The organism is Paenibacillus sp. CB74 (assembly GCF_055687625.1).
Map to the genome: position 1 here is coordinate 4,958,486 of NZ_CM146009.1, position 230,686 is coordinate 5,189,171.

Here is a 230,686-nt window from a genome sequence, read left to right on the forward strand (position 1 = left end):
ATGGTCGATCTGAATCCTTCGAACGAAAAGCTTGTCCATCGGGCCAAACGCATGATCCATCTGGCAACCGGAGCGAATGAGGCAGATATTGAACAGGCCTTTGCCGGTGCAGACGGTCATGTAAAAACGGCAATCGTCATGCTGATGGCTGGTGTGGACGCCGTGGAAGCACAGCGAAGACTGGATCTGGCTGACGGATTTGTCCGCAGCGCCATTGTCGGTCCTTCCTGAACCAAGCAGGGCGCATCGTCCTTGAAGTTGAAAGAGCCTGACATCAGTCTGGGCTCTTTTTGGGCTTTTTTTATACGAAAAGCAATATCATTCGCGTCAAAAAATCCCCTCCTGTATGATAAACAGAAAGGGGATTCATGTGATTCTACTTCATTTATGCTCCAGAATAGCCTGCCGGCTCTTCTCCAAATATTCCACCGACTGGTTGTAGTCGCGACTGGCAATCGCCAGATACAAAATGTCGATCACGTTCAACTGGGCAATCCGTGACGATGTTGCTCCACTCCGAATATCACTTTCGGTGGACGTAATCATCAGAGGCACATCCGCCATACTGCTGAGTGTATTGCTGCCCCACTTGGTAATGCTGATTGTCGCTGCACCGCCTTCGTGAGCATGCTTCAGACAAGAGATTACATTCGATGTCTCTCCTGAATACGAGATACATACCACCGCGTCATCTTCGCGGAGCGTCGTTGCGGACGAAATCTGCATATGTGGATCGGCAAACGAAAAGCTTGTGCGATTGATTCGCATGAACTTGTAATGTGCATCCAGCGCAATCAGGTTCGAGGCCCCTACCCCATAGAAAAAAATCCGGTTTGCCCGATGAAGCACGTCCACAGCCTTTTCCACCAGACGTGGGTCCAGAATATGAACCGTATCCTTCACTGACTGAATATTATTTCCGGACACATGCTGAATAATGCTCTCCATGGAGTCCTGGGGACGAATCTCCGTATAATTATATTGCTCATCCGTCTGTAAATCTCCAGCAATCTTAAGCTTCAGTTCCTGGAAACCCGCTACCCCGAGCGATTTGCAGAGACGAATAATAGCTGCCGGGCTGCCCCCGCTACGTTCGGATAACTGTGCCACCGAGGACTGGACGGTTTCTTGTGGGTGATCGAGAATATAAGCTCCGATCTTCCGCTCCGATGGGGTCAGGTCATCCATTAATGCGCGTAAACGTACAAGTCCACCTTTCATGCTCTCCATTCGCTCCTCCTTTCCATACTGCATTCATGTACAAGCATTTTATCTTATAATTTCACTCGCGTCTAATTGAATTCCTTGTCCTTCCATAACTGAACTCCATTCGAAGGTCAGGTCTTACTAAAGTGTCAGGTTGCCTGAGATTACGGCATGTCTCGCGCCGGTTACTGCCGGGAGTGTATTGGTTCTGCCCATAAGTGCCTCATGGCCAAGTAAAGCAAATCCAATGGCTTCCCGAGCATCATCCGGTATGCCGTAATCTGCTGTTCGTTCCAAACGGATCTCCTTTGGAAGTCTATGACGGATCATCTCCATTAAGGTGGCATTTGAAGTGCCACCACCGCAGGCGAGCATGGCCGATATGTGCACTTTGGGCAGGATAAAATCTTTCACTGCACGTACGATAGTCTCTGCGGTCAGACAGGTGGCAGTAGCCAGCGTATCTTCCAGCGTTAAGGAACGTGCTGCGGCCATCTCCATCAGTCTCACTGCATACGCGGCGCCATATACTTCCCGCCCGGTACTTTTCGGCGGGAGTCGTTTGAAATACTCATCCTCCAAACACAGGTCTACCAGACCCTGATCGACCTTCCCCTGTGCGGCAATGCTTCCACTCGGATCATAATGCTGCCGCCCGTCCGTTGCCTGCCGCACAATGGCATCTATCACCATATTGCCCGGTCCCGTATCAAAAGCCGAAATACCTTCGGTAGATGACTCGCATGGAAGCACCGTTACATTTCCAATGCCGCCGATATTCTGCACTAGCCGCCCTTCCGTCGGACTGCGGAACATCAGAGCATCCGCATAAGGCGTAAGCGGAGCACCCTCCCCACCAGCCGCCATATCCCTTGCTCGCAGGTTGCCAATCACTGGCAGTCCTGTCCGTTCTCGAACGACAGCACATTCACCGATCTGCAATGTCGATACCACTTCAATACTTGCTCCCGATGGACCTGGAAACGCAGATGCTACAGGAGCATGCCATACCGTCTGTCCATGCATGCTAATCACATCCACCTGCTGCGTTGAGATACCGGCAGACTGCATCAATTCCGTAACACTATGCGCATACCACTCCGATACACCAAAATGCGCGGCTGTCAGCTCGTCGACACGAGCAGTCCCCGGTGAACATAACCGGATCAGTACGTCTCTTAATTCATTCGAATACGGCACACAGACGAAATCAACCAGCTCGATCTCCTGTAATGCACCGCTCATATCGGTTTGAATACGCACCAGCGCTGCATCCGTTCCGTCCAGAGATGTCCCTGACATTAGTCCGATGACCAGATGCTCCTGCTTCAAACGATACTTCTCCCACATCGGATAGCTGCCTGTATCCATCCATTTCCAACCTCCTGCAAGACCCGATGATCACGTCATCTGCCAACATTTTACCCAGTATATGATATAAAATTTCACAAGTCAAACTATATGTGAAATTAAATTACATACGATAAAGGTTAACCACTCTCTATGTATCTTTTCCTACGTTTTCCGATTTGTAGACAGATCGGCACGCCAAAACAGGCTCTCGCCCTCAGCGAAAACCTGTTCATTCGTCAGTAGACACTATATATAATCGAGCACACTAAAGATCAGAACCAGCCCTGCAATGCACATCATCCAGGAGAGAACTGACCCGGACTGTTCCTCCAGTTTTCTTTGCAGCTTTTCCACGATCCCCTGTATCCTGGAACCCAGCCATGTATGCAACACATAGATCACAAGGGGTGGCGTGATCATGATTAGATTATATCCAATAAGAATGAGTATCCATCCCGTTATTGGAAGTCCCTCCGTGATCATCAGACTTACCGCAGTATAATAGGGAAGAGCGGTTCCTGCTTCCAACAAAAATGTAGAGATGCCCATGACAAGTAATCCCTTGAACCCCGTGGAACGGGGAACTTGATATTTCTTTCTTCCACCTGCCTTCGGTTTGACCCAGAAACTCCCTGTAAAGAGTATTCCTCCTACGATCAAAAGGGCCCAGCTCACAACTTTATGTTGAAAAAATGACGTGAAGATTGCTTGTAACAGCTCCAATCCTACCATCAGTAAACCGCCCAGAACCAAGTATAAAAACATGACGGTCACTACGTAGATCATGAGCCGTGAGCCAAAACGCCGGTTCTCTTGAATCATTAAATATAACGTTACACCGATCAGCGCAGGACTTAATGTATCCAGTAGTGCAAGTCCCCCAATATAAAACAGTAATTCAGCCTTCATGAGTAGGTCCACTCTTGTCCATAAAAATATCATAAGCCGCTTCCATATAATTGAGCAGTTCTGGCTCCAACGGATAAAATCCAAGCTCATTGGATGCTTGAGTAGATTTTCTGGCATCCCACAGTTTATCCAAAAAAGCGTCTTCTCCCCCAAATTGTTCCTGCTGCTTCTCCAGCATACGACGAATTACATTCTGGACTTTATCGTCATTAGGGGCATTATTCATCTGACTTTTCAACTGGCCAATCAGTGCAATCCATTCCAGAGAATCGGGATCATTACCTTGCATGCGGGGCAGTTTCTCCCATAATTCCAGCTCATCATGGCTAAAGCTGTTTTCTTTATATGATCGTAGCCTGTCCATATTTGGCTTGGAGAGCTGAATCAGCTTCTCAAGCGTATCTTGCTTATTACCTTGCTCCATTATAAGGCTGTTTAACATTTCTCTCAGAGATGAGGCCATAGAATTCAACCGCTGTTGTTCTTCTATAATATAGGAAAGTTGATTCCTTAGAGACTGTTCCCAATTCCATGACTCATCGGTGAGCATCTCCCGAATTTCTTTTAGCGAGTAGCCCATATTTTTGAAAAATTGAATCTGCTGTAGCTTCTTTAAATCGTCTTCTACATATAATCTGTGCCCCCCTTCCGTTTTGGAGGAAGGACTTAAGAGGTCGATCGAGTCGTAATATCGTAATGTTCTCACTGTCATTCCCGTTCTGTGCGCGAGTTCATGAATATGAATATACAATGCGTTATACACCTCCTACAGCTCATATATCATTTTTCTTTTTCCCGTCTATCATCGTATATTTCAACAGATAGCCTACCCCCAGCCCAATTAACACACCTGGAAATACATGATTCATGATTAGTCCTATACCTGCCCCGATAATAACGCAACTATATATGAGAATATCTTCCGTTTTCATGATTATTACCCTCCTTTGCCCTATATAACTGAATTCGTGACCATTATACATAATGACGTTACGTCAACTTCAACCCCTATTTTTTCGGAAAACACCTTGATCCTGACGTTACGTCATCATATAACATGAAGTCATACAAAATTCAAATTCATACCGGAGGTGATCTGATGACAAAAGTTATTTCCTTATGCTTCTGTCTGCTCTTTGTTTTAACATCCTGTAGCTTATCCAGTAGCGCCATTACCGACACACAAAAGGCATCCCTGAATTCCATTGACCTCATCTCAATAGATAATGGGAGTACTCCAATAACCGTGGAGACTGTACCCGATATTACCTCTCTGGAAGTATCAAGTAACGCATATGATCATAAACCCGTTTTTAATATGGTCCGCGGACACAGAGACGTAAGGATCTCTGCAAGTAAACATATGGTTCGGATCTTTAATCTGGCGAACACACCTGTAATCACGGTTAGAGTCCCACTTCATTATGAAGGTGATCTGCGTATTAACAGTTCATCCGGAAAAGTCCAGATCAACCATATCCAATCCAACTTGTGGGTTGACGGGACTAGTGGCTCGATTGACATAAATGCGGACCGTATTCTCTCCAACATTCACCTTGTTTCAACGAGCGGTAATATAACACTGAACGTAATGGAAGAAAATCCGAATGTGAACTGGACCATGGAATCTCGAAGTGGAAGACGTTCTCACTCCCTCGACTTGCAGCAGATTAGTGATAACAAACACACCTCCAAAGGCACTACAGGGCAAGGGAAATATCAAGTCCATATCCGCACCAAATCAGGTAATATATCGATTCAATAAGACATGTCTATCTTGCAATACATTTCAATTGAAAAGACAAAAAGAGGCGCACAAAGGCGCCTCGGATGTACTAAAATCAGATGTGCAACTATTAAAAGAATAACTCATCTCCCGGAGACAACGCATGGATATCAGCTTCCGCAGATGAACCTTCAACAAGCAAACCTTGTCTCAACCGTTCCGTCTCCGCAAGGTCAGTATGCACAAGCACGGTATGCCGTGCCGATATCCGGCCCAACATCTGCTCCACATCCCTCCAACCCTGATGAACTTTGTAACGCAATTTCCTAACTTCACATTTGCCATACTCTTCTGGATTTCTCAATAACTCATCGGCAAAAGTTCCGGCGGCAACATGCCCGGTGAGCAGAATCAGATTTTTCTCATCCGATGCCCATTTCTCATAGTACCAACGTGCAAGCGAGGACTGCATCATGCCGTCCGGCACAAACCATAGGGAAGCATGATGTTGTTCCAGCAACTGCAGACGCTCTTCTTCGGTAGATGTCTTTGCCCAACCTTCTCCGCTCAGAAAATGATCGATGCTGTCCGCAGGCGAAACTTCCCCAATCCGCTCTTCCGTCCTGAGCCAATAGGGAACACGATGTAACTGTGTCATCCCATCCACCAGTTTCTGTTCCACTATCATGGGGATGTCCTGAAAACATTGCTGCGCCCACAGAATAATCTCCTGGCCGCGGCCCACCGCAGGCATAGGCAATAAAACCTTGCCACCCCGAGCAAGCGTACTGCTGATCGCGCTCTCCAGTTGTTGCAGTTTATCGACCTGCGTATCCTGGTCTGTACCATAGGCAGCATCCACGATCGCCAGATCAAGCTTAACCTGGGATGAGTCAGGCATGGATACCATGGCTTCTATACTTTCTCTCCTGTGCATTTGTTCGGTAAGGATGTTGCTGTGTAACAATGCAGATGAGCCTAGTGCTGTCTCTGATCCGGTAGATCCTGTAGCAGCAAGGGTCTGAGCATATGCTGATTGATCAACCAGTATCTTTCCCATAGCTTGACCAAGTACCATTTCGCTGACCTGTTCGCTGTTCGCATCCGTTTTTACATTGGGCGCGTTGAAGTTGGACATATCCTGAAGGCTTTGAACCGGAGCAGGGACAACCCCTACGCGGCTATCGCGATTCAGGTCTGCCCACCGGAATCCGTCAGCCACATCATCATCCTGTAGAAGCATGGACTCCGACGTATAATCACCGGAGTACAGAATCCGCTTGCCCTCCATCTCCAGACCGAACCAGACCGAACCCGCCAGATGCCCGCTACGCCCCCAGACTGCCGCCACCCCAGGTATGATTTCAAACCAATGGCCCCGGTCTGCTTCGTTTTCCAGAAACCTGTATCGAATACGCTGCTCATCAGCTTTATCATATGGTATTACATGTCCTGCACGTTCCATGCTGCTGCGCCATGCCCGAAAATACGTACCCAACTGCTCCTTCGTCTCCCTTGTCGTCCACACTTCACCCTGGTAGCCCATCTTATACAGCAGTGGGATGGCGACGGAATGATCTTCATGGGCGTGAGACAAGAGGACCGCGTCCAGTTGTGGTACAATCTCCGGATCAATCAGCGGATACTGGCCCGTGCCTTCTTTTTTGACACCACAATCCAGCAAAAGGTGGAACCGGCTCCCGTTCAGGAGATAGGCGGAACGTCCATGTTCCCCTGCACCGCCCCATACGTTCAGTTTGATCATGATGCATTCCACTTTCTCTTTGAATTCAGCAGTTCAATTCCAAGCAGCATCAGCACCGTCATGCCTACAGTCACAACGGCCATCGCCATTCCGAGCGACACTTGACCTTGTTCAAACTGGGCAAAAATATACGTCGCCGACGTCTGCATGGACGGCGGGAGAATCAACAACGAACCTACCAGCTCTCGGGTAGCAATCGTAAAGGTCATCATCCAGCCCGCCAGCATGCCGGGCAGAATCAATGGGATCAGGATTCGCCGCAGAATATACAGCGGCTTCCCGCCAAACACTTGCCCAGCCTGGAACAATGTTCCGTCAATCTGGGTAAAGCTCGATTTTACATACTGCACGGTGTAAGGCAAGAAGAGAACGACGTACGTGAGAACAACCATGCCATAGGTGTTATACAACGTGACTGGCATCCAGGGTGAGTTCCAGAAGAGAATCAGACCCACTACCATCACGATACCCGGCACCGTATTAGGCAACAGACTGAACAAGTCAATCACACGCTGCATGAATGAAGATGATCTGCCGATCGCGAGCGCAAAACCCGTACCAATAACAACAGCAACGGTTGAAGCCGCGAGGGATAGACCGAGACTGTTCCCGATGGCCTTCATACTCACTGATCCCCAAGATAAGAGCTCTTTGTAATGATCCAAGGTGAGATTATCAAAAGCAATTCCCGATCCCCGCAGCTTCATGGTCGAAGCGGCAATGATGGAGAAATACGGAATACCTACCGACAGGATCAACAGGATCGCAAGATACACCCCGCACAACCATCCGGCTCCGCCGCGTAGAGAATATCGCTTCGAACGTTGCCCTTTGCCACCAACCAGACGATACGTGAACTTCCGACTCATGGCAGACTGCATATACCACATCACCAGACAGACGGACAGCAGCACCGATGCGAGTGAAGTCGCCTTGCCGAAATCAATCGGCCAACTGGAGATGTACTTATGAATTTCGGAGGTCATGACATAATAGCCAATCTTGCGCCCGAAGGTTGCCGGTGTACCGAATTCCGCAATCGTTTTGACAAAGACCAGCATGATCCCCATGCCGTAGGACGACAACAACAAGGGTAAAATAATGCGTCTGAAACGGTACCCTGCACGTGCACCGTGCACGGCTCCCGCTTCTTCCAGATTGCCGCCGATGCGAATCAATGCATCCCGAAGCAGCAAGTACAGGAAGGGGAACAGGTGCAAGCTCATGATGAGCACCATACCCCAGAAGCTGAAGAACATTTCACTCCAATTTGCAGAAGAGGGTATCCACTGCTGGAGGTATCCCCCTTTTTGCATAAACAGAATCCATCCCATGGAGCCGATATACGGCGGAGTCATGAATGGAATCATCAGGATGACATCGACCCAGCGATGCTCGCCCATCCGGGTCTTTGCCATCATCCAGGCCAGCGGCAGCGCTAGCAGCGTGGTTACCGCCACAACGCAGATGCCAAGCCAGACGGAATTCAGCAGTACACCCGACAGATGATGTCCTGTAATCGTGCGAATCGGGGCCATCCAGTCCCATTGTCCGTCCACATACACACTTTGCCAGAAGATCAGCAAGAGCGGGACGCCAATACTTATGGTCAGCAGAAAGAGGGCCAGAATCACGCCCACTCTCCGAAAAATACGGTTGTTGTCCATTCCAACAAGTTTCACTATGTTCACCTCACATGACTTTCCACAGACAGCAGGTATGATTTAGACGAATAGAATGAAGTATTTCGATCTATACCTTGCTTATTGAAAGACGTTCTTTGGATTTATGCAAAAGTACTCTTATTTAAACGTCTCGGAAAAACGCGCTGCTGTCTCTTCGCCATGTTCGCTCATCCAGTTCCAATCCACTTTAAGTTGTGGGATATCCTTCACATTGGCACGGTTAGTCGCTTCAATATCTTCGCGGCCCGGGATTAGATAAGCATCTGTAACAAGCTTCTGTGCTTCGTCAGACAACAAGTAGTCGATGAACGCTTTGGCATTCTCTACATTCGGACTGGATTTTAGAATTGCTGCCGGTCTTGGGCTGATTACCGTGCCTTCTTCCGGATATACGATATCCAGTGGTTCACCTTTTGCCTTGGAGGAATACGCCATGTAGTCCACACCTGCGGCTACGATGCTTTTGGCACCTGTAATAACGGGATCAAGTGCCTCCTGATTGGCTCCCGCCATCGCTACACCATTGGCTTTATAGGCACTGAGCAGGTCCCATCCTTTTTCACCATTCGCACTCAGGTATCCTGTGATGAAGTCGAGTGCTGAGCCTGATAATGTAGGGTCGGGAATGTTCACGGCATCTTTCCACGCAGGCGTAGCAAGATCTGCCCAACTTGTTGGCGGGGTAGATACCAGTTTGGTGTTATACACAATACCCAGTGCGGAAGCACTGCTGCTAAAATAGTTGCCTTCTGCATCCGACCAGTCCTTGTTCAGCTTGTCCGCATTGGCTGCTTCGGGGTAAGGCATCGTCAAACCATCGGCTTTCAAAGCCTGTGCTGAAGGCAAGGAGGCCAGGATTACAACGTCTGCTACCGGATTGGATTTCTCAGCTTCCATACGAGCCAGGATTTTGCCTGTTGTTCCCTGGAACATTTCAACTTCGATCCCTGTTTTGTCTGTAAATCCACTCACGATGTTATCGGCCAGTTTCTGTGGGCCAGCACTATACAATACCAACTTGCCACCAGCCGTTTTCGTTGTTTCCGCCGCCGCTGCTGTGTTTCCTTCACCCGCGGGTTGTGCCGCATTGCCTGTGGTTGTGTTACCCGTACTACATCCGAACAAACTGATACTCATTACCGCAGTTAATAACAGCATTGCACTCTTTTTCCGTGTTTTCATCCCCAACATATTCATCCATCTCCCCTGGTTTCCGATTAAGTTGTTCAATCTGTAGTGCTTTTGATTGCATTCACACATCAATTCATCCCTAATTAGCTGCTGCAATCACTTCACGGTGATTCACTGTTTCGACATCCTGTCCATCCATGCGGCATATCCGCTCGGGAGCAACATAGAGCTGAGCCTTCTCGCCTACGCGTACTCTCTGGTTCATATAGGCTGTCCATACGCCGAGCCCTTCCATCTGCACCCGCACTTCATAGCGTTCACCTACATAGCTGACGCTGAGTACAGTTCCCGGATAACACAGATCATCATGACCTGTTTTGTTCCAGGTGACATGCTCTGGACGCACCATCGATTGATTAGGCGTGAGCCAGTTGGACTTTCCGATAAACGAAGCGACATACGGATCACTTGGCGCCGAGTAGATCGTTTCCGGGCTTCCTTTTTGCAATATCCGCCCCTTCTGCATCACCACAATCTCATCCGACATCGACATTGCTTCAATCTGATCATGTGTGACGTACAGCGTAGTCAGTCCCATATCCCGTACTAAGGACATCATCTCAATCCGCATCTCTTCCCGAAGTACAGCATCCAGTGCACTTAGTGGCTCATCGAACAGGATCACACCAGGTCGGACGGCTACGGCTCTGGCAAAAGCAACCCGTTGCTGCTGTCCACCAGACAGCTGATGAGGATATCGATCTTCCATGCCTTGCAGGCGAACCATACCAAGGGCTTCGTTCACCTTTTGCCGCAGATCGGATTTCTGTTTTCCGGCCTTTAGGCCAAACGCTACGTTTTCATAGACGGTCATATGTGGCCATAATGCAAAATCCTGAAACACCATGCCCAGATTACGCTTGTGTGTTGGTATATCAATCCGCTTCGCCGCAGAGTAGATATACTCACCATCTGCACGTATCTCCCCCGCATCCGGCTGTTCCAGCCCGGCCAACATGCGGAGTAGTGTTGTTTTGCCACAGCCTGATGGGCCAAGCAGTGTCGTGAAATTGCCATGTTCAAGCGTTAGATCTGTCGGCAACAGTGCGGGTGTTTGATTGAATGATTTTTGAATTCCCGTTATCTCTAATTTCATAAGCATCCCTGCCTGTCTTCTGTTACTTGATCTCTTTTGTTACTTCATCTCTTGCACTGTTCTCAGTCTAACGTCCGCTTTCGCGAGTTGTATGTCTTGTATGTAAAATTGGAATTAACTTTTTAGATGAATTCTGTTGATGTTCATAGATTAAATCTATAGTAGGTGAACTAAATTAATTTTCATGTTTTCGCTTCGATTACAGCACCATCTTCCGATCGCTGTTATCCCCAGATTTCTTATACTCCCTTTTTAAAGGGAGAAATCCGGGGATAAAGGCGAAGCATATGCTTCCGAAGTAGCTTTCTTCCAGAAAGCTTTTGGCTTCGCTTCTTCAGATTGGTTCTGTACTCTCCGTCTTTATGAAAAACATTAGATCATCTTATATATTGGGGTTAGTAGAAGTGAGAGGAGTGTTGGGACATTGAATCTGATCAAACTGCAAATTGTTGAGCTGATCGATAAGCATCATCACATGACAAGCGTGGCAGAGTTACTGGGGATCAAACAACCAACCGTTACATTTCATATGAAGTCATTGGAGGAAGAGATGGGCGTGCGATTATTCGAATCGCGCAGTGGGAAGACCTTTCTAACCGAGGCCGGACAAGCCCTGCTCCACTATTCCGTCAAAATCAATGCCCTGACCCAAGAGGCAAGGCGGGTAGTAAAAGAATATGACAGTCTATATCGGGGCACTCTGCACATTGGGGCAAGCTATGTACCAGCTACATATCTGCTGCCCGCTATACTCAATACCTTTTCTCAAGAATTCCCTGGCATTCGTATCGTCTTATCCGTCAAACCATCACCCGTTATTCGCGAGATGTTAATTCGGCATCAGATTGATCTGGGGGTGATCTCTTCTGAGCCGTTTGTCGGACCCGCGCTGCAAGCTGAGACGTTATGTGAGGATGACTTGGTATTAATCTGCTCTCCACAGCATGGGTTGGCCCAGAAGGAACCATTGACGCCTGAGCATATTGCTCAGATCCCATTTGCCCTACATGGCAACGAATCCAGTACTCGGCGACTAACCAACCAATGGCTCGCGCAACATGACATTCGTTTGAGGAGTACGGTGGAGATGGATTCCCTGGAAGCCATCAAACAGCTTGTGTTAATTGGGGGGCATGTCTCGTTCATGTCACGAATGGCAGTACAGTGGGAGGAGCAGCACGGGCTCATTCAGGTTCTTCCCATTCCGGGAGAGCAGGCACCGCGCCATATATATACCGTACATAACAAGGACCGCCATCCTTCAGTTCAAGTAAATCGCTTCAAAGAAGTGCTGCGAGAGGTGAGCTACGGCTTCCCTGTTTCCATAGCGAATTCCCCTGATCCTCTATAAACTATCGTTTGCCATTCATCAAATCTATGCAGGCTTAACGCAATGTGCGCTCCCCGTTAATCGCGTTCAGATACTCGGACGATAAAGTGGGAGCTGTACGTTAATCCAGATTAGGAGAGTGATTGGTTTTGAAAAAGTGGAAAAAGGTATCTGCCTCATTCATGCTGAGCATCGTAACATTGGGAAGTGGATTGACGTTTCTGGGAGCCCCCCAGGCTTCAGCTGCTGCCAATGCTGTTCCTGCTTATGAAGTAAAGTTTCTAGCCAAGCCGGAACTCGTATTGAATACAGATGGGACACCACGCAGTGAAGTCATTCAGACCCTCGGCCTGAGTTCCACGCCAAGAAACATTAACGTAGAGTACTTTGACACCAATGCGCTCGGACTGGATGAGCAAGGATGGAATGTTCGTTTTCGCAAGAAGGATGATAAAAACAACTACGAACTGACCTACAAAAAACGATACCCTGTCATCAATGGTGATATCAACGCAGCGCTGACATTGGCTAACCAAGAAGGATTCGATAAATCGGATGATAATTACGAGGCTGAGATCGATTGGGGATATGGCAAACAAACACTAAGCTTCTCCAACACGAAAAAGGTCGATACCAATGCAACAGGTGTTCATCTTCCTACAGAGCAAGAAGCCTTGAACATGTTACTGGACAAGCTCCCTGGCAAATTGAAAAACTGGTCTGCCTCCAACTGGGGCAAGCAGCAGCTGACGCAATCCCGTGCATATGGCCCGATCACATTCCAACGTTATGAAGGTACATGGAATGGTCAAGAACTTACACTCGAAGTATGGCCGATCCGTAATGCAGCAGGTACAGGTACTGAAAATATCGTAGAGGTCTCTTTCAAAACCGATGATGCTGTAGCCGTATCGGGCCTGCGTACCCAACTGCTGCAATTGCTGGAGAACAACAACTGGCTAATTCCTGCCGATGGCTTGAAGACACAGACGATTCTTGAAAGATACTAATTATTCGTCATCGTACTAATGAAACATCGCAAGCTCCTCTTCCTGCGTTCATCGTAGAAAGCGGAGCTTTTGTCGTTCCTTGAATTAAGTGAATTAAGATACTTATACAGTAAGCTAATTTAGAGTTCACTAATTAAGAGTTTAAATGACTAATACAAAAAGAGCCCCTGCAATAAGCAAGAGCTCTTTCAATATATCTAGGAAGCGGGTGATGGGAATCGAACCCACGCTATTAGCTTGGAAGGCTAAAGTTCTACCATTGAACTACACCCGCATAATAAAAAAAATCGGGATGACACGATTTGAACATGCGACCCCCTGGTCCCAAACCAGGTGCTCTACCAAGCTGAGCTACATCCCGATACTTATGAAAATAATGGCGCGCCCTGAGAGATTCGAACTCCCGGCCTTTTGATTCGTAGTCAAACGCTCTATCCAGCTGAGCTAAGGGCGCAAATATGGAGCGGAAGACGGGAATCGAACCCGCGACCCTCGCCTTGGCAAGGCGATGCTCTACCGCTGAGCCACTTCCGCAAAACATATGGTGCGGTCGAGAGGACTCGAACCTCCACGGGGGGTTAGCCCACACGGACCTGAACCGTGCGCGTCTGCCAATTCCGCCACGACCGCAAAATATAATGGTGAGTCATGAAGGGCTCGAACCTTCGACACCCTGATTAAAAGTCAGGTGCTCTACCAACTGAGCTAATGACTCAAAATAATGAAATGGCTGGGGATATAGGATTTGAACCTATGCATGACGGAGTCAAAGTCCGTTGCCTTACCGCTTGGCTAATCCCCATTAAAAAAATCATGGGGCGATCGAGGGGAATTGAACCCCCGAATGCCGGATCCACAAACCGGTGCGTTAACCACTTCGCCACGATCGCCATAGAGTAAGCCATTCATCCACTAAGAGTATCTTAGTATTAACAACTGCATCTATAATATACATTCAATTACAAATTCAGATGTAAGTACTAAAAATGGTGCCGGCGAGAGGACTTGAACCCCCAACCTACTGATTACAAGTCAGTTGCTCTACCAGTTGAGCTACACCGGCATGGTGTATATTAAATTAAAAATGGCGGAACCGACGGGATTCGAACCCGCGATCTCCTGCGTGACAGGCAGGCATGTTAGGCCAACTACACCACGGTTCCATAATACTTTCTCAAGGAAAGTGAATTGCGGGGGCAGGATTTGAACCTGCGGCCTTCGGGTTATGAGCCCGACGAGCTACCGGGCTGCTCCACCCCGCGTCGTTAAAAAGATAATATGGTGGAGGCTGAGGGGATCGAACCCCCGACCCTCTGCTTGTAAGGCAGATGCTCTCCCAGCTGAGCTAAGCCTCCATCTATATGACCCGTAGGGGATTCGAACCCCTGTTACCTCCGTGAAAGGGAGGTGTCTTAACCCCTTGACCAACGGGCCTTGCTAAAAAAATTATCTGGCGGAGAGAGAGGGATTCGAACCCTCGAGACGCTTGTGACGCCTACACGATTTCCAATCGTGCTCCTTCGGCCAGCTCGGACACCTCTCCATATGGCTCCCCGAACAGGGCTCGAACCTGTGACAACTCGATTAACAGTCGAGTGCTCTACCAACTGAGCTATCAGGGAATGGTGGAGCCAAGCGGGATCGAACCGCTGACCTCCTGCTTGCAAGGCAGGCGCTCTCCCAGCTGAGCTATGGCCCCATACTCTGGTTTTTTTTGTTGTGGTCTTGCTATGGGCCCTGGTGGACTCGAACCACCGGCCTCACCCTTATCAGAGGTGCGCTCTAACCAACTGAGCTAAGGGCCCTAATATATATCCCTTATTCCTTGACAAGGGGGGCAAAAAAAATACCCCAAAGGGAAATCGCTTGGCGGCGTCCTACTCTCCCAGGACCCTGCGGTCCAAGTACCATCGGCGCTAGAGGGCTTAACGGTCGTGTTCGGGATGGGTACGTGTGGAACCCCTCCGCCATCGCCACCAAACGCGGTGCTTACATTTCAGAGTTCGTTCTCTGAAAACTAGATTCGAAACGAAACATGCGAACTATCACTTGCATATTTGGATAAGCCCTCGACCGATTAGTACTGGTCAGCTCCATGCATTGCTGCACTTCCACCCCCAGCCTATCTACCTCGTCGTCTTCAAGGGGTCTTACATACTGGGAAATCTCATCTTGAGGGGGGCTTCACGCTTAGATGCTTTCAGCGTTTATCCCGTCCGTACATAGCTACCCAGCGGTGCTCCTGGCGGAACAACTGGTACACCAGCGGTACGTCCATCCCGGTCCTCTCGTACTAAGGACAGCTCCTCTCAAATTTCCTACGCCCACGACAGATAGGGACCGAACTGTCTCACGACGTTCTGAACCCAGCTCGCGTACCGCTTTAATGGGCGAACAGCCCAACCCTTGGGACCTACTTCAGCCCCAGGATGCGATGAGCCGACATCGAGGTGCCAAACCTCCCCGTCGATGTGGACTCTTGGGGGAGATAAGCCTGTTATCCCCAGGGTAGCTTTTATCCGTTGAGCGATGGCCCTTCCATGCGGTACCACCGGATCACTAAGCCCGACTTTCGTCCCTGCTCGACTTGTAGGTCTCGCAGTCAAGCTCCCTTATGCCTTTGCACTCTTCGAATGATTTCCAACCATTCTGAGGGAACCTTTGGGCGCCTCCGTTACTCTTTAGGAGGCGACCGCCCCAGTCAAACTGCCCACCTGACACTGTCCCCGCACCGGATTACGGTACCAGGTTAGAACCTAGATACGATCAGGGTGGTATCCCAACGTTGCCTCCACACAAGCTGGCGCTCATGTCTCTCAGGCTCCCACCTATCCTGTACAGATCGTACCCAAATTCAATATCAAGCTGCAGTAAAGCTCCATGGGGTCTTTCCGTCTTGTCGCGGGTAACCTGCATCTTCACAGGTATTAAAATTTCACCGGATCTCTCGTTGAGACAGCGCCCAAGTCGTTACGCCATTCGTGCGGGTCAGAATTTACCTGACAAGGAATTTCGCTACCTTAGGACCGTTATAGTTACGGCCGCCGTTTACTGGGGCTTCGGTTCACAGCTTCGGATTGCTCCTAACCACTCCCCTTAACCTTCCAGCACCGGGCAGGCGTCAGCCCGTATACTTCGCCTTACGGCTTCGCACAGACCTGTGTTTTTGCTAAACAGTCGCTTGGGCCTTTTCACTGCGGCCCCCTCGTGCTATTCACACTACCGGGGCACCCCTTCTCCCGAAGTTACGGGGTCATTTTGCCGAGTTCCTTAACGAGAGTTCTTCCGCGCGCCTTAGAATACTCTTCTCGCCTACCTGTGTCGGTTTGCGGTACGGGCACCTTCACCTGGCTAGAGGCTTTTCTTGGCAGTGTGAGATCATGACCTTCGCTACTATAATTTTCGCTCCCCATCACAGCTCAGCCTTAATGATGTGCGGATTTGCCTACACATCAGCCTCACTGCTTAGACGGACATCCATCAGTCCGCGTCACTACCCTACTGCGTCCCCCCATTGCTCATAACGGCTTACGGTGGTACAGGAATTTCGACCTGTTGTCCTTCGACTACGCCTTTCGGCCTCGCCTTAGGTCCCGACTTACCCTGAGCGGACGAGCCTTCCTCAGGAACCCTTAGGCTTTCGGCGGATCAGATTCTCACTGATCTTTTCGTTACTCATACCGGCATTCTCACTTGTATAATGTCCAGCGCTCCTTACGGTACACCTTCAACCCTTATACAACGCTCCCCTACCCCTGATGCAAGCATCAAGCCATAGCTTCGGTGGTGTGTTTAGCCCCGTTACATTTTCGGCGCAGAGTCACTCGACCAGTGAGCTATTACGCACTCTTTCAATGGTGGCTGCTTCTAAGCCAACATCCTGGTTGTCTGTGCAACTCCACATCCTTTCCCACTTAACACACACTTGGGGACCTTAGCTGATGGTCTGGGCTGTTTCCCTTTTGACAATGGATCTTAGCACTCACTGTCTGACTCCCGGAACTAAGTCTATGGCATTCGGAGTTTGACTGAGCTTGGTAACCCTTGCGGGCCCCGCACCCAATCAGTGCTCTACCTCCACGACTCTGTTTTCCGAGGCTAGCCCTAAAGCTATTTCGGGGAGAACCAGCTATCTCCGAGTTCGATTGGAATTTCTCCGCTACCCCCACCTCATCCCCGCACTTTTCAACGTGCGTGGGTTCGGGCCTCCAGTGCGTGTTACCGCACCTTCACCCTGGACAGGGGTAGATCACCCGGTTTCGGGTCTACGTCCACGTACTATGTCGCCCTATTCAGACTCGCTTTCGCTGCGGCTCCGGCTCTTCACCTTAACCTTGCACGGGAACGTAACTCGCCGGTTCATTCTACAAAAGGCACGCCATCACCCCTAAAACGGGCTCTGACTTTTTGTAAGCACACGGTTTCAGGTTCTATTTCACTCCCCTTCCGGGGTGCTTTTCACCTTTCCCTCACGGTACTGCTTCACTATCGGTCGCTAGGAAGTATTTAGCCTTGGCAGATGGTCCTGCCGGATTCATACGGGGTTTCACGTGCCCCGCACTACTCGGGATCCGTCTCGGAGGGAACAGACTTTCAATTACAGGGCTTTTACCTTCTTTGGCGGGCCTTTCCAGACCTCTTCGCTTAACCGGTTCCTTTGTAACTCCATGTGAGACGTCCCACAACCCCAAAGAGCAAGCTCTCTGGTTTGGGCTTCTCCGCGTTCGCTCGCCGCTACTGACGGAATCACTATTGTTTTCTCTTCCTCAGGGTACTTAGATGTTTCAGTTCCCCTGGTATGCCTCACACTAACCTATGTATTCAGTTAGGTGTAACTGGAAATTACCCCAGCTTGGGTTTCCCCATTCGGACACCCCCGGATCAAAGCTTGCTTACAGCTCCCCGAGGCAGTTTCGTTGTTCGCCACGTCCTTCATCGGCTCCTAGCGCCTAGGCATCCTCCGTGTGCTCTTAGTAGCTTAACCATATCGTTTGTGTTCGAGCTGTCACTCCGCTTGTTTTGGACTGCGTCCAAAGCCAAAAGTCGTTCCATTTCGATCACTCGCTCATGCAATCTACCGTTTTTATTGAAACTTGTTATACACAAGTTCAGCTAAAAAGGAATGTTCTAATTCGCATTTACTTTCGTTTCGATATCTAGTTTTCAAAGAACAAGCTCCATGCAAAAGCAAGCTGTTTGAGAGTTTGAGCTCTCAAAACTGAGCAACGAGTGAGTTAAAAGCTTTACGAAGTAAAGCTCGCTTCGGAAGCATGCTTCCTGAAGACTTGTATTTGAATGTTTCCACGCAGGAAACGATTCTCCATAGAAAGGAGGTGATCCAGCCGCACCTTCCGATACGGCTACCTTGTTACGACTTCACCCCAATCATCTATCCCACCTTCGGCGGCTGGCTCCTTGCGGTTACCCCACCGACTTCGGGTGTTATAAACTCTCGTGGTGTGACGGGCGGTGTGTACAAGACCCGGGAACGTATTCACCGCGGCATGCTGATCCGCGATTACTAGCAATTCCGACTTCATGCAGGCGAGTTGCAGCCTGCAATCCGAACTGAGACCGGCTTTTTAGGATTCGTTCCACCTCGCGGCTTCACAGCCCGTTGTACCGGCCATTGTAGTACGTGTGTAGCCCAGGTCATAAGGGGCATGATGATTTGACGTCATCCCCACCTTCCTCCGGTTTGTCACCGGCAGTCACCTTAGAGTGCCCATCCGAAATGCTGGCAACTAAGATCAAGGGTTGCGCTCGTTGCGGGACTTAACCCAACATCTCACGACACGAGCTGACGACAACCATGCACCACCTGTCTCCTCTGTCCCGAAGGAAAGATACATCTCTGCATCGATCAGAGGGATGTCAAGACCTGGTAAGGTTCTTCGCGTTGCTTCGAATTAAACCACATACTCCACTGCTTGTGCGGGTCCCCGTCAATTCCTTTGAGTTTCAGTCTTGCGACCGTACTCCCCAGGCGGAGTGCTTAATGTGTTAACTTCGGCACCAAGGGTATCGAAACCCCTAACACCTAGCACTCATCGTTTACGGCGTGGACTACCAGGGTATCTAATCCTGTTTGCTCCCCACGCTTTCGCGCCTCAGCGTCAGTTACAGCCCAGAGAGTCGCCTTCGCCACTGGTGTTCCTCCACATATCTACGCATTTCACCGCTACACGTGGAATTCCACTCTCCTCTTCTGCACTCAAGTCACCCAGTTTCCAGTGCGATCCGGGGTTGAGCCCCGGGATTAAACACCAGACTTAAATGACCGCCTGCGCGCGCTTTACGCCCAATAATTCCGGACAACGCTTGCCCCCTACGTATTACCGCGGCTGCTGGCACGTAGTTAGCCGGGGCTTTCTTCTCAGGTACCGTCACCTTGAGAGCAGTTACTCTCCCAAGCGTTCTTCCCTGGCAACAGAGCTTTACGATCCGAAAACCTTCATCACTCACGCGGCATTGCTCCGTCAGGCTTTCGCCCATTGCGGAAGATTCCCTACTGCTGCCTCCCGTAGGAGTCTGGGCCGTGTCTCAGTCCCAGTGTGGCCGATCACCCTCTCAGGTCGGCTACGCATCGTCGCCTTGGTGAGCCGTTACCCCACCAACTAGCTAATGCGCCGCAGGCCCATCCCCAAGTGACAGATTGCTCCGTCTTTCCAGTTTCCTTCAGGCGAAGGAAACAACTATTCGGTATTAGCTACCGTTTCCGGTAGTTGTCCCAAACTTGAGGGCAGGTTGCCTACGTGTTACTCACCCGTCCGCCGCTAAGTCTCAAAGAAGCAAGCTTCTTATCAACTCCGCTCGACTTGCATGTATTAGGCATGCCGCCAGCGTTCGTCCTGAGCCAGGATCAAACTCTCCAATAAAGTATTGAAAAGAGCGATAAGCTCATTTTGAATCTGACGAGATTAAACATCTCATTTGTGCTCCAGTCGATCCAAGCCAAGGCTTGTCTCAAACTTTCGCGTTCATTCTGCAAGCAGAATGTTTACTCACTCGTTGTTCAGTTTTCAAAGATCAAACTTGTTTTGTTACCAATTATCTTTCTCTTCAGCAACTCTTATATAATATCATGTCCGAACCAACTTTGCAAGCTCTTTTTTTAAGTTTCTTTCGAAGCTCATTTCATTCGCTTGCCGCACCGTGTATCTCGTGTTTTCTTGGCCGGAATTAGAATATATCATGTACAGTTTTACATTGCAAGCTTTTTTTGAAAATTGATAATCACCTACCCCATCGACACAATGTGTAATCTGAAGTGCTCCCGAACTATAGAAATGATTCTAAGCATCCTCATTAGGCAGCTTCTTATATAATTACCCACTCAACGTAACCAGGGAAGCCACTTCCACTGCGATGCAGTGAACAATTGATTGTGGATAGCCCTGGTTTTCGGAGATCCCAGCTTTCTTTTCCTTCTATATAAATAAGAAACTCATTTCTTAGGCACTGCTTACACACTCCGCTTCGCTTCTTAGTACCTATAATATGCGCTTACCCAGCAGAGAAGCGATTAGTTCCACACCAAGTCTTGCCGTATGTCTATTGTGGTCAAACAACGGATTCACCTCAACCAGCTCCATCGACGTAACTTGATTGGTGGAAGCAAGTATCTCCAATGCGTAATGTGTCTCTCGGTAATTCAAGCCACCCGGTACTGGGGTGCCTACACCCGGAGCTTCCCGCGGGTCCAGACAATCCATGTCAAAGCTGACATGAATACCATCTGTCTCTTTCCCCACTGTAGCTATCGCTTGTTCAATAACCTGTTGTATTCCCATACGGTCAATATCATGCATCGTAAATGCTTGGATTCCCAATCCTTTAATCTGCTCTTTCTCATACTCATCCAGATCACGTAGACCAATATAGACCAATTTGGACGGATCAATAAACGCGCCTGCTCCAACAATGTGCGACAGATTGTATGCAGTATGCCCTAAGGAAGCAGCCACACTCATCCCATGCATATTACCGGACAAGCTGCGTTCTTCCGTATTCAAGTCTGCATGTGCATCAAACCAGATCACACCCAAATTGGAATAGTGGGCTGTTAATCCGGCCAAAGTGCCAATCGCCACACTATGATCTCCTCCAAGTATAAGGGGAAAGACCCCCTCTTCTACCGCAGTCGATACTTCATGACACACCTTCTCACTAACCTGACGTACCTCATTCAAGTGTTTTACACGATTCCGCTCAGTAGGGGCAGCCGGTTCGGAAGGACAATCTACTCGTACTTCTTTGGAAAGAACTAGCCCAAGACTCGTGATCTCCCTCTTCAGTCCAGCTGTAATCAACTCATCCGGCCCCAACTCCGCGCCGCCTCTTGCTCCCCCGAGTCCAAAAGGAACCTTAATGATGGTTACATTACGCCGCGCAGTTTTCTGATCCGTATTATCCGCAACAATAGAGGTATCTTTTATCCCACCATAGACATCATCATCATTTTTCATGTAGGTCAGCTCCTTCATTATCGATCAGAACCTGCTCAATTCTCTCCAGCGCCCAATTAATCTCGGACTCTTCAATTGTCAGCGGTGGAGCAAAACGAATGGTTGTTTCATGGGTTTCTTTACACAGTAGACCCGCAGACATCAATCGCTCACAATAAGGTCGTGCTGATTCATACAGTTCAACACCAATAAATAAACCCTTACCCCGGATGTCCCGGATGGCCGAACTGCGAATATCACGAAGCTTTTTCATAAAATAGTTCCCCAGACGCTCCGATCGCTCCGCAAGCTTCTCACCTTCAAGAACATTCAGAGCCGCAATAGCCACGGCGCAGGCGAGTGGGTTCCCTCCAAACGTAGAGCCATGAGAGCCCGGCTCAAACAAATCCAGTATCTTCGCATCAGCAGCGATAGCCGAGATTGGCATGACCCCTCCCCCCAGCGCTTTGCCCATAATCCAGATGTCCGGCTCAACCCCTTCCCAGTCGGAGGCAAAACGGCGACCCGTTCTTCCAAATCCGGTCTGGATCTCATCAGCCACAGTCAACACCTTCTGGTTCTTACACAGAGCAAAGGCTTCAGCCAAATATCCATCAGGCGGGATAACGATTCCAGCTTCGCCCTGAATAGGCTCTACAAGAAAACCAGCCGTATTGGGCGTAATGGCCTTTTTCAGCGCCTCAATATCTCCATAGGGAATAATCCGGAATCCAGGTGTGAACGGTCCAAAATCTTTTTTATACTCCACTGAAGAAGAAAATGACGTAACCGTCAGAGTTCTTCCATGAAAGTTACCAGAGCATACGATAATTTCGGCTTGATTCTCCGGTACACCTTTGCAACGATAAGCCCATCTACGTACCGCCTTTACCGCAGTCTCCACCGCTTCCGCTCCTGTATTCATGGCGAGAATCTTGGATTTCCCCGTGAATTGTGAGAGTTTCTGATAAAATAGAGAAGCTGAGCTGCTGTGGAATGCCCGTGATGTCAGCGTAACCCGATCCGCCTGATCCTTGAGCGCCTGTATGATTACAGGGTGTCTGTGACCATGATTTAATGCAGAGTATGCACTTAACATATCCATATAACGGCGGCCTTCTGGGTCTTCCACCCATACCCCTTCCGCCTGTTCAATCACAATAGGGAGTGGATAATAATTAGGTGCAGCATAACGCTCCGACCAATCTATTAACATTTTGGAATCTGACATACATACCCAACACCTTTCCAAAATATTGTATACAAAATACAATATCAATGTATGCGATACCACCACCATTTACGACTATATCCCACTATTTCCACAGTAGCCTACTCCCAGCCTTTCTTCGAACCGAATCCTCCATCAATAGTTATCGGGAAGCAGACAGTCTACGTTCCAACCAAGAGAGCAAGTTGGCCAGTGTAAATGTGATTATAAAGTAGAGGCCAGCGGCAACAAGCAGCGGAGCAAGCGGCTGGAACGTAACACCCTGAATCGTTCTGGCTGTGTATATAATTTCAGCTATGCCGATCATGGAGACAAGCGAAGAATCTTTAATGATAATAATGAATTCATTACCGATAGCTGGAAGCATGTTACGAAAGGCCTGTGGAAGTATAATATAGCGAAGTGTCATACCATGAGTCATGCCAAGGGAGCGCGAAGCCTCTGTCTGCCCTTTATCAATCGCTTGAATCCCGGCCCTGAATACCTCCGCCATATAAGCCGAACTATTCATCGTCAGAGCTACCACCCCCGACATAAATGCCGGCAGGTTCACACCTACAACTGTCAGACCATAATGGATAATAAGAATCTGTACCAGCATCGGCGTGCCTCGAATGAGTTCAATATACGCCGAAGCCACCAATTTAATTGGCCATATTCGGGATAATCGCATTAAAGCCATGATCACACCAAGCAACGTCCCAAACAGAACACCGAAAAAGGAAAGCTCAAGCGTAACCCACGCGCTTCGTGCATAATCCTGCCAATGATCTAATAGAAATGAAAAATCTAAATTCACGGCATATCCCTCACTCGTCCGGTTTATTCACCCAGCATCTCATTAGCTTCGATGACGAAACGTTCAATATCTCCATTCGTTTTGAGCTTTTCCAATGTAGTGTTGATCTGATTCAGCAGCTTCTGATTACCCTTCTTCACCGCGATGGCCGAACCACCCTCATCTTCTGCCTGTTCAATCTCCACACCCGCAACAATAAGCCCCTCCTGGTTCTTCACATACTGTTCAGCTACCGGTTTCTCCAAAATGAGCGCATCTACCCGCCCCGTCTGCAGCTCCAAGATCAGTTCAGGTATTTTGGCCAGAGATGTTAGCTTTGCTCCTTCTATTTCCTGAGCAATCCCTTCCTGAATGGAACTCTTCTGTACACCAACCTGCTTACCCGATAGATCATCCACTGACTTTAATGCCGCATCGTCTCCTTCTCTAACAAGTACAGCCTGCTCTGCGTAATAGTAGATATCCGTAAAATCAACATTTTTCTTTCGTTCTTCGGTAGGGGTCAAACCCGATATTACAAAATCAACCTTATCTGTACCCAGGGCCATAAGAAGGCCATCAAAGTCCATATCCTCAATCTTCAACTCAGCCCCGAGATCAGCCGCAATTGCCTTGGCAATCTCGATGTCAAAACCTACGATAGTATCTTTACCATCAATGTTCTTATGAAACTCATAGGGTGCATAGTCCGCACTGGTCCCAAGTACAATTACTTTTTTTTCCGCAGAACTACTTCCAGAAGACGATGTAGCATCTGATCCGTTCCCTGTCGTTTTTTCCTGACCACATGCGGACATGATTACAACCAGTAACAGCAGCATCAATGGCAATAGTACTTTTTTCACAAGTCATACCCCTATTCATTTTTGGAATTAGTAGCATAAAGATCAATTTGTATACAATATACATAAGACAATATATGGACTTATATGTAAGTAATACTAACAAACATTCTAAGTTATCACAATCATTATTTAAACATTTATACGCTCTAATTCCATAAAATGCGCTATATATAACACGGCACTTACATCCTCTGAAATATGAAGTTTGCTTGCCCAACTTCCCCCTCGGTGTTAAGATGATTAAAACTTGAAACTCCTGAACGGCGCACCCAGCACGGCCTCACACCCATCTAATTATTAACTTTACATAGAAAGGAGGATTCGGTATGGAGGTACCCAAATACCGGTCCTTGAAAGATCACGTATACGATTACATTGCCCAGAAGATTCAGGACGGAACACTGCTTCCCAACCAGAAGATCAACGAGGCTGAAATATGCAAAAAGCTGGACATCAGTCGGACACCTACTCGGGAGGCCCTCTTCCAGCTGGCTTCAGACAATCTGCTGCAATACATCCCACGCAGGGGATTTATTGTCACTCCTTTTGATGCAGGCAAAAAACTGGAGTTTTCCCAAGCGATTGGTGTGCTGGAGGCACTTGCTGCCACACTTGCAGCAGACCATCTCAGACCCTCTGAACTTTTGGAAATGGAAACTCTCGTTGTCCGAATGGATGAAGATATCAGCCAGCTCGATCTTGCTGCCTACAACAAGAACCAATATCAGTTTCATAACCTGTACATTCAGCGATGTGGTAACGCCACGGTCATCGAGATGTTAAACACATTGAAGAACAGCTTCATCCGGCAGTCGTATGTTAGTGATAATAAACCAAAGCTATCTGAGGTACTGCTCGAAGTTAATGAAGAGCACCGACAAATTTTAAGTGCTTTTCGAGCCAAAGATAAGAACCAACTGGAAGCCCTGCTCAAACACCACTGGCGCATTATCGATAATGATATGCTGTAGTACGTTCTGTCTGTAACAAACCAAAGGCAACCCACAACTAATGTGGAGTTGCCTTTTTCCTATTTTTCCTTTTCGATCTCCAACGGTGCTCTGGCCTGAAAAACGGCATACCCCAACTTTTTGCCGTATTTCGCGAGCAACCGATCATTGGTCTGGCTCATTCGCTGCATTTGTTCATCCTCGAACCAATTCATATCGATCTCACGATGTGGATCATGATCTACGCCCCATTTTCCCATAGAACGTGAATGTTCTTTGACCTCTACCTTAGTGAAGCCACACTGTTTTAGGCGTTTTCTCCATGTTGTCGCCGTTACCAAGGTTCGTATACCGTAAAATTGCTTTAGTCTGCGAAACATCAATTCGGTCTTCTGGCCAGATAGAACCATCTCCCGATCTACCAAAAGTCCAACGGGCTTCAACACTCTTCTATACTCATTAAGTGCACTCCGCCATGGGGTAAAGATCGTAACCGACTCCACAAATACCATATCAAAATGGTTTTCCGGGAAAGGCAACGATGTTACATCAGCCTGAATAAATCGAACATCCACTCGCTCTCGTCTTGCTCGCCGAACTGCCTTATCCAACATATTGCGATGAAGATCAATGGCTGTTACTTGATATCCACTTTTAGCCAGGTAACACGCAGTCCTCCCAGTGCCACATCCTATCTCAAGAATATGACTACCCAATGGCAGAGATAAGCTATCAAGCAACTTCAGTGTTGCCAAAAATCCTCCAGGATGGGCACTCCCTTCCCCTAAACGAGCCAGCATGTCATGATAATCCACGCAACATCCCCTCCTCACTTCTCCCAGTGTATGGAACAGACTTAAAAACGGCTCCTCCCTATTCGATTTTCCGGGTACTCGTCCATACCAATTCCTCTTCGCTCTACTATGATATACAAACCGTTGAATTCAAGCGGCAACCGCATCTAATGAGGAGGATTTGCATGTACAGAATTAATCGGGTATGTGAAGAAACGGTTTCTCCGCACGTTGGACGTTCCGTTTGTCTTGTTATGAAAGACGGTAAGCATATGTATGGTACACTCAGCCAATGTCGTGATGGCAAAGTTTATTTGAACGGATGTTTCGAGGGACCACGGCTATGTTCAGTCAAGTCCAAACAGCAGTTGGTAAAAGGCAGCAAGAAAAACGCTGTTGCATCAAAGAAAGTTAAATCCTCGGCATACGGTCCATATGGATACGGTCGGGGTTATGGCTATGGAGCAGGGATCGAACTGGCTCTGGTAGCAACACTTTTCCTGCTGCCATTCCTGTTCATCTAAACTCAAATCTGATCATGGTAAATTTGTAGCATAACAAAGACCCTTTTTGCTTATAGCAAAAAGGGTCTTTATCTTTTTCATACGATACACGTCAATTACAGTATACTTTCTGTAAATGAAGAGACAAAAAAAGGCATTCGCTAAAACGAATGCCGGGAACTTCATATTTAATACCCTTACCTTCGCAGAGGGTGTCTGTTTGATCTTAAAAAAAAACACCTCGTTAGAGGCGGGTAAGCTATGTTAAATCCGATTTCCTTTAGGCATCGTTTTTAGATTACTATTCGAATTCTCAAGCAATGGTAGCATCCTAGTCGTGCTGACCATCTCAGAAGCACATATCGGACAAGTAGGTACGTTATCAAACGCAAAATTGTCCCGCATCCATCCTTTGCACGTATCACTCGTACATTCCCAGATTGCCGCATCAGCTTGTGGAATCTCTTCCAACGGTTTTTTGCGATTATACATGACTTCTACCCCCTTTGTTATGGAAAAACATCTAACCGACGTTATTTCACAGAAGCCTACACTTAGCGGAAGTTTTACGTACCACCGAACTTCTGCCTCGACAACTATTGGGTCGACTTTTATATAACTAATCAAAAAAAAGAAGCTGCCTTTACCATTATAACATGTTAAAGGCAGCTATGCTTTAATTACAGTTTTACAACTTCTTCTGCTTGAGGACCACGGTTTCCTTGTACAATTTTAAATTGCACGCGTTGACCTTCGTCCAGCGTTTTGAAGCCTTCGCCTGTAATAGCGCTGAAGTGTACGAATACATCTTCTCCGCCTTCAACTTCGATGAAACCGAAGCCTTTATCAGCGTTGAACCATTTTACTGTTCCGTTTTGCATGTGAATTACACCTCCAAATAAAGATTAACATGTTCCTTTGTTCTTTGCAGCAAGCAAATAAAAATTCACACATTGAAAAAGGTACCAGTCATAAACCTATAAGTGATCGCCCTTTACAATATATGAATTAGGTTTTCCACTCTCTACAACTTGTTTTTATTATAACTCCATTTCAGCCAAAAAGCAAATCTTTGTATTTTCTTTTCAAACAGCTTTGGAAATACATGTTATTAACTCGCGTGGCAACAGGGTTTATCACGCTTATGTGACTGGTCACTTGTGTACGGTCTTATGAAAGGATATGCAGATCTAATCCATCTTATACATTTTTTATATAATATTCTGACATGCATATCCAACACATTCAATGAATCATATCATTACAGTTTAACACATTAGGTCCATGCCCACATAAATGCATCCCGATCCCAGGCGATCTGCCCACGATGAAGCTTACGGAAGACCTTCTTCACTTCCTTGGACAAGGATGCATTGCCGTTCTCGTTCACAAAAACAAACTCTTCGCCAAAATGGGTCTTCACATATTCTATGGCAGCTTCCTGATGAAGTGTTCCTGTGAATTTAATCTCCTGTACCATCCATTCTGCTACGCCTTGTGCTGTCTTCTCCACTATATCACCTACTGTTTGAATCTAATGTACGGATAGGCAGACCTCGTATCACGAACATAACTGTCTTCCCGCCAGACTGAAGTATACCATGATCTCACTGCTGACGGGAAACGTTAGGATACTACTTCCAAGCAATACCTTTAGTGAACAACCGTATTGTCCTGCTCACTTGTATTGGAAGGAATCGTCGAATGGGTTCGATTGCTCCATACTAACCAGGCACAATATGCAATCAGTACTGCAAGTATAAACAGATCATAGGGAAGTGTTCCTGTGTCCTCCAGGTCATTCCCGAGGAATTGAATCAGATTATGTATGAAATGAAACAAAATAAGCGGTACGATATTTCCGTTCTTCAGCATTAATAATGCCAGTGCAGCTCCCAGAAGCAGCGCATAGACCAATTGCATGATCGTATCCGTCATATTTTGACCAGACAATGCATTCAGCAAATGTGTAATTGAAAACAAGATGCTGGAGGTGACGACTGCGGCCACTGCACTTTTTCGAAGCAATGTTTTGAAAATAAGCCCCCGATAGATCGTTTCTTCAACAAAGGCCACGAGCAAGGTAAAATAGATAAAAAAGACCACCCGTGACAAGCTAAGCTCTCCAAATCCTTTCAGAGAAATTGTACCCAGTACAAGGAGTAGTGGAATATAATACTTTGCGTGCCCAGCTGGGATACTTCTCAAAGATCGAAATCCGGTCTCTCCCCACTTGCGTCTTAACGTCAGATAGATGATCAGCACAATTGCGATAGGTGTAAAGGAAATCAGCACGGGAGAAGTGTAGTCGAGTTGTTTTATCGTGGCAATGGCCCCTGCAGCAAATACGGCTAACAGGAGAAGTAGCTCAATAATCACGACGGTGAGCACAGGTTTTCGCTCAGAAAAGGAATGTTTTGGCTCGGATTGCGGGTTAACCATACATTTGCCTACCTCATTTCATTTGCTTTTTTTCGTCTTTATATGAACATATATGCCAATGTAGTTGTAACATATCACGAGCACAATGAATATTCCTATCATGGATAAAAATATAAAAGTAACAAAAAAGAGACTTATCCTGACTGCATTTCCCCTAAAATCAGGTATGGCTTATACCTTCATCTGTCCATTATAGTATTACAAGAGTTTAAAGCTGCAGGGGTGCGGCGACTCTTCAACGTCATATATCTATGAAGCATCCATTAACCGATAGTTTCACAATGCATAATGAAATCAGGGGGATACTATGAGAGCATTCTTTCAGCGCTGGGGGCATTTACTGGCTATTCTGTGCATACCGCTCCAAGGCTCAATTTACGTTTTTTTAGGTAGCAACACGGGTAGTGATGTATTCTACAATTATGCTTGGATTGACACACAGATTCCTTTTATCAAAGAATTTATTTATCCATACATTAGTTGGATGCCCATTCTGTATCTCGGATTTCTCTATCTGGGTCTGACAAACAAGTCGCTATTCTGGCGCACGTTAATTACCTATAATATTGGGGTGATGGCTGCCAATGTCTGTTTTGCGGTGTTCCCCACTCATGTCCCACGCCCGGTGATCGGCGGAACCGATCTAAGCAGCGTGTTAGTACAGTTTATCTATACCAACGATGCACCTTTCAATTGTTTCCCAAGTGTTCACGTTCTGACCAGCTACTTGCTGTTTATTATGATTAACAGACACTTGAACTTCAAACCTTTGGCACGCATCTCTTGGTCAGTGTGGCTGTGGTTGATTATTGCTTCAACGGTGTTTGTAAAGCAGCATTCCTTGCTGGACATCGCCGGAGGCATTTTGTTTGCGGAGGCCGCGTATTGGACTGTACATGTCTTTGCTCTTCGTCTTGTGCAGGCACGAAAAAAGGGCAAGCAATCACTCACAGCATCTAATTCAAGCAGTCATGTTTAACAGCTTCTATATATGTAGCAGGTGGGATGATAATCCTGTTATACAGCAAAAGAGGGCCTGAGCCCTCTTTTTTTTGTACTCATTTAATTAAACCTAATTATATAGAAGAACTTATTAGGGTTGTGCTACGCGTTTCATACTATAGGTGGCCGTTCATGGAGCAGATCGGATGGTGGACTTCCCGTTATACGCTTAAATATGCGGTAAAAATAAGACAGGTCCCGGTAGCCGAGAAATTCAGCAATTTCCTGAATGGAGAGTTGTGACTCCGTGAGCAGATATATGGCTCGTTTCATCCGTTGATCATGGACATACTGACTGATGGTCTGATTCGTCATGCTTTTGAATAATGCAGCAGCATAATTGGGAGTCTTGTTGATCTCGTCCCCGAGTTCTTCCTTTGTCACTTTCTCCCGATAATGCCGCTCAATGTACCGCTTCATCCGTTCAACATGATTATGCCTCTCCGGGGGAATAACTCCCCGATCTAACTCCCTGTTTATATAAATCAACACTTCCATCAATAAGGCTTGACTCATCATGACATAATAAGACGGACGTTCCTGCCATTGTTGATAAATTGCGCTCATGCGTTGATGGATCAGTTCGTAACATCCAGGTTTATGGCGCAAAGCCTCATACCGTTCGAGCGCAGGCAATGTTTCTGTATGATTTCGTTGCAATTGAATTACAATCTGTGTGTGCGTTACTGTTGGAATACTCTTGCCGTAATATGGGACACCACCTGGAATGAGGAGCAATTCCCCCTTTTCCATAATCTGTTTATCACCGTTCACCCAATATACACATTTTCCATAAGTAACCAAGCTAAGTCGCCAGGTTTGTTGAGATTGCACAGCTTCTTCGTACCAACCAACACCGTTAATATGTCGTACTTCAAGTGGAGTGAACATAACACACCTCATTATCGGACTATACTCTAATCATTGTACTATAGTTCATACCCTGATTCGACAGAAAACGCTACAATACACATATAAGCTTAAATATGAGGAGGAAATTAGCATGTTAAAAACAAAAATTATTTGTACCATGGGACCTGCTTGTGACTCAATCGAATTGCTGAAAGTAATGATTCAGGAAGGTATGACTGTTGCTCGTCTGAACATGGCTCATGGCGAACTGGAAGATCACGTTACACGGATTAACAATATCCGCAAAGCAGCTTCCGAACTGAACACCTATGTACCGATCATGATGGACATCAAAGGGCCTGAAGTTCGTATTGGCAAACTGAAAGAAGCATCTTGCCATCTGCAAGCAGGTAAAGAGCTGATCCTGACTACCGAAGAAATTCTCGGTGACGCTGAGCGTATCTCGGTAAACTATCCAGAACTGAACCTCGTTGTGAAACCTGGCGATCGTATCCTCATCGATGATGGTCTCGTAGATCTTACTGTACTGTCTGTGGAAGGATCCGATATCCATTGTAAAATCATCAGTGGCGGCATTCTCAAACCACGCAAAGGAGTTAACTTGCCAGGAATCAAAACGACATTGCCAGGTGTAACCGAGCGTGACGTTATGCACATCGGATTTGGGATTGAAAACGATATTGAAATTATCGCAGCATCCTTTGTTCGTAAAGGCGACGACATCCGTGAAATCCGCAGCATTTTGAAAGAACGCGGTGTAGAGCACGTACAGATCATCTCCAAAATCGAAAACCAGGAAGGTATGACGAACCTGGACGATATTATTGAAGCATCTGACGGTATCATGGTTGCTCGTGGAGACCTCGGGGTTGAAGTACCGATCGAAGATGTGCCAATGATGCAAAAAGAAATGATCGACAAATGTAACCGTGCGGGTAAACCAGTTATCGTAGCTACTCACATGCTGGAGTCCATGCAAGTGAACCCACGCCCTACTCGTTCCGAGGTAAGTGACGTAGCTAACGCTGTACTTCAAGGTGCTGACGTTGTGATGTTGTCCGGTGAATCGGCTGCTGGTAAATATCCGGTACAATCCGTGCGCACGATGGCTGCAGTTGCACGCCGTGCTGAAACAATGATCGATTACAAAGAGCAATTCGCACAAAAATCGGCTCAACAGATCGCTGATATTACTGAAGTTATCAGTCAGGGCGCAGTAAGTTCTTCCCTCGTACTGAATGCAAAAGCAATCATCACTTCGACTGAGAGTGGATTCACAGCACGTATGATCTCCAAATATCGTCCAAAGGCGCCAATCATCGCAGTTACACAACATGAAGAAGTACTGGCGAAAATCTGTCTGCTCTCCGGTGTCATTCCGGTTATGGGCGACAAAGTAACCACTACGGATGAAATGTTCGAGTCCGCTACACGTAACGCAATCAAAACAGGTTACATCGAAAAAGGCGACATCATTGTATTGTCCGCTGGTGTTCCAATCGGTCAATCCGGTAATACAAACCTGATCAAAGTTCAACAAGTCTAATTCACTAACTGAAACTGAAGCTATACATCTTAGCTATATAAAGATATGCAAAAAATCCACCAGGGCAGAAATGCATCCCGGTGGATTTTTTGTTAGATGATGTGTGTGCAATGATCGTGAAGTGGCAACAACTGACCTCGAAATTATAGATTCCGCGAGTAATCAACCAGATCCTGTGACATGGTGTTGATCTCATCCATCGAAGCATTCACCTGCTGTGTCAGGGCAGCCTGATTTTGCGTTAACGTAGACATATTACCGATATGCTCAAGAATCTGATCAATCAGTGTTTTCATCTTCTGCATGCTGTCTTCGATATTGACTGTGGCCTCAGAACTGTGATCAGCCAGTTTCCGGACTTCCCCCGCAACGACGCCAAATCCCAGTCCCAGCTCTCCCGCACGTGCAGCTTCAATCGCTGCATTCAATCCCAAGAGATTGGTCTGACTGGCAATCTCTCGTATAAACACCGTGATATTCTTCGTATCATCTGCACTGCTTTTCACTTGAATGGCTGCATCGGCAGATAACTCCTGTGCAGTAACCAGATCCTGTGCCTGATCGGTGATTGAGTTGATTCCACGTACCATCTCGCCAATGGATTCGGATAATTGTTTAGTTTTCAGATTCATGGCTTCCACGATCTGTTCCTTATTCTTCTCATGGGTTACATCTCGAATGGTTCCGGCTACACGGAGCGGTACTCCATCCTGATCCCTAATGGTCTCCCCACCTGCGTGATACCATCGGTACTCCCCGTCCTTGCGCTGCAAACGATAATCCAGATCGTACGGTGTACGACCACTGTAATCGTTCATATGTCTGGCGAATTCGTTGATCGTCCGATCATGGTCTTCCGGATGAAGTCTGCTGCTCCAGCTGCTGAACACATTCGGGAAATCCTGCTCGTCTTTAAATCCTAATTCTCTACGGAACTGGGGTGACCACCAAAATTCATTATTCGGATTCACCACATCTCCAGCCACAACGGTCATATCCCACGGTGCCTCCACCAAGGCGCGGTTAACAAGATCATATCGGGTGACGAGTGCTTCCAGCTCATCAGACTTGCTCTTCTCCTCATGAATGTCAAACATAATGCCCAGAAGTTTGACTGGAACCCCAGCCTGATTTCGGATGACTTGTCCAAGGCACCGGAACCAGCGAACTTCTCCACTTTTTGTAATCATACGGCTGATGACATTATAGGCAGTTGTTGCTCTTGTGTCATTTACATGCTCCATAATCTCCTGCACCAGTTGGGTTCTGTCATCCGGATATATCGATTTGGCCCAGCTTGCAAATGCATCAGGGAAATCCTTGGAATTATTGAATCCTAACATTTGGCGGAATTCATTCGAAAATGCCACGACATTATTGTTATCCAGCGGATCACCTGCAACAATGTCAGATTCCCATAATCCTACATTCATTGCCTGATTCAGCATTCTAAGACGCATTTCCACGGCTTCGTTTTGTGCTTTCATCATATGTACTGCTTTTTTGATGTTACTAGCTATTTCATCATTTTCCGGAAATTCAATGCCATCTTCAATCCATGCGTTATAATCGCCCTTTTCTGCATTTGCTACGAGTTTACGACTATACTCCAGTAACTTTTGATGTGCATCTATACGAATTGGTTTGGTAGATTCAGTACGTTTACGAAACATGTTCATTTCTCCTCTTAGGTCATATGATATATATTTCGACATTATCAGACATTAAATGTAGAGCAATAGTCTTAAATTTGTATAAAAAAACAAGAACCAATGCTGAATCAGCACCGGTTCTTATATTAGATTGCTTTTATTTTTTTATGATAATTAATCTCACATGATGTCTCATACCAGCTACCAGCCAAAATTCAATGTTTTCCCCGTTTCCACCCATGTTTTGATGCTGCTTAGAATCATCCACCAGCTGCTCTGTGCATTCGCAAAGGAAGGATGGTTATCTGTAAATTGATCATTAATCAGTGTCAGCTTCGTACACTCCCCCACAGTCTCCAACTGGAAGACCACCCTGGATTGAAGCTCGGCATGATTGGCATGGTACGACGGTCCAGGATGCTCTTGATAACTAAGTCTGGACAGTGGTTCAAATTCCAAGATATCTCCGTACACATGTACAGTCTCCGCACCATCATTACCCGGCCCTACATAAGCAAATGGCTGACCTGGTTGGAAATTAGTGCGAAGTTCACTACCGAAAAAGCTGTTCCGTGTGCCGTCTGGTGATATTAGAGCATTCCACACATCTTCAAGTCCTGCATTGATATAGAATTCATATTTCAGTTCCATGGACTCACTCCCTTTAAGTATTGGACACGCGATCTACCCACCTCGCACTCCTATCCTACCGTTATACCCCAAAGGCCGTATTGTAAAAACGCGACAACAGGTCATATCGATAAAGATATTTATCACTCATGGAATTTTTATATCATTACTAAAACGGGTTTCGTCCATATATAGTCCTTTTCCAGAAGATCAGATATACTAAACTGGAATGAAATAACAGGCAATCCCGAGATTGTGATGTCCTGTCAGAAAAATGCCTATCTTCGCCAAGTCGTCGATCAAGCCGGGTTGGTTACAGCTGACGGTGCTGGCATTGTGATGGTATCCCGTTTGCGGGGCGGACAATTGACTGAACGGGTAACCGGTTGTGATCTGCTGTTTCGTTTATTGGAGGAAGGCGATCAAAAACGCTGGTCATTCTATATGCTAGGAGCAGAGGAAAGCGTAAGTGAACAGGCCGTGAAAGTCATTGCTCAGCGTTATCCGGGAGTTGTCGTAAAAGGCAGACACCATGGTTTTTTCCAGGCAGATGAGGAACAACAGATTGTGGAAGAGATTCGTACTGCTCAACCAGACTTTCTTATCGTTGCTCTTGGCGCCCCCCATGCAGAACACTGGATTAACAAGTATCGCCATCAATTGAAAGCTCGTGTAGCCATAGGTGTTGGAGGCAGTCTCGATATCCTCGCTGGCAAAACCAAACGTGCCCCTACGATATGGCAGAAGCTTAACCTGGAATGGCTCTATCGCCTTCTCAGTCAACCTTCAAGATGGCGCAGGCAACTCATTTTACCCCGTTTTGCTGTACGGGCATTATTGTTCAAAGAACCTAGATAATATGAGATGAGTAGAAGGGATGACTCAAATGAAAGAGGTAGAGCAAGGAGACAGACCAAGTATGGGCCTGCTTAACCTGAATGAAGGTGACCATAAATATCAACTGACACGCCATGCTCCTTCCGAAGCACTTCGCCCTTTTGTTAAACATTACTGGATCGTATCGTGGGATCTGACGGGACTTGAACCATATCCCCAACATGTCGTGCCTAACCCCTGTGTCAATCTGGTTGTGGAACGGAACCATACGTTTTTCTTCGGTCCATCGGGACGTAAATTCTCCTATCTTGTGAGTGGGAAAGGTCGTGTATTTGGCGTGAAATTCAAGCCAGGAGGCTTTTATCCCTTCCTCCGGGTTCCTGTCTCATCCTTGTACGGACAGCCGATGAATGTATCCAATATTCTTGACGTCACAGCGGAATCCTTGGAAGACCGGCTTCTTGGGGCGGGGGATGATGCGGATAAAACCAGTTACATTGACCAGCTATTATGTACACACCTTCCTGCTGAAGATGCTCAAGCAAGAATGGTTAACGATATTGTGCAACAGATTGAACAGAACCGGGAGATGCTGAGAGTAAATGATCTCTCTTCCTATTGGAATATGCATACCCGAAAGCTTCAACGCCTGTTCAATCAGTATGTGGGCATCGGACCCAAAACCGTAATTAAGTTGTATCGTCTGCAAAATGCTGCGGAATTGATGGACCGCGGTCTTCACTGTGACCTGATTAAGCTATCCCAGGACCTTGGCTATCATGACCAATCCCATTTTATCCGAGATTTCAAATCTATTATTGGCAGTACACCAGAGGAGTACTACCACTCTAGACATCCGAATGGTGAGCGCCGGGGCCTGATCAAATAGAACCTGTCCTGAACATCAGGACAGGCGAATGACCTCTATGGTGTCCCCCGTATGGATTACACCTTCCCGCTCAACCGAGCACACAATCCCACGTTTTTTGCGAGCCGCAGGCACGAATTTTTTACGCAAACCGTCCTGTTTGTAGAATTGTTCAATCATTTTCCCCGGATGTACACAGGGGAGGTTCTCCCCTTCACATATTAATCCTGTCCCGTTCGGAAATAAAAGCCGCGTTCCAGCAGGCAGTTCCGTCAATCGATCAATGCCACGGACCAGTATGTTGGCACCCAGCCACTCTGGACGCACTTCAGGAATGTTCATTTTCTCTGCAATAAGAGCACATTCTTCTTCGGACACAATACTGATCTGGCGGCGATTCGCAATGGGTGTACCGCGCTTGTAGATTTTCTGACGTGAGTCCGCTGGACGAAGCAGACCATAATGACGGTCACCCGGAATTCCCGCAAGCTCAATATCGATAAAGGGGACAACTCGGGTCAAAAATGTGGATGGATCATCAGCCAGCAAGACAAATTGAACCGTTCCCATAGTAATCTCCTCCCTTTCCTCAGCAATATCACTTTCTTTATTCTTCATTATTACCCAGTGAATGGATTGCCGACAATCGGCGTATGCTTACCTTTGTACAAATCTTTATTTTTAACATTATAACTCAATTGGAAAATGATACGCATTTTAAATAATACACAATTAAATTGTTATAAATTAATTTACTCTTTCCGTTCTCGTTGCAAACATTTATACTAGGATGGACAAGTAAATAAATTACATATAGAAAGCAAGGTGTTTCCATTGATTAGCATCATTTTTGTAGCTCTTGTAGCTGTCGAACACTTCTATATCATGGTGATGGAGATGTTCATGTGGACTCGTCCACGCACAATGAAAACCTTCAATCTCACGCCGGAATTCGCCAAATCTACCAAATCGCTCGCGGCTAATCAAGGCCTTTACAATGGATTTCTTGCGGCAGGTCTGATCTGGGGACTCGTATATCCGGATGCTGCCGTTGGACAGCATATTCAGGTTTTCTTCCTGGCGTGTGTGATTATCGCGGCTCTGTATGGAGGAGCAACTTCCTCACGGTCAATCATCATCAAACAAGGATTGCCTGCGATCATTGCATTGTTGCTGGTCCTGTTCCTGTAATTTCCTGTCGATAGGTGCATTGCTGCGATTCATCTTAACTCCGTTATGGTAAGGTAGTGAATAGATAGCAGTGTACAATGACCAGAATCAATCTGGGATCGGAAGGAGAACATGTCATGGGATTGTTTGATAAGCTTCGGCGACGCAAAAAGGAAAAGGTGCCTGCAAGTGGTGCTGTCGAATCCACGAATTACAGTGAGACCATCGTGGGTTTTGTCCTGCTGGAGCGTGACGATTGTGATTTTGACCTCTTCATCAGAAATATGAAGAACGAATGGAATATTGAGATTGAGGAACGACCGGAGGAGGGCAATCTTTTTTTCGAAGTGAATGGAATGCAGGTGGTATGCGCTCATATTGCCGCGCCTGTACCAGATCGTGAAGTTGAGGAGAATGCCAGGCTAAACATCCTTTGGCGAGAAGCGGAGCAAGTTACCTCACGGCACCAGTCTCAGATTATTGTATCGGTCCTGAATGCAACCAATGCAATTGAAGGACATGTTCTGTTCACTCAAACAGCGAGTGCCTTGTTACAGTTGGATCACGCGCTGGCAATATACATGGCCCCCCTTGTCGTGGAAGCCAGTCAGTATGTCGAAACCAGCCGTGGGATCAAACATGATGAGTTGCCCGTCTCGCTCTGGATTTTCATCGGATTATTTCAAAATGCCGAAGGCGCTTCAGCTTATACTTACGGACTACGTAACTTTGGAAAAGAAGAGATGGAGATTATACAATCGTCTGAAGCCTTAAGCGATGTATTTGAGATGATGTTCATGACCACAACGTATGTGGTTGAAAACGACGTCACACTGCATGATGGGGAGACACTCGGTTTCTCGGCAGAACAAAAGCTAAGCATTTCCCTATCCAAAGGTGTAGCAACGGAAGGTAACAGTTTGAAAATTGGCTTCTAACTGACGCAGGATTTTCACTTTATCATGTTACAATTATTGAAGCCATCCGGAGTTCATCCTCTGGATGGCTTTTAGCTATTCAATCTCCTGCCAATGACGATATGAGAACAATCCCTGAATTTAACTTCGCTAGGAAAAAGTAGTCCATAAGAACCACTATATTATGATTTCAGTTTTCATTCTCGTTATAAAAGGGTATAATTAATAGGCTTATAGTCTCATATATTACATATTATTTTATAATCGAGGAGTTGCCTACATGTCTGTTAGACGTTTGGATTCAACTAAACCTATTATTGAAATTATCTGGGAAGGTATTGTTACTCCTGAACATGTCGAACAAGCGAATAAAGAAATTCAGAGAATAGCGGCGCAATTGGGAAATTCGTTTGATGTGCTCGTGGACATGAGAACGATGAAGGCATTTCCTCAGGATACCAAAGAAAAAATTGTGGAGCATCAGAAATTACTGCTAGATTGGGGTATGAAGCGGGCTAGTGTAGCTGTAGGCGGTGCGATCGCCAAAATGCAATTGAATCGAATTTCCAAGGAATCAGCGCATCAGACGGAATTCCAATGGGAAACGTATGACGAGGCTTTGGCATTTTTGTTGAAATAAATTGAGGTATTACAACGTGAGTTCAAAGAAATATGTAATATGTATGTGCTTCACGTAAAAAAAGGGCGTTTCCCATGAGGAAGCGCCTTTATTATGCAGGAATACTTTGCTTACCCTTGTTTTCTTACTTTATAGAACGATCGCTTATCCTTTAAGATTTCGAAGTACTCACTCGTACCATCGTTACCGATGTACCACAGAGGCCTTTCTCCACAAACCCTGACCGCCTATACAAGCGAATCGCTTGGTTATCGGGATCAACACTGAGGGAGATTGCTTCAATTCCCCTCCGTTCCACCTCATCTAATGCGCTCTGAAGCAGTAAGGTACCTACTCCTTTTCCACGTGCATCTTGTGTTACAGCCATCCCCATCTCTGGCGTAGCTGCATTCACATAACCGTATCCCGCATTCTGATCCGTATAGAATCGTAATGTTATTGAACCTAATCTTCGGTTATGTTGGTCAACTGCAATATATCCGAAGTCTCCTTCCCTTCCCCATTCTTCAACGTATTTGGACAGTTCAGGTGTATGAACACTTTCGATTGGGAGAGGTTCATCATTTTCTCGTGTATGCAGGGATGCGTATAACATCTCCCACAGAAAAGGGATATCTTCTTCCTCAATCGGACGGACATGATAGTTGGTCACGGTCTTGTTTGCTCCTCCTTCAGTTTTTCAAATAGGCGTTCCATCTCATTCAGGCTAAACTCATTAGTAATCTCGTATTCTTCCAGATTATCTCTTGTTTTCGCCTCGCTGTAGATTGAGAGGGAATGTTCATTATAGAAGGTCAGTCCGAATCGATCGGTAAAGCGACCTTCTTTGTTAATGGTAACTCGCCACTCGTAGTAATGCGGATTCCTTTCGGAAACGTGCAATTCCCGAACCTTTTTAAGTTCAACATCCTTTAACAACTTCAGCATATCCCTAATCTCGTTGGGATCTGTGATCGTCACTTCATCCTCATCATTATTCGGATCTGCACTTGAAACTTTTCTAATGGTCAGTCGATCCAAGCGATCCAGCATGCTCATATGATCTGTCACCTCAGCTCGAAACGTCGTATGTTTACTGGGGATGTACATCGCATATTGACCAGAGGTATACATACGCGCCGCAATAGCTGCAACAACAATAATTGCAGCGACACCCATAATTATCTTAATTCTTTTAATCATAACTCTCCCTCCACACACCACAAAACATATATAAAATGGTAATTAATGATACTTTCCAGTATATCATCATACTTCTTCTCTTCCATAGTTATTCTTATTTACTGCTGCTATGCAATCGATAATGTTTTGTTATACTATGTTATTCTCTCAATACCACTAGTAGCTAAAATAATAATTTAAAATGTACGTCAATAAGCCGCGTTCACCCATAGGGCGAGCGCGGCTTATCTGTTATTTTGTTACCGTACATGTTCAGAATGTGAGGTCAAACGATACCCGTATCTCCACACAGGGATATACGCATATCAACTTGGACTGACACCTTGTTAGGTTACATCGAAACAACCTAATTTTATCAGCGCAATACGCGGCCTGCCGAGTCTCTGATAACCAGCTCAGGCTTCAGCACAATCTTCTGCGGTTCTTTACGCTCATCCTTTAACTCTTCTATCAACAGGTCTACAGCGCGATGCCCCAGTTCTTCAATTGGCTGGGCTACAGTCGTAAGCGGTGGACTGGTTACCGAGGCTAGAATGGTGTTATCAAACCCGATAATCGACACATCCTCTGGCACACGTAGCCCCAGCTCTTTGGCTGCCTGAAGAGCACCGATGGCCTGAATGTCATTACAACAGAACAAACCTGTTGGGTGATCGTCCTCACGGAGCAGCAGTAGCGCCTCTTTTTTGGCCGAACTCAGGGTAGCTGCGGATTCTCGGATCTGAGTCGGTTCCAACGTATAACCTGCCTTAATCAATGCTTCACGGAATCCGCGTACACGTTCCTGACTGCTGCTGACTTTGGACGGTTCCGACAATACCGCTACACGGGTGTGCCCAAGTTCAAGCAGATGCTCCGCTGCGAGTGCCCCGCCGAGTATGTCGTCAATGGTGACCGTATGTACGGACAGGGATGGCATATGACGGGCAATCAGAGCAACAGGTATCGATTGTTGCAGGAGGGGAGATAAAATTTCGGCATTATCGATCCCGGTTCCGATCATCATGCCATCGACCCTTTTTTGCTGGAGCAGGTTCAGGTAACGCTCTACCCGCTCGTCCTTATTATCCGTACTGCAGATGACCACGCTGTAGCCCAATTGACGGCTACGATCCTCCACCGCTCTGGCGAGTTCTGCAAAATACGGATTTGAGATGTCCGGTACGAGCAGCCCCAATGTATACGTCTGCTTGCCCGTAAGTGCAGCTGCGATTGCGCTGGGTTGATAGTGAAGGCGTTCCATGATCTCCATAATCTCCGCGCGCCGTTTCTCGCTGATCTTGCCTTTGCCATTAATGACCTGCGAGACGGTTGCAATGGATACCCCCGCCTCGCGTGCTATATCGTATATGGTTGCTTTCATTGTTTTTTCCCCATTTGTGCTATATATAAATTGCGTTATACATGAGTCAATTTCATGATACCTTTAGCTGCTTCAATCAGGGCTAAGTTACAGAAATCCATTTTTAGTGAGTTATGAAATTGATTCGCATACATCATTGTTCTCTTCTCATTATGCAGGGGGAAGTCTGCATAAGCAACCTGAAGTGAGCACAATCTGCGTAGCATGAACTGTTTTACTTTTTCATCAACCACTCATGGTCAGGGTCGTTATGGAATTTCCAAGTTCGAGTTGGGCCAGCCATGACGTTCAGATAGTAGACCTCATACCCCGGAGGGGCACCTACCGGATGATATCCGTCTGGAACAAGCACCACTTCGCCATTCTTCACTGCCAACGTCTCATCTACAGAGCGATCATCCGTGTATATGCGCTGAATGGCAAACCCCTGCTCAGGCTGTACACGGAAATAATACGTCTCTTCCAGCAAAGATTCATCCGGGAGTGCGTCCCGATCATGCTTATGTGGCGGATAACTAGACCAATGCCCATCTGGTGTGAACACCTCAACAACGAGCAAACTGTCCGCTTCCTTTTGTTCCGGCAAAATGTTGTGAATCTGGCGCTCCAGATTGCCATACCCTCGTGCCTCTACCCCTACATCTTCGGGTGCAATAAGACGAGCCGGGTACGTGCCTTTACCGGGTGCAACACATATAGCGATTTCCAGTTCGGTACGTGCTGTGATCTGCACTTGATCGGAAGTTGAGACGTAGACTGAATACGGCGGAATTTTCTCGAAAACACTCATTCTTTTTCCGATATTATCCCATGTATGCTCTCGGGTACTTACATTGGCGAAACCACTGAGAAGCACCACACAGAGTTCCTGATCACCGCTCTCACGGGTTAGCGTCTCCCCTTCTGCCAACTTCGCTACCTGAAATCCAACATATTCCCACCCGGCCGACTCCGGTGTTACGTTGATAAGTGTACCGTCTCCCTCCGGGTTGACCACGGGTTTCACAATACGTTCTGACATCTTGCTATCCGCTCCTTTCTGTAGTCGTCCACAACAATCTGAACCTTATAAAAAAACAAAACTTGGACTTATTCATGCGCTCTATCCAGAAAAAGTGACTTTAATCATCCACTTATGGCGTTGCCGTTTGCGATTCCAGGGACAACCCAGGGACTTCACTCAGCTTCACAGGTCTTCCCCGCTCCATGGACATTTTTGCTGCCAGCGCAATTCGCTCTGCCTGTACTGCATCGTGGCCATCTACGATAACGGGTGTATCGTGGATGATCGCATCGATAAAGAGAGCTGTCTCCTGCACATACGCTTCATTGTAACGTTCCAGGAAAAAGTGTAACGGTTTGTCGCGCATTAGCCCGGCCGCTGTACTGATCTCAGCCGTATTCGGATGGTCATTCGCCGCTGCGGCGCTGCCCATTGAACCAAATACTTCTACACGCTGGTCATACCCGTATACAGCCTGACGGCTGTTATCAATAACACCAATCGCCCCGTTGGCAAACGTCATCGTTACAATTGCCGTATCCACATCGCCATGTTCTGCAAAGACCGGATTGATCAACACATTGCCCTGAGCGTAGACTTCTTCCACTTCACTTCCTGACAGATAACGGGCCATATCAAAATCGTGGATCATCATGTCCATGAAGATCCCGCCAGACACCCGGATATACTCCGCAGGTGGTGGAGACGGGTCGCGAGACGTAATTTTGATAATATGCGGATCACCAATCGTACCATCCTGCACATGAGCACGTATCCGTCTGAAGTTGTGATCGAAACGGCGGTTAAACCCGATTTGCAGCTTCACGCCCGCCTTCTGAACCGCTGCTACAGCCGCTTGGGTCTGTGCCAGATTCATACTGACTGGCTTCTCGCAAAAGATATGTTTGCCTGCCTTGGCGGCCTGTTCGATCAGCGGCACATGTGTATCTGTTGAAGAACAGATCAGCACCGCGTCTACATTAGGCATCGAGATCAACTGACTGCTATCCGTTGTTACAACAGGGATGCCACGTGTGGAGGCCCATGCCTCCAATTCAGGACCTGCAAACAAGTCACTGATTCCCACAATCTCGGCATGCGGGTTACGCAGGAGATTGTCTGCATGAATTTTGCCGATCCGTCCAGCACCGATGATGCCAATTCTCACTTTGTCCTTGCCCATTCCGTTATCCTCCCTATGTGCGTCCATATGGGCTGAGCGTTCCCCTTAGCCCGAGTTATGCTCTGGTTGTTACCAGCGCGCCGTTACCATCTTCTTGCGAGTGTAGAATTCAACACCATCCGTACCATTGGCATGCAGATCACCATAGAAGGACTTTTTCCAACCGGAAAACGGGAAAAATGCCATTGGTGCAGGTACGCCTAGGTTAATACCCAACATGCCCGCATCAATTGTCTCACGGAATTGACGCATACTTGCCCCGCTGCGGGTGAACAGACACGCACCATTAGCAAAATCGGAACGGTTTGCCAGCTCAACGGCTTCCTCCAGGGTAGATACTCTTGCCACCGAAAGCACTGGAGCAAAGATCTCATCCTGCCAGATTTTCATATTACTCTCCACTTGGTCGAATACCGTTGGCCCTACAAAATAACCCGAACCATCTGTCGCCTGATCCTTACGTCCATCCCGAATTAATGCCGCACCTTCCTGCTCTCCGGACTCAATGTAACCGAGTGTACGCTCTTTATGTGGTCCACGGATAACAGGACCGAGGAACACGCCCTCATCCATACCATTACCGATGGTAATACGATCTGCTGCTTCCACCAGTTTTTGTACCAGTTCATCAGCCACATCACCCACAGCCACAACAACTGAACATGCCATACAGCGTTCCCCTGCTGAGCCAAAGGCTGCACTCGTAATTTCTTTTACCGTTAGATCCAGATCGGCGTCCGGCATAACGATGGAGTGGTTTTTGGCACCCGCGAGTGCCTGTACCCGTTTGCCATGCTTGGATGCAGTGGTATAGACGTATTCAGCTACAGGTTGTGATCCGACAAAGGAGATCGCTTGAACATCCTTATGTTCCAGCAGACCGTTCACGACATCATGTGCACCGTGTACAATGTTGAGCACGCCATCCGGAAGCCCTGCTTCCTTGAACAGCTCTGCCAGGCGGCCTGCAAGGAGCGGTGTACGCTCGGACGGTTTCAGGACAAAGGTGTTACCGCATGCAATAGCCAGCGGGAACATCCAGCACGGCACCATCATCGGGAAGTTGAACGGAGTAATTCCCCCAATAACTCCGATTGGGTAACGATACATGCCTGACTCCAGTCCTGTCGCGATATCAGGCAGTTGTTTACCCATCATCAGATTCGGGGCACCTGCCGCGAACTCGACACACTCAATGCCACGCAGTACCTCACCATACGCTTCGGCGTAGCTTTTGCCGTTCTCTAGCGTTACCAGGCGGGCGAGCTCTTCCCAGTGTTCGACCAGCAACTGCTGGTAGCGGAACAGAATACGTGCACGGCGTGGAACCGGTGTGCCGCTCCAGGACTTGAACGCTTCCCGTGCCGTCTGTACAGCCAGATCTACGTCCGCTTGTTCAGACAGTGGCACATGTGCAATGACCTCTTCTGTAGCCGGATTTACAACCGGCTCAGTACGAGTTGCCACTGGGGTCACCCAGGCACCTCCGATCCAGTTTTGTACCATTGTCGCTGTTGTAGACGCTTCAGAAATCCCTTTTCCCATAGCCCTGTCTCCCTTCGCTTATGTGTGATCCCTTATGTTCAACTGATATTAGTGATGTTGATCTGTATGAGCGTGTTATTCAAAGTATTGCAATCTGCTTCAGAGCGCGGTAATCTCGCCCCGATTGCAACGTTCGATGTAATCATTCACCTGTTCTACCGTTGGCATCGCATCCGAACAGCTATGGCTCGAAATAACGATACTTGCTGCGCCGCTGCCGTACGCCATACTGCGCTCAATCGTCCAGCCCTGCATCAACCCATACAGGAACCCGGCTGCGTAGGAGTCGCCTGCCCCGAACGTTTTGACTACTTTTGCCGGATAGCTGTCCGCACGGTGGGAAAGCCCTTCACGCGTATAAGCAATGGACCCCTCCTTACCGTGTTTAATGACAACGATCTTCGCTGAGAAATCAAACCATTTCTGTGCAGTCACCTGATCACTATGATCCGGATTATGGTCAAATGTCTCCATCATGTCGAACTCTTCGCGTGTGCCCAGGATGATATTGCATTTCTCGGCTGCAAGGTTATAATAGACCGCTGTCTCTTCGTCCGATGTCCAGGTGTATGGGCGATAGTCCAGATCAAACACAATAACGGTTCCATGTTTTTTCGCATACGTTAGTGCCTGTAATACGGCTTCACGGGATGGGCTCTGCGCGAGGGCCGTGCCTGAGATTAGCAGCACTTTGGAGTCAGCAATTAACTGTTCCTGCACCTCTTGTGCCCGTAATAACAGATCCGCTACATTGTCCCGGTACATTAAAATACTGCAATCGGTTGGGCTCTTGATTTCGGTAAAAGCAAGCCCTGTCACCGCTCCGGTATCATCCGTGACCACGTTTGATGTGTCGATGCCGTTCTTCTCCAGATAGCTATGGATGAATCGACCCATCTGGTCATTCGCGATCTTACCGATAAAAGCTGTCTCCATACCCAGTCTAGACATGCCTATCGTAATATTGGCCGGCGATCCGCCAACATACTTCGTGAACGTCATCGTCTCTTCCATCGGGCGATTGATCTCATTGGCGTTCAAGTCGATGCACAAGCGACCAATCGCGGTGAAATCCTTCTTCCTGGATACCGGAAAGGATACGTAAGTCATTGCATGTGAGCCCCTTTCTGTGGTGGGATATTACTTGTTGCATATGGATATCTAGACTCGTTACTCATTCCATTGGTGAGGACTCGTAAACGTCTAGAATAGGTCAGGTTTATTTTCCAATTGTAACGTTATACTCTTGCTGCCTTCTTCCTTTTCACTTCATGGGTAGGGTCCTCTCCCCATCGCTACTTCTGTATTAGCTGTGTTGGTATAAGGACTCCATATAGCTCAAGGATCGCTTGGCATACTCATACGGGTTATGAATCGCAGGGTCCTGCTCTCCTTCAAGCATCGCCCAACCATCGTACCCTCGTGTGATCAGTTCTTGCAGAATTGGCTCAAAATCAATGCATCCATCCCCTGGTACGGTGAACACGCCTCTGCGAATACAACCGACAAAGTCAGACTGCTCCGCGCGTGCTTCATCCAGCACATGAGGGCGGATATCTTTCAGATGGATATAGGCAATCCGATCATAATGTTTGCGCAGCAGTTCCAGCGGATTGGCTCCGCCATAGTAGGCATGACCTGTATCATAGAGCAGATATACGAGAGACGGGTCCGTCAACTCCATCAGTCGATCAATCTCATCCGGTTGCTCGACCACTGTGCCTCCATGATGATGGTACGTAAGCTTCAACCCGTATTCATGGGCGATAGCTCCTGCCTCGTTCAACCCTTCAGCAAGGATATGCCATTCCGATTCGCTGAGTCTAAGCACTTCTTTTTCATGCGGAGTTCGTCTTGGATCAAAATGAAGTGACCCACCTACCTCTGCCGTACTGATCACCTTACTGCCCATAGATTGAAGAAATTCCGCATGTCTGCGATAACTGTCCAGCTCCGACTGACGATATGCCGGGTCGGAGAACAGTACGGATTTCCACTGAGAGACCAGCTTGATATTCCTTTTGCTCAATTCCTCACGCAGTATAGCGGGATCAGTTGGATATTTACGTCCCATCTCTGTACCTGTCAGCCCAAGGCGCTGAATGTCATCCAGAATCTGCGCACACGTTGTCGTATCACCATGCTCTTTCACATCTTCACCGACCCAATTGATCGGATGTATCCCAAGCTGGAATGGCAGCTTGCTCATTGCTCCACGTCTCCTTTGTCGTTCAGCATGTATGGTTCACTTGGAATGCAGTGCTCTTAGTTTCAATATATAGATAAATACGTCCACCGATTTATACCGTGAGGAGTACAAATAATGCTTTATTTTAGAAAAATGCTCTGAAAAAATGCTCTATTAAATCAGATTAAATAAGTCTTGCTTTGGCTCGGTTGGCTTGCATGGTGTGATGAGCATGAACTACCTTTTCTTCGGCAGATACTTCTGGCACTCCTACATTCCACCAAGACTCGTATCCACTTGCGTTGGTTCCAGGCACGACCGGAATCTCAATCAACGTACTCACCGTTTCGTTCTTCGCATCTCGAAGTGCCTGTTCCAGCTGTTCTGCTGTCTCCGCTCTATAGGATTTGGCTCCCATGCTTCGGGCATGTGCAGCAAAGTCTATTGGCATGTAATCCCCGGTTAGTCGTCCACTCTCGGATTCCCGATAACGGAACTCATTGCCGAAACCGTCACTACCATGTTCTCGCTGCAAATTATGAATACACTGGAATCCATTGTTGTTGAATAATAGAACGGTCATCTTCTTCTGTTCCTGCAAGCTGGTCACAAACTCTGAATGCAACATCAGATAACTGCCATCACCGACCATGGCGTATACTTCACGATCTGGCTCGGCAAGTGCTGCTCCGAACGCTCCACTCACCTCGTACCCCATGCAGGAGAATCCATACTCCATGTGATACGTCTTTGGTTCAGCCGCACGCCACAGACGATGCAGGTCTCCTGGCAGACTGCCTGCCGCACACACAATAACGGAAGATGGATCAATGGTCCGATTAACTATGCCAACTGCCGTGGTCTGTGCCAGCCCTGCTTCATGCTGTGCTCCATACAGCCGATCTACTTCTGCATTCCACTCAGTACGGAGATCAGCGATTTCGGATGCGCCATATGCACTACGGTATTGTCTTTCCTGCAATTCCTTCTGCAAAGCATGCAATCCTTCGCGTGCATCTGCCAGAATGGCTTCTCCGCCTAACTTGGCGGCGTCCATACCGTTCAGGTTGATGTTGATGAATGAAGCTTCCGGATGCTGAAAAGCAGAGCGGGACGCCGTCGTAAAATCGGAGAAACGAGTACCGACGCCGATCACCACATCCGCTTCTCTCGCCAGCCTGTTAGCTGCCAGAGAGCCGGTAACCCCGATGGCCCCCACATTCAGTGGGTGGTCCCAAGAGACTGCGCTCTTGCCCGCCTGCGTCTCGGCGATCGGAATGCCAAATGCCTCGGCGAACTCCACGAGTTGAACGGACGCCTCAGAGTACAACACACCGCCGCCTGCAACGAGAAGCGGCTTTCTGCCACGGGCAATCTGCTCCGTTGCCCGTTCAATCGCTGCTTGTACGGGGGGGCGACGGTCCAGATAATGCACTTTGCGTGCAAAGAATGATTCCGGGTAATCGTACGCTTCTGCCTGTACGTCCTGCGGCAGTGCGAGTGTTACCGCTCCTGTCTCTGCTGGATCAGTTAGTACACGCATGGCCTGTGTAGCAGCAATCATCAACTGTTCGGGACGAACAATACGATCCCAGTACTTGCTGACGGCTTTGAATGGATCAGTGGCTGAGATCGTGTAATCACTGCTCACTTCCAACTGCTGAAGTACCGGGTCCGGTTCCCGCGTAGCAAAGTTATCTCCAGGCAGCAATAAAACCGGAATCCGGTTCACCGTTGCGGTAGCTGCCGCTGTAATCATATTTAAAGCACCAGGTCCAATGGATGTTGTACATGCATAGATCTGTCTACGGTTCTTCTGCTTGGCATAGGCTGCTGCCGTATGCACCATACCTTGTTCGTTCTTGCCTTGCATATACCTCAGGCTTCCCGGACTGCGCTCCAGCGCTTCTCCAATGCCTGTTACGTTGCCATGTCCAAAAATACCGATGATTCCCTTCACAAACTTGGTTTCCACCCCGTCAACCGAGATATATTGCTGATCCAGATATCGAAGCAGTGCCTGAGCCATCGTTAATCTAATTGTATTCATGAATTCATCGCCTTCCTTTCCTTTACGGGTTAAGCGCTTAATCTACGTTAAGTTTAAGCGCCTTACCCCTAAAGGTTAAGCGCTTAATTGATATGGTATTACAGGTTAATGATTTACGCAAGCTATTTTTGTAAGCGTTTTTATAAATGTGATGCAGAAAAAATATTCAAGTGTTCGAAAATGCACTAAACCTTCTTCATTGGAACACCTCAAGAATTACTAAGAACAGGTCTAAAAATGTGGGGAATGTATCAAAAGGTTGGGATACATACTCATATCATCTGAAATCTCTGTATATATTCATGATCCATATGCCTATAAATGCAAAAAAAGAAAGAGATGGTGAATACCATCTCTTTCTTTTCAATATGTAAGCGGGTGATGGGAATCGAACCCACGCTATTAGCTTGGAAGGCTAAAGTTCTACCATTGAACTACACCCGCAAATAAAAAAATCGGGATGACACGATTTGAACATGCGACCCCCTGGTCCCAAACCAGGTGCTCTACCAAGCTGAGCTACATCCCGTTATCTATACCGGCGAGAGGACTCGAACCTCCACGGTTTCCCACTCGATTTTGAGTCGAGCGCGTCTGCCATTCCGCCACGCCGGCAAAATATGAAGTTATAATGGCGCGCCCTGAGAGATTCGAACTCCCGGCCTTTTGATTCGTAGTCAAACGCTCTATCCAGCTGAGCTAAGGGCGCAAATATTGGAGCGGAAGACGGGAATCGAACCCGCGACCCTCGCCTTGGCAAGGCGATGCTCTACCGCTGAGCCACTTCCGCAAATAAAGAATGCGCGTGGAGGGACTTGAACCCCCACGTCAAAGACGCTAGATCCTAAGTCTAGTGCGTCTGCCAATTCCGCCACACGCGCATATAATGGTGAGTCATGAAGGGCTCGAACCTTCGACACCCTGATTAAAAGTCAGGTGCTCTACCAACTGAGCTAATGACTCATAGAAAAACTGGTGGAGGATGATGGATTCGAACCACCGAACCCGTACGGGAGCAGATTTACAGTCTGATGCGTTTGGCCACTTCGCTAATCCTCCAGGATTACATGGTGCCGGCGAGAGGACTTGAACCCCCAACCTACTGATTACAAGTCAGTTGCTCTACCAGTTGAGCTACACCGGCGTATTACATGGTGTGAAAAATGGTGGCTCGGGACGGAATCGAACCGCCGACACGAGGATTTTCAGTCCTCTGCTCTACCGACTGAGCTACCGAGCCTTATAAAATTAAAATGGCGGAACCGACGGGATTCGAACCCGCGATCTCCTGCGTGACAGGCAGGCATGTTAGGCCAACTACACCACGGTTCCATAATACTTTCTCGAGGAAAGTTAATTGCGGGGGCAGGATTTGAACCTGCGGCCTTCGGGTTATGAGCCCGACGAGCTACCGGGCTGCTCCACCCCGCGTCGTTATAAGATAATATGGTGGAGGCTGAGGGGATCGAACCCCCGACCCTCTGCTTGTAAGGCAGATGCTCTCCCAGCTGAGCTAAGCCTCCATAATATGACCCGTAGGGGATACTCTCACTTCGTTCGAGACTGCGAAGCAGTTGCTCACGAGGTATATCCTCCGACGAACCTTTGGGATTCTCATCCCTTGTTAAAGCAATAGGTATTGCTATGACCCGTAGGGGATTCGAACCCCTGTTACCTCCGTGAAAGGGAGGTGTCTTAACCCCTTGACCAACGGGCCTTAATGGCTCCCCGAACAGGACTCGAACCTGTGACAACTCGATTAACAGTCGAGTGCTCTACCAACTGAGCTATCAGGGAATGGTGGAGCCAAGCGGGATCGAACCGCTGACCTCCTGCTTGCAAGGCAGGCGCTCTCCCAGCTGAGCTATGGCCCCATACTCTGGTTTGTTTCTTGTAGTGGTCTTGCTATGGGCCCTGGTGGACTCGAACCACCGGCCTCACCCTTATCAGAGGTGCGCTCTAACCAACTGAGCTAAGGGCCCTTATCAATTTTCGAAAAAAAATACCCCAGTGGGGTTTCGCTTGGCGGCGTCCTACTCTCCCAGGACCCTGCGGTCCAAGTACCATCGGCGCTAGAGGGCTTAACGGTCGTGTTCGGGATGGGTACGTGTGGAACCCCTCCGCCATCGCCACCAAACGCGTAGCTTACATTTCAGAGTTCGTTCTCTGAAAACTAGATTCGAAACGAAACATGCGAATGATCACTTGCATATTTGGATAAGCCCTCGACCGATTAGTACTGGTCAGCTCCATGCATTGCTGCACTTCCACCCCCAGCCTATCTACCTCGTCGTCTTCAAGGGGTCTTACATACTGGGAAATCTCATCTTGAGGGGGGCTTCACGCTTAGATGCTTTCAGCGTTTATCCCGTCCGTACATAGCTACCCAGCGGTGCTCCTGGCGGAACAACTGGTACACCAGCGGTACGTCCATCCCGGTCCTCTCGTACTAAGGACAGCTCCTCTCAAATTTCCTACGCCCACGACAGATAGGGACCGAACTGTCTCACGACGTTCTGAACCCAGCTCGCGTACCGCTTTAATGGGCGAACAGCCCAACCCTTGGGACCTACTTCAGCCCCAGGATGCGATGAGCCGACATCGAGGTGCCAAACCTCCCCGTCGATGTGGACTCTTGGGGGAGATAAGCCTGTTATCCCCAGGGTAGCTTTTATCCGTTGAGCGATGGCCCTTCCATGCGGTACCACCGGATCACTAAGCCCGACTTTCGTCCCTGCTCGACTTGTAGGTCTCGCAGTCAAGCTCCCTTATGCCTTTGCACTCTTCGAATGATTTCCAACCATTCTGAGGGAACCTTTGGGCGCCTCCGTTACTCTTTAGGAGGCGACCGCCCCAGTCAAACTGCCCACCTGACACTGTCCCCGCACCGGATTACGGTACCAGGTTAGAACCTAGATACGATCAGGGTGGTATCCCAACGTTGCCTCCACGCAAGCTGGCGCTCACGTTTCAAAGGCTCCCACCTATCCTGTACAGATCGTACCCAAATTCAATATCAAGCTGCAGTAAAGCTCCATGGGGTCTTTCCGTCTTGTCGCGGGTAACCTGCATCTTCACAGGTATTAAAATTTCACCGGATCTCTCGTTGAGACAGCGCCCAAGTCGTTACGCCATTCGTGCGGGTCAGAATTTACCTGACAAGGAATTTCGCTACCTTAGGACCGTTATAGTTACGGCCGCCGTTTACTGGGGCTTCGGTTCACAGCTTCGGATTGCTCCTAACCACTCCCCTTAACCTTCCAGCACCGGGCAGGCGTCAGCCCGTATACTTCGCCTTACGGCTTCGCACAGACCTGTGTTTTTGCTAAACAGTCGCTTGGGCCTTTTCACTGCGGCCCCCTCGTGCTATTCACACTACCGGGGCACCCCTTCTCCCGAAGTTACGGGGTCATTTTGCCGAGTTCCTTAACGAGAGTTCTTCCGCGCGCCTTAGAATACTCTTCTCGCCTACCTGTGTCGGTTTGCGGTACGGGCACCTTCACCTGGCTAGAGGCTTTTCTTGGCAGTGTGAGATCATGACCTTCGCTACTACAATTTTCGCTCCCCATCACAGCTCAGCCTTACGATGTGCGGATTTGCCTACACATCAGCCTTACTGCTTAGACGGACATCCATCAGTCCGCGTCACTACCCTACTGCGTCCCCCCATTGCTCATAACGGCTTACGGTGGTACAGGAATTTCGACCTGTTGTCCTTCGACTACGCCTTTCGGCCTCGCCTTAGGTCCCGACTTACCCTGAGCGGACGAGCCTTCCTCAGGAACCCTTAGGCTTTCGGCGGATCAGATTCTCACTGATCTTTTCGTTACTCATACCGGCATTCTCACTTGTATAATGTCCAGCGCTCCTTACGGTACACCTTCAACCCTTATACAACGCTCCCCTACCCCTGATGCAAGCATCAAGCCATAGCTTCGGTGGTGTGTTTAGCCCCGTTACATTTTCGGCGCAGAGTCACTCGACCAGTGAGCTATTACGCACTCTTTCAATGGTGGCTGCTTCTAAGCCAACATCCTGGTTGTCTGTGCAACTCCACATCCTTTCCCACTTAACACACACTTGGGGACCTTAGCTGATGGTCTGGGCTGTTTCCCTTTTGACAATGGATCTTAGCACTCACTGTCTGACTCCCGGAAGTAAGTCTATGGCATTCGGAGTTTGACTGAGCTTGGTAACCCTTGCGGGCCCCGCACCCAATCAGTGCTCTACCTCCACGACTCTGTTTTCCGAGGCTAGCCCTAAAGCTATTTCGGGGAGAACCAGCTATCTCCGAGTTCGATTGGAATTTCTCCGCTACCCCCACCTCATCCCCGCACTTTTCAACGTGCGTGGGTTCGGGCCTCCAGTGCGTGTTACCGCACCTTCACCCTGGACAGGGGTAGATCACCCGGTTTCGGGTCTACGTCCACGTACTATGTCGCCCTATTCAGACTCGCTTTCGCTGCGGCTCCGGCTCTTCACCTTAACCTTGCACGGGAACGTAACTCGCCGGTTCATTCTACAAAAGGCACGCCATCACCCCTAAAACGGGCTCTGACTTTTTGTAAGCACACGGTTTCAGGTTCTATTTCACTCCCCTTCCGGGGTGCTTTTCACCTTTCCCTCACGGTACTGCTTCACTATCGGTCGCTAGGAAGTATTTAGCCTTGGCAGATGGTCCTGCCGGATTCATACGGGGTTTCACGTGCCCCGCACTACTCGGGATCCGTCTCGGAGGGAACAGACTTTCAATTACAGGGCTTTTACCTTCTTTGGCGGGCCTTTCCAGACCTCTTCGCTTAACCGGTTCCTTTGTAACTCCATGTGAGACGTCCCACAACCCCAAAGAGCAAGCTCTCTGGTTTGGGCTTCTCCGCGTTCGCTCGCCGCTACTGACGGAATCACTATTGTTTTCTCTTCCTCAGGGTACTTAGATGTTTCAGTTCCCCTGGTATGCCTCTACATAACCTATGTATTCAGTTATGAGTAACTGGAAATTACCCCAGCTGGGTTTCCCCATTCGGACACCCCCGGATCAAAGCTTGCTTACAGCTCCCCGAGGCAGTTTCGTTGTTCGCCACGTCCTTCATCGGCTCCTAGCGCCTAGGCATCCTCCGTGTGCTCTTAGTAGCTTAACCATTGCGCTCGTGTTCGAGCTGTCGCTCCGCTTGGTTTGCTTGCGCAAATCCAAAAGTCGCTCCATTTCGATCACTCGCTCCAGCAATCTACCGTTTTTATTGAAACTTGTTTACACAAGTTCAGCTAAAAAGGAATGTTCTAATTCGCATTTACTTTCGTTTCGATATCTAGTTTTCAAAGAACAAGCTCCATGCAAAAGCAAGCTGTTTGAGAGTTTGAGCTCTCAAAACTGAGCAACGAGTGAGTAGTTTGCAGCTAAGCTGCGTATTTGAATGTTTCCACTCGGGAAACGATTCTCCATAGAAAGGAGGTGATCCAGCCGCACCTTCCGATACGGCTACCTTGTTACGACTTCACCCCAATCATCTATCCCACCTTCGGCGGCTGGCTCCTTGCGGTTACCCCACCGACTTCGGGTGTTATAAACTCTCGTGGTGTGACGGGCGGTGTGTACAAGACCCGGGAACGTATTCACCGCGGCATGCTGATCCGCGATTACTAGCAATTCCGACTTCATGCAGGCGAGTTGCAGCCTGCAATCCGAACTGAGACCGGCTTTTTAGGATTCGTTCCACCTCGCGGCTTCACAGCCCGTTGTACCGGCCATTGTAGTACGTGTGTAGCCCAGGTCATAAGGGGCATGATGATTTGACGTCATCCCCACCTTCCTCCGGTTTGTCACCGGCAGTCACCTTAGAGTGCCCATCCGAAATGCTGGCAACTAAGATCAAGGGTTGCGCTCGTTGCGGGACTTAACCCAACATCTCACGACACGAGCTGACGACAACCATGCACCACCTGTCTCCTCTGTCCCGAAGGAAAGATACATCTCTGCATCGATCAGAGGGATGTCAAGACCTGGTAAGGTTCTTCGCGTTGCTTCGAATTAAACCACATACTCCACTGCTTGTGCGGGTCCCCGTCAATTCCTTTGAGTTTCAGTCTTGCGACCGTACTCCCCAGGCGGAGTGCTTAATGTGTTAACTTCGGCACCAAGGGTATCGAAACCCCTAACACCTAGCACTCATCGTTTACGGCGTGGACTACCAGGGTATCTAATCCTGTTTGCTCCCCACGCTTTCGCGCCTCAGCGTCAGTTACAGCCCAGAGAGTCGCCTTCGCCACTGGTGTTCCTCCACATATCTACGCATTTCACCGCTACACGTGGAATTCCACTCTCCTCTTCTGCACTCAAGTCACCCAGTTTCCAGTGCGATCCGGGGTTGAGCCCCGGGATTAAACACCAGACTTAAATGACCGCCTGCGCGCGCTTTACGCCCAATAATTCCGGACAACGCTTGCCCCCTACGTATTACCGCGGCTGCTGGCACGTAGTTAGCCGGGGCTTTCTTCTCAGGTACCGTCACCTTGAGAGCAGTTACTCTCCCAAGCGTTCTTCCCTGGCAACAGAGCTTTACGATCCGAAAACCTTCATCACTCACGCGGCATTGCTCCGTCAGGCTTTCGCCCATTGCGGAAGATTCCCTACTGCTGCCTCCCGTAGGAGTCTGGGCCGTGTCTCAGTCCCAGTGTGGCCGATCACCCTCTCAGGTCGGCTACGCATCGTCGCCTTGGTGAGCCGTTACCCCACCAACTAGCTAATGCGCCGCAGGCCCATCCCCAAGTGACAGATTGCTCCGTCTTTCCAGTTTCCTTCATGCGAAGAAAACAATTATTCGGTATTAGCTACCGTTTCCGGTAGTTGTCCCAAACTTGAGGGCAGGTTGCCTACGTGTTACTCACCCGTCCGCCGCTAAGCATCAAAGAAGCAAGCTTCTTATCAACTCCGCTCGACTTGCATGTATTAGGCATGCCGCCAGCGTTCGTCCTGAGCCAGGATCAAACTCTCCAATAAAGTATTGAAAAGAGCGATAAGCTCATTTTGAATCTGACGAGATTAAAAAAATCTCAATTGTGCTCCAGTCGATCCAAGCCAAGGCTTGTCTCAAACTTTCGCGTTCATTCTGCAAGCAGAATGTTTACTCACTCGTTGTTCAGTTTTCAAAGATCAAACTTGTTTCGTTACCGAGCGTTGTTCTCCTCAGCAACTTTTATATCATAACACTTCCGAACCAACTTAGCAAGCCTTTTTTTCAAGTTTCTTTCGAAGCTTATTTGATTTGCCTGCGACACTTTGTTTCTCGTTTTTTTTTGGCCAGAAATAGAATATATCATATACACAACACAATTACTACTTGTAAAATATCCCATCAGCAAACGAATGGTTTAACTTAATTCAATCTTTTATTAATCTCTTTTTCCTATGGCAATATCCTCTTACTATATCCTATATACGCTCACCGGTCGAATCTCTCTCAATATAGGTTATGATCTAATCAACCAGCATCATTACATTCGTTATATAAAATACGAAACACAATATCTCTATTCTATAACACTGCTATCTATTATGTGGATACCGAATCTAATAATTGAACTCCATGGGTTGTATATAAGATAGAATTGTGATCTTCACTTTTTTACTATTAGTCTTTGAACCTGCCCATCACTATCGTGTCGTGATACTTTCCATTAACGTGTCGCCGATCCTTTTTCAAAATACCTTCGATCTCGAAGCCACTCTTTTGGTATAACTCAATTGCCTTTTCGTTGGATGCCACTACGTTTAACGTCATCTTCTCTACCCCTGTCTGGTCTGCCCATTCAATCGACTGCGCTAACAAGTTCTTGCCAATCCCATGTCCCCAGTACGCTCTGGCTACACACACGCCGAACTCAACCTTATGCCAAAAGCGCTTCAACTCCCTGCCTTCACATCGGGAATACCCCACAATTTCGCCCGCAACTACAGCAACAAGGAACAGATTCCGTGACTTATCAGTATCCAAATGGATGATCCGCCTAAACCCGGCTGCGTCGATATACGCTTCGCCCTCTTCCCGATCCATGTTCTCGGTTTCCCCGTCCATTTGTACACGAAGTGAAGACAAGGCCTCAGCATCTGTTTCCTCTGCGGATCGAATTGAGTAAGATAAGCCTTTAATGTAATATTCCTGTTGATCGATAATCATAAGAACCATTCCGCCTCTTCACTTTGTTAAAATACTTTACCCTTATTGCTTACCCCACCTCAGACGGACTCTTGCCCGTAAGCATTTTGAATACCTGGCTGAAATACGTCGCATTACGGAACCCCGTCATCTCGCTCACCTCATATACCATGTAATGTCCCGACTGCAACAGTTCCAGCGCTCTCTGAATTCGGTACCCGTTCAAATAACTCACGAAATTCTCACCTGTCACCCTTTTGAACAGTTGACTCAGATACTTCGGGTGTACGAATAGTCCCTTGGCTATCGCTTCAAAACTAATCTCTTCAGCGTAATGAAGCTCCACATACTGTTTCACCTGCTCGATGAGTTTATTGCTTTTTTTCTCGCCCATCTCCTTGCGTATCTGTTCAAGCCAGTTGCAGATAATACGGTCCATCCAGCTTACCAGATCATGCAACGCATACTTCGATTGAATTTCACGCAAAAAATCACTCATCGCCAGCGGTGGCGTTAACATGGGATGAAGTCGGTTCCAGCTATGAATCAACGTGTCAAACAGACTGACGGCCACCACCTGTACATCCTGTATCCCAACACAGTTACCCTCTTTCAGCAAAAGGTGAATGTCCTGCCATAGCTCTTCCGCCAGATCAGGTCGAATATCCGCCCAAGCCTCATTCCATTGACGAAGCAATAATGAATAATCAGTCACTCTTGCTTCTGTATCCTCAGATGCCTCGTAGTGGTAGATACGACTTCCACCTTGAAATTCTGCTGTTTCCACTGCCTCTCTGCTCTCGAGATAAGAATCTATTGCCTCACATGGGTGACTTTTGGATCTTCCGATTCCAGCACTCACTTCAATTTTCAGATACGTAAAGATCTGATCAATCATCCGCTCTATGAGTGGCAGGCATTCCTCCAATATATCTTTATCACCTAATAGAAGTAACACAAATACCTGATCCGAATAATCAACAATCTCTACCTGACCATTCATGCGCGCTGCCTGATCCTTCACCGTCTCCTGAATAATATCAGCCGCCCCATAGCGGAGAAGCTGCCAATCTCGTTCTTTCATCCGTGTCAAAAATACGGGGCGATTCAGCTGCAGACTAATCGCGCGTGTCTGTGAGGACATATGAATGCCTATATAGTCCATGCGTTCTTTAGGCAGTTCGTCTGCCCGATATCGCGTAGTCAGCAGTTCGTGAAGAAACTGTTTGCGCAAATACGGAAGTACCCGTCCAACCTCCTGCTTATACGTCCGCTCCAGCCGCTCATGCCGCTCTCGCACATCTTGTTCCAGTAGTACCTCTCGCAGCACAGACTCAATCTCCTCAACCTCAGCCGGCTTCAGCAAAAAGTGATTCACCCCCCAGCGCATGGCTGCCCTGGCGTTCTCGAATTCGTCATATCCACTAAGAATGATAATCGGCAGGTAGGGATGATCACGTCGCAACGTCTGGGTGATCTCAAGCCCCGTCATCCCCGGTAGATAGACGTCAGTCATAACGACATCGGGATTCATACGGTGGAACAGTTCCAGCGCATCCAAGCCATTGGAAGCCGTACCTGCAATGCTGAGGCCCAGTGAAGACCAATCGATATGATCAGTTAATGCCTTTACAATATGAGGATCGTCATCAACAAGCATAATGGTCTTCATCATTTTTCACCGTCCAGCCATAGATTTAATTGCTCGTCGGTCTCAATACGCGGCAGCGTAATGGTCACTTCCACGCCACCTGAATCTCTATTGCTCAGTTGAACGCCATACCTCTTTCCACAATACAACTGAATCCGTTGATGCACATTCCGTACACCGATGCCACATGTCTCTTCGAGTTCCCATCCCTCCGGCAAACCTTGTCCATTATCCGTAATACGAATGACGATATCCTCATGCGGGCCAACCTCTTCGTGCATATACACTTGAATTCGAAGTGTACCCTCTTCAGGGTGCCCGTGCATAACAGCGTTTTCGATAAAGGGCTGCAAAATGATCTTCGGAATGTAACAACCGCGAATACGTGGATCGATCTGCTCCTGATAATGAATGGAGAACGGTAACCGCTCTGACTGTATATTAACGTAGCAACGGGCATGCTCCAACTCATCTCGAACCCGAATAAACAATCTCCCTCCACTCAGTCCAATCCGTAACAGCTTGCTAAGCTGCACAATCATGCGGCTGATATCCTTGGCTTCATAATCGAGTGCGCGCCAGTGGATCATGTCGAGGGTGTTGTATAAAAAATGGGGTTTGATCTGGGCCTCAAGCAAGCCCGTTTGGGCTTCACGCTTGGCCCGGCTCTCCTCCTTCACCTGTTCCATCAGCGTTGTGAGTTGTGAAGCCATATGATTAAAACCATAAGCCAAGTGGGCGTATTCCTCCGTAAACGAAAGGTGCACCCGGGTATCGAAGTCCCCTTTCTCCAGTTGTCTCATTCGCTTGATCAATTGTCGCAGAGGCCGGATGATCTGCCTCACGAACAGGTACGCAAGCACAGCGGAACATAACAGTCCCAGTATGGCGATACCGAGAATCTGCCAGCCCGCATGTCTGACCGGAGATAGCAGTGTGTACACCGGAATAGTCTGTACGAGGCGCCACTGGAGCATGGCTGGTCTGGAGTAGAGCACCAATTGCGCACCTCCGGATTGGCCGGAAACGACTTCATATCCGTCTGCGCCAGGCCGGACATGCTCCTGAATCCATGCACTATCTATAATAGAAGAAGATGCGTTTACGGCATCATCCATTTCTGGAGCTGTACTCACTTCATTACTCCTATTCGATCGTTCCTGTTCGTCCAATGCATCACCTTCAGCATGATCGGATTGTACATTCTCCCCTGCTGGATCAGCTTTCCCCATCTCCATTACGACATTACCCGCCGTATCTACCAACAAGACTTTTCCATCAAGCACCATGGGTACATCAGCGAACCTGCGTACGATGTCCGCTCTACTCAGTCGAATGAGCACATAGGCAACCGTTCCGCCATGACTGTCGAAAATCCGCTGGGCGTATCCGACCAGAGATTGGCCCGATTCGTTCTCACGCAGCGGTACCCAAGCCGCATCAGCCTTTTCCAGCGTAGCAAACCAAGAGTCATGTGCGATGGTGTCCACCGGAAATATGCGATCAGCCATAGTCACTGTCACTTCATTAAAGACATCCGTATACAGTTCAATGGAAGTAATGCCGTCACTCACGACCATGGTATGATCCAGGATTCGAGAGACCTCTCTCCGTTGGTGAATCTGTGCAAGCCTGCCCGTATCGGCCGTTTCAAGCAGATGGGACAGTTCCCGATTGCTTGCCAAACCATAGGCGGTTCCTGTTACCCCTGTAATGAAATCAAATCCCCGACGTGTGCTCTCGTTCAGAAGAGCCAGACGTGCTTTGCTAATCTCGGCAAATGTGACCGCGGAGAAAGACTGATATGCCAACCAGACAACAACCGAGACGAGCAACAGGTTAAACGCAATAAAGCAAGTCACCATCAACGTGGAGAGCTTGCTTTGTTGCAAATTTTGATTAATGAATGAAGACCATCTGCCTTTACCCATGGAAAAATCAACTCGTTTCGTCTTGGAATTACCCTTTGAGCCCAGAGGTCGCGATTCCTTCCACGAAGTACTTTTGACACACGATAAATACAATGAAACATGGCACCAACGACAACACCGACATGGCAAACATCGGACCCCAATCGGATTGAGAACTCGAATCAAGGAACAGACGCAGACCTAGCGGCACGGTGTATTTGCTAACGTCACTCAAGTAGATCAACTGACTGAAGAAATCGTCCCATGTCCACAAGAACGTAAAGATCATCGTGGTAACCAGTGCTGGAAACGCAAGTGGAATGATGATTTTGGTGTAAATTTTCACAGGACCGCAACCATCAATGGTAGCCGCCTCATCCAACTCTTTGGGCAATCCCCGGAAGAACTGTACCATGAGAAAAATGAAAAAGGCGTCGGTCGCGAGCCATTTTGGCACCACAAGCGGCAAATACGTATTCACCCACTCCAGGTGGTTGAAGAGAATATACTGCGGGATCAGCGTTACATGATGGGGCAGCATAATCGTCATGAGCATCAGGCCGAAACAGATGGCTTTGAAGCGAAAATTCAGTCGGGCGAAGGCATATGCCGCCATAGAGCAGGAGATGACATTGCCCAGCACGGCACCAAGCGACAGGATGACAGAGTTGGTCAGGAACCGGGAGAACGGGTTGCCCTGAATTCCAGACCAGCCATTCATGTAATTTTGCCAATTCCACTCCTGTGGCCAGAACCAGGTCTCTGTAAAGATCATATGTCCCGGTTTGAATGAACTGCCCAGCATCCAGAGGATCGGGTAGAGCATGACAAAGGCGATGCCTGAGATCAACACATGTTTGCTGACGACCCATGTTTTAGAGTTTCGTTGTCCAATCATGATTTCCCACCATCCTCATAGTGCACCCACAGCTTGCTGCTGCGGAATACGAGCAATGTAAATACGCCAATCAGGATGACCAGCACCCAGGCCATCGCGGAAGCATAGCCCATCTGAAAGAAAGAGAATCCTTTTTTGTACAGATACAGAGAGTACATTAAGGTTGAATTCACTGGTCCTCCGCTACCATTACTGATAACAAAAGCCTGTGTGAACGATTGAAAGGACGTAATCAGTTGCATCACGAGATTGAAAAAAATGACGGGTGACAGAATCGGCAACGTGATATAGAAGAATCTCCGCAGAGGACCTGCTCCATCTACCGCTGAGGCTTCATCATATTCAGGTGGAATCTGCTTCAAGCCTGCCAGGAAAATAATCATGGATGATCCAAACTGCCATACCGATAAAAGCACGATGGAGTACAGGGCATACTTCGGATTAGCAACCCAATCGGGCGCCTTAATGCCCACCATGGCAAGCACACTATTGAGCAGCCCGTCACCGCCCAGCATTTTACGCCACAGCATTGCAATCGCAACGCTGCCTCCAAGCAATGTCGGAATGTAATACACGGTCCGGTAAATACCTAGCCCTCGAATCCCTTTATTGAGCAGCATGGCTACCAGCAGGGCAAAGATCAACTTGACCGGTACCGATACAGCGACATACGTGAAGGTGACTTTGAGCGACTGGGTAAACAGTTTATCCGATGTAAACATCGTGGTGTAGTTATCCAGACCGACCCAAGAAGGGGCGGCCAGGATACTGTAATCGGTGAATGAGATGTATAACGATACCAACATTGGACCCAAGGTGAGAAATAACAATCCCACAAGCCATGGGGCGAGGAACAGAAGCGCGGCTCCATTATGCGCATATCTCCGTTTGACCCGCCGGGCAGCTACACGCTCGATTCGGGCTTGACTGACCTGTGATGTGTTCATCTTCGCAACCTCCCCGCAGTATTAGAAGTCTGAGACAGTTCCAATCGTTATTGACTTGATCCAAGTGTAGCCTTGGCTCCTTCAATAAACTGGGCAATGACATCTGGAGTATCGCCTTGACCGAAGGCAATCTGCTCGCTTGCGCTCTTGAAACTTGTGTCCACTTCAGCAAATCCTTGCGGGTATGGTGGATCGATCTCACTGGAATGCTTCGATACGGTATCGATAAATTGGAAAATGACTTGCTCCGCTTCCGGCAGCGTTGGCTGCATCTGCTCACGAATGCTAGAGTTAACCGGCACACCACGTTCAGAACCAAGAATAGCGGTTGCTTCTGGATCATTGACCATGAAATCAATGAACATGGCAACTTCCTTCGGATGTTTGGTTTTGCCATAACCAGAGAGGAACTGGCCTGGTTTCAGGTATTCGCCAATTTGCTGCTCGTTGACACCATGCGGGAGTACTTGTATCCCAAGCTTATGATCCTGGTTTTTGTTCACCTGCTGGAATGTCAGCAATTGATTGGACCATGCAAAATCCATGGCAGCTGTACCCAGTGAGATCGGGCGGGTCTCCAGTGCATTGGTTGTGGATGCCGTGATCTCCGCTGTGGTCACTCCACCATTCTCGCGCAGTGCGCCCCACATATCGAACCACTGCTGGAGCTCCTCGCTGGTAGCGGTCATTGTGCCACCGTCGAACAAACCTTTTCCGGATTGTCGGATAAATACTTCAAACATGTTGGTTGTACCGGAAATGTCTGCAGATCCATAGAACCCATCACCTTTGGCTGCGGCAATCTTGGTCGCAATATCCCCAAAATCCTTCCATGTCCAGCTCTCTTGCGGTTCTTCAATCCCTAATTCCTGAAATACGGTGGCGTCATAGATGACACCTGGTGCGTTTACTCCGAGGGTAATTGCATATAATTTATCGTCAATGGATCCGGCTGTAATCATGCTCTGATCATGATCCTCTGTTCGCAGCTCTTTGCTCTCTGCAAATGGGGTCAGATCAAGCAAGGCACCACGCCGGGCAAAGTCAGTCAAGAATGCGTAATCCATCTGGATGATATCCGGTGCATTTGAGCCGGCTACCTGTGTTGTTAATTTGTCAAAATAACCATCCCAACCGGAGTATTCAGGTTTAATGGTGATTCCCGGATGTTTCTCTTCAAATAGTTGAATGACTTTGGTCGTCAGATCATGTCTGGTCTGTGATCCCCACCAGGTCATGCGCAGTTCAATCTTGCCTGAAGAGTCTCCTTCACTTTCACTTGCTTCGCCAGAAGAAGCTGGCTTATCCGTGGCTCCTCCCGAACAGGCTGTAGCGAACAATAACAGGGACAGGCAGAACAGGGTTACCCACTTTTTCGTGATCATCATGAATGAATTTCCTCCCCTTTTCATTTCTGTGGAATCGCTTACAAAACCTATTGTATCGGTCCATTGCTGGACATGACATAAACAAAAGTAAGCTTTCCTGTCAAAAAAGTAAGGAGTTGAAAGAATCACAAACCACCGGGAATAACATTCCCGGCGGTCGTGTTCCCGTCTCAGATATGGTGTGTCAGGAATGTGAGACTGCAGGTGAAGACATCATGTGTTCGGCCAGATGTTTCTTCATTTTGGCCACCTCGGTTCCTGCCAGCATCATAATGCCTATTCCGTGATTGTCATTGGTGACGGTACGCAAGTCCTGATCGTAATACTCTGCCGTAAATGCATATCGTGATCCACTGCACACGCCATGGACATTACCTTGACGATCAATCGCTTTGCAGATGAGTCCCTTCCAGGCCCGTTCGGCGGCTGTGACGTAAACTTCAGGGTCTTTGAACCAGCCAAAGCGCACACCTCTCGCAAAACCATAGGCAAACATCGCCGTACAGGAGGCTTCTTCATACGTCTGCGGATCATTCAATACCTGATGCCACAACCCACTTTCCCCTTGAAGCGCCGCATACCCTTCACACAGATCGTTGAAAAAATTAATCAAAGCCGGGCGTTCGGGATGCTCTGTTGGCAAAGCCTCCAGTACTTCCGTCAAGGAAAACAGTGTCCAGCCATTTCCCCGTCCCCATGGAATCTGCGTGGCCTGTCCGTATTTGAAATCATACACATGGGACATGATCTTGAACTCAGGCATGAACAGATACTTCCGATACAGTGAAAATTGTCTGGCAGCTTCATCCAATGCGGCGGAGTTGCCTGTCACCCGTGCATAACGAACGAGAAACGGCGTGCTCATATATAGGTCATCTGCCCACATGGTATTCTCGGCATACTCCCCTACACAAGTGCGATAAAATGCCCCATCTTCCTGCCGTTCCAGGCGGGAGAGCATGAAATCTGCAATCCGTTCAGCAATCGGAAGAAACGTTGGTTCATGACACTCTGAATACGCTTCCAGCATGGCCGAACCAAAAGAACCGCAGTTATCCAACATTTTCAGCATGACCAATTGTTGATTGACAGCCGGGAAACCATACTGCTCCCGATCCCATAATGAGTACTCATACATCTGAGTACATGCCTGCACATGCTCAGCCGCATAACGTGTAATGTCCGGTCTCTGCAAATAACGCCCAGTCCGTAATAGACCATATACAGTGACACCCAATGGATAATCCCATCGACCATAATTGGTCACACTACCCACAGTCCATTTGTTGCTTAACATGGCGTTTTCATAATAGGGTCTGATCCAAGCATCCGGTCGATCCAAACGCCAATACGTCTGTTCTCCCCCTGTTTGGTACACTCGGTCTGTTCGGGTAAGATTCTGCACATCCGGTTCAACCTTCGACTCAAAGGGACCGACATATAACCATGACTCTCCGGAAGCACCGTGGACACGCTGTGGAAGTTCAAGTAGAAGTGGCTTACCCGAAACGGTTGCGTTCAAATTAAAATGCCACGGTCCTGCCCCATCATTGCATTCACTTCGGACAAGCAGGTCACTCCGCCCAAAAGAGGCTGCTACATCCACCTCAAACGGACCTGCTTCCTTCACTTGCGCCACAGGTTTGCCGCTAACCCATATGCTTAAAGAACCGGACGATTGACCTGACAATCGTACCTGACTCCCGGTTGAATCGGTATTGTTCAGATGCGTCCAAGCATACACATGCCGTCCAGGGAGATGCCCGTATATTCGTTCGAGAGCCGGCTTGGTTATCTCTTCATTAGACCAGCCTGTCTCAGGCAGCCACTTCAAACTGTAATCTGCTTCTTTTCCAAGCAGGTCTGGTTGCTTACTCGCAGCAAGGTTTGGTTGGGAGAACACCCAACCCGCTTGTCCCTGTCTCTCCTGAAACGGCGCAAATACGTTCAGAATACGCACTTTACCTTCATCTGAGCCAAACTGGCAACCGAAGCCAGCAGGGGTGTTTTTCATTTCCAGCCAAACGGTGTTCCAACCGGGCTTGATATCGATGCTGAGCTTCACCGTTGCATCAGGACTGATCTCATCCATTACGGTAGAGCGATAAACCAACTGCTCATTAAAATAAAAGCGAACAGGTCCATAACAGCGAACCAACACATCCAGATTCCGATCCTCATCCCCCCAGACCAGCGCAGCTGCGTAAGATATATGATCTTTGGGAGCGTCAGGAAAGCGTTTACCTAAATTCAGATCATAAAGCCCTTTCTCATTTTGCAAAATACCAGACTTCTGGAATACCCGATATACAAAATCAGCCTGCGCATTGGCCCCAATATACCTCTCGGCCAGCACTTTCAACACCTGATCCTGATCTTCTCCAAATCGGTAATACATGCTCTGCGGTTCGCTGAAATAGGTTGTCATTGATCGCACACATCCCTCTCACATTGAAATAAAATCTTATCCGAAATAAAACGTCCAACCGGGCAGCTCAGACCCATATTCTGCTGTGGCAGGATCTAGAGATATAGCGCTTAACCTTCGTAAGGAACGCCCTTGCCCTGAACGTTAATATATTCTATTTTACTCAGGCACCAATTAATAATCCCAGTATAACTGACATGTTCTATGGTGGCTACAGATTTTTGTTTACGCTTACAAATAAATTCGAAGCGCTACTTTATGTCTCGTCCGTTGAACTTATATTTGAACATTCGTTTAAAAAAACAGAAACCGTTACCGATATAGATAGTAGGTCGAAAAATTCCACTTTTTGTATCGGGAAGGAAAGATGCACATTGAATACTCTTGAATCTCTGGTAAATGCTATGCCTTTTGTTAGCCAAATGTTCCGTGACGACATATCCATATCCATTAATGATCATGAGAAAGTTTTGTATTTTTCCGAAGCAAAAAGTCTGGAGATTGGCGTGAAGGTCGGAGATGAGCTGCATGACGATTACAAAGATTTCAAAATGCTCACCAACAAGGATACGCGTACCGTGGCACGTATGCCTGGTGATCTTCAGGGCAGACCTTTTGACGCCATCCTAATTCCCATCAAGGAAAACGATCAGGTCGTGGGCATATTGGGTGTGAACTACGCACTGGATAGCCACATGACACTGGAGACGCTGATCCGTGAAAATGAAACAACCATTCATGCGCTTGTCGGTGGCATTCAGCAGATTGCGGCACATTCGGAAGAACTCTCTGCAACCTCAGAGGAGATTCTGCGCAACTCCAAAAAAGCTTCAGAGAACTCGGTTAGTGTGTCTAAAGTAACAAACGTCATTCGTGAAGTATCGGAACAAACCAATCTGCTTGGACTGAACGCCATGATCGAGGCAGCTCGTGTGGGCGATCAGGGAGCCGGATTCGGTGTGGTTGCCAGTGAAGTACGCAAACTGTCCGATCATACGAAACAAGCAGCGGCTGATATCGAAACCTCTCTCGGTAGTGTACAGGATTCCATGAAACATATGGAGCAGGAGATCGGTCAAATTACAACCGCAACAGTAGATCAAGCCAAGCTCGTTAGCGAGTTTATGGAAAGCATTGAACAGCTTAGCGAGACAAGTGAGAATCTGAAAAAGTTCGTACATCAGATGCTGGCGTTAGAATAGTAGGCCAGTTCCGCAACAAAATGAAGAACAACCATACTACATGTACATAGGAAATGCTGTTTGAATGCAACAAAGCCTCCGGCTACACTTCCCTTAACAGGAAGTCAGCGGAGGCTTTGTTTCTTTAATTGAGAGGATATCCCATTTATAGCCACATGGCTGTTAGATCTCTACAGCAACACCAAAATGGTCGGACACGACCGGCCCGTTTTTACCGTTCAAAACCACAGTGGAAGACTTGGCCTGAATGGGACGATTGGAGAAAATATAGTCGATCCGAAGATCGCGTTTGTTATCTGCCCAGCCGGCAATGGCCTTCACCACGGTTGCTCCTTCATCCTTTTGCAATGCTGTGGTGTACAGGTCGTTCCAGCCTTTGCTCATCATATAGTCATAGCCTTCTCCACGCACTTCCGCGACATTGTTGAAATCACCCATAATATATAACGGCTGATCCATGTAGGGGGCAAGCTTGCTCTCTGTCAACTCCCACTGTCCCTTGAACGGTTCCTGCGCATCATCCCACCAGTTGTAGTGTCCGTTCACAAACCAGGTTGCTTCACCTTGGACGACCGTCTGGATTCCCACAATCTTGCGAGTCCGGTAATTGTTATAATCCCGCATGTGGGACACGTATTCTCCAAAAGCCTGCGTGATCGGCGTCCGGCTAAGGATCGCCAGTCCTTCATCGTATTTTTGGAACCCGACATGTGCGGGAATCCATGTCCAGTAATATTGCTCTGTCAGCTGCTGAAGCAGGACGTAGGCGTAGTTGTCTTTTTTAATCACAGCATCCGATTCAGTCGCATAATACCTCTTCAGTTCTTCTTCAGAAAGCGCCGCTTCCTGCATGGACTGGTTAACCTCCTGCATGGAGATTACATCAAATTGATGTGTATTTATAAAATCAGCCAGCTGACTGATCTTGTTCAGTTGATCCTCTTCCGCCCAAGCGTGTGTGTTTAACGTCAGTATTTTCATATGCTCTCTCCTGTTGTTTGTAATATGACCGTTTCCCCGGCCTGCATCGTTCCTGAAAGGAATACATACGATAAGCATACACAATATGAGGCAATCATGCATGCCACTCGCTCACGGCACCTGCGTATTCATCCAAATTCATGTTTGTCCAAAAAGAACTTCATATTCTTATAACCCATGCACGGATTGGCTCATAACTGATATGATGGATACAACGATTTTACAACATCACGTCATCGACGTGGTGATTACTGAACCTATGTTTACCCCAGGAGATGGAATGATGAACATACCGAATAACATGAGGATGGATGATGCGCAGTGGCAACAGTTGATCAGGCAGGTTGCAGAGCATTTTAATAACCTGACGATCATGCGCGGATTCCAATATTATAAACAGAAACGTGTCGGACCATTAACCTATTCCGAACAACAAGGGATCTCGGCCGTTGTACAAGGATCGGAAGAATATGAGGTCACCCTGAGCATGCAATCCCTGTCTACCAGTCATTGTACCTGCCCGGTGAGTTCCGTATGCAAACATATGACGGCAGTCTTGATGAGTTATGCCGAGCAACTGGAGCGACCTGTACATGCGATTGTGAATGCACACTCCAGTACTGCGCTTAAACAAACGACCAAACCCGTCGGGGCCATGTCCGCAGGACGATCCAGCTACGCCGAAGCTGATGAACAACAGGATATGGACATTCAGGACAACCAATACAGTCAGATCAAGGAGCGTGCAACAGAGCTTGCCGATCTCGAAATCTCGGAATGGCATGAGCTATTCCACTCCTGTCTGAGACGGCTGGGTACCGGCACAGCAAGCACATCCTACGTGCAGGAAGCAACGGACGAGTTATATGCCATTAAGCCAAGGCTGACCGCTGCGATGGACCAACTTTTTGAACTACATGTGCAGCTGCACCTCATACGATTCTGCGTACCGCCGGCTCGTAACTCAATTACGCATACCCCCGTGTACATGAGCTACCCTGCCCAGCTCGCGGTTGATGCACTTTTGAAAGACATTGAACGGATCTTTAGCCATCCGCTAGACTTGTCCGGTCTAAAGGGAAACAAGCTTGAGCAACTTTGGAACAGATTGTCTGAAACCTCAGCTTATTTACGTAAACAGATGATGCCTGAGACAGCCAGCATGATGTTCTTCACTCCGATCTATCGACAACTGTGGTTGAACTGGATCGTACCTGAGCTTCAAGGGTCGCGGGACATGTTAGTGTCGGAACAGACCATCTTAAATGATATAGAGCGCAATCTAACAGCGACTTCAGCACCTTCCCAGTCAGGTGGGAGTGTCTTGGGCAGCGCTCAGAGTAATGGAAGTAGTGGTGATAGACCAAGCAAAGCCGTATCCCTGCCTTTACCACTCGTACTCGCGCAGAGCTGGATGTATTTCCATGTAGGGCAAGACGATCAGGCATGGCAGCGACTCATCCATGGAAGCTCGGCCTATGGTATCCCGCCAGAACATCTGTTGCATTTTCTCCACGTGCTCACAGATGCAGCTGAATGGAAGCGGCTCGGAGATTGGTTGGTACAACTTGGTCCCCTGCTGGCGAATCGGCGTAACACGCCTTTGAATGATTACATGCATCTGTGGGACACGGCCATTCAACATCTGCCGGATACAGAGAACCGCATGTGGGACACACTTGTCAGCATGCTCCCCCACTCTCGCCCAGCCTATGAGGATGCCATGCATTCTCGTGGTCAGTGGCGCAGGTGGATTGATTTTCAGCTAAGTACAGGGACGGAGCCTCTCGAATTCCGCGTAGCGGTGCTGCAACCGATTGAAAAAGATGCACCTGAACTGCTGCTCCCCTTCTATCATCAGGCGGTGGAGCGTTATATCGGACATAAGAACAGGGACGGATACAAGGCCGCGGTGAAGCTGCTGAAACGCCTGTCCAAAATCTATAAAAAGTTGAAGCAAGAAGCGCACTGGGAGCAGTTCATCACCACACTCGCCGTTCGTAACAGTCGGCTGCGTGCCCTGCAGGAAGAGCTTCGGAAAGGTAAACTGATCTCATGAGCTTAATTCATCCATACACTGAAACGATTGAGGTTCACGTCGCTTTAACCGGATATGGCGATGCTTTGTTTTACGGAGCACTCAACACACACCACTTTGTATCGGGACAGTCGCTTAAGCAGCGATTGTTCGCTTGGCATGCGCCTTCCTTCTACGGCACCGAACTGGAAGTTCGGCAGATCGAGGAAATTGAGCTGGTTGTTCTGCCTGCAGAAGAAGTCATTCCCTTCTTTGCCGAGATGCACACGCTGCTTCATATTGAATGGAAGTGGGATGAGCAAGCGGAACATCTGATTCGACTGGCTCCGGCATTCGCAGCATCTGTCGAGAAACGCAAATACGTACCCAGCTTTGAAGCCTATCGCGCAGGACAACTTCAGTGGACCTGGGACCCGGACAGCTTGAAAAAGCAGGAGCGGGCATCGCTTACCAAAGCGATTCAACAGACGGACGAGAGCTACGCGGAAGGGCTCGGGGCGGCTTACTCTGCCTTCGTATTCCAACGCTGGTACAGTTCCGAGGAAGCTGCGACCGATCTGCGGAGTGAATTCCCGCAGTTGTTCCCAGAGCGCGGTACTCTACCCAAGACTGCCGGAATGGACGCTCAGTCCTGGCTTGTATCCATTGGCTGGAAAGCGGATGCCGCACCATTCAGACCTATGCTGCAATTGCAGGAGCCGGACGAGGATGAGCCAGCTTGGCGGCTGCGACTGGTGTTGCAGAACAAGCTGGATGCCGCCATCTTGGTGCCCGTCATGCTGGATTCACGCGGCAGACTTGAAGGTGAATGGCCAGAGGTATGGACACCGTTCATTCTGGATCGCTCCGCCGGATGGCTGGATCAGCTTCGCGCACATCTGCCGCGTCTTGCAAGCTCTATTAGCGGCAGACGGGATGTGCTGAGTGATCCTTTGGAAGATCAGGAAGCCTGGCAGTTCCTTACACAGGATAGCGGCAGGTTGCTGGCAGCAGGCTGGCAAGTCTTGCTCCCGGGTTGGTGGGAAGCAGCCCGGAAGAAGAAGCCTAAGCTGCGCGCCAAGGTGAAGCCAGAGGAAGGCAGTGAGCGGGGACAGTCCTTCTTCGGACTGGACTCAATTATTCATTTTGACTGGCGCATTGCGATTGGTGATACGGATCTCAGCGAAGATGAGTTCGCCGATCTTGTGGCCCGTAATGAACGATTGGTTCGCTTCCGTGGAGAATGGGTTCCTCTCGACCCCGACCTGCTGGAACAGATACGTCGTGCCATGGGCGGTGTAGATCGGGAACAAGGACTCTCATTTCAGGATATTCTGCACCTGCATCTGCTGCACAATGAACAGCGGGAATATCGCAACCAGAAATGGAAGGAAGGACAACAAGCCGAGGAAGAGCAGCAACCACAGGATGATCAGAACATTCGGCTGGAAGTAGAACTGAATGAGCACCTGAATCGGGTCATTGCACAACTGGGAGGCGGACAAGGCGGTGCGCCTTCCCTGCCCATTCCTACAGGGCTTCATGCCGAGCTGCGATCGTATCAGAAGGAAGGTTTTGCATGGCTTGGTTTCCTGCGCAGATTCGGCCTTGGGGCATGTCTTGCCGATGATATGGGTCTCGGGAAAACAATACAGTTCATTACGTATCTATTACACATCAAAGAACATGAACCACGTAAGCCGGGACAGGCTCCGGCACTTCTGATCTGTCCAACTTCTGTATTGGGCAACTGGCAAAAGGAGATTAGCCGCTTCGCACCCTCCATTCATGTCAGCCTGCATTACGGAGCACGCCGATTAAGCGGGGAAGAATTCCGGGAGCAAACGGAACAAGTGGACATTATCATCACGTCCTTTGCTACGGCTACACTCGATCAGGAAATGTTGCAGACATATACGTGGTCATGCATCTGCCTCGATGAAGCGCAGAATATCAAAAACGCCCAGACCAAACAGTCCCTGGCCGTCCGCAGCTTCCCGGCAAAACACCGCATTGCCATGACAGGCACACCAATCGAGAATCGGTTGTCCGAGCTGTGGTCAATCTATGATTTTACGAATCCAGGATATCTGGGCAGTGCCCGAGCATTCCAGACTCGCTTTATCAGTGCCATCGAGAAAGACAAGGATGAGCAGCGGATGCAAGATCTTCAACAGCTCGTGAAACCGTTCATGCTGCGCCGCAAGAAAAAAGATCCGAATATCCAGCTTGATCTGCCAGACAAAAACGAGATGAAGACATACATTCACCTTACGGGTGAGCAGAGTGCATTATATGACCAGTCCGTGCAAGCCCTGATGGATAAAATGAAAGAGCTGGAAGGTATCAAACGCAAAGGTGCGATTCTGTCGGCACTAACTCAGCTTAAACAATTGTGTGACCACCCTCTGCTGCTGACAAAAGAAGCTTTGCCGGAGGAACTGCCCGAGGACGGCACATTAACATCTTCTTATGATGTGTACAGCCCGCAGGATATGGCGATGCTGATCAGCCGTTCCGCGAAGCTGGAACGACTGATGGAGCTTGTCCGTGAATTGCGGGATGAGGGCGAGCGATGCCTGATCTTCACCCAATACATCGGTATGGGACAGATGCTGCAACAGGTACTGCGTCAGGAGTTGCAGGAACCTGTGCTGTATCTGCACGGGGGCACCTCTAAGACGGCAAGGGACCGCATGATTGAGGAATTCCAATCCCGAACACTGCCTGAGGACAAGCAGCCGTCCGTCTTCATTCTGTCCATCAAGGCAGGCGGCGTGGGATTGAATCTGACCGCAGCCAATCATGTCTTCCACTTTGACCGCTGGTGGAACCCTGCTGTGGAGAATCAAGCCACCGACCGGGCTTATCGGATGGGTCAGACCAAAGATGTACAGGTGCATAAGTTCATCTCTCTCGGTACATTGGAGGAGCGGATCGACGAGATGTTGGAGAGCAAACAACAACTTAGCGATAACATCATCACAAGCTCCGAGAACTGGATTACGGAACTGTCGACGGACGAGCTGAAGGATCTGTTCACTCGGCGTCGTGACTGGTCGGGGTAACCTGGCAGAAGATTTATAGTACAGGCCAAACCCGGATTTCAGAGAGATAAAACAAATAAAAAACACAAAAAGAGCGAAGTTTCGGAATTAAAATTCCGGCTCCGCTCTTTTTGTATTGTTGCAGTTAATCATCCGTTCTTAACGCATGTTACCGATGATGGATGATCTTGAATCCTGCATTTTTTTGATAAAGTTTGTCATTACGTCAAATGCTTCATTACGCTTGTTGGACAGGGACTGCAGACGAAGCATGTCCATCTGTTGGGAATTGCTTGCAGCATCAATTTGGCCCTTCAGCTTCTGAATAGCTGCTTCATCCCCGTTTTGTTGAGCTATCGACAATTGTGCATTCAAATCTGCAATATAATTGTTACGGTTCTGTACTTCCTGAATTTGTGTCTGCAATTGGGCATCCAATAATTTGGTGCGTTCTTGTTGAACCAACATCAAAGCAGTTTCGATATCCATACTTTGAATATTAGCCATAGAAATACTAGAGATATTCGAATTAGAGATTGTGCTTGCCGAGGCTGAAGACACGATTGACACAGCTGCAATAGCAGCAACCATCGTTGAAGTGACGAATTTTCCTGTACGTTTCATTGTTCAATTTCCCCCGATTAGATATGTAATATGTACCATTATAATGTAGTTTCTTTCGACATCTTATATCAAAAGACCTAGATGTACAATCAAATTAACATCAAATTTGAATTAATTTTGATAACCCTTACACATGCCTACCTCCGCTTACAAATTGAGTAAATTAAAAAGAACATTATAAGTAAACGTGCATTCTTGAGAGCATATTAACTACGACTAGATTGTTCTTTACGCCTACGCTTGAAAGTAACAATGGAGATCGAAGATACGTCCATGATTTTACTTTAGAACATGGTTATGTTATGTTTAATAATATATTTTACACAATTTAATTTTGTGATATTTAATATAAATGATGTTATACACTTTACGGGAGGTTTTTATATGAAAAAGATACTGGTTGTACTAACAAACGTAGATAAATACGCAACGAAGGACGAACCTACCGGCTTGTGGCTGAGCGAAGCAACTCACTTTATTGAAGAGTTTGACCATAATGACAATGTTCAGATCGATCTGGTTAGCCCTAAAGGGGGTAACGTACCTCTTGATCCGAAAAGTCTCGGTGACTCCCTGGATGAGAGCACCAAAGCCTATTTCGAGAACGAAACATTCATGAACCAATTGAAGAACACGTTGAAACCTGGCGAAGTGAATGCAAGTGATTATGATGCGATCTACTTCACAGGGGGTCACGGTACAATGTGGGATTTCCCGGACAATGCGGAACTTCAAGAGCTTTCTCGTGAAATCTATGAAAAAGGTGGCGTTGTATCCGGTGTGTGCCACGGGGTTACAGCCCTGCTGAACGTGAAGTTGTCCAACGGCCTACTCTTGATCAAAGACAAAACCGTCTCCGGCTTCACGAATGAAGAGGAAGCATTGGCACAACAAACCGAATATGTTCCTTTCCTGCTGGAAGATGCTTTGAGAGAACGTGCCGCACAGTACGATAAAGCTGCTGCCTTCAGCTCTTATGTCACAACAGATGGCCGCGTGGTCACAGGACAGAATCCGCAATCCAGCAAAGCGGTAGCTGAAAGTGTTAAACAACTGCTGGGTCTGTAAAATATAGATGCCAAAGCAAAAACAGCATGTGATCCGTCATGACCTGACAGAACACATGCTGTTTTTTAATGATTTGCTTTTGTCGAAGCTTCCGTCGCTGTTCCTCTAGCCAGTCGCTTCACGATATAAGGTACGGTCACCGATGTCAGGATCACGGCAAACGCAATCTGAGCGATGGCTGTGTCCACATAAGGCGCATACGCCGGATTGAATTCTGCCGCCATCGATGGCACGACCATGGACAACCCAGCAACCGAACATGTCGCAGCCGCTGCGTAACCTGGCCGTCTTAATAACGCACGATCGATTCCAATGAGCGGCAGCATGCAGATCAGCAAAAATAACACCGTGACCAGCAAACCGGATAGACTGGATTGAAATGCAATGCGCAGATCAATATTGGACCCAAAGCTTGTGCCCAGGAAAGGCAGCAGAATCAGTGTTCCCGGAGCGAACATCTTCTGTATATTACTGTCCAGATTGCCAAGCAATATGCCGATGAAGAAAGGCACCAGGGTAGCAAGGACACTGAGGTAATCGATACCGACACCGCTTGCCGAATTCAATATCATGACCGGAATAACCGGAACGGCAATCAGGTTCAGAATACCAAACGCAGCACGATCCACATCATCCCCGTACGTATTCATCAAGGCCAGATATAATCCCGGATTACAACTGGTCAGAACAGCAATGAAAGCTACCGCAGACACGCCTCCAACCCCACTAATGCCAAAAAAGTGTACAAACGCCCAGCCGAACAGACAGCTGATAAGAATACGTGAAATACAAAGTACCCCTGCTCTTTTCAAGGTCACCAGAAGCTGTGACAGATTGAGCTGTGTTCCGGACACGAGCAAAATCATGCCAATCAGCACCATGGTACCTTTCGATGTGAATAGTGCTGTCGTTGGATCTCCGATCTGAAACAACGATGGAAACACCGTGTTGACGACCGCGGCGGCAAGCATGGGAACAATCAGCAAGCCGCCGGGAATTTTTTTGATTCGGCCCAGAATATTCATGACCTGTTACAGTTCTGCTCCGTTGGTACGGATCACATTCTGATACCAGAAGAACGAATCTTTCCGATATCTTTGCAGCGTACCATTGCCATAGTCATCCTGATCCACGTAGATAAATCCGTACCGTTTGCTCATCTCGGAAGTCCCTGAACTGATCATGTCGATCGGCCCCCACATGGTGTAACCCAACACTTCGACCCCATCCGCAATGGCGAGTCCCATCTGTTCAATATGTTTGCTCAGGAAATCAATCCGATAGGGATCGTTGATCGTTCCGTCCTCATTCAGCTTGTCGTAGAAGCCTGAACTGTTCTCCAGAATGAAGACCGGTTTTTGATACCGATCATAGACGAGATTCAGCGTATACCGCAGGCCAATGGGATCAATCTGCCAACCCCACTCGTTTGCAGGCAAATGCGGGTTTTTGTAGACACTGTGTACGTTCCCGGCTGTTAATTCAAGTTGTTCGGTATCACTACTGGATATCATGGAGTTGTAATACGACATCCCCACGAAGTCAGCTGTATGTGCGCGAATATTATCCAGATCACCGTCCTCGATGTTCAACTGGATCTGCTTATTTTTGAAATACGTTTTACTATAATAAGGATACTCGCCTTTATTGAGCACATCCAGATAGAATTGATTTTTCATCTGATCATCCTGCTGCATCTGAAGTGCATCCTCCGGCTTGCATGTGTACGGATACGTTGTAAAATAAGCCACCATACTTCCGATCTGGTTATTCGGATCAATCTCATGAGCCATCTTGGTTGCTCTGGACGCTGCTACAAATTGATGGTGCAGCCCTTGGAACAGCATTTCCTCATAATTCGGCGCATCATAATCAATGATTCCCAGCGTCTTGGCCGATGCCTTCACGCTCATGTTGATCTCGTTGAACGTCACCCAATATTTCACTTTGCCCTTGTAGCGCTTGAACAGCACATCACAATAGTTTACATACAGATCAATCAACTTGCGGTTGTACCATCCTCCGAACTTGTCCATCAGTACAATCGGTGTATCAAAGTGGCTGATGGTAATCAGGGGCTCCATGCCCTGTTTTAGACATTCATCAATAACCTGATCATAGAACTCCAGTGCCTTTTCATTCGGAGCAGCATCGTCGCCACCTGGAAATACTCTGGCCCATGAAATGGAATAACGGAATACTTTGAAGCCCATCTCGGCGAATAATGCGATATCCTCACGAAAGTTATGATAAAAATCGATCCCCCGACGCTTTGGATATTTAACCGTATCCGGGTCGTTCCGGGCCTCTTCAATCATCTCCCAATTCACCCTGATCTGCTTGGTCACCTTGCGGTCGTTCTTCTCATTAAACTTCATCACTTCTGGAATGGTTAGGCTCTTGCCATCAACATTATAAGCACCTTCAGCCTGACAGGCAGAAAGCGCTCCGCCCCACAAAAAATCTTTTGGAAAATTAGAATGAGTCATTTTAGTTTCCTCCTGTTATTACGTGTTGTTTAAATGGTTTATTTAACGTTCTAGGGGATTAGCTTGATCAGCGCCTCACTCTCCCGGATCGGGCCGCTGGTCGCTGTAGTCAGCACGTCCCCATACTGTTGCATGTTGGTCACCACAATGGATGTAATGGTGTTATAACCTGCTGTCGTAATGCCCTCTGGATCAAACTCCACCAATAAATCGCCAGCCTTGATGGTCTGTCCCTGTTCGATATGGGCGGTAAAATATTTGCCTTTGAGGCTGACGGTGTCTACCCCGATATGAATGAGGATCTCGACACCATTCGCCGCCTTCAATCCGATGGCATGTTTGGTACGATAAAGGGCCTCGACTACTCCGTCAAATGGAGCATATACCTTGCCATCTGTCGGAACAATCGCAATACCTTTACCCATTAACTCTTGGGCAAATGCCTGATCTTCCACTTCAGAGATCGGTTTGATCTCCCCTGTCATCGGACTAACGATAAGCATGTCAGCAGATGTGGATGTCTGTGTTGATGCGGATGCTGGATTTACCTCTGTGGCAATGACTGCTTGATTGCTATTCAACTTATCCGTAGCTTGTTGCTTCGATTTACCCCCATCTGTATCTTCCTTGATGCCTGCCATCAGCGTGAAGACAAAACCGAGTACAACGGCGGCAATACAACCAATAACAACATACATGTAACGATCAGATGAATACGTACCAATTGCCAATAAACCTGGAAGTGAAATAGCATTCGCTGTGGTATGCACCAAGCTGTAGAATCCACCGACTAATCCACCTGCAAGACAACCTGCGAAAAAAGGACGTTTATATTTGAGTGTTACTCCATAGATCGCCGGCTCGGTGATTCCGAACAACGCGGTGAATCCACTCGAAGCAGCCGCTGATTTCATCGTTTTACTCTTCGTCAGTACAAACACACCGAAGGCTGCTCCAGCCTGAGCCAAATTCGCTGCCAGTGCCGTTGGTAACAGCACGGTTGCACCCAGTGTAGCCACTTGTTGAACCTGAATAGGCATGATGGCATAGTGCATACCGAACATGACCATAATCGGTTTGAAAAATCCAAGAATCGCACCAGCAAGGACACCTGCGGTTGAGAACAATGAATTAATGCCATTGGTCAACCAGTCACCGATATATGAACCTACTGGACCAAGCACGATTAGTTCCACTGGAATCATAATGAACAAAACAATCATTGGGGTAAGCAGGACCTGTAGAAACTTGGGAATCACTCGATTGACGATTGGATACACATAACTCATAATCCATACCGCCAAAATGATTGGAATGACGGAAGAGGAATATTTCATCAACAGAATCGGCAAGCCGAGAAAATCAATACGGTTTACACCCGTCTCAGCAATCTGAGCCGCAGCGTTCAAAATGGTTGGATGCATGAGTCCCGCAGCGAGAGCTACCGCCAAATAGGGATTCGTTTTGAAACGGTTTGCTGCACTAACTGCCAGGAAGAATGGCATGAAGTAGAAAATACAGTCCCCGATCATGTTAATGATCGTTAGGAATCCAGAGCCTTCCAAGTAACCCATGGCAGTTATAACGGTGGCTAAACATTTGATCATCCCGCAACCAACGAGTGCTGGCAGAACAGGCGTGAAGATACCTGCAATGGTTTCAAGCACGACATTGACGGGGTTACGTCTCTTTTTCGGTCCACTATCTGCAGACTCCATAAGTTCGCCAATATGGTCAGAGGTAAGATTTTTCATTTCACTGTAGACTGCATCTACCCTGGCACCGATGACAACCTGAATCTGCCCCCCGGAATTCTGTGCCTTAAGCACGCCTTCGAGCTGATCCAGCGCCTTGAGGTCTGCTTTGTGATCATCCTTCAGTACAAATCTCAAACGGGTTGCACAGTGTGTCAGACCCGATATATTTTGCTCGCCGCCAACGAGATCAAGTACGTTTTTAGCCAATTCTTTGTTGTTCATGACTCTTCTCCTCTACATCAATAAATTGGATATATAAAAAATGACCAAGCCGGGGAATCGTCATTCCCTACGCTTGGTCATGCCTGATCGAATCAGTAACAGTCCAATATGGATTATTCGGTTAGTTCCTTCACTAGTTCATTCCGTTGGTTCATTTGAGATCAATCGTTGAATATGCAAGATCAAATATAATTTTTCATCATCCGAACAGGTCCAGCCATAATTATTTTTCAGGAAATCCGCAATCTTCTCCACACAAGCGAGTTCTTTCGGAAACTTCTCCTTCACCATCAGGAAAAGCGATTCATTCTCGTCTTTGAGCGATTTACCGCTCATCTGCCTCAGAATGAAATACCGAATATGTGTGGCAAAGCGCATGAAATGGATGGAATCCTCTTGAAAGTCAATTTTGAGCGCATACTTGATCACGGACAGGATCTCGCCCGTAACTGTGGTTACCTTGGTGGTATCACTCATCTCTCCAGAGCCCACCTGTGCATTGACAAAGTGCAGAGCAATCAGTGTTGTTTCGGCTGTCGGCAGAGCGATATCCGTTTTTTCCTGAATCAGCTTCAGCGCAGCCTCTCCCACCCGGGTCTCGTCCGGATAGAGTGTCCGCACTTCCCATTCCAGTGGGTTTTTGATACGTATGCCTTCTTTGGTTCGGGTTAATGCAAAACTGATATGGTCAGACAGGGTGAGAAGCAGATTCGGGTTAAATGTTTTATTCAGGATCTGACTGCCCAGCTTGATGACTTCCTCCGCGAGATAAATATCCTCAATTGGAATACTGTTCAGCAGATCATACATCCGAATGTTCTTCGGAGCTACGAATATTTTTTCCACCAAGTCCGTCTCCGTCAGCTCATAAGGCGTTTTCAGAAATCCTACACCCTTACCTACAACAAATACCTCTTCGTTATGTTCATTAATAGCAATGGCCACGTTATTGTTTACTTTCTTGATAACCTTCAATGTTCTCACCCCCCAACAAAAATAAAAAAAGACCGAAAGCGATTACAGTTAAGCAATCGAATTCGGTCATGCCTGGTTTCCCCAGTAACAGTCCGTGTTATGAATATAAGTTTATTATAGTGCTGTTTTTGAAAAAGTCAATCATGCAATCTTAGGGAAAAATCAACCTTTCTTAGCATTGAAGGGATCGTAGAGAACCGATACGTCATATATAACAACGCTCTTTTTTAAAAATTATAAAAAGAAAATGTGACCATATGCCCCGCCCGCCAGTCTAATTCATATCAAAACCAGCCAAGTGCTTACTTCATTCCTCCAATACGAAAGGAGCTGTTACCATGGATTCAACCGATCTCGTTAACCAAGCCATCCAAGGAGATCGTGAAGCCTTTATCCGGCTTATTCGAGACATTGAGAACGCTTTGTACAATACAGCAAAATCCATGCTGCGAAAAGAGGAGGACGTGGCCGATGCCATTCAGGAGACCATTCTGAACGCATATAAATCGGTGCCCACGCTCCGGGAACCCCGGTATTTCAAAACCTGGCTGTTTCGGATCCTCATCAATGAATGCAACACGATCCTGTCCCGCCGCTCTCTATCCACCGCTTATGCGGAGGTACCTTCAGAAAAGCGGGAGCATTCTAGTCCCTACGATGAGGTCGATATGCGAGAAGCAGTAGACCGACTGGAGGAATCGAAACGAATTGTAGTCGTTTTGCATTATTTTGAGGACCTATCCCTGCGTCAAGTCGCCGATGCGCTGAATATTTCCGAAAGTGCAGTGAAAATGAGACTTACTCGGGCAAGGCAGGAGTTATATCAGAAATTCAAAAATTTTCGGGAGGTAAACTTACATGTCAAACCCGTTTAATATCGATCAGGAATTAAAGAACCACGCGAAGGAGCGTCCTCTGATGTCTGAACTTGTGCGTAACCGGATTGATGCCACACTGGACTCTCTGCCGGCTTCCCCAAACACATTAAAAACCGAACAAAATTTGCGCTCCAGTCGCCGGAACAAGCGATGGAACAAGGCGGCAGCTGCGACGATCGCAGCCGGAGTATTGGGCGTGACCGTATTTGCATCCGGCTTTGTGTCACCGGCCATGGCCGCCTCCTTGCGTAACATCCCACTTGTAGGAAGCCTCTTCAGCTCAATCGAAGCCGATATGGGTCTAAGAACAGCGGGCAACGACGGCTTGACTACCCCTGTTAATAGCAAGGTCGCTTACCAGGATGTGAAGCTGGAAGTCCTTGAAACAGTTTATGATGGTACCCGTGCTGCATTCCTGGTTCATTTCACTGCACCGAATCTGAATCAGGGTGAATATGACAATGGCAAGGACATTGTGAAACTGAGCAGTGGTATTGAGAATGTCTTTTTCAAAGTCGACGGGTCCCTCTCGGATAGCGGTATGTTCTATAGTTCGGTAGGAGAAACGCAGCCGAATACACTGCTCTTTGAGCAGGTCATTTCCTCCGATCAGGGAACGGCACAATTGCCGGATCAGTTCGAGGCGAAGGTTCAATTGACGTTGCAAGGCATCGATCATGAGTTCGAGTTGACGGTTCCTTTTGCCAAATCAACAGAAAACGTTCATCAGGTTCTGCCTAACACAGCCATGACCAACGATGTGTATACAGCCGCTGTTACGGAAGCGGAGGTTACCCCTGTCACCACCCGCTTAACTACCGTGATTGGGTTGAACGATAAGAGTACACTTACGGCAAAAGAGGAAGAACAGCTGCGTCACATCGGATTCGCCGTCTATGATGATCAGGGGCGGCAGCTAACCGCTCTCAGCGGCGAAGGTCTATACGAGGGGAACCAACTGAAATCGGAACGCATATATGCCACAACTGCCAAGGATGTAAAATATCTGATAGTGAAACCTTTCAAGATCAAGGATGATTTTACGGAAGAGGTTAAAGACACTCAATTCATCAAGGGAATGGAAATGAAGATTCAGCTTCAATAGCCTGATCTCATTTCCTGGTGAAGGAGCCATCGCATGTCCATCCAATATTCAATCTCATCTCCCATCGTACTTGGTCCATTATTCGTTCTGGTCCTGCTCGCCCTGATGCTCCATGCCAGGGTGAGCAAAACCAGATATACGGTCAGACAATATGTGTCGATGCTCACATTTGCCATATATATGTTGAGCGTTATGTACTTTGTATTTTTCCCTATCGACGTGAACATCGGAATCTATGCCAATCAGACCCCATGGTATCAAAGCATTCAATGGATTCCGCTTCTGACCGCGGATGCACCAAGCTTTCTCCTAAACATTGTGCTGTTTATGCCACTGGGAATCATGCTTCCTTTCATCAAGCCTTGGATTCATTCGTTGCAAACAGCAGCATTAGCGGGATTGGCTTTAAGTATCCTTATTGAAATAACACAGTTGCTGCTCCGAGTAACCTTGGGCAACGGTCGCAGTACCGATCTGAACGATATAATAGCCAATACAACGGGAAGTGTACTTGGTTTTGTCATCCTGAATCTGTTCACAAAAAGTTCCATCGGACAGCGCCTGCTGGCCCTATGGGAGACACCACGGGGAGCATCATCCAAAGATATGCAGTAAAATGAATATGAACAAGCATAAAACCCCTGAAGGCAAAACATGGTCCATACACCAAGATGAAAAAAGCCGTCTGCTATGGTACAATGAAGGAATTGTGTATTCAGAGACAGACATGTGGATAAAGGCCATGAACGAAGGATTTCTGATGCGCTTTTATCCATTCATCATGCTGCCATTTTAGGGAGGCTTATGGAACAACCATGCTCATTATTGGTATCGCCGGAGGAACCGGCTCCGGTAAAACGACGGTAGCTCGCTCCGTCATCGACCGTCTGGGATCAGGTAAAGTCACGTTTATATCCCAAGACAATTATTACAAAGACCAGTCGCAGCTCACACCTGAGCAACGCCGACTCACCAATTACGATCACCCATTTGCATTCGATAATGATCTGTTGATTGAGCATCTCACTTTGTTGAAAAAAGGCCAAGCGGCGTATGCTCCCGTATATGACTTCACCATAGATAATCGTGCTGCCAATGAGACGGTTGAACTGGCACCGAACCATATTGTCATTGTAGAAGGATTGCATGTGCTGATTGACGAACATCTTCGCAGTCTGATGGACATCAAAGTATTTGTTGATACCGACTCCGATGTGCGCATTCTGCGCAGAGTACTGCGGGACATTGAAGAGCGCGGACGCACGATCCAATCCGTGTACAAACAATATCTCGAAACGGTAAAACCGATGCACGATGCTTTTATCGAGCCATCCAAAAAGTATGCCGATATCATTATTCCAGAAGGCGGACATAATGAAGTAGGTATTCAGATGTTATCCATCCTCACCGAGAAATATCTCACCGGGGAAAATTGGAACGGCGCTTAATTTGCTGCAAAACAGCACAACAAAAATCCAGGTTACGATACCGCGTAATCTGGATTTTTTGTTAATTATTCATTTATAATAATCCCATAATTGAAAGGAGATCTCTCCCTATGGCTACTTTTGAAGAGTTTATGCAGCATGACATCCGGGTTGGTACAGTGGTGGAAGCCGAACCCTTCCCCAAGGCTCGCATACCCGCTATTAAAATGACAATTGACTTCGGACCACTTGGTCTTAAACGCTCCAGTGCTCAGATTACCCAACGATATACGCCTGACATGATTATCGGCAAACAGGTTGTTGCTGTAGTTAATTTCCCACCTCGCCGGATTGCCGGTTTTGTCTCTGAAGTACTTGTGCTGGGCGGCGTGCCTGGTGAAGGCGATGTAGTCTTGCTCACACCAGATAGCACATTGCCTAATGGAACACCGATAGCCTGACTTTATATTGAATAAGAAGAATATGGGCTTTTCAAATGTTTGGAAATCGAGTATTCTTGATGTATTGATGATTGATGAAGGAACTACATATGTTAGAGACCTTAAAGCATAAGGCTATGAATCTGCGGATTCGTGGCCTTTTTTTGTGTTTTTTTGAGGGAATATAGGTCTGGAGAATTAGTAAGAGTGGTGTGGAGAGGAGAAAACATATTGATAAATCATACCAACAGCCTAGTATTACATGGTAGAATATTCATTAATATTACAAATTTAGTATCTAGTAACCTAAACCGTACATACCAAAGACAACAAACGACAATGGAGAGGAGTAAGATTCATGAAAAAAATGATGATTTCCGGCGTAACGGCATTGGGTATATTAACAGGGGGGATCGTAGGTTTTGGAGCCATTGGCAATCCTGTAGAAGCTGCACAAGCTACAACTAAATTCAAAGACGTTCCGGCTACACACTGGGCATCGTCAGCGATTAATTCGGCCGTGGAACAAGGTTATTTCAAGGGGTATGCTGACGGGACATTTAAACCAAGTTCACCGGTCACCAAAGCTGAAATGGCAAGTATCCTGGGCCGTTTATCCGACCAGCCCAATGCATCGACTCAGGAACAAAATAATTTCACAGACATACCCGAGTGGGCAAAAAGTGGTGTCTCTACGGCTATCGCGAAAGGCTTTATCAACCCTTCCAGTTACAAGGGAAAACTGGATGCACAGGGCGCTCTTCAACGAGGCGAGATGGCAACTTGGCTGACACAAGGGCTAACGGTGGTTGATCCCGAGTACGAGCAAGCACTCTCTGATGTGACCAACACCGTTGTGCCTGCAAAGGAATATTTCACAGGCAAACTCGCAAGCGCTCAAAAAAATGCAGTTGCCGTTGCTCTGGGAACAGGACTGATGAGTGTAGCCAACGATAAAACATTTGGCGTCGATCGTACGACAACACGAGCTGAAGTAGCTGTATTGATCGCACGTTATGCAGCAGTTGCGAAGACAAAACCTGCTGATTTTCAGGGGCTGAATGAGCTGCGAGCAGTGGGTTTGACGGGGACGAATTTGAGTATTATTGCGCCATCTTACAAAAAAACGCCTGAGAAAAAGGTTAATCCTAACATTGACTATAACTCTGTAACAGAGGACTTTTCAAAAATAAGAAATGAAAACCTTGTTACTCTAACAAATTATTCTGATCTCAAAATCCACAATTGGATTGTTGTTAGTCCTTATGCAGTTGGAGCAAAACGTAGCATTTATTATCCCGTATTTGTTGATGAAGGAGTAATTACAACTTTACGAGGGGCCTATCACTCATATGTCGAATTTGAATTAAATATTAAAAGTTCATCTATGAATCAGTTACAAGCTGGAAGTCTATTAAACTCAAGTGCTATTGACCCTCTTCTTTCCCCAAAAACTAAAGCCAGTGTTTCATTTGGAATACCGACAAATATTGAATTTCTCAAAAGCAAAGGAGTTTTCACTGTCAAAGATCCTGTATTCTGGGGCGACGGACTACTACATTTTGATAAATCTCTGATTTCTGCAATTACACTTACAACTAAAGAGGGAGTTACATTCAGTGTGATCGATAATAAATAAGGATGGGATAATTTTGGCATTAAAAAGCAATATAAGTCGATTTCTTATCGTAGCCTTTACAATAAGTGCATTGTTAGCCCCCTTCTCCACCATTGAAGCTGGCGGGGGGCCAGGCACTAAAGAAGAAGTTAAACCATTTCACATGGAACCCACAGGACCAGCTAAGTCACAGAAGAAAGTTATTCCTCTTGAAGGAGAAGCAAAAACAAATCTTGGTATCTATATCTTTCAACTCGATAATTTAGATTGGAGGGTAGAAGGTCAATGTAACGACATTAACCTACTTAATGATTCTTCAACTAACCTCCCTAAATCATCCAGAGTATGTGTACGATTAGATCTCGATAAAGATGTATACAAACCAACGGAGTACAAGGATAAGAATAATGAGCAGCTCCCTTCATCTACAATAACTGAAAGATCAAAGAAACCGCACTATATGGACAACACTAGCTATTACAGAATTGGAGATCCAATTTTGATTTCTGTAGATAAATTTGATGGCTTGAGCACCGAATTCCAAATGCAAATTGGGGGTGCTATTGCCCCTACTGCATCTAGAAAGTATAACCCTCCGAAATGGTCAGCGGACTACATTTTCAGAACTGATTTATATTGGAAGGCCGTTGCTGAAATAACCAAAGAGATCAACCTCTCCGCTGGAGGTCAACTTAGCTTGAACCAGTCCAAACAATTGAATGCAACCGTCAAAACCAAAAATGGAGATGGAAACTTTGGAGCAGAGACCAATGTGAATACCGGCAGCGGTGGTACAACGACTTGGGAATCTTCCAATCCTGGTGTCGCTACGGTTAGTAACTCTGGATTAGTTCAAGCCGTCAGCAGAGGAACAACAACTATCACCGTATTGTGGAAGAAGGATGATTTTGAGCTAACGACCACAACCAACATTGGCGTTGAAGAAGATCCGGGCTCTGGAGGTGATGGTGACGGTAACGGGGGCGGTGGTGGAGGTTGCACACCAACGATTGGACCACCTTCAGCTGGAACCATCATGAGCATGAATGATCTCGATCCAAATGCCAACGGAGTTATTAAGTCAGATAACAGAGATAATGAGACATTCAATGTATTAAAAGGAATACCTACTTCCGAGTCACTCTACACAAATGCCTTTGCTGACAATTATCTATTTAAACAAGCCTGGGCGAAAATGAGCGGTAAAGTTACATACAACTGTAATGTCACCATCTCGTACGACAGAGAGTGGACAGTACCTGGACCAGAGGAATGTGATGATGATGGTTGTAGACCAGGGACACCTGTACCTGCGAACGACACGGTACCCAAGCCGTACAACTTCCAAATCACAAGAGACTACTCCTACTGGAAAATTAATAACTTGGAAGTATACAAGATCGCTAAAGCAACCATGAACAATTACGCTTTGCCCGGTGAGACCGTTACGATGAATCCATCAGGTTACACACCACCAACACTGGAGTCTAAAAATGATGAATCCGTAGAAAGCCATGTACGACCAGGGCAAACCACTTCTATCTCATATACTCCACCCAAATTAACAGGTGGTTTGAACCAACCTCCCAGTGTGCCTGATGATACATCACGGTTAAAAGGGATGGCTGAATCCAACACACCTCAAAGTAAAGTGAATAATGATTTAGTGAAATTCAATAGTACAACCATTATGAATGATGTAGAAGCAACCAAGGATGGCCCAACACCATCCAACATCCCTAATCCAACAACGATCGGTCGCGATGTGCTGTACAAATCGGGTAATATGATCAGCAATTCCCTGCTGAATAAAGCTAATACTACAAGCTCTGGTGAGATCTATTATGATCTGCTACCAGGTAACGTGAACGGAGGTGCCAATAAAATATTACCGATTAACGGCATCAACAGCGTCACCGTACATACCCCTGTCATTAACTACGCCTGGGTATCGGATGATCAGCCGCATAATCAGAAAACCGTACCGGACCCAACCAGCGCTGCACTCATTCTGGAACGTCCGTTCATTGTGCGAATTCCCACATCTGGGCAGCACTTGGACGCAGCAAGTTATCCTGGATATGGGAATCGGGACTATGCCAAATATTTTCGAATCAAACAGGTACAATTCCCGTTTGATGTCTACAACGCAGACCGGAGTCAGTTTATTCCCGCCAAGACATGGGTCGATATTCCGGTCAATCAACTGAATACCACATTCTATCTCCCTGTGTGGGTAGACGAAGGAAAATATCATATTACATTCCGCAATATTGCAGAGAATGCACCTGCAAACTTTACCGAGCAACAGGATGCCAATACCAATCTGGAGCATCATGTTGCATCAGACACCGTACCGGTAGATGTCATCGGAAGGTTATATGATTTTCACGTCACGGATATCTCTGATTACAACTGGGAAAATGTATTTCGCAAGCGACTGGGCAGTCCCGAATCAACGGGCCTTAGCTACTGGGCTGGAATGAATAGCATCGATGGTGATCCGCGGGGTAACCTGGCTCCATTTGTATTACCCATTCGACCAGGAAGCCATCCAGTGCAGGGATTCGCTAACGCAACTGTGAAGACAGGGTACCATTTCAAGTTCGATCTGAAGACCAAGGGCAATATGTTTGGCAAACAGGATGGTATTCGAATTACACCCACTTTTGCTTTTGTGAGTAAAGACGATTCTTCCCGGCAAGAAGTAGATCTGTACTATCATCGAGGCCAGGAACGCCTGATTCGCATTGGATCGGCACAGGATCTGGAGAAACGATTTGTTGTCCTGAACTCACGTCTTCGGAATGTTCCCGGCACAGAGTTAGGCGATACCGCACGTTATCAGTATACTTATGAACTGTCAGCGGAAAAACGCAACCAGCGTACGTTGGCGGAACATATGGTTCAACTGGTCGATCAGACTTCCCATCAAAAAACATGGGTGGGTCGTTATGACTGGATGATCCTGTCTGCTCCAATTCGGACACTCATTGGACCCAAAACGGACATTCCTTCCGGGGTCAATGTAGACCGGGCTAATGCAGCAATCCAGCGCTGGTACGGGGAGTACAGCTTGCCTGCGGATGTATATGCCGTACCAAAAGGTATTGATCTGGAGCCCCTCGCCCGACAGAATCAGCTGGATGAGAAATCGAATATTTTTCTGAAGAATGGTTATATCGTGGTGAACTTCAATATGGAGAGCTTGCGGAATGGAACTACAGAGACACCCCATCTGCAATACATTCATGCACCATTGATGAATCAGTGGCAGATGGAAGGTTTCAACAAAACGCCATCAGACGTCCAAGGCAGAACCTGGCCTCTGAAGGATGGTGATATTGTCTTTTACCATGCTGATCAGTCCAGCCGGAATGATTTCCAATCCCAGGTACCACACTAGTTCGGGATCACCCAATAAAAAACAATCACGTCCCAACTACACACAACGTTCCTGTTATACCACAAAAGGGTTACCCTAAAAGTCATCTGTGGACTTCTGGGGTAACCCTTTTCGCATCATTCTATTGATATAATCTAATCAGACCATGACGAAAAGCCGCCATTGGTATTATCCTGAAAGAACCTTCTGAAAAACCTTCTCCTTCTCCTGCTCTTGTTCTTGCTCCCGTTCCTCGTCCCGCTCCTGCATCTTATACTTCATTTCTCTCACGGACAACACCGAGGCCATCAGGCTCTGGGTATAGGGATGATTCGTTGAACTAGCCAGCTGTGAACTCTCTACAACTTCGACCACCTCACCCTGGTACATGACGGCAATTCGGTCGCTCACTTGCTGGACCACTGCAAGATCATGCGATATGAAAATAGATGAGATTCCTGTTTCCTTTCTCAACTCCACCAACAAATCCAGGATCTGCTGCTGAATGGAAACATCCAGTGCCGAGGTGGCTTCATCGAACAGGATGATGTCCGGCTCTACTCCAATCGCACGAGCAATGACTGCTCTTTGCTGCTCTCCCCCGCTCAGTTCATGCGGATATTTATCCGCCGTAGCGGCAGATAATCCTACCCGTTCCAACAGCCTGAACACTTCCCGATCCGCTTGTTGGCCCTTCATTACTTTATAATTAATGAGTGGCTCCCGAATAAAAGCTCCAATCTTCATTCGCGGATTAAAGATAGCCGAAGGCTCCTGAAAGACCATCTGAATCTGCTTTCGTTGCTGGCGTAACACATTCCCATTCAATCGAGTAATATCCTGTTGACGATATTGAATCTGCCCTGAAGTCACTCGCTCCAAATGGGTTACACATCTCGCCAGTGTGCTCTTCCCGCTACCACTCTCCCCGACAATCCCCAGACATTCCCCGGGATACAGCTGCAAATGAACAGATTTCAGTGCATCCACTGCCCTGTGTCCCTTTAACTCATAGGTTTTGCACAGATTTCTCAGTTCCAGAATCGGTAACCCCTTATGAGCCATGAACATTTCCCTCCAATTCAGGTACAGCACTCAGCAGCTTGCGAGTGTATTCATGCTGAGGATCGGATATGACGCGGAAAGTATCTCCCATCTCAACCAATATACCGTCCTGCATCACACCAATTCGGTCTGCCATATGCGCTGCAACGGCAATGTTATGTGTTACGATAATCATGCCTGTCCCTTGACGGGAACGAAGTTCGCTCAATCGGTTCATCACTTCATTCTGTGTCGTCACATCCAGCGAACTCGTCGGCTCGTCCGCAAGCAGAAGCTCTGGTTCCATCGTAACCGCCATGGCAATCGCTGTGCGCTGTTTCATGCCTCCACTAAGCTGCGAAGGGTAGGAACGCATAATCCGTTCGGGATCATCCAGTCCCATGTCCGCGAGCATACTCTCAGCCAGAGTATAAGCTGCTTTTTTGGACAAGGTAAAATGAGTTCGAATCGCTTCAATATACTGACTGCCGATGCTGCGAATGGGATTAAGATAGGAACCACTGTCCTGAAACACCATAGCAATCCGCTTTCCGTGTACTCCGCCCCAATCAGACTGTGAATCACGCAATAGCACTTTTTCCTGAAAAGAGATCACTCCCCCGGTGTATTGACCACCTTCAGGTAACAAGCCAAGCAAAGCCCGAATAAGGGTCGACTTTCCGCTACCACTTTCACCTACAATCCCTATAATCTCTCCCTTATTCATGGAGAAGGACAGGTCCCGTAGAGCCAGAGAATCCCCCTTGTAGGTTACGGACAGATGATTGACACTAAGCAAGGGCTCCATTACTGCCCAACCTTAATATTACGATCCAGCAGGTAGAAGTCGATGGGATACATCGTCGCGCCTTGCACGTTACTTTTACTTACAATATTAATTGGGGTATAGGTCAAAAACATATAGGCTGCATCATCCAGAATCATCTGCTGGGCCTCTGCTGCAAGGGCATACCTTTTCTCCACGTCAAACTCGGAATGAAGGCGAGTAATTACCTCATCTAGCTTCGGATTGCTATATCCGCCCACATTCCATTCCGCACCCGTCATGAAGTAGAAATCCAGAATATACTGCGGGTCACCCGTGATGCCTGTATTGATACTTGTTAAAGCGAGGTCGTAATTTCCGCTCTTCTGATGATCGGTTAGGTCCTCATAGGAGGTCATCTCCACTTGAACGCCAATCTCTTTAAGCTGGGACTGCATTGCAGCAGCCACAATCGAATCAGACTCGTAAGCGGAGTTCAGAATCAGCTGTAGCGACAGCTTCTTGCCATCTTTTTCACGAATGCCATCGCCATCTGCATCCCTGTAGCCAGCCCCATCCAGCAACTGTTTGGCTTTCTCCGGTTCGTAACCATATCCTTTGATCTTGTCATATCCAAAAGGCAGCGCCGAGGTAAATGGACCTTTGGCCGCCTGACCTCCCACCAGCGTATTGGCATACATCTCCCGGTCTACACCATAAGAAATCGCTCGGCGAACCTCCGGATCACTCAGTAGCGGTTTGGTTGTGTTAAACCATACAAACTGGGTACGCAGGCTAGGAATTTCATCAATGGTGTATTGACTCTTGTCCTGGAATAACGTCAAATTGCTACGTCCCACGTTACTGGCTACATCAATCTCTCCAGACTGCAGGGCAAGGGCACGTGTGCTATCATCCTTAATATATTTCAACGTCAATGTGTCTACATCTGCCGCACCGCCCCAGTACCCGTCATACTTTTTCACCTGGATCTCCTGATCCGGCGTATAACCTGTCACCATAAATGGCCCCGTGGCGATAGGCTCGCTCTTGAATTTGGATGTATCTGCACTCGTATCCACAATGACAAACAGTGGCTCGGCAATATTACCAAGCAGGGACGCATAAGGCTCTTTCGTTTTAATCGTCAGATCTTGTCCTTCAGCAGTCATCGAGGCTACGGGTACAGTCGCTTGTCCTCTCTCGTTTAACTCAATGGAGCGTTCAATCGATGTTTTCACTGCGTCGGCAGTTACCTTATTTCCGTTATGAAAAGTTACACCTTCCCGAATATGAAAGTGCCAAGTCGTGTCATCCACTCGTTCCCAAGTATCTGCAATTTTAGGGACCAGCTTCATATTCTCGTCAAACTGGATCAGTGTCTCCCCAATCGCTGCACGCGTCAGCGTCCAGCCATTCCATTCTTCTGCCGGGTCCAGACTGCTACCAAGCCAGAACAGAGCCACATTCAGGTGAGTTGGTGTACTTGTCGTACCCTTGTCCGTACCCGCCGACTTCTCCGTTGCACCAGACGAGGTCGATGGATTATTGTTGGTGCCACAAGCTGCAAGCAAGAACACAACCAACATGGATATGAGGGTGAGCAATATTGATTTTTGAAAATTCCTCTTCATTCTGGTTCCTCCAGTTAAGCAGTATTTTTCTTGGGATCAAGCACATCTCGCAGGCTGTCTCCCAGTAAATTAAAAATAATGACGGTGCTAAATATCGCCAAGCCCGGATATATCAACAGCCCTGGTGCAGTCTGCAGATATCTTCTGCCTTCATTTAACATGGCCCCCCACTCGGGGTTCGGTGGCTGCGCGCCAAGCCCAAGAAAGGACAACCCCGAGATGGACAGCATCATGCCTCCCACATCCATCATCGCCATGACGATGAGCGGAGACATAATGTTGGGCAGGATCGTCCTGACAATGATCTGTATCTTACGTGCTCCGCTGAAAGCAGCGGCAGCGACATATTCCTTTTGCTGAAGGGAAATCACCAGGCTTCTGGCCATCCTTGCATACTTCGCCCACCAGACTACCGACAGTGCCAGTACCGTATTGAATAATCCCGGCCCAAGCATCCCCACCACAGCAATCGCAAAAATCAGGCCCGGAAATGCCATTAAGGTATCAGACAGGCGCATGAGCACCATATCCGTTACCCCCCGAGCGAAACCGGCGATGACTCCAATCGCTACACCTAGCACAAACACGATGCCAATCATCATAAAGGTGAGCAGCAGCGAGGTACGTGCACCGTACAGAAGACGAGATAATACACATCGACCCAGCTGATCGGTTCCAAGGGGATATTCAATGCTGGATGGCTGCAATACTTTGGCAAAGTTCGTGGCAAGTGGGTCGTGTGGTGCAAGCAGCGGTGCAACCATGGCAAGAATAATCCAGAAGGCGGTCAGAGACAGCAGGAAGGTGAACCAACGATTCTGCAGTAATACCAGTCTGAAGGCTCTCATCTATATATCCACTTCCAGTCGGATTCGGGGATCACGAAGATGAGTCCATACATCAACCAGCAGATTCAGGGTGACATATATGATTGCCATCCAGATGACATACCCCTGAATCAGCGGATAATCCCTTGTGAAAATTGCATCTACAGCCATCTGTCCAACGCCCGGCCACACAAATAAACTTTCCACAATCGCTGCACCACCTAACAAAGCACCTGTCGTCATACCCATAAGGGTAACGATCGGCAACAGGGCATTGGGGAGAATATGACGCAAAATAATGATCGACCCCTTCACACCTCTGGATCTTGCACCGATCACATAGTTCTGGCTTGTCTCCTCAAGCAGGACCGCACGAATCTGTCTGCTGTACTGGGCAACAAGTGGAATCGCGAGAGTACATGCAGGCAGAATCAGGCTGTACCATCCGGAATTGCCCATTACCGGCAGCAGTTTCAGCTGTACACCGAAGACCAACATGAGCAGCATCCCCAACCAGAAGCTGGGCATCGATAATCCGGCAAAAGAGAACAGACGAATGACGTGATCAAGCCATTGGTTACGATAGACAGCCGACAGCATCCCCAGTGGAAAGGAAACCAGAATAACCAGAAGCATAGCGCTTCCTGTTAGCCAAAGCGTTGCCGGGAGCCGTGCCATCAGCACGTCCAGTACTGGACGATTGTATTTATATGATGTACCGAAGTCTCCAGTTACCACCTGTCCCAACCATGTCCCGTATCGGTAGAAAAAAGGCTCATTCAATCCAAGCTCAGACCTCACCTGCCTGACCAGCTCATCGGATGGCGTTACCCCTGTAGACATAAGCATAAGTCTGGCTGGATCTCCAGGAGACAGGTAGGTTAGCAGGAACGTCAGGAACGTGATGCCGAACAACACAACTACCAGTTGTAATAATCGTTTAACGATATATCTGCTCAATTGCTCTAACGTCCTTCCCCAAAACTTTATGTATATGCCATGATGTTCTCCGTCCATAGCAAAAAAGGCGTCCCTCTCCGTGTTACTGGATGAGGACGCCTTAAATAAACAGATTTTCAGAAAAAATCATGCTCTCTAAACACCTTCCTATCTCCCGTAGGGTACTACTGTGTTTGTTAAACCTGGCAGGTCTCCTGGCTCCAGAATCATCGTCACTTGCAGCTCCTTCCCGGTCTAAACCAGTGGATTATCGCTACCTAACTCCTCTGTTACAGTGGCGGGACCGCGCCGGTATTACACCGGACTTCCCTATTAAGCTTTCACCCTGACGGGCAAAGCACCAAGTTCCACATATTCAATTACACTTCTGTATCAGTATAGCGGGACAACGTTTAATGATCAAAACTTTTCTTTCAAATTTGAAACACTAGGTGCGTCTAATCGCGAATTCTCGACCCCTTCGGAGATACGCCCGTCACACGCTTAAACATCTTGGAAAACAATAATGGGTCCGTATAACCGACAGAATGGGCCACTTCACTGACCGACAGCCCTGGATTCTGAAGAAGTTCGGCAGCACGATTCATACGGTACTCCAGAAAAAATGACTGTAGCGACATGCCATATCGCTCTTTGAATAATCCCGATAGATATGTGCGATCCAGCCCCACGGCTTGGGCAATATCCAGTATGGAGGTTCGCTGACTGTACCTGTTCTCCATAAATTGCACCGCCTGCCGGATGTATGTTTCTTTGTTTGAAAGGAGCTGCCCGACCTCTTCCTTCACAGGTGAAGAAGAGATTAATTCTGCCATCAAGCGGTACAAGAGACTCTGGTTCAACACATCACCTTCCGGTCGCGTGGAAGCTTGGACCATCTCCGTATACAACTGTTCCATCGTAATCGTATCATGGACATCATATATCGGGCGCTCCGGGCTCAGTTGGGCACGTTGCATGAATGCTTTGGCTTGTACACCTTTGAAACCGAACCACGAATACGTCCAGGGCTCCTTGGGATCTGCCTCATAATGAATAAGCGTATCCGGGAAAATGATAAAACCCTGTCCCTCGCTAAGCTTGTATTCCTGGTCCCCCATGTACACGATGCCCCGTCCTTCATGGATGTAATGCACAATATAGGAATCACGTACACCCGGTCCCCAATAATGGGCGGGTTCACACGCCTCCCACCCGAAGAACAACAAGACAAGTTCCATCTGTGTCCAGTCCGTGGCTACCACATTCATCTCTATTTTTCTCATTTTATGCCCTCCCTCCTTGTTTCCTTCCGAGGCTCACCATCTGTATGTCTAATTAAATTATAACAGCTAAAGGACATACATATTAGTTGAAAACGGAAACAAAAATGGGATTATGCCATGTTTGAGAGGGGTTGAGCCATAGTTATATGTGCCGAATCGGCCTATAGTTGGGGTACAACATTTTTCAGGGAGGCTGAATTTAAGATGAACAAAATTACGTTTCTCGGTGCGGGAAGCACCGTCTTTGTCAAAAATGTATTGGGTGATGTCATGATGACCGAAGCACTTCAGGATTTTGAGCTGGCATTGTTCGATATCGATGCTGAACGTCTGAGCGATTCAGAGCGTTTGCTGACCAGTCTGGCCCGTTCACTCGGAAGTCGTTGCGTCGTGAACGTATATCAGGACCGCAAAGAAGCGCTGCGCGGGGCCAAATATGTCATCAACGCCATCCAGGTCGGTGGATATGATCCATGTACCATTACGGACTTTGAGATTCCGAAAAAATACGGACTACGTCAAACGATTGCAGATACCCTAGGTATCGGTGGAATTTTCCGTAATTTGCGGACGATTCCGGTCATGCTGGATTTTGCCCGGGATATGCAGGAAGTGTGTCCGGATGCATGGTTCCTGAACTATACCAACCCGATGGCCGTGCTTACCAATGTCATGAATGTGCATGGTGGGATCAAAACCGTAGGTTTGTGTCATAGTGTGCAGGTATGTGTACCACATCTGTTTGATGCACTGGGGATTGATCAGACAGGTGTTGTGGCTAAAATTGCAGGGATCAACCACATGGCGTGGTTGCTCGAAGTTACAAAAGACGGGCAGGACCTGTACCCTGAGATTAAACGACTGGCGAAGGAAAAACAGCAAGAACAGCATGATGACATGGTTCGTTATGAACTGATGCAGCGTTTTGGCTATTATGTAACGGAATCCTCCGAACACAATGCCGAATACCACCCTTATTTCATCAAGCGGAATTACCCGGAGCTGATTGAACGCTTCAACATTCCACTGGATGAGTATCCACGCCGCTGTGTGAACCAGATTGAAGGCTGGAAAGAAATGCGTACCAAGCTGTTTGCCAGCGAAAATATTGAACATACCCGCAGCCGTGAATACGCATCGCATATTATTGAAGCCATGGAGACGAATAACCCGTACAAGATTGGCGGCAACGTCATGAACAACGGACTGATTACGAACCTGCCGCGTGAGGCATGTGTCGAAGTACCTTGTCTGGTCGATGGATCAGGAATCAGTCCTACCTACATTGGGGATCTGCCTCCACAACTCGCGGCATTGAACCGGACAAACATCAACACGCAACTGCTGACCATTGAAGCGGCAATCACCGGCAAAAAGGAACATATCTATCATGCGGCCATGCTTGATCCACACACGGCTGCTGAGCTGTCTATCGATGACATCGTAGCGATGTGTGATGAGCTGATTGAAGCTCACGGCGATTGGTTGCCAAAATACACGTCATAATATAAAAGCACCGTTCCTTTGCAGCCAAAGGGGACGGTGTTTTGCTCTTCAATAACGCTCATTCGCTGAGGCGTGCATCACATCACTATTATGAAATGTCTCGCTCCCTTAAACCTTATTCGGCAGGAAGCAAAAAGCGATAACCAATGCCAGGCTCCGTCTGAATAAATCGGGGCTTGGTTGGATCTTCATTTAATTTCTTGCGCAGATGCCCCACATATACCCGAAGATAATGGCTGTCGGACTCATGATGATGCCCTCCCCATACTTGCTGCAAAAGCTGACGCTGGGTGATGATCTTCCCCGCATTCGAGGCGAGCACCTTCAGCATCTCATATTCCGTTGGTGTTAATTTGACCAAAGTCCCCTCCAGTTCGACTTGCCTTTGGGCCAGATCAATTGTGAGTGATCCGAAGCGCAGTATCGGCTCATCCGTCGTTTTGGCTACATGACGCAGCGCCACCCGAATACGGGCGACCAACTCACCCATCCCGAATGGTTTGGTCACATAATCATCTGCACCACCATCCAACGCGGCAATTTTGTCTCCCTCCTGATCCTTCGCTGTCAGCACGATAATGGGCACTTGTGACCATTCGCGAATGCGGCGAAGTACCTCCATACCAGACATGCCTGGCAAACCCAGATCAAGGATGATCAGATCCGGATGTACAATACTCGCCTGAATAACACCCTCTGCGCCCTCCCCACACTCGTGGAGTTCGAATTGATGTGCCTGAAGAGTGACCTTGAGCAATTTGCGAATCTGCGGCTCATCATCGATCACCAGTATGCGAGCCCCTAGTGGTGCATTCATCTTATTCTTCAACCTCTCCTTGTTCTGAATAGGGAAACCGCGATCCGTGGGCCTCCATGGGGAGTTCTATGCGCATTCTCGTTCCCCCGCCCGGATTCGGCTCTGCCACAATGGTACCTCCGTGGACTTCCACAATGCCTTTGCAGATCGCCAGACCAAGCCCTGTTCCTGTCACATGCCGAGTAGACTCTGAGCGATAGAACTTATCAAATATACGTATTCTTTCCGCTTCCGGTATACCGACACCTTGATCATCTACCTGGATCGTCAATTGACTTGGACTCTTATTACTCGTCACAGTGATGATAATCTGGCTCTCATCAGGCGAATATTTGATGGCGTTGCTGACGATATTGACCAGCACCTGCTCCAGCAAGACTTCATCTCCGTAGATGAAGGCCGGATCATCAGGCAGTTCAACTTGAATGTTGCGATGTGGACTGAATTCCCGAACTTGTGTCAGTACAACGCTAATTATGTCTCCCACGTCACACCATTTCCGGTTCAGTTGCAACATGCCGCTCTCCAGCCGAACCATACCCAGCAAATTCGTGACAAGACGATTCATGCGCAAGGCCCCATCCCGAATGTTGCCTGTTAATTCTCTCCGATCCTCGGGTGTAAATAGAGTATCATTCTCCAACAATCCCGTAGCCGAACCGATAATGGCAGTTAGGGGCGTACGCAATTCATGAGAGACAGAGTCCAGCAGCGCTGTGCGTATACGCTCTGATTCAGCAGTGATCTGCGCCAATCGGGCCTCTTCCGCCAGCTTCACTCGGGCAATGGCACTTGCCGCCAGTCCACCGCATGCCTCCAACAGACGAAGCTGTTCTTGCTGCTCATGAGACTCGCCAGCGTCCATGCTCACGGCGAGCGCGCCATGTATCTGCTCCTCTGTACGCAGCGGCACATATAGTCCGGGAGATTCCCGTAAAGCGGATGATCCCTTACCTGCGATCTGTCCGTGATGATACACCCATTTGGCAATGGCAATCTCCGACTCTCCACCCCCCCAGCTATCCATTTCCCCTTCTAATGCGGGTGAAGAAGAGCTTGTAACCAGTAGGTCCCCCTGACCATCGGGAAGATACACCGCTGCTGGTTTGCCCAAGGTGAGCGAAACCTGGGTTGCTATATTCACCTGTAGCGTATTCAGATCGGTAATGGCTGTCATCTGACGACTCAATGCGTACAGGGAGTTAGTTGTGGCTTCACGTGCTTTTACCATCTCCAGTTGTTGTCGCAACCGACCTGCAAGACTTGCTGTCAGGATCGCCACCGCAAGATACACGACAAAAGAGATGAGATATCTCAAATCCTCGACCGTAAAGCTCAGATATGGCGGTACAAAAAAGAAGTCAAACATAATGACACTAAAACTCGCGGCATATACAGCAGGACCCATTCCCCAATACACAGCACTCACCAGAACGGGAAACAGGTATACAAGCGCTACGTTAACCAGATCACCACTCATGCCAATGGCATGAAGCAGCAAAGTTAGCAGCGTCACCCCAAGGGTCACCCATACATATGCCGGAACCCGTTTTCCATGGGATGCCTGCATTTCTTTTTTTATTCGTTCAGACAACATCTATTCACATCCCGTTCCGTTCATAATCGTAATCTGCAACGATTAATACATCCAGATGCCGCGACAACCGTACAAGTCGGCTGACCACCGAACCTGAGCCGCGGTAGCCATTCAGCCACCACACCCGTCTTGCCTGCCCGACCACCAACTGGGTTGCTCTCGCCTCCGATGCCTTTCTTGCCAGAATTTCAGGTACATTCCGCAGCCTCGGACTATGATGAATATGAAATTGACCACCAAGCCGAATCGTCAGCTGTTCCAATACTTCCAGATGGCACTTCACTTCGTCACTCATGGACTCACCGATGTGGATATGATGTACATGCCAGATGGCTTTTAGACGGAAAGCCATGCGGAATCCGCGCCGGATCAGCCGCTCGGCATGATGATCACTGCTTACACATACAAAGACCGCTTCCTGTCTGCGCCAAGGTCCTCGAAGTGCAATTTTAGCTTGCTGTGTTTCAAGCCGTTCATCGACATCGTCCGCGAGTTCCCGCAGGGCAAGTTCCCGCAAGGCAATCAAATTACCGATTTTGAAGAAATTCACAAGGGCTTGCTCGACCTTGGCAGTTGCATAGATTTTACCCTCCCTCATGCGCTGCCGCAAGGCCTGGGGCGCCACATCAATCAGCTGCACCTCATCCGCCATCTGAATGATCCGATCGGGTACGGTCTCGCGGACACGAACACCTGTAATATGTTCAACGGCATCATTTAGACTTTCGAGATGCTGTACGTTCATTGTGGTAATCACCGAGATGCCTGCATTCAGCAGGAGCAGGACATCTTCATAACGCTTTTGCCGGACACTCCCGGGTATATTCGTATGTGCCAGTTCATCCACAAGCACCACTTCTGGGCAAAGATGCAGAATGGCCTCTGTGTCCATCTCTTCCAGACGAGTTTCCTGATAAACGCGCTTCGTGCGAGGGATCACAGACAGGTTGCCCATCTGCTCCACGGTTTCTGCCCGTCCATGTGTCTCCAGCAAGCCGATCTGCACATCGATGCCCTTTCGGAGCAAATCATTGCCTTCCCGCAGCATCATGTAGGTTTTGCCTACACCTGGTGCGGCTCCAATATATATTTTGAATGTGCCGCGCTGAATCTGGCCAATCTGTTCCTTCATTTCCTGCTCACTTAGTCTGCGATATGTCAGTGACTCCACTTCGTTTACTTTGGCCGGGACCACACGTTCACCCTCCCGGGCCGCTCGATCAGCAACCAGAAACAGATCCACACCACGTAATCTGCGTAGCAGTGAGTTAACAACGGACCCTTGCCACAATTCCTGCCAGCGCGTATGCCGGGAATGTCCCATCACAATCCGGGTAATCTGGTGCTCCATTGCGTAACGCGCCAGCGTAGATGGGATGTTGCGACGGTGTAATATAGACAACTCCTCCATATGGCCGCCAAACTTCTCCACCAGCTTGATCATATTGCGCCGAAATACGATTGCCTCCTTGGTTAATGGCTGCTTCATATTCCGAAAAACCACCGCGGACAGATCACCATTCAGCCGTTTGGCAATCTGTTGCCCACGCCGGATATAGATGGAGCCGTTCCAATGATATTGCGTGGACACCAGAATACGTTCCAGAATGCCTGTTGTGACGGTAATTCCCATCTCCTCCCGATGCTCACGCAGGGATTCATTCACCCCTTCTGCAACCAGTCTCAGGGCCAGTTCGCGCAGAATACCCAGATTGCCTTGGCGAAATACAGCTTCTCCCTCATGCCCCTTCAAATGACCTTCTGCCAAACGGCTCAGTATGGTTTCCGGCGTGACGTCAATCAGCTTGACCTCATCCGCAAGTTCCAGTGTATCCGCGGGTACGGTATGTTCTGCTGCGATACCTGTGAGCTGCCGTGCCAGCTCGGTATACCCTTCCAGCTCATACACATTCACCGTTGTCATGACACTGATATTGTGTCGGAGCAAAAACTGAATGTCCTCCAGCCGGGTAGCATGCCGGGCGCCTTCCCGGTTGTGATGTGCCAAACCATCTACCAGCACAACCTCAGGATTACGCACCAACAGTGCATCCAGGTTCAGATCCTTCATCTCTGCATCATCACTCTGGCGCAACCAGTGAATGCTTGGAATTCGTTCGAGTGCGCCAAGCTGCTCTACCGTTTCCGGTCTGCGCATCGTTGATACGGCACAGATGACCACATCAATGCCCTGCTCGCGCAACGCATTTCCTTCACGTAACATGTGATACGTTTTGCCCGATCCACTGACGGGTCCGATGTAGATTTTGAGCGTACCCTGCTGCAGCTTCTTAATCATCTTCAGCATCTCTTCCGGTGACTTGCGCTTGAAGCTGTCTTCCATCCGTCTCTCTTCCCCTTCCCTTTATAATAGGATTAAAAAAAAACGGAGAAAGCCCCTCACGATATGTCGTGAGCAGGCTAATATGTTAACTCGTTAGTTCAGTTCGGCTGTCAGCGCCAGATTCAGAGCCGTTACATTCACACGAGGTTCCCCAAATATACCCATCTGACGGCCTTCCGTATACTCATGTACAAGTTGTACAAGCTGCTGTTCACTAAGCCCAGTAGCTTCGCTAATACGCGGGATCTGTGCCTCAGCGGCTTCGGGAGAGAGATCCGGATCAAGTCCAGAGCCTGAACCCGTCACGAGGTCAGCAGGAATTTGCTTTAATCCGGGGTTTTCCTGCTGAAGCTTAGCCATCTTTTCCTTCATCTCGCTAATATACTCCTCTGAAGCTACAGCGCGATTCGAACCGGCTGAAGCCGTTGGGTCATAACCGGCACTTGATGCCCGGGGCTGGAACAGCCCCGGTGATTGAATTTCCTGCGCCAGCAGTGACGAGCCAATAATTTTCTCATTTTGCGTAATCAGACTGCCATTCGCCTGCGCAGGGAAGAGAAGTTGGGCTACGCCAGTGGTTACAAGCGGGTAGATTAGACCGCAGATCAGCATCAGCACGACGGATAGCCGTACGGCGGGTAAGAACATGTTCATACAGATCACTTCCTGAATTCATTAGGATAAAAGAATAATGTTGATAAGCGTTGCGGTGTATCACTCTTTAGTTCAGGGTTTCAAGATCACATCGTCTGCTCAAAGAATCCCCGAAAGAACCATATCAATCAGCTTAATGCCGATAAAAGGGACAATTACACCACCTACACCATAGATGAACACATTGCGCCCAAGCAGTCTCTCGGCTGACATCGCCCGATACTTGACCCCTTTCATTGCGATAGGAATGAGTAGCGGAATGATAATGGCGTTGAAGATGAGCGCCGACAGGATTGCGGACTGCGGTGAAGCCAGATTCATAATATTTAACGCCTGAAGCTGCGGCATGGCGAGAATAAACATGGCTGGGATGATGGCAAAATATTTCGCGATATCATTGGATATCGAAAAGGTTGTAAGTGCACCGCGTGTAATCAGCAGCTGCTTGCCAATGGAGACGACCGACAATAGCTTGGTCGGGTCGGAATCCAGGTCAATCATGTTAGCCGCTTCCTTGGCCGCCATGGTGCCCGAATTCATCGCCAGGCCCACATCGGCCTGCGCCAGAGCAGGAGCATCGTTCGTACCGTCGCCGGTCATGGCGACGAGTTTGCCTTCCTGCTGCTCTTTTTTGATCGCCGTAATCTTATCCTCGGGCTTTGCTTCGGCAATAAAATCATCCACACCCGCTTCCAGGGCGATGGTCGCTGCGGTTAACGGATTGTCGCCTGTACACATAATGGTCTTGATGCCCATGGCGCGCATCTCAGCGAACTTCTCTTTCAGCCCTGGCTTCACAGTGTCTTTCAGATAGATCACACCATAGATGCGATCATCGATGGCTACAGCAAGCGGCGTACCTCCGGCCTTTGCAATTCGATTTGCGATCTCATCCAGATCCCCCGGTATACGGCCTCCTTCGGAAGCGATATATCTTTTGATCGCATCTACCGCGCCTTTGCGTATCTTCATTCCGCTACTCAGATTAAGACCGGACATCCGGGTCTCTGCCGTAAATTCCACATTTTCCGCGTGTGCATACTCCGTCTCCGGCCAGCTCTGGCCTTGTCTGCCTGCCAGTTCTACAACAGAACGCCCTTCCGGGGTCTCATCTCGCACAGAGGCCTGTAAAGCAGCTTGCGTCATCTCTGACGAAGTAATGCCCTGAACGGGAATAAACTCAGATGCCATGCGGTTGCCGTAGGTGATCGTTCCTGTTTTGTCCAGAATCAACGTGTCGATATCCCCTGCCGCTTCCACCGCTTTACCCGACATGGCGAGCACATTGAACTGCGTCACACGGTCCATCCCGGCAATACCAATGGCAGACAGTAACCCACCAATGGTGGTTGGGATCAGGCAGACGAGCAGTGCGATCAGGGTCGCCATATCCAGTCGAATACCCAAGTAATTCGCCATCGGAACCATTGTCAGAATAACGATCAGAAAGATCAGGGTTAATACGGCGAGCAGGGTTGTCAGCGCGATTTCATTAGGTGTTTTCTGGCGCTGTGCACCCTCAACCAGAGAGATCATCCGGTCAAGGAATGACTCCCCCGGATCGGTCTGAACACGCATGACGATGTAATCCGATACGACACGTGTACCTCCGGTAACCGATGAAAAATCGCCTCCCGCTTCCTTGATGACCGGGGCAGATTCTCCCGTAATAGCCGATTCATCAATGGAGGCCAAGCCCTCTATAATCTCACCGTCCGTCGGGATTAGTTCACCAGATTCCACACGTACCATATCGCCTTTTTTCAATTGGGTCGAAGACACGTGTCGGATGGTTCCATCCTTCTGTACCAGATTGGCCATGGTGTCCGACTTCGTCTTGCGTAACGTATCCGCCTGGGCTTTACCTCTACCTTCAGCTAGTGCCTCCGCGAAGTTGGCAAACAGCAGCGTGAACAGCAAAATGAAAAACACGGCGATGTTGTACCCGCGCCCCGCCTCGGATGCGGTGAAGAGATCCGGATTGATACACAATAAGAGCGTGATGAACGTGCCAACCTCCACAATGAACATGACCGGATTTTTGATCATGACCACTGGATTAAGCTTCTTGAACGCATCCCGTGAAGCCTGAAGTATCATATCCTTGCTTAGCGACCGTTTCGATCCGGGATCACGTTGAATATGACCGCGATTGTTATCCGGCTCATTGCCCTTCGATCTAAGCATTTCTGTATCCATGTGTTGCATCTTCTGCTCCTTCTTTCGTTCGACTGCATTCATCGTGCATTGCCACCTCCATACGTTACGTCCTTACACCAATTCCGCTGTAATCCCTCTGTCATATCCCTCATTGAATCATCGCCAGATGCTCTGCAATCGGTCCAAGGGCAAGCGACGGAAAGAACGTGAGTGCGCCGACAACAACAATCATCATGACCAGAATGCCCGCAAAGAGAGGTGTGTGTGTCCGCAATGTACCTGTGGTTACCGGTACAACTCGTTTGGTGGCAAGCGAACCGGCAATAGCGAGCATGGCGATCATGGAAACGTACCTTCCCAGCAGCATAACGATACCAATCGCGATGTTGTAAAAGTCTGTATTGGCATTCAGTCCGGCAAAGGTCGATCCATTATTGGCTGCACCCGAGGCAAAAGCATAGAGAACTTCGGTCAGGCCATGCATGCCCCCGTTCGAGATGGACACAATGGCTTCAGGCCGCATAAGCGCGATTGCCGTTGGCGCAAGAATAATCAAAGGATGAATGAGCAAGGCGATGGATGCGAGCTTCACTTCTTTGCCCTCGATTTTTTTGCCCAGGAACTCCGGTGTACGCCCCACCATCAATCCACAGATAAACACAGCCAGAATCACATACAACAGTCCGTTGATTAGCCCTACCCCTTTACCGCCAAACACGTTATTGAGCATCATCTGGGCCAGCGATACCATGCCTCCAAGTGGAGTGAGCGATTCGTGCATATTGTTGACTGAACCTGTAGTAGCCGCTGTCGTTACTGCCGTAAATAAAGCAGACTCGGGTATGCCGAACCTGACCTCTTTGCCTTCCATATTGCCCTGCAGACCCGCTGCATCCAGCGCAGGTACACCGCGATATTCCGAGACAAATACCGTGGTCAGCATCACAAGGAAAAGAAAACTCATCGCTGCGAACAAGGTCCAACCCTGCTTCCGGTTATTGACCATCAAGCCAAAGGCGTATACCAGTGCCGTTGGCAGCAGCATCATACAGACGATATGCACCAGATTGCTCAGAGCCGTTGGATTCTCGAATGGATGTGCAGCATTGGTTCCAAACCAGCCACCACCGTTGGTGCCAATGTGTTTGATCGACTCCAGTGAGGCGACCAGTCCACGTGTGATCGTCTGCTGCGCGCCTTCAAGCGTTGTTGCGTTCACCGCTCCCGCGAGCGTCTGAGGCACACCCTGGAACACGAGGAACAAGGCCACGATAAAGCTCAACGGTAAAAAAATACGTGTAATCGACCGTACAAGGTCGACGTAAAAGTTCCCCAGTTCATCCCGGCGGCCTACCAGCCCGCGAATGAACGCAATGGCTACCGCGAATCCCGTCGCTGCCGACGTAAACATCGGGAATGTCACGGCCAGCATCTGTGACAGGTACGACATGGCGTTCTCGCCCGTATAAGACTGCCAGTTCGTATTGGTCATGAACGAAACGGCTGTATTAAATGCCTGCGCCGCTGGCATATTGTCAATCCCATCCGGATTGAGCGGTAAATATTTTTGCAGTCGCAGTACCAAAAACATCAATATCAACATTACGAAGTTGGAGAGGAGAACGGCCGTGAGGTATTTTTTCCACCCCATGGACTCATTCTCCCGTACCCCCATCACGCGATAGAGCAGTCGCTCCGGCCGGCCAAAAAACCGATCCATTCCCGTTCGCTGTCCATCAAACACGTTTACTACATATTTTCCCACCGGCTTCACCAGCAGCAGGATGATCAGCAGCGTTACCGCTACTTGCACTACACCGATACCCATATCCGCATTTCCTCCCTATTCGACGTTCCCTTGTTCCGCATTACGTACAGTGTCAGCATCAGAATTTCTCTGGCTTCACCAGCACATAACCGAGATACATCACCAGTGCGAGCACAATTATGCCGATGGCAATCATTCCGTTCCCCCCTCTACCCTCAAGCCTTTTCGCAGAATTTCACAAATCCCCAGAACACCGCAAACAGCAGCACAACCAATCCAATCATCGTGGCATCATTCACCATGCGCCCTCCCTCTCTCTACCGTTCTCTGCACCTGCTACATGTAAAATCGTAATATGAAACGCTGTAAAAAAGGGGTAAAGAATTGCCTTCACAGGTGTAAAAAAAGCGTAAAAAAAGACCCGCACTTCTCAGCTATGGGCTGAAAAGAACGGGTCTTTGAAGGGTATCTATTTATCCAAACGGATGCTGTGCCCACTGCAATAATCTCTTTTTCGTGATTTTGCCATGGGAGGTATGTTTAACAACTTGCCCCTGATCGAGCAGAAGTACCTGTGGTGACTCATGGTGAATCTCTGTCTCTTCCGCAATATGGCGGGACAAAGAGCGATTTTCAATCACTTTGACGATGCGGTAATCCATGGGATGTTTGGGATCTGACGCATTGGTGCCTACAAACGCGATAAATTCTCTGTACGCTCTCGCACTTATTGGACACGTTGTGCTGTGCTTCAGGATAAGCACCGGATGATCCTGCGAGCGTTGAAGGGCCTCTTGCCAATCACCCGGTTTGTGCAATTCTCGAACATGTTCGCTGAGCATATCTTCCTGGTCCGAACCCGCACGTTTGCTAACCACCGAACCAATGACAATGCCAAGCGCCAAGCCAAAAGCAATCCCAAGTCCAAGTTGCTGTGTAGCCGTACCAATGCTGACTCCCAGGGCAACACCTATAGCAAGCCATACGGCTTGATGATTTACCTTTTTATCCATACAGATCTTCCCTTCACGAAATATGTATATCAAGGCTATACCTTCCCACCTTACATTCTGATCAAATTATAGCATAGGCCTCTGTGAGCAGGCGTAGATAATCTTCGTCTCCGAGGTACAGATTTCAGTGATTGGATTTAAGCAAAATGCTCATTTGTGATACACTGGTTGTAATTTGGAAACGATGAACATGAAGAATGGATTGGAAGGGCGGAAATTCCATATGACATACGCGTTTATGATTGAACCACAGGATTTTATCACGCTGGATAATGAAGATGAACTGATTGAGAAATGTCAGGAGTGGGGCCTGCTTTCCGGTAAAGCAACCAAACTCAAAACGTTCTATTATAAAGGAAACGGATTAAATATGCCGTGCACCATCATTGGATATGTTGATCACATGGCAGCCGTCATTCAACTGGATAATGGACAAAAACATTGCATTCACCCGTCGTATCTAAAGGAAATGCAAGCGTCCAGTTACAGCGCCAGAAGCGTAAGTACTGCGGGGTCAGATCGCAGCACAGAATCGTCAACTTCGGATACAATCGCACCAGTCTCTGCTGATGTTACGCCAACTCCAGAAGATACGCTGGTTAACCCGGATGAAATTCCGGCTAATCTGGATGATTCGGACGACACGGACACCGATGATTTCTCCTCGGGGATGAAGGGTGATCCAGATGGATTAGTAGAAGCATATGTTGGACCTCAGTCCGGGGCATCCGGTGAAGCCAAACCCAAGACCAAAACAGCGAGCAAGGCCAAGACCGTTAAGATTGATCTGCCAGAAGGCAAAGTGAAGATGAGCGCCGTTGTCAAAGAATTCACCACTGTGCCGAATCACTTCTCTGACAATGACGATGAAGTCATCATCTATGAAGCAGTTACCATCACGGAGCCAGACGTCATTGACGTTGGAGAAGCCTGGTCGAGCCACAGTGCCACCGTTAAGAAACAAGAACTCGAAGTGGGAGACGTTATCACGTTTGAAGCCAAAATCATCAAGAAAAAGCTGACACGTAACCCGGTTCCTTATAAAATCAACAACCCTTCCAAGATTCAGAAGGAAGGGTAATCCTACGCCGTATAGGGAAAAACAAAAAACCTCCAGAACTGCTCAAAGCAGATCGCGGAGGTTTTGCCGTTTGTAGGCTATATTAGCGAAGAGTACGCCCTTAAGCTTGTCCCGGTTTAGCACTGACTTGAAAATGTACGCCGAATTTGTCGACAACCGTGCCGTAGGCTGGACTCCAGAACGTCTCTTGTATCGCCATTTCCACTACGCCGCCATCTTCCAGTTGGCTGAAAATAGCTTTGGCTTCATCCACGGTATCCGTGTTCACAGTAATACTAACATGATTGCCTATAGTGTACGGCATGCCTGGAAATGTGTCGGACAACATTAATACCGAGCTGCCAATCTGCAAAGAAGCATGCATAATACGGTCTTTCGCTTCTGGCGGGATGGGATGATTCGGGTCAGATGGACCGTCACCAAATGTTTGAAGTGCGAGCACTTCCGCTCCAAATGCCTTTTGATAAAAATCTAACGCTTCACGTCCATTACCGTCTGTTATCACATACACATTCAAGCTGATCGACATGCGTTCTTCATCTCCTTGGGCTCATGTAATTATACAATTCACGCCACTTGCGACATGAGTATATATGAACAGGTTGTCCTTTGACAAGCGTATATTTCTGCACTCATCTCTGGCGACTTTTACACGATTAGGGTTACCAACATATTCTTAATCCATCCCTCTCTCCACTAGTTCTTTCGCTTGCGTATATAGTAGAGAACACGGATCAGAACACCCGGAACCAGTGCTGCAAAACTGGCATAGATCAGACACCATTTCAACAAGGTAAATATCGGAGTGAGTTCAGCAAGCACAGGCGTACGTTCAGGATAACGATACATGATCAGGGATGCACCTACATTTTCAAACATGTCCATAGCCCAACCCAAGACTGGAATGAGATTCACCCAGCGCCAGCGACTCTTTACCGGAAGCACCCGATAGAGTACGGATAAGAGAACAACCAATAAGAACAGATAGGCCAACGGCCATATGAGGTCAAATGTGAACCGTGCATGGATATAGGCGCTCCGCCCTGCTTCACCATACTGCTCAGCCATCTGATATAGATCATCCGCCGTGTACAAAAAAGAGGAATCCGGGGACTGCCCGCCACCTGTGGCTTCCTCTGACTTTGCCGCCTGCCAAGGCAGTATAAATGCAATAAAGCAGGCAAATACAACAACCGCAGCTACAACCCAAAACCAGTTTACCCTTTGATAGAACCAATCTGACACTTTCTTGAGCACGTTCTGTCCCCTTTCCGATAAAAAAAAGACCACTCTCCCGAAGCCTGTCGGTCAAATGGTTGTGTTCAATCCTATGAAGTTATCGTGCTTGAACGATGTTATCTATTTCACTTTTCAATAAGAGGTATCGATGAACACTTCTCATGATCGGGACCTTCGTAAGTTTGTTCTTGTCCACGTACAGTTTCATCTGGTCTTTGGTCAATCCAAGCAAACTTCCAGCTTCCGATACCGTCAATACTACCTCTGGGTTCGTAGCATTAAACGTCTTCTTTACCTTCTGATTCCAGTCCTCGAATACCTGCATAGATCAGTGACCTCTCCTATCCATAGCCAGTTATTATCAGGCTGAATATATCCAGTATACCACACTTGGGATGCTCGTAACTTAATCCTTGCGCAGAACCATATTCTGATAGGCTTTTTCACTTGCTGTAGTATGAGAAAAAGAGCCACGTCTGGACGCGGCCCTTGATTACTCTCCATGATATTCGTTACGCCTCTTCCCAGAAGCGACGCAGGTTGTCCATGGCAATTTTGGATGCAGATTTGCATTCCTCCATGCCCTCGAATTCCACTGTAATGTGGCCATCATAACCGGAGTCTTTGATCAGCTTTACAATTTTGCGGATCGGAATATCCCCTTGCCCAACGATCGCCCCTCGCAGGAAGTTACCGTAAGCTGTCGTGAACCATTCCCCTTCACCCGGATGCTCATCATAAGGACGGAAGTAGAAATCTTTGAAATGAACCAGAGAAGCGTACGGCAGATTTTTCATGACGCCAATGATCGGGTTCTCATCCACACACATGAAGTTGCCAATATCGAGTGTTGTCTTGAAGTTGGGACGATCCACCGCATGCAGTACACGCTGCACCCGGTCACTCGCCTGTACACTGAAGCCATGGTTCTCAATGGTTGTGGTGATCCCAAACTGCGCTGCATAGTCCGCAATGATCTGGCTTCCCCGTACCATCAGAGGCAGATGCTCCTCGAACCAGGCAATGGTCATCTTCTCCTTCGGCAGGGTAAATGCCGTGACGTCATGACGCATATGTTGTACACCCATCAGGTGCACAACATCCACATGCCTTTTGACCCGAGCCATCTCTTCTTCAAACGCCTCTTCCGTCTCCTGCACGAAATTGGCTGGCATCGAATAGTTGGACAGTTCAATACCTGCAGACGCTGCCCGTTCCCGAATCGCATCCGCCAGATCGTGATTGTCCTCCACGGTGTAACCGTAAGGTACCATCTCCATGTGCTCTCCGCCGTTTGCCGCAATCCAGTCAATCACATCCAGCACCGTCATCTCACCGGAATTCAAATCGTTCAACAAACTGTACGTGCTCAGGCCCACTTTCATCTGCTCAGCTCCCTATCGATATTGTTGAATGAATCGAACCGCCTTGCGAATATCCTCCTCCGGCTGATCGCCTACCTCGCGCTCAATCGTCAGATAACCGGTGTAACCAATCTCCTGAAGCGCTGCAAAGTATCCGTCAAAATCAACACCACCTTCGCCCAGTGGCACTTCACGAAAGAACGTTCCGGACGAGACCATCTCAGCGATCTTATCGTGATCCATAGGCGCATAACCGACCGCTCCGTATACGTCTCGTGGGTCGACTTCCTTCAACCTCACACCATCCTTCACATGGGTATGTACGATGTAATCCTTAAGCAGACGAACGCCCTGCGCCGGATCATCTCCAGTCACCATCACCATATTTGCCGGGTCAAAATTCACCGATACCCCGTTGGTCGACAGTGTATCCAGGAATCCTTTCAAGTCAGCTGCCGTTTCCGGACCTGTCTCAATGGCAAAATAAGCGCCAACACTTTTGGCGTACTGACCCAGTTCCTCACAAGAAGCATGCAGCGTAGCGTAGACTTCCGATGAAGGGTCATGTGGAACAATGCCGATATGTGTCGTGACGATGTTGGTACCCAGATCGAGGGCCAGATCCACGATCCGCTTCGATTTCTCCACTTTCCACGGATTATCTTCCTTGACCTGAAAACCATGTCCACCAAGGTCACCAACCAGGGCTGAAATTTCGAGGCCCAACGAATCGATGTAACTCTTCAGCTCCCTGCGCGCCGCAGGTGACAAATTTTCAGGGTCCATCTCTCCCTTGACGGCGTATATCTGCACACCTTCTGCACCTACGTCCTTCGCCTTGTTCAACCCTTCCCGTACACCTACGCCAAAGCTATCCACGATGACACCGATCTTATTCGTTAATTTCATGTCATACCTCCTGAAGATTACGTATTTGGATTCACTGGAACAAGTTTCACTGACTTAATTTCATACGGTTTGAATGTCAGTTCGAATGCTCCATTCGCACAAGTCAACGGATGGATCTCATCCTCCAGCAGATTAATGACAGACGCCTTAATTTCCCTTTTAACCCATTCGACATGTACCGTTTCCCGACCTCCTGAAGATTCGTAGAAACGCAGCACCGTTCCCGAGCCATCCTCTGCGGGCTTGATTGCATCCAGAATGACATGCTCACTATGGAACTGAACCCAAGCGTGTTCAGACGGCAAGTGACCCGAAGACGGACTCACTGCAACAACTTCCACCGGATGATTAAGCTCCATCGCGCGGCGAACGACAGCAGCTTGTCGCCAATCCCCCTGATGTGGCAGGAACGAATATGTGAATTCATGATCACCCTGATCAGCATGTTCATCCGGCCATTTGGGTGCACGAAGCAGGGACAGGCGAATCGTCCGATCCTTGATGTCGTATCCATACTTGCAATCATTCAGCAAACTGACACCACTATTGCCTTCTGAGATATCCGCCCAGCGATGCCCGCAGACCTCGAACTGCGCCTGCTCCCAACTGGTGTTGTTATGGGTTGGACGCTCCAATGCTCCAAACGGAATCTCATAGGCTGCTTTCGCTGCCACCAGATCCACCGGAAATGCCACCTTGAGCAGCTTATGACTCTCATTCCAGTTCACTTTCGTATGGAAATCAACACGCCGCTGGTGGTGATGCAAAATAATATCCTGGCTGATCTCCGATTGATTCAGCTTCCACACATAACGCAGCACATCTCGCGTAGCTCCACGCTGTACAACCTCTCTGGAGACTAACTGCACCGCACCTGCCCGCTGGGATTCAAACCGCGGATCGATATCCCAGGCATCCCAGTACGTCGGTTTGTCATGGAAAAACTGCCACTCATTCGCCCGATCACCGGGCTTCAGCCAGTCGCGTCCTACCGCTTTGTCATACCATCGGGTGATCTCTCCCAAGTCATTGAACTCAAGCGTGTAAAATTCAGTTTCCCATGTGGAAGGGAAGGGTTCTTCTTCCCTTCCTGGAAGGATAACATCCGGTGCCTCGCGCAGCCATATGGTTGTATACCCAAAAGCAGGAATCGATGGAACATGCACAAGCAGCGTATACTTGTCTTCTTTTTGCTCCAAATCACTGGCCAGACGGTTTCCTTGACGATCGAATGCAGCCATCCCGGCGAGGTGTGCATCGCCTGTAATGGTGATATTTTCTCCACGTTCCCAACCGAGGCTGTTGAATATAATGTAGGGAAGACCCTCAACTTCATCGGTTGCAATGTTCTCCGCAAGGATATCCAGCGTTTCCCGCAAGGCGGATGTACCTAATGTAAATACTTTCGTGTACTCCTCGGTAGACGTTACATATACTTCAGGAATCGATGTTCCCGGAATAATGTCATGGAATTGGTTGAGCATGATCAGCTTCCAGCCTTCATCCAGGTCATTCTTCGTGTGTGCAGCGCAAGCTCCGGCAAATTGCCCCCAGATCTCCGCTTCCCGGTACAATACCTCTGCCTTTCGATTGCTACGTTTGTTCCTCGCATGGGTCGTATAGGTTCCCCGGTGTAACTCCAGGTACAAGTCCCCGTGCCACTTCGGCAACGTTGGATTATTGGACGATATGTCTTCAAAAAAAGCACCTGCCGTGCTGAATTTGCTGATTGGCTGCCCGACCATCAAATGGGATCGCTCCGCAAACTCCACCATCTCATTCGTCACACCGCCGCCACCATCGCCATGTCCGTAGAGCAACATCTGCTCAGGATGCACATCCTTCTGTTTGTACGATTGCCAATGTTCATCCACATCTTTGGGCCGCGTATGCTCATTCACACCATGATTCAGATAGGCCAGCACTGAAGTTCCATCAATGCCTACCCAGTCGAAGAGGTCATAAGGAAACGCGTTGGTGTCATTCCAATTCAGCTTGGTCGTCATAAAATAAGGAATATTCGCAAGCTTTAACATCTGCGGCAAGGAAGCACAGTAGCCAAAGGTATCGGGCAGCCACTCGATGTTGGAGCGTCTGCCAAACTCCGCCTGGTAGAAGTTCTGTCCATACAGAATCTGCCGGACCAACGACTCCCCACTCGGAATGTTCAGATCCGGCTCCACCCACATGCCCCCGACCAACTCCCAGCGACCTTCAGCAATGCGTGCTTTAACTCGCTCGTACAGCTCCGGGTAATGCTCCTTGACGAAGGCATACAGCTGCGGCTGGCTCTGGGAATACACAAAATCCGGATACGTGTCCATCAAGGTACACATGGTCGAGAACGTGCGACTGGACTTGCGAACCGTCTCTCGTACAGGCCACAGCCAGGCAATATCAATGTGGGATTGTCCAACCAGATGCATGAAGCCACTTCGATACTCCTCCGGGTCTTCCTGCTGCACTGACTGTACCAGTCCATGTTCAAAATTCTGTATCCATGCCGCATCCGTCCAGCGGTCCGGATTATTGTACATCTCATCCATCACCTGGTGAATGGCCTGAACAAGTGCCATCCGCTTGGGCTCCTTCTCGTTATATGCCCGGAGCGACTCGGCGAGTACCGTCACGCTGTACATCAGGCTCTGCAAGGGCTGATTGATATGAACCAGGGCTGTGCGAATGCCCTGAATAGGCGGTTGAATCACGGCTTGTCGATTGAGTGGATCATGTGGTTCCGGGATCGGATCATAGAGTTCAATCTCCAACTGCGGCGCATTGCCTACTCGACTTCTCGGAAGAGGTACGAATCCGTGATTCCGATCCAGTCCGTGATACGGCAAGCCATTCACCTTCAGCAGCCCTTCTCCTCCAGTCTCAAAAATCAACCCAATGGCTTGATCCTGCCAACTGTCTGGAATCTCCACACATTTACTCAGAAAATACGTCGTTCCGTGTACGCTGTTCAGCGGATTCAAGCTCTGCATTGCCTTGTCCGCCTGCTCATACTCGTATTCCCCTGGCCGAATGTACCTGGCCTTCTGCATCTCCCACGTTGGAAGCTCGATCGTATCCAGCCACTGCGACCGGTTCATATCCTCAATGAATCGTTGAATTCGAATCATACCTCTACCCCCACCTTCTGAATGTGCAGACTGCAAGCGGTCCAGTCAGCAGAATTGCGGCCAACCATGAGTCTGAATTCACCTGGTTCCACAACAGACTGGAGACGGGAGTCGATCAGTGCGAGATGTTCTTTTTGCACAGGGAATGTAACGGTCCGGGTCTCTCCTGGCTCCAGATGGATTTTACGAAAACCCTTCAATGACATTTCAGCCCGGGTGACTGAAGCCGACACATCCGTGATATAAAACTGTACAACCTCACTTCCCGCAGCCGCTCCGGTATTTGTGACTTCAACCATCACTTGTGCTTCATCTTCCGGACCAATCACTTCCGGCACTACCCGTACATGCTCATATGTGAATTCGGTGTAGCTCAGTCCATATCCGAACGGATACTGCGGCGCAAGATCCATCTCCAGATACCGCTTGCCACGCGTGCGTTTGGCATGATAATAAACCGGGAGCTGCCCAACATGCTTGGGAATGGAAACCGTAAGACGGCCAGATGGATTCACATCGCCAAACAGAATATCTGCGATCGCGTTACCACCTTCCTGTCCTGGGTACCAAGCTTCCACAATGGCTTGAACATGCTCATCAATCCAAGGTTCAGCTATGGGACGGCCGTTGATATAGACCACGATAACCGGTTTCCCCAGCTTATGTACCTCCTGCACCAGCTCCAATTGAACACCCATGAGATTCAGGGAAGCCCGGTCAATGCCCTCGCCGCACTCCATATCATTCCATGGGTCATCCGTTACCACAGACGCTCCTGTCCGCAAGTCGATCGTGCCTTCACCAAAATCGCGGGCGCTGGAACCACCCATCACCATCACGATGACATCGGCCTGTTCCGCACAGGCGAGCGCTTGTGCAAAGCCCTCTCTGGAATCGCCTTTAATCCGGCAACCCGGTGCGTACAGCACCTGACCTGAATCCGCGCCAAGCTTGCGCGTAATACCATCCAGTACGGTGACGATCTGTTCTCTCGGCTGTGGCGAGGTGTAGTCCCCAAGCTGGTTATAGATATGGTTCGCATTCGGACCAATGACAGCCAGCTTCGTGCCAGTTTTGGAGAGTGGCAATGTCGCCCCTTCATTTTTCAGTAAAATAATCCCCTCTTGCGCAACTTCCCTCGCCAGCCGCACATGATCTTCACATCCGATGACCCGTTCTGCAAAGTCAGGATCTACAAAAGGCTGTTCGAATAACCCGAGTCTGAATTTCATCTCCAGCACCCGCCACACAGCCAAGTCCAGATCTTTCTCTTCAATCAGTCCCTGCTCCAGCGCCTGACCGAGATGTTTGCGGTACATGTAACCGGACATCTCCATGTCCACACCTGCCTGAAGGGACTGCGCTACGGCCTGCTCCCCGTTCTCGGCGGTGTTATGTCCATGGACCAGCATCTGAATGGCGCCAAAATCAGTAATGACGAATCCATCAAAACCCCACTCCTCGCGCAGCAGGTCATTCAGCAGATACGTACTGGACGTACACGGTACGCCATCAATCTCGTTATAAGCGGTCATCACGGAGCAAGCCCCGGCTTCCACTGCCTTTTTGAACGGCAATAGATCTATTTCATGCAATTCACGTAATCCCATATGCACTGGTGCGGCATTGCGCCCACCCTCTGAACTGCCATAAGCCGCAAAATGCTTGAGTGTAGCTACAATCGTCTGGTTGGAATCGAGGCGGTCACCCTGTAGTCCCTTCATGGCTTCTACTGCGAATTCACCAATCAGGTATGGATCTTCGGCAAAACATTCCTCCGTCCGCCCCCATCTCGGGTCACGCACGACATCAAGCACCGGGGAATACGTTGCCGCTCCCCCCTGGCTCCGGGTCTCCACAGCGATGGCTTCACACATCTTGCGGTATAATTCCATATTCCACGTGCTGCCCACGGTTAAAGGTACCGGAAATACAGTCGCCCCAATCGCCATATGACCGTGGGAGCACTCTTCCCCGAACAGAATGGGAATGCCCAGTCGGGAATGCTCCAAGGCATACTGCTGGATGACATTCGTGGCAACGGCTCCTTGTCGTGGTGTCAGACCTGTCTCCAGCGTTACTTCAGTCCATGGATCGGCCCGAAGCACACCATACAGAGAACCGACTCCGCCCTGTTCCATGTCCGCTTCGAACTCTTCCGTGACCTGTACTGTGCCATCTGCTGCCTTCACATACGTCTTCCAGCCCATCGGCTGTATGAGTTGTCCAATCTTCTCTGCCGTTGTCATCCGTCCGATCAGATCCTGAATCCGCTCCTGAATGGGAAGCGAAGCATCTTTGTAGTCCATATGCACATTCTCCTTATGCGTTCGGAATTAGTTAGGCTCGTGCACTTACATCACATGGCCTTACGGTAGTCACTTGGCGCTACACCCACCACGTTTTTGAAAGCCCGATTGAAGGAATTATAGTTGGTATATCCCACTTCTTCACTGATTTCCTGAATGGCCTTATCGGTCTCCTGCATGAGCAATTTGGCTTTTTCGATGCGATGACTAATGAGCAGATCCACGAACTTCTCCCCAATCTCATCCTTGAAAAGCTTGCTCAGATACTTCGGATTAATATCGAATCGATCACTAAGGTAGTTCAGCGACAGATCGGGATTATTGTAATGCTCTTCGATGTATTTGCGAATCTCTAGAATATGAGATCTGTGTTTACGCGAACATTGCAACGTCTTCATCTGTAGGGCCAGTTCCCGGAACCCTTCCCAGCACAGCTCACGCAAATCGTCTAACGTCTCCCAGCCCTCAAGCCTTGGGAGAAGCGGGGTGAATATAGCGGCCCACGAATCCTGGTACTCCCGTGGAAGTTCGGCGAACTCCCGATTGTAATGTTGAAATAACAATTGGATCGTATTCATAATCTCCTGGCGGGACAAGACGGACTCACTGATTTGTTCAAACAGTCTTTCAAAATGCTTTTCCCAGACATCGTCCGATAAACGCATTGCCTGTACCAGCAGTGAGATGGTTTTCAGGAACTCATACACATCATTGGTCGAATTCGGCACATCGCTACACGGAATGATGCGATTTATTCCCAGTACAGCCTTGTACTCCAGCGCGTGCACAGCTTCTTTCAATGAAGCTCTCAATCCCCGAATATCGACAGCAACTCGACCCACCCCAATGGTTACGGTGAAGTTGAGATACTGATCGATTCTATCCAGATAACCAGCCAGCAATCGATGCTCCATCTCCTCGGCCTGTTCCATATCCGGCATCCAGAGGATGGCGTACAGACGCTGATCGGAGATCCATTCAGCCCATACTTCCGTTCCTTCATGGCGTGCACTCTCTTGCAGAATACTGGACAACACAAATTTCAGGAGGGATTGGTCCTGATGATGATACTCCGTCGCAAATGCATCATACCGATCCATTTCAATTACCATGACGGCCCAACGATGCTCCAGCTCAGGCAGTTTGAACTTCTTCATCTCTGCTGTCAGCTCCGTGCTCGTAAAGTCTCGTGTGCCTTCCAGCAACTCCTGAAAGAACATCCTTTTCTGCAAAATCAGATTCTCTTCATGCTCCTCCTGATATTGTCTCGTCTGATCAATCATGCGTTCCAGCGTGGTATGGATGAAGCGGAACTCATTCTCTTTGCCATAGTTCAGTCCGGATTGCTTCTGCGAAGAGACGGTCTGAATTAACGTGACAATCTGCTGAATCGGCTTGTAGTTTCTGCGGGTCACATAGATCACCCACACCACGCCAATCAACACAACCACTACAGCAAAGGCAAACCAGATATTATAAAATTGCAGAGCCCATTTGACGATTTTGCCGTTATTGAGTCCCGTCTGCACCTTCCAGCCGCTATAACTCGACGTAAATTCAGAGAAGACTTCTCCCGACGTGGTTTTAGTGGAAGCTGTAATCCCTTCTGGTCTGCTGCTATCCCACAGATTGCCGCCCGAACGGTTGAAGATGTTCACAAACGTAAATTCCGGATCATACATCTGCATGATGGACTTCCTCAGGGTACTCAGATCCACGTTGGTGACTACAAGTCCTTTGCCGTTCCCTACACTTCGCACAATTGTAATTACCTGCTCCGTTGCTTGTGAAGGGAAAGCCCGGAATGCTCGTGCCCCTGCCCACTTTTGTTCATCCCTCGTCCGGCTATCTGCAATAAAGTCTGCATCCGGGAACTCTTCAATCGGAACCGCCTTCCCGTTACTGAAGACCGTGCCATCTCCATATCGAACGAGATAAATCGAATCAATCAGCGGATACTCTATTTTCAATTCATCAACCACCTGGACCGCCTGAATGCCGGCATACACATCACCGCTGCCAGATACCGAGAAATAATTCTTCAAGTTAGGGTTGGTCAAAATCTCACGTAGTACCTTAAAATCAATGGAGCGCAGAGAGTTGTCCAGATATTGTGTGACCTGTGAGGCCAGGAATTCATTGGCCTTAAGCGCTTCTCTACGGTTCTGTTCATTGAAGACCTGGAAAAAAATAAAGAATAGAATGGTCGTCACAATAAAGAAAACTGGCAGATACGATAACAGCAAACGTCTAAACCAATTGTTGTTCATCTCCGAGATCCCCCCACCATTACTGTTCATGCTGAATGACGACAATCATTTGTGCTGATCGCTAATTTCCCATAAATATTCAGTACATTATATCGGATGACGTGGGGTTGTCATAGGAGAAGACTGTCCCGGTCACGGGTGACAGACGGGACAGCCTCTATATGGAATCCTTCAACAATTATTGATTCTTCTCGATGGCGCGCTGGTAGATCTCAAGGTAATTACTCAGCCCAAGACCATCAAAACCTTTGACATATGCTTCCCATTCCTTATCAATGCTCTTGCTACCGATAATGAACTGTGCCATATTCGTCTGCACATAATCCTTGATGGCCGTAGTCAATTGTGCAGCTGATTCCGTATCCTCTGGACGGATAAACACGTTCGCAGGATATACTTCTTTTGGTGCATAGGGTTCATACACATTGGTAGCTTGAGCCAGACGTGTACCATAACCCTCTGCTTCCAAAGGGTTCTGCCCTTCGGCAAACAGATTACGGAATGTGTTGGACAAGTCATGCGCTCCGATCTGTGACCAGCTCTCATTCACAACAACGTTTGGATCACGCTCAGGCAGGTTGTAGTAACTATATTTGGCAGGCTCGCCATTGATGTTTTTCTCATCGGCATCTGCCTTTTTCCAGCCCTTGCCTTCGGTTGGTCCATACTCCGCGTATAGTGCACCTTCTTCACTGAACATGTAGTCCACAATTTTGATGGCGGCAATCTGCTGTGCTTCTGTCGCTTTGTTGGTAATGGCAAACTCAAACTCACCGACGCTCTGCGTGGCGCCTGTTGTCTGCACGCCATCCGGCCCTTTTAATGGAGGGACAATATCCCAGTGCTGGTGACGAGTGATGTCTTTGTCATAGGTATTTACGAGATAGCTGACCAGCGCCGTTGTAATGGAGCCGACCACCTCATCGCCTTCTTTGTTGCCCAGTTGTCCAATCGCCTGATCGTTCTGCGTGAAGGAAGCTGGATCAATCAGGCCATCTGCATACAGCTTGTTCATGTACTCCAGCCCTTTCTTCCATCCTTCCTGATTGGCGGCAAAACTCACCTTGCCATCGTTCACAATCAGGTATTTGTCGTTGTCATTGTATATGAAACTATTCATCAGATAGGCATCAATGTTGCCATTCCATACATACTTGTTCGGTGCACCCGTAAGTGGAATCTCGTCCGCTTTCCCGTTACCGTTGGGATCCTGTGTCTTAAACGCCTTCAGAACGGTGTACAGTTCATCGGTTGTTGTTGGCATTTTCAGACCCAGATTATCGAGCCATTCTGTGTTGATCCAGTATTTCTGTGCATACGTACAATGGTAACATTCATTGAAGATCGGCAGTGCATAGATGTTGCCATCCGGTGCTGTAATGGCTTCTTTGAAATATGGCTTCTCTTCCATAATCTTGGTCAGGTTCGGACCATACTCCTTAATCAGATCTTGTAGCGGAAGGAACACGCCCTGTTTTCCATAGGTTTGAAGGTCTGAAGTGGTGAACTTGCCGTGAAGAAACACTTCCGGATAATCACCACTGGCCAGCAGCAATTGTCTGCGATCCTGCAAGGCGTCTGTAGGGGCCAGATCCCATTTTAGGGTAACGTCGAACTTGTCTTCGATAAATTGGGTAAATTCATTCTCTTCCATGGACGCTTTGCCTTGCGGAGCAAAGAAGGTCATGGTTACAGGACCGCCGCTCTCCCCGCTACCGTCGCTACTTCCACCCGATTCCTCGGATGAACTACATGCGGACAACAAAGCCATCGAAGCAAAGACCAGAAACAACATCGAAATCCAAGATTTTCTCAATCTGACTCCTCCTTTTTGTTCATAACGGCAAACCATTGGTTGTAGTGCACACGTATCCAATCACTCCCGGAAGCCGGCGTGTTCCTTCCACCTCCTTTCAAGAGGCAACCGGGCTTAACTCACAAGGATTAACCTTTGAGGGAACCAACCATGACTCCTTTAACAAAATGCTTCTGTACAAATGGATACATGATCAGAATGGGGATACTCGCGACAACGATCAGTGCATATTTCAACACCTGCTCAAACCCTTGATCCCGCAACTGTTGGCTGGTATTGGCAAGCATCGCCGGATCAGCCGCGTTCAGGATAAGCAGATTGCGCAGCACGTACTGGAGAGGGAACAATTTCTCAGAACGCAGGTAGATCAGTGCATCAAAGTACGCATTCCAGTGACCTACGGCATACATGAGTGTCATGACGGCCAGAATAGGCTTTGATAAAGGAAGAACCACGCTGATCAGATACCGGATATCCCGGCAACCATCCATCTCTGCGGCCTCTCCAAGCTCTTCTGGGATCGAAGATTGGAAGAACGTCCTTGCTACAATGACTTGGAACACCGCGAGCGCCCCGGGCAACCACATCGCCCAACGTGTATCGAGCAGGTGCAGGTCCTTCATCAGGAGGTAGGTGGGGATCAGACCGCCATCAAAGAACATCGTGATCATCATGAAAATGATAATGGCACCTCGTCCATAGAATGACTTGCGTGACAAGGGATACGCCAGCATGACGGTCAGTGCCACGTTAATGAACGTGCCCACCACGGTGTAGATGATCGTGTTGTAGAAACCGAGCATCAGCTGTTGGCTTTTAAATATAGAGATGTAGGCCTTGATGTTAAAATCGACCGGGAATAGCCACACCTGACCGGATGTGACGGCCCGTGAAGAGCTGAACGAAGAACTGATGATATACAAGAGCGGATAAAACACCGTTAGCAGTATGGCAAACAGAAAGATATAGTTAAATGTCATGAAAATGCGGTCACCGAGCGGGTCCTTGATCCGGTTCCGATTAATCAGGTTGAACATGGATAAGCTCCTCCTTTACCACAAGCTGTTCTGGGATACTTTGCGCGATATGCCGTTGACGATAACCAGCAGAATCAGGTTGATAATGGAGTTGAATAACCCTACTGCCGAGGAGAAACTGAAATTCGCACCAATCAGACCCACCTTGTACACATACGTGGAGATGACCTCTGAAGCGCTTGTGTTGAGCGGATTCTGCATTAGGTATATTTTCTCGAAGCCCACGCCCATAATGCTGCCCAGACTCAGAATCAACATGATGACGGTGACTGGAACGAGTGTTGGAAGGTCAATGTGCCAGATTTTCCGAAGTCTTGATGCGCCGTCCATCTTCGCTGCTTCATACAGGGATGGGTCAACACCAGCAAGAGCTGCGATATATATAATGGATGAATATCCCATGCCCTGCCACACACCTGACCAGACGTAGATTGATTTGAAGTATTCCGGAATGCCCATGAAGTTGGTCATTGGGAAGCCGAGCAGTGTGAACAGCTTGTCTACCACGCCCACATGTGGGGAGAGCATCAGAATGATAATGGATACCATGACAACGGTGGAGATAAAATGCGGAGCGTAGGTGACCATCTGCACGGTCTTCTTGAAGTAACCCGTTCGAATCTCATTCAGCGCCAGCGCCAGCAGGATTGGAATGGGGAAACCCGCAATTAAGGAATAGAAACTGATGCCTATCGTGTTTTTGATCAACAGCCAGAAGTTTGGAGACTGGAAGAAGGCTTCGAAGTGTTTGAAGCCAACCCAGGGGCTTCCCCAGATTCCTTTGACTACACTGAAGTCCTTGAAGGCGATCTGGACACCCACCATAGGGATGTACTTGAAGATCAACAGATACAACACGGGAGGTAGCACGAGCAGGTAGAGCTCCCAGTGCTTCTTGAGGCTTTTGATGAATGGATGCTGCCGCTTGGGCTCCACATGTTTCCTCTGCTGGAGTTCCAACTTAGCGGGTATGCTTTCCGTAACTCGACTCATTTGCGTCACTCCTTCTACACCTCAAGTGTAATAATACATTACATTTACATCCCTTAAACATCCTTTTTCCTGATCTTATTTCCTTGTAAAACATAATTGATGTAAACATTCATATCAGGTAGCGCTTTCTTGATTTGATAGTACATCGCACGGTAAACTTTTATCAATTTGCAATTTTCTCCGACTTCTCTTTATTCCATAAACCCTTGTATAGCAAGCGATTACGAGCTGTTTTGGGTGGAAATTATGTTCCTTATGTATGAATAAAAAAATCCCGGAGGTGGTTAGATCTCCCCCGGAATTGACATGGCGTTCTGTACATGCATGTTCAAAAAGTTAACGATTCAGCACCGAGAAGGGGAACACACGGGAAAAATCTCTATGCGCTTGTGATCAATCTGAACGTATGTGTGATGGGTAATGCACTGGTTGTAACCGATTGTGGAAGTTCCACGAGAAGTCCGTCTTCCGTATGCTGATACGTAAGTACGTCATCGCTATCGATGAGTTCGACCCGCTCTACCTTTTCCAGATAAGGAATGACTAGCTGTGGTTGTACGCTCTCATGTTCGTTTCGGTATAAACGGAAGGCATATACGGTGTTGATCTCTTCCTTCTGCGTGAAGGCCCAATCTTTCGTAAAATATGGCCCGCAGATCCGGGTTCCATAGACCCCTTCTCCATGAGTACCCAGCCATTCACCGAGGCCCTTGATGCCTCGAATTGCCCCTTTGGGCAGACGCCCATCGGGTTGTGGTCCTACATTCAGCGCCAGGTTACCACCCTTGGACACGACTTCGAGTAGAATATGTGCCAGCTGTCTTCCCGTTTTGTACTGATCATCGAATCCGAAGGCAAAGGAGTTGCCCACGGTAATACAGCTCTCCCATGGAATGTTCATCGGATGTTCCGGTATGGTCTGCTCGGGGGTAACGATATTCTCATACGGCCCACCCACGGTGCGATCTGCGGACAGGAGCCACGGTTGTGTGGTCTGACGTGCACGTTCCACGACTTCTCCGAGCCTGATATCCTGCCCATGGCGACCTTCGCGCACCCAGCCGGCATCCAGCCACAGACACTCGATCCGTCCGTAATTCGTCAGCAGCTCCATGATCTGCTCATGTGTGAACTCTACAAACTGCTCCCACAGCCATGGATACTTATGGGGATCATACGAGGGACCGCGCCACATATGGCGCCCACGCTCCATACCGGGTGCCCAGTAATACGGGGTATGCCAGTCCGCTTTGGAGAAATACGCTGAGATGCCCAGCCCTTTAGCCCGAAAAGCGTCAAATAATGCTCGACAGATGTCCGCGTACTTATGGGTATGAAAAGGGGTGTCTTTGCCCGTAATCCGGTAATCCGTCGTTTTGGTATCCCACATGCAAAATCCGTCATGGTGCTTGGTGGTGAACAGGAAGTATTTGAACCCATTATCTGCCGCCATCTGTGCCCATTCCTCAGGCTGGAAACGAATCGGATTGAAGGTTTTGTTGAGATCGAAGTATTCCCGTTTGAAGTCTTCCATGTCATCCGTCCAGTCGATGTCATCACGCGACCAATCGCCATCCTCATCACTCAGCGCCCAGGACTCGACGAGACCAAGCTGGGAATACGGCCCCCAGTGCATCATCAGCCCCAGCTTCTGGTCCTTGAACCACTCCAGCCGTTCATTCAGCAGCGGATCCTCCGGTCTGATCCACTCTTCCTCTTTGCTAAAATTGTGCACCCCGGCTTCAACAATCTGCTCTTCCTGCTCCAGTACGGTTTCTTTGGTTTCGCTCATCCTGATTCATCTCCTCGGATTAGAATAAAAGATAAACCTTGCATGTTACGCCTGGTCACTCCGAGTGCAGTACCATCTTTCGATCGCTGTTATCCCCAGATTTTTTGATTATTTTCCTAGAGGGAAAATCCGGGGATAAAGGCGAGCGCTCCGCTTCTTCAGATTGGTTCTGCACTCTCCGTTTTGGCGTAAACGCTACGTTTAACTATTATGGGGCGTAGTAACTCTGTTATTTCGATTGCGGTGCCATCTTCAATTCCTATGAATCCCACATTCTTCGCTTGACTCCAGAGGAATATAAACTGGCTGACCTTCGCGAATCGGCAGGAAATTTTCTAAGGAACTCAGGGCGCCTTATTCAGCCTTTTGATCCTCTTTTTAAATCGTAAGGAACTTCAGACACGTTATTTCCCGAAATTAGCTGATAATAATGCTGTAAACTGCTGTTTGTTCTCATATAGCGTGTCTCAGGTTCTTTAGGTTTCTGCTCGCGCTCCATATCCTTAAATAAGACGGATCAGATTCGTTAGCACTCGCTCCCTACCCTGCTCTCTGCTCCAAATGCAAGCGGATAGGACGACTCCGAATCTCGCCCGGAGTGGAGCTTTTCATTAAGAAGGGAGCGAAATGCTCATAACCTTTAATGCCATGGGAGTAATTAAGTATCAACGTGAAGTATCTACATGGAGCACCCACATCCACGCGAACAATACCACCATTTACAACGAAATTTCGCGTCCCTGACGGGCTGATTCGTAGATGGCACAGAGCATTTTCATTACTTCGACGCCGTCTTCAACTGGGCTAAGTGTTTCTTTGCGGCCCTGTGTACTATCGATAAAATGGTTGATTTCATTGCGGAACGAGCCCATAAAGTCGAATGATTTGAAATCCACCTGTGGAGTCATGTTCAAAATGGTGTTAAATTTCTCGCCAATAATCGAAATTTCCGGCTCCAGCTCGGCACCGCCTTTGTCACCATATAGCTTGACTGAGGTCTCATCTGCTTTGGCATGGAGCGTGAAGCTGACATCCACGAGCAGGCTCGCACCATTCTCGAAACGAATCAGGGCATTTGCCATATCCTCAACAGTATTCTGCTGAGCGTCATAGTCTGCCGCTTTGTAGAACGACAGATTGTTAATGTTCGAGCGGTTCCCCAATCGATTGGACACGTTAGCGGAGACGGATTTCACCTTCGGTCTGCCCATCAGATACCAACAAATGTCGATCACATGCACCCCGATATCGATCAGAGGTCCACCGCCGGAGCGGTTGATATCCGAGAACCAGCCACCTGGGTTGCCCAAACGACGCAGACTGGAGGCTTTGGCATAATAGATCTCGCCCAGTTCACCCTCGTCGATAAATTTCTTCAGAATCTGTGCATTGTCACTATAGCGGCGAACAAAACCAACCTGCAGCAGCTTCCCACTGCGATGAACGGCCTTCTCTACCTCGAGGGCATCCTCCACCGTCTGGCAGAGTGGTTTTTCACATAACACGTTTTTGCCTGCGTCCAGCGCAGCAATACTAATCTCGGCATGGGAGTCGTTCCATGTACAGATGCTAACGGAATGAATCTCGGGCATTGCGAGCAGTTTCTTGTAGTCGGTAAACACATGAGGTGCATTATATTGCTTCGCCACTTCTGCGGCACGTTCTGCATTCAGGTCGCAGATAGCGTATATCTCAACGTCAGGATTACTGGCATAGGCTTGCAAGTGGCAATCGGATATGGATCCGGCACCGATGACGGCGACTTTCAATTTGGACATAGTGTTGATTCCTCCATAAATAAAATTAAAGTTCTGCAGAGTAGACGTTCCGGTTGCGAATCGTTCTTCCGATCACTCTTATCCCCAGATTTCTTCACTCACCTTTTTGCAAAGGGGAAATCCGGGGATAAAGGCGCACGCTTCGCTTCTTCAGAATCGATTTCGCCCCCTCCACTACTTTTTCTGAATGAATTAACTTTCTTTTTGAGCCATACATAACAAGTCATATTTCATTTAAAACAAGCACTCAGCCCTATGCCTCTTCCCATAGGCGGCGGACGTTATCCATGGCAATGCGTGAGGCGGTTTTGCAATCCTCCATGCCTTCAAATTCAACCGAGATATATCCGTCATACCCGGATTGTTTTAACACACGCATAACTTCAGGCATGTTGATATCGCCATGGCCCACAATGGCACCGCGCAGGTAATTGCCATGCGAGGTTTGGAACCAGCCTTCACCGGGGTTCCGGTAGGAAGGCCTCCAATAGAAGTCTTTGGCATGCACAATCGACGCGTACGGAATATTATTTTTCACCGCACTCACCGGATCTTCATCCACACAAAGGAAATTCCCGACATCCAGGGTGGTTTTGAAGTTATTCCGCGCCGTTTCGTGGAGCAAACGTTGAATTCGCTCACTCGACTGCACATAGTACCCATGGTTCTCCACACTTGTTGTAATCCCAAAATCCGCTGCATAATCGGCTATCCGCTGACAAGCCTTCACCAGTACAGGCAGGTCGATCTCGAACTGTGCTACGGTTCCTTCCGGTGAGGGACGGAAAGCCACGTCATGCCGCATCAGTTTTACACCCAATGCAGCAGCCACATCCACATGTCGCATCACATTCTGGATCTCTTGCTCTAATGCTTCGGCGTCCTCCTGTACAGCAAAGTTAGCGCCGATAGCATAATTGGAAATATCGATTCCTACCTCTTTTGCGACAGCTTTAATCTCATCAATCAACTCCGGATGTTCGATCAGACTGAATCCCATCGGAACAATCTCCACATGTTCCCCGCCCTGATCGGCGATCCAGCGAATGGCATCCGGTACGGTTAATTCTTTACGATCCAGTGCTTGTTGCAGACTGTAGGTGCTGAGTCCAACTTTCATTTTTCCTCATCCTCTCCTGTAGTTGCTGTCCATACCCAACGTATACCTTTTTCCGGCAGACACGACAATTGCCAATAATCGTATGGCTCACCTATTTTCCTTTTCCTAGCCCAAATCCGGTGTATCCACGAACGTAACGGCCAGATCAGCCGTCTCGTGGAGTTCAAATACAGTAATTTCATTCTCACCTTCGCGAAGGAGTGGGGCAGGTACGTACAATGTTTTTTGCGGTCCTATATTCCAGTAGCGACCCAGATTGAATCCGTTTACAAAGACAACACCTTTGGTCCAGTTATCCAGACGCAGAAAAGTATCTCTTACACCCGTTACTTGAAAACTTCCCTGGTAAAAGGCTGGCCCTCCCCCCACTCTCTCTCCTTCTTCATCCCCTGCCGAAAATTTCTCGCTAAATTTTAGACACGACAGGTCGGTTAAAGGCAGACAATGAATTGTCCAATCGAATAAAAATTGAAAGCCATGCCGCACTCCCTCCGTAATCCCCTTTGGATCTCTCAAATACGGGCCATAGTTGATTCGCCCCATATTTTCAACAAGGATCAATAGATCTGCGCCCTCTGGCGGCACTTCAAACGAAATCGATACTGCTGTATTCCCCCGTTCCAGCACGCCCTGAAATTGCCCATCAACAAACACAAGCGCACGGTCACGCACCTCCTGAACCGCCAATTCCTGTCGCTCCCTAGGCCCGGATATTCGGGTTTGATAACAAATAAATCCATAATCCTGACCCAGTTTCTCCATCGATTCCGGATTCGTGCGTTGCACCGGGACTGATATCCGGTTCAACTGTGGCAGTAATGACGCCTGCTGGTTCAACTCCACTCGTCCATATGCGAATGCCCCCTTCGATTCAGGCAACACGAGCTCATCCAGATCTTCATCGTTATACCGAGCAATAAGATCACGTACGGCATGAAATTTTGCTGTTGGCTCCCCAGATTCACTGAGCAGTGAATCGTAATCGTAACTTGTAATGGTGGGTTCATATTGATCTTTCTGCTGACAGTTCGCTCCGTTATAAAATCCAAAGTTCGTTCCCCCGTGGAACATATAAAAATTAACCGAAGCACCTGCCCGAAGCATCTCTTCAAATATATCTGCTACATCTGCGGCTTCCCGGGTATGATGCGACTCACCCCAATGATCGAACCAGCCGTTCCAATACTCCATGCACATCAAAGGTTCTTCTGCCTGATATTCACGCAGCTTGGCGAACGCTCCTTGCGTCCCTGATCCAAAATTAACTGTAGCCAGATACCCTGGCACCGATCCCGCTTGCAACATAGGGTCTGTCGGTCCGTCGGAGGTAAATAACAACACATCCATCCCCCGCTCTACCATGCCATCCCGTAAATATTGCAGATAACTCGCGTCATTGCCGAAACTGCCGTACTCATTTTCAATTTGCATCGCGATGATCGGCCCACCATGCGTGCTAAGAAGGGGTTTCAATTTGGGCAAAAGCACATCATAATAACGATCCACATTTGCCAGAAATGTTGCATCATTACACCGAAGACGGACATCATCAGCTGCAAGCAGCCAGGAAGGCAATCCGCCAAACTCCCACTCCGCACATATATAAGGACTTGGGCGTACAATCACATGCAGACCCACATCTCCCGCAATACGAATAAAACGTTCCAGATCAGCCATGCCTTCAAAACAATACTGCCCCGGCTGCGGCTCATGAACATTCCACGGCACATACGTTTCTACTGTGTTGAAGCCGCAGGCTTTCAACTTGAGTAGCCGATCCTCCCAATATTCGGGGACCACTCTAAAATAATGAATGGCACCCGACAAAATCCGAATGGGCTCGCCATCATACATGAATTGTGAACCTTTATACGTTAGCAGCGGCATTTGGCATCCCTCCCTGCTCGCTCAGATATATGCCTAACCCGGACAACGTAGGATACCATCTGGATTCATGAATGGTTAATCGCATGCTTCTCAATGTGACCTGGGGGAAACAGCAAATTCGTTTATACCCCACCACAGTCCCCGTGTAGAACGCCTCCCAACCCCCATCTGCCCTTTGTGACTCCAGTGTAAAACGCTCAATCCGTTGGCCTGTCTCGATATGTTCCATCAGCACCACCCGGTCAAACGTCATTTCCTCCTGCAAATCCAGCTCAATCCAAGCCTGCTCCGTTCCTTCATGAGGACACCAATACGTATCCCGTCGTTCCGTCAGCAACTCCGATACGACATGTTGTTCATCCATCGTCTCCGATGCTTTTACCAGCGCCTGCAAGGCCAAATTTTCCTGAAAAATGGTACGTAGCGAATCTCCTAATTCCTGTAGTCGCTCTACATCCCGTTCATGAATGAGACCACGCGTATCCGGTGGCAGATTGAGCAAAAAGGTGGCATTGCCTCCCACTGCGCCGTAATAGACGGCGAGCAGTTCTTCCAATGTTTTGACCTGATCATCCTCACTTGTATGATAGAACCATCCCGGGCGAATCGAGGTATTCACCTCAGCAGGGTACCAGATCAATTGCTCACCTTGGGAACGAATGACCTCTCGGCTTCCCAAATCACGGTCCTGTGTATTGATCCTTGTGGCAAACTCGCCATCATCCACCTGCTGCGATTGCTCCTGAATCTTCTCATTATCCTGCATATGCGCGGGCACAACGCTCCATTCCGATTCCCGCGTATGCCCCGCCTCATTGCCGCACCAACGAACATCCGGTCCACATACCGAGATGACAGCATCGGGCTGAAGTTCACGAATAAGCGCATAATAGGCGTCCCAGTCATAGACCTGCCTTTTGCCATTCGGACCCTCACCACACGCGCCATCGAACCATACACAGAAGATATCGCCATAATTCGTAAGCAGCTCACGTAACTGATGGAGGAAAAACTCGTTATACCTCTCGGAATCTCCATAAGTGGCTTCATGCCGATCCCAAGGAGACAGGTACACGCCGAACTTCAATCCACCCTCACGGCAGGCATCGGCGACTTCCCGAACCAAATCCCCCGCACCGTTCCTCCATGGACTGGCCGCGACCGTATGCGCTGTATACTGGCTTGGCCACAAACAAAATCCATCATGATGCTTACACGTCAAAATCAGCCCCTTCATCCCGGCAGCCTTGCACGCCTGCACCCATTGCGCTGCGCTTAGTTCAGAAGGATTGAAGATCAACGGTTCTTCCTCCCCAGTGCCCCATTCCCGATCCGTGAATGTATTTACCGTAAAATGAATAAACGCGTAAAACTCCATCTCCTGCCATTTCAACTGGCGTTCGGATGGGCTGACCTCTGCTGCGAACTTGATCCATTCGGCTGCTTGCATGTCCTGGTTCATGGTGTTATCCCTCCTTTTATTTCGTGCATTTCTATGTCACTGGACCACCCTTGCTTTTTGGGCCGTTACGGATTACATTACGCATTACTGTCCATAAATGGCAGTGATGCCTGTAATAACTGCTGCTTGGCTTGAGCGATAAGCTTCGAATCTGCGGGATGGTCAAAGCTTCCTTCACGGCGTACACCTGATCCCATATGGATCTCCGTGATGCCCGTCTGACTCACTAACGTTTCAATTCCCTCTAAAGTAACTCCCGACCCTGCCATGACAGCGATGTTCAAGGTTTGCCCCAAATTCTGAAGATGTTTCAGCTCCAGTATGGCTTCAGGTGCTGTCCGTTTCCCTCCCGATGTAAGCACACGCTCCACATTGCCCAATGTGTTAATGGCCTTGAGCGCCCCAGTCAGACTTGCGCTCACATCAATTGCACGATGAAACGTAACGCCCAAACCCTCAGCTTCAGCCATACATGATTGCAAGCTGATGAGATCTACTTCACCCTCTCCCGTGAGGGCTCCAATTACGATGCCAGCGGCTCCCAGTTCCTTCGCCACCCGAACATCGCGGGCCATGGCGTGCATGTCATCTGCGCTATAGCGGAACGAGCGGCTATGGGGACGGATCATGACATACACCGGAATGGATACCTGGGACAACACATGCGCCATGACGCCATAACTGGGGGTAAGTCCCCCTTCAGACATCGCAGACACCAGCTCAATCCGATCGGCCCCTCCCTCCTCAGCTGCCTTGGCATCTTCCACATCCACAGCAATGACTTCCAATACAGGCTGTCTGCTCATAAAGTTCACTCCCTTCTTTCATATAAAATGTAGGGATGATACGTAATCGTAGGACATGCGCACATTGGAAATGATTAGCCCTCTTTCTCATCTGACCGTTCCACCATCCATGAACATTATTGTACGGGTACATTGCATCTCTCCATGACATATAGGACCGACAAAGTGCATCATCAGCGCTCCTGCGGCCCTTCTTCATCGTTATGAGTGACGGTCAGTTTCCAACATGCAATCCGATCCCTTTTCCACGTATAGGTGACATATAGAACCTTCCCCTGGGATACGATTGCCGGATACGAGTATTCCCCCGGTTCATTCTCCAGCACATATTCATCACCCCAGGTCTGACCATTGTCCCTTGAAAAAGTAATCACCAGCGGGGTTCGAGGACTCTCCGTTGTGTATCCACAGATTGGATTGTAGACAAGCGCAAGCAAGCCATACTCCATGCGTATGGCATCAATCCCACTATTGTTATTGGGTAGTTCTGTAGCGTAAGCTTCACACCATGTGCGTCCACCATCTAGCGAATCACTGCGATAAATAAACCCTTCGGTACTGCGCAGAAGCATGTGAACGTGCTCTCCACCAGAAGACCATAATGCAGGCTGGATCAGCCCCTTGGCAAACCAATGCTCAGACCCGACATAGGTGGACAGGTCCATCGGCACATGCGCACTCTTCGTCCATGTGACCCCGTGATCTGTAGAGATATCGACAAATGACTCCCAGATCTGCTTGCCTGATACCTCAGGGTCCAATCGTTCAATCGATCCAGGAGCCAGCATTGTTCCATCCGCCAACTGAATAGGTTTGTTCCGAACCGGCCCACGGCCACCAATATCTCCGGGCACCAGCTCCCGAGAAGCTGTCCACGTGTACCCACCGTCTACTGATTGAATGAAGCGGGTATGCCAGTCCGTAATTTCATGCCCTACTTTATAAAAGAGCATCAGTGAATCATTCTGTGCATATAGCACCGGGTTCCAGTGAGCTATACCTTCCTCATCTGCAACTTTGCATGGAACAGACCACGCTCCGTTACCACTCTGCCTTGCGAGCCAAATCGCTACATCACTCGCCTTCTCATGCTGACCTGCAAACCAAGCAACCAGCAAATCACCATCTGGTAACACAGCAACCGTGGACGCATGACTGCTCTGAAAAGGCTGACCTTCCTGAAAGATAAATTGTTTGTCCGCAATGATCTTCATGAATGGATTCTCCTTTGGGGGACCGGAATGGGTTAGCAAATAGAGAGTGCAACGTATTTTAAGTGCTTCGTTGAATCATTTTGTTATTTTTGTTATTTTTGTTATTTACAATGTTATTATCAATTAGCAATAGTCTAAAACGTTAGGTTCAGAACGTCAATACAAAAAAAGACACCCTTAGGGTGTCTTCATGTCTCGGATAAACTTAAGATTATCCGAGCTTTTCTATTTTTTACGCCGAGCCTTCGTCATTCGATTAAACATAATCAGTGCCGCAATGATCATGGCAATCATGGCAATATTACTTGCCACTTCTTGTGATAAGCCAAAAAGAACGCCCAGGTTAGTCACCAGACCTCTTACAATCAGCGCCACCACAACTAACAGGATCGGACTCATAAAATTATAATTTCTCATTCTTCGCAACACCCCTGACCCCATTGTTCAGAACTCCAAAATCCCATAACACTATCATAACAGCAGCTATTCCGTGTTACAACAAAGGACACCGCGAGCAGTGTCCTTTGTCATGTACCCACGTATTCTGCTTTTGATGAAGAACAATCTTATGATTGCTGCTATCACAAGATATTTCTGATTATCTCTACACCTGCTTGAATTCGATCCAATCAATCTGGAGACCTGGTTTGGTGAAGTCCAGTTTCAATTCATACAGTCCTGCTTCAAGGTCTACTTTGACAAGCTTCTGTCTGATCCATTTGCCTTCCGTACCATTCGTTTGAATGGTGGTTACCAACTGGTCATTCAGGAGCAGGTTACATGCACTTTGAGCCAGTTCCGGCTCAGGGGACATGATCTGTACAATAATCCGATAATGGCCAGGCTCGTCCACTTTCATATAAACCGGTTCAGCTACCGCAGGTTTCACCTGTGCATTCTCAACCAGAACCTGGGCCTGTGCAGCCGATAGGGAGGCATTCGCTTGGAACGAAGCTACGTTCTCCACGATCTCGTGTTTTCTATCGGACACCGGTGCATTCATGATGAATCTGCAGATGTTGATTGCCGAGCGTTGCAGTTCTCCGCGAGTCAATGTTCCATTTTCCAAGGATTCAATCGTGTTATCGTCCCAGCCGTTGATCTCTGCGCCGTAGTTCGGTACAACCATGTAGAGATCATTCTGCGCACGAATCATCCAGTTCGTGTATTTGCGATCCGCTTCTCCACCTTCGGTCACATCGTTCATAATGGCCCACCAGTCGGTCATGACGATACCCTCAAAATTCCACTCGCCGCGCAAAATTGTGGTATTCAGGTCGTAGTTCGATGCCGCCCAGTGTCCGTTAATCGGGTTGTAGGAGGTCATAATGGAGTTCGCTCCGCCTTCTTTTACAGCGATTTCGAACCCTTTCAGGTAAATTTCACGCAGTGCACGTTCGGAGACAACAGCATCCACTTTACTGCGGTGTTTCTCCTGGTTGTTGCAGGCAAAGTGTTTCAGTGTGGCATTGGAACCACCCTTCATAATACCTTTCGTACACGCTGCGGCAAATACACCCGAGATCAGTGGATCTTCAGAGAAGTACTCAAAGTTCCGGCCATTAAGCGGGCTCCGGCGGATATTCAGACCAGGTCCGAGCAGGGTATCCACCTGATTTCTGAGCAGTTCCTGTCCTTCCATCACATACAACTCTTCAACAAGCTCCTTGTTCCATGTCGCCGCAAGTAACGTACCAATGGATACCTGGGTTGCTTTCTCTCCACTGTCCATACGAATACCGGACGGGCCGTCTGCCGTACATGCTACCGGAATACCGTAGTTGAACAGGCTGTCGCTGACACCCCCAAATGCAGATGCCGTTCCCGAAGTAACGAGTGGACTGCTCATGCCTTCGCCACGGACAATCGCTGCCAGATCCTGATCATTCAATTGAGCGATGAAGGCTTCCAGACTCACTTTGCCAGCTTTAACGTCACTCAGCTTGTGGCCCTGGTTCCCCGTCTGCTCCAGCGTTTGCGGAAGATTCTGCTCAATCCGGTTCGCCATGGATATCTTACGTTTCGGTACTTCTGCATAAGTCAGTTCATATGATCCATCTTCCTTGCGCGCACCTGGTTTCATCCGTGTAAAATCTTCCGTTGGGGCCATCGCTTCTTGCAGCTGCTCCACCAATTGAAGGGATTCAATCACATATCCATCCTGACCATCGATGCTAACGTGCTGCACTTGTTTCACACTGGTTCCTACATGCAGCCGATATGTGCCTTCTTCCAGAACGTATGCGGAAGCATGACCTGTAACACCCGCATCATCGTAGGATGCCATGTCATGGATCGGGAAGCTGATCGTCAGAATTTCTGACTCGCCCGGCTGCAACAATCCCGTCTTGCCAAAAGCAACCAAAGCCTTCACCGGTTGTCCCAGTTTGCCTTGCGGGGCTTCATAATAGACTTGTACAACCTCTTTGCCCGCATATGTTGTACCCGAGTTGGTCACATTGACACGAACTTCAATGTAGGTTTCGCCGTCTTTGGACACAGATTTCGCTTCTTCATGCTGAGCCAAAAACGTCGTATAAGACAGGCCGTAACCGAATTCAAACTGAACACGCTCGGGTCGAAACGTTTCGAAATAACGATAACCTACATAAATATCTTCCTGATACAGGTTCTTGAACTCATTGCCGTAGTTGCTTGTCGAAGGATAATCTTCGATGGAATATGCAATCGTATCTGTCAGTTTACCGCTTGGTGTAACGTCGCCCGCCAGCACATCAGAAATCGCGTTGCCACCCTCCATACCGCCATGCCAGGAGTAAATTACGCCTTGGATTGGATGTAGATACGTTTCGTTTAACCAGCTCATGTCGATGATATTCGAGACATTCAGCACTACGATTGTATGTTCAAACTGCGAAGTGACTTGCTTCAACATCGCTTTCTCATCTTCGGTCAGTTGGTAACTTCCTGGCGCATCCGCATTATCCTGATCTTCTCCTGCTGTACGTCCAATTACGATAATGGCTTTGCTGGATTTGCTTCTGGCCTGTGCAACCAGTTCATCCGTCAAAGGCATTTCTTTCTGATTCCATGGCTCGGCCGCCCATACTTTTCCACCATCATCAAATGGGTTCTCTTCAATCCACTTCTCATAGACAGCTGCCAGTTCTTCGTTCACCGTTATATTCTTTTTGCCGCGCAGACCATCTAGCAGATTGGTTGTGTAGGCTACATGGACACTACCGCCTGAACCCGTGCCGCTGCGATAATAATTCACTTGAATCCGTCCAAAAACTGAAACGTTTTCGTTTTCACGAAGTGGAAGCACTTGCCCTTCATTTTTGAGTAAAACGGCTCCTTCAGCAGCAACCGTACGACTAAACTCTGCAAACCCTTCCAATGGAACTCCGATTTGATGTGTGCTCAATGATTTCCCTCCTGATTGTCATCCCCATATCTACGAACGAATAAGACCATTCCATATGATCTGGTAGATTCACTTGTACATAGTCTCATATTAACAGATTCTATCGCAGAAATTAAACTAGATTTGTGCTTAATTTATATTATTAAGGCTTGCCCACGATGAACGGCATAACAAAAAGCCACGGACACCTGCTGTCCGTGACTTTTCTTCTTTTTGGAACACTATATCAAGTCGTAAGTTTCGCATACACCAGAAAGAATAACATGTCTTCGCCCATGATGACATAACCCGGAACCCGGTAGACCAGATCCACAAGGACAAATGCCACCAGTAACCCTACCATGAACGCCAGATGGCGTGGACCCAGTCGCAGATGTGCGTGTCTGTAACGATGGAACACAAGTGAGGTCGACAAGAAATACAGTAGCGCCGATCCAAACACAAACCCTAGCATGAACACATAGTTTAACTGGTTCTGATATAACAGTTGAATTGAAGCAGCGATCATACTCATAGAGATGTAGATGAACAGATGGCCGTATATGATCGCTTGACCGGCAGTCTGAATCTCTTTGCTAACCTTTTTCTCCACGTTGTCGAAGTACTGCCACCACATCGCAATGACAAAGATGGACGTAAATGCGGCAAACAGGATGGATTTCATATCCCAATGGTCGGCTTGCAGCACAGCGATAATGCTTACCACCGATTCACCCAGCAGGATGAGTGTAAATAACGCGAAACGTTCCAACAAATGATGAGTCTGAACCGGTACTTTCACCAGATTTTTACGTCCGATCAACGGAAGCACAATGTCCACTGCAATTCCTGCATACAAAATCAAGTAGCGTAGCCAGGAATCGAAGAATAGTGAACCTGATGAGATCAATATACCAATGAGGAAACAGGTACCCAAGTAACGAGCCGCTTGCTGTTGATGCTCACTTTTCGACTTGTGAACCGTCAGATACTGTATCGCCGTAAACGCCCGTGAACCGATATAACCCACGAAGAAGGACAGGTAGTATTGGTCAAAATGGGTAGACAGGCTCGCCGTCATGACCATCACGGACAGGAGTTGAAGGATGAGAAATATTCTATGAATCAGGATGTCTTGACCATAGCGGTTAATAAACAAGGTCTGACCAACCCATGCCCACCAAACAGGGATGAAAATAAGCACAAACTTCATTAAGTATTCAAACGTAATTACTCCGTGTTCGGCATGTAACAAGACATGACCCGCCTTGGAGACCGCAGCTACGAAGAGCAGATCGTAAAACAGCTCCAGCCATGTAACCTTTTTCTCCATCATCCTTCGTTGCTCCTTAGATTTTATAGTAATAGAACTCTTCTTATTTCGCAGTTGTAGCAGGTTCGAGTGTTCTTACCACGATTGGTTGCAGATTGTCCTCGATTTGAGCGCGGTATTTCTCGAACCACTCTGGCAGCATCAATTTTTGTCCGAGCGAATCCGCAGGTTCATCTTTGGCAAAGCCCGGAGGATCGGTAGCAATCTCGAACAGGATACCGCCAGCTTCTCTGAAGTAGATCGCGTTAAAGTACTGACGATCCCGAACTGGCGTCGGTTGATACCCGTAATCACGTACAGCTTCACTCCACTGTGCATGTTCCACGTCATCAGTGGCGCGCCATGCAATATGATGCACCGTTCCAGCTCCACCCATGCCCAGAGGTATACGGGTCACCGGAACATCCACAACATTACCGATGTCTCCACTCGACCGGAAACGGGCATACTCTTCATTTTCACCCACTTTGACAAATCCCAAAATTTTCTCAAGCGCATCCATCGTTCTCTGCGGGTTTACACTGAACAGGACAGCACCGCCAAAGCCTTTGATGGCTTTATCTGTTGGAATTCCTTCGTGTGTCCAAGTGCTGGTTGCTCCCTCTTCCCGTTCAACAAGCTCAAGCCGCAGGCCTTCACTATCTTCGAATTGAAGCAGCTCTTCATTGAAGCGAGTTGTCTGAGTTACCTCAATGTTATACTGTTCCAGCCGGTTCTGCCAGAAGCCAATCGACCCAGGAGGAATGACATAGGAAGTGATACCGACCTGTCCTCCGCCAATTTTGCCCCGTGGTGATCCAGCGGATGGGAAGAAGGTAATGATGGTACCTGGGCTTCCATGTTCGTCTCCAAAATACAGGTGGTATACATCAGGTGCATCGAAATTGATTGTTTTTTTCACGAGACGCAGTCCCAGAACTCCGGCATAAAAGTCAACGTTGGCCTGTGGATCCCCTGCGAAAGCTGTAATATGGTGAATACCTGCTGTTTGAATAGTCATGATTAATTCCTCCTTGGTTTGGTAAGCATGTTTGGAATCTGCTAGGTGTTAGAGATCATTTGATAAATGAGATAGTTTAGATCGTTGATTCATTTATAGTAAGTTTGTATTATCTTTAAATTAAGATATATGGTCTGGTGAATGATTTCTATTTGTTATTTTGATTGGCCTGTTCTTGTTTCAATTTATCAGGAGTCACGTCATCGCCGTTCGGATCATAGATGGTTGCATTCAAGAGAATGTCGTTGACCGAACCGCGAAAAGTTTGCAGATATTCCTGGCGAAGATTAACCTGTTCCTCTTTCTCCATCTCCGTCAATCCGCCCTCTTTGGCTTTTCTTGCAAGTTCATTAATTCTGGTCAATGTTGGGATCATCATCTTGATCTCTCCTCATGTAATGGATTAAAGATATTTGTTTGTGTTGGGTTTTATATTCAAATTAAATATCTTAATTTAAAGATATATGATTTGTGATTAGTTGTCAACTGTTTTATCTAAACTACAATAAATAAATTGGCTTGCCGCTCATCACCCTGTTGTAATAACTATGCATCCCAACAAAAAAAAGGGCTAGCTCCGCAGTAATTTCACTTCCTGCGAACCTAACCCCTACCTGTGTTTATTTTATTAACCCAGCTTTTGACCACAGTTTGGACAGAAATTGGCGCCTTCATTCTTGGCTCCACAGTTCGGACAGAAGTTAGGCTTCTTGTTGCCCTCTGTAGATGGAGAGTTACCTGCATCACCGTTGCTATTGCCCGCTGGCTTCTGGTCCGCGTTCTGATTCTGAGACGAATTGGCATTGTTGTTGTTTTGGTTTTGGTTCTGGTTCATGTTCTTCATCATTTCATTGGCCATGTTCATACCCATCATCATGCCTGCCATATCCGAGGCCGCGCCGCCGCCCTGTACTTTACCGGATGAGATACCGTCTGTCATGCTGACCTGCTGATACTTTTGCAGATTACCAATCATCTCATGGGAAGCGGTCTTCGTAATCATATCCTGAATCTCTTTTGGATAATTGAAGCTCATTACCTGGAATCCGGTAATCCCAATGCCGATGTCCATCATCTGCATATCCAGATCTTCCTGAATCCCTTTGGCAATATCCGATGCATTGGCCTGCAGGTTAAACATATCCTTCCCTTCACGGCTAATCCACTTCATTAGAAGCTGATCCAGCACGGAAGTAATACGGATTTTTACATCCTCCACCAGATAACTCTGCTTGATGCCTGCAATCTTATCGATCAAGGTCACATAGTCACTCACTTTGAAGTTAAACGTACCATTGGCCCGAATCGGCATTCCACCCGGGAGTTGTGGTGTCGGAATTAATACCGGACTTTGCGTGCCCCAGCGCACGGTAAACTCTTTGGTATTTACAAACAATACTTCGACTCGCATGCCGCTGTTGAATCCGAACTTGAACCCTTTTAAGGTAGAAAGAAACGGAATGATCTCGGAATCGATATTAAATGATCCTTCGTCCTCAAAAATCCCTTCCACTTTACCGTTATTCAGGAAAATGGCGTCCTGACCAGAACGGATGATAAGTTTACTCCCCTTCTTGATCTCCCGGTTGCTCCACTTCCAAAATATCATGTCATCTCTAAACTCTTCCCATTCCACCACATTCGAAAACTGATTTCTGAAAAATCCCATACTTGTTCCCATCCCTTCTATTAGAAAGCATTGTGTACCCAACATGCCTGCATTAAGTTATTGCGAATGTCCGTGATGCTAGAAAGATCGGCTGCTACCGCTATGGGAATGACCACCCCGGGTTGTGCCTCCGCCCCCTCCACCGCCACCGTTGTTATTGTTTTTCTCAATCTTGCGTTTGGTGACTGTTGTACGAATGTACCGATCCTGACGATCAATTACACTGGAATTACTGGAATCCTCATACGTTGCACGATTGACTGTGACTCGCCCACCAGAACGATAGGTCATTACACCAACTACAATTCCTCCGATTGCCACGGATACAGCAAGTTGAAACCACGTATTGAAGAGGATATTATCCGGATTGACCCCGGGTTTAAGATCCATATATTCGTAGGAGAGCTCCAAATATTTTTCAAAAGCCAATCTATAATTTCCGTCCGATACATCTGGGGCAATTTTGGCCGTAATTTTATCGGCTCTACCATTGTCGATATACTCTTCCCCTTTGTAAAAACCAGCCAGATACATCTTCCGATTGTACATGTCTATTGTAAGAATAACTGCGTTTCCATGCTTTTTATCGTAACCAAATCCTTGATCGTCATAAAAATCCTCGGTAAGCAGTATTTCACTTTTATGCTCCTCGTTATTGGAGGTATATATAACAAAGTCCGTCTGCCGTTCCGCGCCATACTGATTCGCAAGTGCATTCAGCTCAACCTTATCCTGCTCACTTAGCAGGTTGGCCTCATCGTAGATGAGATTTTTGCTCTCCGCTGCGGATGCCGATGACATGGGAATCAACGGAGCGACAAGCGTTACCATTAGTAAAATGAGTGTAGCCATCACGATGACAAGAGGGGTTCTTTTTCTCATAAGAATCCACCTCCCATCATCCAGGAGACCAGCTTCAGTGACAGCAACGAGACGGCAGATACTCCTGCGAACCATCCAGCCACTTTGGCTTTGCTGATCGGCGGTTTACCGACCACTTTACCTGTCTGTCCATTCATGGCAAAGGTATACTGTGCCCGATTGTAGTCATAGTTGACCATCCACACCGGGAGCAGCACATAGTCCGCATGTTTGAGCGTGGTATCAATCTGTTTATCTGTATAGCTCACGCTGCTATAACCAGATACGGTTGAGGCAATATAAGAATCAATGTAAGATCTCGTCTTATCCTTGGCCCGTGGAAAAAGTTCCTCGTCCGTATAGCTATACTTTTCCGCAATATACCCCGCCAGATACGGGGTCTTGAACGATTTCAGCTGATTATATGGAAAAGGCTCCAGCTTATCCATCAGTTCATCCTTCATTTTCTCCGATGCATCGATGGGCAGATTCACGTAATTCAGCCGAATTCGGCGATATATATCGAAATGCTGTGTTTCCGTGTAATGGTAGTCGCCCTGGGTGTAGGATCTGACCTTGGTGCCACGGCCATGTACTTCGATCTTGTTATGTAATTCATACAACCAGAACGGTACGTACATGCCGGTAATGCTCTGAATTCGATCGGCGGACATGAAGCCAGTTGGCGTTAACAAGCCGTTTTTGCACCACTTTTTGAAAGCCTGTTTGGCTTGATCCTTGTTGATCGAAAAGGGGATCACCATCGCGGGGGCAAGATTGCCCGTCAGCCGATCACTGAGTACAACCGCTGCACCACAGAAACTGCATGTCGTCGCACTCGTCTCCGGCTCTGTCACAATGTCAGCTCCGCAGCTGTTACAGTGGTATTCCTTGACCTCATTTTCGGTGAATACTTGTCTCTTCAATGGATCGGGAATCTGCTCTATGTTGTCCTGGCGGCCGCAGCTGGGACAGGATAGTGCACCTGACACACTGTCAAAGATCATACCACTGCCGCAGTTGGGACATTTATATTCAATAACCGGCATCTGCTCACCTCAATGTTAACGAAATGGTGTAACGTATTATTTATTCTTCAGCTTCTCCTGAATCGCTGCGAGTTCTTCATCCGCACTTGGCGAAGCATGTTCATTATTACCCGCATCTGCGTTCATGTCCCTCTCGAGCTGGGCGATTAATTCGTCCAGATCATCTTCCTGTGCTCCAGCACGCAGTTCTGCCAACGCTTCTGCTTCGTTCAATGCCTGGTTGGCCTTGTCTTCCATGGCCTTCAATGCGGCATCAGCCTTGCCCGCAGATGCATTCCGTTCATTGGTCTGTTGCTGCGCCTTCGCATCTGCCATGCGTCCTTTCAGTTCGGCATGCCGCGCTTCCAGTTGCCCCAGATCGGCAACCAGCTTATCGTTCATATGCTTCATCATCTTGGCTTTGGCGGAAGCACGTTCATAGGCAGCCTGTAATTCGTTTAATTTGTCAGCCAGCTTCACTTTCTTCTCCAGAAAATTACGTGCCTTGTCTTCATCTCCGGACTCCGCCGATTTCTCTGCGTACCGCTGTAACTTCTTGACCTCGGCGCTGCACTCATCCAGTGCTCGCTTCGCCCGGCTCTCATCCGACAACACCGCCGTCGTCTCGGCCTTCACCTGCCCCAGATCACTGCTCAGGTTGCGCATATACTCATTCACACTCTTCTCCGGGTCTTCTGCCCGAGACAGCATGTGGTTCACATTCGCTTTCATCACGTCTCTAAACCTCGATAAGATTCCCATTACGTGTTCCTCCTCCGAAAAGTTCATATGTATACTATAATACATGAATACGCCCACATACGTTTCACATTTCACGATGGCAATTGGAGTCCATACGATCCAAATTTACACGATCATAGCGCAAAATAAGAAAAGACGAGCACCTGTAGTGTCGTCTCATGATCCGAAAACCCTCTCCTAACTCTCTTCTTCCCTTTTCACAGTTCATTAATGAATTTCATGCTCTCCTCTGCGATCCGATCTGGATCTGTATTATGTATATAATGATTGCTATCTAGAATCTGATATTGTCCCATTTTTACAGACTCGATATAACTTATTAAGTACGTTTGCCAATTCTCAACGGGCAACTCTTTTCCATTAGATATAAAGAAATACATCGGTACATCCGGAATTCCTAGCTTTGCAACCTTTGCTGCATTCTGTTTAATCATTCTAACTTCTTCATTCATGTTCGATGTCTGGGTGTTCTTGTAGAACAATGCCCGATACATTACCTCTTCCTGAGTAGACAGATGATTCTCCTTAATTGCAGCGGATGAATCCACAATCCCAGGGAAAAAGCGCGTAATCCCCATTCGTGCTCCCAAACTTGTAACGCTCATCATACCGCTCGAGGGCAAAGGATATGCTTCATATACTTCTGGAATGGTAGGATCCAATCCAATGATCGCCTTCACTTCGTTTGGATACCGTTGTGCCCAATATAGGGCTTCAATGCCTGACATGGAATGTGGAAACAAAACATACGGTGGATTCTGACCCGACAAAGTCAGAGCTGTTCTGGTTTCTTCCAATATCGTATCTATATCACGGGACACCTTCGCCGTTTCACTGAATCCGTAGCCCGCCTTCTCAATCACAGCAATTTTGTATTGTTCCGACAATCTGGAGTAGAGCGCCTTAAAATCCAATACAGGTGCGGATGTGCCACCACCCGACAGAAAGACCAACGTTTGTGATCCAGCGCCTTCGGTATAGACGTGCATCTGGTGATTATTTACGTTAACTTTTACACCTGGTGGCAACAGAATAGCCAACTCACTCCTGAGTTTAATCGTATGATTCGTGTAACTAATTATAATGAACAATAATATGATACCTAATGTTGCCAAGGCGCCATACCCAAATCTCTTCAACACAATTCTCATGAGCTCCCCCCAAAATAATAAACATTTCTATTTATTTTACCATGTATTTTGGAAGGTGTATGGCGCTTTAACCCTTTGCCTAAATCATCATACTTGACCGATCTATAGCTCAACCGGAAGGCTCTCCACCGCGGTGAAAAACACATCCAACAGCTCAACATTGTACACTGTACGGATGTATTCTTCGATCTGGGCTAAATCCTCTTCCCGTTGATATTCCAGACATGGACGGCCTTCACTCCACAGGACTCTGCACGGGAACTTTGCGACAACATCCTTAATGATGTGATCTGGCTCAGCTACTTTATGAATGTCTCCCATATAAAACTCCTCATTTCTCTATACTTAGCGTGTGCAATGATCCATTAATTTTGAAATAGTTAAGGATTCGATTCAGTGCACTTCATCACATTTCACTTGGTGAGTTAAGCCATATCCATATCCATTTTTCGGATGTAGCCGTGTTGATTCCCCCCATAGGTGCCATTCCTTCGCAAGTTGGCTATAATAGGGGGATCAAAGTTTTCGATAAAGGCAGGAAAATTATGCGTACACGAGTTCACTTTATTGCTCCCTACGAATCGATGATTCCTATTATACAAGAGTGCATTCCCCGTTTTCCCCAGTTAACCATTCAGACAGACGTGGGCGACTTGGCGAAAGGCGTGGAGCTAGCAACCCAAGCTGAGAAAAATGGGGCAGAGATTATCATCAGCCGCGGCGGTACCGCCCAATTGATTAAAAAAGCAGTGACCATTCCCGTCATTGATGTGCAGTTATCGGGTTATGATATGATTCGTTCACTCACCCTGGCAAGCCAGTTTAACGGTCAGACAGCGATTGTTGGTTTCTCCAACATCACCTCTGGTGCACAATCGATTATTGATCTGATGGATCTGCCCCTCAAGGTCTATACCATACATAGCTCGGAAGATGTGGCACGATTGCTCCTGGAGTTGAAAGCTTCCGGGTACCGCCAGATTGTCGGGGATGTGATCACCGTCAACACCGCGAAGACCTATGGTCTGGAGGGATTGTTAATCCAATCCGGTCAGGAATCCATCCTTAGAGCGATGGCAGATGCGCAGTTGGTCTACCGTTATTTGAGCAAAAATCATGCGATATCGATCATACTGAATGACCTGGTTACACGGGAACATCCGAATTTGCTTATTTTAAATGAACGGAATGAAGTCGTATTCGAGAACCTGACCGACTTTGAGAACAATCCGCTGACCGAAAATCACATGTATCTGACCAACACGAGTCTGGAATTCCACCAATCCCAGGTCCAAAATGTGTTCATGGTGGACGATTACCAGCTCACGGTTAACGCCTATGAAACGACCCTGGACAACAAGAACTACAAGGTATACATGCTGGAAAAAGGACAACCCTATGCCTTTGCACAATTCGGCATAACAACGTTCACGGACGCATCGATGGAGCCTATCGTTGCCGAATCCCCTGCCATGCAGGCGGTATTAAAGAACATTCGGGCACTTTACGAGAATCATGAACCGATCTATCTGCTAGGTGAAGCGGATTCCGGTAAATCTTTTCTAGTCAAACATATTCATCAGATGTACTCTGCCGGCGGACTGTTATTACAGATCGATCTCTCACAAGTGCCTTCCGGTCATTTGCACAAGATACCACTCGCCAAGGTTCGAAATGTAGAGATTAACCACATGGAGACACGTATGGAAGATCCGGAGTTGCTCTCCTTTATCCAGAGCTGCCTTCATAACCGGATTGGGGTGTTTATACTTGGGGAGCAGGCATTGAACCCACATTGGTCACTCGATCTGGAGCTTAATACAATCATGATGCCAAATCTTGCGGATAGACCAGAAGATCTGGCCCCACTGATGCAGCATTTTCTTACGGGATATTACCAGAAGTACGGAACTACTGCGGTTAGAATAAAAGAAGATGCACTGCAGCTGATCCAAGAACAGATCACACATATGAATGTCAACCAACTGAAACATCTGATCAAGCAGGCTGCACTCAATGAGCAGGAGTATGTCATCTCCACCGCTACCTTATCCCGCTTGCTGGATCAGCAACCTTCTTCAAGTCCAATGAAGTTGAACGGTACGCTGAAGGAGATCGAAAAAGAAGTGATTCAGATTGTGCTTCAGGAGGAAAACAACAATCAATCGAAGGCTGCGGAGCGTCTGGGGATTAACCGGGCCACATTATGGCGTAAACTTAAAGATTAACTTTAAGTTTGCGTCTTTTTTATCGCCTTGTTGTGTTGCATTTTTAAACACTATAATACTTATTTAAAATTTACAATAATTTATTGTTGCTATATTAAACGATATGGGATAATATAATCCCTGCAAGCGCTTCATAAAAACGATTACTTCATAAGGAGCTAACTACTATGAACATTAAAGCAACTTTAGATCGCATCCCTGGCGGTATGATGGTTGTCCCCCTGCTGCTTGGTGCAACGATCAATACATTCTTCCCGAATGCTCTGCGCATTGGTGGATTCACGGAAGCTCTCTTCGTTAATAGTGCCAGTACGCTGATTGCGCTGTTCCTGTTAATTGCCGGTACACAGATTACGTTCAAAACGGCAGGTTCATCTGTCGGCAAAGGTTTGACCTTGCTTACGTTCAAATGGGTGATTGGTGCAGGCCTTGGTTTTATCGCTATTTTGTTTGCGGATTCAAGCGGTTTATTCCTGGGTCTGGCCCCACTTGCCATTATCGCTGCGATGACCAACTCTAACGGTGGTCTTTACATCGCACTCGCTGGTCAATACGGTAAAGAAGATGACAAGGCAGCTTACCCTTTCCTCGCGCTCAGTGATGGTCCATTCCTGACCATGGTAGCGCTCTCGATCTTTGGTGCAATGGGCTTTGCGAACGGCATGTTCTCCCCGATGGCATTCGTTGCTGTATTGCTTCCACTCATCGTTGGTGTCATTATTGGTAATCTGGACCGTAATCTGGGGGATTGGCTTTACAAAGGCAGTGACAAACTTGTTCCGTTCTTTGCATTCTCCCTGGGTATGGGAATCAACTTCTCCTCCATCATCCAAGGTGGTCTAGGTGGCATTCTGCTTGGTGTTCTAACCGTGCTTCTCACAGGCGGAATCGGATACTTCTTGTTCAAAGCCATTGGCTGGAACCCGATTGTTGGTGCTTCCGAAGGTTCAACAGCCGGCAATGCGGTAGGTACACCTGCTGCCATCGTGGCTGCTAATGCTTCATTTGGCCCGATTGCGGAGATTGCTACGGTGCAAATTGCGGCGAGCGTTGTAACGACAGCTATCCTGTTACCGATCTTCATCGGGTTCCTCTCCAAACGACTGGAGAAATCAGGTGGCGTCGAGAAATACAATCAACGACCAACCACATAAATGATTTTGATCTGATCTGATGAATTTAATTGACAATCTAATCCGAACGGACTTTTTATAAAATTGTGCTTACAAGGAGGGATGACTGCATGAAATTAGCCATTATTGCAGATGATTTGACCGGTGCCAATGACAGCGGGGTGCAGCTTGCCCGCCATGGCTTGAAGACCAGTGTTCTTTTTAATATGAATGAAGAACCTCTTACACAATACGATGCTGTCGTCTTTGATACAGATAGTCGTTCCATATCTCCGCAGGAAGCGTATGAACGTGTATATCGGGCTGCTGAGTTGCTAACGAATAATGGATTTGAGACGATTTTCAAAAAGATGGACTCCACCATGCGCGGCAATATCGGCATCGAGATTGATGCTGTGTATGATGTAGTTAAGCCTGATTTTATGATGATTGCTCCAGGATATCCGAAAAATAACCGGACTATTCTGGACGGAATTCATTACCTGAATGGCGTTCCACTGGCAGATACTGAAATTGCCCATGATCCGAAGACACCTGTAACGATTTCCTACCTTCCGGACTTATTGAAACTTCAAACCAAGTACGAAGTTGGCGAGATCACCGTCGCCGATCTGGAAGCCGGCCAGCATCATCTTTGTGCCAAGCTGAAACAGTTGAAGGAAAACAATACTCCTTACGTCCTGGTAGACTCCACCGAGGAAAGCCATCTGGAGCTGGTACTACAGATGACTCGCGAGTTGGATTATACCTTTGCCTGGGCAGGCTCAGCGGGTATTGCCAACTACCTCCCTGCTCACTTTGCACTTGAATCCAAGTCTACCGCGCTAACCATACCCGAGAATCCGGGTCCAATCCTGACGGTGGTGGGCAGTGTAAACAAAAATTCGCGCGAGCAGTTGAGTCGCTTGCTGCGCAAATCCCGCGTGGCTTCTGTCTCCTTCCACTCCTTCAAAGCGGTATCCGCGACCGCAGACCGTGCAGAAGAGATGGAACGTGTCTATAACGAGGTCCGCGACAAAGCGCTGGAAGGACAAGATGTCGTCCTTTACTCCACCGCTGAACAGATTGATATTGAATTGGCTCGTGCCACGGGCGAAGTTCGGGGACTTAATCACACCGAAGTTAGCAATGAAATTGTACTCGCGATGGGTGAGATCTGTGCCAGACTATTGGAAGAGGGACTGTTCAAGGGTGTCTCCATGACTGGTGGCGATACGGCAAAACAAATCTGTCTGAAATGGAATATTAGCGGCTTCGAGCTGCTGGATGAGCTTGAAATCGGCGTGCCGATCTCCAAGTTCATAGGCATTGATGATCTGCATGTGATTACCAAGGCAGGCGGATTCGGCAAACCAGATGTCTTTATCCATGCGATTCAAAAATTAAAAGGAGGTATTCTCGTATGAAACCTACAATCGGAATTACGATGGGCGACGCAGCAGGTATTGGACCGGAGATTATTATGAAAGCACTGGGTCATCAAGAGATGTATGATCAGTGCAATCCACTCGTGATTGGTGATGCGAAGATTCTGGAGCGCGTACTGCCGATCATCGGCTCAAGCCTGAACGTTAACGCGATTCAAGAGCCTTCCGAAGCCAAGTATGAATTCGGTACTGTAGATGTGATTGATTTAAACCTTGTCCCTGCGGACTTGGAATACGGCAAAGTATCTGCCGTGGCTGGGGATGCAGCATTCCAGTTTCTCGCCAAAGCCATTGATCTGGCCAAAAAACACCAGATTCACTCCATCTGCACAGCACCTTTGAACAAGGAAGCCCTGCATCAAGGAGGGCACCTGTATCCAGGACACACCGAAATTCTGGCGGACCTGACGGATACGCAGGACTTCTCGATGATGCTGACGACGCCTAATCTGAGAGTCATTCACCTGACGACACACATGGGTCTGATTGATGCCATCGCGAGTATCAACCCGGAAAGAACCTACACCGTTGTGAAGCTTGCCCATGATACGTTGAAAAAAGCAGGCTTTGAGAATCCGCGCGTAGCCGTATGCGGAATCAATCCTCATGCCGGAGAGAACGGACTGTTCGGCAACGGAGAAGAAGAAGAGAAGCTGCAGCCCGGCATTGAGCGTGCGCAGAAGGAAGGCATTAACGTTGTTGGTCCACTCCCGGCGGACACACTCTTCTTCCGCGCTGGCCGCGGCGACTTCGATATTGTTGTAGCTTGCTATCACGACCAAGGCCATGCGCCAATTAAGGTAATGGGCATCGAGGAAGGCGTGAACATCACCGTTGGTCTGAAGGGCGGCATCATTCGTACGTCGGTCGATCATGGTACAGCCTTCGACATCGCGGGTAAGAACATCGCCGATGACAAAAGCATGCTGGCTGCCATCCGCTCCGCCATTGAGCTGGCACCGAAGGATCAGGGATAACACCAAGATTCATCCGGTACATGCGTGAGTCTGATCGTGATCGTAAGATCAATTGCAGATGTATCGGTATATCGTTGGTATTCGATAAATAGAAAGAAAAAGGCAAACCCTTTGTTAGTTCATGGGTTTGCCTTTTTGTATGTGTCATCCACGCCAACCTATCTCAAGGGAACATACGCTTATTTTTATCACCCACCGTGTCCAACCCCAACCATCTAGGCAAAAAACCAACTTAGAATAATAATTCCGAGCCAGATGAAAAAGGAGGCCCCGCAAGCAATAATTTCATAGAAATGAATCTGAAACAGCCTGTACGCACCTTGATCTGTTTGGCGAAGCCCGAAGAAATCACAATGCTGATTGATATAGATCAGTCCGCAAGCAAAGACTAGACCTGATAATATAACGGCAGAAGTCGGTAGACTCATGACATAGAGCGGATTCCCACCTGTATCAAAGCTGATCTCCCACCCGAACCATTTTGAAATCAGGAATGTAAGCACAATGAGTAGAAACACAAGAAGTCCTAGACTAAAAGGATGTTGCCTGTAATCAATCAGACGCATAAAGGTTTGCATAAAATGACTTTCAGGCTTTAAATCCTCCTCTTGCTCCTTCAGGTCTCCCCTGTCATCATTCATAATGTAGAAAAACGAGAAGCAAATGATGCCCACGAATATGGTGATCTGTATCATACGTAAAGCCAGACCGAGGTGAAAGACAGCGATAACTGCATGGATGATTAGGAGAGACAAAATCAGTCTGCCGCCTACAGCCTCTCGGTCTTTCCACATTCGATTCACGAATTGCTGTGCTGGCACCCTCTCAGCATGTATTTCTTGAACTTCATCCTTCATTGGAGCCTCTTGCTTCCGTTTATGCTGAATCATGATATAAGCGAATATCATCATGCATAATCCGATTGCCAAAAGGGCCCATGCTGATCCAGGGTAGAGATCATAAGAGTCAGCTACATCCACGATCCACAACCCATCCAAAGTGACGATAAAAATACCTAACATAAGTAGATAAGGTGCTGCTTTATAAACGATTTATCTTCACTCCTTTGTTACAAGTTACAAGCATTATGGAAAGTGATTATTTTTACCCTGACAGGGACAGGGGTGAATCTATGTTCAACAGCTCACATAGGAGCTTATGTTATGTTATGCTAAACTGAATATATATCGGCGAAATCCAAAGCATCACATATATAAGGTATTATGAATACAATACAGATTTTATAGATGAGAAAAAGGAAGAGATTCAATGGGAAGAAAACAATCTTTTACCGAAACAGAACTACTGGATACAACCAAGAAATTAATTCTGGAGCATGGTTACGACGGTTTTCATCTCAAGCTGCTCTCACAGCATCTCTCCGGAGCACGAAGCACGATATATCAATATTACGCCAATAAAGAAGAGATTGTTGCTGCTTGTATGAAGCGTGTAATAGCAACCGTGTTGGAGAATTCATTGGCCGTTGATGAGACTGATCCCATGGATGCTCTTGAGCAACTGCTTCTGATCTACGCAGAAGAATCGACGCTCCATCAACTTCTGGGAGATGCCAGCAAAATTAATACGACTAATTCTGCTGCGGCAGCGAGAGATCTTGAATTCATTGAGGAAGCACATCAGACCCTCAAAATTCAATTATCACGCTTATTTGAACGCGCACAGCAGGATCAGGCCCTCCGGCAAGATATCCCTCTACCTGTACTTGTTGGTGTATTCTTCAACTTGATTAATACGCCTAACATGATGAATATCCCTACGCCTGATTGGGGAAAGCTGCTGTTCCAAATGTGGATCGGAGGAGCCAAGAGCTAACTCTGTTCTTGGATTTAATTTGACACAAGTGTCATTTATGTCGTTTAATGATGAAGACCGCGTGGCCGCGCATCTAATTTGACACATGTGTCAAAAAAAGAGAAGGAGTTGAACAGATCATGTTTTTAGCGATGAAGGAGCTAATGCATAGTAAAATAAAGTTTTTGATGATTATCATCATCTTCGTACTTATGGCATGGTTGGTATTTATTTTATCCGGTCTGGGAAATGGATTGTCTACACTAGCCGCATCAACATTCAAGACCATGAAGGCTGAGTATGTCATCTTTGAAGAAGGGGCTCAGTCTTCCATGAGCAAGTCACTGCTGTCGGATCAACTGGTGGCGAAGGCGGAACAACTTCCTAATGTGGATGCTGCATCACCTATGGGTAGTTCAATGGCAACAGCAATGAAAGAAACGAGTACCAAGAATGAAGATAAAGTCGATATAGCGATTATAGGAATTAACCCAGGAAGCTTCCTGGAGCCAGCAATTGTAGAAGGTGAAAGCCTGTCTTCCGAGAATCCCACCGGGGTAGTTGTGAATTCGACCCTAAAAGATGAGGGCTATAATATCGGGGACACCTTTCAACTGGATGGCACGACGGAATCATTGACCATTATCGGATTTGTGGAGAATCAGACTTATAACCACGTTGCATCCGTATTTACGCCAATGGCTGAATGGCGGAAGATTGCCTTTGCGGCTCCAGGTTCGGATAAAGGAATTGAAGGACCGGTTAATGCGATCATGTTACAAGGCGAGAATATTGATCCAGAAGCTATAAATAAAGAGTTATCCAGTACGGATACCGTTACCCGGTCGGAAGCTGTGCAAGGCATGCCAGGATACAAAGAAGAGAACGGAACGATTCTGATGATGCTTGCCTTTCTGCTCGCGATCTCTGCATTTGTACTCGGGGTATTCTTCTATGTCATTACGATGCAAAAGACCAACCAGTTTGGCATTATGAAAGCGATCGGTGCCAGCAACCGTTTCTTGGGAAAAGCCATTATCTCGCAAGTGTTTGTCCTTTCCCTGACTAGCATTGTTGTTGGAATCTTGCTGACTTATGGGACAGCAGCAATTATGCCAAAAGGAATGCCATTTAAGCTGGAGACCAGCCTTGTCTTCAATTATTCTATTATCCTGCTGGTTATCGCTATGTTAAGTTCACTGGTATCTGTTCGCAAAATTACGAAGATTGATCCGCTTAAGGCGCTCGGGAGGGTTGAATAATGAGTAAGGGATTGCACATGCGGGAAGTCACCATGTATTATGCCGAAGGAAACAATCGGATCACCGCGCTCGATCATGTATCCATATCCGTGGAACCGGGGGAATTTGTTGCTGTCGTTGGACCTTCTGGTTCTGGTAAAAGTACATTCTTGTCTATTGCTGGGGCCATGCTGAAAGCCTCCGAAGGAGATATTCAACTAAACGGAAATCATATTTCGAAGCTTACGGAGAAAGAGCTATCTACTATACGGCTGCAAGAAGTTGGATTTATTATGCAATCTTCCAATCTAGTTCCCTATCTAAATGTTCTCGATCAACTGTTAGTTGTAAAAAGAATGGCGGGAACGGTCAAAAAAGAGGATAAGGCATTTGCCACCAAACTGCTGGAAGAACTGGGGCTGGGTTTGAAGTTGAAAAGTTTTCCCGAAGAGTTATCCGGTGGTGAGAAACAACGGACAGCCATTGCGCGTTCATTAATGAATAATCCCAACATCATCTTGGCCGATGAACCAACCGCCAGTTTGGACACCAAACGAGCCCATGAAGTGGTTAGTCTAATCGCGCAAGAAGTGAAATCACGCCAAAAAGCGGCCATTATGGTTACCCATGATGAGCGTATGCTTGAATATTGTGACAAGGTCTATCGAATGTATGATGGCGGTCTGTCCCTAGCCAAATCAAATGGACTGAATCCTATCCATGTCGTTAACTATTATTTTCATAAAAATCTTCTGTCCAGAAAAATAGCCCGTTAACTAGCAAGCTAAGCCTGTCCATCACTCCGCTTGTTATCTCACGCTAGGCGCCATCGTCACTCGTGTCTTTCACCCACAAGCATCATTTCATGTTTGCTCTGCGATGGTCTGCTCCGTCGATAGGCACTTGGTGACATGCCGCTCTGTTTGTTGAAGATGCGATTGAACTGGGAAAAACTGGCGAACCCGCACTGTGCAGCAATGTCCGTAATTTTTTCACTCGAATTCAGCAGCAATTGCTGGGCATTTCGAATACGGGTCATCTGCACATACTCCGTGAAGGTAAAACCAGTGACCCTGTTGAATTGGCGGGACAAGTGGTGGGCACTTACATAAAACCGCCTGGATACCTCTTCCAAAGATAAATCCTGCTGATAATGGCTGTGAATATAGGATGCAATGGCATACATGCGCCGGGACATCGATGATCCTGTCTCTTCTCGCACATACCCGTTCTCTGCCGCGTAACGATGAATGGCACACAGAAACTCTACAAATTTATGATGGATCACAACCGGTTGAAGTGTAGAGCGCTGCTGGGATATGGCAAAAATATCATTGATGGGCGCGAGGATTTCTTTGCGCCTTTCTTCCGGAAAGCGGAAAATCGGAACCTCTTCATCAAAAATGGAGAATAGTTCATTGTAACCGTTCTCAAGTCCGGGCATATGGCGAGGCATCGCAAAATTAATCATCAACCGTTTTGGCGGTGTACCTTTCGGATACTGCGTCTTATGCAGCAAAGAAGGTCGCAGCAGCACGATATCCAATGGCTGAATCTCATATAAACTGCCTTCAATAATATGCGCAGCCGTACGATCCAGAAGAATACAGACTTCATAGAAATCATGAAAGTGCTGAAACTCCATATTCAGATCATGAGAACGCTCGTCATAGTCCAAATGATAAAAGAGTTCGTCTCCAGGCTGATTGACATGGATTACATATCCCTGCTCGTATGTCAAAACGGATGTTGTCATGGACATGCCTCCTATCCCGATACTAATGATTTTATTTTAGCATGAAATGCAATAAAAATACGTCTTTTTCAGCATACATTACGTAGTTTGCTCCCTTTCCCCTTTGTTATGATAGAGTTGATATGTTAGCGCTTGCAGTATACTTGCTCCAACGACGACTACAGCCTGTACTTACTACAAACCAAGGTGGGAAACCAACATGAAAATGAATTCCTTGTATACTCGGATCCATACCATAGTTAAACACTTGGAACGTGCACGACTGACCTCAAAGACATATATACCGGAGCTTTATCATAAAGAAAGTGGTTACCACTCCTGGGAACTGGTGCATGAAGACCCTTCCTCCTGGAACGTATTTCGTAAAGGGGATGGCTGGGGCGGCAAAGATGTACACAGCTGCTTCAAAACCCGGATTCGCATCCCGGATCATATGGAAGGAAAAAAAGTCGTATGTACCATTGTCACCGGTGCGGATGATATCTGGAACTATGATAATCCGCAATTTCTGGCTTTCCTGAATGGGAAATTGATCTGTGGTCTGGATGTGAACCATACGGAAATTGACCTGACACCTGCTGCGGCAAAAGGGGACGAATTCGAACTGGCTCTATATGCGTACTGTAGTACTTCGGCAGCCGATGTCTTTCTCAATGTCTATGTAGCTGAGCATCATCAGCCTGTAACCGATCTATATTACGATCTTAAGGCTGCGCTCGATGCGGCGGATCTGCTGCGTGAGGATGATCTGGAGCGGCTGAATTTGGTCGAACATCTGAATAAAGCCGTGAATCTGCTAGATTTGCGTCAGGAGAACAGCGCAGAATTCCATGCTTCAGTGCTGGAAGCGCGTCGATATCTGCAAGACCATGTCTATGGTGAAGCTCGCCCTGCGGGTGATCACATCCCAACCGTTCACTGTATCGGACACACGCATATCGATGTGGCATGGCTATGGACATTGGATCAGACCCGGGAGAAGGTCATTCGCAGCTTCGCGAGTGTACTATATCTCATGGACAAGTTCCCAGAATACACGTTCATGTCCTCGCAACCCCAATTATATGCGTACCTGAAAGCAGACTACCCGTCTCTCTATGAAAAAATCAAGGAAAAGGTAGCTGAAGGCCGCTGGGAAGCCGAAGGTTCGATGTGGCTGGAAGCCGATTGTAACCTGATCTCCGGCGAATCCATGATCCGTCAGATTATCTACGGCAAACGTTTCTTCAAGGAAGAGTTCGGCGTGGAGAACCGTGTGCTCTGGCTGCCGGATGTATTTGGTTATAGTGCAGCGATGCCGCAGATTATGCGTAAGAGTGGCATTGATTATTTTATGACCACCAAAATTGCCTGGAATGATACGAACCAGATTCCGAACGACACGATGTACTGGAGAGGCATCGACGGATCAGAGGTCTTAACGCATTTCATCACAGCAACAGACTATGACAAGCATCCCGATTTCAGACAACGCCGCTTCGAGACGACTTATAATGGACGATTCAACGCCTCCCAAGTCAAAGGCACGTGGCAGCGATACCAGAACAAAAACATCAATGCAGATGTTCTGCAATGTTTCGGATTCGGGGATGGCGGCGGCGGACCAACCGAAGAGATGCTGGAGCATGGCAGACGACTTGATGTTGGATTGCCGGGTGTGCCTGCGGTGAAACGTACCTTTGTACGCGAGTTTTTCGAGAAGTTGGAGCAAAATCTGGTGGATGTGCCTTCCGTTCCCCGATGGTCGGGTGAGCTGTATCTGGAGTATCACCGCGGTACCTACACTTCCATGGCCCGCAACAAACGGTACAACCGTCATAGCGAATTTGCGTTGGCTGATGCCGAGCTGTATGCCATGATTCATCGTCAGGCGAATGCCCAGGCAGCCTATCCAACCGATGCACTGGAGCACGCATGGAAGCTGACGATGCTGAATCAGTTCCATGATATTCTGCCGGGCAGCTCCATTGAGCAGGTATATGTGGATTCCAAAGAGCAATATGAAGAAGTGCTGCGTGTCACGGATGAGCTGAAAGACAGCGCACTGAACGGCATTGCAAGCCAAATTACATCTGATGGCGAAGCCATTGTCGTATTCAACACCACCGGATTCGTACGAACAGATGTGGTTGAACTGCCTGCTTTTGCGAGAAAAGTGACCGTCCATGATGGAGATCGCCCTGTACCAAGCCAGCGTACTCCTGAAGGCGGACTTGTGTTCCTTGCAGAGAACGTGCCGGCATCCGGGTATAAATCCTTCCGAATCACACCGGATCTGACAGACGAACTTGTCGCGAGCGTATCGGTTGCACAGTGGGAAGCCAATCAGCGTCACATCCATACACCTTGGTTCGATATTCAACTGAATGAACGTGCCGAGTTCATATCCGTATGGGACAAGCTGGAGGGGCGTGAGCTGCTTCAGTCTGGCAAGCGTGGTAATGTGCTGCAAGTGTTCGAGGATCGACCTGCGGAATATGAGGCATGGAACATTGACGACTATTATGAACAGCATATGTGGGAGATTAACAACCTGCAGTCACTGGAGTGGGTTGAAAGCGGGCCGGTGCGTTCCGTGTTGCAAGTGAAGCGACAGTTCCTGGACTCTGTCGTTGAACAAACGATTATCTTCTACGCGCATACACGCCGAATTGATTTCCGCACGTTAGTGGATTGGAAACAGGAGCATTTGCTGCTGAAAGCAGCCTTCCCGCTGGATATCTGGAGTGAAAAAGCGGTCTACGAGATCCAGTACGGCAATGTGGAGCGTGCTACTCACCATAATACGAGCTGGGATCAAGCCAGGTTCGAAGTGTGCGGACAGAAGTGGGCCGATCTGGCGGAGAACGGGTACGGCGCTGCTCTGCTGAACGATTGCAAATACGGATATGATATTCATAACTCGGTGATGCGACTGTCACTGATCAAGAGCGCAACGTACCCGAATGAAAATGCTGACAAAGAGCAGCACGTATTCACCTACGCGCTCTATCCGCATCAGGGCGATTTCCGCGAAGGACGTGTCATCCAGGCTGCTTATGATCTCAACCGTCCGCTGGTTGCTCGTGAGATTGCATCGCAAACCGGCACGTTACCTGGGCTGTGGTCACTCGCAACGGTTGATCAGGATAATGTCGTGCTGGAGGTTATCAAAAAAGCCGAGAACAACGATGATATGATCATCCGTCTCTATGAAGCACATGGCCGCCGCAGCCGTGCTTCCCTGCAATTGCCTGAAGGAGCAGGTGCCACGGCGTACGCGTGTGATTTGCTTGAGAATAACGAAGCGGAATGCGCCGTGGAAAATGGTCGGATTTCTTTTGATATCAAACCGTATGAGATTCTAACTTTCCGTATTCCTGCGAGACACTAGCAGAACTTACGCAACGCGGAAAACTGCAACAACCCTTAAAATGCTCCAATAATGAAAGGCTGCCTCCTGTCATATCTGACATGGGAGCAGCCCTTCCTTATTTTCTATGTATTACACGTTATATTCTCATACCACCACTGCATCCTAGTTGAAGTCCATCCAGAAAAATTGAGAGATGGCAAGCCCTACCCCGATAAGATTAGCCACAATAAAAAACCACTTTTTCGCCCTTCTACTTGTTTGTTCCCCCGTCCATAAACTCCAGGCTACAATTCCATTCACCACAACCATAATAATCAGCGCGAACCACCAGTTAGCCACCACTAAACATCGCCCTCCCCTGAACAACCTGCTCATGACCCCATTGCTATGCTTCTTGCCATCCAGAATTCCACAGATGTATGCTCTTATCGTTATTAATATAGCCCGATAAGGTAGGCTATGCCTAGATAAAATTCAATTAAAAACACCCTTTGGAATTTCACCGGTAACCCAGAGGGACCAATAATTATTCCAAAAGGTGCGCAGGTTATAATGGCGTTTAATCACATCGTACTTACAGTCTGGAACACATTTAATTTCATATTGATCCATACTTGGCAGCAAGTGACACGAACAGTTTTTCATATTGCTTCGTAAAGTTGGGCAGATATTGCTTGTCCTTCTTTAAAATTCTTCGTACTCACTTGGGTCCTGATCCCACAACCGTCCATCCGGACGATTAAATGCAGAAATGACCTGCATCTCTTCTGTTCTCAACTCAAAATCAAATATATTGATATTTTCCTGCTGATGCTGCAAAGAGCCCGCTTTCGGAATTGGAATGGAGCCCAGCTGAACATGCCAGCGCAGAATGATCTGGGTCGGTGTTTTGCCATGCGTTTCCGCGATCCGAAGAATGTTCTCATCCTTCAGAATATCCTGTACCGCATCATTGCCACGTCCAATCGGACTCCAAGATTCGTTCACGATGCCATGCTTCGCATCCTGTTCCCGCTGACCAGCTTGGTCAAAGAACGGATGCAGCTCAATCTGATTCAGGCTCGGTGCTACCCCCGTCTCCTTAATCAGGCGTTCATTGTGCTCAGGCAGGAAGTTGCTGACGCCGATGGATCGGATATATCCACGCTTTTTGGCTTCGATCAGTGCTTGCCATGCCTCGACATACATGTCCTTCTTCGGATTGGGCCAGTGGATCAGATACAGGTCATAATAGTCCAGATCCGCTCTGTACAATGATTCCTGAATCGCCACGAGTGCTTTATCCTGAGCGTGATAACGCCCCGGCAGCTTCGAGGAAATCAGCAGGTCTTCTCTGGCGATGGAGCTTTGCTTAATTGCTCTGCCCACGGTTGCCTCATTCTCATAGTTATACGCCGTATCAATTAATCGATAACCCGCATCCATGGCAGATGCGATCGATTTAACGCCTTCTTCACCTTTCAGACTATAGGTACCAAATCCAATTGCAGGTACTTTCAAGCCATCGTTCAATGTATATTCCGGAATCTGATGGTTCATGTGTGAACTCTCCTTTGCCAAAAGGTTAGATTTTCGTTCCGAGATTAGATTGTTAGAAAATGAACGTCCTCTCGTTATTCTACCCTTTCACGCCGGCTTGAATCAATGCGAACTCCTCTACATCTAAGCCATCCAAGAACACTTCAACTCGGTAGACCTATCACAGACATACACATCTATTTGTCATCTCCTACAATTATATCTGTGATGATGTCTAACTGTTTCTCTACCGCAATAGGGTCACTCGGAAGGAACTGATCAAAGTTAATGGAGTATACGTGACCCGCTTTCCCGGCTGGTGAGGCATCAATCAACTTTTGCACATCCTTGAGCTTGTCCTCAGCTCCCTCATTGACGGCCAGGAACAGACGGTCACCGATAAATTCGGGAATGACCTCGGTGGAAATCTCCCACGTTTCTCCATGAATGACGTCCGACTCTACCTTGGCCGCTGGCTTCAACCCAAGATATTTATAAATAATGTTGCCCCCCATATTGGTATCTCCGTATACAAAAAGAGCATCTGGACGCACGTTTAATATAGAATACGTTTCATCCGCACGAACATAAGGGCTGATTTTCGCTTTGTACGCTGCGATTTTGGCTTTGAATTGCTCATTCCATAACCGTGCTTCCTCTTGTTTCCCGAGAATATCCCCAAACATCTCCACATCTTTAATCGGGTCATTATACTGCTCGACAACAATGGTTGGAGCGATCTGGCTCAGTGCATCATACCCGCCTTCCACAGCTTCTGCGAATGCTGCCGTTGTCACAATCAGATCTGGCTCCAGTGACAGGATTTTCTCGGCATCTGGCGGAACGCCCACATCTGAAATACCGGAAGTATCATCTATAAGTGGGTTATCCAGAATATATGTCGTTGTGCCAACCGGCTTCACCCCCAACGCCATCAATTCGCCCAAGTGATAGAAGCTGACGACTCGCTGTGGGTTCACAGGAATCTCGGTTGAGCCTTTCAGATGTTTATATATCCGCGTTTCCACAGCTGCGCTGTCTGTAGCTACAGCAGTATTCGTATCTGATGAAGCCGGCTGGGAAGCCGTTGCTCCTGAAGTACTGCTGGTCTGGCAAGCACTTAGAAGCAAGGATGTGCATAATAACATCATCGCCCCAAAGGCTGGTCTTGAAAATCTAAACATGGATGTGTCCCCTTCCCCAATCCGTTGATAATAAGTCTCATTCTCATTATGAGAACCGGAGTTAGGGGTTACAATAGACGATTCTAACCCACGTAATGGATTATACTGAACCTGAACCTGTTTCCGATATTGTGTACGAAATTGTACTGGCGATAAGCCGGTATGCTTTTTGAACAAGCGACTGAAATAATACATATCCGCATAACCTACGTTGCTTGCTATTTCCTGGATACGGGCTTCGGATCTTAGAAGGTACTGCTTCGATCTGTGAACCCGCACATGAATAAGATATTCAATCGGTCCTAGTCCAATCTGGTTTTTGAACAAACGGGATAAATAGCTGGCGCTGCAATGGTATCTCTTGGCTAGTTCCTCGGCTGTAATCAGCTCGTTGTAGTGATCGTGAATATAGTGGATTGCGTCAGTGACGATATTGGGTTTGCTGTTTTCCTTTTTAGCCCATGTCTGAATCTGTTGCCGCATGATCTCGTACACCAACGGAAGAAAAACCGACTGTGCCTGTAGCTTGTCTATGGAGGCGGGTTCTTGCCACAGACGGTTCATGGCTTCACACTTTTCCTGAACAGGGAGTAATGCATACGGTGCAAACCCATACGTCCTCTGGAAACCCTTTCGATCTTCCGGCGATGCACACTTCGCTGTATATATAATCAGATAACAGGCAAAGTCCTGTTCCAACGGTGTAATACTTAACCCAGCATCTGCTCCCCCGTGCAATATGTATGCTGAATGAGTCTGGTAGACCTCGCCTGATATCCTTATCCTGGCTTCTCCATGCGTAGTGATTAAGAAGAAGCTGTTATGCGCCACATCGTGATCAGGAACCGTTCCATGCTCCGCACGATAATACCGAATATCCAGTAATCTAACGGCCGTTCGGCTCCACTGTTCGATATGAGCTTCCCAATCCATACACGTTCCCCCTACTTCTTCGTTCTTAAAATATGCCTATTATATCACAGACAAAAAGCCATTAACCCAGATGAGTTAATGGCTTATGAATGAATAGTATATTGAAAAGGATAGAGCTGTTATGAGCCCCTAGTACTCTCGCACCAATTGTTTATCCTCTTTCAGTTGCACAATGTCATGTCCAGTTGGATTCTGGAAGGCCCGCAGTCCAAAAGTTGACGCCACCGCGAAGATATGGTCAAAGATATCCGCCTGAACGTTCTCATATACACCCCAGTTGATATCATTGCTGAATGCATAGATTTCCAGAGGCAGCCCGCGATCTTCCGGTGCTAATTGTCGCACAATCATCGTCATATCTTTATTGATCTTCGGATGGTTCCTCAAATATTGATGGATATATTCCCGGAATACACCGATATTTGTGAGCTGTCTGCCGTTCACGTTGCTTTCAGTATTCACCTGGTGCTCCATGTTGTACGCTTGAATTTCTTTAAGTTTGGAAGTGACATAATCCGTCAGGTAATGAATCTTCTCAAATTCAGCCACCATCTCTTCCGTACAAAAACGAATACTGCTGATGTCGATATAGATGCTCCGCTTAATTCTTCTGCCACCGGACACCTGCATGCCTCTCCAGTTCCGGAACGAGTCCGATATGAGGGCATAGCTTGGAATCATCGTAATCGTTTTATCAAAATTCATCACTTTCACTGTGTTCAATGTAATGTCGATAACGTCCCCGTCTGCATTATACTTTGGCATCTCGATCCAGTCACCAACACGCACCATATCGTTCGACGATAGCTGTACACCAGCCACGAGACCAAGGATCGAGTCTTTGAATACGAGCATCAATACCGCCGATAATGCACCAAGTCCGCTGAGGATAATGAGCGGATTTTGTCCAATCAGGCTGGAGATGACGATAATGCCCCCGATAATGAACAGAACGATCTTGGCTACCTGAATGTAGCTCTTGATTGGGCGAATCTTCGACACCTCATAGGTACGATAGATATCATCGAATACATTAAGCAAAGCATTCATTACCGTAATCATGATGACAATCATGTAGGTCATTGCTGCTTTCTCAATTATGCCCTGATAAGACGGGAAAATATAAGCCGAATAATAGATAATAATAGCCGGCACAAGATGCGACAGCTTCTGAAATAAATTTTTCTGAACCACGATGTGGCCCCACTTGAAACGGTTATTACTTACAATACGATGCACCGTCTTCAGTACCACTCGCTTGGCAATCACATTCGCCAATATCGAGATTAGTGCGATAAAAATAATCATAATGATGTTTGAAAGATAACCAATGGAGGGTCCACTCATGCCGAGTTCTTCTAGTTGATTTTTGATAAAGTCCATTGTTTCCTCCTGACATAATCTAGTTTAGCCTATTATTATAAAGTAGTTTGAGAGGGCAAGCAAAGTTTATACCTCTGCTCCGTTCTTCCTATACAAATTATATATAAAAAAGGACCCAGTCATTCAAAGAATGATGGGTCCACTTGATTATGTTATCTTTTCATCCTGTTCACGAGAAATGTCCAGCAGCTCACTCACCGTCACCAATCGATACCCTTCTGTGATCAGTTCCTCCACCAGAACACGAACCGCCTCCACCGTCTGGGAACGGTCTCCGTACCCGTCATGGAATATCAGCACACTGCCGGGTTTCACCGCAGACCAGGTATGCTCCACGATATGCTCAACGCCAGGATTATCCCAATCTTTCGCATCACCGTTGACCGCACCAATCGTGCGATATCCGCGTTCCGCTGCCAGAGACAATATATCATCGTTTACGCCAAAATACGGCGGTCGGAAGCTGCGGGCAGGTTGCCCCGTAACTTCATGTACAAGATATTCTGCGCGTTGCAACTCTACCCCGGCTTCCTCCAGCGTCAGCTTGGTCAGGTCCGGATGCGTGTATGTATGGTTTGCGATCTCATGCCCTTCATGGTGTACCTCCGCCGCAATCTCCGGATGAGCCTCTATCTCTTGGCCAATCATGAAAAACGTCGCATGCCCACCGGCACGACGGAATATCTCAAGTACTTGAGGTGTATACACCGGATGCGGCCCATCATCAAACGTAAATGCCACAACCTTTTCCCCAACAGACTCCTGCTCTACCATCGCGATATTGACCATAAATAATGACCCCTCTCTGCAACTGACTGGCTATATTCCCCTTATTATTCCATGTTCATAGGCTCCGGTCTAGTCCAGTCTCCAACTAACCTTTGATCGCACCTGCGATCATGCTCTTCTGCACCTGTTTGTTCAACAGCAGATAGATAATCACCGTTGGCACCGTCGTAATCATCAGTCCCGCACCAATGATGCCCCATTGCGTAATGTACGTTCCCACCATCGACATCATGCCCACCGTCAATGTCTGATAAGCCGTGTTATTAATAAACGTGACCGCAAACATCAGCTCATTCCAGCACGACAAAAACGTGAAGATGGCTACCGTTGATATAGCCGGAGTTACCAGAGGCAGAATAATAGAGAAAAACGTCCGGTAGATACCGCAGCCGTCGATCACCGCCGACTCCTCCATCTCTCGCGGGATACCTTTGAAAAAGCTGCCCAGAATGAATACCGCCATCGGAATGCCAAACGCCACATAGGGAATGATCAGAGACCAATAACTGTTGAGCAGGCTCAGATTCTTCAAAATAATAAACAATGGCAGCAGCGCCGCATGAATCGGCACCATCATGCCCAGCAAAATAATCGTCATCGTGAGCCCACTGAGCTTCCAGTTCATTCTTGTAATTGCATATCCCGTCATCGAAGACAAGATCAGTACCAAGACAATGGAGGCAGCTGTGACCAGCACGCTATTCATAAAATAGGTCAGCACATGGCCATCGGACATGGCTTTGGTGTAGTTGCTCCACAGAAACGCCTTCGGCAATCCGGCAACATCGCCGCTGAAGATTTCACTGTTATCCTTCAAGGAAAACAGCGCCAGCCAGATGAGCGGGTAGATCTGCACAATCGCAACGAGGATCAGAAACGCTTGCAGGAACACTTTCCCGATTGGTCCGGAGATGGACCTTGGCTTGGGCTTTTTTTGCAACATGACTTCTACGGTACTCATGCCTCATGCCTCCTTCTATTCCGTTTTGAACAATGAATTAATGAGGATCGTACATACCAGACACTCCACAATGATAAATACCGAGATCGCACTGCCATATCCGTACCGGAACGTATCAAAAATGGTGGCGTACATCAGCGTGCTCGGCACTTCAGTGGTATAGAACGGCCCGCCGCCCGTCAGCACATAGATCAGGTCAAACACCTTGAATGCGCCAATAACCGAAAATACAAGGCTTACCTTCAAGATCGGCTTCATTAAAGGAATCATAATGGACCAAGCCGTGCGAAGACGTGAAGCACCATCCATTCTTGCAGCTTCAAGCACATCCTGCGAGACGGATTTCGCTCCTGCGTACATCAGCAGCATGTGATACCCCACGTACTGCCATAGGGTTGGGATAAAAGAAGCCGCAAGTGCCGTGTGCTTCTGACCCAGCCAATCTTGCGCCCAATGGGCTAAGCCGATATTTTGCAGCAGCACGTTCAGCAGACCGTAATCGGCATTGTAGATTTTTGACCACAACTGGGCAATAACCACCGTTGAGATCAATACCGGGATGAAATACACGGTCCGGTAGAACCCTTCCCCCTTGACGTTGGACGCCAGAATCAGCGCGAGCACGAGCGAGATCGGCAGTTGAATGAACACCGAAGCTCCCGCGAATAACAGGGAGTTTTTGATCGAATTCAGTACACGCGTATCCTTAAACATCTCCACATAGTTGTCCAGACCGATAAATGTCCCCCTGCCTACGCCGTTCCAGTCCAACAGACTGTAATAACTGGAGACAAAGATTGGAATAAGCACAATTCCGCAGAACAGAATCAGTGTGGGCAGTACGAAGACAGCTATGGTGCCTTTATTGGAAAATACAGAGTTCATTGTTGTTCTCCTCTCAAAGGCGTGACCGGGATATACCGGACCACGCCTTGTTTGGGTTTTAGCTGTTTAACCTACAGACTTAGCTCTGTTGGTTTGAGCTGTGTCATTTGTTTGCAGAACTCCTCAGGTGTTATATCGCCGGCAAGCAGCTGGGCAATCAGGTTTTTGTGCGCTTCCGCAGACTCCGCTGGCAGAATGTTATCCCACCACGCGATGAATGAGGTCGCCGTTTTCATAATGTCTGCCGCAGACAGATCCAGGGAGGACAGACTGGACGTGTCGAGTGCATCTGTTTTCCAGCTTGGCAGACCGGCTCCGGCCAGGAAACCTTGCGTACCAAGCTGTTCGCTCAGATACATGAGGAATTCCACGGCTTCCTTCGGATGTTTGGTGTTCTGATTGATGTAGAAACCATCGACAGCTCCGCCGAAGATTTCGGTATTTGTGCCTTTTCCATCCTCAAACACCGGGAACGGAATCACTTTCACTTTGCCTTTGACTGCGGAGGACGGATCCTCAATTCCTGCATTTACCCAGTTGGCCTGGAACATCATCGCCCCGTTGCCTGCATTGAAAGCCCCAAGCATCTCGTCATAGCTCATGCTGAACATGCTGCTGTTGAAAGCTCCTGCTTGCGCAAGCTGCTGCATCTTGGTCGCGGCGGCAACAAAGTCGGGCGAATCCCACTTTGACGGATCTTTAAAGGCTTCCATCACCGCAGCATTACCTGCTTGGCGAATCGCAATAATGTCGTACCAGTACATGCCCGGCCAACGGTCTTTTTCCCCAATCACAGCCGGAGTAATTCCTGCCGCTTTCAGCTTCTCGATTGCATCCAGCAGTTCGTTATAGGTGGTCGGAATCTTGGCACCCGCCTGCTCGAACAATTCCGTGTTCACGTAAAGGTTGGCGATATGAGTGTACACGGGCAACGTGTAGATTTTGCCGTCCATATTGATCGCCTCAGCCATACCCGGGCCCATCCGTTCTTTGATATCGTCCGTCAGGAAACTTGAGATTTCCAGCACATTACCGGATTTGATGTACGGCTGCATGAAGCTGCCGCCTCCCATGCCATAGAACAGGTCCGGCGCTTCACCAGCTGCAATCGATGTTTTGACTTTGGTTTTGTACTGTTCTCCTGTCGTGCCCGTACGTTCAACCTGAATGTCTGGATGCTCGCTGTTCCATTTCTCCACAATCTCGGGCAGCAGCTTGGCCGAAGGATCGGTATTGCCGACCGATTGATCCCATAGCGTCAGCTTGATCTTGCCATTACTTTCCCCCTGTGCGCCGCCGGACGAGCCAGATGAACATGCCGCCAGACTACTTACAATGCCCAACGTCAGAATTAGACTTGCTGATTTTTTTAATAGCGCTTTCATATCTACAGACCTCCCTATGTGTTTTCGTTGGTTCTAGCCCATATTTTAGGCAAACTGTGCTTTGTTCTCCATTTAGAAAACAGGCATCGATTTGTAATTTTCGAACATATGTGGAATTACAACCGAAGCGGGTTTGCACTCAGACCTTCGCCGCACTACCCACACTCCCCAACACGCCCGACTACATTCTCATTTTTCAGGTTTTTACATTTCGATATTCATTCATGGATCGGCCGATATGTTTTTTGAACAAGACGCTGAAATAGTGTGGGTCCGGGATGCCTACCAGCTCCCCAATCTCATATCCTTTCAGATCCGTCTGTTTCAGCAGCAGTTCAGCCTTCTTCATGCGGAGTTGGGTGAGATATTCCACAAATGTCTGCCCGGTTTCTTTTTTCATCAGCCGTCCCAGATGGCCCGAGCTTACGTAAAAAGCAGCCGCCGTGCTGGAAAGCCCCACTTCCGCATTGCCCATGTTCTCTTCAAGATAAGCCTTCACCCGGTCGATCAGATTGCCTTCATTGGCCTGTCGCTTGGCTTGTATGACATCCGATATGGTGCGGACATGCTGCTTCAGCATACTTTTTAGTTCAGGCAGATGATTCGCTGTAAAAATGGCCGCAACGGCCTCCTTGTTCAATGCATGCTCTCCCTCAAGCTGCTGCTCTATGGCAGCACGCTGGCACTCCGTAACCACATCCAAGGCTGCCATCCGAAACTGTGAAACGTCCGAGAATGGCACAGACAGCATTCGCTCCAGCAATAATACCGCTTCTTCCCGCGCACCAACACTGACGTAAAATTGCAGTTGTTGGAGCAGTTGAGCATCCGAGTGGTAGGGATTTTTTCCGCCTTCGATGATCAGATCTTCGAAGCAAATGACCTGATTTTTCCCCACAAACGCTTGATAATCGAGTGCACGACAAGCTTCCCGGTAGCCCACACAAGCCTTTCCCCATCTTGATTGCCATTGCCCAATCCCTACAGTCACATCCACTTCGCACCCTTCGAGCTTAAGCGTCTGTTGAAGTTCTTCCTGAAGCTGCTGTACCTGATTGGCAAATTTCGTATCCGCACCAAGCGAGAGCACAACGATTCGGTTATGCGGGTCCATAACGGTAAGGGTGTGCGAATCCTGCGGATAAAAAGCCTGCACCTGCTTCATGCCTACCATTCGCAGCAGAATATGTATTTCCTCAGCGGGTTGTGGATGGGCTTCTGTCTGATGTCGGCTTATATGGGTTTGATCGTGTTGAGGCTCTCCTTGAACTTGGCTGAGTTGGTGCGGTTGACGGGCTTGATGAGCTTCATGAACTTGATGAGATGTCTCGGACAGATGTGGATATACCTCTGGTGCATCTATCTTCGCTTGCGGTACAGCAACCTCCACCTCTATTACTGCGATGCGTAATCCCGGTTCACCAGACGAGATAGGAATGCCGAAGAATCGCGCCTTCTCCTGTAGTTCATCCTCAGGCACCACATGACTTAACCATTGATTCACAAACCTCTCCCTGAGATAAGGCAAGCTCTGCTCCATTTCCTCCCGTAACTTCATCAGCTCGTACTCACGTCCGATCTCCTGCTCAATCGTCGCTCGCAGCTTCGCCGTAACCTGTAATAACTCAGAAGCACGAATGGGTTTCAAAATAAAATCGGATATGCCCAGCTTCACACTCTGACGAGCATACTCAAATTCATCATGTCCCGTCACAACCACGATTTTTAGGTTCGGGTAACGCTCCATGAGGATACGGCTCAGTTCAATGCCATCCATCTTTGGCATGTATATGTCCGTGAACACGATGTCTGGACGCAACAGCTCCACCTGACCCAAAGCCTCTTCCGCATCAGAGGCCTCGCCAATAATGGTCATACCTTGCTGTTCCCAATCGATACGCATACGCAGCAGATTTCGGATAAGGTATTCATCGTCCACAATCAATACCTTTAAAGGTTCTACAGTTAATTCCATGATTCATCGGCTCCCTTCGGGATCGTTATCATAATGGTGGTTCCTTTTCCAACCTCGCTCTCCAGCTTGAGTCCATCCTCTCTTTCGTAGAAAATACGAAGTCGCTCCATCGTTCCCCATAAGCCAAAGCTTGGATTGTGTTTAGAGTTATAGGTAATCTTAGAAAGATTAGATGAACTAGAGGAGATAGATGAGTTCGTTGAGCTAATTGAGTTCTGTGAGTTAATTGAGTTAATTGAGTTAATTGAGTTCGTTGAGTCAAAACGGTTAGAACGGTTTATTTCTTTGCGTTGAACCTGCTGTATCTCTTCCTCGGACATGCCAACTCCGTCATCAGTAATCGTTAGAAGTACCCCTTCCTTGAATCGACGTGCTTGAATGCTTATCTTGCCTGGGCTGCCTTTGGGGCGAATGCCATGATACAGTGAATTTTCCACCAGCGGCTGGAGCACGAGCTTGGGAATCATCACCCGCTCACAGTCTGAATCGATATCGTACTGCACCTCAAACACACCGGGGTAGCGTACCTGCTGGATCGTCAGATAATTGCGTACAATCTCAACCTCCTCGTGCAGTGTAATCAGTTCACGGCCTTTGCTGACACTCAGGCGATAGTAACTTCCGAGCGCTTCTAACAGCTCACATACCTTATCGTTCATGCCCGACATGGCCAGGGAGGTGATGGAATCCAGTGTGTTATATAAAAAATGCGGCTTGATCTGCGCCTGAAGTGTATTCAGCTCTGCACGGCGGATCGTCTGCTGCTCCTGAATGATGCGTTTCAGCATCTGGTCAATCTGCTCAATCATCTGGTTGTATCCTCCATATAACTGCTCGAACTCGTAGCTGTTCAGCTCAACCGTCACTTTGCGGAAGTTGCCACTGGGCGCTTTCTGCATGGCGCGAAGCAGCTTGTGAATCGGCTTGATGACACTGCGCGAGATGATGAATGAACTTACAAAAAAGACAGTCCCGTTCACCGCCAGCAGGATCAACGCGAGCAGCACCATGGATTTATTACGGGTATCAGTAGCCCGGTATGGACTCATGCTGATGAATTTCCACTGATCATCACCAGCCGAACGATAGGTTACCGCATACTCCTGACCACCCGATTGCAAGGTGATGAAGCCGGAGGGCTGCTCTTGAAATGCTTGTTTTAACTTGGCCTGATTGGCCTCTAACATCTCGTGCATCCCTTCCTGTCCAGAAGCCGCAGACATGGATGCGTCGGATACCGCAGGCACGCCCTTCTTTCCATCGGTTGCGTTGGTTGCGATCACCCGCTGATGCTCATCCAGAATGGCCACCTGAAATGAATCCGGTGCAGACAGGTTGGCGTAGGCTTGCGCGATGGATGCCCCCTTGATGTTCATGACCAGAAAGCCAAGTGGAGACGTATCATCCAGATCCCGAATGAGGCGAATAAATGAGACCACCTCTTGCCCATCATTCTCCCCCGTCGCCGAGACTCCGCTATCGTTGTTGCCACCATTCAGCCTGAGAAGATATCGTCCGTTGTGCTTCAAAGCCTGTTCGTACCACGGCGCTTCCTTCACATTCGCTTCCATAAACGTGGGCCACTCCTGTGTACCGACAGAGAATCGGTGACCCGAATTATCATAAATATAGACTGAATCAATAATTGGAACCGCTTGCATGAGATTGGTCAAATACGCGCTAACCTTGGACTGTGTCTGTAAATTGGAGTACACATTGCCCTGCCGCAGCAGGTTCTGCAAGTTGGGATCGGAGAAAATCATCTTCGAATAATTGTTCACGTTCCCGATCATCAGATTAACATTGGTCTCAATGGATGTGATTGTCTGCAGTGATGCTTCATTAATTTTTCGCTGCGCGTCATTTTCCGAGATTCGATTCAACACCAACGCACTGAACGCCACCGTTAGCAGAATAATGACAAAGTAGGCAAACGGAATTTTAAAAGCCAACGTCTTGGGCATGCGTTGAATGAACTCTTTGAAACGGGGAGTCCACTTCTTCTTCATTGCACTGGGGTTTGGTCTTGTGTTTGCTTTCGTATTTTCGTTTGCTTCTGCATTGGTCTCGACATCGGATGCTGTTGCTGTTACTTTCGCTTCAATTGTTGCATCACCTTCTGTTGTTGCTCCTGCATCTGTTGTTGCATCCTTTGCTCTGTTTTTCACTCTGACCCTCCTTTGGTTCCGAAGTGTGATGGGTTTAACGGTTTGGATCGGATGACCGGTTGTGTTATCCACCACTCTCTTGGATTGTATACAATTGTATATTATAGGACGGTGTATGGAGGAGGCTCAATTCTTTTTATCGCTTGGGGATGGTATAACTGCGTGAAGTAGAATGAGGATTAGGGGAGCAGATGGTTGTGAATACTTCGGGTATGGGGCCCCCTGACTTGAAACCCAAGGAGCACTGCTTTATAAAATTCTGGAGGTACAGATAATAAGTTGTGGTTTGTTGCAGAATGGAGAGTGAAGCGGGTTCGCGGAGGATCTTGATACACAAAAGACGGCGGTAAACAACTAGCTTGAGATGCACATACTTTTGAGCAAATTACGATATGTACGAGCATAATTCTTGCAACTGACAGTGTGTTGATCGAGTGTTTAAGTATGGGGAGTCCTATCATCATTTTCTCGTATAATGGATCTAAGTGTGGAAAGTGCCGGGCAAACTGCCCTCGGACAAGAGAAGTACCGTTCGTTATGGTAAGAAACAGCGAATCGTGATCAAAGCAAGAATTCGGTAACGCCTTTTTTGGAGGCATATTTCAGCGTGTAGCTTCCTTCTGTCCCATATGGCATCGTAGCGATTTGGATGCGGGTGTAATCCAGGCGGCTCTCCCTCAGCACTTTTTTAATTAGCGCTATGCTCCGATCTTCATCCGTTACCACACAGAAAATGTTCATTACATATTCCTTCGGATCAGCCACACGGCTACCCATATCACATCCATCCACCCCTCCCAACTCCGCCTGGGTCAGAACAGTTTCCAGATATTCCATTACCTTTTCCTTCAACCAATGATCTCGTTTGCTGCCCTGCGCGCTCTTCAGCGGATATTGCACCACAAGCCAGTATTTTTCAATCATTTATCTTCACCAACCAATCTTTATAGGATATGCATTACGTTATGTGCGGACACTTGAACAATAAGAAATGCACATGTTAGCCTTACATTCCTCCAGTTCAAAATGAGCTAGATAATGGACCTTACTGCTTTTTGGAATTGTACTGCCCTCCCGTTTGCAGGGTGGGGAACATGGTGATGTTTAATGAGATGTGAGCTTAACGTGTCTGCTGACTTTCTGCCAATCGCCACGATCTGGGCATCAGGATTCAGTTGCATAAGCTGTCTGGCGAATAACACACCATCCTCCAACTCTACCAAAGTCGGAGTTCGATTCGTCATCCTATTTTCAGAAGATTGATAGGGATGAAAGGGATAGATGTTCCAAAATATAAAGTCCGTTGGTTTCCACCTTGAACTGGATAACACTTCGCCCCATATAATAGATGCTGTCGGCTCTGCGAATCCATACAATGCCTGACTCCGGTTAGGCTTGGCGATATTGGGCAGGCTTGTTCGGACACCCGGCTCACCTGAAAAAACCATCTGGTGATTCACCAGCGAGTGATTCCCGGTAACCATTCGCTCGGACGTCAAGGGCACGCCGGAGAACCTCGCCCCTTGATATCCCACCGCTTCCGCAATAAAAATGTACCGAGCCTTGCACATTCGCGGTTCCAAATACCTGACCAAATGTTCCGACCGAATCTTCACCGCTTCGGGGCCGATATCATAGCCCGTCACATAATCTCTCCAAGGATTAATCACATTTACTGGCGACACATATGCTTGTATCCCTGTAACAAACTCGCGGATCTGTTGCTGCGTTTGGCTCATGCTTCTTTGCCTCCTTTGGGAGATTACAGAGTATATCGGGCCTGCATTAGCTTATTTCACAAAGATTATATCATAAACAGAAAAACCACCAACCAGACCGCTGGTTGATGGTGGATAGAAACTGTAACTGTAGAAAACTATTGCGGTATAACTTCTTCCCACTGACCATTGGTGGTTTCTTTGTAGGTAAGAGGGTTTCCATTATACTTTCCCTCAATAAAGTTAGAACCGCCTTCTTTCCATTCCTTAGTAACAGTTAGAACAACTTTAGAATTTTGTGAATTTATTAAAATGTATTTCCCTCTTGATAAATTAATCTCAAAGGCTACTGGATAAAAATCGTACCAAAATAGTTTGTCTGACTTCTCTCCCAATATACCCGCATCACCACCTTTAGAGAAATGAGGACTGATGACTCGAAACCTGAACTCTAACCATTTTCTGGGATCTAAAAGAAATTCATAATGACTATCGGGCTCCACTATAATATATGACTTTTCAGGAACTGGGTGTTGAACTTGAACTTTGTGCTCAATTATTTCTTTTGATATTATTCGAAAAACTAAATATACCAATATGAATAGTATCGAAGTAATTACAGGTAATTTAGGCTTGTTCCTCAAAAAAACACTTAATCCAAGACCAATAATTAACGGAAACCATATCCAGGTATCTCCCAATGTAATGGCTCCCATAATATATGATTTATCGCTAAGGGGATAGAATGCTGGTAAATCATGTCCCATATAGTCTAAAAATAAGTGCCCAAACAAGACAGACAAAATAGAGGATCCCCAGATTAATTTGAAACTTGTTTTTTTATAGAACAGTTTTGTCAAATATGCTATTCCAAAAGCTAAAAGGGGTGTAAACAATATAGAATGGGACCAAGGAGCTACACTTCTATCCCCAAAAATATCAGGAATTATTCCACACAGTGCACCCGAACATAGACATATCATAAGATTTTTCCATGTATCCCTTGGCAAAAAGCAGTATGCAATTACCGCCCCTAGAAGAGCATGTGATAGAACATGAAAAAACAAATATAAGTATGGATCCAAAATAACTACTCCTTTACTCTGTTAGCATCAAAAAATATGATATTTAATGTTAAAAATTAGTTTTTCATATAAAAGCCCCTGAGAGTCGGACCTCTTCCAAAGTTCTGCGGGGAGTAGTCTCCGTTTGGATGTATCCACTCTACTCTCTTAGATCTAAATTCGCGTACCAAGTCAGCATAGTCTCCACACAAGTGGGATCCACAAGCTATTAAAATCCCCATAACAATGGATGATCCGCATGTATTTTCTATTATCATAATTTGATCTAGCTAAAGCAGGCTATAGATACCTATATACGTTTCAGAGCCTAAATGTACCTGATATACTTTCCGGGAGTTACTCCCGACCTACATATACCTCAATTTCCTCTATTTATATAATTTAGGTTATTATATCATAAACTAAAAAACCACCAACCAGAACAATGGTTGGTGGATTTGCTAACTTTAATGGAGTTGGGGGGTATCGAACCTTTGACCCGAAGATAACGGCCATTGGTTCCGGCAAACACAGTCATGACTGGTTTGGTTTCACTCATGATATATCAAACTCCTGCCGTTTCCTAGTAGAATCAAAAATAATTTCGAATTTATTACCTTCAGCATCTTCACGAACGCGTTTGTTATTCTTTATATAATAAATAGAGGCACCTGATTCTTTAGCTTGTTTCCGTGCATGTTGATTTGCCTTCTTTAGAATTCCTTGGAGCTGTTCTCGATTTTCGAACATCTTGAGTCCCCCAATCTAAATTTCTGTTTATTATATCATAAACTAAAAAACCACCAACCAGATTACTGGTTGATGGTTTCTTGACTCTAATGGAGGCGAGGGGAGTCGAACCCCTGTCCGAAGATAACGACACATAAGCTTCTACGGGTGTAGTCACAGTTTTGATGTCACCCGAGTATCGCCCCGTAACCGGCTATACGTTGGGTCAGCCTGATTGTCTTCTTCAGCACACCCCAGGCGGAGATGTGACAGCGTATCCCACTACTTGTTAGCCCCTAATCCTGTCACATGGGCGATGCAGGTTAGAAGCACGCACACAGTTTCTTAGGCTGCGAAAGCGTAGTTTGTTTGTTGTTTGCCGTTTAATAGGCTTTAGCGTTGATGAAGCGGACGCGTCCCCACTACCCGCTACCCATGCTCGAACTATCCCCGTCGAATCCATAAACGCCCCCTCATATAAGAAGGGCTCCAGGATTAATCCGTGAATACGGAGCAAAGGTGCTGCACATCTTTTTCCTCCAAGGTAAAAAGATGCTTCTTTCAAACTCGGCATTCCTGTCTGCTACATGAGTAATCATAACATAGAGCAGCAAGCCGATATAGTATAGATTGTTGGAAAACGTTCCAACAGGCTGAGCAAGTGTACAAAGTTATCCAATACAACAGGCTCAATCGTCTACATATTATACCGCGTCACCATTCGGAAGTAAAGTTTACCCAGATCGGATCACAAACATCGGCACCTAAGTATTTTACCCACGAATCAGGCAAACTACGCAAGAGCGAGTAATTTTGATTCATCACTACGCCATATTCCATGCTCCTACTTACTTCTTCTACACATATCACAAAAATTCAGTTCACAGCACACTTCAACAACCTCATCTAATTACTTTCGCTAGTACAAATAAAAAAGCCTCAACCTTGCCCATTGCAGGACAACCTTGAGACTCCTTAACTCGAACATCAACCTTCCTAACTCCATCACGAAAACCTAACTTATGCACCTAAAGTAAAACTTTCACACCCAGCGCTCCACTTAACGTGCAACCTTCTGCTTCTCGCGCATTGCGCGTTGAATATCACGTTGTGCATCCCGCTTGGCTGCAGTCTCACGCTTATCAAACTGCTTCTTACCTTTACCCAGTCCGAGCAACAGCTTCGCATAACCATTACGGATATAGATTTTCAGTGGCACAATACTGTACCCATCCTGTTTCGACAGCCCGAGCAGCTTGTGAATCTGCACTTTATGCATTAACAACTTACGCGTACGTGTCGGATCAAGTGGATTATTTCGGTTCCCTTGTTCAAAAGGACTAATATGCATATTATGAATATGAATCTCACCGTTCCGAATCGTGGCAAATGCATCACCAATATTCGCACGGCCGTTACGAAGAGATTTGATCTCCGTTCCGGTAAGCACCATGCCCGCTTCATACGTATCTTCAATGAAGTAGTCATGGGAAGCCTTTTTATTCTGTGCGAGCACTTTACTCTGTCCATCATTCTTGCCCATGTCCTCACTCCTTCTCCGTAAAATAAGCCGGTACCATGCTCTGTAGCAGCGCACCCATTGTTGCACCAAGGTACCACGTGCCAGACCTTAATTGTAGCAAGTACGGCTGTTAAAATCAAGAAAGAGGCGACCTCTGCCGCCCCTCCTCATTACACCACTTCCAAACAGTGCGAAACAACACACCGCAGAAAGTGACTATTTCTCCAACGCTTAACTTGGAGGAACGAATCGTAATTCTTCTCTCCAAGTTACGTTAGTTTTATTTTTTCTTTTTCCGCACAAAAGCTGCCGTGCCGTTACCAGCTGCGCCTTTGCTCTTCTTCCGCTTGCGACGTGGTGCTCCGCCTTCCTGAGCACCCCCAGGAGTTGCGTTTTCTCCGATAAATACGCCGCTCGGCGAAGTGTTTTTACGTCCACTTCCGCCCTTGCCACCTTTACCGCCGCCCTTGCCGGACTTAAAGCTTCCTTCACCGCGACCGCTGCCGCTGCTTTGGCCACTTCCTTGTCCACCAGTTGAACTACTATCCGATCCACCCGATGTAGAGCTATAACCGCCTTTACCTGAGCCAAAACCAAAGCTCACCGCGCCTTTGCCCCGGCCCGTAGATCCGCCAGCATCACCAGCACGACGCTCACCTTTCGGTTTGCCGCCGCCTTTACCTCCGTATCCACCAGATGAGCCTGCTCCCGCACCTGCACTCGCTGCTCCGCCGCGACCGCCACGTCCACCTTTGCTGCTCTCTTCCGGTGATCTGCCACCACGGTTGCCTCCAGCACTGGCTGAGCTACCTTTGCCGCCACGCGAACCGCTGAATCCACCTGGTCCACCCTTGGCACCGCCGCGTCCGCCGCCGCTACTAGGACGTCCACCTTTACCGCCACGTCCACCACCGAAGCCGCCAGGACGTTCAGCGCGAGGTTTCATATCCACCATTTCAAAATCAATCGTATACTCTTCCATGCTGACACGTGCCACACGAATCTTCACTTCATCCCCGATACGGAAGACTTTTGAAGTCCGTTCACCAATTAGAGCCATATGCTGATCGTCAAAATGGTAATAGTCGTCCGTAAGCGCGCTCAGACGAATCAGACCTTCAACCGTGTTCTCCAGTTCAATGAACATACCGAAGCTGGTCACACTGCTGATCATGCCTTCGAACTCTTCGCCTACTTTATCGAGCATGTACTCGGCTTTTTTCATTTTCTCCGTATCCCGCTCAGCTTCTACCGCCACACGTTCACGTTCCGAAGACTGCTGGGCAATATCGGCCATACGTGCTGCCAGATATTCCTGACGGTTCTCCGGCAAAGCCCCATTATTTTCAATGACTTCGCGAATCACCCGGTGAATGACGAGATCGGGATAACGACGAATTGGAGACGTGAAGTGACTATAGAATTCTGCCGCGAGGCCAAAGTGACCTGACATTTCAGAATCATACTTCGCCTGTTTCATGGAACGAAGCATCATCGTACTGATCACGGTTTGTTCTTTGGTTTCCTTGATATCCTCAAGCAACGATTGAAGGGCCCGTGGATGAATTGCATTGCCACGTCCTTTGACCTGGTGTCCGAAATTCGCCGCAAAGGCGAGAAAATTTTGCAGTTTTTCCTGATCTGGATCTTCATGCACACGATAGATAAACGGCACCTTCAACCAGTGGAAGTGCTCTGCTACTGTCTCATTGGCTGCAAGCATGAACTCTTCAATGATTTGCTCTGCAATCGAACGCTCCCGTTTCACGATATCGATCGGTTTGCATTCTGCATCCACAATAATTTTGGATTCTTCAAAATCAAAGTCAACCGCTCCACGACGCATACGCATAGCCCGCAGTTTCAAAGCGATCTCTTTCATCAGATGAAAATCATCCACCAGATCCTTATAACGCTCAAGCAATTCCGGCTCTTCACCTTCAAGGATTTTACGGACGTTGGAATACGTCATCCGCTCTTTGGTTTTGATTACACTTGTGAAAATGTCATGTTTCACAACTTTCATCTGATCGTTGAATTCCATCTCACAAGACAGGGTCAAGCGATCTACCTGCGGGTTCAAACTACAGATTCCGTTGGATAGGCGCTGAGGCAACATCGGAATAACCCGGTCCACCAGATATACACTGCATCCGCGGTTGTAGGCTTCCTGATCGAGCTTGGAATTCTCCTGTACATAATAGCCAACGTCGGCAATATGAACACCCAGACGATAGTTACCGTTAGGCAACTTCTCTACGTTAACAGCATCATCCAGATCCTTGGCATCTTCGCCATCAATCGTGACAATGTTCAGTCCGCGCAGATCACGACGACCTTGTTGAACGATTTCTTCATCAGTAATAGAGTCTGGTGCTTTTTCCGCTTCTTCGACCACTTCATCCGGGAAAGCTTCTGGCAGCTGATGCTTGCGAATGACGGACAAAATATCAATACCCGGCTCATCCTTATGACCGAGAATCTCGATCACTTCACCCTCGGCTGCCGCACGGCCTTCTGGATAGCTGACGATCTTTGCGACGACCTTCTGTCCATCAACCGCCCCTGCAAAGTTGGTACGCGGAATGAAAATATCTCGATTAATCCGTTTGTCATCCGGAATTACGAAGCCGTACACCTCATGGCTTTGGAACACCCCTACAACTTGTGTCACCGCACGAGTAACAATACGGACGATCTCACCCTCCAGGCGACCGCCAGAAGGGCCTTGGGACGTGACTTTAACCAATACCGTGTCACCATTCATCGCACTCTTCATGTCATTGGCGTGAATGTACACATCCGGGTGCTCTCGATCTTCAGGAATAAGGAAAGCAAATCCTTTGGCATGAGCCTGTAGACGTCCGCGAACCAAATCCATGCGCTCTGGCATGCCATAACGATTGTTGCGGGTCAGCAGAACTTTTCCGGATTCCTCCAGCGTATTCAGCATAATCAAAAAGGCTTTGAAATCAGCTGCGTCTTCGATCTCGAAGTGCTGTTCCAACTCCTGATAAGTCATCGGTTTATAAGCGGTCTCCCGCATGAAGTCGAGCAATTGTTGTTCTGTTATCATTAATATATTCACCTCGGGAAACATAAAAGTGTAATCGGATCTCATCTGTTTATGTATCGGAATTCTTACCATTTTCATGCAATCACTGTCGGGAAGAGTATAGTCGCGCACCCATACTATCTCATACCCTAGTATACACGAATTCAATCCAGCCCATCCGTACCTCGTAAAAAAACCACAGTTGCCGGGCGCTCCTCTAAAATCACGCTTTCACGTATCTCTACAGACATTTTATGCGATACCCATGCTGTACGCTTCTGGAAAAGGACTACATCCGAAAATTTTCTGTACACATGACATTCATTATAGGGAGTGCGTTCGCGCGTAACGAATAAGCGAGGGACATATCCATACATGATAGGGGTTGTGTTGCATGTTAAGGAAGGAAAACCGAACAGAAGTGAGAAGAAGACCGAAATCATGGAGTCTATAGATTAGATTATTGTTGGTAAAGTTTGGACGCGTAAAAATTTATTAAAAAACCCCCGTTTCTCCACGAAACGAAGGTTCATCAATTAAGCCATTAGCTTAAGCTATTCATTGCCCAGCAGTTCCAATTTTACTTGGAAAACACCGTAACAATAATAGACAAAATCATAAATCCTGCACCAAGTACCACCGTTGCACGTTGCAGGAAGAGATCCAATCCGCGCGCTTTCGTTTTACCGAAAAGATGTTCCGCACCACCGGAGATGGCACCCGCCAAACCAGCGCTTTTCCCGTGCTGCAGCAATACTACAGTGATTAGACCGATCGAGAAGACAACGAGCAGCAATTTCAAAGCAATATCCATTCTTTCCACCTCCTACCCATGTGGGCATAACATCTCACCATAAAAACAGTTACTTTAATTGTAACATAGCTATTGTTGTGATACAAGTAGTGTAGTTCATACAATACCCTAAATTTGACCATCTACATACTCCATACATTATACGATTAATCCACATCAATAAAAAAGACAAGCCGGTTACCCGGCTTGCCCGTAAAAGCTGGATATCCAGCTTATTTTTTAAGGTTGTAGAATCCTTTAAGACCATTGTATTGAGCCAGTTCACCCAGTTGATCCTCAATGCGGAGCAATTGGTTGTACTTCGCGATACGGTCTGTACGGGAAGGAGCACCCGTTTTGATTTGACCAGCGTTTGTTGCAACAGCGATATCAGCGATTGTGCTGTCTTCGGACTCACCGGAACGGTGGGAGATTACAGCTGTGTATCCTGCACGTTTAGCCATTTCGATTGCATCGAATGTTTCAGTCAATGTACCGATTTGGTTAACTTTGATCAGGATGGAGTTACCGATACCTTCTTCGATACCTCTGCCAAGACGCTCAGTGTTCGTTACGAACAAGTCGTCACCAACGAGTTGTACTTTGTCTCCCAATTTCTCAGTGAGCAATTTCCAACCATCCCAGTCATCTTCAGACATACCGTCTTCGATTGTGATGATTGGGTATTTCTCAACCCATGAAGCCAAGAGGTCAACATACTCAGCGGAAGTGTAAGATTTACCTTCGCCAGCAAGAGTGTACTTACCATCTTTGTAGAACTCAGTGGAAGCTACGTCCATACCCAGGAATACGTCAACACCTGGTTTGTAACCCGCTTTTTCAATCGCTTCGATGATTGTAGTGATTGCTTCTTCGTTCGAACCAAGGTTCGGTGCGAAACCACCTTCGTCACCTACAGCTGTGTTCAAGCCTTTGGAGCTCAATACGGATTTCAGGTTGTGGAAGATTTCCGCACCTACGCGAAGAGCTTCTTTGAAGCTTGGTGCTCCAACTGGAAGAACCATGAACTCTTGAACGTCAATGTTGTTGTCTGCATGCTCACCACCGTTGATGATGTTCATCATTGGAACTGGCAATGCTTTAGCGTTGAATCCGCCCAGGTAAACGTACAATGGCAGGTCCAGAGCGTCAGCAGCTGCGCGAGCTACTGCCATGGATACAGCCAGGATTGCGTTAGCACCCAGTTTACCTTTGTTTGGCGTACCATCCAAAGTGATCATCAATTTGTCGATACCCAATTGATCCAATGCATCCATACCGATAACTTCTGGAGCGATTGTTTCGTTTACGTTTTTAACAGCTTGCAGAACGCCTTTACCGAGGTAACGGGATTTGTCGCCATCGCGAAGCTCAACTGCTTCGTGGGCACCAGTGGATGCACCGGATGGAACGATTGCGCGTCCGATTGCGCCGGACTCCAGGTATACTTCAACTTCTACTGTAGGGTTACCGCGGGAGTCGAGGACTTCGCGAGCGTACACGTCAGAAATAATAGTCATTTGTGATAATCTCCTTTAAATTTGAATTTATTGAAAATTAGGACTCCTTGTGTTTCCCCTTATCCACTTCGTCAGCAGAATCGTCTTCCGATCGCTGTTATCCCCGGATTCCTTTGAACTTATTCTCATAAGTTGGAATCCTGTGATAAAGGCGAACGCTTCGCTTCTTCAGACCATTTCTGCTGCCTCCGTTCAGAGGTAAACGCCAAACTTCCCAATTTCATATATGTTGGCTGTGTAACTTATTTACGAGTAGCAATAACAGATGTACCTGTCATTTCTTCCGGTTTAGGCAACTGCATCAGGTCAAGGATCGTTGGCGCGATATCTGCCAGGATTCCGCCTTCACGCAAGGTAACGTTAGCATCTGTAACGATAAATGGAACCGGGTTCGTTGTATGAGCTGTGAACGGACGTCCTTGCTCATCGAACACCATATCCGCGTTACCATGATCCGCAGTGATCAGTACAACGCCGCCTTTGGCAAGTACTGCATCCACAACACGGCCCATGCACTCATCTGTTACTTCTACCGCTTTGATGGTAGGCTCCAGCATGCCGGAGTGTCCAACCATGTCAGGGTTAGCGAAGTTCAGAATGATGGCGTCATGTTTGTCTGCTTCGATCTCGCGAACACATGCGTCAGCTACTTCATACGCGCTCATCTCTGGTTGCAGATCATATGTCGCAACTTTTGGTGAGTTGATCAGTACACGAGTTTCGCCCGGAAGCTCCACATCACGACCGCCGCTGAAGAAGAAGGTAACGTGCGGGTATTTCTCGGTTTCTGCAATACGCAGTTGTTTTTTATTGTTCTGTACCAGAACTTCACCCAGGGTGTTGTCGAGGTTCTTCGGCGAGTAAGCCACATAACCTTCAACCGTCTCACTGAACAAAGTCAAACATACAAAGTGCAAGCCCACTGGGAACTTCGGACCACGATCGAAACCGCGGAAGTCCTGGTTCGTGAATACTTGCGACAACTGGATTGCACGGTCAGGACGGAAGTTAAGGAAGATAACGGAATCGCCGCTTTCTACCAAACCTACCGGCTCACCATCCGCTTTGACGATAACCGTTGGTTCAACGAATTCATCAAATACGGATTTCTCATACGATTCTTCAACCGCTTTGAGTGGGTCAGTGTATTTCGGTCCATCTCCATAAACGATGGCGCGGTATGATTTCTCCACCCGTTCCCAACGTTTGTCACGATCCATCGCGTAATAGCGACCTTGTACCGTAGCGATTTGTCCCACACCAACTTCTTCAATCTTGGCGATCAGCTTCTGCATGAAGTCTTTACCACTGTCTGGCATAACATCACGGCCATCCATGAAGGCATGAATATATACATCGTTCATTTCTTCTTTTTTGGCCAGATCCAGCATAGCGAACAGGTGGTCGATGTGACTATGTACGCCGCCATCGGACAACAAGCCGTAGAGATGAAGCTTTTTACCGTTTTGTTTCGCTTCGCGCACCGCTTTGACAAGTGTTTCATTGTCGTAGAACTCGCCGTCACGAATGGATTTGGAGATACGGGTCAAATCCTGGTATACGATCCGGCCGGCACCGATGTTCAGGTGACCTACCTCGGAATTTCCCATTTGCCCTTCTGGCAAACCTACAGCTTCACCGCAAGCAGTGAGTGTTGTATGTGGGAATTGGCTCATAAAACGGTCGTAGTTCGGTTTCTTGGCTTGCGCTACCGCGTTGCCTTCCACCGTGTTACGCAGACCAAAGCCGTCCATGATGATCAGTGCTACAGGTTTTGGAGCTGTCATCTTACTTCGCCCCCTCAACAAGCGCGATGAACGAAGCCGGCTGCAAGCTGGCACCGCCAACAAGCGCGCCGTCGATGTCGCTTTGTCCGAGGTATTCTGTTACGTTCTCCGGTTTAACACTGCCGCCGTATTGAATACGAACTGCACTCGCAACCGTCTCGTTGTACAGATCCTTCACCAATGTACGGATGTAAGCAATAACTTCATTCGCATCTTGGGAAGTGGAGGATTTGCCTGTACCAATCGCCCAGATTGGCTCATAAGCGATAACAACCTGTGCCGCTTGCTCTGCAGACAGACCTGCCAAAGCAGCTTCTGTTTGCACTTTGCATACGTCTTTTGTTTGGTTCGCTTCACGCTCTTCAAGCGTTTCACCAAGGCAGAAGATTGGAGTCAATCCGTGACGGAATGCTGCATGTAACTTTTTATTGACAGTCTCATCGGTTTCCGCAAAATATTGACGGCGCTCCGAGTGACCAACGATGACATAATCCACACCCAGGTCTTTCAGCATTACACCGCTGATTTCACCTGTGAATGCACCATTGTCTTCAAAATGAAGATTTTGTGCACCAATTTTGATGTTTGTGCCTTTAACGGCTTCTACCAGGGATGGCAGATTCGTAAACGGTGCGCAGATTACAGTTTCCACGCCTTCAACTTCCGCTTTTCCTTTAACTTCCTGAATGAAGTCATTGGATTCGGAAACCGTTTTGAACATTTTCCAGTTACCTGCGATAATCGGTGTTCTCATGGGTTTCAACTCCTTCATGCTATAGACTACTAAAACTTACTTGTCGTTCAGTGCCACTACGCCTGGAAGTACTTTACCTTCCATGAACTCGAGCGATGCACCGCCACCTGTAGAGATGTGGTTCATCTTGTCAGCCAATTTGAATTTCTCAGCTGCTGCTGCGGAGTCACCGCCACCAATTACAGTGTAAGCTTCTGTCTCAGCGCAAGCTTCTGCTACTGCACGAGTACCGTGGGAGAATGGCTCGATTTCAAATACGCCCATTGGTCCGTTCCATACAACCAATTTGGAGTTTTTGATTACGTCAGCATAGATCTCACGTGTTTTAGGACCGATGTCGATTCCTTCCCAATCTGCTGGGATACCATCGATATCAACGATTTGTGTGTTTGCTTTTGCGCTGAAATCGTCAGACACTACGATATCTACCGGCAGGTAGAAGTTTTTGCCCAATTTTTTCGCTTTTTCGATGAAACCGAGCGCAACATCAAGTTTGGAGTCATCCAGCAAGGACTGTCCAATTTCATGTCCTTGTGCTTTGAGGAACGTGTAAGTCAGACCGCCACCGATGATCACGTTGTCTGCAATGTTCAGCAGGTTGTCGATTACATCGATTTTGTCTTTAACTTTGGATCCGCCAATGATGGCTGTGAAAGGACGCTCAGGGTTGGAAATGGCTTTACCCAACACTTCAAGTTCTTTTTCCATCAACAAACCGGACACCGCTGGAAGCAAGTGAGCAATTCCTTCAGTCGAAGCGTGTGCTCTGTGAGCCGCGCCAAACGCATCGTTAACGAAAACGTCAGCCAGTTCAGCAAATTGTTTTGCCAGTTCCGGATCATTTTTCTCTTCGCCTGCGTGGAAACGAACGTTTTCAAGCAACAATACGTCGCCATTGTTCAGTTCAGCAATTTGAGCTTTAACAGCGTCACCAACAGAATCGTCAGTTTTAACAACTGTTTTACCCAACAATTCAGACAAACGCTCAGCTGCTGGAGTCAAACGCAAGGATTCAACCACTTCGCCGTTAGGACGACCCATATGGCTTGCCAAAATGACTTTAGCGCCTTTTTCAATCAAGAAGTTGATTGTAGGAAGCGTTGCACGAATACGTTTGTCATCTGTAATTTTACCATCTTCGAGCGGCACATTGAAATCTACACGGACAAAAGCCCGTTTTCCTGTCAATTCGATATCGCGTACACTTTTTTTGTTCATCTGTATTTCCTCCGCACCCATGTATTTGGTGGACCGATCAAGGGCTGAAATCCCTTGTCAATCCTGGTGTTTTTGAGAAATTTGCAAAATATTGATATATAAAGAGCGGAAACAATATAGCATCTGTTTCCGCTCTATGTTATTGCAGATATTACTTAATCATTTTTGCAAAGTGCTCCAAAGTGCGAACCAATTGTGCAGTGTAGGACATTTCATTGTCATACCAAGCTACAGTTTTAACCAATTGTTGGTCGCCAACAGTCAGAACTTTAGTTTGAGTTGCATCAAACAGGGAACCGAAAGTGATACCTTGGATGTCGGAAGATACGATTTCGTCTTCAGTGTATCCGAAAGTTTGTGGGTCGGAAGCTTCTTTCATTACTGCGTTAACTTCTTCAGCAGTAACTTTTTTACCCAGAACAGTTACGAGCTCAGTCAGGGAACCAGTAGCTACTGGTACACGTTGAGCTGCACCATCCAATTTGCCTTGCAGTTCTGGAATTACCAGACCGATTGCTTTAGCAGCACCAGTTGTGTTAGGGATGATGTTTTCAGCTGCTGCGCGAGCACGACGGAAGTCACCTTTAGGGTGTGGAGCATCCAATGTGTTTTGGTCGCCAGTGTAAGCGTGAATTGTAGTCATCAAACCTTGAACGATTCCGAATTTGTCTTGCAGTGTTTTTGCCATAGGTGCCAGGCAGTTCGTTGTGCAAGATGCGCCGGAGATTACAGTTTCAGTACCGTCGAGGATTTCATGGTTTACGTTGTAAACGATGGTTTTCATGTCGCCAGTAGCTGGTGCGGAGATAACAACTTTCTTAGCTCCACCTTTCAAGTGTTTCTCAGCTGCTTCTTTCGTTGTGAAGAAACCAGTACATTCCAGAACGATATCTACGCCCAGGTCGCCCCAAGGAAGTTCTTCCGGGTTACGGTTAGCCAATACTTTAACTTCTTTGCCGTTCACTTTGAAGAAGCCATCGTGTACTTCAACATCGCCATCGAAGCGACCTTGAGTTGTATCATATTTGAGCAAATGAGCCAGCATTTTAGCGTCAGTCAAGTCGTTGATTGCTACTACTTCAATGCCCTCTACATTTTGAATACGGCGGAATGCCAAGCGTCCAATACGTCCAAAACCGTTAATACCTACTTTAATCATGAGTAAGTTCCTCCCAAGTTTTGATTAATTTTTTATGAAACTTATATATTCAAGACAGACGGTGAAGTCCGTCAAGACAACAATAGTTGTGTTGCAGAGTAAAACTTTATTCCATTTCAGCAACGATGACTTCGGCAGCTGCCTCATCAATAATCAGAATATCTTCCTGACCAAATCGTAACACGGAATGTATAGCAGCAGCTTTGCTTTTGCCACCTGCGATTCCAATCACAACATCGGTTCGTTCAATATCCTGTAGTCGCATCCCCAGTGTAAGCATGGTATGTACCACCTTACCCTGATCGTTAAAGTAATAACCGAAAGATTCAGATACGGCTCCCTGCTCCTGAAGTTCATCTATGATCTCCGTCGCAAGTTTACGTCTTGTCGCCATCTCCACGGCATCACCAATTCCATGAATAACAATCCGCGATTTTCGAATCAGCTGCAGAATCTCCTGAACACTGGGGTCCTGGATTAATGATTCATAGGCATGATCACTAAGCAAATCCGGTACATGCAGGAGTTTATATTGCGCCCCTACCCGTTTTGCCATCGTAGATGCAATCGTATTTGCCTGAATTTCAAGGCTTTCTCCCAGTCCACCGCGTGCCGGTACGAACCAGACACCTTTGAGCGATGTTGGCGGAGTCAGTTGCTCTGCGACTTCGGCCGTTGTTGATCCGCCAGTAACGGCGACAACGTCGTTGTCACTCATGATATTGCCGAGAGCCTTCGCTCCGGCTCTGCCCAGTTCCCTTTTGGCAAATGGAGATACGTCCGAATCGCCAGGAACCACAACTACCTTTTGCAGACCGTAGGCTTGCTTGATGCGCTCTTCCAGCTCGGATAATCCGAACAACTCTTTGGCTACGGGCTCTAACTGCTGCAGCAAATCATACCCTGCCTCGCTGATCTTCATTCCTGCACTGTCAATTTCAATAAGTCCCTGAGCCTTTAACAGATCGGTCTCAGCCCTCAGAACCCGCTCGGTCATCTGCATGGAATTAGCTAACGTTCTCCGTCCGATCACATCCGATAACATGATCTGTTGCAGAATCGTATACCTCTTTTTCAAGACATCCATGAGATCAGGCAGAAGCTGCTTTTGTACTTCTAAAATCGTTCGCATGCTTTCCACTCCCGCAAGTTCTCGTTCCAAGCTCTCTTTCGTGGCCCTAAAACGTCCCGGGTTAACTTTTTAAGTCCCACGTCTATTCTACCTAAAACTGACGTGACATGCAAGTGTTTCAAGGTGTTATTTCGACACACATTCAGCGTTTGTACGCGCCTATTTTCACAATCCTAGACTTCCATGATCAAGGACTAGCTCACGCATACCATATATAGAAGAAACAAATGAATCCCATCTACATATCGCTCAGAATCACATTTCATCCGGCATGTCCAAAACCTCTAATAGCATTTACTTAAATGCACTCTTTATCCACTCTTCTTCATCATGATCATTTTTAGGTTAATCCAAACCAATACACATCACGAATTGCTTGCAATTAAATATTTCATGAGCTATAATCATTATTGCTGTCACATAATGTGCGCCCGTGGTCCAATGGATATGACGTAGGCCTCCGAAGCCTGAGATCCAAGTTCGATTCTTGGCGGGCGCGCCACTTTTATTTAACAGCTCATAACCCTTTTAACCAATGAAACCGGAAAGGTTTCTTTTTTTTGCAAGTTAGTTTGACTTTCTTTGACTTTTTGTTTGGAATTGTTTATTATGTGGGTAATACGGTAACAGTTTAAGTATAAGCACCAATAACATTTACATTCCAAGGAGGTTTTTCACGTGAGTTTTATTCCAATGGTCGTTGAACAGAGCAACCGGGGTGAGCGCGCCTATGACATCTACTCCAGATTGCTGAAGGATCGTATTATTTTCCTTGGTAGCGATGTTAATGATGTAGTGGCTAATGCCATTATGGCACAGATGTTGTTCCTGGCTGCGGAAGATCCGGAGAAAGACATTCACTTATACATCAACAGCCCAGGCGGATCGATTACAGCCGGTATGGCCATTTACGATACAATGCAATTCATCAAACCGGATGTATCTACCATCTGTGTAGGTATGGCGGCTTCCATGGGTGCATTCTTGCTGAATGCTGGTGCGAAAGGGAAACGTTTTGCGTTGCCTAACAGTGAAATCATGATTCACCAACCGCTTGGTGGTGCTCAAGGTCAAGCTTCGGACATCGAAATTCGTGCTCGCCGCATCCTGAAAATGCGTGATACCTTGAACCGCATCATCTCTGAGCGTTCAGGTCAACCACTCGAGCGGATCGAGAAAGATACAGATCGTGACTACTTCATGAGTGCTGCTGAAGCTGCCGATTACGGTATCATTGATAAAGTTATTGAAAACGTGGGTTCCCAAGGCATCTAATATGCTGCCTGGAGACTAGCGGTAACATCACAGGGCGGGCTTCACCGATATAAAGGTGAGCCCGCCCTGTGCTATTTTCAACTAAACAGGCAAATATCACACCCGTTAGTGGAGTGCGTTGCCTGGATAAACAAGAATCCCCCGTCATCCTGCTTTGACGGGGGATTCTTGTTATTATTTTTCATGAGAAGAATGTGATAAGTGCTCTTGCTTAAAAGTTACCCTACGCGAACTTACTTGTCTGATGTTACGTTGCTAAACGGTTCCGTAGCCTTAGGCAGAATTTCCTTGTAAGTGAACTTCATTTCAGGGAAACCTTCCGCGTAAGCTGTATATTCATACAACTGGAAGAACACAACTGCACCTGTTGGTGTCACATAGAAATCCTGGTCTTTATTTAACCCTTTGTAACCTTCCAGGTATCCACCGCGGGCTTTCAGTTGCTCGCCCACTTTTTTACCCAACGTCTCGCGCATGGTTTTGTTATTTTGCAGCACATCATCTAACGTAAGCTCCTTGCCTGTGTCCAGTGCAAAGGTGTGTCCCGTGCGGGTTGTCATGCCGTGTGCTCCTGCATAGTCCTCATAACGTTGAGTGATCAAACCTAGCACGCCGTTCTCATTGTAGGTCACGACATACGAAGTTTCAAATGCATATGGACGTTTTGCGGTTGCCCCGCCGAATTCAGTGGTTTGTTTTTTGAAAGCAGCAACAGCCGTATCCACTTCATCTTTGAGCACTTTGTTGATTGCCGTTTCAGCTTCTTTGCTGGCAAGTCCACTCACCTGCGGATATTGTACATCCACCTCCGCATTTTTCACAGTCACGTTTACTTTTGTCGATTTTACCTGCACATTATTTTGCTTCACTTTGCTGAGTGTCAACGTTTTGGTTTTGCCATCCCAATTTCCCTGTACACCCAGATAATCTCGCATTGCCGAGAATGGAATATATAATCGACCCTGAATCAATTTTGCTTCCACCTGAGGGTAATACCCGTTAATATAGACGTTTGGTTGTCCATCCATCAGGCTAACGGTCATCGCATTGTTGGCTGCTGTTACCGTATATGACTTCGTTTTAGCATCATATTTCAACGTTCCACCCGCTACATCTTTGACTGCTGTCAGCGAGACCCAAGTCGATCCACCTTGAAGAAGTCCTTTTTGAGTCAGTGTTTTCCCACCCGATTTCAGCGTTACCTCAGCTGGGGTTGTCACTTTCGAGGATACAGAAGCCGCCTGTACCGAACTCTCCTGCCATACCGAACCACTACCTACAATAATTCCTGCTGCAAGCAACGCACTTGTCCATTTTTTCCATGATGTCATATATAAAACTCCTCTCTGAATTCACAATTAGGTATCATTGCGTATGTAATCCTGACCTGATCGCATATCTCATACGCTCACCTCTCTATTATAATTAACCCAATTTCGGAAAGGTTTACAGCTCGAGTTACAATGTTGATGAATATCAGACGCAAAATATAAGGGGATATGACCTTTTTGTCACGAACAACTATACAAAAAAGATACCAATAAACAGCATTTCACGTTGCTTGAGAAAGGTACACTTCTATCAAACTTCATCAAAGTTTGCTTTTCCAACAAAAAAAGACTCTGTCCTCAGGACAAAGTCTTTGTCATCATTTCGTTGTACCCTTTAAATGACACTTATAAAGGTTACTTGAGTTTACAATCATTAGTTCGATCTTATTTATTTCATTTCATACGTGATATTCAGGATTGTGCTTACTTTAACCTGGCCTGTTTCAATCTCAGTGCCACCTGCTGTATCTGCTGCTTTGGACATCAATGACTCACTTGCATAGAACACAGGTACATTCGCATCGCCTTGGCTTACGGAAAGAACAGCACCCAGTTGACGTTTAACTGCTTTTGCGATGGCGCCAGCTTTTACATCTGCATTGGCAACAGCTTTCTCAATCACTTGGGACTCATAAGTTTCCGGATTTTCTACAGTAAAGCGCACGTTCTCAATATTGTTGGCACCTGCCCCTGAAGCAGCATCAAGCAGTTCGCCGATCTTGTCCATCTGACGATACGTGACTGTCAGTGTATGATGGGCTGTGTATCCTTTAATTTGTTGTCCGTCTTTTTCGCTATACGTATAGTTGGGTTGTACAGAGAACTGACTGGTTTGAATGTCGTCTGCACTGATCTTCCACGTATTCTTCAGCAAGTTGGATACTTTTTGAACTTTGGCAGCATTCGCTTTTTGAGCAGATGCAGCTGTCTCTGCAGTACTGTTCACACCAATGGACAGATAAGCAATATCAGGCTTCACCTGAATCTCACCTTTACCCACGACATTAATCACATTCTGTTGTACGCCTTGAACCTCTGCAGCATAAGCATAGCTCCCTGGCGCAACCCAAGCGGTTCCTCCTACAAGCAACGTACTTGCCACCAGCACTGCACCAAACGGTTTCATCCATTGTTTACCCATCACGATAGCCTCCTTATGTGTTAACATCTCAAACTTTAATCGATTTGATACCTTAACAGACGGGACAAATTCCATAATGTTGCACTTGACGATAGCAAATACCTCAATAACGCAAAAAAGCCCCTTTCGGGACTTCTTCATTGGATTGATCATATCTTATTGGTTTTCGAGCTCTTCCTTGCTTACCAGACTAACTAAAGCGTTTACAGCCTGTTCGGCATCCGCGCCTTCTGCACTAATCTGGATTTCCGTACCTGTGCTAATCGCAAGGCTCATGATCCCCATAATACTTTTTGCATTAACTTTTTTGTCGTCCTTCTCGACGAACACTTCAGACGAGTACTTATTCGCTTCTTGAACGAACAGTGCCGCAGGTCTGGCATGGAGACCCGTTTTCAAACGGACAACTACCGGGTGCTTTGTCATGGAAACTTACCCCCTATTATGAAATCTGGACATTAAATACACAATTATATTTATACAACATTATACCATTAACCCGTGCAGGACACTAGAAGAAAAAACTCAGGGTCTTTTGTAGGACATTATCTTGCCCTATTTCATCTTTTGCAGAGCGCATCCAATGACCTAAGTGAGTTCTCCCAGATCCTTAACGGTTGACCTTCCCGACCGTTTCAGTTCAGTAGAAACAGCCGACCTTGTTACTTACCCTGCGACGTCTTAACCATAACGTTCTGTGCGCACTTTCTCAGCCAGCTCATCAATTTTACGAAGCCGATGGTTTACTCCAGACTTGCTAACTGTACCTTTAAGGAGTTCGCCCACTTCCTTCAAATTGATATCTGGATGAGCCAGTCGAACCTCCGCCACCTCGCGAAGTTTCTCAGGCAGTGACTCCAGACCAACTTCTTTTTGCAACAAACGGATATTATCGATTTGTCTTACAGCCGCTCCAATGGTTTTATTCAGGTTGGCAGTTTCACAATTGACAATCCGGTTAACGGAGTTACGCATGTCTCGCATAATCCGTACATCTTCAAACTTGAACAAGGCCTGATGAGCACCAATGATGCTGAGCAGCTCAATGATTTTCTCGCCTTCCTTAATGTATAGGATGAATCCTTTTTTCCGTTCTATACACCGGGCATTCAGATGAAATTCATTGGCGAGATCAACGAGTGCCTGACAGTGCTCCTCATACATGGACGCAATCTCCAGATGGTACGAGGAGCCTTCCGGATTATTAACCGATCCACCGGCCAGAAATGCACCGCGAAGATAGGCCCGTTTACAACAGTTCTGCTGAAACAACTCCGTATTAATCCCTGGTGTAAACAGAAAACCTTCCGATACAATATGAAGACTCTTGAGAATCTCCTGTACCATAGTTGGAATACGAACAATATATACATTGTTCTTTTTCAGCCGCATTTTTTTGCGGACCAGTAATTCCGTATGCACTTGAAAATGCTTTTTAAGCAGAGAGTATGCCCGTCTTGCAATGGCGGCATTCTCCGTCGAAATATCCAAGATCACTTTTTTATTCGATAACTGCACTGCACCAAGCATACGGATGAGGGCTGAAAGTTCCGCCTTTTCGCAGCACGGTTCGCTCTCGATCATGGTTAACTCTTTTTTGGTCTGTGCTGCAAACGACATGGGACTTCACCTCTTCCGTAACATCCAATTTTGTACCAGCTGGTAGATGTGATGACTTAACTTGTCGGCATCATGACGCAGATAAGTCTTGAACAGAACAAGGGTATCTGCAACCACCTGATAGCCGGCACTTTCGAGTACATTCATATCCAGTACAACCGGTTTTGCTCCTTTTTCCGCATACTTATTCTGCACTTGCAGCGGAATATCACCATTATTTACGATAACGTAGTCGAAGAGCTGATGACCTATATGCTCGTGTACCGCCTTAAGGTGGTCACTTACCGTATAGTTATCCGTTTCGCCCGGCTGTGTCATAACATTACAGATAAACATCTTCACCGCATCAGCCTCTACCACAGCTTCTGCAAGCTTAGGCACAAGCAGATTGGGAAGAATGCTTGTATATAGGCTGCCTGGCCCGATCAGAATGGCGTCAGCTTGACGAATAGCCTCTACTGCCTCTGGCAACGGCTCCACGTGATCCGGTTCAAGGAAAACACGTTTGATGCGTCCGCCTGCCTCAGGGATTTTGGACTCACCTGTAATAATTGTGCCATCTTCCATCTCGGCATGCAACACAACGGCCTGCCCGGCTGCTGGCAATACCTCACCTCGAACGGCAAACACGCGGCTAAGCTCCCGCACTGCGGTCACAAAGTCGCCCGAAATATCCGTCATTGCAGCCAAAATCAAATTTCCCAAGCTGTGGCCTGCAAGCCCCGCGCCTGTATTGAAACGGTACTTCAACATATCTGAAAGCAATGGTTCTACATCAGCCAGTGCCGTAAGCACGTTGCGAATGTCGCCCGGAGGCGGCATCTGTAGCTCATTGCGCAGGATGCCTGAACTTCCACCGTCATCTGCAACCGTGACGATGGCCGTGATATCCAGCGGCTTCTCTTTCAAACCGCGTAACATCACGGATAATCCGGTTCCGCCGCCCATTACAACTATTCTCGGACGTTCTCTTCGTGGTCCGGCCTCTTTCATCCCTTCACCCTCTTCAATGACGGTCCCGGTCAGCGTCGCGATGGCTTACGGTGACAGCTTCTGTCTCGCTGCTTCCCAACATCTTGCCCAAATATTCCGATATCGCTACCGAACGATGCTTGCCTCCGGTACAGCCGATTCCAATAATAACCTGGCTTTTGCCTTCCTTCCGGTATTGCGGAATCAGGAAATGCAGCATATCCAGCAGCTTGGTCAGAAACGCCTGTGTCTCTGGCCACTTCATAACATATTCGTACACATCACTATTCTGTCCCGTATTCGGTCGTAAATGATCAATATAATGCGGATTCGGTAAAAAACGTACATCAAATACCAGATCAGCATCAATCGGAATGCCATATTTGAATCCGAACGACGTTATATTCACTGACAGCATTTGGCTTTCCAGATGAGAAAAGCGGGATATGATGCGTTCTTTCAGTTGGGCAGGCTTCATTGTACTTGTATTCAGTACCTGGGTAGCGGAGTTTTTGAGTTCCTCCAACATCTTGCGTTCCAGTCGGATGCCGTCCAGCGGCATGCCCTCAGGAGCCAGAGGATGTCTGCGCCTGCTTTCTTTATAACGCTGAACAAGCACAGAATCTGTAGCATCCAGGAATAAAATTTCGCAATGAATGGTAAAATGATCTTTAATATAGTTCAAAGACTCGGACAGAGCCGTAAAGAATTCACGCCCGCGCAGATCGATAACCAATGCAACCTTACCAATCTTGCCGTTTGACTGTTCAATTAGTTCCGCAAATTTTGGAATCAATACCGGTGGCAGATTATCCACACAGAAGAAACCCAGATCCTCCAGGCTTTGTACTGCAATGGTTTTACCTGCCCCGGACATGCCCGTAATGATAATGAGCGTGGCGCCTGTGCCTGGTGAGCCTTCACCTTCAAGCATAAATGTCCCCTCCTTATCATATTGCTGTCTTCATATATTGTTACGAGGTTACTAGGAACGCAAGAGAAGACCTGCCGCACCCACAATACCTGCATTATTCCCAAGTGTAGCTTCCAGAATCTGAACCCCATCTTGCAACGGTTCCGGTGTCAGCTTAGCAAATACGGTACGTATTTCATCGAACAAGAAATTGCCTGCTTTGGATACGCCACCACCAATGATGAACATCTCCGGGTTAATGACAGCCGCTACAGTCGCCATGGACTTGCCCAAGTAGAATGCTGCACGGTTTACAATACGCTGTGCTACTTCATCGCCTGCCTTAGCAGCATCGAATACTTCCTTGGCTGCAATCTTGTCGACGAGTGCTAGTGACGTATGATCACCACGTTCTACGGCATCCTTCGCCATACGGATAATACCCGTTGCAGACGATACCGTTTCTACACATCCCATTTTACCACAGCCGCACTTGATGGCCTCCAGATCAGGTACTACACTGATATGACCCAGCTCTCCCGCCATACCCGAGAAGCCTTGATAGATGTTACCATTCAAGATCAAGCCTCCGCCGACGCCTGTACCGAGTGTATAACATACACAATTGTCTACGCCTTTACCGGCTCCTGCCCATACTTCACCCAGTGCTGCCACGTTTGCATCGTTATCTATTTTGATTGGCTTGCCCAGACGTTCTTCCAGAATCGAACGAATGGCCACATTCCGAAATCCGATGTTAGGGGCATGAACGATAATTCCCTCGCGTACATTCGTGAAACCGGCCACTCCAGCACCCACACCCTCAAGCTGTTCCCAACTGTATGGTGATTCGGCTACGATATGTCGGACATACTTCTCGATGTTGGCGATGACTGTGTCTACGCCCTTATCCACTTCAGTCGGTCCTTCATACGTATGCATTAGCTGACCCTGTTCATCGCATATACCGACCTTGATTGCTGTTCCGCCGAGATCGACCCCAACGTAGATTTTCTCAGACATGCTGCAAGCCACCTTTATCTATCTAAAATAGTTTAAGTCCTACGTACCAACTATAATTGAAGGATACGCCTGGGTCAAGACGATAAGACCTCGGATACATCTTGCTTTGACAGGGTTGTGAACCACATCACATAGCATTTATGAATACGTATACAATCTCATCACCTTCATTTATGAACGCACGCTTTGTTCCTTCCTCGATAGCAGAGGAAGCCTCAACTCATGATATTGCATCTCCCCTCGTTCCATTCATAAAAGATGATCATCGTCCCCTCAACGTGGTGTCCCATTTCACTCCACTAACCACCAGTCATTCTCACGCAGAGGACCATTGAATGACGTCACAGCCAACACAAAAGCGCCTTCCACAGATACAGATGGAAGGCGCCTTACTTTTATAAAATCAATGTTTTTCAATTGGATTGCACTCAGCCGTTCTTCAGCTATACGTCACAACTTCGACTCCACACGTACCGGCTCTTCTGTCTTCTCCATCTTGTTCACATCCAGAATATCAAGCAGGAAGACAAAGATCGGAATACCAATGATCAGTCCCCAGATTCCCAGGAAGTGTTGCGACAGAATCAGTACGATAAAGGTGTAGAACATTGGCAATTTGGTCTTGTGCGCCATCAATTTTGGATTCAGGAAGTACGTCTCCAAAGCATGAATTACAATAATCATGATGATCACAATAATGCTTAATTTCAGTCCACCCATCTGATACCCAATCAGACAGAGCGGTACCAGCGAGATGATAACCCCCGCAACGGGCACCAGACTGAGCAGGAACACCAGAATGGTCAGCGCGAACAGATATGGGAAACCCAGAATCCATAAGCCCAGAATGGTCAGCACTGTATTGAACACCGCAATCAGAAGCTGTGCCTCAATGACTTTACCAAAAGAAGATACGAACTTGTCTCCCAGATAAGCTACTTCATTATAGAACCATCCAATTTTACTTGTTTTGAACTTGGACGTGAACTTGGATATCTCCTGCTTCTGCAACAAGAAGAACAGACTCAGAATGATAACGAGCAGAATAAACTCCAACCATTTGCTCAAAGCGAAAATATATTTCAATGCATCATTGGTGTAATTTTTGATATCGAAGGACTGAAGGTAACCCGCAATCTTGGAAGCAAAATTATCTCCATCTGCACTATCCAAAAATTTCATAATCTCGTTCGTTAACTGAACGACCTGATCCACGATCCGTGGTGAATATCTGGAGATACCGAGCACAATTACTGCGATAACAATCATATAGAGCAGAATGACCACAACTTTATAATTGATCGGAAACAACCGATTCAAACCACCTGTAATGAAATGCTGTAATCTGTTCATGACATACGTCACCAGGAACAACAGCAGAATCATGTGCAGCATACTCCCCATACTGAACAAAACCAAACAGAACAAGAGCAGGATCAAAAATCGTCTCACTGTCGCATTCTGTAGCCAATCTTTTATCATTTCCCCCAAAATCTTCACCTCACAGCTAATATGCCCCATATGTATACGAACTCATGCCCACTGTAGTTTCAAAAAAAGAGAAGCCTTCCGGCTTCTCTCATTACATGAGACTTCCCGTTGTCTCTTATTCCTAGCATATGCCCAACCTCACGCATGTCATGCTTATTTATCCAACGTTTCGCTCCAATCATGGATAATGCTTCCTTCAAGGAACTTCTCACAATCCATCGCGGCCATACATCCGGATCCTGCAGCCGTAATAGCTTGGCGATACTTCGTATCCTGAACATCACCACAGGCAAATACACCCGGTATATTGGTCTCCGTCGTTCCTGGTTTAACCACAACATAGCCATGTTCGTCCAGTGTGATCGCATTACCCAGAAATCCGGTATTTGGCGTGTGACCAATGGCAACGAATACGCCATCTGCTTCGAGCAACTCTTCCTGCCCCGTCTCGTTGTTGCGCACCTTCAGTCCTTTGACACCCATAGCTTCCGGTACGACTTCGAGTGGAGTACGGTTCAGCGCCCACTTTACCTTCTCATTGCTGCGAGCCCGATCCTGCATAATCTTGGATGCACGCAACTCATCCCGACGGTGAACCAATGTGACGTCTGTTGCAAAACGAGTCAGGAAGCTTGCTTCCTCCATGGCGGAGTCACCACCGCCCACAACCACGATTTTTTTGCCCCGGAAGAAGAAGCCGTCACATGTCGCGCATGTACTTACACCACGTCCCACATTTTCCTGCTCACCCGGAATACCGAGATAACGAGCGGAAGCACCTGTGGAGATAATGATCGATTCAGCTTCCAGTTCACCGATTCCTCCAACTTTGACCTTAAAGGGCGGTTTGCTGAAATCAACTTCTTCCACCCAACCATTTTTGAATTCGGCTCCAAAACGCTCAGCTTGCTTACGCATGTTGTCCATCAGTTCCGGACCCATGATACCTTGCGGGAAACCGGGGAAATTCTCAACTTCCGTTGTCGTCGTCAATTGACCACCCGGCTGAAGACCTTCGATAACCAGTGGTTTCAGATTAGCACGAGCCAGATATATCGCTGCTGTCAGACCCGCAGGTCCCGTTCCGATCACAATCGTTCTGTATTTAGACATATAGATACAGCCTCCTTAATTAAGGTGAGAATGTGTTGTACTAGCGATGAACTTGCCAAGATGATATCCTACAGGCATTTACAAGGCCCATTCGTTAAGTTTACCCGTTTTCCCGGTTGTTGTATCCTTCACCTCATGATGTCTTTCTGAAAACGAGTGAGGGCCAACTTTCTATACAAGTGGTGGATTGCTGTTACACACCGCATGAATCTGTTTAGCATACTTGCTAACCGTTGATGCCGATATCCCATACCGCTCAGCAATGCTTTGATAGGTAACGGGACGACTATGATTCTTCGCTGCCAAATATTCAAGTCCAGCAGCCCAACCCTCAATTTGTTTCGTGCCCGGAACCTCTGGATGTACACGGGATACATAATCCGTCCAGAGCCGTTCCATCTCTTGCTGCAACTCAGCCTTTGCTTCAGACATCTGTAATGCACGATCAACAACAGCCTGCCAATGAGAGGTCGAGCTAGTGTCCGATGGTTCTGATGTGGCTTGAACCTTCCCAATGGACTTCAAGGCAACAGGAGAAAAGGGACGAACCACCTGTGTATTCCCATCCTCATGTTCAGCCGATTTCAATCCGTTCAGTACAGCTTGTGCTGCCTCAAGCAGATCCTGTTCTTCTCCCGGCTCTTCAATGAAGGATTGCAGAGCCTGCTGCACCTCATAATCACCGATCATTCCGAGCGCATGAATAACCTGCAACTTCGTTGCCCGATCACCATGCCGCAATGCCCAGAAGAACGATGAACGAATCAGTGGATCATTCTTCATTTCTTCAGGTATACCGTTACCATAGTTCTCCCACTGTCTGAACTGCTCGTCGAAAGGCAGATGATAGTGATAACTTAGCTTCTCTGGTTCTTGCTCGCCTTGTTTTACAGCTTCAAGACCTGACAGATAATAACGGGATACTTCGGAACCCGGATCAAGCTTGGACACATGATGCCATAGACGCTCAGCAGCATCATAACGTTCTGTATTATAAGCCGCCACTGCTGCATAATGAGCAAGTGCCGGATCAGCAGCTGTCTCTTCGTCCTTGAGCAAACGCCGGAAGTGAACATAAGCCGTATCGTGTTGGCCCAGAATTCCCATCGTTGTCGCGAGTTTGTAGACTTGTTCGTGCTGGAATGGCACGATGACCCGCAATTTTTTGATCAGAAGCAGCACTTGATCGGCCCGGTTCTCGTTTTGATGGAAAATGGCCAGATTACAGAGTGCATGCAGATTACCTGGTTCCTGTTCAAGCACTTCGGCAATGGTCTCTTTTGCTTTGGAAAACAGACCCATATAATAGTAGGCGAGTGCCAGATTGTTACGGGCAGCCAAGTAATCAGGATAATCAGAAGACATGCCTTCGAGCAATTCAGCAGCCTGTGCAAATTTCCCTTCTTCCAACAGTTCCCGTGCCTGGTCGTGCTCCACTACACCTTTGCGTGATTTGATTCGATTCAGTTTGGTCGGACGATCCAGCTCATAGTACAGAAGCTCCATCATCTCTTCGGCCTCCGTCATGAACTGACCCTGGGTGTCCTCCTCCAGATAGGTAACAAGTGCTTGCTCGGCTTCCTCAAACCGATCCATATTTGCATAATTGTTCGCCATATAGAAATAACATTCCGTCATCGACGGATCTACCACTTCCAGCACGTTAGCCAGAATGGCATTGGAGGCTTCGTAATCCCCCTTCTCCGATAATATACCCGCCATATTACAATGATTTACCGGATTTTCCGGTTCGTATTCAACAGCTTTGCGAAAATATTTTAATGCCTTGTCAACATGATTACGGTCCAGCGAGCGGACAGCTCTTTCAAAAAAGAAAGAAGCATCCAAGTGAATCGGTATAATATTGGCAAGGTGTCCCTCAGCCCGCACTAGCTTGCCCTTCATCTTCCAAGGCACCTCCTCTTTGCATTTCATTCATACTCTCCAGTATACCACATCTTAAGGCCCACTTCTCAATATGTAGTTTCATGTCGTTTATGAAAAAAATGCAAAAGAAAAGTGATATTCCATTTTGCAGGAAACTTATCACCTTGGAGCGTTGTTTATTAAAAGGATACCTTTTTTGCCTAGAGACTCCATCACTCACTTACCACAAGATCTCTTTGCAGTATTGCATTAGTCCAATCCCGTCGGTCACGGAATGTCGTGTGTAATTATAAAAATAAAGGTACATCATTATTTTTTTAGGAGATGTTATATTGATGATCTCGAAAATTAGACCACTTATATTCATCTTAATCTGCTTGTTTGCTTTGAATGGATGTTCGGAAGAGATAAAAAATGATGATAATCATTTTACACTTGACGAAGTAGTAACAGCGCTTGAGACTCAAAACTTGAATTTAGTGTCCTTTGGTATAACCGGGTATCCTTTGAAATTAAATGATGTTGTGCCTGAGGTGTACTCCGTTGAAGTACCAGTGGAAGAAGAGCCTTATAGCCCTGAATTTTTACATTTCTATATTTTCAATTCAGAGAAGAATCGCATTAACGGGACCAAAGAATTCAATAAGCACATGGAAAATGCCCATTTCACAACATTCCCCTTTCTATATGAGAAAGGAAATGCCCTTATCGTCTACTGGAGCAATACCAAAGATAATCCTCTGTTCACCAAATCCATCGACACTGCGTTGGAGCAACTGCAATGATAGTTCAAGTTTACAGTATGAGACGCATCCTGAAATATCAAAATTCATGAAGTTCCATGGATTGAGCACATCATTGGGCATGTAACGAACGGTTCGCCGTAATCATTCGTAAAAAAAAAGACCAAGCCCGCAGGCTCGGTCTTCTAAAGTTATAACTCCATACTCACGCCATCGAAGGCGAGAGTGAAATATGAATGGTTTTATCAAACGGTGTCATGAAATTGACCAGCACAACCTTGCACTTGTCCGGCAGTTTTGCCTCACGAACCGTTGCCGCCAGATGCCCAAGTTCGCCCCCTGTAATCTCTAACCAATCTTCTCCGCAGGTATAGCGTAACGTACCGCCTTTCCACAAATAGTGACCCTCACTTGTTTCAATCGCGTCCTCACAGGTCAACTCACCTTCGCTTCCGAATACAAAGGACAACTGCATCATAATGTCCTCCGGTTCTTGCCCGGATAGATGCATGGTCCATCCATTTTCAGTTGGTTGCACTTCTGCGCCTACACGGAATGTCTGCTCATGAGTAAGCTGACGATTCTGATGAGGTAGCAAATACCATGGACTTATATCTGATGCAGCAGATTCTGGTAACAGATTCGCAGGAACTGGACCATAGTAGCCTTTCTTCTGCTCACCAGTCAAACGGTACCCTGCGGATAATCTGGTCATGTGCTGCATAGGGACATAACCCGGATTAAAGTATGAAGCCAGTTGCACAGCCAGCAGACGCACCTCACCATGACGAAGCGCGAAGAAAGAAGGAACTTCTGTCATCAGTGTCACGCTAGTAGCACCATCCCGAATTCGGGTTACCGGAGCACCAAAATCCTTATGCATCCGACTGTGAGAGATCCGTCCGTGATGCCCTGCTGAATCCATCTGTCCCAGATAGTCTCCCCGTACAAAATGTTCATTCAGCATAACTTCGTATTGCTTCGGTAATGCATCACGTTCCTCATCCGGATGCTGAAGCTCAGGCTCAAGCATTAACCGAATGAGTGTATTCACCGAGCACACTCCCGGATCAGTCAATGTATCTCCCGCCCAGGCTGCCATCCCCGCAAAGAGTGGATCACCATCCAGCCGCGCCAGAATGGCATACGGTAAGTAATAGGGTGACAGATCATGAACACTGCCCAGATCCTGTCGCCCTGAATAATCTGTAACAATCTCACCTGTAGGATGCACCAGGTACACCATCATGCGGAGATTAAGCCTCACCGGTTCTAGCAGTTCAGGACGATTGAGCAGGCGCGCGGCATGAATTAACATGATGTCGCTAACTGCGCTGTATATTCCGTTGCTTCGTTCGGTCCACTCCCCATCGGGTGTAATATCCATGCCTTCTGCCAGCCACTGCTCTGCGCGCTGCACAGCTTCCTCCAGACCAAAGATTTGATGCAGGAAACCGAGCGCCGCGCATAGCACCCAGCGATGATTCGGCGTATGACAACCACCTGTAAGCATCGTTGGAATCGTGCGTTCCAGAAACAGCCTCATGTTGGTCAGTACAGGTTGCAATGGCTCCCATTCCTGTTGCTGAAGTAGCTGATACAACTGTGAATATCCCACAACGACAAATGCAGTGTCTGGAGGGGAGTGGTAATTAGTCCAACCCGGAGATATTGAACCATCTTCATGCTGGAAGCGGAGTACATATTCCGTAGCTATCAGCAGTCGATCTAACAACGCCTCATCCCGATAATAGATGGAGTCCGGATTGGAGATCGCAGCCCCCCAGTAACACATATCCGTGGGCGTGCCCGTTGTGTGGTTGACCCAGGCAACACCTGTATAGGGATCGATGGTGCCTCCATAATAACGGCTTTCAGGATCAAGCATCTGCCGGGATATGCCTCTTTCTACCGCTCTGTCATTACTCTCCACCAGCTGTTTATACATGTGCAGTCCCTCCATACCAATGCATTCTCCCGATGTGCGGAGTATGTTGCTTCAGCGCCTTCAATTCAGAACGGAAGCATACTCACACCGCCCGTAGGTGAGTTCATTTTTTCTCGTCAGTATATACCATATACCGATTAAAGTCGCTAGAAAATACGTGCTTGTTTTACTTCATATTTACGGGTCTTTGTCACTGAGGAAAAAGTCGTTGAACACACGCTGTGAACACGCCAACTGTTTCCCACATTACCACGCTTACTCTGTCACCCCAAGCTTCTTCATAAGCAAGTCATGACTCTCGTGAATCTCTTCTGCCGTACAGGCAGACTTCAACTCATACACCTTCACTTGTGCACGACGGATCATCGGCAGATAGGCATCATAGAAATTCATATCCTTACTGTGTACATACGGGCACCAGTGATCAGAGAGACCGAGAGTCTCATGAATATGCACCCCTACGATATCATCCATCAGCCCCTGCATTTCTCCCACACTGTCATATAGGCCCATTCGATCCATCATGATGGCATGACCTGTATCGTACCAGATGCCAACCGGGGCCCCTTTGAGGGCCGTAATAATGGTCTTGGCTTCGGCAAGGGTAGGAATCTGTTGTGGTCTGGATCTCGTCTCGATGCCAAAACGAACATCCAGACCCTTAGCTGCCGCCCGATTACATACTTCATCCAGACTGGCGATAATTTTCTCCACATACCCTGAACTGAGGGCTTCCCGCCGCTCCATCAATTCCGCCCATTTGCTGCGATACTTCGGTGAATCCGGGCCTTCCTCGTTATAGATCTTTCCAAGATCTTTGCTGATATCCTCAGGGAAAGGTACCTCTCCGGGGTGTACAACAACAGCTTCTCCCCCATAACGCTGGGCATATTCAGCCGACTCTACCAGCAATTCGATCGCCCGCTTGCGTTTCACTTCATCTTCGAAGCCGAGCAGGATGGAATCCGTACCATAATCGGGATCAGGGTCATGTGGAAAGGTATTATGGACACTAGAAATTCCGATCTCTCCACGCTCAATCATGGGCTCAATCGTCGTGAGCATCTCTTTCGTTACATTATAATTTAGCTCCACCCGGCGAAAGCCGAGATCTGCAATCTCCCGAATCATATTTTCCCCGACATCATGTTTTCGGATATTCCAGCATGTGGAGAACGAATATATTCCCTTATCTATGTGCTGCATCTGGTTTCCTTCTCCTCCCTCTGGCTAAACTTTTTACACCAGCCTTAACTCAACCTTTTACCGCACCAAGCATCGCACCGCTGACAAAATACTTTTGCAGCCACGGATAAACAAGCAGGATAGGTACCGTTGCAAATACAACTGTAGCTGCCTTGAGACTTTCCGGAGTCAGTGGTGTGCGGTTAGCACCTTCCATTAATGTAAGCTCACTCACCATGTTGTTTTGAACCATTTGGAAGAGCTTCAGTTGTAACGGATACAACTTGGGATCATTAATATACAACAGGGAATCCTGGAATCCATTCCAGCGGCCAACCGCATAGAATAGAGCTAATGTGGCCAGTACAGGCATGGATAATGGGAGTATGATTTTGAATAGCGTGTGTACATGTGAGCTACCGTCAATTTCTGCTGATTCTTCCAGACTTTCTGGAATACCTCTGAAGAATGAGATCAGGATAATCAGGTTAAAAGGACTGACCAGTCCAGGCAGAATCAGTGCCCACACTGAATTAAGCATATTGAGATCACGAATGAGCAAATACTCGGGAATCATCCCGCCACTGAAGAACATCGTAATGATGATGACATACATGAAGAGCTTGCGCCCTTTCAATTTTTTCTTGGTTAACGGATATGCAGCAGCAAGTGTGAATAACATGCACAACACTGTGGTTACCACTGTCAGAATAGTCGTAAAACCCAGTGAATATAGCATGGATTGATCAGAGAATACTTGAACATACGCATTCCAGTTAAATTCTTTAGGAAAAATGGTCACTTCTCCCGAAGTAATAGCCCGGTTAGAACTTAGAGATATCGCAATGGTATGCAAAAATGGAGCTAGACAGAATATAACAAACAAACTGATAAAGGAGATATTAACGATATCAAAAATCCGATTTGAGGTGCGTTCACTCATATGCGCACAGCTCCTTTACTGATGGTCTATACATACAAGCCGATTGGCGTCTCTTCCGTTTATCTACAACCTACAAAATACCTTCACCCGTTGCTTTCTTTGAAATATAATTAGATCCTAGCACGAATATGAGCCCTACCACTGCCTGGAACAGTCCAACGACAGTTGCCAGCGTGTATTGTCCTGATTCAAGACCAACTCTGTATACAAAGGTACTGAGTACATCGGAATATTCTCGCACGGCCGTATTACCAATGATATAAGGCCGATCAAAACCGATGCTGACCATATGTCCGAGATTAAGAATGAGCAAGGTCACAATGGTTGGTTTAATACTTGGCAACGTAATATGCCAGATTCTCTTCAGTCTTGAAGCTCCGTCAATCTCTGCAGCCTCAAACAATTCCTTGTTCACGCCAGTTAATGCCGCCAAATATAGAATGGTACCCCATCCTGCACTCTGCCAGACACCTGTGAACAGATATGTCACAAGCCATGGATTTTTTTCTGTCAAAAATGGTATTGAATTTAAGCCCAAACTCTCCAATACACCGTTAACCATACCGGATTGATTGCCGAACAATTGGTATACAATTCCCCCAATGATAACCCAGGAGATAAAGTGAGGGATGTATAGAATCGTTTGCGATAGTTTTTTAAACCATTTAAAACGAACTTCATAGAGCATGATGGCCAATAAAATTGGAGCAGGGAACGAAACAAGCAAGTCGAGGAAATTTAACATGAAGGTATTTCGTAATGTGGTGTAGAAGTCCCGCATTCCAAATACTTCACGGAAAGCATCGAAACCGATCCACTCACTCCCGTTAATGCCCTGAAACAAGTTGAAATCCTTAAAAGCGATCTGAACCCCGTACATTGGGCCGTAACGAAAGATCAAGAAGTAGATCAGGGGCAGTGAGATGAGCGCGTATAATTGCCAATACCTTTTCAAGTATGTGATGGTCAAATCGGTTTCCTCCTATCAACAAGAAACGGCTGTGCCGCCCATACTGGCGGCACACGTTCCTTCCAAAGTTATGCAGTGAATTACATATTTATTTAGTAATTACAAGATGAATCTGTTTATTTAATAGTGCTTACTGAAGTGCTGCTTCAAGCTCTTTCTTCAGTTCTGTGCCACCCAGTGACATGAAATCATTCATTTCTTTTTCATATACCGCTTCGAAGTCTGCCGGTTTAGCCATCGCAGTTTTCACAATAAGCACCTTCAACTTATCATTTAGCGCTGTACCATATTTAGATTCTGCTTCGATTGGTTTGCTGAAGATAACCGGGCCGATCGTATCCGTATTAGCAATATCAATGGACTGTCTCATCAGCTCTTGGTTACGTTCTGGGAAGCCTGCAATCCATGCGGCTTCATTGGCTGCCTGATCTCCCACAACTTTACCGTTAGCAATAATGGCCATGTCACCACCGTTGTAGACACGATCTTTGACATCCTGTGGTGCATCATCTTTAACAACTGGAACACCATCAACCATATCGAAATTTTCACCTTCGACACCTGTGTTTATCTCTAGCAAGTTCGTTCCAGAAGCCATCCAGTCCAGGTATTTCACTGCTTCAACCGAACGTTTGCTGCTTTTTGGAATCATGATGTACATACCGTTGCTACCATAGCGTGATTTGATGTGTTTATTGTCCACATTCGGGTTGGTGTAAGCGTCAACTGCTACAACTTTGCTATCCGGTACATTTTTGGACAAATTATCAAGCATACCATCTGCATACAGAATTTGACCTACGTCCTCAGACATGTAGCCGATATTACCGTTCTGGAAATCTTTGACCAATTGCGTTTTTTCTTCATCAAGACTGAAGTCTTTGCTGATCAGACCTTCATTGTAAAGTTTGTTAAGGAACTGCATCGCATCTTTGAACCCATCATGCAATGGTAGCTCGTAACGCTGACTGTACGTAAGTCCATCTTGTACGGGTTTAATAAATGAGTAAATCAATGTTTCGTACTGGGCTGGGGCAAGTGCCATACCCATTGGGATGTTTTTGCTGCCCAGATTACCCGGATCTTTCTCTTTAAACGCTTTCAGCGTTTCATAAAGCTCATCTGTTGTCGTTGGAGCCTTCATTCCAACCTTGTCGAGCCAATCCTGACGGATATAAGAATTGTAGCGGGAAGTAATGGCACGTTTACCCGGAATAGCGAATTGCTGACCTTCAAGCTGACCAAATTTCAATAGGTCTTCGCCGAGATATTCTTTTAAGTTAGGCGCATGTTCATTAAGAAGTTCACCCACTTCAGTTAGACCACCTTGCTGAGCATAACGGTAGAACACACTGGAGTCGTATACAAACACAATATCTGGAACGTCGCTGGGGCTGGCCATTAACACGTTGAGCTTAGTTGTTTCTTCTGAACGTTGAACAGGTACGAATTGCACATCAATGTTATTCGGATCGCCGAATTTCTCTTGAACAAATTTAGTTAAATAGTTGTTAGTGATCGTATGTGGAGAAGGACTGTTACCACGATCGAAAACCTCCACTTTCAAAGTAACACGCTCACCATTCGTTGTTGCCCCGCCTTCTGCTGATTCTTTGTCTGATGCAGACGAGCACCCCGCAAGTAAGGACACTCCCATTACCATTGTAAGTGCCAGACCCATCCATTTCTTCTTACTCCCCTTGGTTGCTTTTCCAATCATTTTGTCATCCCCTTTTACTTTGCGTGAATGTTTAAGGCTTGCTCCGAGTATTCCACATCTTCGCGGACTCTAGCAATAAACCAGTTTCGGAAGCGCTTACAAACGGATTATGGTTTATATGCTACGCCTATTTTCGCAGACTGATTATTTTCCCAAAGCTATGCTGCTCTAGGCTTTGATGGCTCTCAACACCTTACGACTCAGAACTGCCTGTCCCCATTCGGATAAACCATTTTCACACACTGCCTATATTCGTAAACGGGGAAAATCAGGAATATTAGCTTGTTATCTTGCGAAAACAGTTGCATCAATTTCTCCCAGCAGAGAGCTGTTCAACGAAAACAGGGCGAACCTCTGCAAGCCTGCTCTCCTGGTGGAAAGTGACTGCATGAAATTCACCCTGTGCTATCCTGATCTATAGATCTCAGAATAAGATCATCATTGCGTTACTCTTCGGGTTCTCGATGTTCTCGTTTCAAACGACGATAATCTCCTGGTGTGATACCCGTTACCCGTTTAAATACACGTCCTAATGTAATTCCATTCGCATACCCAACCTTCAGGGCAATATCCTGCAAAGAGTAATCGGTATTGAGCAGAAGATGCTCCGTCTCCTTCATGCGAAGCTCTGTAACAAAATCAACAAACTTCATGTTGAATTCTGTCTTGAACAAATAACTCGCATGTTTGCCCGTAATCTGGAATCGGTCGCTCAGATGTTTCAAGGAAAGATCAGGATTCGCAAACTGTTCTTCAATATAATTTTTCATTTCGTTGACCATGGCTTTGTAACTCTTGGTTTCCGTTACCGCTACATACGTTCGGAACAAGTCCGTCAGACCATCGAACAAAAGACTTTTCACATCCGTAAGCGTCTCTGCCTCTTCCACAGCGCTTAACCATCTGTTGATGTTTTCTTCAGACAGCTCTTCCTGAAGCCCTTCCGACATCATAGCCACCTCTCGGCTGAGCATCTGTAACATGGCTTGAATCAGAGAACGAATCTCGTCATCCGGCAATTTGTTCTGTTCAAATGCGGTAAAGATCTCCTCCAACTGTTCCCGCCACTGTCCACTCGACATCCGGAACCGCTTAACAAAGTCCGCAATCATCTGCAGATAAGTATAGGTATCCAGCAAAGGATGCTGTGGTTCACCGCAGTCGGCTTGGCCGACATCTCCGTTCATCAAAAGTTTACGTTGCATTACCGCTTCTGCTGCCGCATAAGAACTTCGTATTGCACCGATTCCCTGAGCAATAGGTCCAATGCCAAAGCTTAAGGAAATGCGTAGATTTTGTTCCACCCAAGATTTGCATTCCTCAGCTACAACCCGAATCTGACCAGACATGTCCAAGTTGTTATTACTCTGTTCTTTGAACACAAAAAGGATTGCAATTTGATCTACACTAATCCATTCCGTCCAGCATTGTACTCCGGTATTACGTGACAGCTCTTGCAAAACATTCATCAAGGCAAACTTCAGCGTATTTTGTTCACCTCTCGTATACCTCTCCTGGAACCCCTTCTCATAACGATTAATCTCTCCAACAACAACGATAAAGCGTGACGATTCATGCACGTCATTCAGTGGAGAGAGCTCTGTTAATTGCTCTTCTGCATTTTCGATGTGTTCACCGTGCAATAGGGCATTGAACAACTTACTGCGCTGCATGAGTATATTTTCCCTGCTTTTCTTGTCATAATCCATCATGTGATTAATCAGATTCTCAAGTACACCGTCAATCATCTTCATCTCATCCGTACGAGCCCCCGAGTGTTCAAACGCTCGAATCTGATGAGACTCAATTCGGTTCATGATGATCTGAATGGGTTTATAGTTACGACGAGTAATATACACGATATACACAATTGCACAGATAACCGTCACAATCGCAATGATTACCCACACATAAGACACGACAGATACCCAGCCAAATAAGTTACCGGCCTTGATTCCACTGGATATGGTCCATCCCAGTCTTTCTAATGATAGCCTGTTGAGTTCCTGACCATCTATCGAGCCCTCTTGGTCCGAGTGTGCATTATACACAACCTTACCTTCCCGATCAGTAATCGTCAGGAATGAGAGCTGACCATTAACCATACTATCTACGCTCTGTTCAATACTGCTCATCTTGATATTAATGACCAATGTGCCCTGAGAGCCAAAAGGCAAAGGCATGTCCTTGTTCACGGTTAATACGCGAATCGGGGTACGTTGAGAAGAGTCCGTATCGAATTCCCGGACAGGTTGCCACCCTGAACCGATAGAACCGGTACCCATCTGGTCAATCCATGCCTTATCCGAGAAACCTTCCGCTTCTCTGGAGCCACTTACGGTCAGAACATGTTTATTTCGCTTGTCATATAGATAGATGGATTGAATCCATGAGGACGAATTCGTTAGCTCCCGTAAACTCTGTGCAATTGCATACACTGTGTCCGAGCTGTTCTGGTTTCTGTTACTAAAATAGAGTCTGTATGCCTGCTGACTCTGTACCGTTTCCAAAATGGATAGTTCAATCCCCCTGATTGTACGATCCACCGTGTCTATCATATAACTGGAGGAGATCCGGTCTGCTTTTTTTGTTTCCTCTTTAGAGATGTCATTGATGAAAACAAACGCGATGAAAATGAGTATGGTCACCGTAAGAAAAAAAATTGGGAAATAAGAGAACAGTAACCGGTAGTACCAATTACGAGACAATAGACCCCACTCCTCACTCCACGATGCCAATGTTCTCAGCCGTGGTTCTACTGTTCAGCATCCATCTCACCTTGAGGGCTGAATACTATAATGATAACGCTATCATAACTGATTTTATGTTATTATAGCACATGCCTCGGAGCAGCAATGCAAGAATTGAATTCCAAGAGCCAAAACAAAAAAACCGTGCTGAGCAGACAACAACTCAGACACGGAACACTTCATCCGGCAGCACACCGTTATATCCTCGATGCACTAAATGCCAGAATCCTTAAACAATGTGGCCATGGAGCCACCATCCACAATAATGCGTACGGCGCGAGCCAGCATTGGCGCAACAGGTAATACTTTGAAGCATTCGGGGTGGTCATCTGGCAGTGCGATCGAATCCGTAACTACCACCTCTTCAATTGACGGGTGATTCAACTTACTTACTGCTCCATCGGAGAACAATCCGTGAGTTGCACATACATATACGTTTTTGGACCCGCGTTCCTTCAACCCTTCCACCACATTCAGAATGGTTGTTCCGGTGTCGATCAGATCCTCAATAATAATCGGTGTCCGTCCTTCTACATCACCAATGACATGGGTAATCACGGATTCATTATGGCTTGGACGTTTCTTGATCATAATGGCAAACGGGGAATCCAGACGATTGGCCAGCTTCTCTGCCATTGATGCTCGTCCCGCATCAGGGGAGACAACGACAGGGTTCTCAATACCTTTGCTCAACAGATAATCACTAATCAGATCCAGCGATGTCATGTGATCAACTGGAATGTTGAAGAATCCCTGAATGGCCGCTGCGTGCAGGTCGATCGTTACCACGCGATTGGCGCCAGCCGTAGTTAATACATCGGCTACCATCTTGGCCGAGATCGGCTCCCGTGGAGCAGATTTGCGCTCTTGACGCGCATAACCATAATACGGAACAATGATGTTCACAGTGCGTGCTGAAGCCCTCTTTGCGGCATCAATCATCACCAACAGCTCGACAAACAGCTCATTGATCGGATGAGACAACGACTGTACCAGAAACACATCACAATTACGGATCGTTTCTTCATAATGAACGTATATTTCTCCGCTCTTGAACCTGGACAGCTTGATCTTGCCCAGTTGTACACCCAGCTTGTCACATACCTGTTCTGCCAGCTTAGGGTTCGATGAACCGGAAAAAATACGTAACGAATGCTGCATAATGCCCTCCCGAGGGTTGAAGCCCCTATATAATCCCTTATCTAAAAGTGAGTGTTCAAAAAGACCGGTTTTCAGTACCGAGAAGATGGGATAAAGCTAGAAATGGAGTAGCGGAGCGTAGGAGAAAACTACGTGAGCAACCACAATGTTTCCAGAGGAAACATACTTCGTGAGCATCTACCTATTTCGGCTGAATTCCATATTCGATGCTAATGATGCCTTTAGGCATCATTCGTAATCAAAAGCGGACTTTTTTGAACTACCTTTAAAAGGTTATTTCCTACCCTCATTATACTCCACTGGCTTCTACATTTAAAGGAATGAACGAGCGATGACGGCCTTCAAAAACAGCGACTTCCGTACAGCCCAACTCATGTAAAAGTGCTTCAGCTTCAGGCAAATAATCCCCCAGCTTCAGTGGATCATGCGCATCAGAACCCATCGTTAAAGGAATGCCCAATCGAATAGCCTCCGTCAGCATTCTACGACTAGGGAACATCTCGGTGCAAGGCTTCGATAACCCGGAAGCATTCAGTTCCATGGCGCAGCCACTTGTTGCAATAGCCTGCAGCGCTGCATTCTCTAGTGAGATACGTTCCGCCGTCTGCTCCTCTGAAGGAACATAGCCGAACCGTTTAATGACATCCGTATGGCCCATAATGTCGTACAGACCCGTCGCAGCTGCTTTACTCACGGCATCATAGTACTGACGATATACTTCAAGGATGTCTTTGCCCTCCCAGTGATGGGTCTGGCGAAAATCCGTAATGTCCCATTCCCCGAGGAAATGAACGGAGCCAATCACATAGTCCCAAGGATAACGCTCAATGATTGCACGAATCTCTGTTTCCCAGCCTTCAATATAGTCACCTTCCAGACCAACACGTACGTCAATCTGCCCACGGTAACGTTCTTTCAGGGAGAAACACTCCTCTACATAACGCGGCAGTTCATCCATAGGCATCGCCATTTCCGGATAATATTGAGCTGGATCGACATGCAGCAATGGCATGTGATCGGACAATCCAATCTGGGATAGTCCAATCTCCACACCACGCTGTACATACTCTTCCAGTTTGCCAACGGCATGTCCACACCGCTCATGGTGTGTATGGTAGTCTATACGCACGAAACTCGCCTCCTAATCGCGGCGAGGCCGTTCATGACGGCGGCTCAGCTCTGACATAATGTCGTCCAGTGGCAGCTTGCGCTCTTGTAACAGGACGAGCAGGTGATACATCAGGTCACTGACTTCCAGGCGAAGCTCGTCATTATCTTTATTTTTGGCGGCGATAATCGTCTCGGACGCTTCTTCACCGATTTTTTTCAATATTTTATCTACACCTTTATCAAACAAATAGGTTGTATATGCACCCTCAGGGCGTTCACGTTCACGCTCTGCAATAACGGATTCCAGTTCAGCCAATACCTCAAAGCGACTTTCGGAATCCGAATTCGCAGAAGCAGATGCCTCACCGGCTTTATCCGGAGCCTTGTCTGTCGATTTCTCTGGCAAACCAATGATCTCATTATGGAAACATGTTACCGCACCTGTATGGCAGGCAGGACCGTTCGGTTTGACCTCAACCAACAAAGTATCACCATCACAATCATATTTCAGGGAAGTAATGGTCTGCACGTTGCCAGATGTTGCCCCTTTATGCCACAGCTCTTGACGCGAGCGTGACCAGAACCAGGTTTCACCGGATTCAAGCGACAACTTCAGTGATTCGCGATTCATATAAGCCATCATTAAAACTTCTCGAGTATCCACATCCTGCACAATGGCAGGAACCAAACCATCACTCCAACGAATGTGTTCCACAACCTGTTCCAAGGACAACTGTTCCTTGATTTCATCGCTCACTTTAGTCACGGATCTCCACCCCTTGTTCTCTCAAATGTTGTTTTAACGCCGGTACGGCGATTTCTTTGTAATGGAAAATCGTTGCGGCCAGACCTGCATCCGCTTTGCCCGTGGTGAATACATCATAGAAATGAGATTCCTTGCCCGCACCGCCCGATGCGATGACTGGTATACGCACAGATTCGGATACCGCTGCCGTCAGCTTCAGATCGAAACCGTCTTTTGTTCCGTCCGCGTCCATACTGGTTAGCAGAATCTCTCCCGCGCCCAAGCTCTCAGCCTGTTTAACCCATTCCAACGCCTTGATGCCGGAGGGTTTACGTCCACCATGTGTATAGACCTCCCACTCGCCCCAAGCTTCGTTATACTTGGCATCGATCGCTACCACGATACACTGCGAGCCAAAGCGACGTGCACCATCGGCAATCAACTGCGGATTAAGTACCGCGGCTGTATTCACTGCAATTTTGTCCGCTCCTGCCCGGAGAATCCGCTTCATGTCCTCCACCTTGGAGATGCCTCCACCTACCGTAAAGGGAATAGCAATCTCGCCAGCCGTCTGCCGCACGACTTCTTCCATCGTTTCGCGACCTTCTACCGAAGCCGAGATATCGAGAAATACCAATTCGTCCGCGCCTTCGCGGTCATATAGCGCCGCCAGCTCTACCGGATCACCCGCATCGCGGAGATTGACGAAGTTGACGCCTTTGACGACCCGGCCGTCCTTCACGTCCAGACAGGGGATGATTCTTTTTGCCAGCATGCTACCTCTTCCTCTCTATCCGAGTATCCCTTACTTATTTACTGCACGTACCGCTTCAGACAGATCGATGCTTCCCGTATACAGTGCTTTACCCACGATCGCTCCACCAACACCATCATCGGCGTGACGGCTCAGACGAAGCAGATCATCCATTACACTCACACCACCGGAAGCAATAACGGTCCGTCCGCTTGCCTTGGCTAGAGACACAATCGCTTCCACATTAGGACCCTGCATCATACCATCACGGGAAATATCCGTAAAGATAAACGTTTCTGCCCCATACGCCGCCAATTCCTTCGCGAGTACCTCTGCCTGTACTTCCGATGTTTCAAGCCATCCACGGGTTGCCACGTAACCATTACGAGCGTCGATGCCAATTGCCACTTTGTCGCCGTAACGTCCCAGTACTTCCTCTGTAAAAGCACGATCCTCAATGGCCGCTGTTCCAATGATCAGCCGGCTAACACCCAGACCCAGCAATCGCTCTACATCCGCTACTGTACGAAGTCCACCGCCCACCTGAACAGGTACGTTCACAGCCGAGGCAATGCGACCGATCAGCTCATCGTTAACAGGATGACCTGCTTTGGCACCATCCAGATCCACCAGATGCACATATGTACCGCCTTGCTTCTCCCAGGATAGAGCCACTTGAACCGGGTCATCGTTGTACACGGTCTCCTGATTATAATCTCCCTGCACCAGTCTTACACATTTGCCGTCCCGGATATCAATCGCCGGATATAGGATAAAAGATGACATACAAGGCCTCCTGAATATGAATTAGATTTGTACGCTTTCTATAGTTAAGAAGAGATGATTGTTTTACCGTTGTACAGGCGCTCCTGTCAGAGCCAAAAAGTTGCCGAGCAGCTTCATGCCAAGCTCTCCGCTTTTCTCCGGGTGGAATTGCATGCCGAAGTTGGATCCTCTGCCTACAATGGCTGTCACCGGATGTCCGTAATCCGTTACCGCCAGCAGATCATCCCTGTTGTCAGTAAGTGCATGATAGGAATGCACAAAATAGACGTGTCCTGCCTCAAGTCCCGCAAACAGCGGGTTTTCCGCATGCAGGAATTCCAGACGGTTCCATCCCATATGAGGAACCTTCAGTTCTCCGGGTGCAAAACGCACCACTTTACCTGGCAATATATCCAGTCCCTCATGTTCGCCATGCTCCTCACTTGAGCTGAACAACAACTGCATCCCCAGACAGATACCGAGCAGCGGCTTGGAACCTGCAGCGGCTTCTTTCACAACCGTATCCAGTCCACTCTCCCGCAAATGAACCATCGCATCACCAAAAGCACCTACGCCTGGCAGAATCACACCATCTGCGCCAAGAATCTCTTCCCGGTCACCCGTGACCAGCGCCTCGTAGCCAAGACGTTCGACCGCTTTGCCGACGCTGTGCAGGTTACCCATACCGTAATCGACAATTGCAATCGCCATCGTCTACAGCACTCCCTTCGTGGAAGGCACACCCGTTACACGTGGATCAATCAACGTTGCTTCATCCAGTGCACGTCCCAATGCCTTAAAGATCGCTTCAATCATGTGGTGGGTGTTCTGACCATAGTGCACAATGACATGCAACGTAATCCGAGCTTCCAGCGCCAATTTCCACAGGAATTCATGTACCAGCTCCGTGGAGAAACTGCCTACCTGTTGGGAAGGATATTCTGCACGGTATTCAAAGTGAGGTCGGTTGCTCACATCAATAATAACCTGAGCGAGTGCCTCATCCATCGGTACAAAAACACTGGCGTAGCGCTTAATCCCGCGTTTGTCACCCAATGCTTCTCGCAACGTCTGTCCCAGACAGATGCCGATGTCTTCAACCGTGTGATGATCGTCAATGTCAATATCTCCACGGGCCTGTACGTTCAGGTCGAATTGTCCGTGCTTCGTGAACAGATCCAGCATATGGTTCAGGAAAGGTACATCCGTTTCAATCGTGGATTGTCCTGTTCCATCTACATTAAAGGCCAATTGAATATTGGTCTCGTTCGTTTTGCGGTCAACCTCTGCTTGGCGCACTGCACCTTTGTTTTCAAGTTCCACACCGTTATTTTGATTATCCATTGTCCGATTCCGCCTTTCCTTCCTGTTCTAACCGTACAGCGATTGCACGGGCATGACCTTCAAGACCCTCATGGCGGGCCAACTCTATAATAGCCGCTCCGTTCTGCAGCAGCGCTTCTTTACTATAATAGATCAGACTGGATTTCTTGATAAAATCGTCCACGTCCACTGGCGAACTGAATCGCGCCGTTCCATTGGTCGGAATAATATGATTCGGTCCGGCAAAATAATCCCCTACCGGCTCCGAGCTGTACGGGCCGAGGAAGATCGCACCGGCATTCTCAATCCGGCCAGCGTAAGCCATCGGCTCCTGCACCATAATCTCCAGATGCTCCGGTGCGAGCCGGTTCACCACATCGATTCCCTCATCGATGGAATCGACCACAATAATTGCGCCATACTGCTCTACCGAAGCAGCAGCGATATCACGCCGCGGCAGCACTTCAAGTTGCCGCTGCACTTCGCCCTGCACGGCTTCCGCCAGCGCGGCCGAATTCGTGACGAGAATGGCCGATGCCATCTCGTCATGTTCCGCCTGCGACAACAGGTCGGCGGCGACATACACCGGATTCGCCGTATCATCGGCGAGTACCACAATCTCACTCGGCCCGGCGATACTATCGATATCGACCGCACCGTACACCTCGCGCTTCGCGAGCGCCACGTAAATATTGCCCGGTCCACAGATCTTGTCGACCGGGGCAATGCTCTCCGTGCCGTAAGCCAGGGCGGCGATGGCTTGAGCGCCGCCAACCCGGTACATCTCGCTCACGCCTGCTTCCGCAGCAGCCACGAGAATGTACGGGTTAATGCCTTCACCACCGTTGGTAGACGGCGGCGTCACGAGAACAATCTCCGGCACGCCTGCCACCTGTGCCGGAATCACATTCATCAGCACAGACGATGGATACGCTGCTTTACCGCCAGGTACATAGACCCCGACCCGCTTCAGCGGTCGGATGACCTGGCCCAGCAGGCTGCCGTCCGGCTGCCAATCCATCCACGAGTTGCGTTTCTGCTTCTCGTGAAACGCACGAATGTTGGCGGCGGCTTGCCGAATCGCCGTCACAAAGGATGGCTCCACGGCTGCATAAGCCGCCTGCAGCTCTTCCTGCGGCACGCGCAATTCCGCGGCCGTCAGCTTCGTGCGGTCCAGCTGCTCCGTGTAACGCAGCAGTGCCGCATCACCCTCACGGCGAATGTCGCTGACAATACGCCGTACCGTTTCATTTTGCTCTGGCGTGCCATACTCCACTTCACGCTTCAGATCAAACTCACGTGCAGGTACAATTTTCATACGTACAACCTCCTCATCCCCTGTAATACCTACCTTATATGGCCGATTTGTTTCTCGTTTTCCTCGTTCCTTACTTCTATCGTTTCATTCTTTGGTTATTCCGTTTGTATATTTCCCGTTCCTTGCTGCCTTGCAGTCCTTGCTTATCGGTAATTTATCCCCGAAGGCTTCCCGCCGATATCTCATTCGATGCCGGAATAACCTGCTGAAGTGCATCACACAAAGCCTGGATTCGTGCGTTTTTCATTCGATAACTTACCCGGTTGGCGATAAGACGGCTGGTGATGTCCAGAATACCTGTCATCTCCACCAATCCGTTCTCGCGCAGCGTCTGACCAGTCTCCACCAGATCGACGATCCGGTCTGCCAGACCAATTAAGGGCGCAAGCTCAATGGAACCATTCAGCTTGATCACCTCAACCTGCTGCCCCTGCTCCCGGAAATACTGTGAAGCGATCCTCGGGTACTTCGTTGCAACACGTTGCTGAATACCTGGCTTCCAGTCGGGAAGTCCAATTACAGACATACGGCACTGGGCGATTCCCAGATTCAATAGTTCGTACACATCCCGATTTTCCTCCAGCAGCACGTCTTTACCAACAATTCCGATATCAGCAACACCGTACTCCACGTACGTTGGAACATCTACTGGCTTCGCCATGATGAATTCCATTCCCGCTTCCGGTACTTCAATGACCAATCTGCGTGTATCATCCACGTCTTCTGGAATATCCAGCCCCGCTTCACGGAACAATTTGGAGGCTTTTTTATAGATTCGGCCCTTCGGCATGGCCACCTTCAGAATATCCGACATCTCAGCGTCCTCCTCCTTCTTCAGATCCGTAAGTAATAACCTGCTCAGCCTGAACGATTGTTGCTCCAGTAGATACAGCACTTGCTCCAGCCCCGTCTTCAGGAAGAAGGAGTGTCACTACATTTTGTCCCAGACTGCGTAATCTTGCCGCTTCTGTCAGTGCCTCGGCCCGACGTTTCGGGCTATATTGGATAAGTATCGGTTTCTTCTCTTCAATGGTAATACCGTGAACGCCATCAATAATCCGGTTGGTTTTCAGTGCAAACCCTGTAGCTGGCAACGAACGCCCGAATTGTTGTAACAGATTGTCATACCGCCCGCCGCTGCATACCGGAGATCCCAGTTCTGCTGCATATCCTTCAAACGTCATGCCCGTATAATAGGAGAAATCCCCGATCATCGTCAGATCAATCAGTACATGTTCGGATACACCGTACGCTTCCAACACTTCGAATACTGCACACAGATGCGCAATCGACTGTGCTGCTTCAGCGCTTGAACTTAGCTCTACCGCATGTGTGCAGACTTCCTTGCCACCGCGCAGACGCAGAATCGCTTCAAGCTGTTCTTTCAACTTGGGTTCCAGGTTCAATGCTTCGATGGACTGGCGATAGCCGACATAATCACGTCCGAGCAGCCCTTCCTTCAATTGCTCCTGCTCCGTTGTCTGGCCTGGAATCACTTCCTCCAGTAATCCGTTCAGGAATCCCATATGACCCATCGCTATTTTAAAAGAAGATACGCCCGCTGCCTGCAAAGAGGCAATCGCAAGCGCAACAACTTCTGCATCCGCCTCAGGTGAGTCATCTCCAACCAGCTCCACCCCTGTCTGGAAGAACTCCGCCTCGCGTCCAGCTTCCTCTTCAATCGAACGAAATACGTTCGCATGATAGGACAGACGCAGTGGCAATTGCTCATCTTTGAGCATGGACGAAACGACACGTGCAATCGGAGCCGTTAGATCCGATCGGAGCACCAGGGTGGTTCCCCGGCTGTTCAATAATTTAAACAATTTGCGATCCGATGTAGAGCTGGCTACACCTACCGTGTCGTAATATTCAATCGTTGGTGTGATGATCTGACGGTAACCCCAGCGTTCCATACATTCTAGTACATTCCGCTCAATCGTACGCAGCTTGGATACAACATGTGGTGTATAGTCGCGAAATCCGGTCGGTTTTTCAAATCCTTTTGGTTTGGACATTGGTATTATTCACCCCGAGTCAGTAATTTAAGAGTGGTGCTCATTCTATTTCAACAGGATTTATGTAGTGTAAATCCCCATTCTATCTTGTAACCCTGAATCAACGTATTGCTGCACAAGCTTTTAACTATTGGTTTAGTTCAACCTTTATCACGTTTAATTTCCCCAACAATACTTTCACATGGTAAAGTGCTAACAAACTAAAGGATATGGGATATGATAACATGAAATCCGCACTACCGTCAACAATACCGAAGCTTGATTGCCCTTGGATCGGCATCTCGTTTTATATTCGCACCGTTACCCTCACCCATCGGTATTTATATACGAAAAAAGCTGCCATAAGCAGCTTTTTACTTCAACCCATCTTCTTTCATTACGTTGTGGACTTAATGCACACTACCCTGAGAAGAATTATCCGTGTTAAAGACAGTCTCTTCCGTAGAAGCTGCCGCACGGGATAAGTCACGTAGTGGATTACCTCCAACAAAAGCTCCTGGTGCAACATCCTTATGTACGACAGCTCCAGCAGCTACAACCGCTCCATCCCCTATGGTTACCCCAGGCAGAATCGTTGTATTGGCACCAATCAGTACATTTTCCCCGATAATCACCTCACCGAGCCTGTACTCCTTAATGAGATACTCATGAGCGAGAATCGTTGTGTTGTAACCGATGACCGAGTTTTCGCCGACCGTTATTTTCTCCGGAAAAAACACGTCCACCATCACCATCAGGCCAAAGGCCGTATGTTTTCCCACCTTCATCCCCAGCATTCGGCGATAAATCCAGTTCTTCACCGATAGAATCGGACAGTAGCGTGACAACTGGATCCAGATAAAATTACGAACGCCCTTCCACGGACTCACTGTCTTGTAGATATGCCAAAGTGCATTCTGATCCTCTACTGGATAGCGGGTTACTTTTCTCATGAACGACCCGTTTCAATACGGATGAGTTCTAACAAGTCTCTCATGTCGTGCAACATGTGATCGGGGCCATATCCGTTCAGGATTGTTTCTCCTTTAAGAGACCATGCAACCCCCGCCGAGAGTGCACCCGCATTTTGAGCCGATTGGATATCCACCGGACTATCACCAACCATCAACGTTTTAGCAGGATCTGCACCCAGTTCCGTCATTGCTTTCAACACAGGCTCAGCATGTGGCTTCGGATTCGTCACATCAGTCACGGTCACAATCGTCTTCATATATTTCAGTAGGTCAAAACGTTCCAGCACCTTTAATGTAGATGGACGAATTTTAGTTGTGACCACACCCATCACAATGCCAGCCTGATGCAACGCCTCTACTACCTCAATGACATGTGGAAAAGGTCTAACCATCGCTTCATGATGGATATCATTATAGGCACGATAACCTTTCACGTACTCAGAGACTTCCTCTTGTCCAGAAAAGGTACGCATTTGCTGCTCCAGTGTGCCACCCATATGCGGAATGATCTGTTCTCGTGTCCATGGAGCTGAATGCTCCCATCCCCCCATGACATGCTGGAATGAGCTGATAATCAGCTCATTGGTATCAATAATGGTTCCGTCCAGATCGAACAATACCGTGTCAATCATGTTGCATTACTCCTTTTTATCATCAACTTGCTTCGGGTCATCTTTGGCTGGAGGTGTTACCTTGCTCTCTTTGCCAACAACTGTTCCTGTATGTTCCATATCATCAGAGGTAACTTTGGACGATACAATCGGATCACTGTAACGAACATCGGCTTTACCTGTCACTCTTCTCACCACTATGAATACAACAGCAACAATAATGATACCAATAGCGAGCAGTTGCGAGATTCTTACGTTGCCATAAGCAGGATCAAGATATCCTTGTTCGAAGCCCATCACAGTCATTGGAGACCACAGCCCGTTAACTAATGAAGCAACCCATTGCGGAGCCTGGAAGCCCAGACTGTCCGTACGCAAAGCTTCAATGAAGAAACGACCGATAGAGTACCAGATGAAATAGGACATGAACAGTTCACCTGAACGCAGGAATTTCTGACGACGCAGAATCAGCAGCAAGATTAGACCAGCGAGACTCCATACTGATTCATACAAAAACGCAGGATGATGGAATACACCTTCTACGTTCATTTGATTCACAATAAAGTCCGGCAGATGAAGCTTGTCTCTCAAAAATGATTCTTCCACAGGACCGCCATAGGCTTCCTGATTCACAAAGTTCCCCCAACGTCCGATCATCTGTCCAACAATCAGTCCAGGCGCACAGATATCGGCCATACGCCAGAAGTTATAGCCTTTACGACGGAAGAAAATAACTGCACAGATGATTGCACCAATAAGGGCACCATAGATGGCGATACCGCCATTCCATATTTTAAAGACATCCCAGAAATTATCCTTGTAATCTTCCCACTTAAATGCGACATAGTAGATGCGGGCACCAATGATGGCAGAAGGCACACCCAGCAGAACCATGTCCATGAACACTTCCTGTGGGATATTGTAGCGTTTGCCCTCCCGGATCACGAGCAGCAGTCCTATAAGTGCCGCGGCACCAAGAATAAGCCCGTACCAGTGAACCTTTAACGCTCCAATAGAGAACGCAATCGGGTTCAACAGTAATAATGTATCCATTCATTCACACTCCTATTTATTCGATCAATCACACGCATGACGAATGGTTGGCATGCCCTGCGCCTCCAGAGAAGCAGTACACGTCAACCATTTATCTTCATGTCCTTGTATAAAATGTTTCTTAATCCATGTCTTCCATATCTTCCGAGATGGTTGCTGTCAGCTTGTTCGTGAATTGCAGTGCAGCATTAAGACCCATCTGTTTCAGACGATAGTTCATTCCGGCTACTTCAATAATAACCGCCAAGTTCCGTCCCGGACGAACAGGAATCGTAACGAGAGGCACATCGGTATCAATGATACGTGTAGTCTCTTCGTCCAGACCCAGACGATCGTATTGTTTATCCTGCTGCCATGCTTCCAGACGTACAACCAGGGTAATCCGTTTGTTATTCCGAACGGCACCGGCTCCGAATAATGTCATGACGTTGATAATACCGACACCTCGAATTTCGAGCAAGTGGCGGATCAATTCAGGTGCAGTACCGTGAAGCTGAAAATCTGACGTTTGGCGGATCTCTACCGCATCATCGGCAATCAGTCGGTGTCCACGTTTAACCAGTTCAAGTGCTGTTTCACTCTTACCAATACCGCTACTACCTGTAATCAACATACCAACCCCGTATACATCACACAGTACACCATGAATCGTGGCAGTAGGTGCTAATTTGCCTTCCAAAAATCCGGTAATCCGGCTGGACAGAATTGTTGTTGCCATATTACTGCGTAATACAGCCAGATCCCGTTCTTCACTGATATCAATCAGCTCTTGCGGGACTTCAAGTCCGCGCGTTACAACGATACAAGGCGTCTCTTCTGTACAAAGACGTTGCATACGATCACGCCGCTCTTGCTCGGGTAACATTGCAAAGAAAGCTAACTCCGTTCTTCCAAGTAGCTGTACCCGTTCTTGAGGATGGTATTCAAAATAACCGGCCATTTCCAGACCAGGACGGTTCAGATCATCTACCGTAATGACTCTTTTCAATCCGTGAGATCCAGAAACAACCTCCAACTGAAACTGCTGTACCAATTCGGATACTTTCACTTTTTTCGCCATTTGTCTCTTCCTTTCAGCATTCGCTGTACCTCTATGTAATTCAGATCGTGTATCAGTTCTTTCCATTATTAGCGCATTCACAACATGGGGTACAGAATGCATACCCTTCCAACAGTCGGTTCTCTCAGATATATGAAGACAGACCTTCAAATAATCTTAAATGAATTCCGGGATGAATGCAATCGTAGCCTCCGACAACCATTAGTAAGAAAAAACCTTCTGATCAAGCACCCATTAGGGATACTACATGGATGGTTTAGCGGTCGTTTATACAGGTAATTGTTAATCCTTGCTCCGCTGAATATTATAGAATTCATTAATTTTTTAAAAAAAGCCCCTTCCAGCAATAACGGAAGGGGCTCTCATTACAATGTATAAGTGCGTTAACTGTCAGAATCCATCGTCACCGATGAATCCCAGTAATATTAGTCTTGAAGAAGTACGTTCACTTCAGTCTCTTTGTCAAAGATATGAACTTTGTTCATGTCGATGGCCATTTTAACTGTGGAACCATCACGAGTGTTAGAACGTCCGTCTACACGTGCGATTGTAGTATCGTTACCTACACCGCTCAAGTAGAGGAGCATTTCGTGACCCAGGTTCTCTGTTACATCTACGTGAGTAGAGAATACAGAGTTCGGGGATGCTTCCAGGAATACGGGCTCTTCGTGAATGTCTTCTGGACGAACACCCAGAATGACTTCTTTGCCAATGTATCCTCTAGATTTCAACACTTGTGCTTTACCTTGCGGGATTTCAACGTCCACGCCTGGAGCTACGAAGTGCAGGTTAGCACCTTGCTCAGCCAGTTTACCCGAGATAAAGTTCATTGTCGGGGAACCGATGAAACCAGCTACGAACAGGTTAGCCGGCAGGTTATACAACTCTTCCGGAGAAGCTGCTTGTTGGATGATACCATCCTTCATAACTACGATCCGGTCACCCATCGTCATTGCTTCGATCTGGTCATGCGTTACGTAGATAACTGTTGTTTCCAAACGTTTAGCCAGTTTAGTGATTTCCGCACGCATCTGACCACGGAGCTTAGCATCCAAGTTGGAGAGAGGCTCATCCATCAAGAAGACTTGTGGATCACGGACAATCGCACGTCCTAGAGCGACACGCTGACGTTGACCACCGGACAATGCCTTAGGTTTACGCTCAAGCAAATGCTCGATATCCAGGATTTTAGCTGCTTCACGTACACGTTTGTCGATCTCGTCTTTTTTAACCTTACGCAATTTCAAACCAAACGCCATGTTTTGATATACGCTCATATGCGGATACAAGGCATAGGATTGGAATACCATCGCGATATCGCGGTCTTTAGGTGCAACATCATTAACGACACGGTCACCGATATAGAGTTTACCTTCAGAAATTTCCTCAAGGCCTGCGATCATACGCAGTGTTGTTGATTTACCACAACCGGACGGACCTACCAATACCAGAAATTCTTTATCTTTAATGTCCAGGTTAATGTCAACTACAGTTGCTTTATCAGAACCCGGGTATTTTTTGAAAATATGCTCTAAACGTACTCCAGCCATGATTGTTGCCTCCTCAGAGATCATTTTGTAATCGAATACAATTTGTATTTTTATATTACCCTATCTGTATGAGGTTTGACTATTCGCAAACTGCACAAAAATATCAATGCTTTTTCGTCACTTTGTACATAAGCAGTAAAAACTGCACTAGAACAGCACTTTCGAAGTGCCTTACATCGTATCCAATCTCCTGTTTGATCTTGTCCAGACGATAAACCAACGTATTACGATGAATAAAAAGCCGTTTGGCTGTCTCGCTCACATTACAGTCCAGGCTAAAAAAGGTTTCTAACGTAGCAAGAGTCTCACTATCATTTAAGATTAACGTGTCCTTGCCTGTTTCCTGTATAAATCGTATCCGTTGTTCATCTGGAATGCTCGCTACCAACCGTTCCAGATGAAGATCCCATGGGAGATGAATATGCTGCGTAACATGGAATGCTCTCCCCAATTGCACACTTTCTTTAAGAAGCGCTGTAACTGATACTAATTGTTCTGCGGGTATGCACGGCAGAGATGCAGACAGATGGAACACCCCAGCCCATTCACTGGCTACCAGTTCATGTAACCCCAGACAAAAAGCGTTCAGTGAATCCTTTTGGGCATCCGGTGTATCTTCCTCGGCTTCTTCTGTAACGATTTCTTTATCACCCATGAAAACCCACTCTTGCTCCCCCAAAGGAATCAATACAATCTCCTCGCCAAAATAACTCTCAAGCAGCTTGTTGAGTTCCTTGGATCGTAGACGATGTGCATCCGGTGTATCCCCTTGCAGCAAGAACAGAATCTTCTCAGCATTCAATCCAGCAGGCACCACAAAGTGATCAGGAACCGTTTGAGATTCCTGCTTGGATGGTTCTTCGATCTGCTCTCTAAGCCAGAGACCCAATTCAGTCAAATACTGCTCCCTATCATTCTCATATACAACAGGCTGTGTCTCATCGGGTAATTCTGTGTTGGAACGGATCAAAAGCTCAATAAATCTCCGTCTCTCCACAGTGATGGATCTTGCAGCGCATCCCCAACATACCACGGTCTCTTCTTTCTCATTCATCCGAACCTTAAAAAATATGCGTTCTCCCGTATTCAGACTGATCACATCGGATGAGCTTGGAGATGTATTTTGTTCAGATAGCTCCAGACTTTCACCTTTATCACCATAGGTCTCTGAATTTTCATGAAGACCCACCAGATTCGTAACGGATTGCGTCCATTCCTCTATTGTAATTTCATATTCGTCCAAAGTTGTGCCTATAATGACTTCAATTTGCTGTTTTAGATCAGGTATGAACTTCATATAATGAACGTCACCACTCTGCATGTTTTCTATTAGTTTATCATATCTTGCACAGCATTAATAAATATCCATAATCCGTTAAAATTACATAACAAAAAAGAGCGACTAATCAAATTAATGATTAATCACTCTTTTTTAAAGATGAGTCATGAAGGGCTCGAACCTTCGACACCCTGATTAAAAGTCAGGTGCTCTACCAACTGAGCTAATGACTCATAAAACTGGTGGAGGATGATGGATTCGAACCACCGAACCCGTACGGGAGCAGATTTACAGTCTGATGCGTTTGGCCACTTCGCTAATCCTCCAGGGATTAAAGGTGGCTCGGGACGGAATCGAACCGCCGACACGAGGATTTTCAGTCCTCTGCTCTACCGACTGAGCTACCGAGCCATATTTAATTTTTAGGATTAATGGCGGAACCGACGGGATTCGAACCCGCGATCTCCTGCGTGACAGGCAGGCATGTTAGGCCAACTACACCACGGTTCCAGGCATTAATGGTGCCGGCGAGAGGACTTGAACCCCCAACCTACTGATTACAAGTCAGTTGCTCTACCAGTTGAGCTACACCGGCGTATATGGTGGAGGCTGAGGGGATCGAACCCCCGACCCTCTGCTTGTAAGGCAGATGCTCTCCCAGCTGAGCTAAGCCTCCTGGGTAATATGGTAGCGGCGGAGGGGATCGAACCCCCGACCTTACGGGTATGAACCGTACGCTCTAGCCAGCTGAGCTACACCGCCATATTAGTTGTGTCTTGATTGCTTTTCCATCTTAAGGTAAAGATGGCGGAGAGAGAGGGATTCGAACCCTCGCACCGCTTACGCAGTCTAACCCCTTAGCAGAGGGTCCCCTTATAGCCACTTGGGTATCTCTCCAAATAACAATGTTCAACATCATTCAAGGATTGCTCCCTGAAAACTAGATTCGAAACGAAACATGCGAACCACAACTTGCATATTTGGATAAGCCCTCGACCGATTAGTACTGGTCAGCTCCATGCATTGCTGCACTTCCACCCCCAGCCTATCTACCTCGTCGTCTTCAAGGGGTCTTACATACTGGGAAATCTCATCTTGAGGGGGGCTTCACGCTTAGATGCTTTCAGCGTTTATCCCGTCCGTACATAGCTACCCAGCGGTGCTCCTGGCGGAACAACTGGTACACCAGCGGTACGTCCATCCCGGTCCTCTCGTACTAAGGACAGCTCCTCTCAAATTTCCTACGCCCACGACAGATAGGGACCGAACTGTCTCACGACGTTCTGAACCCAGCTCGCGTACCGCTTTAATGGGCGAACAGCCCAACCCTTGGGACCTACTTCAGCCCCAGGATGCGATGAGCCGACATCGAGGTGCCAAACCTCCCCGTCGATGTGGACTCTTGGGGGAGATAAGCCTGTTATCCCCAGGGTAGCTTTTATCCGTTGAGCGATGGCCCTTCCATGCGGTACCACCGGATCACTAAGCCCGACTTTCGTCCCTGCTCGACTTGTAGGTCTCGCAGTCAAGCTCCCTTATGCCTTTGCACTCTTCGAATGATTTCCAACCATTCTGAGGGAACCTTTGGGCGCCTCCGTTACTCTTTAGGAGGCGACCGCCCCAGTCAAACTGCCCACCTGACACTGTCCCCGCACCGGATTACGGTACCAGGTTAGAACCTAGATACGATCAGGGTGGTATCCCAACGTTGCCTCCACGCAAGCTGGCGCTCACACTTCAAAGGCTCCCACCTATCCTGTACAGATCGTACCCAAATTCAATATCAAGCTGCAGTAAAGCTCCATGGGGTCTTTCCGTCTTGTCGCGGGTAACCTGCATCTTCACAGGTATTAAAATTTCACCGGATCTCTCGTTGAGACAGCGCCCAAGTCGTTACGCCATTCGTGCGGGTCAGAATTTACCTGACAAGGAATTTCGCTACCTTAGGACCGTTATAGTTACGGCCGCCGTTTACTGGGGCTTCGGTTCACAGCTTCGGATTGCTCCTAACCACTCCCCTTAACCTTCCAGCACCGGGCAGGCGTCAGCCCGTATACTTCGCCTTACGGCTTCGCACAGACCTGTGTTTTTGCTAAACAGTCGCTTGGGCCTTTTCACTGCGGCCCCCTCG

182 protein-coding genes, 43 tRNA genes, 7 rRNA genes, 1 other RNA gene and 1 riboswitch (2 of these 234 cut by a window edge) are annotated in these 230,686 nt (G+C 47.6%); of the genes, 38 read left to right on the top strand and 195 right to left on the bottom strand.

The genetic code is table 11. The features are described from left to right. Nucleotides 1-231: the 3' end of an N-acetylmuramic acid 6-phosphate etherase gene (gene murQ, locus ACX9NY_RS21825; RefSeq protein ID WP_472475049.1), read on the top strand. The gene continues 675 nt to the left of window position 1, outside the view; only the last 231 of its 906 coding nucleotides appear in the window; its start codon lies off the left edge, out of view; the stop codon is at nt 229-231. A gap of 150 nt (nt 232-381) precedes the next feature. Here murQ and ACX9NY_RS21830 read toward each other — a convergent pair whose 3' ends face one another. From ACX9NY_RS21830 to ACX9NY_RS21850, 5 genes are all read right to left on the bottom strand, one after another. Next, nucleotides 382-1,221, bottom strand: a complete 840-nt coding sequence (locus ACX9NY_RS21830; protein ID WP_472479380.1) for a MurR/RpiR family transcriptional regulator — start codon at nt 1,219-1,221, stop codon at nt 382-384. Between the two features lie 126 nt (nt 1,222-1,347). Beyond that, on the bottom strand, nt 1,348-2,577 hold the full coding sequence (locus ACX9NY_RS21835; protein ID WP_472475051.1) for an anhydro-N-acetylmuramic acid kinase: 1,230 nt from the start codon (nt 2,575-2,577) through the stop codon (nt 1,348-1,350). Between the two features lie 228 nt (nt 2,578-2,805). Further along, the gene (locus tag ACX9NY_RS21840; protein WP_339239162.1) at nt 2,806-3,468 is read right to left on the bottom strand and encodes a GAP family protein; all 663 of its coding nucleotides are present in this window, start codon (nt 3,466-3,468) and stop codon (nt 2,806-2,808) included. After that, nucleotides 3,458-4,219, bottom strand: coding sequence for a MerR family transcriptional regulator (locus ACX9NY_RS21845; protein WP_339239161.1), 762 nt, complete (start codon nt 4,217-4,219; stop codon nt 3,458-3,460). Before ACX9NY_RS21845 ends, ACX9NY_RS21840 begins: the two co-directional genes overlap by 11 nt. Nucleotides 4,220-4,241: 22 nt before the next feature. Further along, the gene (locus ACX9NY_RS21850; RefSeq protein WP_339239160.1) at nt 4,242-4,400 is read right to left on the bottom strand and encodes a hypothetical protein; all 159 of its coding nucleotides are present in this window, start codon (nt 4,398-4,400) and stop codon (nt 4,242-4,244) included. Between the two features lie 167 nt (nt 4,401-4,567). Between ACX9NY_RS21850 and ACX9NY_RS21855 the strand changes: the two genes are divergently transcribed. Continuing rightward, nucleotides 4,568-5,233 (top strand): DUF4097 family beta strand repeat-containing protein, encoded by a 666-nt coding sequence (locus ACX9NY_RS21855; protein ID WP_472475054.1) that lies wholly within the window; start codon nt 4,568-4,570, stop codon nt 5,231-5,233. A 91-nt stretch (nt 5,234-5,324) separates the two neighbouring features. Here the strand turns inward: ACX9NY_RS21855 and ACX9NY_RS21860 are convergent, their stop codons facing one another. The 4 genes from ACX9NY_RS21860 to ACX9NY_RS21875 all read right to left on the bottom strand — a co-directional run bounded on the left by ACX9NY_RS21860 (nt 5,325) and on the right by ACX9NY_RS21875 (nt 10,931). Next, nucleotides 5,325-6,959, bottom strand: coding sequence for an MBL fold metallo-hydrolase (locus ACX9NY_RS21860; RefSeq protein ID WP_472475056.1), 1,635 nt, complete (start codon nt 6,957-6,959; stop codon nt 5,325-5,327). Beyond that, nucleotides 6,956-8,626: an ABC transporter permease gene (locus ACX9NY_RS21865; protein ID WP_472479382.1), complete on the bottom strand. Its 1,671-nt coding sequence runs from the start codon at nt 8,624-8,626 to the stop codon at nt 6,956-6,958. The genes ACX9NY_RS21860 and ACX9NY_RS21865 overlap by 4 nt, the downstream gene beginning before the upstream one ends. A 135-nt stretch (nt 8,627-8,761) precedes the next feature. Next, a complete protein-coding gene (locus ACX9NY_RS21870) occupies nt 8,762-9,835 on the bottom strand; it encodes an ABC transporter substrate-binding protein (RefSeq protein WP_472475058.1) in 1,074 nt (357 codons plus the stop codon). A 79-nt stretch (nt 9,836-9,914) separates the two neighbouring features. After that, nucleotides 9,915-10,931, bottom strand: a complete 1,017-nt coding sequence (locus ACX9NY_RS21875; RefSeq protein WP_472475060.1) for an ABC transporter ATP-binding protein — start codon at nt 10,929-10,931, stop codon at nt 9,915-9,917. A 424-nt stretch (nt 10,932-11,355) separates the two neighbouring features. On the opposite strand from ACX9NY_RS21875, the gene ACX9NY_RS21880 reads away from it, so the two are divergent. Further along, the gene (locus ACX9NY_RS21880) at nt 11,356-12,282 is read left to right on the top strand and encodes a LysR family transcriptional regulator (RefSeq protein ID WP_472475063.1); all 927 of its coding nucleotides are present in this window, start codon (nt 11,356-11,358) and stop codon (nt 12,280-12,282) included. Nucleotides 12,283-12,410: 128 nt separating this feature from the next. Next, a complete protein-coding gene (locus tag ACX9NY_RS21885) occupies nt 12,411-13,271 on the top strand; it encodes a hypothetical protein (protein WP_472475065.1) in 861 nt (286 codons plus the stop codon). A gap of 203 nt (nt 13,272-13,474) precedes the next feature. Here the strand turns inward: ACX9NY_RS21885 and ACX9NY_RS21890 are convergent. The 24 genes from ACX9NY_RS21890 to ACX9NY_RS22005 all read right to left on the bottom strand — a co-directional run bounded on the left by ACX9NY_RS21890 (nt 13,475) and on the right by ACX9NY_RS22005 (nt 24,593). Beyond that, nucleotides 13,475-13,545 (bottom strand) — tRNA-Gly (locus ACX9NY_RS21890). Between the two features lie 13 nt (nt 13,546-13,558). Further along, nucleotides 13,559-13,632 (bottom strand) — tRNA-Pro (locus ACX9NY_RS21895). Nucleotides 13,633-13,648: 16 nt separating this feature from the next. Then, nucleotides 13,649-13,725, bottom strand: a tRNA-Arg gene (locus tag ACX9NY_RS21900). Nucleotides 13,726-13,730: 5 nt separating this feature from the next. Next, nucleotides 13,731-13,805: transfer RNA gene (locus ACX9NY_RS21905), tRNA-Gly, on the bottom strand. Nucleotides 13,806-13,813: 8 nt separating this feature from the next. After that, nucleotides 13,814-13,901, bottom strand: a tRNA-Leu gene (locus tag ACX9NY_RS21910). Between the two features lie 9 nt (nt 13,902-13,910). After that, nucleotides 13,911-13,986, bottom strand: a tRNA-Lys gene (locus tag ACX9NY_RS21915). 12 nt (nt 13,987-13,998) lie between these two features. Then, nucleotides 13,999-14,073: transfer RNA gene (locus ACX9NY_RS21920), tRNA-Gln, on the bottom strand. Between the two features lie 12 nt (nt 14,074-14,085). Further along, a tRNA-His gene (locus ACX9NY_RS21925) sits at nt 14,086-14,161 on the bottom strand. A gap of 97 nt (nt 14,162-14,258) precedes the next feature. Next, nucleotides 14,259-14,334, bottom strand: a tRNA-Thr gene (locus tag ACX9NY_RS21930). Between the two features lie 22 nt (nt 14,335-14,356). After that, nucleotides 14,357-14,434, bottom strand: a tRNA-Asp gene (locus ACX9NY_RS21935). Between the two features lie 25 nt (nt 14,435-14,459). Further along, nucleotides 14,460-14,533, bottom strand: a tRNA-Met gene (locus ACX9NY_RS21940). A 17-nt stretch (nt 14,534-14,550) separates the two neighbouring features. Next, nucleotides 14,551-14,626 (bottom strand) — tRNA-Val (locus ACX9NY_RS21945). Between the two features lie 7 nt (nt 14,627-14,633). Next, a tRNA-Glu gene (locus ACX9NY_RS21950) sits at nt 14,634-14,705 on the bottom strand. A gap of 17 nt (nt 14,706-14,722) precedes the next feature. Further along, nucleotides 14,723-14,814, bottom strand: a tRNA-Ser gene (locus tag ACX9NY_RS21955). Between the two features lie 3 nt (nt 14,815-14,817). After that, nucleotides 14,818-14,893 (bottom strand) — tRNA-Asn (locus tag ACX9NY_RS21960). A 1-nt stretch (nt 14,894) separates the two neighbouring features. Continuing rightward, nucleotides 14,895-14,970: transfer RNA gene (locus ACX9NY_RS21965), tRNA-Ala, on the bottom strand. Nucleotides 14,971-15,002: 32 nt separating this feature from the next. Continuing rightward, nucleotides 15,003-15,076, bottom strand: a tRNA-Ile gene (locus ACX9NY_RS21970). Nucleotides 15,077-15,135: 59 nt separating this feature from the next. Beyond that, nucleotides 15,136-15,252, bottom strand: a 5S ribosomal RNA gene (rrf, locus tag ACX9NY_RS21975). A gap of 76 nt (nt 15,253-15,328) precedes the next feature. Next, nucleotides 15,329-18,255: ribosomal RNA gene (locus ACX9NY_RS21980) — 23S ribosomal RNA — on the bottom strand. Nucleotides 18,256-18,597: 342 nt separating this feature from the next. Beyond that, nucleotides 18,598-20,149: ribosomal RNA gene (locus ACX9NY_RS21985) — 16S ribosomal RNA — on the bottom strand. Together the 16S, 23S and 5S rRNA genes with 17 tRNA genes alongside form the textbook arrangement of a ribosomal RNA operon. A 615-nt stretch (nt 20,150-20,764) precedes the next feature. Continuing rightward, entirely contained in the window at nt 20,765-21,739 is a 975-nt protein-coding gene (gene rocF / locus ACX9NY_RS21990) for an arginase (protein WP_472475067.1), read from the bottom strand. Beyond that, nucleotides 21,729-22,949: an ornithine--oxo-acid transaminase gene (locus tag ACX9NY_RS21995; RefSeq protein WP_472475069.1), complete on the bottom strand. Its 1,221-nt coding sequence runs from the start codon at nt 22,947-22,949 to the stop codon at nt 21,729-21,731. The genes rocF and ACX9NY_RS21995 overlap by 11 nt, the downstream gene beginning before the upstream one ends. A gap of 142 nt (nt 22,950-23,091) precedes the next feature. Beyond that, the gene (locus tag ACX9NY_RS22000; RefSeq protein ID WP_339239150.1) at nt 23,092-23,748 is read right to left on the bottom strand and encodes an amino acid ABC transporter permease; all 657 of its coding nucleotides are present in this window, start codon (nt 23,746-23,748) and stop codon (nt 23,092-23,094) included. Nucleotides 23,749-23,771: 23 nt separating this feature from the next. Further along, nucleotides 23,772-24,593, bottom strand: a complete 822-nt coding sequence (locus ACX9NY_RS22005) for a transporter substrate-binding domain-containing protein (protein WP_339239149.1) — start codon at nt 24,591-24,593, stop codon at nt 23,772-23,774. Nucleotides 24,594-24,919: 326 nt separating this feature from the next. On the opposite strand from ACX9NY_RS22005, the gene ACX9NY_RS22010 reads away from it, so the two are divergent. Then, on the top strand, nt 24,920-25,564 hold the full coding sequence (locus ACX9NY_RS22010; protein ID WP_036671927.1) for a GntR family transcriptional regulator: 645 nt from the start codon (nt 24,920-24,922) through the stop codon (nt 25,562-25,564). Nucleotides 25,565-25,623: 59 nt separating this feature from the next. Here the strand turns inward: ACX9NY_RS22010 and ACX9NY_RS22015 are convergent, their stop codons facing one another. Beyond that, nucleotides 25,624-26,358, bottom strand: coding sequence for a class I SAM-dependent methyltransferase (locus ACX9NY_RS22015; protein WP_342571623.1), 735 nt, complete (start codon nt 26,356-26,358; stop codon nt 25,624-25,626). A 164-nt stretch (nt 26,359-26,522) separates the two neighbouring features. Here ACX9NY_RS22015 and ACX9NY_RS22020 point away from each other — a divergent pair, with 164 nt between their 5' ends. Continuing rightward, on the top strand, nt 26,523-26,861 hold the full coding sequence (locus ACX9NY_RS22020) for a hypothetical protein (RefSeq protein ID WP_339239146.1): 339 nt from the start codon (nt 26,523-26,525) through the stop codon (nt 26,859-26,861). Between the two features lie 243 nt (nt 26,862-27,104). Here ACX9NY_RS22020 and ACX9NY_RS22025 read toward each other — a convergent pair whose 3' ends face one another. The 4 genes from ACX9NY_RS22025 to ACX9NY_RS22040 form a co-directional block, all read right to left on the bottom strand. Next, complete coding sequence (locus ACX9NY_RS22025; RefSeq protein WP_017691121.1) at nt 27,105-27,332, bottom strand: cold-shock protein; 228 nt, start codon at nt 27,330-27,332, stop codon at nt 27,105-27,107. A gap of 188 nt (nt 27,333-27,520) precedes the next feature. Continuing rightward, nucleotides 27,521-27,721, bottom strand: a complete 201-nt coding sequence (locus ACX9NY_RS22030) for a cold-shock protein (protein ID WP_024633772.1) — start codon at nt 27,719-27,721, stop codon at nt 27,521-27,523. Between the two features lie 395 nt (nt 27,722-28,116). Next, on the bottom strand, nt 28,117-28,353 hold the full coding sequence (locus ACX9NY_RS22035) for a DUF6953 family protein (protein WP_472475074.1): 237 nt from the start codon (nt 28,351-28,353) through the stop codon (nt 28,117-28,119). Nucleotides 28,354-28,493: 140 nt separating this feature from the next. After that, nucleotides 28,494-29,282: a CPBP family intramembrane glutamic endopeptidase gene (locus ACX9NY_RS22040; protein WP_339258394.1), complete on the bottom strand. Its 789-nt coding sequence runs from the start codon at nt 29,280-29,282 to the stop codon at nt 28,494-28,496. A 307-nt stretch (nt 29,283-29,589) separates the two neighbouring features. On the opposite strand from ACX9NY_RS22040, the gene ACX9NY_RS22045 reads away from it, so the two are divergent. After that, nucleotides 29,590-30,261, top strand: a complete 672-nt coding sequence (locus ACX9NY_RS22045) for a phosphatase PAP2 family protein (RefSeq protein ID WP_472475076.1) — start codon at nt 29,590-29,592, stop codon at nt 30,259-30,261. A gap of 134 nt (nt 30,262-30,395) precedes the next feature. Here the strand turns inward: ACX9NY_RS22045 and ACX9NY_RS22050 are convergent, their stop codons facing one another. Next, nucleotides 30,396-31,175, bottom strand: coding sequence for a helix-turn-helix transcriptional regulator (locus ACX9NY_RS22050; RefSeq protein WP_472475078.1), 780 nt, complete (start codon nt 31,173-31,175; stop codon nt 30,396-30,398). 112 nt (nt 31,176-31,287) lie between these two features. On the opposite strand from ACX9NY_RS22050, the gene pyk reads away from it, so the two are divergent. Beyond that, entirely contained in the window at nt 31,288-32,703 is a 1,416-nt protein-coding gene (pyk, locus tag ACX9NY_RS22055) for a pyruvate kinase (RefSeq protein ID WP_339239141.1), read from the top strand. Between the two features lie 143 nt (nt 32,704-32,846). On the opposite strand, the gene ACX9NY_RS22060 is transcribed toward pyk, so the two are convergent. Next, nucleotides 32,847-34,376, bottom strand: coding sequence for a methyl-accepting chemotaxis protein (locus tag ACX9NY_RS22060; protein ID WP_339239140.1), 1,530 nt, complete (start codon nt 34,374-34,376; stop codon nt 32,847-32,849). Nucleotides 34,377-34,556: 180 nt separating this feature from the next. Beyond that, nucleotides 34,557-35,006, bottom strand: a complete 450-nt coding sequence (locus ACX9NY_RS22065) for an SRPBCC family protein (RefSeq protein ID WP_253429235.1) — start codon at nt 35,004-35,006, stop codon at nt 34,557-34,559. Nucleotides 35,007-35,243: 237 nt separating this feature from the next. Between ACX9NY_RS22065 and ACX9NY_RS22070 the strand changes: the two genes are divergently transcribed. After that, on the top strand, nt 35,244-35,843 hold the full coding sequence (locus ACX9NY_RS22070; RefSeq protein ID WP_472475082.1) for a WecB/TagA/CpsF family glycosyltransferase: 600 nt from the start codon (nt 35,244-35,246) through the stop codon (nt 35,841-35,843). Nucleotides 35,844-35,862: 19 nt separating this feature from the next. Next, nucleotides 35,863-36,711 (top strand): AraC family transcriptional regulator, encoded by an 849-nt coding sequence (locus ACX9NY_RS22075; RefSeq protein WP_472475084.1) that lies wholly within the window; start codon nt 35,863-35,865, stop codon nt 36,709-36,711. 15 nt (nt 36,712-36,726) lie between these two features. On the opposite strand, the gene ACX9NY_RS22080 is transcribed toward ACX9NY_RS22075, so the two are convergent. After that, nucleotides 36,727-37,260, bottom strand: a complete 534-nt coding sequence (locus tag ACX9NY_RS22080; protein ID WP_339239136.1) for an MOSC domain-containing protein — start codon at nt 37,258-37,260, stop codon at nt 36,727-36,729. A gap of 255 nt (nt 37,261-37,515) precedes the next feature. On the opposite strand from ACX9NY_RS22080, the gene ACX9NY_RS22085 reads away from it, so the two are divergent. From ACX9NY_RS22085 to ACX9NY_RS22095, 3 genes are all read left to right on the top strand, one after another. After that, the gene (locus tag ACX9NY_RS22085) at nt 37,516-37,881 is read left to right on the top strand and encodes a DUF1304 domain-containing protein (RefSeq protein WP_472475086.1); all 366 of its coding nucleotides are present in this window, start codon (nt 37,516-37,518) and stop codon (nt 37,879-37,881) included. A 116-nt stretch (nt 37,882-37,997) separates the two neighbouring features. Further along, nucleotides 37,998-38,798 carry a DUF4261 domain-containing protein gene (locus ACX9NY_RS22090; protein WP_339239135.1) on the top strand — a complete coding sequence of 267 codons (801 nt, stop codon included), beginning with the start codon at nt 37,998-38,000 and terminating at the stop codon, nt 38,796-38,798. A gap of 259 nt (nt 38,799-39,057) precedes the next feature. Then, on the top strand, nt 39,058-39,417 hold the full coding sequence (locus ACX9NY_RS22095) for a hypothetical protein (protein WP_339239134.1): 360 nt from the start codon (nt 39,058-39,060) through the stop codon (nt 39,415-39,417). Between the two features lie 151 nt (nt 39,418-39,568). Here the strand turns inward: ACX9NY_RS22095 and ACX9NY_RS22100 are convergent, their stop codons facing one another. The 36 genes from ACX9NY_RS22100 to ACX9NY_RS22275 all read right to left on the bottom strand — a co-directional run bounded on the left by ACX9NY_RS22100 (nt 39,569) and on the right by ACX9NY_RS22275 (nt 67,303). Continuing rightward, the gene (locus tag ACX9NY_RS22100) at nt 39,569-40,069 is read right to left on the bottom strand and encodes a GNAT family N-acetyltransferase (RefSeq protein ID WP_339239133.1); all 501 of its coding nucleotides are present in this window, start codon (nt 40,067-40,069) and stop codon (nt 39,569-39,571) included. After that, the gene (locus ACX9NY_RS22105) at nt 40,066-40,599 is read right to left on the bottom strand and encodes a hypothetical protein (RefSeq protein ID WP_339239132.1); all 534 of its coding nucleotides are present in this window, start codon (nt 40,597-40,599) and stop codon (nt 40,066-40,068) included. Before ACX9NY_RS22105 ends, ACX9NY_RS22100 begins: the two co-directional genes overlap by 4 nt. Nucleotides 40,600-40,954: 355 nt before the next feature. Beyond that, the gene (locus ACX9NY_RS22110; RefSeq protein WP_472475090.1) at nt 40,955-41,962 is read right to left on the bottom strand and encodes a LacI family DNA-binding transcriptional regulator; all 1,008 of its coding nucleotides are present in this window, start codon (nt 41,960-41,962) and stop codon (nt 40,955-40,957) included. Between the two features lie 214 nt (nt 41,963-42,176). Continuing rightward, on the bottom strand, nt 42,177-42,983 hold the full coding sequence (iolB, locus tag ACX9NY_RS22115) for a 5-deoxy-glucuronate isomerase (protein WP_074093115.1): 807 nt from the start codon (nt 42,981-42,983) through the stop codon (nt 42,177-42,179). Nucleotides 42,984-43,095: 112 nt separating this feature from the next. Further along, nucleotides 43,096-44,148 (bottom strand): inositol 2-dehydrogenase, encoded by a 1,053-nt coding sequence (gene iolG / locus ACX9NY_RS22120; protein WP_339239129.1) that lies wholly within the window; start codon nt 44,146-44,148, stop codon nt 43,096-43,098. 69 nt (nt 44,149-44,217) lie between these two features. After that, a complete protein-coding gene (locus ACX9NY_RS22125) occupies nt 44,218-45,693 on the bottom strand; it encodes a CoA-acylating methylmalonate-semialdehyde dehydrogenase (RefSeq protein WP_472475093.1) in 1,476 nt (491 codons plus the stop codon). 99 nt (nt 45,694-45,792) lie between these two features. Continuing rightward, nucleotides 45,793-46,803, bottom strand: coding sequence for a 5-dehydro-2-deoxygluconokinase (gene iolC, locus ACX9NY_RS22130; protein WP_472475095.1), 1,011 nt, complete (start codon nt 46,801-46,803; stop codon nt 45,793-45,795). A gap of 196 nt (nt 46,804-46,999) precedes the next feature. Continuing rightward, nucleotides 47,000-47,902 (bottom strand): myo-inosose-2 dehydratase, encoded by a 903-nt coding sequence (iolE, locus tag ACX9NY_RS22135; RefSeq protein ID WP_472475098.1) that lies wholly within the window; start codon nt 47,900-47,902, stop codon nt 47,000-47,002. A 163-nt stretch (nt 47,903-48,065) separates the two neighbouring features. After that, on the bottom strand, nt 48,066-49,931 hold the full coding sequence (gene iolD / locus ACX9NY_RS22140; protein WP_339258372.1) for a 3D-(3,5/4)-trihydroxycyclohexane-1,2-dione acylhydrolase (decyclizing): 1,866 nt from the start codon (nt 49,929-49,931) through the stop codon (nt 48,066-48,068). A 373-nt stretch (nt 49,932-50,304) separates the two neighbouring features. Then, nucleotides 50,305-50,375, bottom strand: a tRNA-Gly gene (locus tag ACX9NY_RS22145). Between the two features lie 11 nt (nt 50,376-50,386). Further along, nucleotides 50,387-50,460: transfer RNA gene (locus ACX9NY_RS22150), tRNA-Pro, on the bottom strand. A 7-nt stretch (nt 50,461-50,467) separates the two neighbouring features. Continuing rightward, nucleotides 50,468-50,546: transfer RNA gene (locus ACX9NY_RS22155), tRNA-Leu, on the bottom strand. Between the two features lie 17 nt (nt 50,547-50,563). Next, nucleotides 50,564-50,640: transfer RNA gene (locus ACX9NY_RS22160), tRNA-Arg, on the bottom strand. A 6-nt stretch (nt 50,641-50,646) separates the two neighbouring features. Continuing rightward, nucleotides 50,647-50,721: transfer RNA gene (locus tag ACX9NY_RS22165), tRNA-Gly, on the bottom strand. Nucleotides 50,722-50,731: 10 nt separating this feature from the next. Next, a tRNA-Leu gene (locus ACX9NY_RS22170) sits at nt 50,732-50,812 on the bottom strand. A gap of 6 nt (nt 50,813-50,818) precedes the next feature. After that, nucleotides 50,819-50,894 (bottom strand) — tRNA-Lys (locus ACX9NY_RS22175). Between the two features lie 10 nt (nt 50,895-50,904). After that, nucleotides 50,905-50,990: transfer RNA gene (locus tag ACX9NY_RS22180), tRNA-Tyr, on the bottom strand. Nucleotides 50,991-50,999: 9 nt separating this feature from the next. Continuing rightward, a tRNA-Thr gene (locus ACX9NY_RS22185) sits at nt 51,000-51,075 on the bottom strand. 20 nt (nt 51,076-51,095) lie between these two features. Continuing rightward, a tRNA-Phe gene (locus ACX9NY_RS22190) sits at nt 51,096-51,171 on the bottom strand. Between the two features lie 14 nt (nt 51,172-51,185). Next, nucleotides 51,186-51,263: transfer RNA gene (locus ACX9NY_RS22195), tRNA-Asp, on the bottom strand. Between the two features lie 25 nt (nt 51,264-51,288). Then, nucleotides 51,289-51,362: transfer RNA gene (locus ACX9NY_RS22200), tRNA-Met, on the bottom strand. A 16-nt stretch (nt 51,363-51,378) separates the two neighbouring features. Further along, nucleotides 51,379-51,454, bottom strand: a tRNA-Val gene (locus ACX9NY_RS22205). Between the two features lie 122 nt (nt 51,455-51,576). Beyond that, nucleotides 51,577-51,648, bottom strand: a tRNA-Glu gene (locus tag ACX9NY_RS22210). A 4-nt stretch (nt 51,649-51,652) separates the two neighbouring features. After that, nucleotides 51,653-51,728 (bottom strand) — tRNA-Asn (locus ACX9NY_RS22215). 1 nt (nt 51,729) lies between these two features. Next, nucleotides 51,730-51,805, bottom strand: a tRNA-Ala gene (locus ACX9NY_RS22220). A gap of 34 nt (nt 51,806-51,839) precedes the next feature. After that, nucleotides 51,840-51,913: transfer RNA gene (locus tag ACX9NY_RS22225), tRNA-Ile, on the bottom strand. Between the two features lie 38 nt (nt 51,914-51,951). Beyond that, a 5S ribosomal RNA gene (gene rrf, locus ACX9NY_RS22230) occupies nt 51,952-52,068 on the bottom strand. A 76-nt stretch (nt 52,069-52,144) separates the two neighbouring features. Beyond that, a 23S ribosomal RNA gene (locus ACX9NY_RS22235) occupies nt 52,145-55,069 on the bottom strand. A gap of 304 nt (nt 55,070-55,373) precedes the next feature. After that, a 16S ribosomal RNA gene (locus ACX9NY_RS22240) occupies nt 55,374-56,925 on the bottom strand. A 631-nt stretch (nt 56,926-57,556) separates the two neighbouring features. Continuing rightward, on the bottom strand, nt 57,557-58,102 hold the full coding sequence (locus tag ACX9NY_RS22245) for a GNAT family N-acetyltransferase (protein WP_472475100.1): 546 nt from the start codon (nt 58,100-58,102) through the stop codon (nt 57,557-57,559). A gap of 49 nt (nt 58,103-58,151) precedes the next feature. Beyond that, the gene (locus ACX9NY_RS22250; protein ID WP_472475103.1) at nt 58,152-59,756 is read right to left on the bottom strand and encodes a response regulator; all 1,605 of its coding nucleotides are present in this window, start codon (nt 59,754-59,756) and stop codon (nt 58,152-58,154) included. Next, the gene (locus tag ACX9NY_RS22255; RefSeq protein WP_472475105.1) at nt 59,753-61,663 is read right to left on the bottom strand and encodes a cache domain-containing sensor histidine kinase; all 1,911 of its coding nucleotides are present in this window, start codon (nt 61,661-61,663) and stop codon (nt 59,753-59,755) included. The genes ACX9NY_RS22250 and ACX9NY_RS22255 overlap by 4 nt, the downstream gene beginning before the upstream one ends. Before the next feature lie 28 nt (nt 61,664-61,691). Next, a complete protein-coding gene (locus ACX9NY_RS22260) occupies nt 61,692-62,540 on the bottom strand; it encodes a carbohydrate ABC transporter permease (RefSeq protein WP_472475107.1) in 849 nt (282 codons plus the stop codon). Next, nucleotides 62,537-63,487: a carbohydrate ABC transporter permease gene (locus ACX9NY_RS22265; RefSeq protein ID WP_339239119.1), complete on the bottom strand. Its 951-nt coding sequence runs from the start codon at nt 63,485-63,487 to the stop codon at nt 62,537-62,539. The genes ACX9NY_RS22260 and ACX9NY_RS22265 overlap by 4 nt, the downstream gene beginning before the upstream one ends. A 47-nt stretch (nt 63,488-63,534) precedes the next feature. Then, a complete protein-coding gene (locus ACX9NY_RS22270; protein ID WP_339239118.1) occupies nt 63,535-64,875 on the bottom strand; it encodes an ABC transporter substrate-binding protein in 1,341 nt (446 codons plus the stop codon). Between the two features lie 184 nt (nt 64,876-65,059). Beyond that, nucleotides 65,060-67,303, bottom strand: coding sequence for a glycoside hydrolase family 88/105 protein (locus tag ACX9NY_RS22275; RefSeq protein ID WP_472475109.1), 2,244 nt, complete (start codon nt 67,301-67,303; stop codon nt 65,060-65,062). A 374-nt stretch (nt 67,304-67,677) separates the two neighbouring features. Here ACX9NY_RS22275 and ACX9NY_RS22280 point away from each other — a divergent pair, with 374 nt between their 5' ends. Beyond that, complete coding sequence (locus ACX9NY_RS22280) at nt 67,678-68,505, top strand: methyl-accepting chemotaxis protein (protein WP_339239116.1); 828 nt, start codon at nt 67,678-67,680, stop codon at nt 68,503-68,505. A gap of 162 nt (nt 68,506-68,667) precedes the next feature. Here ACX9NY_RS22280 and ACX9NY_RS22285 read toward each other — a convergent pair whose 3' ends face one another. Further along, entirely contained in the window at nt 68,668-69,486 is an 819-nt protein-coding gene (locus tag ACX9NY_RS22285) for an endonuclease/exonuclease/phosphatase family protein (protein WP_339258358.1), read from the bottom strand. A 280-nt stretch (nt 69,487-69,766) separates the two neighbouring features. Between ACX9NY_RS22285 and ACX9NY_RS22290 the strand changes: the two genes are divergently transcribed. Next, nucleotides 69,767-71,545, top strand: coding sequence for an SWIM zinc finger family protein (locus ACX9NY_RS22290; RefSeq protein ID WP_472475112.1), 1,779 nt, complete (start codon nt 69,767-69,769; stop codon nt 71,543-71,545). Further along, complete coding sequence (locus ACX9NY_RS22295; RefSeq protein ID WP_472475114.1) at nt 71,542-74,571, top strand: DEAD/DEAH box helicase; 3,030 nt, start codon at nt 71,542-71,544, stop codon at nt 74,569-74,571. Before ACX9NY_RS22290 ends, ACX9NY_RS22295 begins: the two co-directional genes overlap by 4 nt. Nucleotides 74,572-74,709: 138 nt before the next feature. Here ACX9NY_RS22295 and ACX9NY_RS22300 read toward each other — a convergent pair whose 3' ends face one another. Next, nucleotides 74,710-75,174, bottom strand: a complete 465-nt coding sequence (locus ACX9NY_RS22300; protein ID WP_472475116.1) for a hypothetical protein — start codon at nt 75,172-75,174, stop codon at nt 74,710-74,712. 384 nt (nt 75,175-75,558) lie between these two features. Here ACX9NY_RS22300 and ACX9NY_RS22305 point away from each other — a divergent pair, with 384 nt between their 5' ends. Beyond that, nucleotides 75,559-76,242 carry a type 1 glutamine amidotransferase domain-containing protein gene (locus ACX9NY_RS22305; RefSeq protein ID WP_339239112.1) on the top strand — a complete coding sequence of 228 codons (684 nt, stop codon included), beginning with the start codon at nt 75,559-75,561 and terminating at the stop codon, nt 76,240-76,242. Between the two features lie 65 nt (nt 76,243-76,307). Here the strand turns inward: ACX9NY_RS22305 and ACX9NY_RS22310 are convergent, their stop codons facing one another. The 4 genes from ACX9NY_RS22310 to ACX9NY_RS22325 all read right to left on the bottom strand — a co-directional run bounded on the left by ACX9NY_RS22310 (nt 76,308) and on the right by ACX9NY_RS22325 (nt 81,685). After that, entirely contained in the window at nt 76,308-77,267 is a 960-nt protein-coding gene (locus tag ACX9NY_RS22310; protein WP_472475118.1) for a 2-keto-3-deoxygluconate permease, read from the bottom strand. A 6-nt stretch (nt 77,268-77,273) separates the two neighbouring features. Continuing rightward, the gene (locus tag ACX9NY_RS22315; RefSeq protein ID WP_472475120.1) at nt 77,274-78,731 is read right to left on the bottom strand and encodes a glycoside hydrolase family 1 protein; all 1,458 of its coding nucleotides are present in this window, start codon (nt 78,729-78,731) and stop codon (nt 77,274-77,276) included. Between the two features lie 50 nt (nt 78,732-78,781). Further along, nucleotides 78,782-80,710 (bottom strand): beta-glucoside-specific PTS transporter subunit IIABC, encoded by a 1,929-nt coding sequence (locus tag ACX9NY_RS22320; RefSeq protein WP_472475122.1) that lies wholly within the window; start codon nt 80,708-80,710, stop codon nt 78,782-78,784. A 138-nt stretch (nt 80,711-80,848) separates the two neighbouring features. After that, nucleotides 80,849-81,685: a PRD domain-containing protein gene (locus tag ACX9NY_RS22325; protein WP_184187108.1), complete on the bottom strand. Its 837-nt coding sequence runs from the start codon at nt 81,683-81,685 to the stop codon at nt 80,849-80,851. Nucleotides 81,686-82,023: 338 nt separating this feature from the next. On the opposite strand from ACX9NY_RS22325, the gene ACX9NY_RS22330 reads away from it, so the two are divergent. The 8 genes from ACX9NY_RS22330 (at nt 82,024) to ACX9NY_RS22365 (ending at nt 90,559) form a co-directional block, all read left to right on the top strand. Continuing rightward, nucleotides 82,024-82,560 (top strand): RNA polymerase sigma factor, encoded by a 537-nt coding sequence (locus ACX9NY_RS22330; RefSeq protein ID WP_339239107.1) that lies wholly within the window; start codon nt 82,024-82,026, stop codon nt 82,558-82,560. Beyond that, nucleotides 82,544-83,668 carry a DUF4179 domain-containing protein gene (locus ACX9NY_RS22335; protein ID WP_472475124.1) on the top strand — a complete coding sequence of 375 codons (1,125 nt, stop codon included), beginning with the start codon at nt 82,544-82,546 and terminating at the stop codon, nt 83,666-83,668. Before ACX9NY_RS22330 ends, ACX9NY_RS22335 begins: the two co-directional genes overlap by 17 nt. Nucleotides 83,669-83,701: 33 nt before the next feature. Beyond that, on the top strand, nt 83,702-84,283 hold the full coding sequence (locus tag ACX9NY_RS22340; RefSeq protein WP_472475127.1) for a VanZ family protein: 582 nt from the start codon (nt 83,702-83,704) through the stop codon (nt 84,281-84,283). A 7-nt stretch (nt 84,284-84,290) separates the two neighbouring features. Next, on the top strand, nt 84,291-84,464 hold the full coding sequence (locus tag ACX9NY_RS22345) for a hypothetical protein (RefSeq protein WP_472475130.1): 174 nt from the start codon (nt 84,291-84,293) through the stop codon (nt 84,462-84,464). A gap of 19 nt (nt 84,465-84,483) precedes the next feature. Beyond that, nucleotides 84,484-85,116 carry a uridine kinase gene (gene udk / locus ACX9NY_RS22350; protein ID WP_017691162.1) on the top strand — a complete coding sequence of 211 codons (633 nt, stop codon included), beginning with the start codon at nt 84,484-84,486 and terminating at the stop codon, nt 85,114-85,116. A 110-nt stretch (nt 85,117-85,226) separates the two neighbouring features. After that, the gene (gene csaA, locus ACX9NY_RS22355) at nt 85,227-85,556 is read left to right on the top strand and encodes a chaperone CsaA (RefSeq protein ID WP_339239103.1); all 330 of its coding nucleotides are present in this window, start codon (nt 85,227-85,229) and stop codon (nt 85,554-85,556) included. Nucleotides 85,557-85,893: 337 nt separating this feature from the next. Continuing rightward, the gene (locus ACX9NY_RS22360) at nt 85,894-87,174 is read left to right on the top strand and encodes an S-layer homology domain-containing protein (protein ID WP_472475134.1); all 1,281 of its coding nucleotides are present in this window, start codon (nt 85,894-85,896) and stop codon (nt 87,172-87,174) included. 478 nt (nt 87,175-87,652) lie between these two features. Further along, nucleotides 87,653-90,559 (top strand): DUF5704 domain-containing protein, encoded by a 2,907-nt coding sequence (locus tag ACX9NY_RS22365; RefSeq protein WP_472475137.1) that lies wholly within the window; start codon nt 87,653-87,655, stop codon nt 90,557-90,559. Between the two features lie 168 nt (nt 90,560-90,727). Here ACX9NY_RS22365 and ACX9NY_RS22370 read toward each other — a convergent pair whose 3' ends face one another. From ACX9NY_RS22370 to ACX9NY_RS22395, 6 genes are all read right to left on the bottom strand, one after another. Next, nucleotides 90,728-91,603: an ABC transporter ATP-binding protein gene (locus ACX9NY_RS22370; protein ID WP_472475139.1), complete on the bottom strand. Its 876-nt coding sequence runs from the start codon at nt 91,601-91,603 to the stop codon at nt 90,728-90,730. Continuing rightward, nucleotides 91,593-92,390, bottom strand: coding sequence for an ABC transporter ATP-binding protein (locus ACX9NY_RS22375; protein ID WP_472475141.1), 798 nt, complete (start codon nt 92,388-92,390; stop codon nt 91,593-91,595). Before ACX9NY_RS22375 ends, ACX9NY_RS22370 begins: the two co-directional genes overlap by 11 nt. Further along, nucleotides 92,390-93,982, bottom strand: coding sequence for an ABC transporter substrate-binding protein (locus ACX9NY_RS22380; protein ID WP_472475143.1), 1,593 nt, complete (start codon nt 93,980-93,982; stop codon nt 92,390-92,392). The genes ACX9NY_RS22375 and ACX9NY_RS22380 overlap by 1 nt, the downstream gene beginning before the upstream one ends. A gap of 14 nt (nt 93,983-93,996) precedes the next feature. Further along, the gene (gene nikC, locus ACX9NY_RS22385) at nt 93,997-94,830 is read right to left on the bottom strand and encodes a nickel transporter permease (protein ID WP_472475145.1); all 834 of its coding nucleotides are present in this window, start codon (nt 94,828-94,830) and stop codon (nt 93,997-93,999) included. Next, on the bottom strand, nt 94,831-95,769 hold the full coding sequence (nikB, locus tag ACX9NY_RS22390; protein WP_472475147.1) for a nickel ABC transporter permease: 939 nt from the start codon (nt 95,767-95,769) through the stop codon (nt 94,831-94,833). It abuts the gene before it with no gap. A gap of 167 nt (nt 95,770-95,936) precedes the next feature. Beyond that, nucleotides 95,937-96,129, bottom strand: a riboswitch (cobalamin riboswitch). A 77-nt stretch (nt 96,130-96,206) separates the two neighbouring features. Further along, nucleotides 96,207-97,034: an AraC family transcriptional regulator gene (locus tag ACX9NY_RS22395; RefSeq protein WP_339239094.1), complete on the bottom strand. Its 828-nt coding sequence runs from the start codon at nt 97,032-97,034 to the stop codon at nt 96,207-96,209. A 204-nt stretch (nt 97,035-97,238) separates the two neighbouring features. Here ACX9NY_RS22395 and melA point away from each other — a divergent pair, with 204 nt between their 5' ends. After that, a complete protein-coding gene (gene melA / locus ACX9NY_RS22400) occupies nt 97,239-98,540 on the top strand; it encodes an alpha-galactosidase (protein WP_472475149.1) in 1,302 nt (433 codons plus the stop codon). Between the two features lie 115 nt (nt 98,541-98,655). On the opposite strand, the gene ACX9NY_RS22405 is transcribed toward melA, so the two are convergent. From ACX9NY_RS22405 to ytxJ, 8 genes are all read right to left on the bottom strand, one after another. After that, entirely contained in the window at nt 98,656-99,357 is a 702-nt protein-coding gene (locus ACX9NY_RS22405) for a response regulator (protein ID WP_339239092.1), read from the bottom strand. 1 nt (nt 99,358) lies between these two features. Further along, the gene (locus ACX9NY_RS22410; RefSeq protein ID WP_472475152.1) at nt 99,359-100,954 is read right to left on the bottom strand and encodes an ATP-binding protein; all 1,596 of its coding nucleotides are present in this window, start codon (nt 100,952-100,954) and stop codon (nt 99,359-99,361) included. 4 nt (nt 100,955-100,958) lie between these two features. After that, nucleotides 100,959-103,298: a histidine kinase gene (locus tag ACX9NY_RS22415; protein ID WP_339258325.1), complete on the bottom strand. Its 2,340-nt coding sequence runs from the start codon at nt 103,296-103,298 to the stop codon at nt 100,959-100,961. 93 nt (nt 103,299-103,391) lie between these two features. Next, entirely contained in the window at nt 103,392-103,952 is a 561-nt protein-coding gene (kdpC, locus tag ACX9NY_RS22420) for a potassium-transporting ATPase subunit KdpC (protein ID WP_339258323.1), read from the bottom strand. A 99-nt stretch (nt 103,953-104,051) separates the two neighbouring features. Next, nucleotides 104,052-106,052, bottom strand: coding sequence for a potassium-transporting ATPase subunit KdpB (kdpB, locus tag ACX9NY_RS22425; protein WP_339261270.1), 2,001 nt, complete (start codon nt 106,050-106,052; stop codon nt 104,052-104,054). Between the two features lie 208 nt (nt 106,053-106,260). After that, on the bottom strand, nt 106,261-107,940 hold the full coding sequence (gene kdpA / locus ACX9NY_RS22430) for a potassium-transporting ATPase subunit KdpA (RefSeq protein ID WP_472475155.1): 1,680 nt from the start codon (nt 107,938-107,940) through the stop codon (nt 106,261-106,263). 58 nt (nt 107,941-107,998) lie between these two features. Then, nucleotides 107,999-108,076 carry a potassium-transporting ATPase subunit F gene (locus tag ACX9NY_RS22435; RefSeq protein WP_445252955.1) on the bottom strand — a complete coding sequence of 26 codons (78 nt, stop codon included), beginning with the start codon at nt 108,074-108,076 and terminating at the stop codon, nt 107,999-108,001. 277 nt (nt 108,077-108,353) lie between these two features. Beyond that, a complete protein-coding gene (gene ytxJ, locus ACX9NY_RS22440; RefSeq protein WP_339239087.1) occupies nt 108,354-108,893 on the bottom strand; it encodes a bacillithiol system redox-active protein YtxJ in 540 nt (179 codons plus the stop codon). A gap of 223 nt (nt 108,894-109,116) precedes the next feature. Here ytxJ and ACX9NY_RS22445 point away from each other — a divergent pair, with 223 nt between their 5' ends. After that, nucleotides 109,117-109,974 (top strand): hypothetical protein, encoded by an 858-nt coding sequence (locus ACX9NY_RS22445; RefSeq protein ID WP_339258318.1) that lies wholly within the window; start codon nt 109,117-109,119, stop codon nt 109,972-109,974. Between the two features lie 100 nt (nt 109,975-110,074). On the opposite strand, the gene ACX9NY_RS22450 is transcribed toward ACX9NY_RS22445, so the two are convergent. The 29 genes from ACX9NY_RS22450 to ACX9NY_RS22590 form a co-directional block, all read right to left on the bottom strand. Then, entirely contained in the window at nt 110,075-110,503 is a 429-nt protein-coding gene (locus tag ACX9NY_RS22450) for a VOC family protein (RefSeq protein ID WP_472475159.1), read from the bottom strand. A 167-nt stretch (nt 110,504-110,670) separates the two neighbouring features. Beyond that, complete coding sequence (locus ACX9NY_RS22455; RefSeq protein ID WP_472475161.1) at nt 110,671-111,231, bottom strand: hypothetical protein; 561 nt, start codon at nt 111,229-111,231, stop codon at nt 110,671-110,673. 79 nt (nt 111,232-111,310) lie between these two features. Beyond that, nucleotides 111,311-111,538, bottom strand: a complete 228-nt coding sequence (locus ACX9NY_RS22460; protein WP_062837704.1) for a hypothetical protein — start codon at nt 111,536-111,538, stop codon at nt 111,311-111,313. A gap of 187 nt (nt 111,539-111,725) precedes the next feature. Beyond that, on the bottom strand, nt 111,726-112,598 hold the full coding sequence (locus tag ACX9NY_RS22465; protein ID WP_472475163.1) for a sugar phosphate isomerase/epimerase family protein: 873 nt from the start codon (nt 112,596-112,598) through the stop codon (nt 111,726-111,728). A gap of 12 nt (nt 112,599-112,610) precedes the next feature. Continuing rightward, a complete protein-coding gene (locus ACX9NY_RS22470) occupies nt 112,611-113,486 on the bottom strand; it encodes a sugar phosphate isomerase/epimerase family protein (protein ID WP_472475165.1) in 876 nt (291 codons plus the stop codon). 17 nt (nt 113,487-113,503) lie between these two features. Beyond that, nucleotides 113,504-116,611 carry an alpha-mannosidase gene (locus ACX9NY_RS22475; protein ID WP_472475167.1) on the bottom strand — a complete coding sequence of 1,036 codons (3,108 nt, stop codon included), beginning with the start codon at nt 116,609-116,611 and terminating at the stop codon, nt 113,504-113,506. Then, nucleotides 116,608-118,920, bottom strand: coding sequence for a glycoside hydrolase family 3 N-terminal domain-containing protein (locus ACX9NY_RS22480; protein ID WP_472475170.1), 2,313 nt, complete (start codon nt 118,918-118,920; stop codon nt 116,608-116,610). The genes ACX9NY_RS22475 and ACX9NY_RS22480 overlap by 4 nt, the downstream gene beginning before the upstream one ends. Before the next feature lie 50 nt (nt 118,921-118,970). After that, nucleotides 118,971-121,190 (bottom strand): helix-turn-helix domain-containing protein, encoded by a 2,220-nt coding sequence (locus tag ACX9NY_RS22485; RefSeq protein WP_472475172.1) that lies wholly within the window; start codon nt 121,188-121,190, stop codon nt 118,971-118,973. Nucleotides 121,191-121,368: 178 nt separating this feature from the next. Then, complete coding sequence (locus ACX9NY_RS22490; RefSeq protein ID WP_472475174.1) at nt 121,369-123,006, bottom strand: type 2 periplasmic-binding domain-containing protein; 1,638 nt, start codon at nt 123,004-123,006, stop codon at nt 121,369-121,371. A 128-nt stretch (nt 123,007-123,134) separates the two neighbouring features. Continuing rightward, nucleotides 123,135-124,043 (bottom strand): carbohydrate ABC transporter permease, encoded by a 909-nt coding sequence (locus ACX9NY_RS22495; protein ID WP_413374484.1) that lies wholly within the window; start codon nt 124,041-124,043, stop codon nt 123,135-123,137. Nucleotides 124,044-124,058: 15 nt separating this feature from the next. Beyond that, on the bottom strand, nt 124,059-125,036 hold the full coding sequence (locus tag ACX9NY_RS22500; RefSeq protein WP_339239074.1) for an ABC transporter permease: 978 nt from the start codon (nt 125,034-125,036) through the stop codon (nt 124,059-124,061). Nucleotides 125,037-125,415: 379 nt separating this feature from the next. Further along, nucleotides 125,416-126,828, bottom strand: coding sequence for an alpha-L-fucosidase (locus ACX9NY_RS22505; RefSeq protein ID WP_472475176.1), 1,413 nt, complete (start codon nt 126,826-126,828; stop codon nt 125,416-125,418). Between the two features lie 719 nt (nt 126,829-127,547). Further along, the gene (locus ACX9NY_RS22510) at nt 127,548-128,606 is read right to left on the bottom strand and encodes a Gfo/Idh/MocA family protein (RefSeq protein ID WP_472475178.1); all 1,059 of its coding nucleotides are present in this window, start codon (nt 128,604-128,606) and stop codon (nt 127,548-127,550) included. Between the two features lie 253 nt (nt 128,607-128,859). After that, the gene (locus ACX9NY_RS22515; protein ID WP_339239071.1) at nt 128,860-129,726 is read right to left on the bottom strand and encodes a sugar phosphate isomerase/epimerase family protein; all 867 of its coding nucleotides are present in this window, start codon (nt 129,724-129,726) and stop codon (nt 128,860-128,862) included. A 105-nt stretch (nt 129,727-129,831) separates the two neighbouring features. After that, entirely contained in the window at nt 129,832-131,613 is a 1,782-nt protein-coding gene (locus tag ACX9NY_RS22520; protein ID WP_472475180.1) for a glycoside hydrolase family 35 protein, read from the bottom strand. Beyond that, nucleotides 131,594-133,075, bottom strand: coding sequence for an alpha-L-fucosidase (locus tag ACX9NY_RS22525; RefSeq protein WP_472475182.1), 1,482 nt, complete (start codon nt 133,073-133,075; stop codon nt 131,594-131,596). The genes ACX9NY_RS22520 and ACX9NY_RS22525 overlap by 20 nt, the downstream gene beginning before the upstream one ends. A gap of 77 nt (nt 133,076-133,152) precedes the next feature. Next, complete coding sequence (locus ACX9NY_RS22530) at nt 133,153-133,881, bottom strand: copper homeostasis protein CutC (RefSeq protein WP_472475184.1); 729 nt, start codon at nt 133,879-133,881, stop codon at nt 133,153-133,155. 173 nt (nt 133,882-134,054) lie between these two features. Beyond that, nucleotides 134,055-135,095 carry a sialidase family protein gene (locus ACX9NY_RS22535; protein ID WP_472475186.1) on the bottom strand — a complete coding sequence of 347 codons (1,041 nt, stop codon included), beginning with the start codon at nt 135,093-135,095 and terminating at the stop codon, nt 134,055-134,057. A 225-nt stretch (nt 135,096-135,320) separates the two neighbouring features. Continuing rightward, on the bottom strand, nt 135,321-135,512 hold the full coding sequence (locus ACX9NY_RS22540) for a hypothetical protein (RefSeq protein ID WP_339239064.1): 192 nt from the start codon (nt 135,510-135,512) through the stop codon (nt 135,321-135,323). A gap of 187 nt (nt 135,513-135,699) precedes the next feature. Next, the gene (locus ACX9NY_RS22545; protein WP_472475189.1) at nt 135,700-138,483 is read right to left on the bottom strand and encodes a glycoside hydrolase family 3 C-terminal domain-containing protein; all 2,784 of its coding nucleotides are present in this window, start codon (nt 138,481-138,483) and stop codon (nt 135,700-135,702) included. Between the two features lie 226 nt (nt 138,484-138,709). Further along, a complete protein-coding gene (locus ACX9NY_RS22550; protein ID WP_339258292.1) occupies nt 138,710-139,798 on the bottom strand; it encodes a low temperature requirement protein A in 1,089 nt (362 codons plus the stop codon). 40 nt (nt 139,799-139,838) lie between these two features. Beyond that, on the bottom strand, nt 139,839-140,795 hold the full coding sequence (locus ACX9NY_RS22555; protein WP_472475191.1) for a ring-cleaving dioxygenase: 957 nt from the start codon (nt 140,793-140,795) through the stop codon (nt 139,839-139,841). Between the two features lie 148 nt (nt 140,796-140,943). Next, on the bottom strand, nt 140,944-141,171 hold the full coding sequence (locus ACX9NY_RS22560; RefSeq protein WP_339242865.1) for a DUF896 domain-containing protein: 228 nt from the start codon (nt 141,169-141,171) through the stop codon (nt 140,944-140,946). Nucleotides 141,172-141,423: 252 nt separating this feature from the next. Beyond that, a complete protein-coding gene (locus tag ACX9NY_RS22565; RefSeq protein WP_339258291.1) occupies nt 141,424-142,464 on the bottom strand; it encodes an SPFH domain-containing protein in 1,041 nt (346 codons plus the stop codon). A 78-nt stretch (nt 142,465-142,542) separates the two neighbouring features. Continuing rightward, nucleotides 142,543-143,346, bottom strand: coding sequence for a TPM domain-containing protein (locus tag ACX9NY_RS22570; RefSeq protein WP_472475194.1), 804 nt, complete (start codon nt 143,344-143,346; stop codon nt 142,543-142,545). Further along, on the bottom strand, nt 143,343-144,374 hold the full coding sequence (locus tag ACX9NY_RS22575) for a TFIIB-type zinc ribbon-containing protein (protein WP_472475196.1): 1,032 nt from the start codon (nt 144,372-144,374) through the stop codon (nt 143,343-143,345). The genes ACX9NY_RS22570 and ACX9NY_RS22575 overlap by 4 nt, the downstream gene beginning before the upstream one ends. A 36-nt stretch (nt 144,375-144,410) precedes the next feature. Further along, nucleotides 144,411-145,115, bottom strand: a complete 705-nt coding sequence (locus ACX9NY_RS22580) for a PspA/IM30 family protein (RefSeq protein ID WP_339258287.1) — start codon at nt 145,113-145,115, stop codon at nt 144,411-144,413. Nucleotides 145,116-145,312: 197 nt separating this feature from the next. Beyond that, the gene (locus ACX9NY_RS22585; protein WP_472475198.1) at nt 145,313-146,266 is read right to left on the bottom strand and encodes an alpha/beta fold hydrolase; all 954 of its coding nucleotides are present in this window, start codon (nt 146,264-146,266) and stop codon (nt 145,313-145,315) included. A 102-nt stretch (nt 146,267-146,368) separates the two neighbouring features. Continuing rightward, complete coding sequence (locus ACX9NY_RS22590) at nt 146,369-146,587, bottom strand: hypothetical protein (RefSeq protein WP_472475200.1); 219 nt, start codon at nt 146,585-146,587, stop codon at nt 146,369-146,371. A 224-nt stretch (nt 146,588-146,811) separates the two neighbouring features. Between ACX9NY_RS22590 and ACX9NY_RS22595 the strand changes: the two genes are divergently transcribed. The 4 genes from ACX9NY_RS22595 (at nt 146,812) to pdxA (ending at nt 152,031) form a co-directional block, all read left to right on the top strand. Next, entirely contained in the window at nt 146,812-148,494 is a 1,683-nt protein-coding gene (locus tag ACX9NY_RS22595; protein ID WP_472475202.1) for a PrpR N-terminal domain-containing protein, read from the top strand. 167 nt (nt 148,495-148,661) lie between these two features. Then, entirely contained in the window at nt 148,662-149,648 is a 987-nt protein-coding gene (locus ACX9NY_RS22600; protein ID WP_339239051.1) for a 2-keto-3-deoxygluconate permease, read from the top strand. Between the two features lie 89 nt (nt 149,649-149,737). After that, nucleotides 149,738-151,033 (top strand): four-carbon acid sugar kinase family protein, encoded by a 1,296-nt coding sequence (locus ACX9NY_RS22605; RefSeq protein ID WP_339239050.1) that lies wholly within the window; start codon nt 149,738-149,740, stop codon nt 151,031-151,033. Then, nucleotides 151,030-152,031, top strand: a complete 1,002-nt coding sequence (gene pdxA / locus ACX9NY_RS22610) for a 4-hydroxythreonine-4-phosphate dehydrogenase PdxA (RefSeq protein WP_339239049.1) — start codon at nt 151,030-151,032, stop codon at nt 152,029-152,031. The genes ACX9NY_RS22605 and pdxA overlap by 4 nt, the downstream gene beginning before the upstream one ends. A gap of 215 nt (nt 152,032-152,246) precedes the next feature. On the opposite strand, the gene ACX9NY_RS22615 is transcribed toward pdxA, so the two are convergent. Further along, nucleotides 152,247-153,053 (bottom strand): hypothetical protein, encoded by an 807-nt coding sequence (locus tag ACX9NY_RS22615; RefSeq protein ID WP_472475205.1) that lies wholly within the window; start codon nt 153,051-153,053, stop codon nt 152,247-152,249. A gap of 247 nt (nt 153,054-153,300) precedes the next feature. On the opposite strand from ACX9NY_RS22615, the gene ACX9NY_RS22620 reads away from it, so the two are divergent. The 3 genes from ACX9NY_RS22620 to ACX9NY_RS22630 all read left to right on the top strand — a co-directional run bounded on the left by ACX9NY_RS22620 (nt 153,301) and on the right by ACX9NY_RS22630 (nt 155,863). Beyond that, complete coding sequence (locus ACX9NY_RS22620) at nt 153,301-153,867, top strand: TetR/AcrR family transcriptional regulator (protein WP_192136206.1); 567 nt, start codon at nt 153,301-153,303, stop codon at nt 153,865-153,867. 119 nt (nt 153,868-153,986) lie between these two features. Then, nucleotides 153,987-155,108, top strand: coding sequence for an ABC transporter permease (locus ACX9NY_RS22625; protein ID WP_472475207.1), 1,122 nt, complete (start codon nt 153,987-153,989; stop codon nt 155,106-155,108). Continuing rightward, nucleotides 155,108-155,863: an ABC transporter ATP-binding protein gene (locus ACX9NY_RS22630; protein WP_472475209.1), complete on the top strand. Its 756-nt coding sequence runs from the start codon at nt 155,108-155,110 to the stop codon at nt 155,861-155,863. The genes ACX9NY_RS22625 and ACX9NY_RS22630 overlap by 1 nt, the downstream gene beginning before the upstream one ends. Nucleotides 155,864-155,919: 56 nt before the next feature. Here the strand turns inward: ACX9NY_RS22630 and ACX9NY_RS22635 are convergent, their stop codons facing one another. Next, the gene (locus ACX9NY_RS22635; protein WP_339258275.1) at nt 155,920-156,843 is read right to left on the bottom strand and encodes a helix-turn-helix transcriptional regulator; all 924 of its coding nucleotides are present in this window, start codon (nt 156,841-156,843) and stop codon (nt 155,920-155,922) included. A gap of 199 nt (nt 156,844-157,042) precedes the next feature. On the opposite strand from ACX9NY_RS22635, the gene ACX9NY_RS22640 reads away from it, so the two are divergent. Continuing rightward, nucleotides 157,043-160,216: an alpha-mannosidase gene (locus tag ACX9NY_RS22640; RefSeq protein WP_472475212.1), complete on the top strand. Its 3,174-nt coding sequence runs from the start codon at nt 157,043-157,045 to the stop codon at nt 160,214-160,216. Nucleotides 160,217-160,360: 144 nt separating this feature from the next. Here ACX9NY_RS22640 and ACX9NY_RS22645 read toward each other — a convergent pair whose 3' ends face one another. From ACX9NY_RS22645 to ACX9NY_RS22765, 25 genes are all read right to left on the bottom strand, one after another. Next, nucleotides 160,361-160,540: a hypothetical protein gene (locus ACX9NY_RS22645; protein ID WP_472475214.1), complete on the bottom strand. Its 180-nt coding sequence runs from the start codon at nt 160,538-160,540 to the stop codon at nt 160,361-160,363. A gap of 342 nt (nt 160,541-160,882) precedes the next feature. Continuing rightward, the gene (locus ACX9NY_RS22650; protein WP_472475216.1) at nt 160,883-161,737 is read right to left on the bottom strand and encodes an aldo/keto reductase; all 855 of its coding nucleotides are present in this window, start codon (nt 161,735-161,737) and stop codon (nt 160,883-160,885) included. Between the two features lie 176 nt (nt 161,738-161,913). Beyond that, on the bottom strand, nt 161,914-163,833 hold the full coding sequence (locus ACX9NY_RS22655) for an AraC family transcriptional regulator (RefSeq protein WP_472475218.1): 1,920 nt from the start codon (nt 163,831-163,833) through the stop codon (nt 161,914-161,916). 129 nt (nt 163,834-163,962) lie between these two features. Then, entirely contained in the window at nt 163,963-165,216 is a 1,254-nt protein-coding gene (locus ACX9NY_RS22660) for a mechanosensitive ion channel family protein (RefSeq protein ID WP_472475220.1), read from the bottom strand. Nucleotides 165,217-165,363: 147 nt separating this feature from the next. After that, nucleotides 165,364-166,005, bottom strand: coding sequence for a polysaccharide deacetylase family protein (locus ACX9NY_RS22665; RefSeq protein WP_472475223.1), 642 nt, complete (start codon nt 166,003-166,005; stop codon nt 165,364-165,366). 85 nt (nt 166,006-166,090) lie between these two features. Further along, nucleotides 166,091-166,966, bottom strand: coding sequence for a carbohydrate ABC transporter permease (locus ACX9NY_RS22670; protein ID WP_192136213.1), 876 nt, complete (start codon nt 166,964-166,966; stop codon nt 166,091-166,093). Nucleotides 166,967-166,981: 15 nt separating this feature from the next. Continuing rightward, nucleotides 166,982-167,851 (bottom strand): carbohydrate ABC transporter permease, encoded by an 870-nt coding sequence (locus ACX9NY_RS22675; RefSeq protein WP_339304843.1) that lies wholly within the window; start codon nt 167,849-167,851, stop codon nt 166,982-166,984. Between the two features lie 71 nt (nt 167,852-167,922). Continuing rightward, nucleotides 167,923-169,236, bottom strand: a complete 1,314-nt coding sequence (locus ACX9NY_RS22680) for an extracellular solute-binding protein (RefSeq protein WP_472475225.1) — start codon at nt 169,234-169,236, stop codon at nt 167,923-167,925. 196 nt (nt 169,237-169,432) lie between these two features. Further along, a complete protein-coding gene (locus ACX9NY_RS22685) occupies nt 169,433-171,211 on the bottom strand; it encodes a response regulator transcription factor (protein ID WP_472475227.1) in 1,779 nt (592 codons plus the stop codon). After that, nucleotides 171,202-173,379, bottom strand: a complete 2,178-nt coding sequence (locus tag ACX9NY_RS22690; RefSeq protein WP_472475229.1) for a cache domain-containing sensor histidine kinase — start codon at nt 173,377-173,379, stop codon at nt 171,202-171,204. Before ACX9NY_RS22690 ends, ACX9NY_RS22685 begins: the two co-directional genes overlap by 10 nt. Before the next feature lie 561 nt (nt 173,380-173,940). Further along, nucleotides 173,941-174,303, bottom strand: a complete 363-nt coding sequence (locus ACX9NY_RS22695; protein ID WP_472475231.1) for a hypothetical protein — start codon at nt 174,301-174,303, stop codon at nt 173,941-173,943. 107 nt (nt 174,304-174,410) lie between these two features. Beyond that, nucleotides 174,411-175,118: a uracil-DNA glycosylase gene (locus ACX9NY_RS22700; protein WP_472475233.1), complete on the bottom strand. Its 708-nt coding sequence runs from the start codon at nt 175,116-175,118 to the stop codon at nt 174,411-174,413. A 137-nt stretch (nt 175,119-175,255) separates the two neighbouring features. Then, nucleotides 175,256-176,182 (bottom strand): metal-dependent hydrolase, encoded by a 927-nt coding sequence (locus ACX9NY_RS22705; RefSeq protein WP_472475235.1) that lies wholly within the window; start codon nt 176,180-176,182, stop codon nt 175,256-175,258. A gap of 394 nt (nt 176,183-176,576) precedes the next feature. After that, complete coding sequence (locus ACX9NY_RS22710; protein ID WP_472475237.1) at nt 176,577-176,720, bottom strand: hypothetical protein; 144 nt, start codon at nt 176,718-176,720, stop codon at nt 176,577-176,579. Next, nucleotides 176,717-176,911, bottom strand: coding sequence for a hypothetical protein (locus ACX9NY_RS22715; RefSeq protein ID WP_472475239.1), 195 nt, complete (start codon nt 176,909-176,911; stop codon nt 176,717-176,719). Before ACX9NY_RS22715 ends, ACX9NY_RS22710 begins: the two co-directional genes overlap by 4 nt. A gap of 87 nt (nt 176,912-176,998) precedes the next feature. Next, nucleotides 176,999-177,363, bottom strand: a transfer-messenger RNA (tmRNA) gene (ssrA, locus tag ACX9NY_RS22720). Nucleotides 177,364-177,950: 587 nt separating this feature from the next. After that, on the bottom strand, nt 177,951-178,433 hold the full coding sequence (smpB, locus tag ACX9NY_RS22725) for an SsrA-binding protein SmpB (RefSeq protein ID WP_062837738.1): 483 nt from the start codon (nt 178,431-178,433) through the stop codon (nt 177,951-177,953). 259 nt (nt 178,434-178,692) lie between these two features. Continuing rightward, nucleotides 178,693-181,488 (bottom strand): ribonuclease R, encoded by a 2,796-nt coding sequence (gene rnr / locus ACX9NY_RS22730; RefSeq protein ID WP_472475241.1) that lies wholly within the window; start codon nt 181,486-181,488, stop codon nt 178,693-178,695. Nucleotides 181,489-182,047: 559 nt separating this feature from the next. Continuing rightward, entirely contained in the window at nt 182,048-182,281 is a 234-nt protein-coding gene (secG, locus tag ACX9NY_RS22735; protein WP_339239022.1) for a preprotein translocase subunit SecG, read from the bottom strand. Between the two features lie 212 nt (nt 182,282-182,493). Beyond that, nucleotides 182,494-183,780, bottom strand: coding sequence for a phosphopyruvate hydratase (gene eno, locus ACX9NY_RS22740; RefSeq protein ID WP_076291983.1), 1,287 nt, complete (start codon nt 183,778-183,780; stop codon nt 182,494-182,496). A 242-nt stretch (nt 183,781-184,022) separates the two neighbouring features. Further along, the gene (gene gpmI, locus ACX9NY_RS22745) at nt 184,023-185,567 is read right to left on the bottom strand and encodes a 2,3-bisphosphoglycerate-independent phosphoglycerate mutase (protein WP_339239021.1); all 1,545 of its coding nucleotides are present in this window, start codon (nt 185,565-185,567) and stop codon (nt 184,023-184,025) included. A 1-nt stretch (nt 185,568) separates the two neighbouring features. Further along, nucleotides 185,569-186,321 (bottom strand): triose-phosphate isomerase, encoded by a 753-nt coding sequence (gene tpiA, locus ACX9NY_RS22750; RefSeq protein ID WP_253429049.1) that lies wholly within the window; start codon nt 186,319-186,321, stop codon nt 185,569-185,571. Nucleotides 186,322-186,357: 36 nt separating this feature from the next. Next, on the bottom strand, nt 186,358-187,539 hold the full coding sequence (locus tag ACX9NY_RS22755) for a phosphoglycerate kinase (RefSeq protein ID WP_472475245.1): 1,182 nt from the start codon (nt 187,537-187,539) through the stop codon (nt 186,358-186,360). 151 nt (nt 187,540-187,690) lie between these two features. Continuing rightward, a complete protein-coding gene (gene gap, locus ACX9NY_RS22760) occupies nt 187,691-188,698 on the bottom strand; it encodes a type I glyceraldehyde-3-phosphate dehydrogenase (RefSeq protein ID WP_056695277.1) in 1,008 nt (335 codons plus the stop codon). 106 nt (nt 188,699-188,804) lie between these two features. Beyond that, on the bottom strand, nt 188,805-189,830 hold the full coding sequence (locus ACX9NY_RS22765) for a sugar-binding transcriptional regulator (RefSeq protein ID WP_124118313.1): 1,026 nt from the start codon (nt 189,828-189,830) through the stop codon (nt 188,805-188,807). 427 nt (nt 189,831-190,257) lie between these two features. Here ACX9NY_RS22765 and ACX9NY_RS22770 point away from each other — a divergent pair. Both ACX9NY_RS22770 and clpP read left to right on the top strand, forming a co-directional pair. Further along, nucleotides 190,258-190,332 (top strand) — tRNA-Arg (locus tag ACX9NY_RS22770). Nucleotides 190,333-190,508: 176 nt separating this feature from the next. Continuing rightward, the gene (gene clpP / locus ACX9NY_RS22775; protein WP_017691245.1) at nt 190,509-191,105 is read left to right on the top strand and encodes an ATP-dependent Clp endopeptidase proteolytic subunit ClpP; all 597 of its coding nucleotides are present in this window, start codon (nt 190,509-190,511) and stop codon (nt 191,103-191,105) included. A 233-nt stretch (nt 191,106-191,338) separates the two neighbouring features. On the opposite strand, the gene ACX9NY_RS22780 is transcribed toward clpP, so the two are convergent. The 10 genes from ACX9NY_RS22780 to ACX9NY_RS22825 form a co-directional block, all read right to left on the bottom strand. After that, nucleotides 191,339-192,436 (bottom strand): stalk domain-containing protein, encoded by a 1,098-nt coding sequence (locus tag ACX9NY_RS22780; RefSeq protein ID WP_472475249.1) that lies wholly within the window; start codon nt 192,434-192,436, stop codon nt 191,339-191,341. A gap of 388 nt (nt 192,437-192,824) precedes the next feature. Next, nucleotides 192,825-193,577, bottom strand: a complete 753-nt coding sequence (locus ACX9NY_RS22785; protein ID WP_339258241.1) for an SIMPL domain-containing protein — start codon at nt 193,575-193,577, stop codon at nt 192,825-192,827. Between the two features lie 156 nt (nt 193,578-193,733). Continuing rightward, nucleotides 193,734-194,003 carry an HPr family phosphocarrier protein gene (locus tag ACX9NY_RS22790; RefSeq protein WP_017691248.1) on the bottom strand — a complete coding sequence of 90 codons (270 nt, stop codon included), beginning with the start codon at nt 194,001-194,003 and terminating at the stop codon, nt 193,734-193,736. Nucleotides 194,004-194,258: 255 nt separating this feature from the next. Beyond that, complete coding sequence (whiA, locus tag ACX9NY_RS22795; RefSeq protein ID WP_253429043.1) at nt 194,259-195,197, bottom strand: DNA-binding protein WhiA; 939 nt, start codon at nt 195,195-195,197, stop codon at nt 194,259-194,261. A 6-nt stretch (nt 195,198-195,203) separates the two neighbouring features. After that, nucleotides 195,204-196,190: a gluconeogenesis factor YvcK family protein gene (locus ACX9NY_RS22800; protein WP_017691250.1), complete on the bottom strand. Its 987-nt coding sequence runs from the start codon at nt 196,188-196,190 to the stop codon at nt 195,204-195,206. Between the two features lie 13 nt (nt 196,191-196,203). Next, complete coding sequence (gene rapZ / locus ACX9NY_RS22805; RefSeq protein WP_017691251.1) at nt 196,204-197,103, bottom strand: RNase adapter RapZ; 900 nt, start codon at nt 197,101-197,103, stop codon at nt 196,204-196,206. Nucleotides 197,104-197,154: 51 nt separating this feature from the next. Continuing rightward, complete coding sequence (locus ACX9NY_RS22810; protein WP_017691252.1) at nt 197,155-198,105, bottom strand: ROK family glucokinase; 951 nt, start codon at nt 198,103-198,105, stop codon at nt 197,155-197,157. Between the two features lie 450 nt (nt 198,106-198,555). Then, nucleotides 198,556-199,626, bottom strand: coding sequence for an AI-2E family transporter (locus ACX9NY_RS22815; RefSeq protein WP_339304865.1), 1,071 nt, complete (start codon nt 199,624-199,626; stop codon nt 198,556-198,558). Between the two features lie 123 nt (nt 199,627-199,749). Further along, nucleotides 199,750-200,709: a thioredoxin-disulfide reductase gene (trxB, locus tag ACX9NY_RS22820; protein WP_339239014.1), complete on the bottom strand. Its 960-nt coding sequence runs from the start codon at nt 200,707-200,709 to the stop codon at nt 199,750-199,752. A gap of 171 nt (nt 200,710-200,880) precedes the next feature. Further along, a complete protein-coding gene (locus ACX9NY_RS22825; RefSeq protein ID WP_472475255.1) occupies nt 200,881-202,614 on the bottom strand; it encodes a tetratricopeptide repeat protein in 1,734 nt (577 codons plus the stop codon). Nucleotides 202,615-202,931: 317 nt separating this feature from the next. Here ACX9NY_RS22825 and ACX9NY_RS22830 point away from each other — a divergent pair, with 317 nt between their 5' ends. Then, the gene (locus ACX9NY_RS22830; protein WP_472475257.1) at nt 202,932-203,381 is read left to right on the top strand and encodes a hypothetical protein; all 450 of its coding nucleotides are present in this window, start codon (nt 202,932-202,934) and stop codon (nt 203,379-203,381) included. A 163-nt stretch (nt 203,382-203,544) separates the two neighbouring features. Here the strand turns inward: ACX9NY_RS22830 and ACX9NY_RS22835 are convergent, their stop codons facing one another. The 31 genes from ACX9NY_RS22835 to ACX9NY_RS22985 all read right to left on the bottom strand — a co-directional run. Further along, complete coding sequence (locus ACX9NY_RS22835) at nt 203,545-205,287, bottom strand: hypothetical protein (protein ID WP_472475259.1); 1,743 nt, start codon at nt 205,285-205,287, stop codon at nt 203,545-203,547. Between the two features lie 255 nt (nt 205,288-205,542). Further along, nucleotides 205,543-206,493: a sugar phosphate isomerase/epimerase family protein gene (locus ACX9NY_RS22840; protein ID WP_472475261.1), complete on the bottom strand. Its 951-nt coding sequence runs from the start codon at nt 206,491-206,493 to the stop codon at nt 205,543-205,545. A 49-nt stretch (nt 206,494-206,542) separates the two neighbouring features. Beyond that, entirely contained in the window at nt 206,543-207,415 is an 873-nt protein-coding gene (locus ACX9NY_RS22845; protein ID WP_339239009.1) for a carbohydrate ABC transporter permease, read from the bottom strand. A 70-nt stretch (nt 207,416-207,485) separates the two neighbouring features. Then, nucleotides 207,486-208,385, bottom strand: coding sequence for an ABC transporter permease (locus ACX9NY_RS22850; RefSeq protein WP_339239008.1), 900 nt, complete (start codon nt 208,383-208,385; stop codon nt 207,486-207,488). 130 nt (nt 208,386-208,515) lie between these two features. Continuing rightward, complete coding sequence (locus tag ACX9NY_RS22855; protein WP_339239007.1) at nt 208,516-210,105, bottom strand: extracellular solute-binding protein; 1,590 nt, start codon at nt 210,103-210,105, stop codon at nt 208,516-208,518. A gap of 446 nt (nt 210,106-210,551) precedes the next feature. Next, entirely contained in the window at nt 210,552-212,813 is a 2,262-nt protein-coding gene (locus tag ACX9NY_RS22860) for a helix-turn-helix domain-containing protein (RefSeq protein WP_472475264.1), read from the bottom strand. A gap of 255 nt (nt 212,814-213,068) precedes the next feature. After that, nucleotides 213,069-214,016, bottom strand: a complete 948-nt coding sequence (locus ACX9NY_RS22865) for a ribose-phosphate diphosphokinase (RefSeq protein ID WP_036616184.1) — start codon at nt 214,014-214,016, stop codon at nt 213,069-213,071. Between the two features lie 289 nt (nt 214,017-214,305). Continuing rightward, the gene (hisJ, locus tag ACX9NY_RS22870; RefSeq protein ID WP_472475266.1) at nt 214,306-215,145 is read right to left on the bottom strand and encodes a histidinol-phosphatase HisJ; all 840 of its coding nucleotides are present in this window, start codon (nt 215,143-215,145) and stop codon (nt 214,306-214,308) included. A 12-nt stretch (nt 215,146-215,157) separates the two neighbouring features. Further along, nucleotides 215,158-215,892: a bifunctional phosphoribosyl-AMP cyclohydrolase/phosphoribosyl-ATP diphosphatase HisIE gene (gene hisIE / locus ACX9NY_RS22875; protein WP_445252929.1), complete on the bottom strand. Its 735-nt coding sequence runs from the start codon at nt 215,890-215,892 to the stop codon at nt 215,158-215,160. After that, nucleotides 215,885-216,646, bottom strand: coding sequence for an imidazole glycerol phosphate synthase subunit HisF (gene hisF / locus ACX9NY_RS22880; protein WP_017691268.1), 762 nt, complete (start codon nt 216,644-216,646; stop codon nt 215,885-215,887). Before hisF ends, hisIE begins: the two co-directional genes overlap by 8 nt. 30 nt (nt 216,647-216,676) lie before the next feature. Continuing rightward, nucleotides 216,677-217,411, bottom strand: coding sequence for a 1-(5-phosphoribosyl)-5-[(5-phosphoribosylamino)methylideneamino]imidazole-4-carboxamide isomerase (gene hisA / locus ACX9NY_RS22885; protein WP_047841450.1), 735 nt, complete (start codon nt 217,409-217,411; stop codon nt 216,677-216,679). A gap of 63 nt (nt 217,412-217,474) precedes the next feature. Further along, complete coding sequence (gene hisH, locus ACX9NY_RS22890; protein ID WP_472475269.1) at nt 217,475-218,101, bottom strand: imidazole glycerol phosphate synthase subunit HisH; 627 nt, start codon at nt 218,099-218,101, stop codon at nt 217,475-217,477. 3 nt (nt 218,102-218,104) lie between these two features. Continuing rightward, nucleotides 218,105-218,734 carry an imidazoleglycerol-phosphate dehydratase HisB gene (gene hisB / locus ACX9NY_RS22895; protein WP_472475271.1) on the bottom strand — a complete coding sequence of 210 codons (630 nt, stop codon included), beginning with the start codon at nt 218,732-218,734 and terminating at the stop codon, nt 218,105-218,107. Then, nucleotides 218,727-220,031, bottom strand: a complete 1,305-nt coding sequence (gene hisD / locus ACX9NY_RS22900) for a histidinol dehydrogenase (RefSeq protein WP_105602316.1) — start codon at nt 220,029-220,031, stop codon at nt 218,727-218,729. The genes hisB and hisD overlap by 8 nt, the downstream gene beginning before the upstream one ends. 154 nt (nt 220,032-220,185) lie before the next feature. Continuing rightward, complete coding sequence (gene hisG, locus ACX9NY_RS22905; RefSeq protein ID WP_062837770.1) at nt 220,186-220,845, bottom strand: ATP phosphoribosyltransferase; 660 nt, start codon at nt 220,843-220,845, stop codon at nt 220,186-220,188. Between the two features lies 1 nt (nt 220,846). Then, a complete protein-coding gene (locus tag ACX9NY_RS22910) occupies nt 220,847-222,049 on the bottom strand; it encodes an ATP phosphoribosyltransferase regulatory subunit (RefSeq protein ID WP_472475275.1) in 1,203 nt (400 codons plus the stop codon). A gap of 389 nt (nt 222,050-222,438) precedes the next feature. Continuing rightward, nucleotides 222,439-222,981, bottom strand: a complete 543-nt coding sequence (locus ACX9NY_RS22915; protein ID WP_339238996.1) for an acyltransferase — start codon at nt 222,979-222,981, stop codon at nt 222,439-222,441. Then, complete coding sequence (gene ppaX, locus ACX9NY_RS22920) at nt 222,978-223,634, bottom strand: pyrophosphatase PpaX (RefSeq protein WP_339238995.1); 657 nt, start codon at nt 223,632-223,634, stop codon at nt 222,978-222,980. The genes ACX9NY_RS22915 and ppaX overlap by 4 nt, the downstream gene beginning before the upstream one ends. Nucleotides 223,635-223,640: 6 nt before the next feature. Continuing rightward, nucleotides 223,641-224,666 carry a prolipoprotein diacylglyceryl transferase gene (lgt, locus tag ACX9NY_RS22925; RefSeq protein WP_342571551.1) on the bottom strand — a complete coding sequence of 342 codons (1,026 nt, stop codon included), beginning with the start codon at nt 224,664-224,666 and terminating at the stop codon, nt 223,641-223,643. 121 nt (nt 224,667-224,787) lie between these two features. Next, on the bottom strand, nt 224,788-225,726 hold the full coding sequence (hprK, locus tag ACX9NY_RS22930) for an HPr(Ser) kinase/phosphatase (protein ID WP_091011999.1): 939 nt from the start codon (nt 225,724-225,726) through the stop codon (nt 224,788-224,790). Between the two features lie 425 nt (nt 225,727-226,151). Beyond that, nucleotides 226,152-227,276, bottom strand: coding sequence for an ABC transporter ATP-binding protein (locus ACX9NY_RS22935; protein WP_062837775.1), 1,125 nt, complete (start codon nt 227,274-227,276; stop codon nt 226,152-226,154). 103 nt (nt 227,277-227,379) lie between these two features. Continuing rightward, complete coding sequence (locus ACX9NY_RS22940; RefSeq protein ID WP_342571550.1) at nt 227,380-228,573, bottom strand: PucR family transcriptional regulator; 1,194 nt, start codon at nt 228,571-228,573, stop codon at nt 227,380-227,382. A 142-nt stretch (nt 228,574-228,715) separates the two neighbouring features. Continuing rightward, nucleotides 228,716-228,788: transfer RNA gene (locus tag ACX9NY_RS22945), tRNA-Lys, on the bottom strand. Nucleotides 228,789-228,795: 7 nt separating this feature from the next. Next, a tRNA-Tyr gene (locus ACX9NY_RS22950) sits at nt 228,796-228,881 on the bottom strand. Nucleotides 228,882-228,893: 12 nt separating this feature from the next. Continuing rightward, nucleotides 228,894-228,966: transfer RNA gene (locus ACX9NY_RS22955), tRNA-Phe, on the bottom strand. 21 nt (nt 228,967-228,987) lie between these two features. Then, nucleotides 228,988-229,065 (bottom strand) — tRNA-Asp (locus ACX9NY_RS22960). A 9-nt stretch (nt 229,066-229,074) separates the two neighbouring features. After that, nucleotides 229,075-229,150: transfer RNA gene (locus ACX9NY_RS22965), tRNA-Thr, on the bottom strand. 5 nt (nt 229,151-229,155) lie between these two features. After that, nucleotides 229,156-229,231 (bottom strand) — tRNA-Val (locus ACX9NY_RS22970). Nucleotides 229,232-229,240: 9 nt separating this feature from the next. Further along, nucleotides 229,241-229,317 (bottom strand) — tRNA-Met (locus ACX9NY_RS22975). A gap of 43 nt (nt 229,318-229,360) precedes the next feature. Beyond that, nucleotides 229,361-229,452: transfer RNA gene (locus ACX9NY_RS22980), tRNA-Ser, on the bottom strand. A gap of 83 nt (nt 229,453-229,535) precedes the next feature. Further along, nucleotides 229,536-230,686 (bottom strand): 23S ribosomal RNA (locus tag ACX9NY_RS22985) (it continues 1,776 nt past the right edge of the window).

Coding starts and splice junctions, on each gene's coding strand:
- ACX9NY_RS22260 (WP_472475107.1), bottom strand. CDS start 62,540: ATGATTGGACAACGAAACTCTAAAACATGGGTCGTCAGCAAACATGTG.
- ACX9NY_RS22110 (WP_472475090.1), bottom strand. CDS start 41,962: ATGAAAGCAACCATATACGATATAGCACGCGAGGCGGGGGTATCCATT.
- hisD (WP_105602316.1), bottom strand. CDS start 220,031: ATGAAAATTGTACCTGCACGTGAGTTTGATCTGAAGCGTGAAGTGGAG.
- iolE (WP_472475098.1), bottom strand. CDS start 47,902: ATGAGCAAGCTGCCATTCCAGCTTGGGATACATCCGATCAATTGGGTC.
- ACX9NY_RS22535 (WP_472475186.1), bottom strand. CDS start 135,095: ATGAAGATCATTGCGGACAAACAATTTATCTTTCAGGAAGGTCAGCCT.
- ACX9NY_RS22620 (WP_192136206.1), top strand. CDS start 153,301: ATGGGAAGAAAACAATCTTTTACCGAAACAGAACTACTGGATACAACC.
- ACX9NY_RS22090 (WP_339239135.1), top strand. CDS start 37,998: ATGGGATTGTTTGATAAGCTTCGGCGACGCAAAAAGGAAAAGGTGCCT.
- ACX9NY_RS22315 (WP_472475120.1), bottom strand. CDS start 78,731: ATGACTCATTCTAATTTTCCAAAAGATTTTTTGTGGGGCGGAGCGCTT.
- ACX9NY_RS22940 (WP_342571550.1), bottom strand. CDS start 228,573: ATGAAGTTCATACCTGATCTAAAACAGCAAATTGAAGTCATTATAGGC.
- ACX9NY_RS22445 (WP_339258318.1), top strand. CDS start 109,117: ATGACATACGCGTTTATGATTGAACCACAGGATTTTATCACGCTGGAT.
- ACX9NY_RS22700 (WP_472475233.1), bottom strand. CDS start 175,118: ATGAGCCAAACGCAGCAACAGATCCGCGAGTTTGTTACAGGGATACAA.
- ACX9NY_RS22530 (WP_472475184.1), bottom strand. CDS start 133,881: ATGAGCAGACAGCCTGTATTGGAAGTCATTGCTGTGGATGTGGAAGAT.
- ACX9NY_RS22780 (WP_472475249.1), bottom strand. CDS start 192,436: ATGACATCATGGAAAAAATGGACAAGTGCGTTGCTTGCAGCAGGAATT.
- ACX9NY_RS22040 (WP_339258394.1), bottom strand. CDS start 29,282: ATGGTTAACCCGCAATCCGAGCCAAAACATTCCTTTTCTGAGCGAAAA.
- ACX9NY_RS22835 (WP_472475259.1), bottom strand. CDS start 205,287: ATGTATAAACAGCTGGTGGAGAGTAATGACAGAGCGGTAGAAAGAGGC.
- ACX9NY_RS22335 (WP_472475124.1), top strand. CDS start 82,544: ATGTCAAACCCGTTTAATATCGATCAGGAATTAAAGAACCACGCGAAG.
- iolC (WP_472475095.1), bottom strand. CDS start 46,803: ATGACTTACGTATCCTTTCCGGTATCCAGGAAGAAGGATTTCACCGCG.
- ACX9NY_RS22855 (WP_339239007.1), bottom strand. CDS start 210,105: ATGATTGGAAAAGCAACCAAGGGGAGTAAGAAGAAATGGATGGGTCTG.
- ACX9NY_RS22680 (WP_472475225.1), bottom strand. CDS start 169,236: ATGAAAGCGCTATTAAAAAAATCAGCAAGTCTAATTCTGACGTTGGGC.
- ACX9NY_RS22265 (WP_339239119.1), bottom strand. CDS start 63,487: ATGAACACATCACAGGTCAGTCAAGCCCGAATCGAGCGTGTAGCTGCC.
- gpmI (WP_339239021.1), bottom strand. CDS start 185,567: ATGACAGCTCCAAAACCTGTAGCACTGATCATCATGGACGGCTTTGGT.
- iolG (WP_339239129.1), bottom strand. CDS start 44,148: ATGGGCAAGGACAAAGTGAGAATTGGCATCATCGGTGCTGGACGGATC.
- ACX9NY_RS22540 (WP_339239064.1), bottom strand. CDS start 135,512: ATGAGAAATTATAATTTTATGAGTCCGATCCTGTTAGTTGTGGTGGCG.
- ACX9NY_RS22470 (WP_472475165.1), bottom strand. CDS start 113,486: ATGAAATTAACGAATAAGATCGGTGTCATCGTGGATAGCTTTGGCGTA.
- ACX9NY_RS22375 (WP_472475141.1), bottom strand. CDS start 92,390: ATGGAGCCCTTGCTTAGTGTCAATCATCTGTCCGTAACCTACAAGGGG.
- ACX9NY_RS22020 (WP_339239146.1), top strand. CDS start 26,523: ATGTACAGAATTAATCGGGTATGTGAAGAAACGGTTTCTCCGCACGTT.
- ACX9NY_RS21850 (WP_339239160.1), bottom strand. CDS start 4,400: ATGAAAACGGAAGATATTCTCATATATAGTTGCGTTATTATCGGGGCA.
- ACX9NY_RS21830 (WP_472479380.1), bottom strand. CDS start 1,221: ATGAAAGGTGGACTTGTACGTTTACGCGCATTAATGGATGACCTGACC.
- ACX9NY_RS22450 (WP_472475159.1), bottom strand. CDS start 110,503: ATGTCGATCAGCTTGAATGTGTATGTGATAACAGACGGTAATGGACGT.
- ACX9NY_RS22305 (WP_339239112.1), top strand. CDS start 75,559: ATGAAAAAGATACTGGTTGTACTAACAAACGTAGATAAATACGCAACG.
- ACX9NY_RS22935 (WP_062837775.1), bottom strand. CDS start 227,276: ATGGCTGGAGTACGTTTAGAGCATATTTTCAAAAAATACCCGGGTTCT.
- ACX9NY_RS22045 (WP_472475076.1), top strand. CDS start 29,590: ATGAGAGCATTCTTTCAGCGCTGGGGGCATTTACTGGCTATTCTGTGC.
- hisH (WP_472475269.1), bottom strand. CDS start 218,101: ATGGCGATTGCAATTGTCGATTACGGTATGGGTAACCTGCACAGCGTC.
- ACX9NY_RS22460 (WP_062837704.1), bottom strand. CDS start 111,538: ATGCAGGTATTCGAGGACTGGAATCAGAAGGTAAAGAAGACGTTTAAT.
- ACX9NY_RS22285 (WP_339258358.1), bottom strand. CDS start 69,486: ATGAAAATACTGACGTTAAACACACACGCTTGGGCGGAAGAGGATCAA.
- ACX9NY_RS22475 (WP_472475167.1), bottom strand. CDS start 116,611: ATGATTCGAATTCAACGATTCATTGAGGATATGAACCGGTCGCAGTGG.
- ACX9NY_RS22060 (WP_339239140.1), bottom strand. CDS start 34,376: ATGTTTCGTAAACGTACTGAATCTACCAAACCAATTCGTATAGATGCA.
- ACX9NY_RS22570 (WP_472475194.1), bottom strand. CDS start 143,346: ATGAGAAAAAGAACCCCTCTTGTCATCGTGATGGCTACACTCATTTTA.
- ACX9NY_RS22380 (WP_472475143.1), bottom strand. CDS start 93,982: ATGAAGAGGAATTTTCAAAAATCAATATTGCTCACCCTCATATCCATG.
- ACX9NY_RS22495 (WP_413374484.1), bottom strand. CDS start 124,043: ATGTTCAACCTGATTAATCGGAACCGGATCAAGGACCCGCTCGGTGAC.
- rocF (WP_472475067.1), bottom strand. CDS start 21,739: ATGAAAAATGATGATGATGTCTATGGTGGGATAAAAGATACCTCTATT.
- melA (WP_472475149.1), top strand. CDS start 97,239: ATGAACAAAATTACGTTTCTCGGTGCGGGAAGCACCGTCTTTGTCAAA.
- ACX9NY_RS22330 (WP_339239107.1), top strand. CDS start 82,024: ATGGATTCAACCGATCTCGTTAACCAAGCCATCCAAGGAGATCGTGAA.
- ACX9NY_RS21875 (WP_472475060.1), bottom strand. CDS start 10,931: ATGAAATTAGAGATAACGGGAATTCAAAAATCATTCAATCAAACACCC.
- ACX9NY_RS22625 (WP_472475207.1), top strand. CDS start 153,987: ATGTTTTTAGCGATGAAGGAGCTAATGCATAGTAAAATAAAGTTTTTG.
- eno (WP_076291983.1), bottom strand. CDS start 183,780: ATGACTATTATTTCTGACGTGTACGCTCGCGAAGTCCTCGACTCCCGC.
- ACX9NY_RS22510 (WP_472475178.1), bottom strand. CDS start 128,606: ATGTCCAAATTGAAAGTCGCCGTCATCGGTGCCGGATCCATATCCGAT.
- kdpA (WP_472475155.1), bottom strand. CDS start 107,940: ATGGGTATCGGTGTAGTGCAAGTAGCGGTAACGCTGCTGATCATCCTG.
- hisA (WP_047841450.1), bottom strand. CDS start 217,411: ATGTCATCTTTTATCCTATATCCGGCGATTGATATCCGGGACGGCAAA.
- ACX9NY_RS22555 (WP_472475191.1), bottom strand. CDS start 140,795: ATGACTATTCAAACAGCAGGTATTCACCATATTACAGCTTTCGCAGGG.
- ACX9NY_RS22790 (WP_017691248.1), bottom strand. CDS start 194,003: ATGACAAAGCACCCGGTAGTTGTCCGTTTGAAAACGGGTCTCCATGCC.
- ACX9NY_RS22345 (WP_472475130.1), top strand. CDS start 84,291: ATGAACAAGCATAAAACCCCTGAAGGCAAAACATGGTCCATACACCAA.
- ACX9NY_RS22410 (WP_472475152.1), bottom strand. CDS start 100,954: ATGTTGTCTGAACGAATAAAAAAAGAAATGCAGGCATCCCATGGAAAA.
- csaA (WP_339239103.1), top strand. CDS start 85,227: ATGGCTACTTTTGAAGAGTTTATGCAGCATGACATCCGGGTTGGTACA.
- ACX9NY_RS22685 (WP_472475227.1), bottom strand. CDS start 171,211: ATGGAATTAACTGTAGAACCTTTAAAGGTATTGATTGTGGACGATGAA.
- ACX9NY_RS22360 (WP_472475134.1), top strand. CDS start 85,894: ATGAAAAAAATGATGATTTCCGGCGTAACGGCATTGGGTATATTAACA.
- ACX9NY_RS22915 (WP_339238996.1), bottom strand. CDS start 222,981: ATGAGAAAAGTAACCCGCTATCCAGTAGAGGATCAGAATGCACTTTGG.
- ACX9NY_RS22465 (WP_472475163.1), bottom strand. CDS start 112,598: ATGAAAGTGGGCCTGAGCACGTACAGTTTGTTGAACGATTTGAATTCC.
- ACX9NY_RS22250 (WP_472475103.1), bottom strand. CDS start 59,756: ATGATGAAGACCATTATGCTTGTTGATGACGATCCTCATATTGTAAAG.
- ACX9NY_RS22010 (WP_036671927.1), top strand. CDS start 24,920: ATGGAGGTACCCAAATACCGGTCCTTGAAAGATCACGTATACGATTAC.
- pdxA (WP_339239049.1), top strand. CDS start 151,030: ATGAAACCTACAATCGGAATTACGATGGGCGACGCAGCAGGTATTGGA.
- ACX9NY_RS22865 (WP_036616184.1), bottom strand. CDS start 214,016: ATGCAGCATTCGTTACGTATTTTTTCCGGTTCATCGAACCCTAAGCTG.
- secG (WP_339239022.1), bottom strand. CDS start 182,281: ATGGATATTGCTTTGAAATTGCTGCTCGTTGTCTTCTCGATCGGTCTA.
- ppaX (WP_339238995.1), bottom strand. CDS start 223,634: ATGATTGACACGGTATTGTTCGATCTGGACGGAACCATTATTGATACC.
- ACX9NY_RS22275 (WP_472475109.1), bottom strand. CDS start 67,303: ATGACAACCTATTTCAGCGAACCGCAGAGCATGTATTACCGATTTGGA.
- ACX9NY_RS22600 (WP_339239051.1), top strand. CDS start 148,662: ATGAACATTAAAGCAACTTTAGATCGCATCCCTGGCGGTATGATGGTT.
- ACX9NY_RS22105 (WP_339239132.1), bottom strand. CDS start 40,599: ATGATTAAAAGAATTAAGATAATTATGGGTGTCGCTGCAATTATTGTT.
- ACX9NY_RS22050 (WP_472475078.1), bottom strand. CDS start 31,175: ATGTTCACTCCACTTGAAGTACGACATATTAACGGTGTTGGTTGGTAC.
- whiA (WP_253429043.1), bottom strand. CDS start 195,197: ATGTCGTTTGCAGCACAGACCAAAAAAGAGTTAACCATGATCGAGAGC.
- ACX9NY_RS22435 (WP_445252955.1), bottom strand. CDS start 108,076: ATGATTGCCATCGGCATAATTGTGCTCGCACTGGTGATGTATCTCGGT.
- ACX9NY_RS22710 (WP_472475237.1), bottom strand. CDS start 176,720: ATGAGTGAAACCAAACCAGTCATGACTGTGTTTGCCGGAACCAATGGC.
- ACX9NY_RS22565 (WP_339258291.1), bottom strand. CDS start 142,464: ATGGGATTTTTCAGAAATCAGTTTTCGAATGTGGTGGAATGGGAAGAG.
- ACX9NY_RS22815 (WP_339304865.1), bottom strand. CDS start 199,626: ATGGGGCATATTAGCTGTGAGGTGAAGATTTTGGGGGAAATGATAAAA.
- nikC (WP_472475145.1), bottom strand. CDS start 94,830: ATGAGAGCCTTCAGACTGGTATTACTGCAGAATCGTTGGTTCACCTTC.
- ACX9NY_RS21865 (WP_472479382.1), bottom strand. CDS start 8,626: ATGGACAACAACCGTATTTTTCGGAGAGTGGGCGTGATTCTGGCCCTC.
- iolB (WP_074093115.1), bottom strand. CDS start 42,983: ATGTCAGAACGTATTGTGAAACCCGTGGTCAACCCGGAGGGAGACGGT.
- ACX9NY_RS22480 (WP_472475170.1), bottom strand. CDS start 118,920: ATGGACTACAAAGATGCTTCGCTTCCCATTCAGGAGCGGATTCAGGAT.
- ACX9NY_RS22515 (WP_339239071.1), bottom strand. CDS start 129,726: ATGAAAGTTGGACTCAGCACCTACAGTCTGCAACAAGCACTGGATCGT.
- ACX9NY_RS22125 (WP_472475093.1), bottom strand. CDS start 45,693: ATGGGAAAAGGGATTTCTGAAGCGTCTACAACAGCGACAATGGTACAA.
- ACX9NY_RS22585 (WP_472475198.1), bottom strand. CDS start 146,266: ATGAGAATTGTGTTGAAGAGATTTGGGTATGGCGCCTTGGCAACATTA.
- kdpC (WP_339258323.1), bottom strand. CDS start 103,952: ATGAACATGTTCTTACCCGCCGTACGGCTATCCGTCGTGCTGATGCTG.
- smpB (WP_062837738.1), bottom strand. CDS start 178,433: ATGGGCAAGAATGATGGACAGAGTAAAGTGCTCGCACAGAATAAAAAG.
- ACX9NY_RS22370 (WP_472475139.1), bottom strand. CDS start 91,603: ATGGCTCATAAGGGGTTACCGATTCTGGAACTGAGAAATCTGTGCAAA.
- ACX9NY_RS22560 (WP_339242865.1), bottom strand. CDS start 141,171: ATGATCCCAACATTGACCAGAATTAATGAACTTGCAAGAAAAGCCAAA.
- ACX9NY_RS22550 (WP_339258292.1), bottom strand. CDS start 139,798: ATGATGGAGAAAAAGGTTACATGGCTGGAGCTGTTTTACGATCTGCTC.
- ACX9NY_RS22095 (WP_339239134.1), top strand. CDS start 39,058: ATGTCTGTTAGACGTTTGGATTCAACTAAACCTATTATTGAAATTATC.
- ACX9NY_RS21995 (WP_472475069.1), bottom strand. CDS start 22,949: ATGTCAGATTCCAAAATGTTAATAGATTGGTCGGAGCGTTATGCTGCA.
- ACX9NY_RS22485 (WP_472475172.1), bottom strand. CDS start 121,190: ATGAACAACAATTGGTTTAGACGTTTGCTGTTATCGTATCTGCCAGTT.
- ACX9NY_RS22245 (WP_472475100.1), bottom strand. CDS start 58,102: ATGATTATCGATCAACAGGAATATTACATTAAAGGCTTATCTTACTCA.
- ACX9NY_RS22665 (WP_472475223.1), bottom strand. CDS start 166,005: ATGGTCAATATCGCGATGGTAGAGCAGGAGTCTGTTGGGGAAAAGGTT.
- ACX9NY_RS22290 (WP_472475112.1), top strand. CDS start 69,767: ATGATGAACATACCGAATAACATGAGGATGGATGATGCGCAGTGGCAA.
- ACX9NY_RS22635 (WP_339258275.1), bottom strand. CDS start 156,843: ATGACAACATCCGTTTTGACATACGAGCAGGGATATGTAATCCATGTC.
- ACX9NY_RS22605 (WP_339239050.1), top strand. CDS start 149,738: ATGAAATTAGCCATTATTGCAGATGATTTGACCGGTGCCAATGACAGC.
- ACX9NY_RS22070 (WP_472475082.1), top strand. CDS start 35,244: ATGTCCTGTCAGAAAAATGCCTATCTTCGCCAAGTCGTCGATCAAGCC.
- ACX9NY_RS22800 (WP_017691250.1), bottom strand. CDS start 196,190: ATGAAAGAGGCCGGACCACGAAGAGAACGTCCGAGAATAGTTGTAATG.
- ACX9NY_RS22395 (WP_339239094.1), bottom strand. CDS start 97,034: ATGAGAAAAATAGAGATGAATGTGGTAGCCACGGACTGGACACAGATG.
- ACX9NY_RS22650 (WP_472475216.1), bottom strand. CDS start 161,737: ATGAACCATCAGATTCCGGAATATACATTGAACGATGGCTTGAAAGTA.
- ACX9NY_RS22595 (WP_472475202.1), top strand. CDS start 146,812: ATGCGTACACGAGTTCACTTTATTGCTCCCTACGAATCGATGATTCCT.
- kdpB (WP_339261270.1), bottom strand. CDS start 106,052: ATGATACTTCAGGCTTCACGGGATGCGTTCAAGAAGCTTAATCCAGTG.
- ACX9NY_RS22300 (WP_472475116.1), bottom strand. CDS start 75,174: ATGAAACGTACAGGAAAATTCGTCACTTCAACGATGGTTGCTGCTATT.
- ACX9NY_RS22270 (WP_339239118.1), bottom strand. CDS start 64,875: ATGATGATCACGAAAAAGTGGGTAACCCTGTTCTGCCTGTCCCTGTTA.
- ACX9NY_RS22670 (WP_192136213.1), bottom strand. CDS start 166,966: ATGAGTACCGTAGAAGTCATGTTGCAAAAAAAGCCCAAGCCAAGGTCC.
- ACX9NY_RS21855 (WP_472475054.1), top strand. CDS start 4,568: ATGACAAAAGTTATTTCCTTATGCTTCTGTCTGCTCTTTGTTTTAACA.
- ACX9NY_RS21860 (WP_472475056.1), bottom strand. CDS start 6,959: ATGATCAAACTGAACGTATGGGGCGGTGCAGGGGAACATGGACGTTCC.
- ACX9NY_RS22810 (WP_017691252.1), bottom strand. CDS start 198,105: ATGTCTGAGAAAATCTACGTTGGGGTCGATCTCGGCGGAACAGCAATC.
- ACX9NY_RS22030 (WP_024633772.1), bottom strand. CDS start 27,721: ATGCAAAACGGAACAGTAAAATGGTTCAACGCTGATAAAGGCTTCGGT.
- ACX9NY_RS22575 (WP_472475196.1), bottom strand. CDS start 144,374: ATGCCGGTTATTGAATATAAATGTCCCAACTGCGGCAGTGGTATGATC.
- ACX9NY_RS22785 (WP_339258241.1), bottom strand. CDS start 193,577: ATGGGTAAACAATGGATGAAACCGTTTGGTGCAGTGCTGGTGGCAAGT.
- ACX9NY_RS22075 (WP_472475084.1), top strand. CDS start 35,863: ATGACTCAAATGAAAGAGGTAGAGCAAGGAGACAGACCAAGTATGGGC.
- ACX9NY_RS22845 (WP_339239009.1), bottom strand. CDS start 207,415: ATGAGTGAACGCACCTCAAATCGGATTTTTGATATCGTTAATATCTCC.
- ACX9NY_RS22255 (WP_472475105.1), bottom strand. CDS start 61,663: ATGGGTAAAGGCAGATGGTCTTCATTCATTAATCAAAATTTGCAACAA.
- pyk (WP_339239141.1), top strand. CDS start 31,288: ATGTTAAAAACAAAAATTATTTGTACCATGGGACCTGCTTGTGACTCA.
- ACX9NY_RS22520 (WP_472475180.1), bottom strand. CDS start 131,613: ATGCCGCTGCTAACGTATAAAGGTTCACAATTCATGTATGATGGCGAG.
- ACX9NY_RS22910 (WP_472475275.1), bottom strand. CDS start 222,049: ATGTCCAAACCAAAAGGATTTGAAAAACCGACCGGATTTCGCGACTAT.
- ACX9NY_RS22630 (WP_472475209.1), top strand. CDS start 155,108: ATGAGTAAGGGATTGCACATGCGGGAAGTCACCATGTATTATGCCGAA.
- ACX9NY_RS22340 (WP_472475127.1), top strand. CDS start 83,702: ATGTCCATCCAATATTCAATCTCATCTCCCATCGTACTTGGTCCATTA.
- rnr (WP_472475241.1), bottom strand. CDS start 181,488: ATGATAACAGAACAACAATTGCTCGACTTCATGCGGGAGACCGCTTAT.
- ACX9NY_RS22660 (WP_472475220.1), bottom strand. CDS start 165,216: ATGGACTTTATCAAAAATCAACTAGAAGAACTCGGCATGAGTGGACCC.
- ACX9NY_RS22525 (WP_472475182.1), bottom strand. CDS start 133,075: ATGAACCAGGACATGCAAGCAGCCGAATGGATCAAGTTCGCAGCAGAG.
- ACX9NY_RS22765 (WP_124118313.1), bottom strand. CDS start 189,830: ATGCGAACGATTTTAGAAGTACAAAAGCAGCTTCTGCCTGATCTCATG.
- ACX9NY_RS22310 (WP_472475118.1), bottom strand. CDS start 77,267: ATGAATATTCTGGGCCGAATCAAAAAAATTCCCGGCGGCTTGCTGATT.
- hisG (WP_062837770.1), bottom strand. CDS start 220,845: ATGTCGGATATTCTGAAGGTGGCCATGCCGAAGGGCCGAATCTATAAA.
- ACX9NY_RS22640 (WP_472475212.1), top strand. CDS start 157,043: ATGAAAATGAATTCCTTGTATACTCGGATCCATACCATAGTTAAACAC.
- ACX9NY_RS22415 (WP_339258325.1), bottom strand. CDS start 103,298: ATGGAAGACAGCTTCAAGCGCAAGTCACCGGAAGAGATGCTGAAGATG.
- ACX9NY_RS22715 (WP_472475239.1), bottom strand. CDS start 176,911: ATGTTCGAAAATCGAGAACAGCTCCAAGGAATTCTAAAGAAGGCAAAT.
- trxB (WP_339239014.1), bottom strand. CDS start 200,709: ATGTCTAAATACAGAACGATTGTGATCGGAACGGGACCTGCGGGTCTG.
- ACX9NY_RS22590 (WP_472475200.1), bottom strand. CDS start 146,587: ATGGGAGACATTCATAAAGTAGCTGAGCCAGATCACATCATTAAGGAT.
- ACX9NY_RS22840 (WP_472475261.1), bottom strand. CDS start 206,493: ATGCAGCACATAGATAAGGGAATATATTCGTTCTCCACATGCTGGAAT.
- udk (WP_017691162.1), top strand. CDS start 84,484: ATGCTCATTATTGGTATCGCCGGAGGAACCGGCTCCGGTAAAACGACG.
- hisB (WP_472475271.1), bottom strand. CDS start 218,734: ATGGATAATCAAAATAACGGTGTGGAACTTGAAAACAAAGGTGCAGTG.
- ACX9NY_RS21870 (WP_472475058.1), bottom strand. CDS start 9,835: ATGTTGGGGATGAAAACACGGAAAAAGAGTGCAATGCTGTTATTAACT.
- hisF (WP_017691268.1), bottom strand. CDS start 216,646: ATGCTGGCAAAAAGAATCATCCCCTGTCTGGACGTGAAGGACGGCCGG.
- ACX9NY_RS22500 (WP_339239074.1), bottom strand. CDS start 125,036: ATGAGTCGAGTTACGGAAAGCATACCCGCTAAGTTGGAACTCCAGCAG.
- ACX9NY_RS22825 (WP_472475255.1), bottom strand. CDS start 202,614: ATGAAGGGCAAGCTAGTGCGGGCTGAGGGACACCTTGCCAATATTATA.
- ACX9NY_RS22025 (WP_017691121.1), bottom strand. CDS start 27,332: ATGTATAATCGCAAAAAACCGTTGGAAGAGATTCCACAAGCTGATGCG.
- ACX9NY_RS22320 (WP_472475122.1), bottom strand. CDS start 80,710: ATGAACAACAAAGAATTGGCTAAAAACGTACTTGATCTCGTTGGCGGC.
- ACX9NY_RS22675 (WP_339304843.1), bottom strand. CDS start 167,851: ATGAACTCTGTATTTTCCAATAAAGGCACCATAGCTGTCTTCGTACTG.
- ACX9NY_RS22080 (WP_339239136.1), bottom strand. CDS start 37,260: ATGGGAACGGTTCAATTTGTCTTGCTGGCTGATGATCCATCCACATTT.
- ACX9NY_RS22405 (WP_339239092.1), bottom strand. CDS start 99,357: ATGAATGCACCACTAGGGGCTCGCATACTGGTGATCGATGATGAGCCG.
- ytxJ (WP_339239087.1), bottom strand. CDS start 108,893: ATGGATAAAAAGGTAAATCATCAAGCCGTATGGCTTGCTATAGGTGTT.
- ACX9NY_RS22695 (WP_472475231.1), bottom strand. CDS start 174,303: ATGATTGAAAAATACTGGCTTGTGGTGCAATATCCGCTGAAGAGCGCG.
- tpiA (WP_253429049.1), bottom strand. CDS start 186,321: ATGAGAACACCGATTATCGCAGGTAACTGGAAAATGTTCAAAACGGTT.
- ACX9NY_RS22065 (WP_253429235.1), bottom strand. CDS start 35,006: ATGGAACTGAAATATGAATTCTATATCAATGCAGGACTTGAAGATGTG.
- ACX9NY_RS21840 (WP_339239162.1), bottom strand. CDS start 3,468: ATGAAGGCTGAATTACTGTTTTATATTGGGGGACTTGCACTACTGGAT.
- ACX9NY_RS22295 (WP_472475114.1), top strand. CDS start 71,542: ATGAGCTTAATTCATCCATACACTGAAACGATTGAGGTTCACGTCGCT.
- lgt (WP_342571551.1), bottom strand. CDS start 224,666: ATGGATACATTATTACTGTTGAACCCGATTGCGTTCTCTATTGGAGCG.
- ACX9NY_RS22655 (WP_472475218.1), bottom strand. CDS start 163,833: ATGGATTGGGAAGCTCATATCGAACAGTGGAGCCGAACGGCCGTTAGA.
- ACX9NY_RS22830 (WP_472475257.1), top strand. CDS start 202,932: ATGATCTCGAAAATTAGACCACTTATATTCATCTTAATCTGCTTGTTT.
- ACX9NY_RS22615 (WP_472475205.1), bottom strand. CDS start 153,053: ATGTTAGGTATTTTTATCGTCACTTTGGATGGGTTGTGGATCGTGGAT.
- iolD (WP_339258372.1), bottom strand. CDS start 49,931: ATGAATACAATTAGATTAACGATGGCTCAGGCACTGCTTCGATATCTG.
- ACX9NY_RS22580 (WP_339258287.1), bottom strand. CDS start 145,115: ATGGGAATCTTATCGAGGTTTAGAGACGTGATGAAAGCGAATGTGAAC.
- ACX9NY_RS21835 (WP_472475051.1), bottom strand. CDS start 2,577: ATGGATACAGGCAGCTATCCGATGTGGGAGAAGTATCGTTTGAAGCAG.
- ACX9NY_RS22505 (WP_472475176.1), bottom strand. CDS start 126,828: ATGAGCGAAACCAAAGAAACCGTACTGGAGCAGGAAGAGCAGATTGTT.
- hprK (WP_091011999.1), bottom strand. CDS start 225,726: ATGGCGAAAAAAGTGAAAGTATCCGAATTGGTACAGCAGTTTCAGTTG.
- rapZ (WP_017691251.1), bottom strand. CDS start 197,103: ATGCTTGAAGGTGAAGGCTCACCAGGCACAGGCGCCACGCTCATTATC.
- gap (WP_056695277.1), bottom strand. CDS start 188,698: ATGATTAAAGTAGGTATTAACGGTTTTGGACGTATTGGACGCTTGGCA.
- ACX9NY_RS22755 (WP_472475245.1), bottom strand. CDS start 187,539: ATGAACAAAAAAAGTGTACGCGATATCGAATTGACAGGAAAACGGGCT.